Here is a 226637-nt window from a genome sequence, read left to right as displayed (position 1 = left end):
CCGCACTTGGCGCGGGTGAGGCCATTACCACCGGTCTGCGACGCGCCGGCCTGAAGACCATCGGCGATGTCGCCTCGCGCACGCCGAGCGAAATCACGGCGCGGTTCGGTGCGCGGTTCTCCACGCTGCTCGCGCATGCGCTGGGGCAGGGCGATGCGCCGATCAATCCACGAAAGCCGCCGCCTGATTACATCGTGGAGAAACGCTTTGCCGAGCCGATCGCGACCGACACCATGATCGCGATGACGCTGTCGCGCCTGGCGGATACGTTGATCGCGTCGATGGAGAAGCAGGGCAAGGGCGCGCGCCGCCTGGAAGCTGCCTTCTTCCGTACCGACGGCGCGGTGCGCGCCATCATGGTCGAAACCGGACGTCCCGTGACGCGGAGCGCGGTCGTCGACCGGCTGTTCCGCGAGCGTCTCGATGCACTCGCCGATCCCCTCGATCCCGGCTTCGGCTTCGACATGGTGCGGCTGTCGGCAAGCCGCACCGAGATCGTGGTGCAGGAGCAGCGCGATCTCGACGCCCATGTCCACGACAATGACGAGCTTGCCGCGCTGATCGACCGCATCGCCGCGCGCATCGGCGGAAAGCGCGTCGTCGTGCACCTGCCTGAGGATACCCATATCCCTGAATGTGCGGTGCTGGCGGCGCCTGCCCAGCATCATCTCGCCGTGGCCATGCAGGCCGAATGGCCCGCGCGCACCGAGGGTGAGCCGCCGCTGCGTCCGTTGCGGTTGTTCGACAAGCCTGAGCCGATCAATGTGCCGTTCGCGACCGTGCCCGACGGGCCGCCGCATCAATTCACCTGGCGCCGCGCGCAGCATGCGGTGGTGCGGGTGGAGGGCCCCGAGCGCATCGCCATGGAATGGTGGCGGCAGGACGGCAAGCAACTGACACGGGATTATTTTCGTATCGAGGATGCCGAAGGCCTACGCTTCTGGATCTTTCGCGACGGTCTTTACGAGGGGGAGTGCTTCGACGACGACGGCAAGCCCGCTCCTCCCGGTTGGTATGTGCACGGTCTCTTCGCATGAACACGCCCGCTTATGCCGAGATCGGCATCACCACGAATTTCTCCTTCCTGCGCGGCGGCTCGGATCCGCGCGACTATGTACACCAGGCCAGCATCCTGGGCATTCCCGCGATCGGCATTGCCGATCACAACACGCTCGCCGGTGTGGTGCGTGCCTACAAGGAGCTCGACAATGACAAGGTGCTGCACAAGCCGAAGCTTCTGATCGGCACCCGCATCGTCTTCATCGACGGCACGCCGGATATCCTGGTTTATCCGTGTGACCGCGCCGCCTATGGCCGGCTGTGCCAGCTTCTCACCCGGGGCAAGCGCGGCGACGACATCACGCGGATCGCGAAGGGCGAATGCCATCTCACCTTCGCCGATCTCCTTGCGTTTTCCGAAGGCCAGCTCCTGATCCTGACGCTGCCGCATCGCTTCGATGCGGCGCAAGCGCAGGACATCCTCGCCAAGCTGAAGGCAAGTCGCGCCGAGGGCGTGTGGCTGGCGGCGAGTCTGGTCTATCGCGGCGACGATCGCCGTCGCCTCGCGCAGCTCGATGATCTCGCCGCAAAAGCAAAAGTGCCGCTGCTTGCGACCAACGAGGTGCTCTATCACCACCCCGCGCGCCGTCCCCTCCAGGACGTGCTGACCTGCATCCGGGAAAAGACCACGATCGAGGCGATCGGCCGGAAGCTGGAAGCCAATGCCGAGCGGTTTCTGAAGACGCCCAGGGAGATGGCGCGGCTGTTCCGCGATTTCCCTGACGCTGTCGCGGAGACCATGCGCTTTGCGGACAAGATCACCTTCTCGCTCGGTCAGCTCAAATACCAGTATCCGGATGAGCCGGTGCCGCCGGGAAAGACCGCGCAGGGGCATCTGGAGGATCTGACCTGGGCGGGTGTCGACAAATATTTTGGCGGCAAGATCGACGACAAGCTGCGCGCCACCCTGAAGAAAGAACTCGCACTGATCGCCGATCTGAAATACGCGCATTACTTCCTCACCGTGCACGACATCGTGCATTACGCCCGCAGCCAGAACATTTTGTGCCAGGGGCGGGGATCGGCGGCGAATTCGGCGGTCTGCTACGTGCTCGGCATCACCTCGGTCGACCCGACCAAGGTCGATCTGCTGTTCGAGCGCTTCATCTCCAAGGAGCGGCTGGAGCCGCCCGACATCGACGTCGATTTCGAGCATTCGCGGCGCGAGGAGGTGATGCAATATGTCTATCGGCGTTACGGCCGCCATCGCGCCGCGATCATCGCCACCGTCATTCATTATCGCCCGCGCAGCGCCATCCGCGACGTCGGCAAGGCGCTGGGCCTGACCGAGGACGTCACTGCCGCACTCGCCGACACCGTCTGGGGAAGCTGGGGCAAGGGCCTCAACGACATGCAGGTCAGGCAGGCCGGCCTCGATCCGCAGAATTCAATGATCAACCTCGCAGTCGAGCTCGCGACCGAGCTGATCGAATTCCCCCGTCATCTGTCCCAGCATGTCGGCGGCTATGTGCTCACGCAGGACCGGCTCGACACCTATGTGCCGATCGGCAATGCCGCGATGGACGATCGCACCTTCATCGAATGGGACAAGGACGACGTCGACGCGCTCAACATGATGAAGGTCGACGTGCTCGCGCTGGGCATGCTGACCTGCATCCGCAAATGCTTTGATTTGATCGAGCAGCACAAGGGCGAACGCTGGATGCTGGCGAGCGTCCCGCAGGATGATTCCAGGGTTTACGACATGCTGTGCGACGGGGAATCGCTCGGCGTGTTCCAAGTCGAGAGCCGCGCGCAGATGAACATGTTGCCGCGGCTGAGGCCGCGGACCTTCTACGATCTCGTGATCGAGGTCGCGATCGTGCGGCCTGGTCCGATCCAGGGCGACATGGTGCATCCTTATCTGCGGCGGCGGAACGGCCTGGAAAAGGTGAGCTATCCGTCTCCGTCGCCGGATCATGGCGACAAGGACGAGCTTTACAGGGTGCTGCACAAGACGCTCGGCGTGCCCTTGTTCCAGGAGCAGGCGATGCGGATCGCGATCGAAGCCGCGAAGTTCACGGCCGAGGAGGCCAACGGCCTGCGCCGTGCGATGGCAACGTTCCGCAATGTCGGCACCATCGGCAAGTTCGAAGACAAGATGATCGGCAACATGATCGCACGCGGTTATGCGCCGGATTTTGCCAGAAACTGTTTCGAACAGATCAAGGGTTTTGGCAGCTACGGTTTTCCGGAGAGCCATGCTGCAAGCTTCGCGCAGCTTGTCTATATCTCCTCATGGCTGAAGCATTATCACCCTGATGCATTCTGCTGCGGCCTCCTGAACTCGCAGCCGATGGGCTTTTACGCCCCGGCGCAGATCGTCAGCGACGCTCGCAAGAACGGCGTCGAGGTGCGCGAGATCGATGTGTCCTACAGCTTTGCGCAGAACACGCTGGAGGAAGGAAGTGGCAAATATTGCGCCGTGCGCCTGGGCTTCCGCCAGATCGACGGTTTTCATTGGCTCGATGAGGATGAGGAAAGGCTGAAAAGAGGCGCGTCCCGGAATGACCGTGTGGAGAGAGCGCCCGACTGGGCCGACCGCATCGTCTCCGCGCGCAACCGCCGGCCCTTCACCTCGCTGGAAGATTTCGCCCGCGACACCGGACTGCCCAAGCGCGCGCTGATCCTGCTTGCCGATGCCGCCGCGTTTCGCTCGCTCGGGCTCGATCGCCGCGAGGCGCTGTGGCAGGTGCGGCGCCTGCCCGACGATGTGCCGCTGCCGCTGTTCGAGGTGGCCACCGCACGCGAGCAGCCGGACGAGCACGCCAAGCCGTTGCCGGTGATGCCGCGGGCCGAACAGGTGGTCGCGGACTATCAGACCATTCGCCTTTCACTCAAAGGCCATCCGGTGGAATTCTTGCGCGAGATGTTTACGCGCGAGCGCATCGTCGCCTGCAAGGACATCAATCACGACAACGAACGGCGGCGCGTCCGCTGTGCCGGCGTCGTGCTGGTACGGCAGCGGCCGGGCAGCGCCAGCGGCGTCGTGTTCATGACACTGGAGGACGAAACCGGCATCGCCAATGTCGTGGTGTGGCCCAAGATCATGGAGCAGTACCGGAAAGAGGTGATGGGCGCGCGCCTCATCCTGGTCGAGGGCTACATCCAGAGCAGTCCGGAAAAGGTGACGCATCTAATCGCCCAGCGGATGATCGACCGTTCGCACGATCTGGTCGGCCTTGCCAACGACGCCCTCGGCCGCAAGCATCCGGTGCCGGCAGGCGCCACCGTGGTCGAACCGCTCAACGACGACCCCCGCGCCCACACGGATGCGCCCGCGCAAAAAATCCGTCATCCCCGCAATGTCCGTATCCTGCCGCCGTCGCGGGACTTTCATTGAGGTTGTGGGACGCGCCGCTCTCGCACCGTCATTGCGAGCGCAGCGAAGCAATCCAGACTGTCACCGCGGAGAGATACTGGATTGTTTCGCTACGCTCGCAATGACGAGTTTGTTCTAGAAATTCACCCGGTTCGAGATCGCGCCGTCCACCACCAGGTTTGAGCCCGTAGTGAACCCCGACACCGGGCTTGCCAGAAACACCGCTGCGCTCGCGATTTCCTGCGGCGTCGCCATGCGGCCGGTGGGGTTACGCTTCATCGCATCATTGTAGCGCTCGGGCATGTTATGCTCGATCGTCTCCCAGACGCCGCCCTTGAAATAGACCGTGCCGGGCGAGACCACGTTGACGCGGATCTTCTTCTTCGCATATTGCCGCGCCAGTCCCTTGGCCATGTGGATCAACGCCGCCTTGATCGGACCGTAGGAGCTCGCTGTGTCCGCTTGCGCCGCGGAGATCGATGAGATGATCACGAAGGCGGCGTCGCCGCTGCTCGCACCGCTGGCCTCGAGGAACGGCCGCGCGGCGTCGAACGCATGCACGGCGCCGAGCAGGTCGAGCCGAAAATTCTGTTCCCACGATGCGGCATCATGGCCTTGCGCCATCGCGCCCGCGTTGGAGAACAGCATGTCGATGCCGCCAAGCTCCTTTGCAGCATTCTCGATCCAGGATTTCAGTGCCGCGCCGTCGGTGACGTCGACCGGGCCGCCGGTCGCGCGGATCCCGCTTGCCTTCAACTCCGAAACGGTAGCGGCAACCTGATCACCGTTGCGCGCGCACACCGCGACATTGCTGCCTTCGCCGGCCAACGTCGCCGCAATCGCTCGCCCGATGCCGCGCGTGCCGCCGAGCACGATGGCGTTCTTGCCCTTGAGACCGAGATCCATTGTTTGGTTTTCCTTTTTGTTGGTTGCAGCGAGTGTAGCTGTTTCGAGAGATGCCCAAAAGCCTCCAGATCGTCATTGCGAGGAGCTCTTGCGACGAAGCAATCCAGACTGCCACCGCGGAAAGATTCTGGATTGCTTCGCTTCGCTCGCAATGACGTTGTGGAAACAGCGGCCCTCACTCCGGTGCCGCTCCCACCGGCGGGCCGCCGGGCGGGCGGTGCAGGAATGTCAGTGAGACGTAGGCGCCGGCCCAGGAGCCGATCGCCGCGAAAGCCACAAAGAAAGCGTTTTCGGTGTAGCTGATCACCGCATAGGAGGAGAGCATGTACCAGACCGCGCTCCAGTTCGCCGCGGGCACGCGCTTGCGCGCGATCACGGCCGAGGTGAACATGACATAGACCGCGTCGGTGGCCGCCGTTGCGATGAACACGGCGCCTGCGGTGAGGGGATCGATGGCGGCCATTGCATGTCCTTGTGTGCTAATGCGATGGTCGCAAACTAAAGGGAGAGAAGGGTCATGCAAAGCCCCACCGAGATTCTCAGCAACATCTGGACCTCCGCCGGCGGTGACGCCGCCGCGCTCGCGCGCGTGCGGCTGACGGGCGAGGAGCCGCAGATCCCGTCCTCGTTTCGCGTCGCAATTGCCGGCCAGACAACGATCGCCGCCGCCGGCCTTGCCGCCGCCGAAATCTGGAGATTGCGCAGCGGCGAAGCGCAGGACGTCAGCGTCGACCTGCGCCATGCCGTCGCCGAATGCCGCTCCGAGCGCTACTTGCGCGTCGACGACAAGCCGCCGCCGCCCGCTTGGGACGCCATCGCCGGCGTCTACAGAACCGGCGACAACCGCTTCGTCCGCTGCCACACCAATTTCCCGCATCATCGCGACGCCGTCTGCAAGGTGCTCGGCTGCGAACCCGAGCGCGAGAAGGTGCAGGCCGCATTGATGCAATGGAAGAGCGAGGATTTCGAGACTGCGACCTACGCCGCGGGCGGCGTCGTTGCCCTGATGCGTTCGTACGACGAATGGTCGGCGCTGCCGCAGGCCCGCGCGCTCGCCGAATTGCCGCTGGTCTCGATCGAGAAGATCGGCGAGGCCCCGCCGAAGCCATGGCCGCAACGATTGCCAAAAGGCGATCGCCCGCTCGCAGGCCTGCGCGTGCTCGATCTCTCTCGCGTCATCGCGGGGCCCGTCGCCGGCCGCACGCTCGCCGCGCACGGCGCGGATGTGCTGCTCGTGTCAGGCCCCGAACTGCCGGCCATTCCGTGGCTGACCATCGACACCGGGCGCGGCAAGCTCACCACCTTCATCGAGCTGAAAAGCGAGGCCGGGCGTGCGCAGTTGCGCGAGCTCTTGAGAGACGCCGATATCTTCTCGCAAGGCTATCGCCCGCGCGCGCTTGCCGCTCTCGGCTTCACGCCGGAGGACGCAGCGACAATCAACCCCGGCATCGTCTACGTGACGCTGTCAGCCTATGGCCATGCCGGTCCCTGGGCTGAACGGCGCGGCTTCGATTCGCTGGTGCAGACCACGACCGGGTTCAACCATGCCGAAGGACAGGCTGCCGGCATCGATGGACCGAAGGAATTGCCGGCGCAGATGCTCGACCACGCCACTGGCTATCTGATGGCGTTCGGCGCGATGATGGCCAAGGCGCGCCAGGCTCGCGAAGGTGGCAGCTGGCACGTGCGCGTATCGCTGGCGCAGACCGGGCGCTGGCTGTGGAATCTCGGACGGCTCGAAAAGGGCCTGAATACCCCGGATATTACGGGTGAGGCCGTACATGCTGCATTCATCGGGGGCATGCCATCTGGCTTCGGCACGTTGAAGGCGGTGCGCCATTCGGCACTGCTGTCGAAGACGCCGGCGCAATGGAGCCGTCCGGCGATGCCGCTCGGCAGTCATCCGGCAGAGTGGCCTGCGATAAGCTGACGTGAAGCTGACGTGTCGCAAATTTTTAACGCAAACCGAAAGGCGCCCGGCGTTTTTTAGGTTGTTTGAAATTACAATTCGGCACTATTAGCGCGACCGATGACGCAGGCATCCGCCGGTATCATCGCAGACATGACCGGGCCCCATGGTAGTTGAAAATACCAAGCGATTGCAGGTGCTTACAAAACAACGGGTCATTACATCCGTAGTTTTACTAGCTCTTGCCGGTGCCGGGGCCTACGGCTTCCTCTATGCGGGAGCCAAGGAGAAGAGCCACTCCGAGATCTCCAGCCAATCGCGCAGAAATGCGCAGAACTTCACGCCGACGCCGTCGGAATGGGCGACGCTGACGATCGAGCCGGTCAAGGCCAAGACCTTCCGCGCCGAGTATGTCACCGAGGGCAAGGTCGCAGTCGACGAGGACCGTTCGACGCCGGTGTTTTCACCCTATGCAGGCCGGGTGACCAAGCTGCTCGCCAAGCCAGGCGAGGTGCTGAAGCAAGGCCAACCGCTGTTCACGATCGAGGCCGCCGACACCGTGCAGGCCCAGAACGATTTCATTGCAGCGATGAGCTCGCAGAACAAGGCCAAGTCGGCGATCGATCTTGCCGATATCCAGTTCAAGCGCGCCAAGGACCTCTACGAGGGCCATGCCATCCCACTGAAGGACTATCAGCAGGCGGAAGCGACCCAGGTTCAAGCGCAGAACGACATGCGCTCCTCGGCGACAGCGCTGGAAGCCGCGCGCAACAAGCTGCGGATCCTCGGCTTCACCGACGAGACCATCAAGGCGTTCCAGGACAAAGGCGTCATCAATCCGGAAGTCACGATCTATTCGCCAATCGCAGGCACGGTCGTGCAGCGTAAAATTGGCCCCGGCCAGTACGTCAATTCGGGCGCCAGCGATCCGGTCTTCGTGGTCGGCGATCTCTCCACCGTCTGGCTCACCGCCTTCGTGCGCGAGAGCGATGCGGCTGCCGTGTGCGTCGGGCAGGACATCAGCGTCAACGTGATGGCGCTGCCAGGCCGCCCCTTGACCGCCAAGGTCAACTACGTCGCCGCCGCGATCGATCCGAACACCCGTCGCCTGCTGGTCCGCGCCACCATCGACAACAAGGACGGTCTGCTGAAGCCGGAGATGTTCGCCAACGTAACGATCTATTCGTCCGGCGACCGCGCCGCGCCGGCGGTACCGAAGCAGGCCTTGATCTACGAAGCCGACAAGGTCCGCCTCTGGGTGGCACGCGAGGACAAGTCGGTCGAGCTGCGCGAGATCAAGATCGGTCTCATCAATGGCAATCTCGTCGAGGTCACCAGCAATCTCAAGCCCGGCGAGCAGGTGGTCACCAAAGGCAGCCTGTTCATCGACCGCGCCGCGTCCGGCAGCTGATCGACGGGCCGGGAAAAGACAAGCTGAAGACCTGAATGGATCGCCTCGTCGCCCTTGCCGTCAACCGGCGCTTCCTGATGGTCGGGATGTTCGTCGCCGTCCTCATCGGCGGCCTGATCGCGTTCAACCAGCTCAACATCGAGGCTTACCCCGATCCGACTCCGCCGATGGTCGACATCGTGACGCAGAGCCCGGGCCTGTCGGCGGAGGAGATCGAGCGCTACATCACCATTCCGATCGAGACCCAGGTCGCGGGTCTGAAGAACGTGACGACCATTCGCACCATCTCGCTCTACGGCCTTTCCGACGTCAAACTGCAGTTCTCTTTCGCCTACACCTATGACGAGGCGTTGCAGCAGGTCTTGAACCGCCTGGCGCAGCTCGCGCCGCTGCCCGGCAATGTGCAGCCGCAGATCTCGCCGCTCAGTCCAATTGGCGAAATCTTCCGCTACCGTCTCGTCGGCCCGCCGAACTACAGCGTGCTCGACCTCAAGACCATCCAGGACTGGATTCTCCAGCGGCGCTTCCGTGCCGTGCCCGGCGTGATCGACGTCACCGGATGGGGCGGCAAGAGCAAGACCTACGAGCTCCAGGTCGACTTCAACAAGCTGGTCGCCAACGGCCTGACGCTGCCGCAATTGCTCCAGGCGGTCGGCAATTCCAACGTCAATGTCGGCGGCAACACCGTCAATATCGGTCAGCAATCGGCCGTGGTGCGCGGCGTCGGCCTGATCCGCTCGATCGACGACCTCGCCAACACCATGGTCTCGCAGACCAACGGCAATCCGGTGCTGGTCAAGGACGTCGCCACCGTCACCGTCGGCCAGAAGCCCCGTCTCGGCATCGCCGGCCTCGATGAGTCCGACGACATCGTGCAAGGCATCGTCCTGATGCGCCGCGGCGAGCAGAGCTCGCCAACCATCAAGCGCGTCCACCAACTCGTTCAAACCATCAACGACTCCAGCATCCTGCCGCCCGGCGTGCGCATCGAGCGCATCTATGACCGCGGCGACCTGATCGACCTCACGACCCACACCGTGCTCCACAACATGGTGATCGGCATTCTGCTGATCGTGTTGCTGCAGTGGATATTCCTCGGCGATCTCCGCAGTGCGCTGATCGTCGGCGCCACCATTCCGTTCGCGCTGTTCTTCGCGGTGATCATCCTGGTGCTACGGGGGGAATCGGCGAACCTGTTGTCGGTCGGCGCGATCGATTTCGGCCTGATCGTCGATGCCACCGTCATCATGGTGGAGGCGATCTTCCGGCGCCTGACGCAGACGACGCCGATGTCGGAATCCGAGCAGATGTCGTCCGAGACGCTGTTCGGCATGAAAAGCCACGCCATCCTCAGCGCGGCGGCCGATGTCTCTCGTTCGATCTTCTTCGCCGCGGCCATCATCATCGCGGCCTTCCTGCCGCTGTTCACGCTCTCCGGCGTCGAGGGCAACATCTTCGGACCGATGGCCCGGACCTATGCCTACGCGCTGGCCGGCGGTCTGCTTGCGACGTTCACCGTCACTCCTGCGCTGTCGGCGATCATTCTGCCGGCGCATGTTCATGAGACCGAGACCAGGGTGATGCTGATCCTGCATCGGATCTACATGCCGGTGCTGCATTGGGCGGTCGCCAACCGCGGCATCATGCTCGGTGGCGCATTCGGCCTCGTACTGATGACGGTTGCGCTCAGCCGCTTGCTTGGCCTCGAATTCCTGCCGAAGCTGGAGGAGGGCAATCTCTGGATCCGCGCCACGCTGCCGCCGACCATCTCGCTTCAGGAAGGCAACTCCTACGTCAACGAAATGCGCAAGGTGATCCGCGCGCGGCCTGAAGTGGAATCCGTGGTGTCGCAGCACGGCCGCCCCGATGACGGCACCGACGCCGCCGGCTTCTTCAACGCCGAGTTCTTCGCGCCGCTCAAGCCCGCCAGCCAATGGCCCGGCACCCGCGACAAGGAAGAGTTGACCGCGCAACTGCTCAAGCAGCTTGACGATCGCTTCCCCGGCGTCGAGTTCAACTTCTCGCAATATCTCCAGGACAATGTCTCCGAAGCCGTTTCCGGCGTGAAGGGCGAGAACTCGATCAAGCTGTTCGGCAGCGATCTCCAGGCGCTGACCGACACCGCCAACAAGATCAAGTCGGTGCTATCAACCGTGCAGGGCGTCACCGACCTTGCCGTGTTCACCTCACTGGGGCAGCCGACGATCCAGATCGATATCAACCGTGCCAAGGCCGCGCGCTATGGCCTCGCGCCGGGCGACATCAACGCCACCATCAAGGTCGCGATCGGCGGCGACACCGCCGGTGACATCTACGAGGCAGGAAGCGACCGCCACTTCCCGATCATCGTTCGTCTTGCGCCGGAATTCCGCAGGAGCGCCGAGGCGATCCAGAATTTGCGGATCGGTGCGCCCGGACCGAACGGCACCGTCACGCAGATCCCCCTGAGCGAGGTCGCCACCATCAGCCTCGTCTCGGGTGCGGCCTACATTTATCGCGAGCAGCAGGAGCGCTATCTGCCGATCAAGTTCTCGGTACGTGAACGCGACCTCGGCAGCGCCATCCGCGAGGCGCAGCAGAAGATCGCCGCTCAGGTGCAACTGCCGCCCGGCGCGCACATGGACTGGGTCGGCGAATTCGGCAATCTCCAGGACGCGATCCGGCGATTGTCGATCGTAGTGCCGATCTCGCTGGCGCTGATCGGCGTCCTGCTCTGGTTCAATTTCGGCTCGATGACCGACACGCTGCTTGCCATGAGCGTGATCCCGATGGCCATCTTCGGCGGCGTGCTCGGTCTCTTGATCACAGGTACCGCCTTCAGTGTCTCGGCGGCGATCGGCTTCATCGCGCTGTTCGGCATCGCCGTGATGGACGGCATCATCATCCTGTCGCAGTTCAACCAACTCATCGAAGAGGGCATGGACCGCATGAGCGCGGTGATACGCACCGGCGAATTGCAGCTTCGGCCGGTGCTGATGACCTGCGTCGTCGCCGGCATCGGCCTGTTGCCGGCCGCGCTGTCGGAAGGCATCGGCTCGCAGGTGCAGAAGCCGCTTGCGGTGGTCGTGGTGACAGGCATGATGCTCGCCCCTATCGTGATCCTGGTGACGCTGCCGGTGTTGATCTCCTTCTTCTCCCGCCGCGCACGCTGACGCCGCCAATCACAGCATCCGCTGCGCGATCCGCACCAGCATCATGGTGCCGAGGCCCAGCAGCATCAAGCTGGCCAACCGACTGCTCATCGACAGCATGCACGGCGTCAGCCGTGACCGCGCCATTGCCACGATCGTGCTGAGCACGGTCCACCAGATCGCGGAACCGACGAAGACACCGGCGATCAGCGGGGCTGCCGCGGTCTGCATTGAAAAGGCGTGCAGCGCAGCCAGAAACAGGATGACGGTCAGCGGATTGGTGAACCCAAGCGCGATGGCGCTGAGCGCCGCCTCAACCAGAAGGGTGAGAAACGGACGAGAGCACAAACACGTTCGTGTGAGTCCAACGAGTTTGTGCCTTCGCGACAACAGTTCCACGCCTCATTGTGGAACCGTGTCGCGGTCGTTGAACCGAATTGCGCTTGGCGCGACTCAGAACCCGTAGAGTTGCGCCGGGTTGTCGACCAGGATCTTCTTGCGCACATCCGCATCCGGCGCCCACACCGGAAGCTGGTTGAGCAGGCGGCCGTCGTCGATCTGGTAGAGCGGCGCGATGTCGGTGGCTTTGCGTCCCTCGACACGGCTCGAATCCGGATGCGGCCAGTCCGTGCCCCAGACGATGCGGTCCGCATTCGCCGCGATCAGTGCGCCGGCATAGGGCACCATGTCCTGATAATCGGGCGCGAGCTTCGAGGAGCGATAGGCGCCGGAAATCTTGACATAGGCCTTGCCGGATTTCACCAGCGCGACCAGGTCGGAAAATCCCGGCTGCTCCAGCCCAAGCGAGGCCTCAAGGCCGCCGAAATGGTCGAATACAACGGGTACTGGCGCCGTCTCGACGAGGTCCTTGATCGCCGAGATCATGGGAAGCGTCGTGTAGAGCTGCACGTGCCAACCGCGCGCCTTCATGCGCTCGACTGCGGCGGTGAAGCGCGGCCGGCCGACATTGGGGTCGTTGACGCCGCCGGTCGCGAGATTGAGGCGGACACCGCGAAAGCCGTCTGCCTGCATCGTGTCAAGCTGGGCCTCGGTCGTTTTGTCGTCGATCACGGCCACCCCGCGCGCGGCCGCGCCACGCGCTTTCATGCCGAACAGCGTCGACGAGTTGTCGGTGCCGTAGACGCTCGGCGTCACGATCACCACCCGCTCGATATGCAGCGCCTTGTGCAGCGCGGCCATCTCCTCCGGCGAAGCCGGTTCCGGCGTGTAGACGCGGCCCGCGAAGAACGGAAATTTTTCGACATCGCCATGGATGTGGGTGTGACAGTCGCAGGCATGGGCCGGGAGGTCGAAATTGACCGGAGTGGCGGGCTGCGCGGCACGTGCGTGGGCTTTGTTCGACATGGCAACTCCGGCGGCAAGGGAGGCAAGCAGGACGCTGCGTCGGCTGAGCATGGTTTCTCTCCCTGTATTATTATTTGGCAGTGGCATCGTGACAGTATCACATCAGCCCGGCAGCCGCTGCGCTTCGCTGCATAGCTGCTCGACGAGGTCCGCAAGCGGGCGTGAGCCGTCGACGCGCACGACCGGGCAGGGCAGCTTCGCGAGCCACGCCTCATCTCTTGCGAGACTGCGACCCTCGCGATCGCCGGCTTCGTAGTGCGAGGCCCAGTCGACGAACGACTCCGCCTCCTCATGACGCCAGCCGCCCTGTGCGACGGCATCCGCTCCGAAATGCGTAGCCTCGCGGTCACGCAGGCGCTGCAAGCGAAGCTCGCGCGGCGTCGTCACAAAGACGACGAAATCGAAGAATGGGATGAACTCGTCGCCCCAGCCGGTGACCGTTCCGCTCAGCACCCAATCGAGCCGCGGCAGAAACATCTCGCGCATCAGGCGCAGACGCTCGGCGGCGGGGCGCGTGGTCTGGTAGGGCGGCGCCGTCGGCAGCCAGAAATAATCATCGCTGTCGTGATGCGGCAGCGCAAGCCGGCTCGCGAGCGCGCGGCCGATCGTCGTCACGCCGGAGCCGGAGGCTCCCATCAGATGGATGCGGCGGCTTTTCATCGGCACCAAGCCAGACGATTGAAATTACTGCCCCGACGGCGTGCGCAGGCCGTGCCAGGCGTCGCGGACCTGCTGGTAGTGGACCTCGGGCAGATAGTCCGGTGTGTTCAGGCTCAGGGTCTTGACGTCGAGATGGCCGACGGCGCTGAGCAGCGTGTAGGAAGCGATCACGCGGTCGCGGTTGGCGCCGATCAGGCGGGCCTTGGCCTGGATCAAATCGGCCTGCGAGTTCAGCACATCCACCGTCGTGCGCTGTCCACCGGCGGCCTCGCGCTGCACGCCCTGGAGCGCGACGGTCGCCGCCTTCACTTCGGACTCCGAGGCCGAGACCGCGATCTTGGCGCCTTCATTGGCAACCCAGGCGCTGACCGCCGCCGTGCGCGCCTGGTTGCGCACCTGATCGAGCACGAGCCGGCTCTGCGCCGTGATTTCCTTGGCCTGCCGGGTCTGTGCGGCGGCCTGGCCGCCGTCGTAGATCGGCACGGTGACATTGGCGACGATCGAGGCCTGATCTTCGGCGAAGGTGCCGAGCGTCGGGTCGTTGTTGCGGCTCTTGCTGGCGCTGCCCTGGACGCTGGCGCTCGGCAGCAGCGCGCCTTCGGCGACGCGGATGTTGGTGGAGGCGACATCGACGTCGAAGCCCGCCGCCATCACCGCTGGGTGCTGGCGGATCGCCATCGTCAGCGCGTCTTCACGGCTCTTCGGCAGATAGCGGTCGACGAATTCGGCGGTCCGAAGCTGCGACGGCGCATTGCCGATCACCTGCGCGTAGATCGCCTGGCTCACCGCCAGCGCGACTTCCGCGGCGTTGAGATCGGAAAGCCCGCGGTTGAGCCGCGCCTCGGCCTGGGCGCTGTCGGTCGGCGTGACGTCGCCAGCGTTGAGGCGCCGCTGGGTGACCGAGAGCGTTTCGCGCAGGAAGGCGACGTTGGAGCGCTGCGCCTCGACCAACGACTGGTTGGCGAGCACGTTGGTGTAGGCGGTGACCGCGTCGAGCAGCACGCCCTGGCCGACGTTGCGCAGCGCCTCGCGGCCCGACTGTACCTGGAGTTCGGCGGCGCGCACGTTGTTGGCGGTGCGGAAACCGTTGAACAGGGTCTGCGACACGGTGACACCGATGATCCATGGCTTCAGATTGGCGGTCTGGATGGTGTTGTCGGGCAGCAGGTTGCGCACCGATTGCAACCCGGCGCTGAGGCTTGCCACGATCTGTGGCCGGTAACCGGCGAGCGCCTGCGGCACGTTCTCGTCGGTGGCGCGCTGCCGCGCACGCTCGGCATTGAGTTGCGGATTGGTCTGGTAGGCCTTGGCGAGCGCCTCCGCCAGCGCTTCCGCCCGTGCGGCGGAAGGCAGGGCGCAACACAGCGCCAGCGTGGTCCATGTCGCGAGCACAGGAGCCACGCCCGATCGATGCCGCGTCATCACGCGACCAGCTCTGGCGGCACGCCCAATCATGTAATCCCGCAAATCCCGGCTGTCCGCCCCCGCCGACGGCGGCTCTCTTAGCTGTTTAACCAGCCGAGGTCCCGCAGGCAAACTGCCGCGGGGGAAACCCCCATGTATTCCGTGCTTGTTGCAGGCACGTCACACGGATTCTGCGGGAAAGCGGCAGAGCCTTACACCAGCCTGACCGCTCGCCTGCCTTTACCTGTTCTTGTTCACCGGCTTCCGCTTCTCGATGAACGCCGCCATGCCCTCGGAGCGGTCCTCCAGTGCGAAGGTCGAGTGGAACAGGTTGCGCTCGACGCTCATGCCCTCGGCGAGCGTGGTCTCGAAGGCGCGGTTGACCGCTTCCTTGGCCATCGCGACCGCGGGCCGCGACATCGCGGCGATCTTCTCGGCCGCGGCCATCACCTCGTCCATCAGCTTGTCGGCGGGAACGATGCGGCTGACCAGGCCGCTGCGCTCGGCTTCGGCCGCATCCATCATGCGGCCGGTGAGGCAAAGGTCCATCGCCTTGGACTTGCCGATCGCACGGGTCAGGCGCTGGGTGCCGCCGATGCCGGGGATGGTGCCGAGCGTGATTTCGGGTTGACCAAATTTGGCGGTGTCGGCGGCGATGATGAAGTCGCACATCATCGCGAGCTCGCAGCCGCCGCCGAGCGCATAGCCTGCGACCGCGGCGATCGTCGGCTTGCGGCAGCGCGCGACCCGATCGCCGCCGATCGCGGCAAAATCCTCCGAGAACATGTCGATGAAGCCTTTCGGCTGCATCTCCTTGATGTCGGCGCCGGCAGCAAACGCCTTCTCGCTGCCGGTCACGACGATGCAGCCGATGGCGTTATCGGCTTCGAGATCGTCGACGGCCGCGGCGATCTCGCGGAAGACGCCGAAGGAGAGTGCGTTGAGCAGCTTCGGCCGGTTCAGCTTGATGATGCCGACCGCGCCTTTGCTTTCGACGATGATGTGTTCGAACGTGCTCATGCTCCACCCACGCTTTTGGTTGAGCGGGCAATGTGCCCGCTGGCGCGGTGGGCTTCAAGAGGCCGCAAAGCCATCGGCGCAAGGACGGCCGGAACACGCGGCCAGATGCGCGTTCCGGACCAGGTCCCGCGGGCCGGCGATCAGGCCAAAATCAAGCCAAAGTCACGCCATGAACATGCGCGCGGCTGAGGCCAGCGTCAGCAGCGTGCCGACGCCGATGAAGATTTTTCCGATCAGGGAGCTCTGGTCCCAAGCCGAGCTCTGCTGGCTGCTTGCCATCACCGGCGCCGGACGCGGCTGCGCGTCGGTTGCGGCGATCACCGCCCTCTGCGCCGGCGTGTTGTCCTGTTGCAAGGCGCGGTCGATGTCGTTGAGCTGATCGGGTGCGACGACCTGGCCCTCGGCGTTCGGGGCGGCGGTATTATCGGCCGCGGCCTGGACGTTGTCGTTGGCCCGGCCCGTCATTGCGGAAGCGGCAGCCGCGGTCGGCGTATCGGCGGCGGCGAGTTGCGCATTGGCGTTGGCGACTTCCGGCGGCATCTGGCTCGAGGTCGGCGCGTCACGATTGTCGGCCTTCGTCTCATCGGCCGTTGCCGCGGCGTCCTTCTTGTCGGCCTTGTCGTCGGATTTTTCTGCCGTCTTGGTGTTGTCGCGGTGACGCGACGTGTGATGCCGCTGCTTGGTCGGCTTGACCGTGTCGGCCTGTTTGCCCGCGCTGTCCGACTTGCTGCTTGCGGCTGAATTCGGCGCCGCCTGTGCAACGCCCCCGAACAGCAAGAAAAGCCCGGCCAGGACAATCAGGGCCGCGCGCCCGCTGGCTTTCATCATGTTGACGATCTCCCCAAATTCCGCCCGTCCCGGGACTGAACAGAGACCCTGGGGCGTGACCACAGCGGGGCGGAAAATGGGAATCTTCGGGCCACACCCGGCAAAAGCGCGGCAAAACCGCTGCCTTCGCAGCCGGCCGCGGGGTGCGGACTGGACCGATCGGTGTTATGAGCCGTCGCAGATCCTGACGGCCGCATCGGTCGCGTGGCCAAGCCAGATCACGAATTCGTGATCTGGCTGATGCCAGCGTAACAAACTGAAAGAGCGGCCGAATTGCATGGTGAGGGGCGCGCGTGCGCGGACGTGAGGACGAGTGGACCGGCCTGATGCGGTCGGCCATGGCAGGCGATGACGCGGCGTATCATCGCCTGTTGAAGGCGGTCACGCCTGTGCTGCGCGCTGCCGCGAGGCGCGGCCTGGCTCGGGCCGGGCAGCCTCCCGACCAGGCCGAGGATATCGTGCAGGAGATTTTGTTGGCGGTGCATCTGAAGCGGCACACTTGGGACAGCGAAGCCCCCTTCGCCCCGTGGCTGTTTGCGATCGGCCGCAACAAGCTGATCGACATGCTGCGGCGACGGGGCAGGCGGATCTTCGTCAACATCGACGATTTCGCCGAGACCCTGCCGGGCGAGGCGCCGCAGGAGACGGTCTCGGCCGGCGAAGTCGCCAGCCAGCTCAATACGCTGCCGCAGCGCCAGCGCGACGTGTTGCAGTCGATCGCGGTCGACAGCACGTCGATCAAGGACACGGCGGTGAAATATTCGATGAGCGAGGGCGCGGTGCGGGTCGCGCTACATCGCGGACTTGCCGCGCTGACTGCCAAACTGCGGGACCAGTAGTCATGGACACCGATCAACTCATTCGCTCGCTCGCGGCCGATAACGCCCATCGTCCGCCGCGCGTCGGCGCGGTGCTGACCATGGCGCTGCTGGTCGCTGCGCCGCTGTCGATCCTGATCTTCGCCACCTTTCTCGGTGTGCGTCACGACGTGATGAGCGCGATGCACAACCCATTCTTCGACATGAAGTTCGCGGTCACGCTGTCGCTCGCGATCCCGGCGATCATCGTCAGCCTGCATCTGTCGCGTCCCGAGGCCTTGCTGCGTGGCTGGGGCTGGCTACTGCTGCTGCCGGTCGGGCTGCTCGCGGTGGCGATCGGCAGCGAGGCGATGATGGCGCCGGCCATGCCGATGACGATGCGACTGATGGGCAAGAATTCCAGGGTATGCCTGTTCGCAATCCCTGCGATGTCGCTGCCGCTGCTTGCTGGGGCCCTGTTCGGCCTTCGCCACGGTGCGCCGTCCCATCCCGCACTCGCCGGGGCGCTCGCTGGCCTGGTGTCGGCGGGCCTTGCCGCGACGCTGTACGCTTCACACTGTACCGACGACTCGCCGCTGTTCGTCGCGACCTGGTACACGCTCGCGACCGCGTTGGTGGCGGCAATTGGCGCGCTGGCGGGGGCGAAGGTCCTACGCTACTAGCTTGCCGGCTTCACGCCGCCGGCGTCGCGCCCTGCTGCATGCGGTGGAAGCGCAGCACTTGCTGCGCCGTCGAGCTGCGCAGCGCCTCGTAAGCGTCGCGCAGCGTCAGCATGTCGGTCTGCGAGCCGCCTGAGAGCTTCTCGCGCAGGGCAATGATGGCGCGGACGCTCGACCATTGCATGGCCGCGACCTTGGCGAGGATCATCACGCCCTCGACCCGGCTTTCGATCATCATGGTCTCGGCGGTCTCGACTGCGACGCCCGCAAGCGCCGCGAGCCCCGCATTGGTCTCATCGAACTTGCCTTGTTCCGCGAAGGTGGCGACCTGGAGCTCGGTGAGGCGGCCGTCCTCGTGCAGCGACTTCACCAGCGCGCGCGCCCTCTCGGTCTGCCTGGTCATGCTGGCGGCGCGGATTCGCTGGGCCGCTTCCTGGACCACGCTGGACACGTCGTCCGCGAACTCCGGGTGCGCGGCCTCCAGCTTCCTGCGCACGGCCAAGGAGGCCTTTGCGACCAGCTTCAAATAATGATGGCGGGGCAAGTCGGGCCGCAGGCCGATGCAACTGGCGAGGTCGTCGTCACGCTCGGCGCGGGTCACGAGGTCGGCGAGACTTCCCTCCGACAGTTGGGCACCCGGATTGCTGACGGTCGATTGCACCACGTCCTCGTCGCCGCGGGTCACCAGCACGTCCGTCAGCGCTTCCGACAGCACCCGCCGCAGCGAGATCGCCTTGAGATGGGCTTGACCCCTGGTGCGTGCGATCTCGATCAGGATCTCCTCTGCCAACCGTTCGGATTTCGACAGCACCGGGCCGGAAACCTCAATCACCTCGTCGAGCGCGAGCGTGCGGATGATCTTCGGCGGCGCAGCCGCGATCGGTGCGAGGCGGTCGGCGAGCAGCGCCTTGGCGGACGTCTCGATCTGCTCGATCAGGCATTGGAACACGTCATCGAACACACGAACGTGGTCGTCGGAATAGTCCGAGGCGTTGCCCACGAAGAGATCGGTGACGCGGCGCAGCGTCTCGACCCGGTGCGCGACGGTGCCGTGCGAGAGCGCGGTTTGCAATTCCTCGAGCAGATTCTCGGATGATTTGGCGGATTTGGATCTCATTGCCCTGTCCTGGAGCGTTCGGCCCGGCAGCGGCTTCGGTCGCGCCGGGAGAAAATGGATTGATCAGCTGGTTGCAATGCGGTTGCGCCCTTGTGCCTTGGCGGAATAGAGCGCGCTGTCGGCGCGCACGAGAAACGTGTCGGCGGTATCGTTGTCGCGCAGCGTCACGACGCCCGCGGAAATGGTCACGCGCATGCCCGGGGAGAATGCGCTCCAGTCCAGATCGGCGACGATGCCGCGCAGCCGATCGAGCGTGCGCGATGCCGCATCGACGTCCGTCCCCGGCAGCAGCAGCAAGAATTCCTCGCCGCCGTAGCGGCCGAAGCAGTCGGCCGGGCGGATGTTGGCGAAAATGGTGATTGCGAAGGTGCGCAGCACCTCGTCGCCGACGGGATGGCCATGGGCGTCGTTGATGCGCTTGAACCAGTCGAGATCGATCAGTGCGATCGCGCAAGGGGTCGATGTCTGCCGCGATTTTTCGATCTCGGCGTCGAGAAGCCGCATGATGCAGCGGCGGTTGTAGGAGCCGGTGAGCTCGTCGAGCTCCGCCAGCTCCTCGATGCGCTGATAGGCGGCCTTCAGCTCGATGCTGCGCCGGTACAGGATCTTGCGCAGCGTGGCGCCGAACAGGCCGAGGAAGGCGCACTGGCCAATCACCAGCACGAAGCACAGCATCGAGGCGGCCCGTTGCAGCTGGGTCGTAACCGGCAGTCCGATTGGCAAGTCCGAGGCGAGGAAGACCAAGGCGAGCCCGCAAGTGGCGAGGCCCCAGGTGAGCATCGCCTGGCTCGGCGTCATACGAAGCGTGCCGAAGGCGAAGATCAGAAACAGCACGGCAAGGAACGCAACTCCGACTGTCGGCACCGCGAGCAGGAACAGCAGCTGCAGCGACATATGCGCCGAGATCTGGAAGACGGTGAGGTAATGATCCTCGAACCGGTCGCCCAAGCCCGCTTCCGATAGCACGGTGAAGGTTCCGATGGTCAGAAGGCCGCCGAGCCAGAACAGTGACGGAACGCCCATGGAGATGACGCCGTCATAGGCGTAGAGCAGCAGGACAGAGGCGCCGAGCGAGTAGCTCGCCACCTGGCCGACATACATCTGGCGCCGCTGCCGGATCCGGCGCGCCAGGACCTCGGGTGCCGCTGCAGCGGTCGTCAGGGCGAGATCCGCGGCCTCAGCGGCATTCCTCTCGGGAAAGGACGTCGCAGCCGTGCTCATGGTCCCGCCCAATGGTGGATGTCAGCCCAAAAATCTACGTGGCAAGCCTTTAGGTTTGGTATCCTTCGAAACCGAATCCACGCTGTGCAGCGCAGGAGCGGGGACGTCGAGCGGCCGAGGAACTTGCCGGCCATGAGGCGTCGTGTGCGACGCGGTCGAGCCAAAGCAGGGCTTCGGAAGACATATGTCGTGCTAGGCTGCTAAGGTTCCATGCACGTCGGCCCCTCTATGCTGGACGGCATTGCTCAGGAAAGTGCTTCATTACTATGTTACCGTTCTTGAGCGCGGCGCCCAGCCGCGGGTGGCAAAAGGAAATTACGCGTATGTGGGGTAGATCACACAGCCTCCCGTATGACTGCGGTAGGCTGAACAATTTTACCCCTCCCGTCGAACCGTCTGCCGCATCGACCCGACCAATCTTGCGAGACGGCCTTTGAGCGTGACACAAGCGGCTTCGGACGAGATCCTGATCGCCAGGATCGCTCAAGGCGACCGGCTCGCCATGCAGGTGCTGTACGGGCGGCACCATGTCAGGGTGTATCGGTTCGGCCTTCGGCTCGTGCGGGACGAGCAGGCGGCGGAAGACCTCATCAGTGAGGTATTTCTCGACGTCTGGCGTCAAGCCGGCAAGTTCGAGGGCCGATCCGCCGTTTCCACCTGGCTGCTGGCCATTACCCGATTCAAGGCCCTGTCTGCGCTTCGGCGCAGGAAGGATTTTGAGTTGGACGACGACGCCGCGAACGCGATCGAGGACACGTCCGACAATCCGGAAACGGCGGTGCAGAAGAAGGATACCAGTGAAGCGTTGCGGGAGTGTCTGACGGGCCTCTCGCCGGATCATCGGGAAATCGTCGATCTCGTCTACTACCACGAGAAATCCGTGGAAGAGGTGGCCGAAATCGTTGGCATCCCGGAGAACACTGTGAAGACGCGCTTGTTCTATGCGCGCAAGAAATTGGCCGAACTGCTGAAGGCAGCCGGCATTGAGCGAGGCTGGCCATGATGGCTTTGAGCAAGAAGATGCTGGAGCAAGAGCCCGGTGAAATTGAACTGCTGCTGCCGTGGCACGCCGCCGGCACGCTGAACCCGCGCGATGCGCGCCGCGTCGACGAGGCGCTGGCGCGCGATCCCGAGCTCGCAAAGCAATATGCCGCGATCCGCGGCGAGTATGAAGAGACCATTCATCTGAACGAGAGCCTGGGTGCTCCGTCGGCGCGCGCGATGCAGAAGCTGTTCGCGGCGATCGACGCCGAGCCCGCGCGGGCGGCCGGTTCGCTGCCGCTGTCGGCGCGCATCGCCACCTTCTTTGCGAGCCTGTCGCCGCGCACTCTCGCCTGGTCGGCGAGCCTTGGCGCCATGGCCCTCGTCCTGCAAGCCGGAATCATCGGCGCGGTGTTGACGCAGACCCAGACTGCGACCTTCCAGACTGCTTCGCTTTCGACCAGCGCTCCGATCACACGCGACCTCGGCACGACCGTCCCGCCAGCGCGCGCGCTGGTACGCTTCACGCCCGAGGCGCGCGTCGCCGACATCACCGCATTGCTCGACGGCTACCAGGCTTCGATCATCGGTGATGCCAAGGGCGGCATGTTCCGCCTCCAGTTCGACAAGGCGATGAGCCGTGACGAACTCAACTCGCTGCTTGGCAAGATGCAGCGCGAGAAGTTCGTCAACCTCGCCGTCGCGGCGCCGTAAGGCGCTTCCAAGCTGATGACGCGCAAGTCCGAAAGTGGAGTAAGAGCCGGGGTCTGCGCTTCGTCGGTCGCAGCCGCGCTTTTGCTCGCCGCCTGTTTCGGCGTCGAGGTTGCGCAGGCGCAGGCGATCATGCGCACGCCGACGATCAGCGTCCCCTCCCGAATGCCGACCATTTCTCCTGGCATCGCCGCACGCGTCAGTCCGGGCGTTGCAGCCAGAGCGGTGGCCGTCGGCCGCGGTCCCGGTCCGATCGTGACGACGAGGATTTCGGCGCGGATGGGGCCGACGCCGGTGCTGCCTTATGCGCGCTACTCCCCGAACCTCTATCCCGCCTGTACCGCGCCCGATCGCGACGCCGCCGGCGAATGCCTGGCGCAGCAGAACGCAGGCGGCGATGGCTCGGGCAAATCGGGCAAGAAGACCGCCGGAAAGCGGCGCGGCAACAACGCGCCCGTCGCCGCGGATTTGCGTACCTTCGCCGACGAATTCGTCGCCGAGATCGATGGCGGGCTGTCGTCGACCGAGGCCGACGAGCTTGCGCGTCGCCATGGCCTGACTCGCGTGACTTCCGAGAATTTTCCGCTGATCGGGGCAACGTTCGGACTGTTCCGCATCACCGACGGCCGGCCCTCCGCGACGGTGCGGCGTGAATTCGCGGCCGACGGCAGCGTGCGCTCGGTCCAGCCGAACTTCCGCTACCTGCTCCAGGACCAGAAATCGTCGGTGCCGACCGAGGGAGATCCCGCGCAATATGCGCTGGCCAAGCTCCGCCTGCCGCAGGCACATACTCTCGCGCATGGCGCGAATGTGACGGTTGCTGTGATCGACTCCGGCATCGACGCCCGACATCCGGAACTTGCCAATTCCATTGCCGACAATTTCGATGCGCTCGGTAGCGCCGAAGGCCCGCACATTCATGGCACCGGCATTGCAGGCGCCATCGTGGCGCATGCCAAGCTGATGGGCAGCGCGCCCGAGGCGCGCATCATCGCCATCCGCGCCTTCGGCGGCACCACCGGCGGGGCCGAGAGCTCGTCCTACATCATCCTGCGCTCTCTGAACTATGCCGCCGAGCACGGCGCGCAGATCGTCAACATGAGCTTTGCCGGTCCCAAAGACGCGGTGATCGAGCGGGCCATCGCGGCGACCGCCGCGCGTGGCCTGGTGCTGATCGCAGCCGCCGGCAATGCCGGCGCGAAGTCGCCGCCGCTCTATCCGGCCGCCAATCCCAACGTGATCGCGGTCAGCGCAACCGACCAGCAGGACCGGCTGTTCACCGCCTCCAACCGTGGCAACTACATCGCGGTCGCGGCCCCCGGCGTCGATATCTTCCTGCCGGCGCCTGACGGCAAATACCAGATGACTTCGGGCACCTCGTTCTCGGCCGCCTATGTCTCCGGCGTCGCGGCGCTGCTGCTCGAGCGCAACTCCGCCTTGAAGCCGGAAGCGCTGCGCACGACGGTGGCGAAGACGGCGCGTGACCTCGGTTCACCCGGGCGTGATGATCTGTTCGGCGATGGCGAGGCCGACGCGTTTGCCGCGGTCATGGCCGTTCCCGCCGCCGGCGCGACGCCGGTCGCGGCCGCATCCGGTACAACAAAACGTGAAGATATCGAGAAGCGTCGCGACGAGCCTGGCATCCGCGCATTAGAGCAACCCTCGTTGTCGAGCACCGAGGATAAAGCCACGGTTTCTCAGGCGGATAGGCCGGCGACGCGATAGCGGCTCCGACAACTTTGCGCGCGGCGCGAAGGTTGAAAAATCAAACGCCGCATTGAACGTTCGGCCCGCTGCCACGACCAAATTATGTGGGAGCGGTTATCCCTCCCCATAAGTCATATCAGGCGCGAGCGCCCATCCACCCCAAGCGCCCATATGGCTCGACCCGTCCGGTTGTCCCCCCGGACGGGTCTTCTTTTTGGGCGTCCAATCCCTCGAAGCCTGCGCGAGATCAGCTTCCGGTTGAGAGATCGTGGCTCACTCATCGCCACTGCTCCGCCGGCACGCCGCAAGCGCGCTATGCTTGTGCGAAGCTTGACTCCAAAACCGCTTGAATCTCCGCACGACTACGGAGTTTGGCGACGAAAACATCGTCGTTGCTGGACAAGTCAAAACTTTTCCACAAAATATTCACGTCGCGTCTAAATTGATTCGTGTGCGTTGCGTCGCGTCCGTATTTTCTCCTGACGGGCTGATTTATGACACATCGCCAAGAGGCTATTCGCGACGTGGCTATTGGCCGCGACATTGCGGCACGCTGGTGCGCTCTCGCCGAGCAGCGGCTGGTGCATCTCTCCGAGATGTTCGAGACCGGGCGCTGGCGCCGCTATCACTCCGAGATCGCATTTCTCGAAAACATCCAGGAAGCGAAGCTCGCCGTCCAGACCTGGCGCGCCCTTGCCACCGGCGCTGACGTCGCCACGGCGGCCGCGAGCGTGTCGCCCGCATTCGGCTGGTCGCCGGCGACCATGCCCCGCATGTTTCCGCGCGAGCAGCAGGCGCAGACAGTGCAACCGAAGGCCGTGCACATCGTCCCGGAGACCGCAGTGCCGGTCAGGCTCGATCCCAAGCCGGGCGTTCTCGCCGACATCTCCGAAGCCCCGGCCGCGCGGGTCGCCGCGCCTGCCCCGATGGCACCGCTCCAAGTGCCGGCTGCCATGGCGCCGCCCACCGCGCCCGTCGCGATGACGGGGCCCAAGGTGCCGGCCGCGACGGCAGCGCCCAAGGCGCTGGCTGCGATGGCGGCGCTTCTGCCGCAGTTCTCTCCGCCGGCAGCCGAAATTGTCGCAGCCCCCGAGCGCCTGGTTGAGTTCACCTTCAGCCTCGACGGGCTCGAAGCGAAGTATCCACTGCTGCGGAACGCGTTCTAGCGTTCGGGAGGAGGCGAGCAGCGGCAGCTATCGCCGCACCGCATTCCCGCCGACCACCAATTGCGCAAACCGCTGGGCGCCGTCCACCGACAGATCGGACGTCACGGCGCGCGCATGATCGAGCCCGACCACGGCGCCGCGCGGGGTTTCCGAGATCATGTTGTTGTTGACGAGCGCGGTGCCGGCGCCGGGCACGACGGACACCCCGACGCCGGCCAGTGCCTTGCGGATCACGTTGCCCGTGATCGCGACGTCGCGGAGATATTTGCCCCAGCCGGCGACGATGCCGTAGGACGGCGCGTTCTCGATCACGTTGCCGGTGACAGATGAATCCGCCTCGATGTAGATGCCGATGCCGGCATCGTCATCCGGCGCGGTGCCGATCGGCCGCTTCGGGATCAGATTGCGGATGATGTTGCCCTGGACCACGGCGATGCGGCCGCCTTCGTTGAAATTGCAGACGGAGACGCCGACCGCGGCGCCGTCCACAATGTTGTTGGCGATCACCGCGGCCTCGAAAGCGAATTCCGAATAGAGCGCGACCTCGCGCACATCGCTGACGCTGTTGCCGGTGATGTGGATGTTCGAGGCCGAGTTGCCGCGCACGGCGGAGTAATCGCAGTTCTTGATGCGATTGCCGCGCACGATGACGTTGCCGGCGCGGAACGTGTTGATGGCGTTGCCGTACTGGCCGGAGCCGCCGGGGCCGGCCTTGATGTCCTCGATGCGGTTATCGGTGACCAGCGTGCCGTCATCGCCGATGGCCGTGCGCAGGATCTCGATGCCGTTGTCGTTGGTGCCGGTGATGGTGTTGTGGGAGACGCTGAGACCCCTGGCGTCGAACGACACCACTGCCGTCACCGCGATGTTGGTAAAGATGTTGCCCGAGATGTCGCCGGAGACCTGCTCGAGCCAGATGCCGCTGCCGCCGGAGCCGGTGATCGCGCAATCGGTGATGCGGACGTCGCGTCCGCCGAGGATCTGGATCAGCCCGCGCCGCGTCGGCAGCGGAATGCCGCCGCCGTCAAAGGTGATGCCGGAAAGGCCGATTGCATCGGAGCCGTCGCTCTGGATCGCCGAGGCCCCGCCGGTGAAGACGAATTTTGTCGCGCCGCGCACGCCGATCAGTTGCGCGCCGTTTGGCAAGCGTAGCAACCCACTGCGGTAGATGCCGGGTGGCAGCGCTAGCGGCATCTGCGCCCGCGCAGCCTCGTCGATCGCCCGCTGGAGCGCGCGGGTCTGATCCTCGCTGCTGCCGGGCCGCACGCCATATTGCGTGGCATCGCGGCCGAGCAGCGACGTCAGCGGCGCCGCACGCGCTGCGTCGGCTGGTATCGCGAGCGCGCCGGCGAGGCCTGCGGTCGATGCTCCAATGAGATGGCGGCGATTGAGGTCCATGACGCGTCCTCCGGCGGACGCGGGGGTCCGCGCTGGTTAGGTAGCGCAGGGCGGCTAGTCGCGTGAGGATTGTTCGCGGTAGGGTTAAATGTTTACACAGTCGTGTTCCGAGCCTTCCGTGCCAACTGTACCATCTCCATCAGCATCGCTTCCCCGGCGTCCACCAGTTCCTCCAGCGTGATCCGCGGCGCGCCCTTGCGGCGCACGGCGCCACTGCGCGCGAGCAGGGGAATATGGATAAATGCGGCGAGCTTTGGCCCGCCGCCCCTGACGTTTTCGATCGCGCGCCAGCTCAGGTAATTGCAGAGATAGGCGCCGGCGTCGCGCGAGGGCCGCGCGTCGATGCCGGTGAGGCGGGCGGCGCGCAGCAGCCTTGCGGTGTGCGGGCCGAAAATCAGCGCGTCCGCATTACCGGCGATGCCGCGCTTGCTCGAGCGGGTGTTGGCGGCATCGGGCCAGAGCATGGTGACGGCGTTGCGCGCGCGGCTCTCGATGCGCAGATAGGGCGTGCGTGCGGCGAGGCCGAACATCAGCAGCGCGTCGGGCTTCTCTTTCGCGAGCACCTCCGGCAATTGCCGGTCCACCGCGGCATAGGTGACTGGGAAGATGTGGCTGGAGATCGCGGCATCGTCGAGTGCGGGACGGCGCAATTGCACCAGCCGGGCGACCAGCGGCTGGGTCGGATTGTAGGGCGCGCCGGGGAACGGGCCGAAGGCGGTGAGGAGAACGCGGAGCTTGTCGCTCATTGCAGCAACTCCAGGATCTTTTCGGCGGCGAGCGCCGGCGTGAGATGGCCGTCGGCCACCTCGGTCTCGATCTTCCGGACCTTGGTTCGCACCGACGCCTCGCTGCGCAACCGCGCCAGCATGCGTTGCTCCAGCATCGACCACATCCATTTCACCTGCTGCTCGCGCCGCCGTGCGGCGAAGTCGCCGGAGGCATTCATCGCCTTGCGGTGATCGAGGACTTTCTGCCAGATCTTCGCAATGCCGTCGCCAGTCAGCGCCGAATAGGTCTCGACCGGCGGATGCCAGTGCTCGGAGCGTGGCGTCAGGATATGCAGCGCGCCGCGATAATCGGCGGCGGTGATGTTGGCGCGCTTGAGATTGTCGCCGTCGGCCTTGTTGATCGCGATCATGTCGGCGAGCTCGACCAGGCCCTTCTTGATGCCCTGCAATTCGTCGCCGCCGCCTGGCAGCATCAAGGCCAGGAAGAAATCGGTCATGTCGCAGACCGCGGTCTCGGACTGGCCGATGCCGACGGTCTCGACCAGCACGACGTCGAAGCCGGCCGCCTCGCACAGCAGCATCGCCTCGCGTGTCTTGGCCGCGACGCCGCCGAGCGTGCCCGAGGACGGCGAGGGTCGGATGAAGGCATCGTCGGAAGCCGACAGCCGGGCCATCCGCGTCTTGTCGCCGAGGATCGAGCCGCCGCTGCGGGCTGAGGACGGATCGACTGCGAGCACCGCGATCTTGTGACCCTGTTCGATCAGATGGATGCCGAGCGCGTCGATGGTGGTGGATTTGCCGACGCCGGGCGAGCCGGTGATGCCGACGCGTAGCGCTCTGCCGGTGTCAGGCAAGAGCATCTGCACCAGCTCGCGCGCCAGCGCCTGATGGTCGCTGCGCCGGCTCTCGACCAGCGTGATGGCCCGCGCCAGCGCCGCGCGGCTGCCGGCGCGAAGGTCATGGGCGAGGGATTTGATGTCCAGTGAAGGCTTTTTCTCAACCATGCCCTGCTTTACAACGCCCGCGTGGGGCAGGCGAGGGCCGCCCGCCCGATATCACCGGGATGTCGCCGCCACTCCGGTCCGCACCGGTTTCAGCTTTCGCCACGCCCAGACCATCACCGGCCACAGCAGCGCCCCGATCGCCATGGCGGCGAGGATCGCGGCCACGGGGCGCTCGAAAAACGGCAAAATGCTGCCGTCCGACTTGATCAGCGAAGTGACAAAGGCCTGCTCGACCATGGTGCCCATGACGATGCCGAGCACCATCGCGGCGACGGGATAACCGTTGGCTTCCATGACATAGCCGATCACGCCGAAGGCGGCGACGGTGACGACGCCGAACATGTTGTTGCCGATAGCGAACGAGCCGACTGCGCAGCACAGCATGATGATGGGCATGATGGCGGAGCGCGGTGCCAGCAGGATGTAGGCGGCAACCCGGATCATGGCGATTCCGAGCGGGATCATCAAAATGTTCGCGATGATGAACATCAGATAGATCGCGTACATGCTCGACGCTTTCTCGGTGAACAGCGTCGGTCCGGGGTTGAGCCCCTTCATGTAGAGCACGCCGATCGCGATCGCAGCGATGGTGTCGCCGGGAATGCCGAACAGTAATGATGGCACCCAGCCCGAGGCGATGCTGGCATTGTTGCTGGCGCCGGCCTCGACCAGGCCCTCGACATGGCCGGTACCGAATTTCTCCGGTTCCTTGGAGAAGCGCTTCGACATCGCATAGGACACCCAGGCGGCCATGTCGGCGCCGGCTCCGGGCAGCACGCCGATGATGATGCCGACGATGTTCCCGCGCGTCATCTGCCAATGGTATTTCTTGGTCAGCTTCCACTGACCGGCCATGATGCTTCCGAATTTGCGCCGCGGCAGCGGCGGCGGCTCGGGCGTCAGCATCGCGCGCATCACCTGGGCGACCGCGAACACGCCGACCAGCGCGGGGATCGGCTCGATGCCGCCGAACAGATCGGTGAGGCCGAAGGTGAAGCGCGGCACGCCGCCGGGATTTTCGATGCCTACGCAGGAGACCAGCAGACCGAGGAACATGCCGGCGATCGCCTTCACCGGCGAGGAGCGCGCCACCAGCGTCGCGCACATCAGGCCGAGCAGCGCCAGCCAGAAATACTCGAAGGTCGAGAACGAGAGCGCGATCTCGGCTAGCGGCGGCGCCAGAATCATCAGCGACAGCACGCCGGCGATGCCGCCCACGGCCGAGAACCACACGCCGGCCCCGAGCGCCAACTCGGCCTGTCCCTTCCGGGTCATGGCGTAAGCCTCGTCGGCATAGGCGGCGGAGGCGGGCGTGCCGGGGATGCGCAGCAGCGCACCGGGGATGTCGCCGGAGAAGATCGCCATCGAGGAGGCCGCCACGATGGTCGCAATCGCCGCGATCGGCGAGAGATAGAAGGTGACGGGGACGAGCAGGGCGGTTGCCATCGTCGCCGACAGGCCCGGCAGCGAGCCGATCACGAGCCCGTACACCGAGGCTGCGAACATCGCGATGATGACCTCCCAGGTGGAGATCAGTGCGAACGCTTCAATCAGGGTTTTCAGCATGGGGTCACCAGGGTGTCGGCAACAGGCCGGCGGGAAGCGGCACGCGCAGCAGCTTGCCGAAGATGAGGTGGATGGCGAACGGCGCCAGCGCTGCGAGCGGCAGCGCCAGCTTCCACTTTGCCCCCAACGCGGTCGAGGTGACGTAGACCATGATCGCCGCGGTGATGATGAAGCCGAGCCGGTCGGCCGCGACCACGTAGAACAGCAACAGCGCCGGCGGCAGCAGCGCGCGCAGGCCGTACAACTTTCCCTGAGGCGGCGGGGCAGCCGCTGCCTGGCCATCCTCGAGCGGGATCAGCTCTTCCGCCTCTTCGAAGGTGTGACCGATCCCGAACACGATCGCGAGCCCGCACAGCGCAAGCCCAATGCCGATCACGAGCGGAAATACGTTGGGGCCGACCGGCTGCCCGGGCACCGGCGGCAGCAGCCAGCCGCCATAGGCGGCTGCTGTGCCGAGCACGACGAGAAACGATCCCGTGACGGAGTCGGGAAGGCGCATGGGAGGATCCTATGAGATTTCTTATCCCTCATCCCGTTCTTACGGAGAGAGGGTGGAGTCCGGGGCTGCGTCCGCGTTGGCGGTGAAAGCTGGACTTGGAGAGACTCCCCCTCACCCGAATTTGGGCTGCGCTCAAATTCGACCTCTCCCCGCAAGCGGGGAGAGGTGACAAGATCACGCCTTGCTCAGACCCGCCGCCTTCATCGCTTCGCCCATCTGGGCGTCGCCCTTGTCCATGAAGCTTGCGAACTGGCCGGCATCGCCCCACACGGTGCCGAAGCCGCGATTGCTCATGAAGTCCTTGAACTCGGCGGAGTCGTAGACCTTCTGCAGCGCCGCGGTGAGCTTCGTTGCGATCTCCGGCGGCAGGTTCTTCGGCCCGGCGATGCCGCGCCAGGCGCCGGTCGCGTAGTCGATGCCCATCGCCTCCTTCAGCGTCGGCACGTCCTTGAAGATGGGATTGCGCGCCGGCGCCATGATAGCAAGGCTCCTGGCCTTGCCGGCCTCGATGATGGCGCGGGCTTCCGGCACCGAGCAGGTGGTGAGGTCGAGGCCGCCGGCGGCGAGGTCCTGCATCGCGGGTGCGGCGCCGTTGGACGGCACCCAAGCGACCTGGTTGGCAGGCAGGCCCATCGCCTGCATCCAGCCGACCAGCGCCAGATGCCAGATGCCGCCCTGGCCGGTGCCGGAGGCCTTGAACTTGCCGGGAGGGGCCGCCTTGATGGCTTCCGCGAGCTCCTTCACCGTCTTGTAGGGCGAGGAGGAGGAGACCTGGATGCCCGGGGGGTCTTCGTTCATCAGCGCCAGCGGGGTGTAGCTCTTCGGCGCCAGCTCCGTCAGCCCTTGCCAGTGCATCATCGAGATTTCGACGGTGAGCATGCCGATGGTGTAGCCATCAGGTTGCGCGGTCGCGATCGCGGTATGGCCGACGACGCCGGAGCCGCCGGTGCGATTGACCAGGTTGAAAGGCTGGCCGAGATCCTTCTCCAGAAGCGCTGCGACAATGCGCGCGGTCGCGTCAGTGCCGCCGCCCGCGCCCCAGGGAACGATCACGGTGACGGGCCGCGCTGGATAGGCTTGCGCGCGTACGGGTGTGAGACCGAATGCGGCGGATGCCGCGACTGCGGCAGATGAAGCCGCAAAGCTGCGGCGCGTAATCTTGGACATCAATGCCTCCCAGCGGCGCCCACGACGTCGGGCGCTCTTGTCTATGGCGACATTCTAGTCGGCTTTGCAGCGCGGCTGCAAGGTAGCGCTACCAGCGCTCTGCGGGCAACGCGGCCCTCATGCGTGGAATAGTGGAAGGCGAGGCCGGGAGTCTTGCCCGCCTCGGTTGAGGACGCAAACGTCACCGCGCCCATCTGAGCAGGCTCCGCTTCAATTCCGCGAACCAGTCGTCGCAGTCGCGCTCGCACCGCGCTTCATCTTTGAGACCATGAGCGATGCAGTCACCCCCTTCACCATTGCGGTCATGGCGGCGTCGTTGTCGGCGGTCTCGGTGAAGAATGGGCGGATTGCCGAGCGGCGGCCGAATTACTCTGCCGCCTCGCTATGCCCGAGCCGGGCGTTCAGCTTGCGGATCAGCTCCTCGGCCGCGTCCGCGATCACCGTGCCCGGCGGGAAGATGGCTTCCGCGCCGGCCGCGTAGAGCGCATCGTAATCCTGTGGCGGCACCACGCCGCCGACGATGATCATGATGTCGTCGCGGCCCTGCTTCTTCAGCGCGGCCTTGAGCTCCGGCACTGCGGTGAGGTGGGCGGCGGCAAGCGAGGAGACGCCGAGGATGTGGACGTCGTTCTCGACCGCTTGGCGCGCGGCTTCGTCGGCGGTCGCGAACAGCGGCCCAATGTCGACGTCGAAGCCGATATCGGCGAAGGCCGACGCGATCACCTTCTGGCCGCGGTCGTGACCGTCCTGACCGATTTTTGCGACCAGGATGCGCGGACGGCGGCCTTCCGCCTCCTCGAAGGCGTCGATCAGCGCCTGAACCTTCTCGACCCGGTTACCCATGCTGGACGCCTCCCGCTTGTAGACGCCGGTGATGGATTTGATCTCGGCGCGGTGCCGGCCGAACACCTTCTCCATCGCGTCCGAGATCTCGCCGACGGTTGCCTTCGCGCGCGCAGCGTCGATGGCCAGCGCCAACAGATTGCCGTTGCCTTCGCCCGCCGAGCGCGTCAGCGCGGCGAGCGCGGCCTCGACGTCCTTTTGGTTGCGTTCGGACTTCAGCCGCGTCAGCTTGTCGATCTGGAGCCGGCGGACATTGGTATTGTCGACCTTGAGGATATCGATCGGAGCTTCGTCCGTCGGCTTGTATTTGTTGACGCCGATCACCGCCTGCTTGCCGGCGTCGATGCGGGCCTGGGTCTTGGCCGAGGCTTCCTCGATGCGCAGCTTCGGTACGCCGGCCTCGATCGCCTTGGCCATACCCCCGAGCTCCTCGACCTCCTGGATGTGGCCCCAGGCCTTGGCGGCGAGGTCGCGGGTGAGACGCTCGACATAATACGAGCCGCCCCAGGGATCGATGATGCGGGTGGTGCCGCTCTCGTGCTGCAGGAAGAGCTGCGTGTTGCGGGCAATGCGCGCCGAAAAGTCGGTCGGCAAAGCGAGCGCCTCGTCGAGCGCATTGGTGTGCAGCGACTGGGTGTGGCCTTGCGTCGCCGCCATCGCTTCCACAGTCGTGCGCATCACGTTGTTGAAGACGTCCTGCGCGGTCAGCGACCAGCCGGATGTCTGGCAATGCGTGCGCAGTGACAGCGAGCGCGGATCCTTCGGATTGAAAGGCTTCAGCAGCTTCGCCCAGAGCAGCCGCGCGGCGCGCATCTTGGCCACTTCCATGAAGAAGTTCATCCCGGTCGCCCAGAAGAACGACAGCCGCGGCGCGAAGCGGTCGACATCGAGGCCCGCCGCAAGGCCGGCACGAAGGTATTCGACGCCGTCGGCCAGCGTATAGGCGAGCTCGAGGTCCTGCGTCGCGCCGGCCTCTTGCATGTGATAGCCGGAGATCGAGATCGAATTGTATTTCGGCATTTTTTGCGAGGTATACGCAAAAATGTCCGAGATGATCCGCATCGAAGGCGCGGGCGGATAGATGTAGGTGTTGCGCACCATGAACTCTTTCAGAATGTCGTTCTGAATGGTCCCTGAGAGCTTCTCCGGCGGCACGCCCTGTTCCTCGGCGGCCGCAACGTAGAGCGCGAGGATCGGCAGCACCGCGCCGTTCATGGTCATGGACACGCTCATCTGGTCGAGCGGAATGCCCGCAAACAGCGTGCGCATGTCGTAGATGGAATCGATGGCAACGCCGGCCATGCCGACGTCGCCACCGACGCGCGGATGGTCGCTGTCATAGCCGCGATGGGTGGCGAGATCGAACGCGACCGAGAGGCCCTTCTGTCCGGCCGCGAGATTGCGGCGGTAGAACGCGTTGGAATCCTCCGCGGTGGAGAAGCCGGCATATTGCCTGACGGTCCAAGGCTGGTTGACATACATGGTCGGGTAGGGGCCGCGCAGATAAGGCGCGATGCCCGGATAAGTCTCGAGGAAGTCGAGCCCGGCCAGATCGGTCTCGCTATAAGCGGACTTCACCAGAATGCCCTCGGGCGTCAGCCACGGCTCGGCGCTGCCTGATGGCGCGGCGCTTGTGGTGCGCTCGAACGCGATGTCTGCGAAATCAGGAATGCGGCTCATGGATTCAACCATATCATAGGCGCTCAATTATGGTCCGGATGCTGATGGCTGACGATGGTCGCCATCTTCTCCGGTCCGTAATTCTGCTGCGTGGTCTGGCTTGGAAGATTGGCGATCCCGACCACCCAGCCGAGACGGGACTCGGTGCCGAACTGCCGCGTCGGCACCACGTGGTCCGGGCGGTCGAACGCGCCGGTCATGATCTCGATGCGGTCGCCGTCGATGCGGCCGAAGCTCAACGGCGTGCCGCAGGCGGCGCAAAAGCCGCGCTCGGCGATGGAAGAGGAGCGGAAGAACGACGGCTTTCCCTTGGTCCAGGCGAAGTCCGTCTTGTTGATGTCGGCAAAAGAGGCGAACGGCGCGCCGCTGGCCTTCTGGCACATTCGGCAGTGGCAGATCGAAACCCTGTTCGGCGCCGTCATGACTCCAAAGCGCACTGCCCCGCATTGGCAGCCGCCGGTGAGAACGGGTTTGCCTGCTTCCGTCATAGCTGCTCCATCCGTCGATACGTGTTTTGCAGCGTCGCAAGCGCATCGGCACCGGCAAAGACGAAGCCGGTGACGCCGGCTGCACGCAGCGCCGCCTCGGCCTCGGTCGGGCGGCCTGCCAGATAGATAAGTCGGGCCCCGGCGGTTTGCAGGGCCTGCGCCGCGGCTTCGGCGTGTTCCGCATAAACCTTGTCGCTGGAACAAAGACAGGCGAGCCCGGCGCCGGAGGCCTTGAAGGCGGCAGCCAACTGGGCCGGATCGGCGAAGCCCTGGCTGTCGACGGCCTGGATGCCACCGGTCTCGAACAGGCTTTTGGCAAAGGTCGCGCGCGCCGTGAAATCAGCGGGCGTGCCGAGATTGGCCAAGAACACTTTCGGCCGCGCACCGTGTGCCTTCAAGGCCGCATCGGATTCGTCCCGCAGCGCCTCGAACGGTTCCGCCAGCCGGATCGGCGGCAGCGCGTCGAACTTGTATTTTTGCTCGCCATAAGGCGCCAGCGCGATCGGCGTCGCCTTCAACACCGCAGTTTCGTTCTCGTGCAGGTTCGGAAACTCGCTGGCGCCGGTCAGCACGTCGCGGCGTTTTGCGATGTTGGCGTCGCGGGCTTTTCGCGCAGCCGCGACCTTGCTCTGGAACAGGCCCTGCTGAAGCGCAGCGAAGGCGCCGCCGGCTCTCTCGCTCTCCTGGAAGAGCGCCCAGGCCGCGTCGCAGAGCTGGCCGGTCAGCGTCTCGATGCCGCCTGCGCCTGCCGCGGGATCGCTGACCTTGGCGAGGTTGCTCTCTTCCAGCAGCACGAGCTGAGTATTGCGCGCCACGCGCCGCGCGAATGGATCGGGCAGGCCGAGCGCCAGCGTATGCGGCAGCACGGTGACCGCGTTGGCACCGGCAAGTCCGGCCGCAAACGTTGCCATGGTCGCGCGCAGCATGTTCACATAGGGATCGCGCTGCGTCAGCATGCGCCAGGCGGTATCGGCGGCGATGTACGGCGGTTTTGGCGTGAGCCCGCACGCCGTCTCGATACGCGCCCACAGCAGCCGCAATGCGCGGAATTTTGCCATGGTGAGGAACTGGTCTGCATCTGCGGCAAGCCGCGCATAGACCATGCCCTGCGCCTGCTCCAGAGGAACGCCCGCGCCCTCGATCGCGCGGAAATAAGCGACGCCGCAGGCGAGCGCGAAGGCGAGCTCCTGCGCCTCCGAGCCACCGGCATCGTGGATCACGCGTCCGTCGGCCGATGTAAACGGCCCCTTGAAGCCGAGCGCGGAGAGGCCCTTGACGCCGCCGGTGATGGCCGGAACGATCTCATCCCAGGTATAGGGGCTGTGGCCCCACACCGCGCAGGCCGCGAGCGGATCGAGCCCGAAGCGGATGTCGCAGGCCCCGGGATCGATGCCCTTGCTCTTCACATATTCCGCGACGTGGATCGCCGCCATCCGTGATTGCGGACCGATCTCGAGCTCGAGGCCGATGCCGGCATCGAGATGGACGTCCTTCAAGATCCTTGCGACTGCGTCTGCGGTCGGTTCCAGCCCGAAACCGTGAGCGGCATTGCCGCCGGCGAACACCAGCGCCAGACCCGTCGCACCATTTTCGAGATCGGTCAGTGCCTGCGCATTCGCCGCACTTGCATCGGGATGGTCGATCCGCTGCATGATCCGCCAGGGCGCCGCCGCCGGCCGGCCCACCACGGGCGCAACACCTTTGGCGCGCGGATAGAGCGGATCGATCTTGAGTCCGTCATAGGTCTTGCCGACCAGCTTCTCGAACGGCGCGCCCTTTAGCACGCCATCGACCAGCTTGCGCCAGTCGTCGACGGTCGCCTTGGGAAAATCCGCCGCCAGCGGCAGGTCGTCAGTCGCGGAGGTCATGCGGCGAAGGGCTCCCGAAAATCTTGTTGTTCGCAGGCGAAATTGCCACGGCCGGCCGTCCCTGCAAACGGTTGTTTTTGGTTAACCGGTATCCGGAAGCCGCTCAATGCCTTGTGTCGAGACGCTGGCGAGACCGTCACGGACACGAATGCCTGCGATCACGCGGTCGGGTGCGATCTCGGCCAGCGGCACCAGCACAAAGGCGCGCTCGACGAGGCGCGGATGCGGCAGGGTCAGGTCAGGCTTCTGCATCGACACATCGTCATAGGCGATCATGTCGAGATCGAGCGTGCGCGGGCCCCAGCGCCGCTCTTTATCGCGGGTGCGGCCGAATTTCTGCTCGACCTTCTGCATCACGAACAGGAGCGCATGCGGATCAAGGCTGGTCTCGATCTCGATGCAGGCGTTGATGAAGGGAGCCTGGTCCTCGTCGCCCCAGGGCGGCGTCGCATAGTCCGACGAGCGCGCGATCAAAGCGGCCTGCGCCATGCCGCAGATATGGGCGATTGCCTTCTGGAAGGTCGCGCGGACATCGCCGACATTGCCGCCGAGCGCAATCAGGACGCTCGCCATGTCAGGGGTGCCGCGAGCGCGTCAGCATGACGCCGACGTCGTCGAAGATGGCGGCGATCGGCGCATGCGGCTTGTGCACGGTGATCTTGACCGCACGTATGCGCGGAAAGTGCGACAGGATGGCATCGGCGACCGCGCCGGCCGCGCGTTCCAGAAGCTTGTAATTGGTGTTCTTGAAGGCCGCGGTGGTGGTCGCCACGACGTCGGCGTAGGACACAGTGTCGGCGAGCCGGTCGCTGCGCGAAGGCTCCGACAGGTCGGTATAGAGCTCGAGGTCGATGACAAAACGTTGGCCGACCTCGGTCTCGTGCTCCATCACGCCGTGGCGGGCATGGATCGACAGGCCGCTCACGAAGATCGTATCGGTCATGGCTTGCTCTCGATTGCGTGCGCCACTCGCAGGGCCTGCAAGGTCTCGGCGACGTCGTGGGTGCGGATGATTTTCGCGCCGCGTTGTGCGGCGAGCAGATGTGCGGCGATCGAGCCGGCGAGCCGCTCGGTCGGCTCCGACGGCGACACCGAGGCGATGAAGCGTTTTCGCGAGGCACCAACGAGGATCGGCAGGCCGAACATGTCGAGCTCGCGAAGTCGTGCCAGCGCAATCATGCTCTGTTCTGCCGTCTTGCCGAAGCCGATGCCGGGATCGAGCACGATCTTGTCGCGGGCGATGCCGGCTTGTGCCGCGATATCCAGCGAGCGCTGGAAGAACGCCTTCATGTCCGCAATGATGTCGATGGCGGGATCGACCCTGTCGCGGTTATGCATGACGATGACAGGGACGCTCCTCGCGGCCACCAGCGGCGCCATGCCGGCGTCGCGTTGCAGGCCCCAGACGTCGTTGGCGATCGCAGCGCCCTGGTCGAGCGCAAAGGCCACCACTTCCGCCTTCATGCTGTCGATCGAGACCGGCACGCCGAGCGCCACGATGTCCGATAGCACCGGCTTGAGCCGGGCCAGTTCGTCTGCCGCGGTGACCGGCCGGGCGCCCTTGTAGGGCCGGGTGGACTCGGCACCGATATCGATGATGTCGACCCCCACCTCGATCATCGCCCGCGCCCGCGCGAGTGCCTGCTCGGGCGCGATGAATTCGCCGCCGTCGGAGAATGAATCCGGGGTGACGTTGAGCACGCCCATCACCGCCGGGATCGGCCGCTCCAGCAGCGTCCGCAGCACGTCAGGCCCGACTGAACCGGCCGCCGGGACGGATGGGGAGTGCGAGGCATTCATGCGGCCCGCTTTAGCGGTCGGGGAGGGGGAGTCAAGACGGGAAGGCGTGGGTTGCCAGCGTTTGGGCAGGGCGTCGCACACCCTCGCTGTCATTGCCCGCGAAAGCGGGCAATCCAGTATCCAGAGACAGTGCCGCGATACGGAGGAGCCGCGGCGTACTGGATACCCCGCTTTCGCGGGGTATGACGGCAGAGTTGGGATGCATTGTTGCTCATCGGGCAAAACAATGCCGAGAGAGTAGCGCCCACCCCGTATGCGGAGAGCAGCAGTCCTAATACGAAATCTTCGGCGGCAGCTTCTTCGCCTTGGCGATGATGTCGCCGACCGACTTCTCCGAGGGCAGGATGCGGAGCAGCTTTTTCTTCTCGTTGGCGTCCCGCATGCTCTGGGCGAGCCTTGCCGGGTTACGGTAGGCGAGCTCGCGCACGGTGGTGACGCCGGCGGCGCGGACCAGACCGACCTTGGCCCTGCCCATGCCGGGGATGCGCATGTAGTCGGAGACGTTGGCCCATTCCAGCAGCAACTGCTCGCTGATGCCGGTCTTCGCGGAGAGCGCCTTGCGGCCCTTCACGGTCGAAGCCGCCTCGAGCAGCGCGTCGGTGGTGCGGATACCCTGCGCCTTCAACTTGTTGGCGGCAAAGGCCGACAGGCCCTCAATCTCGGAGATCGGATATGTCATGATACTCGATGTGAAATGCGCAGGCGTCAGGCGAACTGGCTGAGGCCCGGGGTCCCCGCGATGATCTTGCCCATCTGATCCGCTCCGATTTTGTCTCGGCCGAAGCGAAAAAGTTCACGGGCGATGTTCTGAATCTCGGACATGCCAAGTCCCAGGCCCATCAGGCGCGTGCCGACCGCCATCAGGCCGCCGCCCATCAGCCGCGACAGTCCTCCGCCGGTGCCGGATGCCTCGATTGCCGCTTCTGCACCTGGAATCTCGTCGATCAGGACCTGGACGCTGTCGGAAGGACCCTCGTTGCGGAGGAAGCCCAAGATAATGCCGACGGTCTTTTCGGCGACAGCACTATCTATGCTGGCGTTTGTCGCCAGCCGCCCGATTAGCTCGTCCATATGGCCGCCCCTCAGCCGGTTCACATGCCGGAGTATTGCTTTCGAAAATGATCTTGAGCCGGTGTGGTGTGAAATACAAGCGATGAACGCCATCAACGTTCCGATTCATTCTCGAACGCGCGAGAAGTGTTGCAGTGATGCAAGAGCGGAGATGAAATCGGCAAAAAAATGCCGCGATGCGAATGCGTCCTTCCTACTTTCGGCGGATGTCCACCTGCATATTTCCGACGATGTCGCATGCCCGGAGCGCGTTGAATGGTTTCAATCAGCGCGCGACATGCGTTAAACTACGGAACTGTGCATTCGAATTTCGATATGCGAAACAGGGCAGAGAGATCAGGGAATAATGACCGCACAGGACAGCAAGCTCGGTGATACCGACGACAAAATCTTCGTCGGTAAAGGAAACGAGCAGGCTTGGCTGACGCTGGCGTTCGCCAATCGCCACGGCCTCGTCACAGGTGCAACCGGAACCGGCAAGACGGTCTCGCTGCAGGTTATGGCGGAAGGATTTGCGCGCGCCGGTGTTCCGGTCTTCGCGGCCGACATCAAGGGCGACCTCTCGGGCATCTCCGAGGTCGGCGTGCCCGCGGATTTCATCGTCAAGCGCGCCACCGAGATGGGACTGACGTTCGAGCCCGACCAGTTCTCGACGGTGTTCTGGGACGTGTTCGGCGAGCAGGGCCACCCGGTCCGTGCGACCGTCACAGAAATGGGCCCGCTGCTGCTCGCACGTATGCTGGACCTGAACGACGTGCAGGAAGGCGTGCTCAACGTCGCCTTTCGCGTCGCCGACGACAACGGGCTGACCCTGATCGACATGAAGGATCTGCGCGCGCTGCTCGATGCCATCGTGCCCGATGCGGGCAAGAAGGGGACGGATGCCGAGGACAGTCCGCTTGCCGAGATCAAGAAGGCGGCGCAGGGTTTTGGTAATGTCACCAAGGCCACGGTCGGCACCATCCAGCGCCAGCTTCTGGTGCTCGAGAACCAGGGCGCCACCAAATTCTTCGGCGAGCCGGCGCTGACGCTGAAGGACTTCATGAAGACCGACCGCGACGGCCGCGGCATGGTCAACATCCTCGTCGCCGACAAACTGCTGCAGAGCCCACGGCTTTACGCGACATTCCTGCTGTGGATGCTGTCGGAATTGTTCGAGGAGCTGCCCGAGGCCGGTGACCTGCCCAAGCCGAAGCTGGTCTTCTTCTTCGACGAGGCGCATCTGTTGTTCAACGACGCGCCCAAGGCGCTGATGGACAAGATCGAGCAGGTGGTGCGCCTGATCCGCTCCAAAGGCGTCGGCGTTTATTTCGTGACTCAAAACCCGGTCGACGTGCCCGACCGCGTGCTCGGACAATTGGGCAACCGGGTGCAGCACGCGCTGCGCGCCTTCACCCCGCGCGACCAGAAGGCGGTCGCCGCTGCGGCCCAGACCTTCCGCCCCAACCCGAAGCTCGACACCGCCAAGGTGATCATGGAGCTCGGCAAGGGCGAGGCGCTGGTGTCCTTTCTCGAAGGCAACGGCACGCCGGCGATGGTCGAGCGGGTGATGATCCGGCCGCCATCGGCCCGGATCGGACCGATCACGCCGGAAGAGCGCAAGGCGATCATGGATGCAAGCCCGGTGAAGGGCAAATACGACACCGCCGTTGATGCAGAGTCCGCCTACGAGATGATCCAGAAGCGCATTGCCGGCACGGCGGCGACTGCCGATCCCGGCGCGGCTGGCGGCATTGGAGGCGGTGGCATCCTCGGCCAGATCGGCTCGATGGTCGGCACCATCTTCGGCACGAACGTCAAGCGCGGCCGCCTCTCGACGGGCCAGGTCATCGCCCGCGACGTGACCCGATCGGTCACCAATCAGGTAATCGGGGGGATGGCGGCCAATATCGGCAAGTCCGTCGCCGGCCAGCTTGGTGGCTCGATCGGCCGCACGCTGGTCCGCGGCGCGCTCGGCGGCTTGCTGCGCAGGTAGGCAGAAAGCCTCGTTTGAGGCAACTCCTCCGCAAACCCGCCGCTTGTGCGCGGCGGGTACAAATTCGGGTGATCAGGACTCTCCAAGCGTTCGTTGGTCTGCTAGGTGCTATGGCCCCTGACTGGACCACATCGTGACCTCACCTAAATCTTTCGTTCGATCCGGCGCACTCCGAACCCTGTCGTTGCGTGCGCCACTCGACCTGCTCTTCCTGCTCTGCTGCTTCATCCTGGCTGCCGATGTCCTTGGTCCCGAGATCTTCGGGCACGGCAAGACCAAGGACTACGGCCTGTGGTACTGGGCCGGGCAGCAGGTCTTGAAGGGTGGGCCGCTCTATCCCGGCGATATCCACCAGTACTTCGAGTTCATCTACCCACCGCTGCCGGCGATCCTGCTGGCAGTCCCGAGCTGGTTCGGCAAGATCGCGCTCTACAGCGTGCTGTCGATCCTGAATATTGCGGCGTGGTGGTACACCGGGATGCTCTCCAATGCCATGAGCGGTTCGGGCCGGACGCCTGGCCCTTGGCTGGAGGCGCTGCCCGCTCTCGTCACCGTGACCTTCGTGTTCGACATGTTCGATCTTGGCCAGCCGAACCTCGTCTTGCTGGCGATGATGCTCTACGGCTTCTGGAGTTTGCAGCATCAGCGCTCCTGGCTCGCAGGCTTCATGTTCGCGCTCGCCGCCGCCATCAAGGTGTTTCCCATTGCGGTGCTGCCCTATCTGGTCTGGCGGCGAAAGTGGGGAGCCGCCGTCGCTACGGTCGCGTTCGCCGGCATACTTCTCTATATCGTGCCGGCCCCCATTCGCGGCTTCGAGCGCAACGCCGCCGAGGTCAAGACCTGGTATCAGGGCATGGTCGGGTCGAGTTCGGAAAAAGGATTTGGCCAGCGCGACGAGCAGAACTGGTCGTGGGTGAACCAGTCACTCATTGCTGTCACGCACCGGCTGGTCCGGCCAATCAACTACAATCAGGAGGATCCGAGCAAGCCGCCGCGCACGATGAATGTCATCGACGTCGATTACAGGACGGCGAACTGGATCGTGCTGGCGCTGTCGGCGTTGCTCGGACTCGGCTTCGTCGCGGTCATGCCACGGCAAGCGCGGCGCACGGCGCGTTCGGACGCCGAGGAACTCGGCATCCTGTTCTGCCTGATGACGGTGGCATCGCCTCTGGCGCGGCAATACTACTTCATGTGGCTGTTCTTCCCGATGACGGTGCTGATGCATCGTGCCGCCTTCGACGAGCGGGCGAACGTGCGCCTGGGAACCTGGCTCGCCCTTGGCGCCGCCGGCATCCTCATGCTGCTGGCGCTGCCGTGGTTTCCAAATGTCTTGCAGGCCTGGGGCAACAACCTCGTCGCCACGGCGGTGCTCGCAGCTAGTCTCGCATGGCACATCCGGCATCCGCCGGTTGCGGCTGGCCCCAACGCCGCGGCAGCGCTAAAAGCCGATAGTTCTTGAGAAGGCATCTTGAGCCCCGACGTCTTGGGATTCGAACGCAGGGAATACGACCAATGGCAAATGCGCAGCTTCAATCCGTGCTCGACCACATCGATAAGGAGTTCGACAACAGCCTGGAGCGCCTGTTCTCGCTGTTGCGGATCAAGTCGATCTCCGCCGATCCGGCCTTCGCGGCCGATTGCAAGGCGGCGGCCGAGCATCTTGCCAGGGACATCGCGAGCCTCGGCGTTGCCACTGAAGTGAGGCCAACCGCCGGCCATCCCGCGGTCGTCGGCAAGAGCTTCGCGGGCGGCCGTCCGCATGTGCTGTTCTACGGCCACTATGATGTGCAGCCGGTCGATCCGCTCGAGCTCTGGCACCGCCCGCCATTCGAGCCTGTTGTGACCGACCATGCCGATGGCCGCAAGATCATCGTGGCGCGCGGCGCCGAGGACGACAAGGGCCAAGTCATGACCTTCGTCGAGGCCTGCCGCGCCTGGAAGAAGGTGACGGGGTCGCTGCCGATCGACGTCACGTTTTTGATTGAAGGCGAGGAAGAAGTCGGCTCGAAGAACTTCGTGCCCTTCATCGAAGCCAACAAGGACGAGTTTAAGGCTGACTACGTGCTGGTCTGCGACACCGGCATGTGGGACCGCAACACGCCGGCGATCACGACCTCGCTGCGCGGCCTGCTCTATGAGGAGCTCAAGATCACCGCCGCCAATCGCGACCTGCATTCCGGCGTGTTCGGCGGTAGCGCGATGAACCCGATCCGGGTGCTGACCAAAATTCTCGGCGCGCTGTTCGACGACGACAATCGCATCACCATTCCGGGCTTCTATGATGGGGTGAAGGACACGCCGCCGGATATTCTCGCGCAGTGGAAGAAGCTCGATTTCACGCCGGACACATTCCTCAAGCCCGTTGGGCTATCGATACCGGCCGGCGAGAAGGGCAGGCTCCTGGTCGAGCAAGCTTCCACGCGTCCGACCTGCGACGTCAACGGCATCTGGGGCGGTTATATCGGTGAGGGCTCGAAGACGGTGATCCCGTCGCACGCCTCGGCCAAGGTCTCGTTCCGACTGGTCGAAGGGCAGGATCCGCAAAAGATCCGCAAGGCTTTCCGTGAGTACGTGACGGCGCGCATTCCGGGAGACTGCAAGGTCGAGTTCGGCGACCACTCTGCCGGGCCTGCGATTGCGCTCGACTGGAACATGAAGCCGCTCGCCGCGGCCAAGACCGCGCTGACCGAGGAATGGGGCAAGGAGACCGTGTTGATGGGCTCGGGCGCCTCGATCCCGATCGTCGCGGACTTCAAGCGTACGCTTGGGCTGGATTCGCTGCTCGTCGGTTTCGGCCTCGACGACGACAATATCCACTCGCCGAACGAGAAGTACGACCTCCGCAGTTTCCAGAAAGGCATCCGTTCCTGGGCCCGCATCCTCGCGGCGCTGGCGGAGGTGAAGTAGGGCGCTCTTTCCTCGTCATTGCGAGCGTAGCGAAGCAATCCAGAAATCTCTCTCCGGCGCCAGCCTGGATTGCTTCGTCGCTTCGCTCCTCGCAATGACGGGGCCAAATAAAAACGCCGCCCGGAATTGGGCGGCGTTTCATTCCAAAAGGCGTAGAGGCTCGTTGACCGTTACCCTACACCAAATCCCGAAAATTTCAAGAGCGGTAGCCCGGAAGCTCGCGGTCCAGCTTGCGTAGCAGCGGTGGCCACACGAGGTTGGTGGCGCGCAGCTCGGCGCGGTCGCGGTTGGCGAGCAGCTCGGTGTTCTTGTCGATCGCGACATCGTCGACCGGGTAGACCGGCGTGCCCAGCGCGCGCGTACGCACCTGCATCGAGCAGGCTCGCTCGAGGTGATACATGCGCTCGAAGGCCGAGGCGACCGAGCGCCCGACCGTCAGCGTGCCGTGGTTGCGCAAGAGCATGTGGTTGTGGTCGCCTAGGTCCTTCTGCAGCCGCGGCCGCTCGTCGTGGTCGAGGGCGATACCTTCATAGTCGTGATAGGCGAGGTCGTGGGTGACGAGCTGGGCGGTCTGGTTCAGCGGCAGCAGGCCTTCGGCGCTGCTCGAGACAGCGGTGCCGTCGAGGGTGTGAAGATGCAGCACGCAGATGGCGTCCTCGCGAACCTCGTGGATCGCCGAGTGGATGGTGAAGCCGGCGGGGTTGACGCTGTATTCGCTCTCGGAGAGCTGGTTGCCGTGCAGATCGACCTTGACGAGGCTCGACGCCGTGATCTCGTCGAACATCAGCCCGTAGGGGTTGATGAGGAAATGATGGTCGGGGCCGGGCACGCGCGCTGAGATGTGGGTGTCGACCAAGTCGTCCCAGCCGTAGAGCGAGACGAGGCGATAGCAGGCGGCGAGATTGACCCGTTGCTGCCACTCGGCCTCCGTCATGTTCGACGGCACTTCCTTCAGGCGCGCTTCCGCTGGCGACATGGCTGATCTCTCCGAACATCGTTGTTGCAGGGAGGGAGCGTAGTCCTGCCGCGACCTGCCAGCAAGGCACACAAAGCGCGGCAGTCCAGCGTAGCCCGCATGGGCGAAGCGACATGCGGGGCTGCCTGATAGGCCCCGGATGTCGCTGCGCTCATCCGGGCTACGGTCCTACAAGAGAGAAGAATTTTTACGGCGCCGGGATCGAGAGCAGGCTGGAAATGCTGCTGCCGCGGATATCGTAGACGCGGGCGAACACCACGTCGTCGCGCTTGATCTCGACCAGCACGGGGGCGGTGAGGCCCTTGCAGTAGAACTCACCGAGCGTCATGGCGAAATCGGCGGCATTGGAATCCCAGCCAATGGTGAAGTCGGGGCCGAGCGCGACCTGGGCGGGACGCTGCGGACCGCACACGGCGACCTTCCATTTCCGGTTGCGCGGCGGCACTTCCTGGCGTTCGACCAGCTGCTCGCGCAATTCGTCGGAGGCCTGCTTCAGCGCGAGGCCCCAATAATCCAGCATGAAGCGGTCGTCGGCGCCGCGCACGGTGCCGGCGATGTGGTTGAAGTGGGTGTATTGATAGGGATGCAGGCGGATCATCTCGGCGAGCGAGAGCGCAAGGCCAAAGCAGAAGGTGGCGAGCACGACCGGCTGCCAGGTGCGATGATTGGCGCGCAGGCGCTCCATGGCCCAGCCAAAGGCGACGCCGCCGAGCACCGCCATCGGCGGGATCACGAAGACGAAATGGCGGATGCCATTGTACAGCGCCGGTCGCTTCACCATCGCGATCGCGAGCGGCAGCGTCGCGGCGAGCGTGAGCATCAGCAGGATGGTCTTGCGGCGGGCTGGGACCTCGCGGCGGGGCAGCATAACCAAGGTGCCGATCACGGCGCCGAACGTCAGCACCAGCATCACCTCGGGCAACTGAAGTGCGAACAGCGTCGGCAGATAGGACCAGGGCATGTCAGGCACGGATACGATCGCGCCGTCGAACATCTCCTTCCAGGGTTTCTCGAAGAAGTGCGAGAAGTAGGTCAGCGCCTCGAAGGGATTGCCGGGCTCCATGATCGACCACGGCCAGATCAGCCCCATCACGAGATAGCCGAGCACGAGGCCGGGCAGCAGCACGTAGACGACATGAGCGAAGCGTCGGACCGACTCGCGCAGGCCCTCACTGCGCAGTTCCTCCAGGAACAGCGGCATGAAGCCGATTACGGCATAGACCAGCGCAAGGCCGCCGAGGATGCGGGTGCCGAGCGAGAGGCCGGCACCAAGGCCGACGATCAAGATCGTGCGCGGCGAAGGCTGCGGATATTCCTCGGCGAGGCGCACAAGGCCCAGCATCAGGATGATCATGGCCACGGCGAAGGGCGCATCCTTCGGGTTCATGAACATGTGGCCGTAGAAGATCGGGCAGAGCGCGAGCAGCAAGAGCGAGGCAAGTCCCGCAAGCGGGCCGCCGATACGGCGGCCGAGCCGCCACGTCACGGCAAGTCCGATCACGCCGACGACGGCGCCGACCAGACGGCGCGTCTCGAACAGCTCGAGCGGAATCACCTTGTGCAGGAGGGCCGCGACCATGTCGAAGCCGCCGCCATACATATAGAGGTTGGCGAAGGAGAGTGCCGCGGTGTCCTTGAAACCGGAACCGAACAAGCGCAGCAGCAGGTCGGCATATTCGGCGTGGGTGTAGTCGTCCCAGCCGAGCCCATAGTCGCGGAAGGTCAAGCCTGCAATGACGGCGACCGCAGCCAGCACCAGCATGGCGAGATCGTCGCAAGTCCGTTCAACCGAGCGCCGCAGAGGCGTGTCGATCGCCGAAGTCGTGATGGATGTCATGGCTATTGGTGACCCGGAATCCCCTCTTGGCCCTGCTGGTGCGCGCGGGCCTGCTCCCCGGAATCCCTATAGCGCAGTTCCATTACCAAGTAATTGGGCATTATGGCTAAATTCCTGATGCAACGCAGCAAATCCGACCAACTTGAGAGCAGCCTAGAAGTAGCGAGCCGTAGCTGAAGGGAATGTGAATAAGTCCCTGATTTCCTTTCCTTTAGGAACGCAGCCTATAATTCGACGTTGGCGTGGAACACCGGATGACGGTATCGTGGCGTGACGAGTGTCGCGTATGGCTGCGCGGCCGGGGGTGAGTTCGATGGCGTTGGCATTGTTGATCGCGGGGATTTTCGCCGTTTTGGCGGGCCTCCTTGCGATCCTGTTCGGCTTCACCGTCAGGGAATTCAGTCTCGGCAGTACCCTCATAATCTCCGGTACCATCGGCGTCTGCTCCGGACTGTTACTGGCCGGCCTCTACGTGGTGGTCGCGGAGTTGAAGGGCATCGCCCGCCGGCTGGCTGGATCAATTGCACCATCCGACGTTCGGGTCAGGCCCGTGCTGCCGGGTCTCGGGATGGCCGGGACGCCTGCCCCCGCGCCTGAGCCGGCGGGCGCCGAGAAGATGGAGCCGGCGCCGCCATTGCCGGCCGCAGGACCGCCGCCTTGGCAGAACGAAGCAGCCGCGCGCGAGCGTCCGCGCGTCGAGCCGCCGCCAGCGCCGGAAGCTCCGAGCCCGCCTGAGGTTCCGGAACCGCCGCGCCGGCGCAACCTGTTGTTCGCCTCGACCTCCCGCAAGGAGCGTGAGCGCGCGGAAGCGAAGACCGGCGAGGGCTTGCCGCCGCTGCCGCATGCCGAGCCGTCGGCGGAGCCTGCCGCCCCGGAGACGCCGCCTGCGAGCTTTGACGACGCCTGGCCGAAGCCGGACCGTATGAGGCCTCCGGAGCCGCCGGCCGCCGCGCGGCGCCCGTCACCGCGCTCGCCGTCGACCTTCGCTGAGCCTGCTCCGCCGCCCGCACCCGAGCCTGCGGCTGCGGCCGAGCAGACGCCTGTGACCGTGCTCAAATCCGGCATCGTCGACGGCATGGCTTATTCGCTCTATTCCGATGGCTCGATCGAAGCCCAGATGCCTGAGGGGATGATGCGCTTTGCCTCGATCGACGAGCTGCGCTCCCACCTCGACCAGCGCGGCGCTTGAGAGCGGGCGCAGGCAAATCTGGTGCAGGCAAAGGCTAGCGTAGACAAGTAAAGCGGTGGTGTTCTTGTCACTTCGTCAGTAAATCAGCCCGGATTCCTTAGTCGTCCCATTTCAGCCGAACGTATTGTTGACACGGAATACTTTGGCGTCGTCTCTCGCGTGAGACGCAAGGTGGAGAAAGGCGGGGCCGATGTCGGATGCTGGGGCTAAGAATTTCGTTGAGCTGACGGCGGGCATCGTGTCGGCCTATCTCAGCAACAATCCAACGCCTGCGGCTGAGATTCCGAATCTGATCAGCCAGGTGCATGGCGCGCTGGTGCGCGTTTCGTCAGGCCGCACCGAGACGGCGCCGCTCGAGCCAGCGAAGCCGGCGGTCTCGCTGAAGAAGTCGATCGCGCCCGATTATCTGGTTTGTCTGGAAGACGGCAAGCGCTTCAAGTCGCTGAAGCGCCATCTGCGCACCCAATACAACATGACGCCGGAGCAATATCGCGAGAAATGGGGCCTGCCGGCCGACTATCCCATGGTCGCACCGAACTATGCGGTGGCCCGCTCGCAGCTTGCGAAGCAGATGGGACTGGGACAGCAGCAGCGGAAGCGGAAGTAGAGTTTCTACGACGCTTCCGCGAGCGCCTCTTTCGCGTCGGTCTTGATCCGCTCGACCATCGAGCGCAGGCCGTTCGAACGCTGCGGCGTCAGATGGTCGCGAAAGCCGAACTCGTCGAATACGGCAATGGCGTCGGTCGCAAGAATCTCCTGTGGCGTGCGGCCGGAGTAAAGCGACAGCACGATCGCGACCAGCCCGCGCACGATGTGGGCGTCACTGTCGCCGCGATATGTCAGGATCGGCGCGCCGTCATCGCGACGATCAATCAGCTTCTGAAGCCAGACCTGGCTGACACAGCCATTCACCTTGTTCTCGGCCGAATGCTCGGCTTCGGACATCGGTTCCAGGGTGCGACCGAGCTCGATGACGTACCGATAGCGGTCGTCCCACTCGTCCAGAATCTCGAAATTGTCCCTGATTTCGTCGATCGTCGTCATGCTGGCCCAAAGTTCCCGTTCAGGCCAATATAGGGACGCAAAGCGCCGAAATCGATAGGGTTTGGGCGCTAATTCGCCGGTGCGGGCGCCGGGCCGCGCCATTCCAGCGCGAGGTCGTCCTGGGACAGGGTGTCGCGCGGCGCCTCGCTCGCAGCAAGATCGCCTTCGCCGGCCAGCGCGATCGAGCCGGTGTGGTCGGGCGCCTTCTTGTCGGGCTTCTCGAGCTGCTCTTTCTTGTCGTTAATGATCTGGTAGATCTTCTTTGCGCCGTCCTGCGCCCGCTGGCCGATGATGGTGGCGGCCTGTCCGCCGACCTCGCAGGCCGCTGGCTGGCGCTTGCAGAACTGGGTCATGTCGGAGACGGCCGCGGTCGCAGCCTGCACCGCGTCGGCAGCGCCGATCTGCGGCAGCTTGTCCGATTCGGGCGTCTTGTCCCGCGGCAGGAGCACCAGCACCAGCCCGAGCCAGAATGTGATGCGAAGCAGAAAGCGCATCTTGCGTCCTGTATGTTAGATCCCGCCGCGGCGATCTCCGCGGATGTCGGACCTAGCAACTCTCGATAAATCGCAAGTGATTGCCTTCCGCTTAATTCGCGGAAAATTGACTCAAGAATCTTTGCTATCGATGGTGTCGTAAATTTTCGATTGACGTCCGTGCCGTGAGCGCTGCCGCCACGCCCGTCCACCATTTCGAAACCATGCGGATCACGGTGAAACCCTGTGTTCACCATCCTCGCCGATGACGTCGTCAAATCGTCTAAAAAGCCCTGCGATGACGGGGTGTCCGGCGGCGCGCCGCGATGCCTTAGTGTTCGTTTAAGGTCGCTCTGACACGGTGGCTCAACGATAAGGAGGCGTTCCGGCGCGTCTTCCCGACGAATGAGCCGAAGCGCGAGACCCGTGACAGTTTTGAGTATCATCCGCGATTGTCTCGATGCGCTGCTGCATCCCTCCGCGCGTTACGACGCGCTGACGCGAGCGCGCCATCGTGCCTTCATGGCCCCGCGGCTGCTCGGCAGCCTAGCCGCCTTTGCCGCATTCCCGGTCTATCTCGCCATGCGCGGCGCGCCGAGCGCGATCGAGGTGGCAGCCTTCGCCTGGCTGATTGCGCCGATCCTGTTGTCCTGGTTCCTGTCGCGCACCGGCCGTTACGAAGGCGCGCATGTGCTGTCGTCGCTGGCGCTCTCGGGCCTGATCATGGCGGTTGCGGTGACGACCGGCGGCATCGAATCATTCGCCGCAATCTGGCTGGTTGTCGTTCCCCTCGAAGCTGCGCTGTCGGCCTCGCGCCGCGTCGCGGCCTTTGCCTCGCTGCTGGCGCTGTCCTGCGCCGGCATCCTGATCCTCGTCAGCCAGCTCGGCTGGCTGCCGATTGGCGATACCAGCGCTGCGGAACGCGGCGTGCTGATAGCGTTCGGCGTCGCCTCGGCGACGCTCTATGCCGCAGGTCTGGCCTTCGGAGCGGAATCGCTCGCGCGCACCAGCGTTGCGCTGCTGTTGCGTGAGGAAGAGCGTTACCGCCTCCTGGCGCGGAACATGAGCGACGTCATCTCGAGGCATCAGCGCAACGGCGCGGTGCAGTTCATTTCACCGGCGGTGGAAGCCATGCTCGGCGTGCCCGTCGCGCAACTGCTCGGCCACGGCCTGTTCGATCGCGTCCATGTCGCCGATCGGCCGGCGTATCTGACGGCGCTGTCCGATGCCGCGCGCGGCGACGTGCGCAGTGTCGAGTTCCGGTTGCGCCGGGAGCGTGCCGGCTCTGAGCGCGGCCAGGTTGATTTCATCTGGGTCGAGATGCGCTGCCGCCCGCTCGATCAGGATATGGGCCGTGATGCCACGCGCGAGGCCGATGTCGTCGCCGTGATGCGCGATGTCACCGACCGCAAGCTCGGGGAGCAGGCGTTCGATCAGGCGCGCAGCGCTGCAGAGGCGGCGGACGCCGCCAAGACGCGCTTCCTCGCCACCATGAGCCATGAGCTGCGCACGCCGCTGAACGCCATCATCGGCTTCTCCGAGATGATCACGCAGGAGCAGACCTTGATGCTGGGCGCGGCCCAGCGGAGGGAATACGCCCAGCTCATCAACGATTCCGGCCAGCATCTGCTCTCGGTCGTCAACGGCATCCTGGACATGTCCAAGATGGAGTCGGGCAATTTCGAGATGGCGTCCGAACCGTTCGCGCCGCGTGCATCATTGATGCATTGCTGCAATCTGCTGGCGCTGAAGGCGCGGGAGAACGGCGTCGATCTTGTCACCGATGCGCCGCAGGATCTGCCTGTCATGACCGGCGATCCGCGCGCCTTCAAGCAGATCGTGCTCAACCTCGTCGCGAACGCCGTCAAGTTCACCGAGCGTGGCGGTCAGGTCACCGTAACGGCCGCGGTCTCGGGCTCGCAGCTTGCGCTGCGCGTCAGCGACACCGGAATAGGCATCGCGCCTGACGATCTCAAGCGCATCGGCGCGCCGTTCTTCCAGGCTGGCAAGACCTATCAGCGCCGTCACGAAGGCACCGGCCTCGGACTTTCGATCGTGAAGAGCCTGGTGGCGTTGCATCTCGGCGAATTGACGGTACAAAGCAGGCTCGGCGAGGGCACTGCCGTCACCGTCAAGCTGCCGCTCGTCTACACGCCGCAAGCCAAGACGTCTGATATGAAGACTTCTGATGGCAAGATGTCCGACAGCAAGGCGAGCGAGAGCAAGATCGCGACCCTGACGCCGGTGCTACGCCAGGAAGTTCAGGACCATCCTCACGACCAAGTTCAGGACCAACCCGCTCTGGTGAAGAAAAGTGCCTAAAAAGTCTGCCAAGGACGAAGCCGCTCCGCGCCGCCGTGGCGCCAAGGCCGCGGTCATCGATGTCGAGACCGAGCGCAATCTCGTGCTGCGCGTGCTGCTGCATAGCCCCAAGGATACCCTGGCCGGTCTCGTCGCCGTTGCCGCCATCGGCGCGATCGTTGCCAATGCGCTGTTCCTGCAGACCGGCCGGCATCCAGCGCCGATGTTCGGCACCGTGATCAATCTTCCCGCACCGTCGTCCCTGGCGCTGTCGAACCCCTTGCCGCGTCCGCGTCCCGTCGGCGCCGATACTTCGCCGCTCGAGCCGAGAGCGACGGAGTTTCGTGCCGAACCCAGACCTGCGGAAAAGCCGCCTGAAAGGCCTGTCGAGGCGACCGCATCGACGCCTCGCTCGGGCGATCCCATGACCAATCTGGTCAAGCAAACGATTTCGGCGCCGCCCTCCGTCACGCGTCCTCCGGCGCCGATCCCCGTGCAGCAGAGCCCGGCCGCGCGGCGCATCGCCGGCGTGCAGCGCGCGCTGTCCGAATATGGCTACGGGAATTTGAAGATCACGGGCGCGATGGGCGCCGAGACCCAGTCCGCGATCCAGAAATTCGAGCGCGAGCACAAGATGCAGGTCACCGGCCAGCTGTCCGACCGCCTGCTCCGCGAGCTCGGTGCCGCGATCGGACACCCCGTCGAATAGTCGTGACTGTTGCGAAGGCTGGTGCTGATTGCAGCGCTGTCCTATCGTGCGCTCCATGCGTTTGAAATCAAATATCTGGGTCTCAGCCTATCTGCGCCGGTGCCAGACCGAGGGCGTGTACGGCGCGGTGCGGCGTCGCGGCGCGGAGGAGGCGGGTGCGGTGTTCGTGAAGGTCTCGCTGCTTGACGGCAATGCGATGCTCTATGTGCCGGCGCCGCAGACCTCTTATGACGACGGTCGGCCGGTCGATCGCTTCTTTGTGCCGCTTGCGCCGCAACCGATGCCGGAGCCCGCGGTGGAGGAGCGCCTGACCAAGGAAATCCGCTTCGACTCCGATATCTGGATCGTCGAGACCGAAGACCGCGCCGGGCGACATTTTCTCGAGCTGGCGAAGGCCTAACGATCCGATCCGTCAGTCCCTGTCCGCACCGCGGGCGCGGAGCCGGGCTGCACGCCCGGGCGCGTCTGGCTTGCGCCCGCACGTGCGCGCTGGCGCTCGCTGTCATGCAGCGAGGGCTGGTACTTTGCGCGGGTGACGGCGAGCGTCGAGCCGCGCCAGGCGGCCAGCATCACCAGCGCCGCGCGATCGCTGAGGCGATCGTAAAGACGCGACAGCCGGTACACGTCGGTCACGGAGTTGCCGATCTCCGGCTTGAAGAACAGCAGGATACGCTGGAACACCGGGCTCGGCATGTCGAGCGCGCGCGCGGCGACTGCGAGCGCTTCGCCGCTTGCATCGTCGACGATCTGGGCTGCGACGCGCGAGGGCAGGATCAGGCTGTCGCCGAGCTCGGAGGTGAAATTCTCGACATCGCCCGCGATCGCCGCCATCTCGAGGATCTGGATCGCGCGCTTGGCGCGCACGATCGGAATCCGCGGCGCCGCCTTCAGCGGGGTCTGCGCCAGATTGTGCAGGATCAGCGCGCGCTCGGGGGCGCCGGCGCGGAAGAACATGTCGTGGATATCGGCCGCGTCCGTTGGCTGCATTGCCATGTTCGAGGCCATGCGCAGCTCGGCGTCGCTTGGCGTGCGAACCGGCAAGGGGGCAGGAGGGGGAGCAGAGGCGGGCGCCGGGATTTCGCGCGCGAGCGGAACCCTGCGGCCCTCCTGCGCGGCCGACAGTCCGAGCTTCTGCATGATCGGGGCGGGCGTCGACGGATAGATCGCAAGCCGCGCCTTGACGGCCGCGCGCGTCGCGTCGTCGACCTGGTCGATCAGTCGTGTGGCGAGCTCGACGAACTGGCGCTGCTCGTCGTCGCTGTGGGTGCTCGACTGGACATAGAGGTCGGTCAGCACGCGCAGCAGCGTCGGACGAACATCGACGCCTTCGCGACGGGAGAGGGTCATCAGCCCGTCGAATCCTGGAAACAACGACTTGGTCATGGAGAGATACGCGACCTGGAAGAGATACTCGCCGGCAGCCTATCGCGGGCTCCTTTAAAGGCTCGTTAAGGAAAACGAGGCGTGAAGCCGAACGCCTGCTTTGAAGCGTTCTCGTGCCGCAACGGGACGGTGGGTCCCGCCCGTGCGGTTACGGTGCCGCCGGCACGTTTACACCCCGTTAACCATGAACTGATCTTAATGATCCCCATGTTGCAGAGGCGCGCCGGGTCGCGCGGCAATTGAAGAGAGCTGATATGGGGACCATCATCGAATTTCCGGCGGGTCGCCGGGTGAGCGCGTCGGGGGACGTGGCTCCGCGCGCGGACATGGGCACGATTTTGATCCTTCCCGTGATCCGCATCGAGCGCGAGAGCGACGAAACCAGCGGCGATCACGGGCCGGAGCAGGGCACAGCGCCGGGGCGCCGTCGTCGTCGCCGCTAGCCTTCGGCCTTTGCAATGCCGGAGAACCTCCGCCAGATCCGGCCCGTCGTAACGGCCATCATGCTCGCAGTGCTGGGCGCGACGCTTGCCGCCTGTAGTGGCGGCGATTTCGGCCGGACCCGCGCCGACATGCGCAGCGACGACATGCATCGCTGGCTGGGCGCGGAAGTCACCTCCAGCGTCGGTCTGAAGCCATCCCAATTCCAGCTCACCGACGAGGAGCGCCAGCTTCGCGACCTCGCCTATCCCCTGATCGAGCCGCCGCTGTCGCGGCCGGCCTGGAAGAGCGTGTTCGGCGACTACAAGGCGCTGCCCGCGCCCTGGCGGCAAAAGATCGTGTTCGATCGCACCATGTATGGTCGCACGCTGATCGACGAGCCGCACCGTTCGCACTCCTCGCGCTATACGCAGCTGATGGAGGACGTGCGCAACGACATCACCCGCTTCGAGCCGTTCTTCGCCTCCGCGATCCGCGTCATCGACCTCGACAAGAAGCGCAATGCCAGCATGGCGCGCGTCTCCTCCCTCTCGCCGAAGGAGAAGGAGGACGCGGTCGAGCGCATGCAGGAGAATTCGCTGATCATCCAGTGGGTGCAGCAGTGCCTCGAACAGCGCGTGTCGTCCTATCGCTGGGGTCTGGAGCGGCTGGTGATCCAGGCGCCCGACGGCATGGCCGCCGATGCCGACCGCCTGATCGGCGAACTCGCCGCCCAGACCGCCAACCCGCCGGTCGCGGCCCAGCCGCCCTACGGCCGTGCGGTCGTCTCGAAGGGTTAGGATTTTCCGCGGGCGCGCGATCGTTGCCCCGCGGGCTTGCGCCGCTGCTTCCGGAGCTTGCTGACAAGATCCTTCAGCGCATCCGGTAGCGGCACGGATGCGCGATAGGCGAGCCCGACCTCGCGCTTGACCTTGACCTCGATCTCGCGCACCGCGACATCCGGATTGCCGCGCGCTACCCCTTCCGGGACGATGGCGATGCCAACGCCGGCTGCGACCAGCGCCATGGCCCAATCCTCTGATTGCGCGATCGCCGCGGTCTGTCGGGCCTGCGGGTTGCGGCGGAAGAACTCGCTTTGCTCGCAATGGCAGCGGTCGATCAAGGGGACGCCGGCGAGATCGGCGGTGCGAAGCTTCTCCTTCAGGGCCAGCGGATGCGACGGCGGCAGCGCTGCGACATAGCGCTCGCTCCACAGCGCCACGAAATGTTCGTCAGCGCGCAGCACGCTCTTGGAGATGATCCGCGCGTCGGCGCGCTCGTCGCTGCCGACGAGGCGGAGTGCGATGTCGGCGCGCGCCGTCAGCGGCTTGAGCAGTGCGATCGTCCGGGGCACGTCGAGCGTGCGCATCAGGCCGAGCGTCACATTGGTTTTGGTGCTCGGTCTCCTGAACAGGCTGCGCGCCGCGTCGGTCTCGTCGATGATGCGGCGGGCGAGCGTGTGAAACTGCTCGGCCGAGGCGGTTGGCGCGACGCCCTTCTTGTGCCGGATGAACAGCGTGGTGCCGAGCTCGGCCTCCAGATGGGTGATCGCGGTGGAGATCGACGGCTGCGAAACGAAGCAGACGCGCGCCGCCGCGGTCAGGTTGCGCTCGCGGTAGACGGCGGCGAAGTAGCGGAGTTCGCGTATGTCCATAGGATATGCCTAGAGATATTATCAATATTCGATATTTTACCTATGGATCTAACGATGACAAGAACGCTCTGCTCACAACAGGCAGGGAACGCGCGATGAAAATTCACCATCTCAACACCGGCACGATGTGCCCGATGGGGCGGCGCCTCGTGAACGGCACCGGCAGCCTGTTCCAGCGCGCCCGCATGGTCTGCCATTGCCTGCTAGTGGAGACCAATGACGGGCTCGCCCTGGTCGATACCGGCATTGGACTTGGCGATATCGCAACGCCCGATCGGCTGGGACGACGATGGCTGCGGCAGACCGCGCCAAGGCTCGATCCGGCGGAGACGGCGGTGCAACAGGTGAAGGCACTCGGCTATTCCCCCAAGGACGTGCGCCATGTGCTGCTGACCCATCTCGACCGCGATCACGCTGGCGGCGTGCCGGACTTCCCGCATGCCGCGATCCATGTCCATCGCGCCGAATACGACATGGCGGTGCAGCGCAAGCCGGCGCCGCCGGAAGGGCGCTATGTCACCGGGCAGTGGAGCCATGGACCGAGCTGGACATTCTATGGCGAAGCCGGCGAAGACTGGTTCGGTTTCAAGGGCGTGCGCGCCCTCGGCGACGCAGAGGCGGACATCCTGATGATCCCGCTCGCCGGCCATACGCTCGGCCATTGCGGTATCGCGGTGCGATCAGGCGACAAATGGCTGCTGCACGCCGGCGACAGCTATTTCCATCACGGCCAGCTCGACGCATCGCCCCGCATGCCGCTGGTGCTGGGCTATTTCCAGCGTCGCGCCGACATGGACCGCGGCATGCGGATCGCCAACCAGGTGCGACTGCGCGCGCTGAAGCTGAACCACGGCGAACGCGTCACGATCGTCAACAGCCATGATCCCGTCGATTACGAGCGTTGCCGCTGCAACGCGCATTGATCGCGCCCGTCAGCGCTGTCCGTCGTGCGCGGAGATCGCGGATGCCGCGAGGCCTCCGATGCGCGCGTGAGGCCGGCCGCCGGTCGCCATCACGAGCCCGAAGGCGATCTCGTCGCGCCGTGGTGAATCCCACAGCGTCATCTCCGCGGTGCCGAAATGGCTGCGGACATAGGCGGCGTGGATGTGCCCGAGCGGAACCATGAGCCGCGTGCCCGGACCGCCGATGGTCTTCGCCGCCGGAACGATCGCCTTGGGCTGACCGAGCACCTCGCGCATGCCCTGACCGCCGGCCTCGTGCCAGACCGCGCCGTGCTCGAGCTCGCCGTCCTCGCCGACGATGATGCCCTTGCCATAGGCTTCGATCTGCGCGGCGCCGCCGAGCTGCGCGATCAGCCGTGTTGCGAGCTCGCGCCCGAGTTCGCGCAAGGATGCCTGAAACGGCATCAGGTCGGGTTCGAAGCGGCCCGCGAAAGGATTGCGGATCACCGCAATGGCCGTCCCGACCAGCAGAGGCTTCTCCAGCCGGGGACCGCGCTCGTGCCAGGTGGTCTCGACGCTAAGCGCGGTCTTGCGGATGTCATGGGACACGTCTTGAGACGACATGCGCAGGCGCTATGCTTCGTCGACGACGGGATTGCGCAGCACGCCGATGTTCTCGATCTCGACCTCGACCACATCGCCGGGCGTGAGGAAAACAGGCGGCTTGCGAGTGAAGCCGACGCCGGCCGGCGTGCCGGTGGCGATGACGTCGCCGGGGACGAGGTCGAAGATGGTCGAGCTGTACTCGATCAGCCGCGGAATCGAGAAGATCAGCATCGAGGTGTCGGACGACTGCACCACCGCGCCGTTGACGCGCGTCTCGAGCTTCAATTTGGTGGGATCGCCGATCTCGTCCGGCGTCACCAGCCATGGTCCGAACGGGCCGGTGCCGACGAAGTTCTTGCCGGAGGCGATCTGCTGGGCGTGACGCTGCCAGTCGCGCACGCTGACGTCGTTGTAGATCGAATAGCCCGCCACGTGATCCCAGGCGTCGGCCTGGCTGATGTGACGGCCGCCCTTGCCGATGACCACGGCAAGCTCGCCCTCCCAGTCGAAATTGTCCGAGACTTTCGGCCGGATCACCGGCGCGTTGTGCGCGACCTGGGAGCGCCAGACGCGGAGGAAGATCGGCGGAAATTCCGTGATCTCGCGCTTCATCCCGAACGCCACGGCTTCATTGTGGTGGTCGAGATAATTGCGCACGGCGCAGACGATCTTCTCCGGACGCGGGATCACCGGCAGATATTTGACGTCACTGAGCGCCATTGTGGGCTTGTGCCCGGCGACGATGGCCTCGCGCCGCGCATAGTCGTCGCTGCCGAGGAAGTCCGCGAGAACAGGGTACTGGGGCAGGGCGCGACCGAGATCCACGACACCATTTTCGGCAACGGCGCCCCAGCTTTCCCGATTCCCGTCCAAAAACGACAGCAGCTTCATGGTTACGCCTCAAAGGTTGGCATTTTCGATCTTGGCTATTATTTTCGAAAATGGACCGAGGCGCAAGCCCACGGCGATAAAAAGCCGTGTCGCCTATTCAGTATCGAGCAGGTGCGCGGCGTAGGTCGCGACGTTGTCGGCGGTCGAGCGGATATGCGTCTCGATCAGTTGCACCGCGAGATCCGGATTGCGCGAGATGGCGGCCTGCATGATCGCCTGGTGCTCGCCGGCCTTGTCACGTGGGCGCGGCCGGAAATTGGCCGAAAGGTGCCGATAGCGCTCGGCGCGATCGAACAGATCGGCGCGAATGGCGAGGAGTGTCGCGGAGCCGCAGGCGGACACCAGCGCCTGGTGGAATTGGCGGTGGGCGATCTTCCATTCGGGATCGCGCAGCGGATGTTCCGGATCGCGCTGCTCGATTCGCTTCAATCTGTGCAGGGTCGAGATGACGGCGATTTCCCAGTCGTCGTCGCCCCGCTCGATCGCGCGGCGGATCAATTCCACCTCGATCAGCACCCGGGCATCGGTGACTTCCACCAGGTCCTGGCGGCTGACCGGCGCCACGCGAAATCCGCGCTGCTCCTGCGCGTCGACCAGGCCTTCGGCGGTAAGCGCCGTCAGCGCCTCGCGCAGCGTCGTGAAACTTACGCCGAATCGTTCGCGCAGGACGTCGAATCGCAGCGGCTCGCCCGGCGGAAGTGCGCAGGCAATGATCTCCTCGCGCAGCCGATGGGTGATGTCGGCGGCAACGGTCTTGCCGAATTCCTTGCGGGAGCGAATGGCGCTTTCGGACATGATTTCTGTCATTTGAATCGATGGCTCAACATGCCGCGCCAACGACCATCTTGCAATAATTTTCGTAAACGGTATGATTTTCGAAAATATGGCTGGGGAGGCGTGTGACATCATGAGAGCGGTGCTGGTGCGTCAGCCGGGTGGGCCGGATGCACTCGAATTGGTTGAGCTTCCGGTGCCTGTGCCCGGACCAGGCCAGGTGCAGATTCGCGCCGAAGCGTTCGGCGTTGGGCAGCCCGATGTGCTGATCCGGCGTGGCGTCTACAAATGGATGCCGCCACTGCCGGCCAATCCGGGCAACGACGTCACCGGCCGCATTGCCGCGCTTGGGTCCGGCGTCGAGGGGCTTGCGATCGGCCAGAAGGTGCTGCTGAGCGCGCGCGACCTGCCGCAGCGCGGCGGCTGCTACGCCGATTATGTGGTCGCGCCCGCGGACGCCATTCACGTGCTGCCCGACAATGTCGATCTGCAGGCGGCCGTGTGCCTGTCGAACTACCAGGTCGCTTACGCGCTGCTGCACGAGTGCCGCCATCCGCGCGCACCGGCGAGCGTGCTGGTGATCGGGGCGGCGGGTGGTGTCGGCACCGCGCTGGTACAGCTCGCCAAGCTCGCGCAGATGAATGTCATCGGCACGGTCTCCACCGACGAGAAGGCCGCATTCGCGCGCGGCAACGGCGCCGATCATGTCATCTACTACCGCCGCGAAGACGTGGTGGCGCGGACCCGCGAGCTGACGAAGGGCGAGGGCGTCGGCCTCGTGCTCGATCACGTCTGTGGGCCCGAGTTCACGGGCTATCTCGGCGCGCTCGGCAAATGGGGGACGCTGCTGTCGTACAACGCCTTCGCCGGATTGCCGGAAGAAAACCTGATGGCGGCGATGCGCGACCATCTCGACATCTGCCCGGCGATACGCTGCTTCTCCTTTCATATCTACGACCACGATCGGGACGGGCGTCGCGCGCTCATGCGCAGCGTGATCGACGCGCTGAGCCGCAATGCGATCAAGCCGGCGATCTCGGCGGTCTTGAAGCTCGACGAGGTCAGGCAGGCCCACACGCTGCTCGAGCAAGGCTCGGCGCTCGGCAAGATCATCATGACGCCATGAGGGGGTGGACTGCACGATGACGACACAAGCACCCATTGCACGCTTCACCCGGCTCCGGCACGCGAGCTTTACCTCGCCCGATCCCGAGCGGTTGCTCGACTATTACCGCGCCGTGATCGGTCTTGGCCTCGTCGGCCGCGACGGCAACCGCATCTTCCTCGCCAACGATGCCGAGCAGCTTTCGCTGGTGATCGAACCCGGCCACGCGGCGCTGACGAGCATCGCCTTCGAGATAGCTCCCGATGTCCAGATCGAGACGCTCGGCGCGGCGCTGAAGCAGGCCGATCTGCGGCCCGAACTTCAGAGCGATCCCCTGCCTGGCGTTTCCAGGCTGCTGTCGTTCAGCGATCCCGAAGGAACGCGCTTCGAGTTGATCCAGGGCTGGACGCCGACGCCCGCGCAGGAGCGGATCGGAGCGCTTGCCGTCAGCAAGCTCGGCCATGTCGCGCTTGCTACGCCCGATCCGCGCGCGGCCTCGGAGTTCTACGCGAACATGATGGGCCTGCGCGTCTCCGACTGGATCGAGGATCGCTTCGTGTTCATGCGCAGCGGCTTCGAACATCACACGCTGAACTTCGCCCGCGCGCCCGTCCGTGGCCTGCATCATGTCGCGTTCGAGCTGCGTGGTGCCGCCCACATGCACGAGGCCTGCGATCATCTCGCGCGGCACAAGCTGCCGGTTCTCTGGGGACCGGTGCGTCATGGCCCCGGGCACAACACCGCGATCTACCACCGCAATCCCGACGGGCATGTGGTCGAGCTGTTCTTCGATCTCGACCGCATGACCGACGAGGCGCTCGGCTATTTCGAGCCGCGTCCCTGGCATCGCGACCGACCGCAGCGGCCAAAAGTCTGGGTCGGCCTGCCGCGCGATGTCTGGGGCATGCCGCCATCGCCTGAATGCACGGAGTTCGCCCGGTAGCGGATCAAACGCGAGTTGAAGAAACGCCGCCTCGTCGCGGCCAACGATAGAACAATCAAAAGGGAGGACGCATCCATGCAACGGATGAAGCGGCTTGCTGCGGCGATTTTTCTGTTTGGCGGTTTTTTCGCAACCACTTCGGCGTCGGCGGAGAATTATCCGTCGCGCCCGATCCGGCTGTTGCATGGATTTGCCGCCGGCGGCGCGGCCGACACGCTGTCGCGCATCATCGCCGACGGGCTCTCGAAAAAGCTCGGGCAGCCGATCATTGTCGAGGCCAAGCCGGGCGCCGGCGGCAACATCGCCGCGGATGCCATCGCGAAGGCGGCGCCCGACGGCTACACGATCGGGCTCGTCACCGGCGCTCACGCCATTTCCGCGGCGACCTACAAGAGCCTCGCCTACCAGCCGGCCGAGAGCTTCGAGATGATCTCGACGCTGGTCTATTACGCGCTCGTCATTGCCGTGCGTAGCGACTATCCGGCAAAATCGCTGGGCGAGCTCGTCGCCATGGCAAAGCAGAAGCCCGGTGCGCTCAGCTTTGGATCGGTCGGTTTCGGCAGCACGCACCATCTCGCAGGAGAGCTGTTGAACGCAGCCGCCGGCGTCGAGATCGTGCACGTGCCCTATCGCGGCGATTCTCAATCCGTCACCGCGCTGCTCGGCGGAGAGGTTCCGGTGATCGTCGGCACCCCCGTCCTGCTCGCCTCGCAGATTCAGGGCGGTGCGATCCGCGGCCTGGCGGTGACCTCGCCGGCGCGCACCGCATTGTTGCCCGACGTGCCGACGGTTCAGGAAGCCGGTATCAAGGGATATGACGTGCGCACCTGGGCCGGCCTGCTGGCCCCGAAGGGAACGCCGCCCGGCATCATCGCCGCACTCAATGCGGCGACGCTGGACGCTCTCAAGGATCCCGACCTCAAGCAGCGCCTGGAGACCGCCGTCGGCGGCGAGGTTCGCGGCAGCTCGCCGGAGGAGATGAAGACGCTGATCGAGACCGAGATCAGCAAATGGATCGGCGTGGTGGAGCGGGCGAAGATCCCGAAGATCTGATGGTCGAAAGTGCAAAAGTGAACATAGTACCGCCTCGCGCATGCGGTAGTTCACAGCGCGCGAATCGGATTGCCGCGCCGGCGCACATCGTTTGACGGCCCGCTTGAATGTCGGGCAGCGGCGTGCGTCATTGATCGCTCGGGAGGTGAGCGTGGCCGCCAGAGCAATCAGGTATTCGATGCGGGCGTTGATCATTGCGGCTTGCCTGGTCGCGGCTGCCCAGTCCGCGGCTCAGGAAGACAAGAAAACCGACGACGACAAGCCTGCCGATCCCGATACAGGCGAGAGCACCATCGAGGAGAAAACGCTCGGGCTGCTGCCGAACCCCTGGCAAAGATACGGGGTGAAGTTTGCGGCCACCTATATCGGCGAGGTGCTCGGAAATCCGACCGGCGGTCTGAAGAAGGGTGCGGTCTACGAAGGCCGGCTCAATCTCGCCGTCGATCTGGATTTCGAAAAACTCGTCGGCATCGACAAGCTGACCTTTCACGCCAACATGTTTCAGATCCACGGCGAAGGCCTCTCGCGCTCGAATCTGCAGAATTTCTTCGTCGTCAGCGGGATCGAAGCGTTGCCCTCGACGCGACTCTACGAGGCCTATTTCGAGAAGCAGTGGGGCGACAAGAAACTATCGCTCAAGCTCGGGCAGCTGGCGGCCGACAGCGAGTTCTTCAATACCAAGTACACGGATGTGTTCACCAACGCCTCGATGGGTTGGCCGGCGATCACGTCGCTTGCTTTGCCAAGCGGCGGGCCGTCGCCGCCCTTGGCGGCCGTGGGCGCGCGCCTCCTGTGGAACGTGACGGACCAGTTGTCCGTCCTTGGCGCGATTTTCGACGGCGACCAGGCCGGGCCCGGTTCCGGCGATCCGCAGGAGCGTAACCGGTATGGCGTCAATTTCCGGGTCAACGATCCGCCGCTTCTGCTCGGCCAGGTTCAATATGCCTGGAATAACAGGAAGGGTGACCCGAACTTGACCGGCCAATTCAAGGTCGGTGGCTGGCGTCATTTCGGATCGTTCGGGGATCAGCGCTTCGCATCCAACGGCGTCTCGCTGGCCGCGCCAACGAGCAGCGGGGAACCGCGGCTCTTGTCGGGCGATATTGGAGCCTGGGCGGTCTTCGAGCAGCAGATTTATCGGATGCCGAACAGCGACGATCGCGGCATCGGCATTTTCGCACGCGTGTCCGGCGCGCCGGCTGACCGCAATCTGGTCGATGTCTATGCAGATGGCGGCGTCGAGCTCATCGGGCTCAGCAATGCACGCCCCGACGACAAGTTCGGCATTGCCGCCGGATATGCGCATGTCTCAAAACGGGCCCAGACGCTCGACGCCGATTATGCCAGGTTCGTCGATCCGCGCTGGCCGGTGCGAAGCTTCGAGGGGCTGCTCACGGCCGTCTATCAATACCAGATCAAGGATGGCTGGACCGTTCAGCCGAACTTTCAATACATCGTCCATCCCGGTGGCGGCGCGACGGCTCCGGCTAGTCCGCTGCCGGGACGGGCATTGCGCAATGCCTCGGTTTTCGGATTGCGCACGACCCTGAAATTTTAAGTCGAGGCAAACGCGAGTGAGGCCATGTCGGCAATCATCGCGCCTCGACCACCTCGCCATCCTCCTTCACGAACCGGCCGACGGGATTGTCCAGGAGATCGATGACGGCTTCCGAGGGCCGGCACAAGCGTGTGCCCTTGGGCGTCACCACGATTGGACGGTTGATCAGGATGGGGTGCGCGAGCATCTGGTCGATCAGCTCGTCGTCCGACCATTTGGGGTCGTGGAGGCCGAGCTCCTTGTAGGGCGTGCCTTTTTCCCGCAGCAGCGCGCGAACGGAGATGCCGAGGGCCTTGACGAGCTCGACGAGCTTTTCGCGGGACGGCGGCGTCTTCAGATACTCGATCACGTCGGGCTCGACGCCGCTCTGCCGGATCATCGCCAGCGTGTTGCGCGAGGTGCCGCAGGCGGGGTTGTGATAGATCGTGACGCTCATCGGGTTGTCTCCGCGATTGGGATGGGGCCTCGCGCCTGGGGCTGTCCGAGCAGCCAATTCATCAACAGCATGGCGGCTAAGGCTCCGCAGAGCTCCGCGAGAATGAATCCGGGCAGGTCGGCGGGACGTATGCCCGAGAACGTGTTCGTCAGCGACCTTGCGATGGCCACGGCCGGATTGGCGAATGAGGTCGAGGCCGTGAACCAATAGGCCGCCGTGATGTACAGGCCGACCAGCCAAGGGACCGCCGTCCGCTGAAACCGGATGCCGGCCAGGATCGTCGCGACGAGACCGAAGGCGGCGACGGCTTCGGCGAACCATTGCGGTCCCCCGGTTCGCACCTTCGCCGAGAAATCGAGCAGCGGCAGCCCGAACATCAGATGCGCCGCCATCGTTCCCGCGATGCCGCCGGCAATCTGCGCGACGACGTAAAGTGCGGCGTCGTTCACCGGCAGCTCGCGCCTGCCGGTGAAAACCAGCGTCACTGCTGGATTGAAGTGCGCGCCGGAGATCGGGCCCAACACCGTGATCAGGACGACCAGAATGGCGCCAGTCGGCAACGTGTTGCACAGAAGCGCCAAGGCGACGTCCCTGGTCAGCGTCTCGACCATGATGCCGGAGCCGACCACCGTGGCAACGAGAATGCCCGTGCCCAGCGCCTCGGCTGCGAGGCGTCGCGGAAGATCGAATTGATCAGGCACGGCTCCGCTCCTTTCGTTTCGGCTTGCAGCAGGCTTGCAGGGTTTCGATGACGGGCTCGCAGACTTCCGGCCGCCCGCCGCAGCAATCGCGCAGCAGGAAAACCGCGACGTCGCGGAATTCGGTGAGGTTGGCGCGGTAGACGATCGAACGGCTGTGCCGCTCGGAGGTGACGAGGCGCGCGCGCGTCAGGATCGACAGATGGGCAGATAGCGTGTTCGATGGGACTTCCAGCAGGCGGGCGAGATCGCCCGCCGCAAGGCCATCGGGCTCGTGCCGGACAAGCGTTCGGAACGCCTCCAGTCGGGTCGGCTGGGACAGCGCGGCGAGCGCCAGGACGGCTTCTTCTGTTTCCATATATCCCGAGTTATGGAACTAATTGGAACGCGTCAATCCGGAATTCCATGGTGGGCGATCGAATAGTTATTTCGAATATTCTAGAAATATGGTTTGACAGTTGACATCGGCAGGCGCATCGTGGCGGCCATGAAGATCGACGACGCAGCAGCACGCCTGGAGGCCCTGGGCAACCGGACGCGACTTCAGATCTATCGTGCCCTGGTCCGGGCCGGGCACTCCGGCATGCCCGTCGGTCGCTTGCAGGACAAGCTGAAGATCCCGGCGTCGACGCTGTCGCATCACATCAAGACCCTGGTCTCGGTCGGGCTCGTCAGCCAGGTTCGGGAATCGACGACGCTGATCTGCCACGCGAACTTCGACGCGATGCGCGGCCTCGTCGATTTCCTGGCGGCGGAATGCTGTGCCGACGAGGTCGGATGCAAGACGACGCAAACGGCGGCGTGATTTTTTTGGCTGATATTGTTCGATGATTCTAGAAATATAGGAGAAGCTGAATGAACGCTAAGACGGTCGCCATCATCGGGGCAGGGCCTGTCGGACTCGCAGCAGCTGCGCACGTCCTGGAGCGTGGCATGTCACCCATCGTTCTGGAGGCAGGATCCGAAGCGGGGCACGCGGTGCGCCAGTGGCAGCAGGTCCAGCTCTTCTCGCCGTGGGAATACAATGTCGACAAGGCCGCCGCGCGCCTGCTCGCGCCGACGGGATGGAATTCGCCGGCCCCAAGCGCCTATCCGACCGGTGGCGAGCTGCTCGATCGATATTTGACGCCGCTCGCGACGCGGACGCCGCTGCGCGAGGTGATCCGGACATCCAGCCGCGTCTCGGCCATCAGCCGCGTCGGTTTCGACAAGGCGAAGACCAAGGGGCGTGAGCAAGCGCCGTTCGAAATCCGCTACCAGAACGGCAAAGGTCCTGAAGTGCTGCGCGCGGATGCCGTGATCGATACATCAGGCACATGGTTCTCGCCCAATCCAGCCGGAGGTAACGGTCTGCCCGCGATCGGCGAGCGTGAATGTGCCGGCCACATCGCCTATGGCATGCCCGATGTCCGCGGTGCCGGCCGCGCCAGATATGCCGGCAAGATCGTTGCGGTGCTCGGCGCTGGCCACTCCGCGGTGGGCACGCTGATCGATCTCGTGCATCTCGCCGAGCAAGTGCCGGTGACGCAAGCCATCTGGCTGTTGCGGGGCGCCGATCCCGCCAAGGCGTTTGGCGGCGGCCGGAATGACAAGCTGGCCGCACGCGGAGAGCTCGGCAGCGCGCTCGCTGCGCTCGTTGCCTCCGGCAAGATCAGGGTGGAAACCGAATTCGGCGTCACGCATCTGGCGGAGGCCGAAGGTCGCCTCGAGATCGCGGCTGGCTCCGATGGTGGTGCGCGAAGCGTGATCGTGGACGAGCTGATCGTCTCGACGGGCTTTCGTCCCGACTTTTCGTTCCTGTCCGAATTGCGCCTGCGGCTCGATCCCGCCATCGAGGCGCCGGTCGCCCTGGCGCCGCTGATCGATCCTAACGAGCACAGCTGCGGCACCGTGCGCCCGCACGGCGCCCGCGAGCTCGCGCACGAAGAGCCGGGCTTCTACATGGCGGGCATGAAGTCGTATGGTCGCGCGCCAACCTTTCTCATGATGACAGGATATGAGCAGGTGCGCTCGATTGCGGCCGATCTCGCCGGCGACAAGAAAGCCGCCGCAAGGGTGGAGCTCGTGCTACCGGAGACCGGCGTCTGCACGCGCGGCGGCGTCGAAGCCGCCGGCGCCGTATCAGGATGTTGCGGTGGGCCGGCGAAGCAGGAATCAACGGCCTGTTGCGCCGCCGACGAAGCAGCAAAGAAGGCCGGCGCTTCGGGGTGCGGTTGTTTATGAAGTCGGTTCTTGCAGCTGATGCCGGAGAGTTATCCATTGTGGTTCGTGCGCCGTTTCGGCGTGGGGGCGGGAGGACAGCATTCGTAACTTGAGCGGCCGGTCTCTGATCGCGGTGATGTGCATCGGCCAGGTCGGCAATCTGCTGCCGCACGTGACGCTATCCGCCAATCTGGCGCAGCATCTGATGCCGGCGTGGGGCCTCTCGGCGGCCGAAGGCGGCTTGATGGCGAGCGGTTACGCGTTCGGCTACATGCTCGCCGTGCCCGTGCTGACGACATTGACCGACCGGATCGACGCACGGCTCGTCCTGCTCTGGGGCTCGATCGTCAGCGGGCTGGCGACCGCAGCGTTCGGAATCTTCGCGCAAGGGTTTTGGTCCGCGACCGCGATCTGGTCCCTGGCAGGGCTTGGATTTGCCGGCGCCTACATGCCGGGCCTGAAGGCGCTGACGGATCGGCTTCCCGCCGGCGATAGTTCACGCGCCGTCACGCTATACACGTCGAGCTTCTCGGTCGGCGTTGGTCTCTCGTTCCTGGTCGCGCAGCTGATCGCCGACCGTTGGGGATGGCGGACCGCCTTTCTTGTCACCGGCTTCGGTCCGATCGCGATGGTCCTCGCGTGTCTTCTGATGCAGGAGCAGCGGCCCGCGCCGAAGGCGGGGCGTCTGCTCAACTTCGCGCCCGTCTTCGCCAATCGCGAGGCGCTCGGATACATCTTCGGCTACGGCGCCCATTGCTTCGAGCTCTACGGCATCCGCACCTGGCTGGTCGGGTTCTGGACCTTCGTCGTCGCCCATCAAGGCGCCCCGTCGTGGTTGAGCCCCGTCGTGCTGAGCTTCTGCTTTGCGGTGATCTCGATGCCGGCCAGCATCCTCGGCAACGAGGCCGCGCTGAAATTCGGGCGCCATCGCGCGATCACGGTCGTGATGATCGCGTCGGCCTGCGTCGCGCTGGTCATCGGCCTTAACGCGACAGCGCCGGCATGGGTGCTGGCACTGCTGTTGCTCGTCTATGGCCTGACCGTGCCGGCGGATTCGGGCGCATTGACCGCCGGCATGTCGGCCGCGGCTGTGTCCGAACATCGCGGCGCGACCCTGGCTCTGCATTCGACGGTCGGCTTCGGCCTGTCGGCGGTCGGCGCCTGGGGCACCGGCGCCGCCCTCGATGCAGCCGGCGGCCCGCAGAGCGCGACCGGCTGGCTCTTGGCGTTCAGCGTCCTCGCGGTCGGGATTGCACTGGGGCCGCTGGCGCTGCTGTGGGCGCGGAAGGTGCAGCCTGGTGGGGCGAAGTCGATATGACGTCGCGCAATTCTACTCGGCGGTGGAAAATCGATCGAGGCGCAATCGATGCCGATGATCGGTCAGAAGGCGAGCGCCTCCCGTCACGGCGGCGAGCGTCCCCAATCCCGTCCCGCCGGCGATCAAGAACATGATCAAGAGTTGATACTTGACGGCGTCGATCGGTTCGACGCCTGCAAGGATTTGACCGGTCATCATCCCCGGCAAAGAGACAAGGCCGATCGCAGCCATGCTGTTCATGATTGGCGTGAAGCCGCTTCTCAATGCGTCCCGCAGGACCGGCAGCAACGCCTGATACCGGGTACCGCCAAGAGCAAGGCAAGCTTCGACGGCGGCTCGTTCGCGCACCAGTGTATTCGTCAGCACGTCCAGGCCCAGGCTTATTCCCGTCATGGTGTTGCCCAGGATCATGCCCAACAATGGCAGCGCATAGCGCGGATGATACCACGGATCCGGACGTAGCTCCGTCAGGAGCGCGAACATCGTGACGGTACCGGCCGCCAGCAGCATGCATCCCGCTCCTAAGCCATAGCTCCAGATACCCGGCAGGCGTCGCTTTTGCCGAGCGACGATTTCCCGTGACGCGAAGAGAACCATGATGACGGCGGCGAGGGCGGTCCAGAGCGGCGAGACCGCGGCAAACAGGAACGTCAATACGTATCCAACGAGCACCAGCTGAAGCACCATCCGCACGGTGGCGATGGCCAGCTGCTTTTCAAGCTTGAGGCGGAGAGCGAGCGAGAGAGCGCCGTCCATGACGACAAGGAGCGCGGGCAGAACCAAATCGCCGTATGCCAAGTGAATGTAACTCACGGCCGATTGTCCTCGATCCCGCCGTCGGCATTCATCACAATGACCCTCGACCCGACGCGGCAGGCCTGGGCGTTGTCGTGAGTGCTCCAGACGACACTCGTTCCGTTCGAAATGCGTTCCGCGATCAAAGATTCCACTGCCGCCGTCGATGCCGAATCGAGGGCCGATGTCGGCTCGTCCAGGAGAAGAACCCGCGACCGCAGCATCAGCGCCCGCACTAGCCCCAGCCGTTGTCGCTCGCCGGTCGACAGTCTTTGGACCGGCCAGGGACCGCAACTGCACGGCAACCCCAGTCTCATGACCAGCGGTAAGGCATCATCCCAGCAGCTGAAGTGATCTTGCACGATGTCTGACCACCAGCCCGGCTCGGCAGCGAGGTAGGTCACCCGCTTGCGCCAAGCCGGGGCGGGCATGGCCTCCCTGAGCGTTCCGTCCAGTTCGACCATTCCTTCGTTGGGATCGAGGTCCGCGATCGAGCGAAGGAGCTGGGTCTTCCCGGCGCCGGAAGGCCCTTGCAGGGCGACGCATTCGCCGTCCTGCAAGTCGAATGAAACGGAGAGGTGCAAGCGCTTGAGCGCGCGGACCGTCAGCATGTGTCAAAGCTTGCGCCGGAGCCGATCGGCAACTCGCCTCGCGATCTCCGCCGGCGCCTCGTCCGGATAAGGATGCACCGAGCTGACATTGATCTCGCCGAGGACATAGCTGTCGGTCCCGTCGGGAAGGACCGGACCAAGCATGAAGTCGGCGTCCCAAATCGCAGGCAGGTCAAGTCGCGCAATATCCAGCAACGACGTCAGCTGGGGCGTCCACTCGTCTTCCATCAACCGACGCAGCCGCTGGAAACGCGGCTCTGCGTTCGAGGTGTAGAGGCGCGGTCCGGCCTCGGAACGGGCGGCCGGCGAGTCGACCAGGGCTTTGACCTTGTGATAGCCGAAGCCGGCACAGCGATCGCCCGCCATGTAGCAACGCACCACGCCTTCGCTTAAGCGAGGCTGGAATGGTTGGTCGATCACGCTGCCGTTCTCGAAATACTCCGCGCAACGACGGAGAAAATCATCCAGCGTCAGTTCCTCGGGCGCGTCTTTCGTCGCGTCCAGCACCTTTATCATGGAGGAGGTCGGCAGACTCTCGACCTTCCAGACGCCTTGGCCGCCATTGCCCCGGTTGCGCTTGATCACGCGCGGACCAGCGGCGAGCCGTGTCGGCAACTCGGCGCGCATGGCCTCGGCGCTTTGATATAACGCCGTGTCGCATCCCCAGCCCATCGAGCGGGTACGATAGAGTACCTCCTTGGTGCCCATCTTGAGGATGACATCGGGATGAGCGCTGACCCACACGCCCTGAGCCGCGACGTCCCGCAGCAATGCGTCGAGACCAGCGCGATCTCGACGGTCTTGAATGGGGTTGACCCAGACCAGCACGCCGTCAATCGCGAGCAATTGTTCACGAACGTCCTCGGCGAAGCTTTCATCATAGATCGCCGGCTGGGCTTCAATGCCGACGGCGGCGAGTGCTTCGAAGACGTGTACGAAGCGGCTGTTTTGCGCCGTCGCATCCCGCCGCGCGGCAGCGTCTCCGCGTGAGAGGATGGCGACGGTGTGTCGATGAGAAGGGTGTCGTTCGATGTCCATGCGCAAGCTCCACGAATGGCGTGCTGCGCAGAGCTTGGACCGAGGCCTCACGGGGAGTCTGCTTTGTCCCCACGCAAAGGACACTAGCGGGGCCGTCCGCGAGTTTCAAGACATGGCTGGCGCGGTTCCGCGGAGCGGTGAATTCTTTGTGACGTTCGTCGGCGACTTCGGTGGGCCGCCCGAAGCCTACGCCCGTTGACAGCCGCCGCCCTCGGGTTTTTACTTGGGGTTCGGGGATGTGCGATCTCCCCGTGAGGCGACATGCCCAAGCATCGCGTCCTGATCACCAAGGGCGCACCATGTCATCATACTTTCCTCGATTGCATCCAGCAGACTGGCTCGATTTCTCGGCACGGCGTCCGCGCCGGTCGCATCGCTGTGCGCATTGATGCCCGCGGCCTGTTGCGCCGTGTTGGCACCGAGTAGGGGAAGATCGCGAAACGGACTTCACTTGGGGCAGGACAAGACCAGGAGAATGATCATGCGAACACGAGCAATCTTCCGCACGGTCCTGTTGCTTGCGATCGCGGGCGTGCTGTCGAGCGCGCACGCTCTGACACAGGAGGAGTTGGTCGCCAAGATCCAGGCGGCCGGCTACGCGCAAGTCAGCGATATCAAGTCGACGGCTGAAGGCGTCACCGCCAAGGCGGTGAAGAACGGCAAGGCGGTGACGCTGGTCGTCGACAGCAGTGGTCGGGTTAAAGAGCGAAACTAAGCCGAGGAGTAGCACGATGAAAAGAATCATCTGGGCCGTGGTCGGCATTGGCGTCTGCCTTCTTGCATTTCGCTTCGGCCCCTTCATCCCGGCATATGCCCAGGATGCCGACTGGCAGAAGGTGGACGAGACCCTGGGCCGCAAGCCCGCCGTCTCGGACGACGTCCGCCGTTTCGGCTTTCCCCGCACCGATCTCTCCGTGACATTGGACGGCGTCGCGATCAAGCCGGCGCTGGCGCTCGGTGGCTGGATCGCGTTCAAGCCTGCGCATGGCGGCGCCATGGTCATGGGCGATCTTGTGCTGCTCGAAACCGAGATCAATCCGGTGATGGCGAAGATGATCGCGAGCGGGCTCGAGATCACCGCCGTGCACAATCATCTGCTGCGTGCGAGCCCGGCGACGTTCTACATGCACGTCGCCGGACATGGCGACCCGGTCAAGCTGGCCGCGGCGATCCATGATGCCCTGGCCGAAAGCAAGACCCCGCTGACGGTCACGGCGCCGGCGAATCCGCCGCCCGCCATCGACCTCGACACGGCGAAGCTCGACCAGATCATCGGCGTCAAGGGGCAGGCGAACGGCGGCGTCTACCAGTTCAACGTGAAGCGGCGCGACCCCATCACGGAGGACGGCATGCTGTTGACGCCCGTCGCCGCCATGGGTGTCGCAATCGCCATCAACTTCCAGCCGACGGGCGCGGGTAGGGCGGCCATCACGGGCGACTTCGTGCTGACCAGCGACGAAGTGAACCAGGTCATCCTCGCGCTTCGGACGCACGGCATCGAGGTGACCGCGCTGCACAGCCACATGCTGGACGAACAGCCTCGGCTCTTCTTCATGCACTTCTGGGCCAACGACGATGCCGTCAAGCTTGCGGAGGGCCTCCGCGCGGCGCTCGACAAGACGGCCAGCACGAAGAGCTGATCTCGGCGAAGGAGCTGCGCACATAGATGTTCGGTGAAACGGAGCTCGGCCGAATTCGTGCGCTAGCGCCGCAGTGCAGCAGTGAAACGGATCCGATCGTTCCGAACCCGAGCTTGTGTCTGTCGTTATCCTTCAACGAACCGAGGAGGAAACAATGCGTGTCCTAGTGATCACCGCGGCAGTATTACTGTCTTGTACGCTCGGTCCCTCACGCGCCGACGAGACGGCTCCTGCACGTCAGGCGCAGGCGACCGTTCCGGTGCAGCCGGATCGAACTCCCGAGCAAGCTGAACAGGCCCGAGACCAAGACAGGAAGAACGCCGAAGACGTTAAGATCGAACGTGATTGGAAGGCGCAAGGCGGCACCGATGGCGATCGCGCCGGCCGAGCCAATCAATCGGATCAGGATCATCAAACGGTGGGACGTGATTGGCGGGCCCGGCCAGACAACGCCGAGCGTCGTTGAGACAAAATCGAATCCTCTGCGGTCCAAGCCGACAACGACATATATGGCTGACTATACGATCACGAGCACCAGCAGGTGACGAGAAGCTTGGTCGGATCCGCGCCGTCTAGTGGTTAGAAACAAAGCTTCGACGGCATTGACAAATTCGACCGGCGCGTAATATTTGCCTCACGGGGAAGCGATCTCCCCGCGAGGCGACATGCCCAAGAATCGCGTCCCGGTTTCGACAAGGACGCTGCATGTCTTCCGTTTTCCGATCCCCTCTCCAAGCCGCTTTATCCGTCTCGCGCCCGCCAGGGCCTCGCTGTCGGCGGTGGGATCACCGTGCCGACGGACTCTGCCGGGCGGGCAGCGATCGTGAACCATCCAACTCGAAATTCATCCGTGATCTCAACGGAGGACTGCCATGACCTACGTCATGAAGCCGCTGTCGTGCGACCCGAGTCGAATCCGCGGCATGTCGGACGAAGTCCATTATCGCTTCGTCTACGACCAGGACGGCACGCTTCGAAGCTATTCGATGGGCGAGCGAAGCATCTGACATAACAACTGACGATTCGGGGATACCGAGACCTCCCCGTGAGATGGAGTCCCATCCAAGCGCTCGCCACCTCGATCCGGGGACGATCATATGGACGCACTTGGCTTCGCTATCTTTGCTCTTGCCGCCCTTGCCGGTGGCTTCGTCAGCGGCTTCTCTGGCTTCGCGATGGGCCTGGTCGTCTCTGGTGTCTGGCTGCACATCATCACGCCGATCCAGACCGCCACTTTGATCGCGGGGTACGGTCTGCTCACCCAAGGCTACGGCATTTATAGGCTGCGACATGTCCTGGATCTGCGCAAGGCATGGCCTCTCGCGCTTGGAACAGTCATCGGCATTCCGATTGGCGTTGAAATTCTCGTCTATCTCAATCCCCTCTATCTGAGGTTCGGAGTCGGTGTGTTGTTGATGATTTACTCCATTTACGGCTTGGCGCGCCCTGTGTTCGCGCCCATGAGAATCGGCACCGGAGCAGACATCGCAATAGGCATCTCGAATGGGATGCTTGGCGGGTTGACGGGGCTCGGCGGCGTGATCTCCACGATATCGTGCCAATGGCGCGGTTGGCCGAAGGATTTGCAGCGGGCCGTGTTTCAGCCGGTGCTGTTCATCGCCTTCGTGGTCATCTCCTTGTCCCAGGCAGCGGCCGGCTCCATTACCAGGGAAACACTGGTGCTGTACGCGTTGGGCGTTCCCTTCATGGTCGCCGGCCTTTGGTCCGGCTTCAAGATGTTCGGGACCATCCAGGACGAGACCTTTCGCAAGGCTGTGTTGGCACTGTTGCTGTTGGCGGGGCTCTCGCTGGTCGTCTCGACCCTCCCTTTTTCCGCTGATCGATAAGGGCATCATGCTATTGAAGCGACTGGGCGCCATCGCCATCCCGAACGGACTGAACAGCGATTTCGATCACGCCGCGTTCGATCCGAAGACGCGCCGCGTCTTCACGGGGGCCTCCTCGCATTCTCCGATGAGTGATGAGTGCAGATCGAGCGCGGCAGGCCGCGCGCGAATTCAATCTTCTGCATGGGCCAGGCTTGCGCTGCCATCCATGCTGGCTTTGTTGATGGGAGGAAATGCCATGGCCGAGACCCTGAATTTCGACAGCGCTGCTGTCGGAACTTCGCCCGACGGGTGGACTTTGACGATGACCGGCAAGGGACAGCCGAAATGGACCGTCGAGGCCGAGGCTACGGCGCCAAGCAAGCCGAACGTTCTCAAGCAATCCGGACGGGCGACGTTTCCCCTCGCCATCAAGCGCGATACGTCCATCCGTGACGGCTTCGTCGAGGTGAAATTCAAGGCCGTTGCCGGCTCCGAGGATCGCGCCGCGGGAGTCATTTGGCGTGCGAAGGATGCCGACAATTACTACGTGGTCCGGGCTAACGCGCTGGAGGACAATGTCGTTCTCTACAAGACGATCAATGGCGTTCGAATGTCGCTCGAGATCGTGGGTCGCAGAGGCGGCTATGGCGTCAGCGCGCCGGTGTCGTCCGGGCAATGGCACCTGCTGCGCTGCGACTTTGCAGGAAGTCGGTTCAAGGTGAGCTATGACGGAAAGCAATTGTTCGAGGTGGAAGACGCCACCATTCCGGACGCGGGCATGATCGGCCTGTGGACCAAGGCAGATAGCGTGACCCTGTTCGATGATCCGACATATGGTGAGAGCAAATAGGCCTTTGGTCACCTATGCCGGAGATTGCCAAGAACGTTCGATGCCTGTCGGTCGCGACGGCCCTGCTGATTGCGTCCATCTGCCCAGTACGGGCGGAGGAAGGTCTGGTCGCCTACAAATCGCTCGGTCCAGAACTGGCGCTCGATCTTGCGCGCGCTGCGTTGGCGAACTGCCGCACCCGTGGATACCAGGTTGCAGTTGCCGTCGTCGATCGCTTCGGCGTCACGCAAGTGATGTTGCGCGATCGCTTTGCAGGCCCTCACACGCCCTCGACGGCAGCAGGCAAGGCGTGGACAGCAGCCTCGTTCAAGACCAGCACGACCGAGCTCAATGCGATCAGCCAGCCGGGGATGATGCAGGCGGGCATTCGCAACCTTCCCGGAGCGGTCGTCATTGCCGGAGGACTGATCGTTGAAGCCGGCGGCTCCCTGGTCGGAGCGGTCGGCGTGTCCGGCGCGCCGGGCGGTGACGCGGACGAAGCGTGCGCGAAAGCCGGAATTGATGCCATGCGCGACAAGCTGGACTTCTGAGAAGACGTCAAGATCGCGGTCAAAAAGTCCTTCGGCCTTTCACGAGCCTGGCGGCCGTCTGATCCACAGGGACAAGCAGACGCGCCGCCTTCGCACGCGCAGGTGTGGGGCGCTCACCGACAGGAATCGACAATATCCGATTTGTCGCGCCAACCTGAGAAGTAACACCGTCGAGCTTCCCCAACGATTGTTCTCGACAAGCCGATGTCCGCGAGAAGCCGGTCATCCAGTTCGAGAAGCTCGTCGTATTGGCGGCGCCGTGTGATGCCGTCCAGCAGCGCGAGCGTGAGTTTCCAGAACCATGCAGGGCTTGGAGAAGGAACGAAGGCTGCGCTGGATGTGCCGATTGAGCCAGTGGTGCTGTCGCAAGACATGTTTCACCTCCATAATGGAGCGAAACAACGCTTGGCTCGAAAGCTGGTCGGGCGGTTGTGTTTGACCCGATGGCCTTTTCTATCATGCTCGTCTCTGCCGCACAAGCGATCCGCTGATCTGGAAGCTGGAGGCGTCGCTGGAGTGCCGGTCATGCTGAAAGGAACGTTCGGCGCCGCCCGTCCACTGGATCAAGCTGACCGCAACGCGAAGCATCACACCCTGCAAATGAGTGTATCCGACCGAGGAGCACTGATCGGAGCGCCGCCTGATGGTTGAGATCCTCGCTCCCTCACTGGTACAACTGAGATCCAGATCCCGACAGAGGCATGCAACGCACGAAGCAGCACCACGGAACAATAAAAAGACTTCGCGGTTAAACGGTTTCCCCCGACACCGGAGTCGACCATTTGCAAGCCCATCAGTCAAAACTTGACGGGATCGACGATACTGCGCGCCTTCAACTGCTCATTGACGCAATCGTTGATTACGCCATCTACATGATCGACCTCGACGGCACAGTCCGCAGCTGGAACTCCGGTGCCCAGCGGTTGAAGGGCTACTCGCCCGACGAAATCATCGGCAAGTCGTTCGCATCCTTCTATACGCCAGATGATCGCGCCAATGGGCTTCCAGAGCGCGCCTTGAGCGTCGCAGCACGAGAAGGCCGCTTCAGTGCCGAAGGATGGAGAGTCCGCAAGGACGGAAGCCGTTTCTGGGCATCGGTCATCATCGATGCCGTCCGCAATCAAGCCGGCGAAGTGATCGGCTTCGCCAAGGTCACGCGAGATGTTACCGAACGTCAGGAAGCCCATGAAGAGCTTCTCAATAGTGAGCGGCGCTATCGCCAGCTAATCGAGGCCGTGGTCGATTACGCGATCTTTCAGCTCGACCCACTGGGCAACGTGACAACCTGGAATCCCGGAGCAGAGCGGATCAAGGGCTACGCGCCGCCGGAGATCATCGGTCAGCATTTTAGCGCTTTTTACACGCCCGAAGACATCGAACTCGGTGTGCCCAAGCGTGCGCTTTCAGAGGCGGCGGAGCATGGTCGCTTCGAGGCGGAAGGCTGGCGCCTGCGAAAAGACGGCTCCCGCTTCTGGGCATCCGTCATCATCGATCGCATCACGGACGAGGCCGGAAACATTGTCGGGTTCGCCAAAGTCACGCGCGACGTTACGGACCGGAAGCGCGCCGAGGACGAGCTCAAGCACGTTCAGGAGCAACTCGCCGCATCCCAAAAGCTGGAAGCGGTGGGGCAACTCAGCGGTGGCATCGCGCACGACTTCAACAATCTGCTCATGATCGTCCTTGGCAATCTCGAAACAGCTGAGCGGCACGCCAAGGCGCCCGGAGCCAATCTGAACCGGGCGCTCGCAAACGCGAAGCGCGGCGCACAGAGAGCCGCGGCGTTAACCAGTCGCTTGTTGGCATTTTCGCGCCGACAAGCGCTCGATCCCAGGCCAATCAACGTAAACAACTACGTCAATGGCCTGCAGGAATTCCTTCAGCGCACGCTCGGAGAGCGCATCGAAGTCCAGACCGTCGGAAGTGCGGGTCTTTGGGAAATCGAAGCCGACGCCAATCATCTGGAGTCAGCCATCGTCAACCTGGCAATCAACGCTCGTGACGCCATGCCCGACGGCGGAAAGCTGACTTTGGAAGCAGCCAACATTTCCGCCGACGATGATTACTGCCGGCTCAATCCTGAACTGGCGCCCGGTCAGTACGTCGCCATTTGCGTGACTGACACCGGAGGCGGAATGTCGCGCGACGTTCTCAGTCACGCTTTTGAGCCCTTCTTTACGACAAAGGAGCCGGGCCACGGCACCGGCCTTGGCCTGAGCCAGGTCTACGGCTTCGTCAAGCAATCCGGAGGCCACGCAAAAATCTACAGCGAGGTGGGGCAAGGCACCACCATCAAGATGTACTTTCCGCGCTTCTCCGGAAGCACACGGCCCGAAGAAATCGCACCTGAGGAAATTGCCGAGGGTGAGCTATCCGAGACCGTTCTCGTCGTCGAGGACGATGAGGATCTGCGCGTCTATATTTCTGACGTCCTGCGGGATCTCAACTATCGCGTCCTCTCGGCCCGCAGCGCTCAGGCCGCTCTGACCATTCTCCTGCAAGACGATTCGAAGGTGGACCTTCTTCTCACTGACGTGGTCATGCCGGGGATCAATGGTCGCGAGCTCGGCAGGCGCGCGCATCAAATTAGACCGGGACTGAAGATCCTGTACATGACGGGCTATTCGCGTAATGCCGTGGTCCATCAGGGAAGGCTTGATGAAGGTGTCAACCTGCTGGAGAAGCCAATCTCGCAAGCAAAACTGGCGCTGAAGGTGCGAGAGATTCTGGATCAGTTTGAATGACCAGGGTCTGACCAGCGGTACTATCCTGACCGCTGGCCGGCGGCGGCCACCGTAGCACCGTCCGTTCTCTGGGGCCTTAGCCGTCATCCCTTGCCTGACTGCCTGGTGCCTCAACGGGCACCAGGATTCCCATACTGCGCTCACCCTGAGGGAGTGGATCGGTAGCCGGACTTCCCCGCTTGACCTTTTTTCGCGCCGTGAGATTTTTAAGGGTCCGAAAAAAGTCGGGGGCGGCGATGAAACTGTTGAACGAATACCTGGAGCGTGCCGTCAGTCTGGAGAAATTGGCGGCGGGCGAGCAGGATTCGACCTTCAAAACTCAGCTGTTGAACCAGGCGGCGGCTTACAGAAAGCTGGCGGCAAAGCGCGCCTTGGAATACGGACTGCCGCCACCAAGCCCGCCTGAAGAACCGCCGCAGCCCTGAGAGAGTTAAAAGATCGATCTGGATCAAGGCCGCCTGCGGCCGTGCGGCTGGTCAGCGAGGGGGACGAGGCCCGGTGGCGCATCCTCCAAGAGTATGTCGCGGGCTTTCGCGAATTGATCGGGAAGTTGCGCAAGAAGCTGCACTCCCGAAGTCGAGCTGACATCCGTTGGGCGGGGGACCCTTGCTCCCTGTGTTCAAAATGGAACATAACTCTTTATCGCGAGTTCCTTCCCGATGCACAGCGGGGTGCGCAGGGGGCCAGCATGCAAGGGACGGGAGTTACTATCCTCGTCGTCGAAGACGAACAGCTTATCCGCGACATGGTGGCCGACGCATTGTCAGATGGCGGCTTTGAAGCCGAAGTCGCCGTCAGCGGGGAGGATGCAGTTAGTCTTCTGCAGGGCAACCAAACCAAGTATCGCGCACTCGTTACCGATATAAATTTGTTCGGAAAGCTCGATGGCTGGCAAGTCGGCCATCGCGCCAGGGAGCTAAATCCGGAAATCTCTGTGATTTACATGACAGGCGCGGCGGCCGATCAATGGCCCGCCCACGGCGTGCCCAACAGCATCTTGCTGACCAAGCCATTTGCACCTGCGCAAATCGTGACCGCCGTAGCTCAACTTCTGAATACCGGAACTCCGCCCGCTCAGTCCTGAGGCGAGTGGACGAAGCCTTCTCCGACCGAGGCAGCCTTAGTTCTTCGTCAAGGGCTTGGGCGGCTCTTCGGCCATGGCCTCGGCATCAATGGCAGGAAGCTCGCCAGTGCGGTCTTTCAGGTCTGCCGCACGCTGGACCAAGCCAGCAGCGACCGTGGGATTTTTTGTTGTTTTTGCCATGCGCAGCAATGCCGCTGCGGCCTCACGGGCGAACTGATTTAAGCGCGACACGGTTGGACATCCGACACTTAGCTGACGTGGAATGATTCAAGGGTCGAATATTCGTTCCGAATTCGGCTTAAAAATGCGCGCACGACACAAGAAGGGCTTCAGCTCGGGGCTGGGCCAGCTGAGGTCCTTCGTGTGTCGGCACCACGTTATTTGAGGTGCGGTTGCGAATGATGCCCAACCAAAGAAGTGGTTCTTGGTTCCCGTTATCAGCCCAAATTTCGAAAAAAAACGGGCCCCAGCTCGCGGGGCTATTGGGGGGCATGGAGCTGGGGCCACTCGGGGTCGCCCTTGGGGAAGGGCATCGGGAAAACTTGGCAATCGCAGGAATGTTCCTGTCCTTTTCCAAAGAGCGAGTGTGTAGATCAACCGCACGGCCGCGACTTGAGACGTCCTCGTGAACAACTTTTACGACCCCTGAGCCCCGGTCCTCTGGGGGGCACACCGCGTTGCAAACTCACTATAATGGATCGAAGCCGCGCAGAGTCGTTGGGCGACCAGTCCTGCAATAGTGAGAGGCGCGGTGATCCACAGCGCTACGAAACCAAGGCGTGTGCGCTGTCGAATTCATACGAAGGGCCAGATCCGGGCGCGACGTCCTCGGGACTACGCGCCCACATCGCAAGACGGCGATGCTCGGTCTGACTTAACGTACGCGCCTTATTCGGACACAGCGAGAACGGTCAGGCCCCTGGTGCGCTTGTGGGGCGTCTCGAAGTCGATCCGCTGTCCCGGCGATAGGCCGATCAAGGCCGCTCCAACAGGCGTCAGGACCGAGATCCGACTGAGCTCGATGTTTGCCTCATGCGGATAGACCAGCACGATCTCTCGGCTCGCACCCGTCTCGTCATCGCGATAGGTCACTTTCGATCCCATCCTGATCACGCCTCGCAAGTTGTTCTCGTCCGTCACCGTGGCACGTTCCATCTCTCGAGCCAGAAAATGGGCCACTCGCGGAAACAGATCCATGCTCGAATTGGCCAAGGAACTGAGGCGCCGTGATTCGTCCTCAGTAATCTTGATCGGCGGCAACGCCGGCTGTTCTCGCCGGCTCTCAGCTTCGAAATTGCGCATTGGTCGCTCCTATGCTGCAGTTGGTCCGGGGTCGTCATCGAACGGGTTGCCTGACCGCGTCGGCCCTCTCCGGAAGAATGGGACGACCTTTGAATCCGATGGGGTCAGGCTTTGGACCCTGACGACATTCAGACATCCGGCGACGAAGTACGGCATCTGATCGCCGACCCGCAGTCCGATCAAAGCTGTACCCAGCGGGGTCAACACCGAAATGCAGGCGGGATCCGACCAGCACTCCTCAGGCCAGACCAGTTGCACGGTGCGACGCGGAGCGCCCCAATTCGTGCAATGGGTGACCCATGATCCGATCGTCACGAAAGGACGGACGTTATCCGTTTCGTCCGCGACGATATCGGCGCGGTTGATTTCGCCCATGAGGAATATCCCGTCCAAATCTCCTTTTTGGACGGCGAGCCGGGCGAGCTGTTCGAGCCGCGGATAGTCTGATGAGGTCAGTGCAATTTTTGGAAGAGGCAGCACGGCGCACTCCTTCTGCTTCAAGACGACCTCTCGACTGGAGGTCACGAAAGCTGGAAAAGGGCCCGGACGGCGCGAACACCGCCCGGCTAACCGCCTGCTTGGAGGCGGCCGGCGTGAAGAGCAAAACGCGCGGTGCGCGCATCAATGTCGATGACATAAGCCATGATGCTCTGACTATAGTGGTTCATTTCCCTGGAAACATTGCGACGAAACCGCACAGCACCTGTGCACGCGAAGTATCGAGAGGAGACAAGGAGCGTCATTGAAGTGAGACATCGAACAAGCACGCGGGTCTACCCAGCTGCGCAAGAACGTGCGTCGAAGATTACACCGCGTGGGATGGACAGGCTGACGTTGCTGCAGGCGATCGCTCTTGTCGCACCGGTAGGCCCCGGGCGGCGGTTTGACGTGAATGTGAGCCGTAGTTCTACAGAACCATTATTATAGTCGGCATCGATCGCTTGCACCTGGCGATGGAACACTGAACGGGCGCCATGACATGCGATACCGCTCCGAGGTCAGCCCAGCTGAGGACACCGAGCCGGTCGAGATGAGTGGCTGGCGGGGGATCGCGCTCTGCGGATTCTGTGCGTTGCTGGGCGCTCTCGCCGCCGTCGTTGCCGCCGCGACTGGCACCCTTCCACACTGGATCTGAACCGCTCAATCGCGGAGCCAGTGTCCGCCGGAATGGCGGTTTCCGGCCAAACCATCACAATGGCGCTAAAATCTAGCAGTGGAGATATCGATCCGCCTCGGCTAAGCAATTGAGGATCAGCGAAAGCATCTCTCCACCTCGCAGCCTGGGGCAATGAACGCAAATGTTCCTGCTTGCCGTTCTCGTCCTTCCTTTCGCAGGAAGCTTTATTGCGGCGCTCTTGCGGGTCAATGCACGCAACGCTGAGGCATGGCTCGCTGGAGCGGTCGCACTTACAGCTTTTTGCCTCATCGGTGCGGCTTATCCGAACGTGACGAATGGCGGCGTTGTCGGGTGGCGAACGGACTGGGTCGCTGAACTTGGACTCGCATTTGTGCTGAGGCTTGACGGGTTCGCATGGGCCTTCGCCATGCTGATCACCGGCATCGGTTTTCTGGTGGTGCTGTATGCCCGGTACTACATGTCACCCAGTGATCCCGTTCCGCGGTTCTTCTCCCTGCTGCTCGCCTTCATGGGAGCAATGCTGGGAATCGTGCTCTCCGGCAACCTGCTCCAACTGGTTTTTTTCTGGGAGCTGACCAGTCTCTTTTCATTCCTGCTGATCAGTTACTGGCACCACAACGCGGCGGCGAGAGACGGCGCGCGGATGGCGCTGGTGATCACGTCGACGGGTGGGCTTTGCCTCTTCGCCGGCGTGCTGCTCATCGGGCACATCGTCGGCAGCTATGACCTGGAGCAGGTGCTGGCTTCCGGAAACGCGATCCGTTCGCACGCGCTTTATGTCCCCGCACTCGTTCTAATCCTTCTCGGCGCTCTCACAAAAAGCGCCCAGTTCCCGTTTCATTTCTGGCTGCCGCACGCGATGGCCGCTCCAACTCCCGTTTCAGCTTATCTCCATTCGGCAACAATGGTGAAGGCCGGAGTGTTCCTTCTAGTGCGGCTCTGGCCGGCAATGGGTGGAACGAATGAATGGCTGTGGCTGGTGGGCTCGATCGGCCTGATCACGTTTTTTCTGGGCGCCTTTCTCGCCGTGTTCCAGCAGGATCTGAAGGGGCTATTGGCCTACTCGACGATCAGCCATCTCGGACTGATCACGCTTTTGACCGGACTCGATACCCCATTCGGACAGATCGCGGCGATTTTCCATATCATGAACCACGCGACCTTTAAGGCATCGCTGTTCATGGCGGCCGGCATCATCGATCACGAAACCGGCACGCGCGACATCCGCCGCCTTAGCGGGCTGTGGGCCTTCATGCCGATTACGGCGACGCTGGCCATGGTGGCTGCCGCGGCAATGGCGGGAGTGCCGCTGCTGAATGGTTTTCTGTCGAAGGAAATGTTTTTTGCCGAGACGATCGAGGTCCATGACAATTCCCTCGTCGATCAGGCGCTGCCGTACATCGTCACTCTCGCCAGCACGTTCACGGTTGCCTATTCGCTGCGCTTCATTCGCGACGTGTTCTTCGGCCCGGCTCCAACCGGCTTGCCACGCGTTCCACATGAGCCGCCCCTGTTGATGCGACTTCCGGCCGAACTGCTCGTGCTGGCATGCCTCATCGTCGGTGTCGCGCCGGCTCTCACAGTGGCGCCGATCCTCGATACGGCTGCTCGGGCGGTTCTCGGCTCCGCGATGCCGGAGTACAGCCTTCGTCTCTGGCACGGAATTACGCCTGAACTTCTGATGAGCATCGTAGCGATGGCCGGTGGGTTGGGCGTCTACGTCATGCTGCGCTCCTACCTGCTCGCGCATGAGGGACCGCCCTTGCTCGGTCGCATCAATGGCAAGCGGATCTTTGACTGGGTGTTGGTGACATTGTCCTGGCGGCTTGCACGATGGCTCGCCACCAATCTCGGCACGAGGCGTCTCCAACCACAATTGAGACTGTTGGCTGGCGTGGCGTTCGTCGCTGCCCTGCTGCCCCTCTACGCCAGCGGCCTTTCGCTGACGGGACCGTCAGGGAGGGAATTCGACCTCGTCTTCGGACTACTTTGGGTGGTGGGCGTTGGCTGCGCGGTGGGGGCCGCGGTCCAGGCCAAATTTCATCGGGTGGTGGCGCTGATACTGCTCGGGACCGCGGGTCTCGTCACCTGCGTCAGCTTCGTCTGGTTATCCGCTCCCGATGTCGCGCTGACGCAGATCGTCGTTGAGACGGTTACGACGGTTCTCCTGTTGCTCGGCTTGCGGTGGTTGCCGAAACGCATTGCGCGACCAGGCCCGGCCGAGGCGCCCGACAGCATTCGCTGGCACCGCGTTCGCGACTTCTCCATCGCGCTCCTCGCCGGGCTCGGTTTGGCCACCCTTGCGCTGGCGGCCATGCAGCTCCCGGACAATCACAGCATTTCGCGATACTTCGTGGAAAACGCCTACACGAAGGGGGGCGGAACCAACGTGGTGAACGTCATCCTGGTGGATTTTCGCGGGTTCGATACGCTCGGCGAGATCACCGTGCTTGCGGTCGTCGCACTGACCGTCTTTGCGCTTTTGCGCCGTTTCCGTCCGGCCCCCGAAAGCATTCCCGTTCCCGAACAGCAGCATGCCCAGGATGCCCACGACGAGGCTCATCCCGATCGACAGAAGGGCGACACTGCCAAGGACACGCTTGCTACCGCGGCATTGATGATGGGGCTGCTGTTTCCCGTGATCGGCGTCGTGGCCATTTTCCTTCTCTTGCGCGGGCACGACCTTCCGGGCGGCGGCTTCGTCGCCGGCATCGCAATGGCAACAGCGTTCATCCTGCAGTATATGGCTCGCGGTACGGTGTGGGTGGAAGCTCGTCTTCACGTCATGCCGGTGCGTTGGATGGGTTTCGGCCTCTTGCTGGCAGGGTGTGCGGGAGCTGCCGCCTGCGTTTTCGGACACCCCTTCCTGACCTCGTACTTTGCATATGCCGAACTGCCTCTGCTCGGTCGCGTCCCCACGGCCAGCGCTCTTCTCTTCGATATCGGTGTGTTCTCGCTCGTCGTCGGCGCCACGGTATTGATGCTCATCGCAATCGCGCATCAATCGCTGCGTCGCTATGGCGTGCCGCTCCAGGCGGGGCAACGCGCGCACGATGAGCGAGCGAAAGAGGAGTTGGTGTAATGGAGCTTAGCCTGGCCATCGGCATAGGTGCGCTTACGGCGTCCGGAGTGTGGCTGATCCTCAGGCCGCGCACGTTTCAAGTCATCATCGGGCTTTCGTTGCTCTCTTACGCCGTCAATCTCTTCATTGTGGCCATGGGGCGGGTGCGGACGGGAGCGCCGGTGCTGATCGCAAAGGAGATCGGGGATGCAACGAAACATGCTGACCCGCTACCACAGGCGCTCGTACTGACTGCAATCGTCATCAGTTTTGCGACGACCGCGTTGTTCCTTGTCGTTCTCCTCGCGTCGCGCGGCCTGGCGCGCACCGATCACGTCGACGGTCAGGAGCCCGAGGCGTGAGCGGAATTGCAAATCTGGTTGTTGCGCCCATCGTCCTGCCCCTGCTTGCCGGCGCAGGCATGCTGCTCTTGAATGGAGAGCGGCACCGCAACATCGTGGCTGCGGTCAACGTCGCCACAACGGTTGCACTTGTTTGTGTCGCGGTGATCTTGCTCGGAATGTCTGATTCGGGTCATCCCGAAATCAGGGAAGTCTATCGCCTGGGCGATTGGCCTGCTCCGTTCGGAATTGTCCTCGTTCTCGATCGGCTCTCCGCGCTCATGCTGCTCCTGACCAGCATCCTGGCGCTGGCGTCGCTCGTGTTCTCTCTTGCCCGTTGGCACCGGACAGGCGCGCATTTCCATCCGCTCTTTCAGTTTCTGTTGATGGGCCTCAATGGTGCCTTCCTGACCGGCGATCTCTTCAATCTGTTTGTCTTCTTCGAGTTATTGCTGGCCGCTTCGTACGGACTTCTGCTGCATGGGTCCGGTCTCGCACGGGTGAAGGCTGGGTTGCACTACATCGTCGTGAATCTGGTCGCGTCTCTATTGTTCCTGATCGGGGTCAGCCTGATCTATGGCGTCACCGGGACGCTCAATATGGCGGACCTCTCGGCGCGGATACCTGCAATCGCTGCGGAGAGCCGCGGTTTGCTCGAAGCAGGCGCCGGCATGCTGGCCGTGGCCTTCCTGCTCAAAGCCGGCATGTGGCCTCTGTGTTTCTGGCTGCCGACGGCCTACGCAGCCGCGAGTCCACCGGTGGCGTCGATCTTTGCGATCATGACCAAGGTCGGCGTATATATCATCCTGCGTCTATCGCTGCTGCTTTTCGGTGAGGGCAGCGGCGCGTCAGCGGGCTTCGGCAGTGACTGGCTGTTGTGGGGCGGGGTGGCGACGATCGCCTTCGGAGCAATCGGCACATTGGCATCCCAGGACACCGCCCGTCTCGGCGGCTTTTCGGTGCTCGTATCCTCCGGAACCGTGCTGGCAGCCACGGGGACCGGGCAAGTCAGTGTCACCGGTGGAGCACTGTTTTACCTGGTCAGCTCGACTCTCGGCATCAGCGCGTTCTTCCTTCTGGCCGAACTCATCGAGCGCGGCCGCGAACCGGGAGCTGACGTGATCGCCGTCACGCGAGAAGCTTACGGAGAAGACGACGGTGCGGACGATACCGAAGAGGAAGTCGGCATGGCCATTGTGGGCACGATGGGATTGCTCGGCGTCGCCTTTATCGGATGCGCACTGGTCATCGCCGGGCTTCCGCCGCTGTCGGGGTTCATAGCCAAATTCGCGCTGCTTACGGCGGCGCTTCAACCTTCAGACATGCATCCGGGTGGTGCCGTTCCCGGCAGTGGATGGGCGCTCCTGTTGGCGCTCCTCATATCCAGTTTTGCGGCGTTGGTCGCGCTGACCCGAGCAGGTATCCGCTCCTTCTGGGCCTCGCCAGATCGCACCGTGCCGCGTGTGCGCCTGATCGAAATGGCGCCCATCATGTTCCTGTTGATCATTTGCGCCACCCAGACAGTGCTCGCCGGTCCGGTGATGCGTTTCATGCAGGCAACGGCGCAATCGCTGCACGCGCCGGCGGGCTACGTCAGCGACGTCCTGGAGATCAGGGTCCAAGGCAGCCGAAAGGCGGGTGGCGAATGACGCGATTCCTGCCCTTTCCGCGGGTGAGCTTCTGTCTTCTCGCATTGTGGCTGCTGCTCAATCAAGCAGTCACGGTCGGACATGTCCTCCTCGGTTGTGTGATCGCGCTCGTCGGCGGGCAGATCCTCACCGTGCTGGAGCTGCCAAGCACACACGTCAGGCGACCCGGCGTCCTTCTTCGCCTGTTGGGATTGGTAGCGATTGATATCATCCGCTCTAACTTGGCGGTTGGCCGGATCATTCTCGGCTTTGGGCGCCGGCAGCGAAAATCCGGGTTCGTGAACATTCCGCTCGACATGCGCAATCCCTACGGACTGGCCATGTTGGCTTGCATCATCACCTCGACGCCCGGAACGCTGTGGGTGAATTTCGATGCACAGAAGGGCTTGTTGATGATCCATGTTCTCGACCTGGTCGATGAAGCCGAGTGGATCCGCACGATCAAGCAGCGCTACGAACGCCATCTGCTGGAGATATTCGAATGAGCCAGCTCTTGCTGATCTACGCGCTTGTCGCCGCGCAGGTACTTCTGGTGTTGGCTATCGGCTGTGGCGCGGCTCGCATCTTTCGGGGGCCGCGAGCACAGGATCGCGTTCTGGGTTTCGACACGCTGTCCGTGAACGCGATGTTGTTGCTTCTGACGTTCGGGATTCGATCCGGCGAAACGCTCTATTTCGAGGCGGCTCTGGCCATGGCCCTCTTCGGTTTTGTTGGTACGGTTGCGCTAGCGAAGTTTCTGCTGCGCGGCGAGGTGATGGAATGAACGGCATCGAACACCTGCCGCCCTGGGCTGCGGCTCTCACGGCATTTCTCCTTCTTGTCGGCGCCGCCGCAACACTGGTCGGTTCGCTGGGCCTTTTGCGGTTCGGCACATTCTACGAGCGGGTCCACGCGCCGACGCTCGGGACAACGCTGGGCACCGTATTCATTGCAGCTGCTTCAATCGTTTGCTTTTCGTTACTTCAGAGCAGGCCCGTGCTGCACGAAATCCTGATCATCGGGCTTGGCGTGGTAACCACGCCTATTGCGCTGACCGTATTGGTGGGCGCAGCGCGATTTCGCGATACCGCCGAAAAGAGTGCGCAAGTTCGCGGACCAGAGGGCAATTAGCGCGAGACGCGCGATTTTTTGCGGCAGGTTCCTTGATCGGCCAGTCGGCCAATCCAGGCTAAATGTCGCATTTGATTTCCTGCATCGCATCCCACCTCTAAGTACATGATGCATGACGCTGAGTAGTAGGCGAGTTCGCCGAAGTCTTTGCATGTTGGCCGCCTGATCGGAGGCAATCAGCCCCGAACTCAGTCCATGCCGCGTTCGCGAGGGCTGGAAGCTCGGTGCCCGGCAGAGCGAGCAATGCACATGCCGCTCGCAAGCGAGCCGCACCGCAAACAGAGGCAGTGATGACTACAACGCTACGACGCCGGATTTATAGGACCCAGCTGCAGATCCGCCGGTAACCCGGACGATTCAGATCGTCCGGGATGGTACCTCAACATTTCTGCAACCAAAGCCGGGAGTTTCTCATGTCGGTGTTCTTCGCGCTGCTCGTCCTGACCTCATGGGTCATGTTCATCTGGATTTCAGATCCCGATGGCTTCCGCGAGGCATTCGCTCGCCGCCGAGCGCCAATTCCTCACGATCCTAAAAGGTGACGTTGGGAGGTTCACCTCCGTCACCGCGTACAACAGTCGCTTATGAGCGAGAAAGATATCGTGCGCCGCATGTTCGCGGGGCGCGATGCTCGGTTGCTTCTCGGCTCCAGATCGTCGGTCCAGGCCAAACGGGACGAGCGAAGCTGGCAGGCAACAGCGTCATAGGCCCTCCGCAAGGCAACCGAATTGCCGCGCTGGTCGAGCTTGGCAGGCCATCGGGCCGGCGGCCGTTCGCAATTGTAAGGATTCTGACATGAATATCGTCGCTGCGACAGATTTCTCGACGCGGTCCAATCGCGCTTTGCGGCAGGCCGGCCTCCTGGCGCGCTCCCCTGATGCAACTCTGCACCTTGTTCATGTCGTCGACGAGGATCAGCCAGCGGAGCTGATCCGCATCGAAGAGCGCGAGGCACAGCGGGTGCTGGTTGAGCAGATCGCATCCATGCCGGAGCTGCAAAACGTTCAGTGCTACCCGACTGTGGTCAAGGGCCATCCCTTTGATGGGATATTGCGAGCGGCTGCAGCAGCCGACGCGGATCTCGTTGTCATGGGAGCCCATCGTAAGCAGTTTCTGCGCGACATCTTCACAGGCACCACAATCGAGCGTGTAATTCGCGGAGGAAGGTATCCGGTTCTGATGGTGAACAACGAGGCGCAGCGGCGCTATGAACGCGCTCTGGTGCCGGTCGATATGTCGGATACATCCGCCGATGCAATCCGCGTGGGCCTGTCCACCGGACTCTTGACAGAGGGCGCAACAACGATCCTTCACGCCTTCTCGCCGATGACGAAAGCGCGATTGGTCCGCTCCGGTGCGAGCGCGGCCGTCATCAGCGGATATGTCGATCGCGAGCGTCTAAAGGCAACGGAGGAGCTGACGAAGTTTCTGGTGGCGAACAAGCTCGGCACGCAACGATGGTCTCTCCAGGTCGGCGAGGGCGGGCCGATGCAGGTCATCACCCGTGCGGTTTCGGAGAGGCAGCCTGACATGCTGGTGATGGGGACGCACGGGCGATCTGGATTGGTTCGGGCGTTGATCGGGAGCGTAACGGAAGAAGTCCTGCGTTCGTTGAGTGTGGACGTTCTCGTTGTTCCTCCCGCGGGCTCTGAACGCACAATGTCAAATCCGCTGATCGGCACCGACCCAAAGGCGTGACGCGTCCCGCGGCTCATCGCTCGCCGGCGAGCCCTTCTTTCCGCGAGACCACGGCTCCCGCTCTGTCCGGATGATCGATAGACTAGCGGCGCCGTCGTTCGCTGTCGCGCGCAGCCGGCTTTGCTGCTTGTGGTTTAGTTGAGCCCCGCGTGATCTTCAGCGGATCGCTGGCCGGAAAGGTTTGCTGCAATTGCCGGTCCAATTCCTCGTCGAGCTCCCGCTTCTCCCGCTGCTTCGATGTTTCGTCATGCTTTGGCATTGCTCAATCTCCGCGTTTAGCACTTGGTGACCGGCCGTCCGTGATCGGGAACAGTTGACGCCAAACCGAGCGGAATTGAGGATTTGGAATCAGCAAGGACTCTTGAAGTAACAGCCAGTGCTCGGGACATCAGCGTCGCTAGTCCCGCCCGCACGGGGGACAATAGTGTTTCTCGATCATGGCACCTGCGCTCCGCCATGAAAAAACCCGCGGCGGATTGCTCCGCGCGGGTGAACTTTCGATGATGCCATTCTGCCAGTGTTTTGCCCGACGTGTCAAAGCTGAACAGCACGACGGGCAGGGATGTATCGGTTCGGCAAACGCCTAGTTAGTGCAAGAAAAATGGCTAATGATTTCAATACCCCCGCTACTGTGCATGGGGTTGTTTTTCGACTTTTTGTTTTTGCGCCGCCGAAGCCGCGCCTCAGCGCCGTCCGCGCGGTGCTTCCGCCTTGGCCGGCGGCTCGGTCTGCGGTCCGCAGCTCGCGGCAGCGAGGGTTGACTGCGCTTGCGGCATCAGGCCGGGCTCGGGGGCGAGCGCCTTCATCACGATCAGGCCGGTGGTGCTGGGGGAATCGATGATCAGGCGGTCGGCGGCGGTGATCTCTTCGTCTTCGGGCAGCTCGTTGTGCTGCGGCTCGGTCATCAGGTCGAGCTCGATCACCTTCTTGCCCGCCGAGCGGTCGTTGATGGCGTAGTAGGCGATCTCGTTGCGAGTGTAGAACGACACCGAGGTATAGGCTTGGCTGACGGGGACCGTCAGCTTGATCGGCCCGTTCGACAGATCGTAGCGGCAGATCGCGAGCGCAAAGGCCGGGTCCATGAACGGCATCGGCGAGGTCTGCGGATCGGCGAGCGGAAGCTGCGTGACCGCGTTGAGCTTGGTCATCGGGGTCAGCCGCGAATAGGCGTCCTGGGTCGCGATCCGCGGCAACGCCAGCACGCTGACGAGATGGACCACGAGGCCCAGCACCACGCCGGCAACGATGGTGAACAACAGCCGGATCATGAGCAGCCCGCCGTCGTGATCGTGGGCATCGGCGCGTCGCGCTGGGTGCGGGTAGCAACGCCGACCGGGGTGTCGTAGAGCCGCAGCATCAGCGCGTAGCGTTCGATGCCGCCGGTCGGCAGCCAGTTGCCGGCGCGCGAGCGCGAGGCGATGCGGATCTCGAACGAGCCGTCGGACTGCCGCACGATCTCCTGGCTGGTGAAGCCGTAGCGCTGCAGCGAATTGGGAACGAGATGACCCTTGCGGTCATAAAGCGTCAGCGTCCAGAACCGTGCCGGCGGCGTCACGCCGGAGACCACGACGTCGCAGCGGCCGTCGAGCACCTTCTTCTTGTCGTCGGCGGTCGCCGTGAAGGCGACGCCGTCGCCGGTGCCGATCGGCAGCTCGCCGTTGCGCACGATGGTGGCGCGGGAATAGGGATCGACGTCGGCGGTGCCGGTGCGCGGACGCGCGGTCCAGGGGCCGATGGTCAGCGCGCCGATCTCGGTGCCGCGCGTCGTCGTCATCCACGTCGCGCCGACGCCCACCACGGTTGCGAGCAGAAGGGCCGTCAATGTGATCAGGATCAGCCGCACTTGTTCGGTCAGTTCTTGCGCGGGGCGGATGCGTTCGCATTCTCTTCCGCATAGTTCTGCGGGAAGGCGAGCGCGCTCGTGGACGATGCCGGTCTGGCTTGCTTGGGGTCGGTGGCGGCCGCTTTGGCCGCGGTCCTGGCCGCGTCATCCAGCAGCTTCTCGACGCGCACCAAAACGTCGGCGCCGCGCTTGGTCAATACGGGCGGCGGACCGGGCTTGGTCTCCAGCACCTTCGGCGCCGCATTGGCCTGTGCGTTGGCGATCCGCTCGGGCGGCAGCTTCTGGCCCATGCCGATACCGGCGATCTCCCGGACCTCGACGCCCTGATGCGCCGCGAGCATGATGTCGTGCCAGGTCTGCGCCGGCAGCGAGCCGCCGGTCATGCGGTTGGTCGGCGAATAGTCGTCATTGCCGTACCAGACCGCGCAGGTAAAATTGCCGGTGTAGCCGACGAACCAGGCGTCGCGATACGCATTCGTCGTGCCGGTCTTGCCCGCGGTCGGAATGCCGTCGAGGGCTGCGCGGCGCGCGGTGCCTTCGCTGACGACGTGGCTCATCATGCCAGCCATATCGGCGGCTACGGAGGCGGGAATCGCCTGGCGCGGCTTCGGCCCGTCGCGGTCCCAGCGCCAGACCGGATCGCCGGCGCCGGTGCGCACTTCCAGCACGGAATGCGGCGTCACTGCCTTGCCGCGGTTGGGGAAGGTCGCATACGCCACCGCGTGCTCGAGCACCGTGACTTCGTCCGAGCCGATCGGCAGCGACGGCGTGTCGGGCAGCGGTGCCTTGAGGCCGAAGCGGCGCGCGACCTCGACGATCTTGGCGCGGCCGATCTTGGCCGGGTTCGGCGCCTTCGGCTGCTCCTTCTGGCCGATCGCGATCGACAGCTTGACGGGTACAACGTTGATCGAGCGCGTGATCGCCTGCGTCAGTGTCACCGCGCCGGAATAGGAATGGCCATAGTTCTGCGGGCACCAATTGCCGATGCAGACCGGGCCGTCGACCACGATCGAATTCGGCGTGAAGCCGTTGAGGAGCGCGGTGGTGTAGACGTAAGGCTTGAACGACGAGCCCGGCTGGCGGTAGGCGTCGGTGGCGCGGTTGAATTGGCTGGCGCCGTAGTCGCGGCCGCCGACCATGGCGCGGATGCCGCCGTCGAGATCGGAGACGACGGTCGCGGCCTGCGTCGCGTGATAGTCGCGGCCGAACTGGCGCAGCTGGTTCTCGACCGCGTCCTCCGCCGCCTTCTGCACGTTGGTGTCGATCGCGAGCCGGACCACGAAGACGCGCTCAGTGTAGGATTTCGGGAAGGTGTCGACCAGCTTGCGCATCTCGTCGAAGGCGTAGTCGAGATAATAATTCGGCGACGCCTCGTAGCGGCGGTCGACCGCGAAGGCGGGGTTGCGGCGGGCGCCGAACACCTGGCCCTCGGTCATGAAGCCGGCGTCGACGAGATTGTCGAGAACGACATTGGCGCGGGCGCGGGCGGCGGGCAGGTTGATGTGGGGCGCGTATTTGGTCGGCGCCTTGAACAGGCCGGCGAGCATCGCGGCTTCGGCGAGCGTCACGTCACGTGCCGACTTGTTGAAGTAGAAATGCGCGGCGCCGTCGACGCCGAAGGTGCCGCCGCCCATATAGGCGCGGTCGAGATACAGCTTGAGGATCTCGTTCTTGGTCAGGCGCCATTCCAGCCAGACCGCGAGGAAGGCTTCGTTGACCTTGCGCTCGATGGTGCGCTCGTTGCTCAGGAACAGGTTCTTGGCGAGCTGCTGGGTGATCGAAGAGCCGCCTTGGCGGACGCCGCCGGCCTGGGCGTTGGTGACGAGCGCGCGCGCGGTGCCGGCGATGTCGATGCCGAAATGCTCGTAGAAGCGGCGGTCCTCGGTCGCGAGCGTCGCCTTGATCAGCACGTCCGGAAAATCTTCCAACGGGATCGAATCGTTGTGCTTGATGCCGCGGCTGCCGATCGGGTTGCCGTAGCGGTCGAGGAAGGTCACCGCGAGGTCGGACTTCTTCAGCCAGTCCTCGTCCGCGGTCTCGCGGAAGGCGGGGATGGCGAGGGTCAGCATCACAACCAGGCCGCCGAGGCCCAGCGTCGCGGCCTCCGACAGCGGCTCGATGAACACCCAGCGCTTCCAACGCCCGACATAGAAGCGGTCCATGAAGGTCGAGTAGCGCTCGTAGAGCTCGCGGATGCCCTTGGCCGAGGAGAACAGCGAGGAGTCGATGCGCGCATCGAGGTCCAGGAAGAAATTCCGGATCCGGGCCTTCCAATGCGGTGGTATGATCTGGCGCACCTAGAACCCTTGCGGCTTGGTTCGAAAGCGTTCAAGCACCCGGCCGGGGGCGGCATCGAGACGTCTTGCGGGAGTGTTGCGGCAAACCCAAGGCGCCCGGCCAGCGACGGTGGGGACTTGCTGTTCCTTCTAGCCGAGCAGGGCCTATAAACCAATGGTCACGCTTGCGATTTTGAACAACAGGCCTAATTGACCCCGGTTCATTACGGGCCTCACGCGGGCGTTGCTTGCAGCCCCACGACCGCACGCCCTAGATGGCACCAACCGTAGCTCTTTCGAACTTTTGTTGAGGCGCATGACCGCAGCTCCCAAACGACCTTCAGGCCAGGAAGGATTCTTCTGGAAAACCAAGACGTTGGAAGAGATGTCGGGGCCCGAATGGGAGAGCCTGTGCGACGGCTGCGGCCGCTGCTGCCTGAACAAGCTCGAGGAAGATGGCACCGGCGACATCTATTTCACCCATGTCGGCTGCAAGCTGCTCGATGGGGTGACCTGCGGCTGCAAGGACTATGCGAATCGTTCCGACAAGGTTCCGGACTGCGTCCGCCTGACCCCGGCCAATGTCCGCACCCTGAACTGGCTGCCGCCGAGCTGCGGCTACAAGCTTGTTGCGGAAGGCCGCGACCTCTATTGGTGGCATCCCCTGGTGTCAGGCGATCCCGACACCGTGCATGACGCGGGCGTCTCCGTACGCGGACGGGTCGAAGGCAGCGAGGTCGAGATTCCGGACGATGAGCTCGAGAACCACATCGTGCAGTGGCCGGCGCAGCTGCCAAAACGGGCGCGCCTGAAGCGACGTCCGAAGGACTGATCCGCCGCACCAGGTAGATCACGTCCTCGCGATGGCCGTGGGGTGGGATGCTCCCATGCGCCGCGGTGCCTGCCTGAGAAGAACTTTGCTGTCTACATTGACTGCATAGAACGAATCCTTCGCGGTGTTGCGCCGCCTCATGGCTTCCGGTCGAGATGAACAAGTTCGAGCGGCAGAGCAGTTCTGCCGACACCCAGACATTGCCCGACGACATCGCCGAGGAATTGTCGCGCCTTCCGAGCGAGGTCTTGAGCGTCGATGACGCTCCTTCGCTCGCGCCGCCAGCGCCGCTGTCGCAGGACGAGGTCCGCACCATCGTCATCAGCCTGATGTTGACGATGTTCCTGGCCGCACTGGACCAGACCATCGTCGCCACCGCGCTGCCGACCATCGGACGCCAGTTCCACGACGTCTCCAATCTCTCCTGGGTCATCACCGCCTATCTGCTCGCCTCGACCGCGGTCGCGCCGGTTTTCGGCACGCTCAGCGACATCTACGGGCGCCGTGTGATGATCATCATCTCGCTCAGCCTGTTCGTCGCGGGCTCGGTGCTGTGCGCGATCGCTCCGAACCTGCCGATGCTGATTCTTGCACGCGGTCTCCAGGGACTGGGTGGCGGCGGCATCATGCCGGTGGTGCAGACCGTGATCTCCGACGTCGTGAGCCCACGCGAGCGCGGCCAGTATCAAGCCTATTTCTCCAGCGTCTGGATGGTCGGCGGCATTCTCGGCCCGATCATCGGCGGCGTGTTCGCCGAGCATCTGCACTGGTCGATGATCTTCTGGATCAATGTGCCGCTCGCGGCGGCGGCGATCGCGTTGCTGCTGCCCAGGATGAAGAAGATTCCGGTGTTCCACCGCAAGCGCAAGGTCGACTGGATCGGCGGCGTGCTGCTGATGGCCTCTGCCGTCGTCTTCATGCTGGTGCTGACCTGGGGGGGCACGCGCTTCCCGTGGCTCTCGCCCACCGTGCTTGCGATGGTGGGCGGCGCTGTAGCGCTCGCGGTCACCTTCGTGTGGCACGCGCGCCGGGCGGAAGAGCCGTTCCTGCCGCTGCCGCTGCTCGGAGGATCGGTTGTGCCGTTCGGGCTGACGGCCGGCGGTTGCGCGCTCGGTGCGATCACGGGCCTCACGGTGCAGCTGCCGCTCTATTACGAGGCGGTCTATCACCTCAGCGCCAGCGAAGCGGGCCTCGCGCTGATTCCGCTCGCGGCGGTCTCGACCTGCGGCGCGGCCATCGCTGGTCGCACCATGGCGCGGGCCAAGCACTACAAGCGGGTCGCCATCGTAGGAACGTCCTGGGCAGCGCTGTGCGGCCTCGGCCTCACGTTGACGACGTTGCCGCTCTGGGCGCTGCTGACGCTGATGGCTGCGTTTGCGCTTGGCCTCGGCACCACCTTTCCGGTCTGCGTCGTCTCGGTGCAGAATTCGGTCGCCCGTCCGCAGGTCGGCACCATCACGGGCGCGTTGAACTTCTTCCGCTCGCTTATGTCCTCGTTCACGGTTGCGGCGTTCGCGGCCATCCTGCTCATCGCGCTCGGTGCCGACGTTCCGCTCGCCGGCGAGCATCACGGCGCCGTCAATGCGATCCCCGCGGACGACATGCGGCATGCGTTCCGCTACGTCTTCGGCGCCGCCACCGCGCTGATGGCTGGCGCCGCGCTCTGCCTGATCATGATGGAGGAGCGGCCGCTGGCCGGTCCGTCCACGACGCAACCCGTCGAGATGGCGGAATAAGAACCGCTAGCCGCGGCGTCCGTCCGGAAAGCTGCTGCTTCGCGGCAATCGAATCGTGAACTCGGTGAACGCGCCGGGCTCCGTCGCGACGTCGATTGTGCCGCCGTGCTGCTTCACCACGATATCGTGGCTCATCGACAATCCGAGGCCGGTGCCTTCGCCGGCCGGCTTGGTGGTGAAGAACGGATCGAACATCTTTTCCTTCACCTCGTGCGGAATGCCGGTGCCATTGTCGCGGATGCGGATCTCGATACTGTCGCCCCGGTCGCGTGTCGCGGCGATCACCACCGGCTCGTAATCGGCGGCGCCGTCATCCGACTTGCGCTTGGCGACCGCGTGGAAGCCATTCGAGATTAGGTTCAGCAGCACCCGGGTGATCTCCTGCGGAAACACTTCCGCTTGTCCGGCCGCCGGATCGAGCTCGCGCTTCAGCGTCACGTCGAACTGTGGCTTCTCGGCGCGGGCGCCGTGATAGGCGAGGTTGAGGCTCTCCTCGACCAGTGCGTTGATGTCGCTCAGCCGATGCTCGCCGCCGCCCTCGCGGGAATGCAGCAGCATGTTCTTGACGATGGAGTCGGCGCGCCTGCCATGCTGCACGATCTTCGCGAGATTGTCCTTCAACAGTCCGGTCAACTCGTCGACCTCGCTACGAACGTCGTCCGCGAGCGGGACAGGCGCGAGCGCCGCGTTCAGCTCGTCCGTCAGCTCGGCGGAGAGCGATGCAAAATTGTTGACGAAGTTGAGCGGGTTCTTGATCTCGTGCGCGATGCCGGCGGTGAGCTGGCCGAGCGAAGCCAGCTTCTCGGTCTGGACCAGCCGGTCCTGGGCAGCGCGCAAATCGTCGAGCGATTTGGCGAGGTCCCGGGTGCGGTCCTGCACCTCGTTGAACAGGCGCGTGTTCTCGATGGCGATCACGGCCTGGTCTGCAAAGGTCTTGAGCAGGGCGATCGCCTTGTCCGGGAAAGGACCGGCCTCCGGCCGCGTCACGCCGATGGTGCCGATCGCGACGCCGTCGCGTAGCATCGGGATCACGAGGATGCTGCGATAGCCTCGCGTCCGCGCCAGCTCTCTCATGGCGTCCGTGAGGTCGGGCTCGTTCTGCATGTCGCTGCGGAATGCGAACTCTCCGCTTCTTGCCACCCGGCTGTGAATGCCGGATGCCGACAGCGGCACCGGGAACGAATTGAGCAGCTCTTCATTGCCGGCTTCGTTGTCGGTGCTGAAGGCGGCCAGGTGCAGCAGGTCGTCGATGACGCGCGTGACGGTGGAGGAATGTCCGCCGACCAGGGACTTGGCGCTGTCGGAGATCGCCTGGAACACCGGCGTCACATCCGCGGGCGAGGCCGCGATCACCTTGAGGATGTCGGCGGTCGCGGTCTGCCGTTCCAGCGCTTCCCTCGTGGTGTTGAACAGGCTGACATTCTTGATCGCAATCACCGCCTGGTCAGCGAAGGTCTGCAACAGCCGCACGTGATGCTCGCCGAACGCGCCGGTCGCGCGCCGCGTGGCGATGATGACGCCGATCGCCTCGCCGTCGCTCATCAAGGGCGCGAACAGCATGCTGCGGTAGCCCCGGGCGCGCGCGATGTCGCGGGCTGCGGGTTCGACTTCGGTGTCGGGCAATTGCGCCGCCACACCATTGGCCACGAGCCGGTAGGGCGGGAACCGCGCGAATGGTACCGGGAACGAGGCCTGCAGCACGCGATCGCCGGCGGGATCGGTCGGCGTGAACGCCGCAAGGTGCGCGGCGCCCCCGATGTAGCGCAGCACGGCCGTGGAGAAGCCGCCGATCAGCCGGTTGGCATTGGCGGCGATGGCGTCGAACACTGGCTGTACGTTGGACGGTGAAGCGGCCATCACTTTCAGGATGTCGGCGGTGGCGGTCTGGCGCTCCAACATCTCGCGCGTCTCGTTGAACAGGCGCGCATTCTCGATCGCGATCACTGCCTGATCGGCGAAGGTCTGGAGCAGCTGGACGAGGTCGGCTGCGAACGCGCCGGGCTCGGCGCGCGTGACGCTGATCATGCCGACTGGCGTCCCTCGATTCATCAGCGGCATGAACAGCACGCTACGAAAGCCGCGCAGCCGCGCAAGATTCCGGTTCAGCTCCGGGACCTCCGCGGCTTCGCTATCGGGAAACTGGATCGTCTCGCCGCCACGCACCAGCGCAAAGGTCGGAAAGTCGGCGATCTTGCGCGGGAACGACGCCTTGAGCCCTTCGTCCGCCTCGGGGCTCGTTGGTGTGAACGCCACGAGGTGGAGCTCGTCCTCGATGAACTGAAGCACGGTGGCGGAGAAGCCGCCGAGCAAGCGCCGGGAGCTGGACGCGATCGCCTCGAAGACCGGCCGGGCATCGGACGGAGAGGCCGCGATGGTGCGCAGAATCCCGGCGCTGGCGTTCTGACGATCGCGCGCAATCGCGAGCTCGCTGCGAAGCTGCGCGTTCTCGGCTGTGGCCGCCTGCAACAGGCGTCTAAATTCCGCGATGTCGTTGGAAGGGGCGGTCATTCGCAATCCGGCTTGATGCCGCGACAAGCGCGGCACCGAGGCGGATTATCACATCTCCTGCGGCCGGAGCCAGCCTCCGCGACAGCGAGTTTTGCTGCCGGAATCCGGCCCGCTTCACGTGCCCGGCCGCGACACCTCGGTCTCCTTGCTGGTGATGAACTCCAGCAGCACGGGAACGCCTTCCTGCGTCTTCTGGATGCCGCGCCTGATCGCGGGGGTGATGTCCTCAGGTCTCGTCACCCGCTCTCCATAGCCGCCGAAGGCGCGCGCCATCGCGGCGTAGTCTCCGGAAATGTCGGTCGAGCGATATTTCTCGGTCGAGACCGGCATCACCTTCAATTCGATCGCCATTGAAAAATTGTTCAGCAGGATCGACATGATCGGGATGCGCTCGCGCACCGCGGTCTCGAAATCCATGCCGGTGAAGCCGATCGCGGCGTCGCCCCAGACATTGATGCAGAGCTTGTCAGGCTTTGCGAGCTTTGCGCCCATGGCCAGCCCAAGGCCGTAGCCGAGTTGCGTCGTCTTGCCCCAGCCGAGATAGGTGAGGGGCTCGACCGACTTCCAGAACGGCGAAAGCTGGTCGCGGGGGCTGCCGGCATCGTGGGTGATGATGGTGTTGCGGATGTCGACGGTATGTTGCAGGTCCCACAGCACGCGATAGGGGCTCAAGGGCGCATCATTGCTGGTGAGCTTCGGCATCCATTTCGCCAGCCACTCCTTGTGCGAAGCCGCGATCTCGGCTGCCACCGCCGACGCGTCGCGATCCGCGCTGACGGTCTTGCCGATCTCCTCCAGCAGCGCGTCGAGCACAAGCCCGGCATCGCCGACGAGGCCAATCCTGGCTTCCACGTCCTTGTTGAGATGGTTCGGATCGAGTGTGGAGTGGATGATGGTTTTGTCTTTGGGCATCGCGATGCCGAAGCTTGTTTCAGTGAAGGAGCAGCCGATGCCGAAAATGAGGTCGGCCTCAGCCAGAAACTTCGGCACGGCGCGCGGCACCGCAAGGCCGCCGGAGCCGAGCGAGAGCGGATGCGTTTCCGGGAAGGACGATTTGCCCCCAAGGCTGGTCGTGACGGGAATGGCGAGCCGTTCGGCCAGCCGCTTCAGTTGTGGCCACGCCTGGGCGTAATGCACGCCCTGGCCGGCATAGATCACCGCGCGCTTGGCGTTGACGAGCAGGTCGGCCGCCTCCTTCATATGAATGGGATCCGCGCCGTAGCGGGTGCGCAGCACAGGGGTGTAGTTCAGCGGCTCCGGCACCTCCTCGTTCCACATGTCCGCAGGGATCTCGACGATCACAGGGCCGCCGCGGCCGTTCTTCAGCTTGGTAAAGGCGCGGCGAAAAATGTTGGCGACTTCCGCGGCCAGGATGATCGGCTCCGACGATTTCGAAAACGCCTTCATCGCCTCGCTGGAATTGAAGTTCGGCTCGATATGCGCAAGCCTGCGCTGATAGCCCATTGGCAGCACCAGTACGGGAACGGATTCGCCGTAGCATTGCGCAACGCCGCCCATCGCATTCTCCGCACCGGGGCCATGCTGCATGCAGAACGCGCCGATCGAGCGCCCCGATGTCACCCGCGAGATCGCATCCGCCATGTGGATGCCGACGCGCTCCTGCCGCACCATCACCGGCCGGATATCGGCCTTGGCCGCATGCTCGATCAGATGGTTGACCGGATAGCCGCAGAGGATCTCGATCCCCTCGCGCTTCATGATTTCCGCAATCGCCGTGCCGAGCTTCATGGCGTCTCTCTCCCTGGCGTAGGCCGGTTGCTCCGGCCGATTAGGGGAGAGAGGATCAGGAAATCCGGGGAGGGTAAAGCGCGGACGATGAGAGTCGCGGTAGGTCAGCTATGCAGCGAGCTGCCGTAGCCCGGATGGAGCGCAGCGCAATCCGGGGCCGTTCCACCCGGATAGACCAGTGACGAATTTCGCTGCGCTCCATCCTGACTACGACCGCTACTTGCAGCTTTGGCAGATCCTCAGCTTGCGTTTCAACGCCTCGTCTTCTTGATCGATCAATTGCTCAGCGGCGCCTTTCGCACCCGGATCGGCCCTGGAGCCCTTCGCATTGCGTGACCTCACAGGCGGGACTACCTGGCTCGAGGTGTCGTTGCCGTCGCCGATACCTACGCTGAAGCCATCGTAGTCGGCAGCCGGGTTCGGCGCCGATGGAAGCCCGCCGATCACCGGCGGCGAAGCTTCTCTGATGGATGCTGCCGGCGGAGGTCTGGAATTTTTGGCGCCCGCATGCGGCGGCGATGCATTGGGCGGAGAAAGCGAAACCGGCGGAGCGGCCGAAGTCTGCCCTCTCGCGCTGTCCTGCGACCAGACGCCGACAAAGATGAGGCTGAAAGCCAAGAGCATCACGCTTCTCATCCGCATCCTTCAAGCCGCCGTGGTTCGTCGATTGACAGTGTGAAGCGTATCAGGACCCGCACGGTCGTCAAAGCGCCGCAGCCCGGATTTCGCTACCGGGAATATAGTTCACAAAGCGTGACCGGCCCGCCGCGCACCAAGCCAGGCCCTGTCAAGTCAAAGAGGAATTTAACGCTTGCGCCCTAACTTGCGCTCGCCATGAGTGACCAGGTCGTCCACAGCGAGGTTCAACCGTTTTCGGCGCGTGCGGCGCTTCCCTGGCTGGTGAGCCTTGGCGCCTATGGCCTGCTGCTGATCCTTGGACCGCGGCTGCTCAATGACCCCGACAGCTATTCCCACATCGAGGTCGGGCGCTGGATCATCGCGCATGGCACGCTGCCAGCGACCGACCCATTTTCCTTTTCGAGGCACGGCGCTCCCTGGATCACCTTCGAATGGCTCTCGGAGGTGATCTACGCCGCAGCCTACGCGCTCGCCGGCTGGCCGGGCGTCCTCGTCGTCGGCGCCGCGGCGATAGCGCTCGCCTTTGGCCTGTTCACGTTCTTTCTGCTGCGCGAGCTTTCGCCGACCCAGACGCTCCTCATGGTGATCGCGGCCGTCATCCTGTTGGCGCCGCATATGCTGGCGCGGCCACATGTGCTGGTGCTGCCGCTGATGGTGACCTGGGCGGCGGCCCTGGTACGCTGCATGGATCGTCGAGGGCCTCCGCCGTACTGGGCCCTTCCGCTGCTGGTCGTGTGGGCCAATCTGCACGGCAGCGTGGTGCTGGCGCTTGGACTCATCGGCTCTGCGGGGCTCGAGGCGCTGCTCTGCGAGAAGCGGAGTGAATGGCCACGCGTATTCCTGCGTTGGCTACCCTTCACGGCGCTTGCGGTCGCGGCGTCCTGCCTGACCCCCTACGGGCCGGAACCGCTGCTGATGCCGCTGACCACGCTCGGCCTCGGCCCCGCGCTCGGTTGGATCGCGGAATGGCGGCCGCAGGATTTCAGCCATATAGGCTTCTTCGAGCTGTTGTTGCTGGCCGGGATCTTCGCGCTCTCGCGCGGCGTGACGCTGCCGGTTGTGCGGGCCTTGGTCGTGATCGGCCTGCTGCATTTCGCGCTGGCCCAGATCCGCAATGCGGATCTGCTTGCCATGCTGGCGCCGCTCTATCTGGCGGCTCCGCTGGGGCGGAAGTTCGGCGGACCGATTGGGGAAGATGCTGCCGGCTCGTCGCGCGGCCTGAACCTGGCCGCCCTCGGTGTGTTGATCGCGGTGAGCGGGGCGACGCTGGCCCGTGATATACGGCCGGCTCCGGCCATCACTCCTCAGGCCGCCATCGCTGAAGCCAACCTCGCCGCGGCGGGGCACGTACTCAACGATTATTCCTTCGGTGGCTATTTGATCTTTGCCGGCATTCCTACCTTTATCGACGGTCGCGGTGAACTGTACGGGGGAGCGTTCATCAACCGCTACAATCGCGCCCTGGCGCTCGTCGATCTCGGCGACTTTCTCAGATTGCTCGACGAATACAACATCGGCGCGACGTTGCTCGCGCCGGGGACGCCGGCGATAGCGATGCTGGACCGGCTGCCCCAATGGCAGCGCGTCTACAGCGACGACGTGGCGGTCGTGCACAAGCGGCGAGACATGCCGCAAAGATAGATCAAGCGGTCCCGTAGGCGGCGTATTGGCCGCCGAGCGGCACGCCGCCCAGGGTCGCTTCGAGGCGCCGCGCTGGCTTGGTGGCCCAGGGCAGCAGCAGGAAATGGCGCGCACCGATCTCGCGCAAGCCGCCGGCAGCCATCAATTTTCGGGTTGTGCCCGCCCCGAGCAGGACGGCGTCCCGGTCGAACTCACAACGCGCGACGGCAAGACGGGTCAGCGGGTTGTACGGATTGTGCTCGATGACGCAGACGAGTCCCCCGGGGCGGGTCACGCGCCGCATCTCCGCGATGAATTGCGCCCATTCCGTTGGCACGACGTGGTGCATCACGCAGACGGCCGTGACCAGATCGAAGCTGGCATCGTCGAAAGGAAAGGTGCGGCCGTCGAACTCACGGTAGTCGACCCTGCCGTTGTCAGCGCGCGCCTGCGCCAGGCTGGCCGACGAAACGTCGATACCGCTCAAGCGACCGACCATGCCGTGCAGCAGGGGATGAAGGCTGCCTACGCCGCAGCCGACGTCCAGCATGTCGGGCCTGTTCGTGTCGAGCCGCTGCGCGATCAGGTTGCCCAGCAGATCGGCCTTGGCGCGCATGAAGAAGCGATGCGGCAAGCCGGAGAAGTCGATCGAGGATTGGACCACGTCACGGTAATTGTCGTGATAACCGTCGAAGAGCTCGGTCATGCGCTGGGTCACTCGTTGACGGCGTGGATCGCGGGTGCGGCTGCCGCCTCGTTGCGGTCGAAGCCGGCGCGGGTCTGCACCACGTAGAGCGGTCGACGCTTCACCTCGGCATGGATGCGGCCGACGTAAAGCCCGACGATGCCCGTCATCAGCATGTTCATTCCACACAGCAGGGACACGACGACCATCGTCGAGGACCAACCGGTGACAAGATGACTATCGTTGCTGAGCCACAACAGGATCACCCAGCCGCCATAGAGCAGTGCGAGACCCGAGACCGTCAATCCGCACCAGATTGCCAGGCGCAAGGGCAGATCGGAAAAGCCGAGCGCGGCGTTCATCGCGAGCCGCACCATCTTGAACAGCGGATATTTGGTCTCGCCCGCTGCTCGCTCGAGACGGTGGAAGGTGACCTCCGCCTGCCGGAAGCCGAGCCAGGCGATCATGCCGCGTACGAAGCGGTCCTGCTCCGGCATCTGCCGAAGCGCGTCGAGCACCTTGCGATCGATCAGGCGGAAGTCGCCGACGTCGGCGGGGATGCCGACCGAGGACATCCTGCCGAGAAGCCGGTAGAACAGATGCGCGGTCGCGCGCTTGAATCGGCTTTCGCCGTCCCGCGACAGGCGGCGGGCATGGACGATGTCGTTGCCTTCCTGCCATTTTGCGATCAATTGCTCGATCACTTCGGGCGGATCCTGCAAATCGGCGTCCATGACGATGATCGCTTCACCTTGCGCGGCGTCCATGCCGGCGGTGATGGCGATCTGATGCCCGAAATTTCGCGACAGGCCGATATAGCGAAAGCGCGGGTCGCGCGTGGCGAGTGCCTGTAGCACTATCGAGCTGGAATCACGGCTGCCGTCGTCGACGAAGATTGCCTCTGCCGGCCCGTCGAGCCGGGACAAGACCAGGTCGAGCCTGCGCAGGAGCACCGGCAGCACGGCTTCCTCGTTGAACACGGGGATGACGAGGCTGTAGCGGATCGACTGGAAATTGGCCGCCATGCGAGAGAGTCCAACTCGTTGCAGGAGCGGAAGTCTATGCCGGCGGTGGTTAAGGTCGCCTTGCCACAACCCTTAAGGATATGGGGCACCGCGGTGGCTTCCAAAAGGCGGGTGCAGATGGTGATGCCCGATTAACCACGCTGGGCAGCCGCGGCTTTGGCCCAGGACTGGCGTCCTAGGACTTCGGCCTAGGACTTGCGGCGGATCTTGTAGAGAACAAATCGCTCCGAGGTGTCCAGCGCTTCCAGCAGATCCGGCAGCGGGTTCGCGACGTGCGATCCGAGGACGTAGAGATAGTCGAAGTCCTGATGCCAGGTGCGGACGAACGGCGGAACGCCACCCGGCGGCCGGCTTTCCGCGATCGCGGTAAGCACGCCTAGCGACACCGGCCCCCCGTAGGGAATGGCAAGACGGCGCACGTCTTCGCGTGGCCGCACGGGCTGCTTGCCCGCTTCCGTGAATAGATTCGGCACGAACGCGTTGGCATAGTGCACGGCCAGCGTAGGTGCATAGTACATCGGATATGAGGTGAGGTCGGCGAAGGGCGGGTCTCCATTGTCGTCCGTGCTGGCGACGAGGATGCGCGAGCCGCGATCGATCTTGTGGAACGACTCGACGATGGCCGCATAGTCGGTGCGGTAAGGCAGCCACACCGTGAGCACCACGGCGAGATTGATCAGTATGACGCCACTGATCGCGGCGAGCGCTGCCATTCTCCACGCCCGGCTGGGCAGCGTCAGCGAGCAGAAGGCCGGCAGGATCAGAGCCGCAGCGGGAATGACGCGCAGGTCGACGAACGAGGTTCCGAACAGCTTCGAGGGAATGACGACGTAGAGCAGCGCGAAGCCGATCGCGAGCCAGGTCCCGGCTGTTTCGAGCTTGAGGACGCCGCGTCTTGCGGCGAAGAACAGCGAGACCATCAGCGTAAGCCCGGTCGCCGCTGCGATCGTCAGATTGTAACCGTTCATGATGCGCAACGGCCAGATCGGCTTGAATCCGATGAACCAGCTCGTTCCTTCGCTTCCGATCGATCCCGCGGTCATGCGCATGATCCCAAAGAGGGCAAGCGCCGGTATGGCCAACGCGCCGAGCCGCGCGGCGGCGACCCCGTACGACCTTCGCCCATGGCGGATGCGCGAGAGCTCGTAGACGCCGAGCGTCGCGCCATAGACGCCGAGGGAGAAGAAATGTGCTGCAAACAGCGCAGCGACGAAGACCATGTTGACGACGAAACGCAGTGGCCATGGGCGCTCCGCGAGCATCAGATAGACGGCGATGCCGCAAAGAGCGAGGCCCAGTCCGAACTCGAAATTCACGAAGCCCCAGCTGAACGGCAGACAATAAAGGAAAGCGAGCGCCGCAAAGCCGGCGAGATGGACCCGTCCCTTCCGGGCCCATTCGAGCAAAAGCGCGCCTCCGACGATCAGCAATTGGCTCAGGAGCAGAAACAGGCGCGTGGCGTTCTCGACGTTGATCAGCCGCGCCATTTGCGGGACCAGCAGATCCATTCCAAGGTTGGGATAGAATGCCCAGGCCACTTCGTAATACGGATTGGCATTGGGAGTGCCGTTCTGGCTCAGAATGTACATCCGGGCGAGATGATTGGGATAGTCGACCATCGCGGGGATAGGGGTCAGCAGCACCGGAAGAAACGACAGGGCCGCCAGGACAGCAAGAACGCTGATCGGCGTCGATCGGTCCGAGCCAAGACGAGCCCAGATTGTCGAGGTCGGCTTGTCGGAAGGAATCATGTCATAGGGCCGCTAGAGTTTGAGCTTACGCTCTACGACAGCGCAACCGCGCGACACAACGCCAATAATGCGAACTTCGCGAAAATCAAACTGGGGTCGCCGCCGCATCGGAAGGAGGAGCCTATCATCCGGCGCGCTGCACGCGGATTCGTGCTGATGCGATTGCGGCGCGCCGGCTATGCCGGCTACTTCATCGCCGCGCTGATCGAGTTGAATTTGCTGCTCAGGAGTGCGCTGCCCGTGTTGTTCACGGCCGTGATGATCGCGAACGCGATGCCGGTGGCGATCAGACAATACTCGATGGCGGTGGCACCATTTTCGTCGGCAAGAAATGACTTGAGCAAAGTCATCGTCAACTCCTGTTCATCCGTCCAACCTAGGCCGGTGCCGTTTTCGGAATGGTAAATTGATTCACTAAGTTTTCGTGAGCGCGCCAAAACGCAGGGCGGATGGTCCTCACCTGCCGTTTGATATGGTGACATCGATTGACTTAAGGTTTCGTCACCCAATTCGGACGCATTTGGCGATGTCGTCATCCCGTCTCAGGACGAGATCTGGCGTTCCGGTGCGGCCTTGCTGGAGCGTTTCAGCACTATCGCCAGACGTCCGACCAGATAGCTGACCACGGACGGCTGCGCTCGCGCGGAGCTGCCGGCCAGGCTTTCTTCCTCGGCCGCGTCGTTGACGATGCCGATGTAATTCTTTCTGGCGTCCTGCTGCTTCACGAGCCTGCAACCCCGAGTTCAATCGAGGGGCGACGATGCTGCGCTGAGCGGGAAGCGTCGGTTAATTTTGTCTTCCGTAGGATTACGTGCCCTCCGGCCGCAGGCAGACGCTGAAAGCGCGGCTTGACTTAACGGATTGTTGAGCCTGTTCTCGAGCGGGGCGCCCGGCTCACTCGCGCCGACCGTCCGCATTCAGCGCCCGCAACACCGCGATGCGGGCGAACATCATCCAGCCGCCGCCGGTCTCGGCCGCGTTGATCAGGGTTTCGATCGCGGTCTGCCAGTGGCTCGCATCCTGCGTATCCTCGGGCAGTCGCATGATGTGATCGGCAGCTTCTTGCAGCGTCCGCAGCTTGCGCCCGCCACGTAACGAGATGGGTTCGTCGAACGCGGTCGACCAGGGCATGTCAGGTCGGCCGATCGACGAGGGGCAGCATCACGGCGTCGGCGCTGTGCGATGCCGCTAGCCGGCCTTCTTCGCCCGGGCCGGCGCGCGCACCGGCTTGTCCGCCTTTTTGGGAGCGGCTTTCGCAGCAGTGTCCTTGCCGCCCTTGCCGGTGATCGGCAGCAGCATCTCACGCTGGCCTTCGACGCGCTTCTTCGGCTTCTTGCCCTTGACGGCGTCCTTGGTCACGTCCTTGGCCACCTTCGCCGCGGGGCCTGCGTCCTTCTCGTTCGCGATGCTCTTCTTCAGCGCGTCCATGAGGTTGATAACGTTGCCGCTGGTCTTGGGCGCGGCCTTTGCTGCGATGGGCGCGCCGCTGCGCTTCTTGTTGATGAGGTCGATCAGTGCGGTCTCGTAATGGTCCTCGAACAGCTCAGGCTCGAACGCGCCGGACTTCTTCTCGACGATGTGCTTTGCAAGGTCGAGCATGTCCTTGGTCAGCTTCACGTCCTGGATGTCGTCGAAATAGTCCTTCTCGCCGCGCACCTCGTAGGGGTAGCGCAGCAGCGTCCCCATCAGGCCGCTCCCGAGCGGCTCCAGCGCGATGATGTGCTCGCGGTTGGTCAGCACCACGCGGCCGATCGCGACCTTGTCCATGCTCCGGATCGTCTCGCGGATCACCGCAAATGCGTCGTGGCCGACCTTGCCGTCGGGCACGAGATAGTAGGGGCGGATCAGATAGCGGCTGTCGATGTCGGTCTTCGGTACGAACTCGTCGATCTCGATCGTGTGGGTGGACTCCAGCGCGATGTCGTCGAGCTCGTCCTTGGTGACCTCGATATAGGTGTCGGTGTCGACCTTGTAGCCCTTGACGATGTCCTCCGAAGTCACCTCGTCACCGGTCTCGGCGTCGACCTTGAGGTACTTGATCCGGTGGCCGGTCTTGCGGTTTATCTGGTTGAACGAGACTTTCTCGGTATCCGAAGTGGCCGGATAGAGCGCGACCGGGCAGGTCACGAGCGACAAACGCAGAAAACCCTTCCAATTGGCGCGGGGGGCCATGGGCTACTCCAAACGCAACGGGGACAGAAGACGAAGATACCATCGGGGAACACCGAATCATAGCAAGGCGGATCGCTGAATCTTGCAACTGCGTTAATCGGCCGCCCGGCGCGCGGTTGCAGCCCGATCCGGCTGCAAAAACCGGAACATCATATCCGATCATGCGTTGCCACTGGACATTCGCCGCGAGGAGTCGCGGCCATCCGATGCGACGGCCAGAAATTGAGGTCACCATGGCAACCACGCGAGACCAACGTCAGATCGTGGAAACTCCGACGGAGGCGCGCCAGGGCGAGCCTGGGCCGTCGGTGGCGGCGCTGCTCGCCATATCAACCGGGCTCGCGATCCTGATCCTCGCGGTCATCTGGTTCGTGTTCTTCCGGACCTGATCGGCAGATCGACCGGACGGTTTGCACCTTCCGACTCGCCGCGTAACGCGGCACATTGCGCCCGCCATGCCGTCGGTTCGTCCGGTGGCATGGCGGGCGCAGTGCGTTGACTGCGAACTGGTCGGATATGACCAAAAAGTAACGCGGCCGGTTCCCCGGTGTTCATATTCAGTTCACGCCGGAATTGCTTCTGTGCAGGTGTTCATGCGGCCTAATTCTGGAGAGAAGCGTGCGCCTGCTCGTCGTTGAGGACGACCCCGATCTCAATCGCCAGCTTACCAAGGCGCTGACCGACGCCGGCTATGTCGTCGATCGCGCCTTCGACGGGGAGGAGGGGCATTTTCTCGGTGACAACGAGCCCTACGATGCCGTGGTGCTCGACATCGGCCTGCCGAAGAAGGACGGCATCTCGGTGCTGGAGGCCTGGCGGCGCAACGGCCGCACCATGCCGGTCCTGATCCTCACCGCGCGCGACCGCTGGAGCGACAAGGTCCAGGGCTTCGATGCCGGTGCCGACGACTATGTCGCAAAGCCGTTCCACCTGGAGGAGGTGCTGGCGCGGATCCGCGCGCTGCTGCGCCGCTCCACCGGCCACGCCCAGAGCGAGCTGACCTGCGGCCCCGTCACGCTCGACACCAGGACCGGCCGGGTCAGCGTGTCGGGTAATCCCATCAAGATGACGTCGCACGAATATCGGCTTCTGGCCTACTTGATGCACCATTCGGGGCGCGTCGTGTCCCGTACCGAGCTGGTCGAGCATCTCTACGACCAGGACTTCGACCGCGACTCCAACACGATCGAGGTCTTCGTCGGCCGCATCCGCAAGAAGCTCGACGTCGACATCATCCAGACTGTCCGTGGCCTCGGCTATCTCCTGACCCCGCCGGCCCCCGGCGCTTGAAGCGCGGTGTCTCGAACTATCTCGTCTAGACGTATCTTGGCTTGACGGGCGGCGCAGCAGGGGCCTTGTTCAGGTCATGAGTTCCGACGCCATGCCACCCCGCGCCTCCGGGATCATTCCGATGCCCGCCAGCTCGCTTGCGAACCGCCTGTTTCTGTCGGCGACCGCGTGGCTCGTCGTGATCCTGGCCATCACCGGCGTGGTGCTGTCGTCGGTCTACAAGAACGCCACCGAGCGCGCCTTCGACCGCCGGCTCAATCTCTATCTCCGCACGCTGATCGCCGAGGTCGCCACCCCCGACGAGCCGCCGGACCGCCAGTTCCAGTCGCTCGGCGAGCCCTTGTTCGAATTGCCGTTGTCCGGCTGGTACTGGCAGATCACGCGGACCGACACCGAAAAGCCGGAGGTGCGCTCCTCGCGCTCGCTCTGGGACAAGAAGCTGCCAAAGCTTGAAGAGCAGGGCACCGAGCTCACAGCCGCGGGCATCCGGATCGCTTATGTCGACGGTCCAGAGGGACAGAACCTGCGCATGGTGGAGCGGCCGGTCGATCTCGGCGCGGACGGCAAATTTCTCGTCAGTGTCGCCGGTGACGACACCGAGATTTTCGACGAGACGCGCAGTTTCGATTACTACCTCGGCGGCACCTTCACCGCGCTCGGTATCGTGTTGCTGCTGACCACCGTGTTTCAGGTCCGCTTCGGTCTCGCGCCGCTCAAGCGCATCTCCGAATCCATCGCCGACATCCGGTCCGGGCGGGCGGAGCGGCTCGAGGGCGAGTTCCCGGTCGAGATCGCACCGCTGGCGCGCGAGACCAACGCGCTGATCGACGCCAATCGCGAGATCGTGGAGCGCGCGCGCACCCATGTCGGCAATCTCGCCCACGCCATCAAGACGCCGCTCTCGGTCATCGTGAACGAGGCCGGCGCGCATGCCACCGATCCGTTCGCGGCCAAGGTGATGGAGCAGGCCGACGTGATGCGCGACCAGGTCGCCCATCATCTCGAGCGCGCGCGCATCGCGGCGCGGGTCTCGGTCGTTGCGACGGTGACGGAGGTGGCACCGGCCATCGAGGCACTGCGGCGGACCATGGAGAAGATCCACCGCGGCCGCGGCATCGTGGTCGAGGCCGAGGCCGATCCGTCGGCGAAATTTCGCGGCGAGCGGCAGGATCTGGAGGAGATGGTCGGCAACCTCGTCGACAACGCCTGCAAATGGGCGGCGTCGCGGGTCTTCATCGAAGTTCTGGCGGAAGCGCCGCAGCAGGCGAGCATCGGTCCGCGGCTGCATATCATCGTCGACGATGACGGCCGCGGCCTGTCGGAGGCCGAGCGCACCCAGGTCTCACGGCGCGGCCAGCGGCTCGACGAGTCCAAGCCCGGATCGGGCCTGGGACTGTCGATCGTGACCGAGCTCGCTGCGCTCTATGGCGGCAGCCTCTCCCTCGGCCGCGCACCGACGGGGGGCCTGCGGGCGGAGCTGGTCCTCCCCGGAATATAATCCCTTGTTCCGACGCGACTATTTGGCTTGCGGCACCCCGATCCGGACGAAACCAGGGGTATTCGGAGCGACTTCCTAAACGGCTTCTTAAGTGGCCCCACCTATGATCGAGGAGGACGGATCCCACGTCCGCCATTTACCGTTCATTACCCGGGCGCATGAGCCAGACATCGATCGAGCGGCTGAGGGACTATCTCGCGCAGCTCCCGCCGCAGGCGCAGGCGCTGCTGATGCGAGAGTTCGAGCGTGCGCTCGAGCGCGGCCAGGACACGGCCGTGGCAACCCTCGTGCTCGATCAGCTGCGCAAGATTGTCCGCAAGACGGAAGCCGACGAGGCCGCACCGCCGCGTACGGACGATCTGTCGCGGCTGCTGTTCCAGGTGCTGGAACCATTCCTCGTCGAAGCAGGCGCTCCGATCCGGGTCGGGCAGGTCCGCCGCTCCTCGCTGGCTCCGATCTGGCAATGGCTCGGCCGCGACGGTGCTCCGGACAAGCTGAAGGAACTCGAGGCGGCGCTGGCGCGCACGCCGGCCGACAGCGCAGGCCAGGTCGAAGCGCTGACCTCGAAGCTCCAGGCGGTCGCTGCGGATGCCATCTTCGAGCTGACGGGGCCGGGCGGGGGCGACAAGTCGCGTGCGCTCGCACGCGTTGGCCCGCCCAACGTGATCGAGGACTTCTATTCGAGCGGGGCGGTGCTCGCGGTCCGCGACGCCATTGCCACCTTGAACGAGAAGCTGCCGCGCTCTTTGCGCGCCTTCGGCGATGCCCAGATCGCATCGGTGACTGCAGCGCTCAACATTCCCGTCCTCCAGACCCCGCAGATGCTGCCCTTCGCGCTCTCCATCGTCGTGCAGCGGATGACCGCGCCGTGGCAGATCATCCGCCTCGCCATCAAGATTGCCGCATCCGACGACGAGATCCGTGTTGCGGCAACGCCCTACGGCGTCGCCGTCACGATCGCGCTGCATGATCTGTCCTGCGTGGCGGCCATCCTGCGCATGGACATCAAGCGCGGCCATTTCGACAATGTCGCCGCCAATCTCAAGACGCTGCACGACGGCGTGCGAGGCCTGCGTACCGAGCTCGACCTGCGCAACGATTCCGCCTGGGGCAAGCAGTTGACCTCGATCCGGGCCGACATCTCTAACGCGCTGCAATCCGAGATCGACAGTGTTCCCGGCCGCGTCCGCCGCATCCTGCGCCAGCGCGCCGAGAAGGACATTCCGCCGGGCGCGCGGATCGACAGCACCGAGGTCGAGGAAACCGTCGCGCTGATCGATTTCGTCGCCACCTGCCGCAATTATGCGAGCGAGCTTGCGATCAACGAGGTGACACTGCGCACCTATTCCGACCTCCAGCAATATGTCGAGCGTTCGACTGAGCAGCTGGTGCAGTCGCTGCGCGGCGCCGATCACAAGGTCCGCACCTATCGGCAGCAGCAGGTGCAGGCCGCGATCCGCTTCTGCCAGGTGCTGTTCGGCGATGATTATGCCTCGCTGATGAGCCGCGCCGCGGAGAACGCGGCCACGGGCGAGCGCAAATCGTCGCGCGCTAGCTGATCCAGGCGCATATTTCAGTAGTCACAATTTCAGGTTGACGGTGTCGGTGGCTGGCCCTACGGTCGCCGTGCAGGTTTTTTATATTTCTATCTGTGGGCGCATGAAATCCGTTATCAGTTCCATCGAAATCGAGAATCGCGTCGTTGTTGCCAAATATCAAAGGCTGATGGTCGGCGCGAAGGTGGTGCTGGTCGAGAAGGCAAGCGGTCGGCAGCTTCCTGAGACCGTCACCAGGGTTGCATCACCCGTTCCCGTCGGGGCGTTGCGCATCAGATTGCCCGACGCTATCGAGCCGGGAACATATTTCCTGAAGGCCTTCAACGGGCATGGCGAGGACGCCGCTCAAAGCGCGGACTTCGAGATCGGCTAAGCCGTTGGATTTTCACCATTTCGGGACTGTGCGCGGTCGCGCCGAATTGACAATTGTCAATTGCCGCATCGTCCGGCCGTGGTGTAAAGCGACCTGTGGGCGCGGCTTGCGCGCTGCCGGAAGCTTGCCAGATGATGCTATGGTTCGTGTTCGCGCTGATGACGGTCGCGGCGATCTTCGCCGTGCTTTTGCCGCTCGGCCGTAGCGGACGCGCGCAAAATCAGGGCAGCGAGGTCGCGGTCTACAAGGACCAACTCGCCGAGATCGAGCGTGATCTTGCCGCAGGGCTGATCGCCGCGCCCGAAGCCGAGGCCGCGCGCGTCGAGGTCAGCCGCAGGCTGCTTGCCGCGGCCGGCAGCGAGCCCGCAACGGCACCGAAATCCAGCCTCAAATGGCGCCGCGCGGCGGCCGTGCTGGCGCTTGCCGGCCTGCCGCTGGTTGCGATTGGTGTCTATGTGCCGCTCGGCTCGCCCAGGCTTCAGGACTTTCCACTGGCGCAGCGGGAGCGCGGATCCGGGTCCGGCATGGCGCAGTCGCTCGAGAATCTGGTCGTACAGGTCGAGCAACATCTGGAAAAGAATCCGACCGACGGGCGCGGCTGGAACGTGATCGCGCCCGTGCTGGAACGGCTCGGTCGCTTCGACGACGCCGTGCGCGCCTATCGCAACTCGCTCACCTACAATGGCGAGAGCGCGGAGCGCCGGTCCGATCTCGGCGAAGCGATCTCGGCCGCCGCCGGCGGCGTCGTGACCGCCGAAGCCAAGACCGAGTTCGAGCGCGCGCGCGCGCTCAGCGCCGACGACCCCAAGGCGAACTATTTTCTCGGTCTCGCCGCCGAGCAGGACGGCCGCAAGGCCGATGCCGCCAATATCTGGCGCGCGCTGCTGGCGAAAGCGCCGGCGGATGCGCCGTGGCGACCTCTGGTGCAGACCTCGCTCGCGCGGGTCGGTGGCGGTGGCGCGACGATGCCGGCGCTGTCGGATGAGACCCTCGCAGCTTCCAAGGACATGAAAGAGGTCGATCGCAACGCGATGGTTCGCGGCATGGTCGAACGGCTCGCCACGCGCCTCAAGCAGAACGGCGACGACGTCGAGGGTTGGCTGCGCCTGGTGCGCGCCTATCTCGTCATGGGTGATCGCGACAAGGCGGTGGGGGCATCGACCGATGCCCGCCAGGCGGTTGCCAACGATGCAGCACGGTTGCGCCAGCTTGATGAAGGCCTCAAGACACTCGGGCTCGACGGATGATGATGTCAGGACGAGACGGGCAGGGAATGGATACGCCATGACGCGCAAGCAGCGACGTATGACCATCATCGGCGGCTCGCTTGCCGTGCTCGCCCTCGCGGCCGCGCTGGTGCTCAACGCTCTGCGCGATTCCATCGTGTTCTTCTCGACGCCGACCATGGTCGCCGAGAAGCACGTTGCGCCCGGCAAGCGGTTTCGCCTCGGCGGCCTGGTGCAGCCCGGCTCGCTCCAGCGCGGCGACAATCTCGCTGTGACCTTCGAGGTCGCCGACGGCGGCGCAAAGCTTCCGGTCGCCTTCAAGGGCATTTTGCCCGATCTGTTCCGCGAAGGGCAGGGCGTCGTCGCCGAAGGCGCGCTCGATGCTGACGGCGTGTTCAAGGCCGACACCGTGCTCGCCAAGCACGACGAGACCTACATGCCAAAGGACGTCGCCGATGCCCTGAAGAAGCAGGGGCACTGGAAGGATGATTACGGCGCCAAAGCTTCCGACGGCGTCAAGCCCGCGGCCACGACCGCGCAGGGCAATCCGCAGGGAGCAGTTCGGTGATCGCGGAGTCAGGACATTACGCGCTGGTGCTGGCGCTCGGACTGGCACTGATCCAGTCCATCGTGCCCCTGATCGGCGCGCGGCTGCGCGATGACGCGCTGATGAATGTGGCGCGCTCCACTGCGCTGGCGCAGCTTCTGTTCGTCGGTGCGTCGTTCATCGCGCTTGTGATGCTGCACGTGGAGTCGGACTTCTCCGTCGTCAACGTCTACGAGAATTCCCACTCCATGAAGCCGCTGCTCTACAAGATCACTGGCGTGTGGGGAAACCATGAAGGCTCGATGCTCTTGTGGGTGTCGATCCTCGCGCTGTTCGGCGGATTGGTCGCGGCCTTCGGCAACAATCTGCCGCTGTCGCTGCGCGCGCACGTGCTGGCCGTACAGGCGTGGATCGCCAGCGCCTTCTATCTCTTCATCCTGGTGACCTCCAACCCGTTCCTGCGCATCACCAACCCGCCGATCGAGGGACGCGATCTCAATCCGGTGCTTCAGGACATCGGTCTCGCCGTGCATCCGCCGATGCTCTATCTCGGCTATGTCGGCTTCTCAATTTCGTTTTCCTTCGCGATCGCGGCGTTGCTGGAGGGGCGGATCGATGCCGCCTGGGCGCGTTGGGTGCGGCCGTGGACGCTGGTCGCCTGGATCTTCCTGACGCTCGGTATCGCCATGGGCTCGTACTGGGCCTATTACGAACTGGGTTGGGGCGGCTGGTGGTTCTGGGACCCGGTCGAGAACGCCTCGCTGATGCCTTGGCTTGCCGGCACCGCGCTGCTTCATTCGGCTCTGGTGATGGAGAAGCGCAACGCGCTGAAGGTCTGGACCATCCTCTTGTCGATCTTGACCTTCTCGCTATCGCTGCTTGGGACCTTCCTGGTGCGCTCGGGGGTCATCACCTCGGTGCATGCCTTCGCGACCGATCCAACCCGCGGGGTGTTCATTCTCCTGATTCTCTGCCTGTTCATCGGGGGCAGCCTGTCGCTGTTCGCGGGGCGCGCGACGTCGTTGAAGCAGGGCGGCCTGTTTGCACCGATCTCGCGCGAGGGTGCGCTGGTGCTGAACAATCTGCTGCTCACTGTGGCCTGCGCGGTGGTGCTGTTCGGCACGCTCTATCCGCTGGCGATGGAGATGCTCGCCGATTTCAAGATGTCGGTCGGCGCGCCGTTCTACAATCTCACCTTCGCTCCGCTGTTCACGCTATTGCTGCTCGCCGTGCCGTTCGGGCCGATGCTGGCGTGGAAACGCGGCGATCTGCTAGGCGTCACCCAACGCCTGCTGGCGGCCGGCGTTGCCGGGCTTATCGCCGTCGCGATGGTCTGGGGCTGGGTGCGCGGCGGCAGCGCGCTCGCGCCATTGGCAATCGGACTTGGCGTCTTCGTCATTGCCGGCGCCGTCACGGATCTGGCCGAACGAACCGGCTTGTTCCGGCTGCCGTTCGCGACGACGCTGCATCGTGCCCGCGGTCTGCCGCGCTCGGCCTGGGGCTCGGTATTTGCGCATGCCGGCCTCGGCGTTGCGCTGATCGGAATCGTCTGCGAGACCACCTGGAACAGCGAATATATCGCGACGATGAAGCAGAACGACGTCGCCCATGTCGCCGGCTATGACGTCAAGCTGGACGGCCTGTTTCAGCGCCAGGGACCGAACTTCCACGAGATGATCGCCGAATTCAACGTCAGCCACGACGGCGAGATGCTCAGCGTGATGACGCCGTCCAAGCGCAGCTTCACCACCCGCGGCTCCTCGACCACCGAGGCCGCGCTGCTGACGCGCGGCGCCAGCCAGCTCTACATCTCGCTCGGCGACGCCACTGCCGAAGGCGCCATTGCCGTGCGCATCTATCACAAGCCGCTGGTGCTGCTGATCTGGTGGGGACCGGTGCTGATGGCGTTCGGCGGCGTGCTATCCCTGTCGGACCGGCGCCTGCGAGTCGGCGCGCCGAAACCGGCGCGTGCCAAGCAGCGCCTGCAGCCGGCGGAGTGATCTGATGCGCCGAATGATGGTCGCGTTCATCGCGCTGATGCTGCTGGCCTTGCCTGCGGCGCATGCCGTGCAGCCGGACGAGATCATGTCGGATCCGGTGAAGGAGTCGCGTGCACGCGATCTGTCGCGTGAGCTGCGCTGCATGGTCTGCCAGAACCAGTCGATCGACGATTCCGATGCGCCGCTGGCGCGCGATTTGCGGCTCCTGGTGCGCGAGCGTATCGCGGCCGGCGACAGCAATTCGCAAGTGCTCGATTTCCTGGTCGCGCGCTACGGCGAGTTCGTGCTGCTCAAGCCGCGCTTCGAGCGCCAGAACATGCTGCTGTGGCTGCTCGCGCCGTTGCTGCTGATTGGCGGCAGCCTGGCGCTATGGCTGCAAATCCGCCGGCGCGCGCGAAATGGTGCAGACCTACCGGCTCCGCCGCTCACGCCCGACGAGGAAGCGCGGCTCGCCGCATTGATGGCGGATGAAGCCAAATCCAGCTAGCTACGTTGCTGCGCGCATCAAGCCGGCACTGCGCGGGGGGTCCTGGAACTTGGTCAAGTTCCTGCAGGTTCACTAGTTTTGGCCGCGATAAACTGCCGCATCCGCATGTCCGGTTCATTACAAAAGTTTAACCCCGCCGCCAGCGCACGGTAAGGCGACAGCCCCCATCTTCAGGTCCGTAAGGTGCCGCCGTCAGGCGCCAAATGGATTTCAAGGCCCTGGAGATCTCTGCATGACCGACCGTTCCGACCTCTCGAACCTTCCGTCCTACCGGCAGCCCCGCCGGCCCGTTTTCTCGGCCCGCAAGATCGCGCTGATGGCCTCGGTCGTCGCCGGCCTCGGCGCCGCCGTCCACGGCTTCGGCACGTCAACCTCGCCCGCCGACCTGTTCTCGACCCCGGCGCTTGCGCAGGTCAACAACGAGGTCCGCAAGGTCGAACGCCCGATCGGTTTCGCCGACATTGTCGAGCGCGTGAAGCCGTCGGTGATCTCGGTGAAGGTCAACATGAAGGAGAAGACCGCGAGCAACGACGACGGCGATGATTCCTCCTCGCCGTTCCAGCCGGGCTCGCCGATGGAGCGGTTCTTCCGCCGCTTCGGCGGTCCGGATGGCGTCCCGGGCCTGAAGGGTGGTGGCGGTCGTGGCCGCGTCGTGCAGGGCCAGGGCTCCGGCTTCTTCATCTCGGCTGATGGCTTTGCCGTGACCAACAACCACGTGGTCGACGGCGCCGACAAGGTCGAGGTCACCACCGACGACGGCAAGACCTACACCGCCAAGGTGATCGGTACCGACCAGCGCACCGACCTTGCCTTGATCAAGGTCGAGGGCAGCTCGAACTTCCCGTTCGCGAAGCTTGCCGACGGCAAGCCGCGGATCGGCGACTGGGTGCTCGCGGTGGGCAACCCGTTCGGCCTCGGCGGCACCGTGACTGCCGGCATCGTTTCGGCCAGCGGCCGCGACATCGGCAACGGCCCCTACGACGATTTCATCCAGATCGACGCCCCCGTGAACAAGGGCAATTCCGGCGGTCCCGCGTTCGACACCAATGGTGAGGTGATGGGCGTCAACACCGCGATCTACTCGCCTTCCGGCGGCAGCGTCGGCATCGCGTTCTCGATCCCCGCCAGCACCGTGAAGAGCGTGGTGGCGCAGCTCAAGGACAAGGGCTCGGTCAGCCGCGGCTGGATCGGCGTGCAGATCCAGCCGGTGACACCCGACATCGCAGACAGCCTCGGCATGAAGAAGGCCGAAGGTGCGCTGGTTGCGGAGCCGCAGGCGAATGGTCCGGCGGCCAAGGCCGGCATCGAGTCCGGTGACGTGATCACGTCGGTCAACGGCGAATCGGTCAAGGACGCGCGCGAGCTCGCCCGCACCATTGGCGGCCTGGCGCCCGGCGCGACCGTGAAGCTCAACGTGCTGCACAAGGGCCAGGACAAGGTGGTGAACCTCACCCTCGGCCAGCTGCCGAACACGATCGAAGCCAAGGCCGACATCGACAAGGACAGCGGCAAGGGCGCGAGCCGCGGCACCGACGTGCCCAAGCTCGGCATGACCGTCGCGCCCGCCGATTCCGTGGCCGGCGCCGGCAAGGAAGGCGTCGTGGTCACCGAAGTCGATCCGAAGAGCGCCGCAGCCGAACGCGGCTTCAAGGAAGGTGACGTGATTCTCGAAGTCGGCGGCAAGAGCGTGAGCACCGCCGGCGAAGTTCGCGACGCCATCAACACGGCGCGGACTGACAACAAGAACAGCGTCCTGATGCGGGTGAAGAGCGGCGGTCAGTCGCGCTTCGTCGCCGTGCCCATCGCGAAGGGCTAACCAAGGGCTCGGCCTCAGGAGGCCTCCGAGATGAAGGGTGTCGCCGGCATCAGTCGCCCCCGCCGACGGCGCCCTTCGGGGGAGCAGCGCAACGTTTGCTTCCCCTATCTACCTTCCGGTGGAATACGCCCCCCTCCGTCGGAAGGCCTAGGGCGGTGAAGTCCCCCCAGCTTCACCGCCCGCCTTTTTCTCGATGCCAGAGTCTCTCACTCGGCTTGCATGCGATTGCCGCTCGCGCCATGTTTAGAGAAGGTTCACTCCCTTGACCGTTGCCGAACGCACGATGCGCCTCCTCATCATCGAAGACGACCGCGAATCCGCCGACTACCTCGTGAAGGCTTTTCGTGAGGTCGGGCACATTGCCGACCACGCCGCCGACGGCGAGGAAGGCCTTGCCATGGCCGAGAACGGCGATTACGACGTGCTGGTGGTCGACCGCATGCTGCCCAAGCGCGACGGCCTGTCGGTGATCGGCGCGCTCCGCGACAAGGACGATTCGACGCCAGTGCTGATTCTCTCCGCGCTCGGCCAGGTCGACGACCGCATCAAGGGCCTGCGCGCTGGCGGCGACGATTATCTGCCGAAACCCTATTCCTTCGCCGAGCTGTTGGCCCGGGTCGAGGTGCTGTCGCGCCGCCGCGGCGGTCCGGCCGAGGACACGCTGTACCGCGTCGGCGATCTCGAGCTCGACCGGCTCTCCCATCGCGTCGCGCGCGGCAAGGACGAGCTGACGCTCCAGCCGCGCGAATTCCGCCTGCTCGAATACCTCATGAAGCATGCGGGCCAGGTGGTGACCCGCACCATGCTGCTGGAGAACGTCTGGGACTATCATTTCGATCCGCAGACCAACGTCATCGACGTCCACATTTCGCGGCTGCGCTCCAAGATCGACAAGGGTTTTGAGCGGCCGCTGCTGCACACGATCCGCGGCGCGGGATACATGATCCGTGACGGCATTCGGTAAACTCGTCCGCACCACGGCATTCCGGCTGACGCTGGTCTATTTGCTGTTGTTCGCGATGTTCGCGGCCTCGCTGCTGGCCTATTTCGCCTGGAATACGCGGCGGCTGATCACCGAGGAGATCACGCAGACAGTCAATGCCGAGACCTCGGAGATCAGCGAGATCTACGGCCGCCGCGGCTTGCGCGCTCTCGTGCTCGCGATCGAGTACCGGGCGCTGCGTCCGGGTGCCAACCTCTATCTCGTGACGACGCCGACCGGGCAGGCGATCGCCGGTAATGTCGGCTCGCTGGCGCCCGGCGTGATGGCGAAGCGCGGCTGGTCCGAGACCGCCTACCGGCGTATCGAGGACGCCGACGATCGCGACCACCTTGCGCTCGTCCGCGTCACCGAACTGGAAAACGGCTTCCGGCTTCTGATCGGACGCGATCTGGCCGAGCGGCGACGGCTGTTCGGCATCGTGGCGAAGGCCGCGCAATGGTCGATCCTGATCGTCGTTGTGCTCGGCCTGGGCGGCGGCATCTTTGTGGCGCGCAGGGTTTTGAGGCGCATCGATGCGATGAGCGGCACCGCCCATCGGATCATGACTGGCGATCTCAGCGAACGCCTGCCGGTAGGGCGCAGCGGCGACGAGCTCGACCGTCTCGCCGAAAATCTCAACGCCATGCTGGAGCGGATCGAGGCGCTGATGGCGGGGCTGAAGGAGGTCTCCGACAACATCGCCCACGATCTCAAGACGCCGCTGACGCGCCTGCGCAACCGCGCCGAGGAGGCGCTGGCGAAATCCGGCGGCGAGGCCGATTACCGCGCCGCGCTGGAGCGGACCATCGAGGAATCCGACGGGCTGATCCGTACCTTCAACGCGCTTCTGATGATCGCGCGCGCCGAGTCCGGGCAGGCGCGCGGCAACATGGATGATTTCGACGCGGCCGATGTCGCCAACGGCATTCACGAACTCTACGAGCCGCTGGCCGAAGACGACGGCATGACTTTGAAGGTCAGGTGCGAGCCGACGCCGGTTCACGCCAACCGCGAGTTGATCAGCCAAGCCCTCGCCAATCTTGTCGAGAATGCGATCAAATACGGCAAGCCGGTCGCGCAATCCGCGGGAACCGTGGTCAGCATGGAGGGCAGGCAGATCACGATCGAATCGAGGCGCGAGGGCGATCAGGTGCTGCTCAGCGTCACCGATCGCGGTCCCGGAATCCCCGAAGGCGACCGCAAGCATGTGGTGGAACGATTCGTGCGGCTGGAAGCGAGCCGCACGCTGCCTGGATCCGGCCTCGGTCTCAGTCTCGCCTCCGCGGTCGCGACATTGCATGGCGGTGAGTTAAGGTTGGGTGACGCCCAGCCCGGTCTTGTCGCCACGCTGGTGCTGCCGGCGCGCGCGGGCGACAGGGTTGCTCCGCCAATGCCGGATGTGCCACAGAAGGTGGCATGAACCACTCCGCGCCGGGAAACGCGGACAAGCATGGTGAGAGACTTGCCGCACGCTTCGCGGAGGCTCCCCATATTGCCGCTTCCGTCACCGACCAAGGACGTTTTGAAAGGTGGCTGGCCGAGCTCGAGCCAGCGCAATTCACCCGTCTTGAAGCGCTGCTGGCTCACCGCTTCGCGCGGGACATCCTGGCCGGCATCGCGGAATTCTCGCCTTATCTGTTTGAGCTGCTGCGCGCTGATCCGCAGCGCCTGATCCGGCTGCTGGAATGCGATCCGGATGCGCATCTCGCCACGCTGATCGCGGAGGCGAACGGCGCCGTGCTCGCGGCATCCGATGAAGCCGAGGTGATGCGGCTGCTTCGCCGCATGAAGGCGGAGGCCGCGCTCCTGATCGCACTGTGCGACATCGGCGGGGTCTGGCCGGTGATGCGGGTGACCGCAGCGCTCACCGATCTCGCGGTGGCCTCGGTGCGGGCGGCGCTTCAATACCTCCTGCGGCAGGAAGCCGCGCGCGGCAAGCTCTCGCCGCCCAATCCCGAGGCGCCGGAGGAGGGCTGCGGGCTGATCGTGCTTGCGATGGGCAAGATGGGCGCAGGCGAGCTGAACTATTCCAGCGACATCGATCTCATCGTGTTCTTCGATCCCGACAATACGACGCTTGCCGCGGATATCGAACCCCAGCCGTTCTTCGTGAGGGTGACGCAGGGGATGGCACGCATTCTCCAGCAGCGCACTTATGACGGCTACGTCTTCCGCGTCGATCTGCGCCTGCGTCCCGATCCATCCTCGACGCAGGTGGCGATTTCGCGCGATGCCGCGCTGAACTATTATGAGCGGGAAGGGCGTACCTGGGAGCGCGCCGCGATGATCAAGGCGCGAGTCTGCGCCGGCGATCCCAGGGCGGGCGCGGCGCTACTCGCGGAGATCGCGCCCTTCGTCTGGCGCAAGCATCTCGACTTTGCCGCGCTTGCCGACGTTCACGACATGAAGCGGCAGATGCAGACCTATCGCGGCCAGAGCGAGGTTGCGGTCGAAGGGCATAACGTGAAGGTCGGGCGCGGCGGAATCCGCGAGATCGAGTTCTTCGCCCAGACCCAGCAATTGATCGCCGGGGGGCGACATCCCGAACTGCGTGTGCGGCCGACGCTCGCCGCGCTCGGCGTGCTTGCTTCCAGCAACTGGATCACGGTTTCGGCGCGTGACGAGCTGACCACGGCCTACCAATTCCTGCGCCGGGTCGAGCATCGCCTCCAGATGATCGCAGACGAGCAGACCCACACGCTGCCCGAGGACAAGGAGGCGGTCGAGCGTTTCGCCTGGTTCTTCAGCTATCCGGATCGCGAGGCCTTTGCCCGCGACCTTCTGCGGCAGCTCGAGATCGTCCAGGGCCACTACGAAAAACTGTTCGAAGGCGACGATCCGACCGGCACGGCCAAGCTGCCGGCGCTCGACTACAGTGCGGGTCCCGACGATCCGCGGCTGCTTCAGTATCTGGCCACGCTCGGCTTCAAGAAGCCTGCCGCCGTCGCGCAGACCGTGCGTGACTGGATCACCGGCGAGTACCGCGTGTTCCGCGTCGAAGCGACGCGCAACGCATTCGTCGAATTCGTGCCGGCTCTCATCGACGGTCTCGCTCATGCCGAGGAGCCGGATCGGGCCGTCGTGGCGTTCGACCATTTCCTTGGAGCGCTTCAGCGCGGCGGCCGGCTGATCACGCTGCTCGGGCAGAACCGCGATCTCGTCGCACTGGTCGCCCTGGTGCTGGGCGCGGCGCCCCGACTCGGCGAGATGCTGGCGCGGCAGCCGCAGCTCATGGACGGCCTGATCGATCCGCGCTTCTTCGGTGCCATGCCCGACAGGCAGGAATTGTCGGGGCGGCTTGCGAGCACGGTGCAGGATGCCGGCTCTTACGAAGAGTTCCTCGACCGCCTGCGCCTGTTCGGGCAGGAGAGCCTGTTCCTGATCGGCACGCGCATTCTCTCGGGCACGGTCTCGGCGCAGCAAGCGAGCACGGCCTTTGCTGACGTCGCCGAGGGCATCGTCCATACCGTGCATGGCCTCGTCGCCGACCGCTTCGCCGCCCAGCATGGCCGGATCAAGGGGCAGGAGACCGCGATCATCGCGATGGGCCGGCTCGGCAGCCGCGAGATGACCGCGTCGTCCGATCTCGACCTGATCCTGCTTTACGATTTCGACGGCGACAGTCCGGACTCCGACGGTGCGAAGTCGCTGCAAGGTGCACATTACTTCGCGCGTTTCACCCAACGCCTGATCAGCGCGTTCACGACGCGCACCAATTACGGAGTGCTCTACGAGATCGACATGCGGCTGCGCCCCTCGGGGCGTGCCGGCCCTGTGGCCTCGAGCCTCGTCTCGTTCGCGGACTACCAGGCCAACGAGGCCTGGACCTGGGAGCACATGGCGCTGACGCGCGCGCGCGTCGTGTCCGCTTCGCCCGAATTCCGGGAACGGATCGAGCGCGTCATCCGCGATGTCCTGACCCGCCGCCGCGATCCCGGAATCATCGCCAACGATGTTGCCGACATGCGGCGCGCGATCGCCCAGGAGAAGGGCGAGGCCGATTGCTGGGATCTCAAATATGCCGCCGGCGGCATGGTCGACATCGATTTCATCGCGCAATATCTCCAGCTCGTGCATGCGCACGAGAAGCCGGAGATTCTCGACGCCGGCACCATGCAGGTGCTGGAAAATGCATGTAGGCTTGGCGTGCTCGCGCAATCGGAGACCGAGATATTGCGGGCCGCGGCGCGGCTGTATCACGACCTGACGCAGATCCTGCGGCTCTGCGTCAGCGACCGGTTCAAGCCGGAGACCGCCGGCACCGACCTTCTGCGCGTGATGGCACGCGCCGGCGATGCGCCGCATTTCTCCTCGCTGGAGGCGCGCGTGAAGGAGACGCAGAGCGAGGTGCGCCGTGTCTTCAGGGCGCTGCTGGAAGGGACGTCGTCGTCGGCTTCAGCGAGGTGAGCGCCTCCCGCACGTTCGGCTCCAAGCCCGCGCCGCGGGCGTCGCGGCGACGCGCTGGATGCAGCGCTAGGCATTCGTGGCGGTTTTTGCGTGTCGCAAGGGGTAGGGCATGCTAGCTTGCATGCCACCATACGATCCGAGGGAACGAACGGTTGCTCGACAAGCTTGAACTATTGCTGGCGCTGGCGAAGGAACGGCATTTCGGCCGGGCCGCCGAAATGTGCGGCGTGACGCAACCGACGATGTCGACCGGGCTGAAGCAGCTCGAGGAGATCCTCGGCGTGATGTTGGTCCAGCGCGGCTCCCGCTTCCAGGGTTTTACGCCGGAAGGCGAGCGGGCGCTGGATTGGGCGCGGCGGATCGTGGGCGATGCCCGCGCGATGCGTGACGAGATCAACGGGCTGAAGCATCAGCTCTCCGGCGAGATCCGAATTGCGGCAATCCCGACCGTGCTCGGTATGGTCGCTGCGCTGACGACGCCGTTCCGCGCCAGGCATCCCGAGGTGCGTTTCCGCATCCAGTCCACCACCTCATCCGAGGTGCTGGGGTTGCTCGAGAATCTCGAGGTGGATGCAGGCCTGACCTATATCGAGAACGAGCCGATCGGCAAGGTGCGCACCATTCCGCTCTACAGCGAGAGCTATCGTCTGCTCACCGCGCCGGATGGAATGTTCGGTGATCGCGAGACGGTGACGTGGCGGGAGGTCGGACAGGTGCCGCTGTGCCTGCTGACGCCCGACATGCAGAACCGCCGCATCATCGACCGCGCGTTACGTTCGGTCGGCGCCGAGGCGACGCCGACCTTGACCTCGAATTCGCTGCTGGTGCTGTTCACGCATGTGAAGACGGGGCGCTGGGCCAGCGTGATGCCGGCCAAGCTCGCCGAGACGCTCGGCCTGTCCGATACGGTGCGCTCGATCCCGATCATCGATCCCGATGTCAATTACAGCATCGGCATGGTGATCCCGCAGCGTGATCCGATGACGCCGCTGATCGCGGCGCTGGTCAATGTCGCGCGAGAAGTCGCGCCGTCGCTGCAATCGTAGAATTCAGGCCGCGGCCGATATTCCGGACGCCGACTTGATCGCGTTGCGGGGCAGGGTGACGCGCACGACGGTGCCGACCTCGAGTTTGGAGCGCAGCCGCATCGAGCCGCCATGAAGCTGCGCCAGCGAGCGGGCGATCGCCAACCCCAGTCCCGAGCCGTGATAGGTCTTGGTGAGCTGGCTCTCGACTTGCTCGAAGGGGCGGCCGAGCCGCGCCAGCGAATGCGGCGCGATGCCGATGCCGGTGTCGGCGATCATCAGCACGATCCTGTCGTCGAGCTGCCGGCTGCGCACCACGATGCGTCCGCCGTCGGGCGTGAACTTCACGGCGTTGGAGAGCAAATTGACGATGATCTGCTTGGTGGCGCGACGGTCGGCGACGACGGAGATGGACTTTGCGATGTCGGCGTCGAGCGTCAGGTGCTTGTCCTGCGCGCGGCCGGTGACGACCCGCAGGGATTCCGCCAGCGTCTGCGCCAGGTCGAGCTCTTCCATGTCGAGCTTCATGCGGCCGGCCTCGATCTTGGACATGTCGAGGATGTCGTTGATGACTTCGAGCAGGTAATGCCCGCTGGTCAGGATGTCGTGGCAGTATTCCTGGTACTTCTCCGAGCCGAGCTCGCCGAACATGCCCGAGCCCATGATTTCGGAAAAGCCGATGATCGCGTTCAGCGGCGTGCGCAGCTCGTGGCTCATATTGGCGAGGAATTTCGACTTGGTCTGGTTGGCTTCCTCGGCGCGGGTCTTCTCGCGCTGGTATTTCTCGGCGAGATCGGCGAGTTCGCCCGCCTGGCGCTCCAGGGCTGCCTGCGAGCGCTTAAGGTCGATGACGGTGGCGCGCAGGCGTAGATCGTTGTCGACCAGCTTCTGCTCGTGCTCCTTGATGCGGGTGATGTCGGTGCCGACCGAGACGTAGCCGCCGTCCTTGGTGCGGCGCTCGCTGATGTGCAGCCAGCTGCCGTCGTCGAGCTGCGCCTCGAAGGTCCGCGCACCGGGGCCCTGGCTCGCAGTCTCGTTGTGCCGGGTGCGAACCTCCGGCATGCGGCCGACCTCCAGCACGGTCTCGTAGGAGGTGCCGGGGATGACGGCGCTGTCGGGCAGCTTGTGCAGGCGCTGGAAGTGCGAATTGCAGAGCACCAAGCGGTCGCTGGCGTCCCACAGGACGAAGGCTTCGGGAATGGTCTCGATCGCGTCGCGCAGGCGCAAATCGGCTTCCACGGTCCGCTCGGCGAGGCTCTTCTGCTCGGTGATGTCGACCGCGATCCCGATCAGGTGAACGCTGGAATCGGTCGCGCCGCTGGTCTTCTCGCAGCGGACGCGGAGCCAGATCCAGTGGCCGTCGACATGCTGCATGCGGAAGGTCTGGTCGATGTGGTCGATCTTCTCGGAGATGAGCTGGTCGGCGATCTCGAACAGGTCGATGTCGTCGGACTTCACCAGCGCGTTGACCTCGCCGAAGGTGAGGAGCTCGTTGCGGCCGTCGAGGCCGAGCATTGAAAACATTGACTGCGACCAGAAGATGCGGCCGCGCGACAGGTCCCAGTCCCACAGCCCGCAGCGGCCGCGGTTGAGCGCGGTGTCGATCCGGCCGCGCACGGCGTCGTTGATCAGGTCGCCCTCGCGGGCACGGGTGGACTGCCAGTGGAAGGCGAAGCCGAGGATCAGGACCACGAAGCCGGTGGTGGCCGACAGCGTCACCGATAGCGCGGCGTCCGAGCCCCAGATCGGCTCGTTGCGCTCCTGGATCACGGTCACGAAGCCGGGCAACGATTTGATCTGCCGCGCGGTCGCCATTGCGGCGTTGCCGTTCGGCAGCGTCATGTCGGAGATGTTGTCGTCGCGCGGCGGTGCCGCCAGCAGTTGCGCCGTCGTGATTGCGTCGAGCAGGCGGTCGTTGCCCGAGGGATCGCTGTCGATCGGGATGCGAGCGAGGATGCGGCGGTCGATTCCAGCCGAGGTGACGATGACGTGGCGGCCCGAGGCGGTGCCCCAGGTTGGAATGAGGTCGGGCAGCAACGCCGGGAGGCTCTCGATGTTCTTCAGCCGCTCCTGTCGCCCGGAGGTGAGGCGGTCGATACGCTCGGCGAGCAGGTCGGCGAGCGCCGAGATGTCGTGGCGGATCACCAGCCGCTTCTGGCGCGTCTGGTCGACGACCTGCACGAACGCGCCGAGGCAGATCGTGATCAGGAATGCGATGATGAGCGTCGGCACGGCGCGGCGCAGCGCAGGCTCCGCTATCAGGAGCCGATGATAGGCAGGTTTCGCGATCGATTGCGCCAATCCTTTGATCGAATCGGATTGGACGCACGCGTTCGCGGCGTCTGCACGCGACATGCCTAAAGCCCCCTGGAAACCTGCTTGCAACTGGACTTCGGAAGCAGCCCCACATCGCTTCCGAATCATGGTCGATTTGAATCCAGATTTCGCGGGCTGTCGAGAGTCAACGAATCGTTAACGCGAATTTATTCTTATCCAACGCGCAGTTTGTGCGTCGTGCGTCCGCAAACTTACGTGCGCGGCGAGTCCGAAACGAGAACGTGTGACTCCTCGCACATTCTCTGTCACGCGCGCGGCGGTTCGGCGTGACTGATGACGCGTTTCACGCTCGGGAACGCGCGCCGCAACGCGCGCTCGATCGCATCGACATGCTCGTGCACCTTGATCACGCTCATCGACGGCTCGGCGCGGCAGTGGAAATTCACGATCTCGCCGGCGTCGGTGTTGCGGACGCGAACATTATGGATGTCGTGGATCTCGCCGCTGGCGGCATATTCCGTCAAGGCTGCGGCGATGGCCCGCACCCGTTCCGGTTCGGCATCGACCCCGAACGGCAGTTCCGGTTCCAGCGGCTCGATGTGGACGTCGACCTCGACATCTGCGCCGAACTCTTCCTGGATGTTGCGTTCCAGCGTGTTGGCGACGTCATGGGCGGCGTAGAGCTGCATCCCCCCGTCGACCTCGAGGTCGATGCTGACGATCAGCTTGGCGCCGAGATCGTGCACGGTGACGTGGTGGATGGCGAGGCCCGAATTGTGGGCGATGACCATGATGCGGTCGCGCACGGTCTCGTTGTCGCGCGCCACGGGGACTGCGGTGAAGGTGAGGTCGGTATCGCCGAAGGCCGTCTCGACGGCTGCTTGCGCGTTGCGCTTGATGTCCTCGACCCGGTCGATGGGGTAGGTCCGCGGCACCTTTGCGATCGTGTCGATAAACGTGGTGGCACCGACCATGCGCACGCGGAGCCGCTCGATGTCGATCACGCCCGGCACGCTGCGGATCGCGGCCGTGGCCGTCTCATGGGCGCCTTCCGGAGCGCGGTCCACCAGCGTCTGCACGGTCGAGCCGGCCATGCGCAGGCCGAGCAGGGCGATCATCACGGCCACTGCGGCGGCGGCAGCCGCGTCGCCCCACCAGAAGCCGAGGCCGGCGAGGATCAGGCCCACGATCACGGCGAACGAGCCCATCACGTCGGAGGCGAAATGCAGCGCATCGGCGGCGAGCGCCTGGCTCCTGGTCTCCCGTGCGGCACGGTGCAGGGCACGGGCGCGCCAGAAATTGACGGCGATGTCGATCACCAGCACGACGAAAGGGACGGCGGAGATCGTCGGCGGCGCAACTCCCTCTCGGAGATGGCTGTAGGACTGGACCAGGATTCCACCGGCGAGCACGTAGAGCAGGGCGGTGACGCCCAGTGCCGAGACACTTTCGAGCTTGCCGTGGCCGTAATGATGCTCTTCGTCCGCCGGCTTGTCGGACACCCGCACCACCGCCCAGGTGATGATGGTGGCGACCAGGTCGATCGACGAATGCAGCGCCTCGGAGATTAGCGCCAGCGAGCCGATCGCGATCCCGACCGCGAACTTGGCCGCCGCCATGCCGCCGCTGGCGAATATCGAGATCGCTGCGACTGAGGTCTTGTTGTGTTGGGAGCTCATGGCGGGGATTTAGCAGGCCGCGGGTGAACATCAAGCGACGATCCACAGGCGTAGACGCTAGTGAGTTGCAGGAGCGGGTGAACTCCGTCGTGCCCGGACTTGTCCCGGGCATCCACGTTCTTCGGAGCGACAAAGACGTGGACGGCCGGGACAAGCCCGGCCATGACGAGTGGAGAGACTGGTGCGCTGCCGCTCTCTCTGGTCGTCGCGGCCACTACACCGTCACGACGATCTTCCCCAGGTGCTTGTTGGCCTCCATGTGCTCGAAGGCCTTGTCGATGTCGTCGAAGGCAAACACCTTGTCGATCGGCAGCTGCAGCTTTCGCGACTCGACGGCGCCCCAGATGTCCTTGCGGACCTCCTCAAAAATCTCACGGACCTCCGCGACGGTGCGGGTGCGGAAGGTGACGCCGACATAATCGATGCGGCGGGCCGCGTGCAGGTCGAAGTTGAAATCGGCATGGGTGCCGCCGAGCCGGCCGACATTGACGATGCAACCCTTGACCTTGGTCGCCGCGAGGTTCTGGTTCGCGACCTTGCCCGAGACCTGGTCGACGATGAGGTCGACACCTTCGCCGTTCGTCGCCTTCAGCACCTCGTCGACCCATGAGGGGTCAGAGGAGTCGACCGCAAGATCGGCGCCATACTCCTTCAGCCGGCTGCGGCGATAAGCATCGGTCGAGGAGCCGATCACGAGCCTGGCGCCCTTGAGCTTCGCAATCTGCATCGCCATCAGGCCGACGCCGGAGCTTGCGCCCTGGATCAGCACGGCTTGCCCGGGCTGCACGCCGCCGATGGTGACGACGGCGTTGTGCATGGTCGCGAGTGCGACGGGCAGGGTGGCGGCTTCCTCGAAGTTCATGTTCGAGGGCGCGTGGAAAAGCCGGCCGTGATCGGCCAGCGTGTATTCGGCAAACGCCGCGCCGCCCGAGCCCATGATGCGGTCGCCGACCTTGAGGCCCTTGGCATCCGGTCCGAGCGCGGCGACCTCGCCGGCCCATTCCATGCCGAGCACGGTGCCGGCGCCGCCGGCCGCGCCATGGGCGTGGCCCTTGCGCATGCCGGTGTCGGCGCGATTGAGGCCACAGGCGCGGACCCGGACCAGCACCTGCGTGCCTTCAGGCTTTGGTTGAGCGACGTCGGAAATCGTAGCGCCACCAGGGCCGTAGACATAAGCCTTCATGAATTGCTCTCGCTTCTTGCAGTGATTATTCAGCAGCCTGCGCTGTCGGATGAACGATCATGCCTTCGAGCCGGCTGCGGATGATGGCCTCCGCTTCGCGCACGATGCGGGAGATCAGTTCCGCGCAGGTCGGGATGTCCTGGATCAGGCCCTGGACCTGGCCCGCCGACCAGATGCCTTCGTCCGAGTTGCCGGTCGCGTAGACCATCTTGCCGCGGGCGCCCGCGACGAGTTCGCGGATGTCCTCGAACTTGGCGCCTTCCTTCTCCATCGCTACGACCTTGGTCGAGCTCGTTCCTGGCGACGCGGGAGGTGTTGCGCATGGTGCGGAAGATCAGCTCGGTTTCGCGCTCGTCATTGGCCACGATCTTCTCCTTGATGAGCTGATGAATGGGGCTCTCTTTGGTCGCCATGAAGCGGGTGCCCATGTTGATGCCTTCGGCGCCGAGCGCCAGTGCGGCGACGAGGCCGCGGGCGTCGGCAAAGCCGCCGGAGGCGATCATCGGGATCTTGATCTTGTTGGCGGCGGCCGGGATTAGGATCAGGCCGGGGGTGTCGTCCTCGCCGGGATGGCCGGCGCATTCGAACCCGTCGATCGAGATGGCGTCGACGCCCATGCGCTCGGCCGAGAGCCCGTGACGGACGCTAGTGCATTTGTGCACGACCTTGACGCCGTGCTTCTTGAACTCGTCGACATGCTCCTGCGGCTTGTTGCCGGCGGTTTCGACCACCTTGATGCCGCTCTCGATGATGGCGGCGCGATATTCGGCATAAGGCGGCGGCTTGATTGCGGGCAGGATGGTGAGGTTGACGCCAAACGGCTTGTCGGTGAGATCGCGGCAGCGGGCGATCTCCTTCCTGAGGTCCTCCGGTGTCGGCTGGGTCAGCGCCGTGATGAAGCCGAGCGCGCCGGCATTGGCGACGGCGGCGACCAGCTCGGCGCGCCCGACCCACTGCATGCCGCCCTGGACGATCGGGTGCTCGACTCCGACGAGCTTGGTGAACCGTGTCTGCAGCATGATCTGTTTCCCCGCTTGCGTGGCGCTCTTTTATCGGTCGATGCCGGCAGGATGCCGCCCGGGTCGGGAAAAGTCTATTGCGAGGGCGTGCGGTGGAGGCGGGGCGATCATGCGGGGAGTGGGGGGATTCCGTGAGGCGGATAATTGACGCGGGCTCGTGTCCCGGACGCGCTGCAACGCCTCTTCGCGTTGCCGCGCAGAGCCGCGACCCATGCCCAGCGAGCGCTCTGAAAGATGGGCGCCGGCTCTGCAGCGCACGGTCGAACCGGACGATGCTTCGCTCTGCCGGGGGATGCTGCGCTGCGTCCGGGGCACGGACGCACAATCTTCCGATCAATCTCGATCCGACTTGCAAACAGCAGACGCATCTTCGCATCCTCGCGGCGCATTTCGCCCGAGCTTTGCCTGATCGCATCGCCCTCGTCGTGAGAAGGGCGCAGGGAAGGCCGGGCGCCGGCTGGCACCCGCAAGTCCGTGCGCCAGAAGAATGCACACGGGGTGGACCACAGGTCAGCCAATCGCCCGGCCTTCCCTGCGCGGTGGTTTACGGCTTACTTCGTGCTCTCCCCGGGGAGCGATGCACTATTGCCCCCGTCGCCCCGCAGATGGCTGATGCAAGCGCCCGGTCGGGCAGCACGCATCACCACAGGACTTGACGCACAGACCCCGGGCGTCAGGACCACACGACTTCGCCGTCCGCGCACGTCCTCGCTGGGTCTTCGGGAGCTGGCGTGTGCTCGCACCCGAAGCCATGCGAAGACGCTGTCGGCGCCGTGTCGTAGGCGCGAAAGCCTGTGCTCACGGTTTCCCGCCCTGCAAGGCTCGCCGCGCCCGACGCCGTCGCGTCCATCGCTGCCCCACCCGCGGTCCGTGACGATCGCGATCCGCCCCTTGTCCCGGGTCAGGGTGTGTCGTAGGTGCGCCAAATCCGAATTTCGGTAAAGTGGAATATTTTGGCAGACGGGGATTGACAGGCGGCGCGCGAAATTTGTGCGGCTGTTTTGCCCGACGGGCGAACCCTGCCGGGCTATTCCGTCGACAGCCGCACCATCTGGCGGCCGCCGTTCATTTCCTTGAGGCTGTTGACGAAGTTTTCGGGGCGCTGCCAGCGGTAGGGGACCTTCAATCCCATGTACTCGGCGATGTCGCCGATGAAGCCGGTGCAATTGGTGGTCTCGGCGTTCCAGACCGGCGAGCTCGCCTGCAATTTCTTGATATAGGCAAACACGCGCTTGGCGTCGGCTTCGTTCAGATATACGCGGTAGTTCGCGGTCAGATACTCCGGGTCGAGATCGCCGTAGCTCGCGCCGGTCTCCGCCGGCACCCAGGTGAGGTGACCAAGCACATAGGCCCAGGTGTCGCCGGCGGGCGTGAGCCCTGCCACTTCGACGGCGCGCTCGCTGGTCTTGCCGTACCAGACGAAGGCGTGGCCCCAGCTCGCCGCCGTGCGGGCGCGGAAATCGACGTAGTACGGACCTTTTTCCGCGCGCGCGACCGGGCGCCGGGTCGATGGCGCCGGCCGTGATACGGTGTCGGTCGTGGCAAGCGCGTTTGCGTCAGCAACGCGCTTGTTCGCTTCGTGGGCCGAGGCCGAAGGTGTCGTACACGCGAGCATGGCCGCGAGCGCGAATCCCGCAAGGATGCAGGGTCCCGATCGATCAGGTTTGTTCGTCACGCTGTGCCCCTCGACTGTCGGCCACTCACGCAGAGTCTACGCTTGCTTCTGCGGGTATTTCGCTAACGCGTCAGTAGCGCGCTGCGACGGGGCCGGGCGCCTTGCCGATCGGGGCCTTTCCAACCGGGCTCTTGCCAATCGGCATCTTGCCGATCGGCGCCTGCTCCGAATAGACGGGAACGGGCTGCCGGCGCGGCAGATCCGCGGCATTCGCGACCGTTACCAGAGCAAGCGTAGTACCCACGACAAATACAATCTTCTTCACAGTCATACCCCTAGAAGGTTTGGTCCAAACACGGCACCGCCGTGCCCCCAGACACGCCTCACAGAAGGGCGGCCGAATGCGTCCACAGTGCGGCATCGGCGCGACATGTTGGCGGCATCTGCCGGCCGCGCGGAGATGTGATGTGTCTGAATGTTTCGGCGCGCTCTGCCCAGCCTACGCGACTCGGCCTCACCCGATCCGGTTCAGGCTGTTCCTGATCGTCGAGAAGATGCCGCCGATGTCTTTTCGCAAACCGTCGAGCGCGTTGAAACTGTCGAAGATGCGGGCGAGGCGGTCTTCGACCTCGCGTTTGCTCTTGGTCAGCGCGTCGACGCGCGAGGCGAGGGTGACGTCGCCGTTTGCCTCGATCTCGCCGACGGTTTTGGCGAGGAGGTCGTGCGTCGTGCCGACGTCCGCGATCATGGCCTCGATTCCGAACACGGGCGCCTTCAGCGGGACGAGGTCAGCCTGCGACTTCGACAGCTCTGTCTTGAAGGCGTTCAGCGTCGCCAGCGTTTCCTGTAACGCACCGAGGCGCTGGCGCGACTGGAGAACAAAATCGTTCAACGCATTCTGGCGGTCGGCAAGCGTCTTGCCCTCGGCGTCGATCTCGACACGGGCGAGCGAGCGTTCGAGCTGGGCCCGGCGCTCGCCGAGCTCTTCGAAGTCGAGCCCGATGCCTTTCAGGATGTGGAAGCTGTCGTCGATGCGGGCCAGGCGCTGCTCGATCTCGATCTTGTTCTTCGACAGCGTCTCGACGCGGGCGCCGAGCGGTGCTTCGCCGCCGGTTTCGAGCTCGTCGACGCTCTTGGCGAGGCGCTCATGGCTGAGGCTCAGCTCGCCGATCAACGCATTGAGGCCAGCGTCCGACGCGCGCAGCGGCACCAGCTCAGCGTGGGACTTCGCTAGATCGTCCTTGTACTGGTTCAGGGTCGCAAAGGTGTCCTGGACCGCGCCGACCCGGGACAGCAGCGTCGATACGTCGCCCGCGATGTCCTTGAGCCGGTCGGCGAGGTTGTTCTTGCGGTCGTCGGTCTCGAGGTCGTGCAGCGAGCGTTCGAGCTGGTTCTGGCGGTCGCGGATCTCAGTGAAAACCGGCTCGACCGCGCGGCGCTGCTCGGCGATCTTGCCGACCATATCGCGCAATTCCTGCTGGCGGCGGCGGATTTCGGCGAGCTGGTCGTGCATGTCGGTGGATTCGTTGCGGCCCCGCTGCAGCAGGGCGCGCTGCTCGGTCTCGCCCAGCTTGTCGTGCAGGGCGGAAACGGCCTCCCGGGGATCGCTCTCGATCAGGTGCTGGACGGTGGCGTCGAGGTGGTTCTGCAGGGCGTGGGCGACGACCACGTCCTCGCGGGTCTTCTTGAGGCGGTCGCGCAATGTGTCGAGGCGCCGGTCCTGGCGCGAGAGCCGCCAGGCGGAGGCGCCGATCAGTGCCAACGCCAAGGCCAGGATCGCGCCGGTCGCAACACGCTGCGGGACGGGCAGGCCTCCGAACCAGGCAGGCAGGTGGCCGACATCGTAACCGAGCGCCTGCTGGGCGAAGATCGCGATGGCAGTGAGCAGAACAAACCAGGCAACCAGGAAAAACAGCCACATCGTGACTTCCTCACGCCGGCACATTATCGCCATAATTGCTATTGGAGAGCGGAACCGAGATCAAGGGCGGCGGGAGCTTGCTGGATAGGTCCGGCCTCACGATCCACGGCTGAATGCGTCAGCCGATCGGTGGAGGGGGAGAGGCGCGTTTCCCGTGTTGGGGGCAGACGTTCAGCGCGCTGGTCATGCCCGGGCTTGTCCCAGGCATCCACGCGCCTCCGCGCCAACAGAACGTGGATGGCCGGGACAAGCCCGGCCATGACGGAGAGAGAAGCTACAGCCGAAACTCGTTGGTCAGCTCGCCGATGCCGTCGATCGCGACGGTCACAATGTTCACCGGCTCTTTCATCACGCCGACGCCGACCGAGGTGCCGACGGCAATGAGGTCGCCGGGGAGCAGGGTCATGTCGTGGGAGATCCTGCTGACCAGCTCCTGCGCGGTGAAGATCATGTCCGATATCGGATAGTTCTGTCGCTCCGCACCGTTGAGGATGGTGCGGACCACCAGCCTGACCGGATCGAGACCGGTCGCGATGACGGGGCCGAACGGGCCGTAATCGTCGATGCCTTTGGCCCGTGCCCATTGCGGGAAGGTCGGGTCGCTGGTCAGGATGTCGTTGGCGGTGATGTCGTTGACGCAGGTGTAGCCGAAGATGAAGCTGTCCGCTTCCGCCGGCGACACCCGGGCACAGGTCTTGCCGATGACGATGCCGAGCTCGCCTTCATACGTGGTCTTGCCATCGTAATAAGAGGGACGGCGGATCACCGCGCCTGGCGTCGTAATGCTGGTGGTGGCCTTCAGGAGGTAGAGCGGCTCCGGTGGCTCGGGCTGGTTGAGCCTGGCCGCGAGTGCATGAAAATTGTTCCAGAGCGCGACGATCTTGCTGGGCACGCAGGGCGCGAGCAGTTCGACCTCCGACAGCGCCAGCGTCTTGCCGGTGGCTGCATGGCGGCCAAACATCTCGCCCTCATGGACGCTGATACCCGACGACGTTAGCGTGCCGAAGCCGGTCGCACCGCTATTCCGGAAGCGGAGCCATTGTTTGATCTCGCCAGCCATCACGCCACCGCCAGTGCGCGCGGATCCGATGGGGTCGGGATGCCGTCGTAGAGACCGGCAATGCGGGCGCGCTGGGTCACCATCGCCAGCACTGAATCGAGGGCGGGGGTGGCGACGCCGGTGAGGCGGCCCATCTCCTGCACGACGGTGACGAGCGGGTCGATCTCCATCGGGCGGCAGCGCTCGAGATCCTGGAGCATCGAGGTCTTGTGCGCGCCGACCTTGCGCGCACCTTCGATGCGGCGCTCGACGTCGACGCGGAATTTGACGCCGAACGTTTCGGCGATGCCTTGCGTCTCCATCATGATCGCGCGCGACAGCGCGCGAGTGGCCGGATCGGTGCAGATCACGTCGAGCGTTGCATGGGTGAGTGCGCTGATCGGGTTGAAGCAGACATTGCCCCACAGCTTGAGCCAGATCTCGTCGCGGATGCGGTCGAGCACCGGCGCCTTCAGCCCGGCTGCGACGAAGAGATCGGCGAGGCGTTGCACGTCCGGGGTGATCTCGCCGGAGGGCTCGCCGAGCGGAAAGTTGTTGCCGTAGACGTGACGGATCACGCCGGGCGCCTCGATCTCGGTGGCGGGATAGACGATGCAACCGATGGCGCGCTCGGCGCCAATTTCGCGCCACTGCCGTCCGCCGGGGTCGATGCTCTCCAGCGTCGAATTCTCGTATTGGCCGCCGTGCTTGTAGAAGTACCAATAGGGGATGCCGTTGACGGCGGTGACGATGCGGGTGTGGGGTCCGAGCAGCGGCTGCATTGTCTCGATCACGCCGGTGATCGAGTGCGCCTTCAGCGTGATGATGATGTAGTCCTGCACACCGAGCTCGGCGGGATCGTCGGTGCAGCGCGGATGCACGGTGTGCTTCTCCTCGCCCGCGAGCAACGTCAGGCCGCGCTCGCGCATCGCGGCAAGGTGCGCGCCGCGTGCGACGAGGCTGACGTCGGCGCCCGCGCGCGCGAGCTGAACCCCGAGATATCCGCCGATTGCGCCGGCGCCGTAGATGCAGATCTTCATGGAATCCTCGCGAAGCAGCGGAAGCCGGATTTCGGGACGAAAGATCCGGTCCGGCTCGGAAGGTCCGAGCCGGGGACGGTAGTCGCAGGGGAAGTGAGACGCTTTAAGCTGCTTGCGGCGTGCCGTTGATCGCTTCGTCCACGAAGGAGGCGATGTCACGCATGCTGATGACCGAGACGAGGCTGTAATCGTCGATGACAGGCAGGTGCCGGATGTGATTCCGGTTCATCAGATGGCGGACGTGCTCGATCGTGTCGTTTGAGGTGCAGGATACGAGCTGCTGCACCGAGACGAGCTGCGAAACCTTGACGTTGACGGCATTGGCGCCGTGCTCGGCGACGGCGCGCACGACGTCGCGCTCGGTGAACATGCCGACCGCGGTGTTACCCTCGGAGCGGACCACGTCCTTCACCACAAGTGCGCTGATATTGTTGGCGCGCATCAGCTTGGCGGCGATACCCACCGTTTCGTTCATTCGCACCGTGACAACGCGCGGTGTCTTCTTGCGCAGAATGTCTCCGACCAGCATTGCAACCTCCCTGGGTGAATGATGCGGCAAGTGTGGTATACATAATGCCAATCGTCAAGCACTCGATTTGGCTGTTCCGAAAAATCTTGAGGCAACAATGCTGACGTTTGCCGTGAGCCAAAAAGAAAGAGGCGCATCGCTGCGCCCCCTGTCTCACCGTGCAAGGAGTGTTCGTTATGCCGTCTCGGTCTTGGCGTTCCCCGTCGCGGCGTTGGCGCTCTCGGCTTCCTTGCCGAGGATGAAGGAGCGGCGCATCGGCTTGATCACGAACAGCGCCGTCAGGGCCGCCGTCGCGTTCAGCGCGACTGCGACCACGAACACGGCCTTCCAGCCATACGTGGCCGAGATCACGCTGGCGAGCGGAACGAGCAGGGACGCGGTCCCCTTCGCCGTGTAGAGCATGCCGTTGTTGGTGGTTGCGAACTTCGAGCCGAAGGTGTCGCCGCAGGTCGCTGGGAACAGCGAGTAGATCTCGCCGAACACGCCGAAATAGACCGCGGTGGCGAGCACGAAGACGACAGGGACGTGGCCATAGGCCGACAGCGTCAGCAGCATCAGCGCGGCGGTGCCGAAGGCGATGAACATGGTGTGCTCGCGGCCGATCGTGTCGGAGACGAAGCCGAAGAACGGCCGTCCGAAACCGTCGAAGATGCGGTCGAGCGAGATCGCGAACGTCAATGCCGCCATCTGGAATCCGGCGAGCGTGACCGGCGTGTCGGCGATCTTGAAGTCGTGTGCGATCGGGGCGATCTGCGCCGCGGTCATCAGGCCGCCGGAGGCGACCATGACGAACACGAGATACATGACCCAGAAAATAGGGGTGCGCAGCACCTGGGGCGGGGTGAAGTCGATCTTGGTCTGCGGCAGATTGAGCTGCTTCTTCTTCGGCGGGATCGAGATCCGCGGCGGCTGAATGAAGAAGGCGAGCACGAAGACGATCACGCCCTGGCCGATGCCGAAGGTGAGGAACGCGTGCTGATAGCCGCTCGTTGCGATCATGGCTGCGATCGGCACGACGGTGAGTGCAGCGCCTGCGCCGAAGCCGGCGGCAGTCGCACCGGCGGCAAGGCCCCGGCGATCGGGAAACCATTTCAGCGCGTTGCCGACGCAGGTGCCGTACACGGCGCCCGCGCCCATGCCGCCGATGATCGCGGCCGCGTAGAGCAAGGTGAGGCTATCGGCATAGGAGTTGAGAATCCACGACAGCGCGATCATGACGCCGCCGAACATGATGACGATGCGCGGGCCGTATTTGTCGACGAACCAGGCCTCGATCGGCACCAGCCAGGTTTCGGTGACGACGAAGATGGTGAAGGCGAGCTGGATCGCGGCGCGTCCCCAATGGTGCGCGTGATCGATCGGATCGACGAACAGGGTCCAGCCATATTGCAGGTTGGCGATCATCGCCATGCAGACGATGCCCATGACCAGCTGGAGCCAGCGGAAACCTGTGCGGAGAGGCGCGGCCGTGACAGCGCCATCGGTGCTGGAAATCATCAAGAACCTCCCAAGCGCCTGTCTGGTTCGACACCGGTCGCAAGATGACCTGATGTCGCAATATTGTGGCTTATCGTCGCAAGCGCGGTGGCGACCTTGGTATACCATATTCCAGATTGCAAGCCCTATCTTGGCGCGCGCCTGAAAATTTGCGGAGTTCCTTTAGGGACGGCGGGTTCACGAAAACGTCGCGCACAACGAAAACGCCCGGCCGCGAGGCCGGGCGTTTTGCGCGAGAAGCGCTTTTGGAGCGCGTCAGACGGTCGATTGCGCGACCACGACCTTGCGCCAGGGCTTGAGCACCGCGATCGCCAGCGCCGAGGCCAGGATGTTGGCGCCGGCTGCGATGATAAACACGTTGTCCCAACTGCCCGACGACTGCTGCATGTAGTTGCCGATCGGGACCAGCAGCGCGGCCGTACCCTTCGCGGTGTAGAGCAGGCCGGCATTGGTGGTCGCGAACTTGGCGCCGAACGTGTCGGTGCAGGTCGAGGGGAACAGCGAGTAGATCTCACCCCAAGCGAAGAACACGAAGCCCGAGAGCAGCACGAACCAGAGCGGATCGTGGCCCCAGAGGTAGAGCATCCAGATGCCGATACCTTCCATGCCGAAGGCGATGAACATCGTGTTCTCGCGGCCGATCATGTCGGAGATCCAGCCGAAGAACGGACGCGTCAGGCCGTTGAGCACGCGGTCGATCGTGGCCGCGAAGGTCACCGCGGTCATCGTCACCGCCATCAGCGTGACCGGCACGTTGTCGATCTTCCAGTCCGCCGCGATCGGCTTCAGGTTCGCCGTCACCATCAGGCCGCCAGCGCCGACAATCACGAACATGAAGTACATCAGCCAGAAGATCGGCTGACGCAGCACCTCGGTCGGCTGGTAGTTGCGCCGGGTCTGCTGCAGATTGGCGTTCACGACCGCGTTCGGCACCTGACCTGCTTTCGGCGCGAGCAGGAAGAAGGCGAGGATGCAGATGATAATGCCTTGTCCGAGGCCGAAATAAAGGAAGGTGGTCTGGAAACCGCTGTCCTTGATCATGGCCTGGATCGGCGCGACGGTCAGCGCGGAGCCCGCACCGAAACCAGCGGCCGTGATGCCCGCGGCAAGACCGCGCTTGTCCGGAAACCACTTCAGCGCGTTACCGACGCAGGTGCCGTAGACGCCGCCGGCGCCGATGCCTGCGATGATCATGCCGAGATAGTAGCCGTTGAGCGTGGTCGCCTCCGCGTTGATCGCCCAGCCGGCGGCACAGAGCACGCCGCCGACCAGCACCACGATGCGCGGACCGTATTTGTCGACGAACCATCCTTCGATCGGCACGAGCCAGGTCTCGAACAGCACGAACAGCGTAAAGGCCCATTGGATCGACGCACGATCCCAGCCGAACTTCTTCTGGATGTCGGGGACGAAGAACGTCCAGCCGTATTGATAATTGGCGATCATTACCATCGCCGCGACGCCAACTGCCAATTGCGTCCAGCGATACGTGTCGCTAACGCGCGCGGCTGTCGGGGCGGTTGCTTGCACCATGTCCGTCATAAAGCCTCCCGTGGCGCCTCTCATTTTTCTGCGAGCGCTGGAACGGCATTCTTGTATGCATTATGCCAAGCTTCAAGCGCTGGTCCGGTCACCGTGCGCAAATGCCGCAGGACCTTGCCCGGTTGCGGCTGTGACTCAGGACAGCACAAGTAGAAATGGCCCCGTGATCCGGGGCCATTCATCAAAAGTAGTATGCGGACTGATCTAAAACCGTCTCCCGCTGCGCGCGCAGGCGCGGGCGGCTGTCCGGCCTACAGGCCAAAGCGCGGCAGGTCGCCGTTGTGATTCGAGATCTCGGCGCTCGCCATCAGGAGGCGGTCGATCGTTGCCATCAGGCGGGCGAACAGCGTGGAGGAGGGCGCGAGAGCGACGGAAGCGGTCTTGGACATCGGAAATCCCTTTCTCGAGACGGTCAGTAGTGCTGTCTCATTTCGAAAGGGAATTTATGTATACCAGATGCCAATGTCTATGCATGCCATTGCATAGCAGCATTTAGCTCTTCGCATTGCAGCATAATAATCAGTCAAATGGGCCGATTTGAGCGGGATATGCCCAAAGCCGGCCGAAACTGAACCATTTGACCGTCGATATCCAAAAACGGAGCCTTGGCAGCGGCACATGAAGCCGTTAGTGGTCTGCCCCCTCCAATCATCTGTCAGAGTGGTTCATGTCGAGCGCCTCGCCCGCCGTCTCGATCGGCATCGATTTTGGGACCAGCAACACGGTCGTGGCCCTTGCGGCGGACGACCGCCGGGTCGAGGCCATCCGCTTCGACCATGGTGAGCAGCGCCACAGCGTCTTCGTGTCAGCGCTGTGCTTCTGGGAGGACCGGCCGGGAGCCGGCGCCCAGGCTGAAGGCGGCCCGTGGGCGATCGAGCAGTTCCTGGAAGGACGCCATGTCTACCGCTTCCTCCAGTCGTTCAAGACCTTTGCCGCAAGCTCCAGCTTCAACACCACCCAGGTGTTCCGGCAGCGCTACAAGTTCGAGGATATTTTGGCGGCGTTCCTGCGGACGCTGGCGCGGCATGGCGGCGATAAATTCGGCTTCGAGACGTCCACCATTACAGTCGGTCGCCCCGTCCGCTTCGCCGGGGGCAATCCCGACGAAGCGCTGGCGATGCAGCGCTACCGGGCCGCGTTCGAGCGCCTCGGCGCCGGCCACGCCCGCTATGTCTACGAACCCGTGGGCGCGGCGTTCTCCTTCGCCCGCCGGCTGGAGCGCGATGCGACCGTGCTGGTCGCGGATTTCGGTGGCGGCACCAGCGATTTCTCGGTGATGCGGTTCTCGCGTGCCGGCGGCGCCTTGCGCGCCGAGCCGCTCGGCCATGCCGGCATCGGGATTGCGGGCGACACCTTCGACTACCGTATCGTCGATCACGTCGTCTCGCCGCGGCTGGGCAAGGGCTCGAGCTTCCGCTCGTTCGACAAGGTGCTGCCGATCCCCACCGGCCACTACACTAATCTCGCGCGCTGGCATCAGCTCGCGATGATGAAGAGCAACGGCGACCTGCGCGAACTCCGGGAGCTTGCGCGCACCGCGGTGAAGCCGGCTCTGCTCGAGGATTTCATCACCATCGTCGATCTCGACCTCGGCTTTGCGCTGTACCGCGCGGTGTCCGACGCCAAGGTCGCGCTGTCGGCCCAGGATCAGGTGGAGTTCCGCTTCAAAGGAGGCGGGGTCGATATCGGCTCGACTATCACGCGGAAGAATTTCGAAGCCTGGATTGCCGACGACATCGCGAGGCTCGGGGCCATCGTCGACAAGGTGCTGGGCGAAGCCGGCATCACCGCGCGCGAGGTCGAGAAGGTGTTTTTGACCGGCGGCACGTCTTTCGTGCCGGCCGTTCGAAAACTGTTCGCCGAGCGGTTCGGCAACGAACGGCTGATGTCGGGCGATCAGTTCGAGTCGATTGCGTACGGCCTTGCTTTGATCGGACACAGCCCGGACCCGGACCGCTGGACCGCAAGCGGCGGGCTCCAGTCGAGGGCGGGCGCGTAGCCTACGGTCACGCGGCCGCCCCTAAGTCGCGTCCGATCGCTATTGCTTGATCTCAGGCTCGACGAGCTTCGCCAGATTGCGCAGCGATTCCTGCCAGCCGAGATAACAAGCCTCCGGCGGGATGACGTCGGGGATGCCGGCCTGCGTGATATCCAGCTCGGTGCCTACGGATACTTTCTTCAGGATCACGGTGACCTGGATCTCTCCCGGCAGATTGGGGTCGTCGAACCTGTCGGTGTAACGGAGACGTTCGCCGGGGACGAGCTCGAGATATTCGCCGCCGAAGGCGTGGCTGTTGCCCGTCGTGAAGTTACGGAACGACATCTTGAACGTGCCCCTGACCTTCGGCTCGAAATGATGGACGGTGCAGGTGAAGCCATTCGGCGGAAGCCATTTTGCCAACGCATCCGCCTCCAGGAAGGCGCGATAGACTTTCTCCGGGCTGGTCGTGAGAACGCGGTGCAGGCGGACAGTGCTGGGCATGATCATTCTTCCTCATGAATCGCCGGGCTCGACGTGGGCGTCTACTGCCCGTTCATGTCCAGATGACGAAGGAGATGCTGCCGATCCGACGCGGCGTCTCGATTTTTTTTGATGGATCCACGCATGGGGCGCTCGGCAGCCTTCGAGAGCAGCTCGCCGGGGGGCGAAAGATGAGCGCTGAATAGCGCGCGTCCTGCACCTACCGCCGGGCTCCCGAGCCGTTAAATTCCGTCAAGCCTTGCAAATGGCGAGGATGAGGTATACGTTGAGGCTGTTCGTTCAGCCGCTGTGCCTTGTTGAATGCGCCCGCGGGCTCCTTTTCCATAGACATCGACGAATAGAATTTGTTCTGCGTGACGATCACGCGGAACCTGCGCGTATGCGCTTTGGAGAAGAAAATGACGACAGGTACTGTAAAGTGGTTTAACGGCCAGAAGGGCTTTGGATTCATTCAGCCGAACGACGGCGGCAACGATGTGTTCGTTCACATCAGCGCGGTCGAGCGGGCTGGTCTTGCAGGTCTCGCTGAAGGCCAAAAGGTCAACTTCGAACTCAAGACCGACAAGATGCGGGGCAAGGTCAGCGCTGAGAATCTCTCGCTGGCCTAAGCCTTGGTGCCGTTTCACGGATGTACTGAAACGGCCATGCCACCCGCTCGATCCCAGGATTGAGCGGGTTTTTGTCCGTTGCAGAGCAGGGTGAATAATGAGCGCCAAGAGACCGGCCGAACCGTCACCCGAAAGCATCGCGCGTTCTAACCGTCAGCGTTTGGCCGCTGAGGAAGGCGCGCGGGCGATGGTGGACGTTGGAAAGCAAGCCGTCGATGTTCGCAAGAACATGGCGCGGCTTCGAGAGCTGCGCCAGGCCAAGGAAGCGGCAGACGCCGCCCTTCAGGCGTCGCTGCCGCCGCCCGTCCCGACGAAGCGCAAGAAGAAGGTGACGCCATAACTGGCTTCCATTGCGCCGAGGACAATTTGGAGAGGGCCGATCACATGCCAAAGAGTGCGGGTCGTGCCTAGAATAAAGTCGGATGGCGGTGGCACCATCACCTTCTTTCTCGCGCTTGGCGCGGGACGACAGATGTGCCGTCTTGCGACGACGTTCCTGACGCAGAAGCAGGCTTTCAGTTATCTTCGCAAGAACCGGACCGAGTTCGAGCGCATGGCGCGGGCGCAGCTCGCTTCTGGTGCAGTCGAAGACGGAATCGTCGTGCTCTCGATGCTGTAGACCAGGCGGATTTCGGCGCCCCGCCTTTAGCGGAATTCGCGGTCGGAGTCTGGGATCGTCGTGCCTATTCGGAGCCGCTTCCCGGCTTCGCCTCCCGGGCCAATCGCTCCGCTTTCAGCCGTTCGCGATTCTCGTTGAAGGAGTTCTGGTCCTTCGCATAGTCATTGATCGGCTTCTGCGTTGTCGCAGGCTTGAACGCCTTGTTGGCTTCACGCTTGGCGCGATCAGAGGATTGATCTTTCGACATTTAAGCCCTCAATTTGATCAACGAGCGTGGTCCTGGCGAGTGCCGGACGCGACGCCACCCGTGCCCGAACTGAAAGGCCGACTTGCCATCCTCGGAAGCGAAGGCGACCAGTTCTTCAGCGTGGGGCAGGGTCTTTGCGAGGCGTGCTGCACTCGCCGTGGAGATGGCATGCTGGCATTTCCGGCATGCTCGCATTTCCGGGAGCACACCGGTCGAGGGAGCAACGGCCGGCCACCGCATCTGTTCCTCGCGAACCAATCTTTAATCCAGCCTTGGCGGCGCGGCAAGCGCGCCGATCGTGCGATGCAGCCTTTGCGCGCCAACAAAAAGGCCGCCGAAGCCGGCGGCCTTTCGCGTCGTGAGATAAGCCCGCTTATTCGGCGGCCTGCTTCTGCGGCGGATCGAGCGCGCCGGACTTGTGGATATCGGCGACCTGATGGTCCGAGAAGCCCAGCACGGTGCGCAGGATCTCGTCGGTGTGCTCGCCGAGCAGCGGGGATCGCTCCACCTCGCTCGGGGAGTCCGACAGCTTGATCGGGTTGCCGACGGAGATGTACTTGCCGCGGGTGGGGTGGTCGACCTCGACCACGGTGCCGGTCGCGCGCAGCGACTGGTCCTCGGCGATCTCCTTCATCGACAGGATCGGGCCGCAGGGAATGTCGTCCTTGTTGAGGATTTCCATCGCCTCGAACTTCGTCTTCGTCATCGTCCATTGTTCGATGCGGCCGAAGATCTCATTCAGGCGCGGCAGGCGGACGGCCGGCTTGGCGTAGTTCGGATCGGTCTTCCAGGAGGGCTCACCGATCACGTCGCAGATCTTCTCCCAGACCGGGGCCTGGGTGATGAAGTAGATATAGGCGTTGGGATCGGTCTCCCAGCCCTTGCACTTCAGGATGCGGCCGGGCTGGCCGCCGCCGGAATCGTTGCCGGCACGCGGCACGGCATCGCCGAACGGAATGCCTTCGCCGAACTGGCTGTATTCCTTGAGCGGACCATGGGCGAGGCGCTGCTGGTCGCGCAGCTTGACGCGCGCGAGATTGAGCACGCCGTCCTGCATCGCGGCGGTGACGCGCTGGCCCTTGCCGGAATGGGTGCGCTGATAGAGTGCGGTGACGATGCCGAGCGCCAGATGCAGACCGGTGCCGCTGTCGCCGATCTGCGCGCCGGTCACGAGGGGCAAGCCGTCGCGGAAGCCGGTGGTGGAGGCGGCGCCGCCGGTGCACTGGGCGACGTTCTCATAAACCTTGCAGTCCTCGTATGGTCCGGGACCAAAGCCCTTAATAGAGGCGACGATCATCTTCGGGTTGATCGCCTGGATCTTCTCCCAGGGGAAGCCCATGCGGTCGAGCACGCCGGGGCCGAAATTCTCGACCAACACGTCGCACTTCTTGATGAGCTCGGTGAGGACTTCCTTGCCCTTGGGGTTCTTGGTGTCGAGCGTGATCGAGCGCTTGTTGTGGTTGAGCATGGTGAAATACAGGCTGTCCACATTCGGGATGTCCTGCAGCTGGCCGCGGGTGATGTCACCCACGCCCGGGCGCTCCACCTTGATCACGTCGGCGCCGAACCATGCGAGCAACTGCGTGCAGGTCGGCCCGGACTGGACGTGGGTGAAGTCGAGAATGCGAACGCCCTCGAGCGCTTTTGTCATCGTGTTGCTCCGTACTCTGATCTACCCCTGCACCCGCAGGGACCTTGTGGGTTGACGGGGATGCTTACTTCTTCTTCTGCAGAACGCTCTGCGGATTGAGGTTGCCGATGCGGCCGCTCTCGGAACCGGCGGCCGGATCGATCACGGCGTTGATGAGCGTCGGCTTGCCCGAAGCCATGGCCTCGTTGACGGCGCGCTTGAGCTCGTCCGGTGAGGTGGCATTGACGCCGACGCCGCCGAAGGCTTCCATCATCTTGTCGTAGCGGGCGCCCTTGACGAACACCGTCGTCGCCGGATCGGCGTTGGCGCCGTTGACGTCGGTGCCGCGATAGATGCCGTCATTGTTGAAGATGACGACGCAGATCGGCAAATTGTAGCGGCAGATGGTCTCGACCTCCATGCCGGAGAAGCCGAAGGCCGAGTCGCCTTCGACCGCGAGCACGGGATGGCCGGTCTCGAGAGCAGCCGCGATCGCCTGGCCCATGCCAATGCCCATCACGCCCCAGGTGCCGACGTCGAGACGCTTGCGTGGGCGATACATGTCGATGACGCCGCGGGCGAGGTCGAGCGTGTTGGCGCCCTCGTTGACGAGGATCGCCTCGGGATGATCCTTGATGACGTTTTTCAGCACGCCGAGCGCGCCGTGATAGTCCATCGGCGATTTGTTGTTCATGAGCTTCGGCGCCATCTTGGCGACGTTCTCTTCGCGCTTGGTCGAAATCGCCTTGGTCCATTCGGCAGGCGGGGCGGTCCAGCCCGAAGCCATCGCCTGGTTGAAGGCGGAGACGACCGAGCCGATGTCGCCGACGACGGGCGCGACGATCTCGACGTTGGAGTCCATCTCGCGCGGTTCGATGTCGACCTGGATGAACTTCTTGGGCGCTTCGCCCCAGTTCTTGCCCTTGCCGTGCGAGAGCAGCCAGTTCAGCCGGGCGCCGATCAGCAGGACGACGTCGGATTCCTTCAGCACCGTCGAGCGGGCAGCGCCTGCGCACTGCGGATGGGTGTCTGAGAGGAGACCCTTGGCCATGCTCATCGGCAGGAAGGGGATACCGCTCTTCTCGACGAAGGTTTTGATCTCCTCGTCGGCCTGCGCGTAGGCCGCGCCCTTGCCGAGGATGATGAGAGGGCGCTTTGCGCTCTTCAAAACATCAAGCGCGCGCTTGATCGAAGCGGGCGAGGGGATCTGCGCGGGAGCCGCGTCGATTACCTTGACCAGCGACTTCTGGCCGGCATCGGCGTTCATCACCTGGCCGAACAGCTTTGCCGGCAGGTCGAGATAGACGCCGCCCGGACGGCCGGAGACGGCAGCACGGATGGCACGGGCAAGACCAATGCCGATGTCCTGGGCGTGCAGCACACGGTAGGCTGCCTTGCACAGCGGCTTGGCGATCGCGAGCTGGTCCATCTCTTCATAGTCGCCCTGCTGGAGGTCGACGATCTCGCGCTCGGAGGAGCCCGAGATCAGGATCATCGGGTAGCAGTTGGTGGTGGCGTGGGCGAGCGCGGTGAGACCGTTGAGGAAGCCGGGCGCGGAGACGGTGAGGCAGATGCCGGGCTTCTTGGTGAGGTAGCCGGCGATGCCCGCCGCATAACCGGCGTTCTGCTCGTGGCGGAACGAAATCATGCGAATACCGGCCGCCTGCGCCATGCGGCCCAAATCCGTGATCGGGATGCCCGGCACATTATAGATGGTGTTGATGCCGTTCAGCTTGAGCGCGTCAATGACGAGATGAAAACCATCCGTCAATTCCTGCTCGGTGCCCGGTGCTTCGGACTTGGTCGCGGTATTCAGCATGGGCCTTGTCTCCCTGGTCTCAAGATGCCGTTTCAGGCTTTTGGGGGCGATGCCTCGCCCTTTGGTGAACGTTGCCGGCTAGAAGAGTTCCTGACCATGCGCTTCGACGTAAGCGGCAAGGCCAAGGGTGTGATCGCGGGCGCGCTTCTCGGCGAGCTCGGTATCGCGCGCCTCCAGGGCTTCGATCATGCCGAGATGCTCGGGAAGCGACGTCGCGGTGCGGTCCTTGCGTCCGATGGTCAATTGCCGATAGCCACGCACATGCAGCAGCAAGTCGTTGGTGAGATCGACCAGCACCGGTGATTCCGACAGCGAGATCAGCGCCTGGTGGAAGGCGATGTTGGCGCGCGAATATTCCTCGACGTGATCCTCGGGCAGGCGATCCTTGCCAAATTCCTTGAAGTAGTCGCGCAGCGCCGTGATGTCTTTCTTGCGCGCTGTGGCGGTGATGAGGCGAGCCGCCATGCTCTCCAGCGCCGCCCAGGCGCGGATCATGTCGACGATCTCGCTCTTGGTCCTTCGGACCACCATGATGCCGCGGCGAGGAACCGTCTTCACGAAACCGTCTTGCTCTAGCATCGCGATGGCTTCGCGGATCGGCGTGCGGCTCACGCCGAGGCGCTCGGACAACGCGCGCTCGTCGAGCATGACGGGTTCGGGCGTCGAGTAGATGTCCATCTTGAGGATGGCTTCCTTCAAGGCGTCATACGCCTTGTTCTTGAAGCTCGACTCCGGGGCAATACGAACGATTGCGATATCTGCCTCGGCCATGTTCGGCAACGCCTTGGTTGGTTTCCGCAGTGACACGACGAATCTCCTCCAGTGGGAGTCGTCTTTTACAGGATTATTAACGGGAAAGTTTTTGGCATACCAAATACCAGAATGTCAAGCTGCCTATTTTTTGCAGCGTTCTAAGGTGCGCTGCAGCTTGACAAGTTGGCTTCTGGCATACCAAATGCCATCGCCAGCCATTTTTGATCCAAGCCGGCGGAGTAATCTCGGCTTTATGCCACTCCGTTCCGCGACATGGAACAGAGCGCGGCGAATGGAAAGCATCACGGGCAGCCGCAACGCGCGCGCGCTTTGAGAACGCAAGAACCAAGGTCAAGGGAGAGCCACATGTCCAATTCCAAAGATGCCGTCCGCAAGGTGCTTGACCAGGTCAAGGCGGACAAGCGCACCAGCCTGACCGCGCCGGAAGGCAAGCTGGTCTGCGACGCCTACGGCATTGCGGTGCCGAAGGAGGGTGTGGCGAAGTCGGCCGGCGAGGCCGGCAAAATGGCCGCCTCGATGGGGTTTCCGGTGGTGATGAAGATCGTCTCGCCGGACATTCTCCACAAGACCGAAGCCGGCGGTGTCATCGTCGGCCTCAAGACGGCCGAAGACGCCGAGAAGGCCTACGAGACGATTCTCTCCAACGCCAGGAAGTACAAGTCCGATGCCAAGATCGAGGGTGTCCAGGTGCAGCAGATGCTGGCCGGCGGCACCGAAGTGATCGTGGGGTCGATCACCGACGCCTCGTTCGGCAAGCTGGTTGCCTTCGGCCTCGGCGGCGTGCTGGTCGAAGTTCTGAAGGACATAACCTTCCGCCTCGCGCCCGCGACCAAGCAAGATGCGCTGTCGATGCTCGACGGCATCCAGGCGCATGAGATTTTGAAGGGCGTTCGCGGTGGCGAGCCGGTGAACCGCACCGCGCTTGCGGATGTCATCGTCAAGGTCTCGCAGCTCGTCACGGATTTCCCCGAGATCGTCGAGCTCGATCTCAACCCGGTGTTCGCGACGGCCAAGGACGCCATCGCGGCCGACGTCCGCATCGTCGTCGACTTCGCTTACGTGCCCAAGCCGAAGCCGCGCCCGACCGAAGAGATCGTCGCGGCCATGAGCCGCATCATGCAGCCGAAGGCGGTTGCAGTGGTCGGCGCTTCAGCCGAAGACGGCAAGATCGGCAATTCCGTGATGAAGAACCTCATCAACGGCGGCTACAAGGGCGACATCTACCCGATTCATCCCAAGGCCGCCGAGATCCTCGGCTACAAGGCGTATAAGAGCGTCAAGGACGTGCCCGGCGTGATCGACACCGCGGTGTTCGCAATTCCCGCGAAGTTCGTGGCCGCGGCGCTCACCGAATGCGGCGAGAAGAAAATTCCCGGCGCGGTTCTGATTCCGTCGGGCTTCGCGGAAGCCGGCGCGCCGGAGCTCCAGGCCGAGATCGTCGAAGTCGGCAAGAAGTACGACATCCGCCTGATGGGACCGAACATCTACGGCTTCTATTATACGCCTGCCAACCTCTGCGCGACCTTCTGCACCGCCTATGATGTCAAGGGCCACGCGGCACTGTCTTCGCAATCGGGCGGCATCGGCATGGCCATCATCGGCTTCTCCCGTTCGGCCAAGATGGGCGTGTCGGCGATCGTCGGCCTCGGCAACAAGTCCGACATCGACGAGGACGATCTGCTCGCCTTCTTCGAGCAGGATCCGAACACGAACCTGATCGCGCAGCACTGCGAAGACCTCAAGGACGGCCGCGCCTTTGCGGAAGCCGCAAAACGCGTCTCCAAGAAAAAACCGGTCATCGTGCTCAAGGCCGGCCGCACCTCCGCCGGTGCCAAGGCGGCCTCGTCGCACACCGGCGCGCTCGCCGGCAACGACAAGATCTACGAGGATGTCCTGGCCCAGTCCGGCGTGATCCGCGCCCGTAGCTTACGGCAGCTGCTCGAATTCGCGCGCGGCGTGCCGGTGCTGCCGACGCCGAAGGGCGAGAACGTGCTGATCATTACCGGTGCAGGCGGTTCGGGCGTGCTGTTGTCGGACTCCTGCGTCGACAACGGCTTGTCGCTGATGTCGATGCCGCCGGATCTGGATGCGGCCTTCCGCAAGTTCATCCCGCCGTTTGGCGCGGCCGGAAATCCCGTGGACATCACCGGCGGTGAGCCGCCGATCACCTACGTCAACACCGTAAAACTCGGCCTGACGGACGAGCGCATCCACTCGCTGATCCTCGGCTACTGGCACACCATCGTCACGCCGCCGATGGTGTTCGCCCGCAACATGGTCGAGGTGAAGAAGGAGATGGAGGCCAAGGGCTTCGTGAAGCCGATCGTCGCCTCGCTCGCCGGCGACGTCGAGGTTGAGGAAGCCGCCGAATATCTCTACCAGAACGGCATTCCGGCCTATGCCTACTCGACCGAACTGCCGGTCGAGGTCCTCGGTGCCAAGTACAAATGGGCGCGCGGAGCAGGGCTGCTCTGAGCCGACGATGCCGCTTCACCTCTCCCCGCGCGCGGGGAGAGGTGAGAACAGTCAGGTCGCGATGGGCAGGAACGTGATCCGGCGCAAATCGATCGAGCCCCGATCGCCATCGGCGGCCGATCACGACGCGCGCGACGGCGGCGTGCAGTCCGTCGATCGCGCGCTGTCGATCCTCGAGACATTGTCCGAAGACGACGAAGGCTATCGCCTCAGCGATCTCGCCGTCCGCACCGGGCTCTCGGCCTCGACCGTGCATCGCCTGCTGGCGACGCTGGAAAGCCGCCGCTTCGTGCAGTTCGACCGCGCCGAATCCAAATGGCATGTCGGCGTGCGCAGCTTCACGGTGGGCGCGAGCTTTGCGCGGCGGCGCAATTTCAGTGCCCAGGCCATTCCTTACTTGCGCAAGCTGCGTGATCTTACCCGCGAGACCGCCAATCTCGCCGTGGTCGACGACGAGTTCATCATCGTGCTGACCCGGATGGAGAGCCGCGAGATCATGCGCTCGCTGACCCAAGTCGGCGGCCGCGTTCCGATGGTGACCTCCGGCGTCGGCAAGGCGGTGCTCGCGACCTATTCCGACGAGGACGTCGGCGCCGTCATCCGCCATCACGGCATGCCACGCCTGACCGAGAAGTCGATCGTGCGGCCGAGCGACCTGTTCAAGGAGCTCGAAAAGATCCGCAAGCAAGGCTACGCGCTGGATGATGAAGAGGCCTGCATGGGCCTGCGCTGCGTTGCAGCGGTGGTCTACAACGCCTGCGCCGAGCCGCTTGCTGCGATTTCGGTGTCCGGCATGACCAGCCGGCTGACCGATCAGCGGTTACCGGAAATCGGGCAAATCGTCCGTGATGTTGCCGCCGAACTGACGGCAGCGCTCGGCGGGGCAATTCCGACGCCCCGCTAATCGGAAACCGGGAGTATGTCACTGGACAGTGTCGGCCGTTTTGGCTGATATGCGACCAAACGACACGATGCGGCAAACGTCCGCATGAGCCCGGAGACGTCCCATGTTTCAACTTCCCGCGCGCCTCGTCGGCGCAGCCGTCGCGCTGACCCTTGCGGCAGCCACGCCGGCCTTTGCCCAGCAGCTCGAGCTCAAGCTGATGGCACCTGCGGCGCCGGGCGGTGGTTGGGACCAGACCGCGCGCTCGATGCAGCAGGCGCTGGTCGCTGCCGGCGTCGCACGCAGCGTGCAGGTCACCAACGTTCCCGGCGCAGGCGGCAGTGTCGGCATCGCGCAGTTCGTCAACGGCGCCAAGGGCGACGGCAACCAGCTGATGGTCAACGGCTTCGTCATGGTGGGCGCGCTCGCCATGAACAAATCACCCGTCACGCTCGAGCAGGTGACGCCGATCGCGCGCCTCACCGAGGAATTCCAGGTGATCGTGGTGCCGGCCAATTCGCCGATCAAGACCGCGCAGGATCTGGCCGCCGCGGTGAAGGCCGACATCGCCAAGGTGACCTTCGCCGGCGGCTCGGCCGGCGGCGTCGATCACGTGATGGCGGCATTGTTCGCTGGTGCCGTCGGCGCCGACGCGAAGAAGATCAACTACATCCCGTTCTCGGGCGGCGGCGAGTCGCTCGCCGCCATTCTCGGCGCGAAGGTCACTGCCGGCATTTCCGGCCTCAGCGAATATGATGGGCAGATCAAGTCGGGCAAGCTGCGCGCGATCGGCGTGACCTCGGAGAAGCGCATTCCAGGCAGCGACATCCCGACCTTCAAGGAGCAGGGCATCGACCTCGTGATCGCCAACTGGCGCTCGGTGGTCGCGCCTCCCGGAATCACGCCGGAGCAGCGCAAGACGCTCAGCGACGCGGTCGAGAAGATGGTGAAGTCGGACGCCTGGAAAGACATCCTCAAGCAGAAGGGCTGGGAGGATGCCTATCTCGGCGGTGACGCCTTCGCCGATTTCCTGAAGAAAGAAACGGTGCGTGTGACGGACGTGCTGAGATCAGTCGGCCTGGTCAAGTCATGACCACAGGCGATCCCGTCCAGCCACCGCGGCGCATCGATCGCGCCGGCGTCGTCATCGCCGCGCTGCTCGCAGGTCTTGCCGCGGTGCTGGTCTGGGATGCGCACGGCCTGCAATCGACCGCGATGTACGGGATGGGGCCGGAAGCCATGCCGGTCGTGATCGCCTCCGGCCTCGCGCTGCTCGCGATCGGCAATCTCGTTGACGCGCTGCGCGGCAATCTGCCAGAGCGCGAAAGCGCCGATCCCGTGCCTGTGGTCTTCATCCTCGCCGGCCTTGCGCTGCTGATCGGCATCATCGGCTTCGGCGGCGGGTTCATCCTGGCGACGTCGGCGCTGTTCGTCACGACCTCGGCGGCATTTGGGCGCCGGGCTGTCCTCGTCGATTCCGCCATCGCCCTCGTGATGTCGACCCTCATTTACCTCGCGTTCGACCGCCTGTTGACGTTGAGCCTTCCGGCCGGCCCCCTGGAGCGACTGCTGTGATGGAAACTTTCGCGGCGCTGGCCCACGGCATGGCGGTCGCCGTCCAGCCGATGAATCTCCTCTACGCCCTGATCGGCGTGTTCCTTGGCACGGCCGTGGGCGTGCTGCCCGGCATCGGCCCGGCGTTGACGGTCGCGCTGCTGCTGCCGGTGACGTACAAGCTCGATCCCGGCGGTTCGCTGATCATGTTTGCCGGCATCTATTACGGCGGCATGTATGGCGGATCGACTACGGCCATCTTGATCAACACGCCCGGCGAGAGCGCCTCGATGGCGACGGCGCTCGAAGGCAACAAGATGGCCAAGGCCGGCCGCGGCGGACCGGCGCTCGCGACCTCCGCGATCGGCTCCTTCGTCGCGGGCACCATTGCCACCATCGGGCTTGCCTTTCTCGCGCCGTGGTTGGTCGATTTCGCCGTGCGCTTTGGTCCGGAGGATTATTTCGCGCTGATGTGCGTCGCCTTCGTCACGGTGTCGGCGACCTTCGGCGATTCTCCGATCCGCGGCCTGACCAGCCTATTTATTGGTCTGACATTAGGTCTCGTCGGTATAGACAAGCTGACCGGTCAGGCGCGGCTTGCGTTCGGGGTGCCCGAGCTGCTCGACGGCGTCGAGGTGACGACGCTCGCGGTCGGCCTGTTCGCGGTGGGCGAGGCGCTCTACGTCGCATCGCGCCGCCACCACACCGAAGAGAAGCTCGAGCCGGTGCGCGGCTCGCTGTGGATGACCAAGGAAGACTGGAAGCGATCGTGGAAGCCGTGGTTGCGCGGCACCATGTTCGGCTTCCCAATCGGTGCGCTGCCTGCCGGCGGCGCGGAGATCCCGACTTTCCTGTCCTATTCCTGCGAGAAGCGACTGACCAAATACCCCGAAGAATTCGGCAAGGGCGCGATCGAAGGTGTCGCAGGACCGGAGGCCGCCAACAACGCTTCGGCTGCCGGCACGCTGGTGCCGCTCTTGACGCTGGGATTGCCGACCTCGGCGACGGCCGCGATGATGCTGGCGGGCTTCCAGCAATACGGCCTCAACCCGGGGCCGCTGCTGTTCGCCGAGCGGCCCGACCTCGTGTGGGGCCTGATCGCGAGCCTGTTCATCGCCAATTGCATGCTGCTGGTGCTCAATCTGCCGCTGGTTGGCCTGTGGGTGCGGCTGCTGGCGATCCCGCAGCCGTGGCTCTATGCCGGCATCCTCGTGTTCGCGACCATGGGCACCATCGCCGCAAAGCCGTCGGTGGTCGAACTGTCGATGCTGGCCGGCTTCGGCGTGCTCGGCTTTCTGATGCGGCGGTTCGATTTTCCGATCGCGCCCGTCGTGGTCGGCCTGATCCTCGGCCCGATCGCCGAGAGCCAGCTGCGTCGCGCGCTCGCGATCAGTCTCGGCGATCCCATGACGTTGCTCCAGAGCCCGATCTCGGCGACGCTGCTTGCGCTGGCGTTCATCGCGCTGCTGGCACCCTTCGTGCTGAAAGGGATGGGACGCTTCAAGGCGAACGAGGACTAGCCATTCCGCCGCGAGCGTCTTCTAATGTTACGTTCATCTCGTGGGAAAAGTCATGCCGTCAGAGCTCCGTTCGCCCCGTCTCGCTGTCCTGATCGATGCAGACAATGCTTCGGCAAAAATCGCCGATGGGCTGTTCGACGAGATTGCCAAGATCGGCGAGGCCAGCGTTCGCCGCATCTACGGCGACTTCTCCAATGCCAGGTCGAGGGGCTGGGCCGACATCCTGTCCAAACACGCCATCATCCCGCAGCAGCAGTTCGCCTATACGACGGGGAAGAATGCCTCCGACATCACGCTGGTCATCGACGCAATGGACCTGCTTCACAGCGGCCGGTTCGATGGCTTTTGCCTGGTGTCGTCGGACAGCGATTTCACCCGTCTGGCCGCCCGCATCCGGGAGCAGGGCATCGACGTCTTTGGGTTCGGCGAACAGAAGACGCCGGAGAGCTTCCGGCAGGCCTGTCGAAGGTTCGTCTACACGGAGAACTTGCTTGCCGCCCCAGCGAACACCCAGGACGCCGCCTCGAGATCGACGTCGCTTCAGCCGCTCGATGCCGCAACCCCCATCATCAAGAAGGTCATCACCCAGATGGAAAGCGAGGACGGCTGGGTGACGCTCGGGGAAGTTGGCCGCCAGCTCGCCAATCTCGCGTCCGATTTCGATCCGCGAACGTTCGGCTTCCGCAAGCTGAGTGACCTCGTGCGCAAGACGAATGCGTTCGAGATTGACGAGCAGAACGGGAGGTCGATGCGGATTCGGGTCAAGCCCGCTGCCGCACCGGCCCCGCGACGACGGAACTCGCGCAGACCTGCGAGGCCAGCGGCGGCAGGCGCTTCTCCGCCTAAAGCGTAAGCAGAGCCTGCCGTTATATTTGCGCTTGCCCGGTCGGGCGCAGGGCGTAACCATCGCAGGGCCATAACGCCACGCGAGGGTTCTGATGACCAGACTTACCCGCTTCGCCGTCGCACCGCTGCATTCGATGACCCGGCGTCTCGCCGATGTGGCCTCGGCGCGTGTCGCGCCGGATCTCGTCGTCACCGGCGCGCGGGTGCTCTCGACCTATTCGGAGCGCATCCATGCGAACCGCGAAATCTGGATCACCGGCGGCCGCATTGCTGCGATGAAGCCGGCCGGCGCTGCGAAGAATGTCTTCGGCGACGTGCCGGTTTACGACGCGGCGGGCGGCATCATCGCGCCGGGGCTGGTCGACCCGCACATCCACATCGAATCCTCGATGGTGACGGCCTGCGCCTATGCCGAGGCCGCCCTGCTCAACGGCACCACCACAATCTTCTGCGACAGCCACGAGATCGGCAACGTCATGGACGTCGTCGGCGTCGAGGCGATGCTGGAGGACGCACGCGAGGCTCCGCTCTCGATCTTCCTGACGGTGCCCTCGACGGTTCCTGCGACTTCGGCCGCACTGGAGACTGCGGGCGGCGATCTGACGCCCGACAAGATCGCCGGCCTGTTCGACCGTTGGCCGGAAGCCGTCGGGCTCGGCGAGAAGATGGATTTCGTGCCTGTCACCATGGGCGATGAGCGAAGCCACGCCATCCTCGCTGCCGCCCTGAAGCGCGGCCGGCCGGTGTCCGGCCATATCTATGGCCGCGACTTCGTTGCGGCCTATGCGGCGAGCGGCATCACCGACACCCATGAGGCGATCGACCGCGACATCGCCGACGATCTGCTCGATGCCGGGGTCTGGGTGTTCCTGCGCGGGGGACCGCCGACCACGCCCTGGCACTCGCTGCCGCAGGCGATCCGGACCATCACCGAGCTCGGCGCCTCGCACAAGCGCACGGCCGTGTGCACCGACGATCGCGACGCCGACGATCTCCTGCTGTTCGGTCTCGACTGGGTGGTGCGCGAAGCCGTGAAAGCAGGGATGTCGCCGGAGCAGGCCTGGTCGATGGGCTCGCTGCATGGCGCGACGCGCTTCAACATGGACAGCGATATCGGCGGGCTCGGCGGCGGGCGCCGCGCCGATCTGGTGCTGATGGACGACAATCTGAAGCCGCAATGCACCTGGTATGGCGGCGAACTCGTGGTCGAAAACCGAAAGATCACGCCGAAGCTCGAGCAGGCGCTGTCGCAGCGCTATCAATATCCGCAGGCGGCCTATGCGACGGTGAAGCTGCCCGAGAAGGTCAAGCTGACGCCGGAGCTGCCGGCGAAGGCCTGCACTGTCAACGCGATCAAGACCGCGTTGCCCGGCATCACGCTGATCCATGAGAAGATCGCGATCGAGCCCGCAAAGGACTGGCCCTCACTGTTCGCCCGCTACGGCCTATGCTTCGTCACGGTGGTCGAACGCCACGGCAAGTCGGCCGGCAATGTCGCCTACGGCCTGTTGAAGGACTTTGGACTGAAGCGCGGCGCGGTCGCCTCCAGCGTCGGGCACGACAGCCACAACATCATCGTTTCCGGCACCAACGAGGCCGATATGCAGGTCGCGGTCGCCGCCATCAAGGAGCAACAGGGCGCCGTCTGCCTCGTCGCCGAGGGCAAGGTGAGGGCGCTAGTGCCGCTGCCGATCGCTGGGCTCTTGTCCGACAAGCGCGTCACGGAGGTGGCGGAAGAGGTCAAGGCGCTGAAGAAGGGATGGGCGGAGGCCGGCTGCACCATCCCCTACATGGGTTTCAATCTGATTCCGCTATCGGTCATTCCGGAAATTCGTATCACCGACAAGGGCCTCGTGCTGGTGCCGCAGATGCAGCTGGCGCCGCTGTTCGAGTGATCGCTTTCACGGATATCTCGATCTAACCGATTGAGACCGCCACGTTTTTCCCGCGGCTGCCGCATCGTGGAAAATAAAATCGATCTCGTTGAGTGAAGCCCTCGCGGGCCCGATGATCTCGCTCGAGCCAATGCAACTCAAGCGAGGTCCGATATGGCGAAGATGCGAGCCATCGATGCTGCCGTGCGAATTCTGGAGAAGGAGGGCATCTCGACTGCCTTCGGCGTTCCCGGGGCCGCGATCAATCCGCTTTACTCGGCGCTGAAGAAGCGCGGCTCGATCCGCCATATCCTGGCGCGCCATGTCGAGGGTGCCTCGCACATGGCCGAGGGCTATACGCGGGCCAAGGCCGGCAATATCGGCGTCTGCATCGGCACCTCGGGGCCGGCCGGGACCGACATGATCACCGGGCTCTATTCCGCGATCGCTGATTCCATCCCGATCCTCTGCATCACCGGGCAGGCGCCGCGCGCGCGGCTCTACAAGGAGGATTTCCAAGCCGTCGACATCGAGTCGATCGCAAAGCCCGTGACCAAATGGGCGGTGACGGTGCGCGAGCCGGCGCTGGTGCCCCGCGTGTTCAGCCAGGCGTTTCACGTGATGCGCTCGGGAAGGCCCGGCCCGGTGCTGATCGACATGCCGCTCGACGTGCAGCTCGCCGAGATCGAGTTCGACGACGAGACCTATGAGCCATTGCCGGTCTACAAGCCGACCGCGACCCGCAAGCAGGTCGAGAAGGCGCTGGAGATGCTCAATGCGGCCGAACGGCCGCTGATCGTCGCGGGCGGCGGCGTGATCAATGCCGACGCCTCGGATCTGCTGGTGGAATTCGCCGAGATTGCCAACGTGCCGGTCGTGGCGACGCTGATGGGCTGGGGGGCCATCCCCGACGACCACGTGCTGATGGCCGGCATGGTCGGTCTTCAGACCAGTCACCGTTACGGCAATGCCACCATGCTCGAATCCGATTTCGTGCTCGGCATCGGCAATCGCTGGGCCAACCGCCACACCGGCTCGGTCGAGACCTACACCAAGGGGCGCACCTTCGTGCATGTCGACATCGAGCCGACGCAGATCGGGCGCGTGTTCAATCCCGATCTCGGCATCGTCTCGGACGCGAAGGCCGCTCTCGAACTCTTCGTCACCGTCGCCAGGGAGTGGCGCCGGTCCGGCAGGTTGCGCGAGCGCCAGGCGTGGCCCGCTGCCTGCCGCGACCGGAAGAAGACAATGTTGCGCAAGAGCCATTTCGATAACGTCCCGATCAAGCCCCAGCGCGTCTACGAGGAGATGACCAAGGCGTTTGGCCGTGACACCTGCTACGTCTCCGTGATCGGCCTGTCGCAGATCGCCGGCGCGCAGTTCCTGGGCGTCTACAAGCCGCGCAACTGGATCAATGCCGGGCAGGCGGGCCCGCTCGGCTGGACGCTACCCGCGGCGCTCGGCGTGCGCGCGGCGTGTCCGGATCGTGATATCGTCGCGCTCTCAGGCGACTACGATTTCCAATTCCTGATCGAGGAGCTCGCAGTTGGGGCGCAATTCAATCTGCCCTACATCCACGTCGTCGTGAACAATTCCTATCTCGGCCTGATCCGCCAAGCCCAGCGCGGCTTCGACATGGACTATCACGTCCAGCTCTCGTTCGAGAACATCAACGCGCCTGAGCTCGGCGGCTACGGTGTCGATCACGTCGCTGTCGCCGAAGGGCTCGGCTGCAAGGCGATCCGCGTCACCGACCCGAAGGACTCGCAGGCGGCGTTCGCGACCGCGCGCGAATGGATGGCCAAGCATCGCGTGCCTGTGATGGTCGAGTTCATCCTCGAACGCGTCACCAACATCGCGATGGGCACCGAGATCGACAACATCGTCGAGTTCGAGGAGGTGCTGGATCTGCCGCTCGACGAGGTCGCGACAGCGAGGCCCGGCGTGCTGCAGCCGGCGGAATAGGGAGATAGCAACATGCCGAAATTCGCTGCGAACCTCACCATGCTCTTCAACGAAATGCCGTTCGTGGACCGCTTCGCCGGGGCCAAAGCGGCGGGCTTTTCCGGGGTCGAGTACCTCTTCCCCTATGATTTCGACAAGGCGCAGTTGCGCGAGCAGCTCGACAGCCATGGGCTGACGCAGGTGCTGCACAATCTGCCGGCCGGCAATTGGGCCGCGGGCGAGCGCGGCATCGCGATCCTGCCGGATCGCGTCAGCGAGTTCAGGGACGGCGTGTTTCGTGCCATCGACTATGCCAAGGCGCTCGATTGCGAGCAGCTCAACTGTCTCGTCGGCATCGCGCCCGTCGATGCCGATCCGCGTGAGCTCAACGAAACGCTGGTCGGGAACCTGCGCTTTGCGGCGTCGACCCTAGCGCGGGAGAACATCAAGCTTCTGGTCGAGCCGATCAACACGCTCGACATTCCCGGCTTCTTCCTGAACGGCACCGAGCAGGCCGTGCAGCTGATCTCCGAGGTGCGCTCGAACAATCTGTTCATCCAGTACGATATCTACCACATGCAGATCATGGAGGGCGACCTCGCCCGTACCATGCAGGAATATCTCCCGCAGATTGCGCACATCCAGCTCGCCGATAATCCCGGCCGCCACGAGCCCGGCACGGGCGAGATCAACTATCCCTTCCTGTTCCGCCATCTCGACGCGATCGGTTACCGCGGCTGGGTCGGCTGCGAATACAAGCCGCGCACCACGACGCTGGAAGGCCTGTCCTGGCACGCGGCGCAGACGTTCGAGACCTGAGGAAACGTTGACATGATCGACATCGGCTTTATCGGACTTGGCACCATGGGACGGCCGATGGCCGGCCATCTTCTGACCGCAGGCCATCGCGTTCTCCTGCACGATGTCGGGCCGGTCGCGCCCGAGCTGATCGCGGCCGGCGGCGTTGGCTGCAAGTCAAGCAAGGAGGTCGCGGAGGAGGCGGATGCGGTCATCATCATGGTGCCGGATACGCCGCATGTGGAGGCCGTGCTGTTCGGCAAGGACGGCGTCGCGGGCGGCATTTCCAAGGGGAAGATCGTGGTCGACATGAGCTCAATCTCGCCGCTGGCGACCAAGGAGTTTGCGAAGAAGATCGAGGCGCTCGGCGCGGATTATCTCGACGCACCGGTGTCAGGCGGGGAGGTCGGTGCCAAGGCGGCAAGCCTCACCATCATGGTGGGTGGCCCCGAGCGCGCCTTCAACACCATGAAGCCGATCTTCGACCGGATGGGGAAGAACGTCACCCGGGTCGGCGCCAATGGCGACGGCCAGACGACGAAGGTCGCCAACCAGATCATCGTCGCGTTGATGATCGAGGCGGTCAGCGAAGCGCTGCTGTTCGCGTCGAAAGCCGGTGCGGATCCGGCGCTGGTGCGGCAGGCCCTGATGGGCGGCTTTGCGTCGTCGCGGATTCTCGAAGTGCATGGCGAGCGCATGGTGAAGCGCAATTTCGATCCCGGCTTCCGCATCGAGCTGCACCAGAAGGATCTCAACCTCGCGCTTGAAGGCGCCCGCGCGCTCGGCCTGTCACTGCCAAGCACGGCAGTGGCGCAGCAATTGTTCTCGTCTTGCACCGCACATGGCGGCAAGGGTTGGGATCACTCGGCAATGGTGCGTGCGCTGGAACTGATGGCGCGGCACGAGATCGCCGCAGCCTGAACTGTTACCAGGTAACAGTCTCCACTTGTAGTTCTGCCTAGATCCGGCGGGGAACCGGAACAATGATCCGGCCCCGCGGTTGAAGGCGCACAACAATCACTGGAGACATAAGCACATGAAGACCCGTCTTGCGATTACGTTCGCTGCCGCGTCGCTGCTGGCGTCGAGTGCAGCCTTTGCCCAGTCGACGACCGAACAGGGCGCCAGGGACGGCGCTCGCGCGGGCGGCGACATCGGCGGCCCGGTCGGAGCGATGGTCGGTGGTACCGTCGGTGCGGCGGTCGGCGCTGGTCTGGAAATCCCGAATGCGATCCTCGGCGGAATTCCGCGCGATGATTCCGTCGTGGTCCACGAGCGCGTCGTGGTCGGCGAGCCACTGCCGCCGACCGTGGTGCTGCGGCCCGTGCCGAACTACACCGAATATCGCTATGCGGTCGTGAACGATCGCCGCGTGATCGTGGAGCCGCGCACGCGCCGCGTCGTTAAGATCATCGACTGATCGACCGGAGCGTGAGCTTTGAAGAGACGAGCCCTGCGGAGCGTCACTCCGCGGGGCCTTGACTCGTCAGGGCCGGATTTGCGCGAAACCGCGTCATGGCCCAATCGGCGATGGCCGCCAGCGCGAAACCGATGCAGGTGGTGCCGGCATCGACCAGAAAGTCCTCCAGCCGCGCATGCCGTCCCGGTGCCCAGAATTGCATCAGTTCCAGCAGGCCGATCAGCACCACGGCGATCGCTGTGGCCGACAGGCGGCGGCGCGGATAGGCGAGGCCGAAGGCTAGTCCCACCAGGACGAAGGCAAGGGCATGTTCGCCGTCCTGGCCAAGGTCGGAATGGGGCCGTAGGCCTGGCGGGCCGAGGGTTGCAAAGGCGACGGCGGCGGCAAGCAGCCAGGCAGAGGAGCGAAGCAAAATGGACATCCGCACCGCTTAGCACGGATTGCAGCAGCCTGCCGAGGCGCCAGGATCAGATCGCCGTGTAGTTAATGACGAACCGTTAAAGTGGCTCGCGCACGCCAAGGCCGTGCATGAAGCGTTCCCGGATTTGTACGGGATCGCGTCGGGTGGCGCCGACGCCGGGCTTGTCATCGATGCGGACGGCGATCAGGCTGGGCTCGCCGGCCGACATGGCTTCCTCGACCAGACGCTCGAAATCCGCCTCGTCCGCGGCCCAGGCGCTGTTGGCAAGCCCGGAGCCGGTTGCGATGGCGACGATGTCAGCCACGTTCGCGGCCGGTGTCGGCTGCGCGCCCGTGATCTGGTAGATGCCGTTGTCCATCACGATCATGATGAGGTTCTTCGGCTTCAACGCCGCGATCGTCGAGAGTGCGCCGAGCTGCATCAGCAGCGAGCCGTCGCCTTCGAGCGCAAAGACGCGCCGGTCCGGCTGCGCCAGCGCCACGCCCAGCGCGATCGGGAAGGCGAGCCCCATGCTGCCGAGCATGTAGAAATTTTGCGCACGGTGGCCGGCGGCCCAGAGGTCGAAATTGGTGTTGCCGATGCCGCCGATCACGGCTTCCTCGTGCTCGAGTTTCGCGATCAGGCGCGAGGTGACGTCGAAGCGGTTCATCACTTTGGTGTTGCGCACGTCTGTATTCATTTGGGCCGGACTCACTTGTCGAACACCTTGCCGCCCGTGAGCAGCGGGTTGAGGATCAGCGCGACTGGCGCCTGCGTCGTGACGGCCTGCTTGATCGAACGATCGGCAATGAATTCGAGCTCGTCGAGCCGGGTGATGGTGTGATGCTCCAGCGCCAGCGAATCCAGCACCGGACGCATGGTGCGGCAGACCAGTGACTGGCCGTAGTTGAACTCGCCGAGCGTGCCGCGCTCGGACACGAACATGATAAGCGGAATCTGGTAGGGCACCGCGAGCGAGGCCAGCACGTTGGCGAGCGTCGCAAAGCCTGAGGTCTGCATCAGCACCGCACCGCGCCGTCCGCCCATCCAGGCGCCCGAGACGATGCCGACGGCCTCCTCCTCGCGGGCGGTGGCAAAGGTGGTGAAGAACTGATCGGCGTGCAGGTTCTTGATCAGCGGCGTCAGCACGCGGTCGGGCACGTAAGGGACGAGGCTGATCTCATTCCGCTTTAAGGTTTGCAGGATGATGCCGTGCCAGCTCTTGTCACTGGAGGTCTGCGCCGCCTCGGACGAGGTTTGTTGCTCCGCAATCGGCATTGCGTTCTCCCTTCGGCCGCGCATGCTTCTTGGTCTTTGCCATTGTCTTAGGCGTCGTCTTAGCCCTTGTCTTGGCCGTCGCGGCGGTCTGCCGAACTTGACGCAGGCAGCGGGATTGTCAACATGTCCGGACTGCACCGTGATCTGCGCCAGACGGCCTGCCGCAGCCGGTGCCGCCGTGTCATAAGCGGCAACAACAAGAGAACGGAGGAACGCATGACAGGAGCGCGCGAAGCGCTGGCCCTGCGGATCTCCTGGAGAAAGCCGGAAGGGTCCTGATGTCCGTCAACAGCAAGCGCGTCTTCTACGTCAAATATCTGGCCAATCCGATCTATATCGACATCCTGAAGGCGCGGCCCGACGTCCGGCTCGATCGCATCGAGAACGAGAGCCCCGAGGAATATTTCGCGCCGATCATCGAGGCGGCTCATGTCTACCAGATCGGCGCCGCCCGTGACGAACTGGCCCCGCACTTCCATGTCGATGCTGCCTTCCTGAGGCGCGCGCCGAACCTGCTGCTCGTCTCCAGCAACGGCGCGGGATTCGATCCTGTCGATGTCGAGGCTTGCACCGATGCCGGCGTGCTGGTCGTCAACCAGTCCGGCGGCAACGCCCACTCGGTCGCCGAGCATGCGCTGGCGATGATGTTGACGCTGTCCAAGCGCATCATCCAGTCCGACCGCAAGCTCCGCAGGGAGTCCAACGTCAACCGCAACGAACTCGTCGGCAACGAGATCGAGCACAAGACCGTCGGCATCGTCGGCCTCGGCAATGTCGGTCGCCGCATCGCCGCGCTGTGCAAGGGCCTGTTCGGCATGAAGGTGCTGGCCTACGATCCTTACCTCACGGCCGAGGTGATGGCCGAGCGGGGCGGCGAGAAGGTCGAGCTCGACGAGCTGCTGCGCCGCGCCGATTTCGTCTCCATCTCCTGCCCGCTCGACAAGCGCAGCCGCAACATGATCAGCGTGCGCGAATTTGCGTTGATGCAGCCGCATGCGTACTTTATCACCACGGCGCGCGGCTTCATCCACGATGAGGATGCGCTGCTCCAGGCCTTGCGCGAGAAGCGCATTGCGGGCGCCGGTCTCGACGTCTGGTCCAAGGAGCCGCCGCCGCCGGAGCATCCGCTGCTCCAGCTCGACAACGTGCTGGCGAGCCCGCATACCGCGGGCGTCACGATCGAGGCGCGGCAGAACATGGGCCGCATCGCGGCCGAGCAGGTGCTGGATACGCTCGATGGCAAGCGGCCGCCGCGCATCATCAATCCGGAGGTCTGGCCACGCTATGTGGAGCGATTCAAGCAGGCGTTTGGTGTGACGCCGGCGTAGTTGACAGTCGCTCTGTCCTTCCGGGGTGCGATGCTCCTGCTGCCCAATGTCCCGGTTAGCGCTACGCGCCACGGAACGATCGGCGGGGGGAACCGCGCCCGACTTTGATCCGTGTCAAAATCTCCCTCCCGGATTCCGCCTAAATGGGATAAGAGTGAGCGCCGCCGGGGCAGGCAGGAGGTCCCATGTCAACTTATGTGGTCAGGTTCATGAAGGACGTGCTCGGCCAGTACGGCCGGCAGATCGAGGTGTGCCAGGGCACGCTCGAGATCGACGCTTCCGACGAGGACGAAGCCAGAGAGCGGGCGAAGGCGAGGTTTTGCGAGGATCAGGCGTTGCACCACTGGTCGCTGCATGCCGACCGCATCCAAGTCAGACCGGCTGACTTTCCCTCGTGAGGCCTGGCGGCCGGGCGCCGTGAGGTGACGCCGGCGCCGAGAGGGGACTGCTGCACCGTCTCAGTCGAGCAGCTTGTCCAGTGTGATCGGAAATCGACGGATGCGTTTGCCGGTGGCGTGATAGACGGCGTTCGCGATCGCGGCGGGAACGCCGACGATGCCGATCTCGCCCAGCCCCTTGATGCCGAGCGCGTTGATGTGCGCGTCCGGCTCGTCGACGAAGATCACGTCGATGTCGTGAACATCGGCATTCACGGGAATGTGGTACTCGGCGATGTTCGCGTTCATGATCCGCCCGAAGCGGTGATCCATCACCGTCTCCTCGTGCAGGGCCATCCCAATCCCCCAGACCACGCCGCCCATGATCTGGCTGCGGCCTGTCTTGGTGTTGAGAATCCGCCCGGCCGCGACGGCGCTCACGACCCGCGTCACGCGAATGACGTTTAGCTCTTCGTCCACCTTGACCTCGGCGAAGACGGCCGAGTGGGTGTTACGCGCGTGCTTCTTGTCCTCGCCGAATTGATTGAGCTTTTCCTTCTCGATGCGTTCGACGCCGCCGTGACGCATCGCGTCGGCGATCGAGACCGCGCGGCTGTTGTTGCTGGAGCTGGCAATGCTGCCGTCGGTCAGCACCGTATCGGCTAGCTCGGCGCCGGCGAGCGGCGAGCCTGGCATCTTCCCGGCCAGGCGTAACAGTTCCTTGCGCACTTCCTCGGCGGCTGCGAGCACCGCATGCGCGCTCGAAGCGGCCATCCAGGAGCCGCCCTCCACAGGCGCCTGCGGCAGACTGGAATCTGCGAGCCGGACGCTGATGTTCTCAATCGGCAGGCCGAGCGCATCGGCTGCGACCTGAGCCACAATGGTGTAGGTGCCGGTGCCGATGTCGGATGCGGCGCAGGACACCTCGGCATGTCCGTTCGACGTCAGCACGATACGGACGGCGACCGGCATCTGCAGTGCTTCCCACACACCCGTCGCCATGCCCCAGCCGATCAGATCCTTGCCGTCGCGCATCGAGCGCGGCGCAGGATCGCGTCTGCTCCAGCCGAAGGCGTCCGCGCCGCGCGCGTAGCATTCGCGCAACTGCTTGCTGGTGTAGGGCAGGTTTTCGCTCTGGTCGCGATCCGAGTAGCACTTCAGCCGCAATTCGATCGGGTCGAGCTTGAGTGCGACGGCGAGCTCGTCCATCGCGCATTCCAGCGCGCAGACGCCCGACGCAGCGCCCGGTGCGCGCATGTCGCAGGGGGTGGAGACGTCAAGGTGCACCAGCTTGTGGGAGAAGCGGCTGTTCGGGCTCTTGTAGAGCTGTTCGGCCCAGCCGGTATCGTTGCGGGCAAAATCCTCATAGCGCGAGGTGACGGCAATGGCCTCGTGCGTGACCGCGTCGAGGGCGCCATCGGATCTTGCGCCGAGCCCGACGCGCTCGATGGTCATCGGCCGGTAGCCGAGCCCGTACATCTGCTGCCGCGTCAGTACGACGCGAACGGACCGCTTCAGCGCGAGCGCGCCGAGTGTTGCCAACACCACCTGATATTGCGGCCGCAAGCCGGAGCCGAAGGCGCCGCCGACGTACGGCGAGACCACGCGAATGTCGTCCGGCTTCTTGTCGAACACGCTGCAGAGAAATTTGTGGACGTTCTGGACGCCTTGGGTCTTGTCGTAGATCGTGAGCTTGCCATTGCTGTCCCAGACCGCCGTGGTCGCATAGAGCTCCATCGGGTTGTGATGCTCGGTCGGTATCACGTAGTCCGCCTCGTGGCGCACATCAGCTCCCGCAAGGGCGGCTGCGGCGTCGCCCCGCGGTTTATGCGGCTCGTTCTTCTCGGCGGCGTTGCTGCGTTCGCCTTCGAGGTCGGTTGCAAAACCATGCTGCTCATATTCGACCCGCACGAGCGTCGCGGCGAATTTCGCGGTTTCCCAGTCCTCTGCGACGACAAGTGCGATCGGCTGGCCATTGAACTTGATCTTGTCATCATAAAGCGGACGGAAAGGCGAGCCTTCCTCGGGCGCCACCTCGTCCTTCCACGCCTCGTCCTTGTCGGCCAGCGGCGGACGGTTCGCATGCGTGAGCACGTTGAGTACGCCCTCGACCTTCAACGCCTCGCTCGCGTCGAGGCGGGCAATGCGCCCGCATGGAATGATGGCCTCGACCACGAAGCCATGGAGGAGCTTGTCGGCTGGAAATTCGCCGGCGTATTTGGCGGCGCCGGTGACCTTGGCCCGGCCGTCGACACGCGACGTTGGCGTTCCGACATAAGCGTTCATGGGGTCCTCACGCGATCTTCTTGTGCGCCTGAGATTGCGGCGTGGCGTTCGCCGCCTGTGTCAGCGTCCGCACGATGGCGCGGCGTGCGAGCTCGACCTTGAAGCCGTTATGTGAGCGGGCTGTTGCTCCCTGGAGCAAGAGATCCGCGGCGTGCGAGAAGTGATCGGGCGTTGCGGCCTGGCCGCGCAACGTAGCTTCGGCCTCGAGGCTGCGCCAAGGCTTGTGAGCCACGCCGCCGACCGCCACGCGTGCCCCGCTGATCGCGTTGCCCTCCAATTCGAGCGCGGCGGCAACCGAGACCAAAGCAAAAGCATAAGACATCCGGTCGCGAATTTTTAGATAGCTGTAGTTTTGAGCAAAGCCGCGCGGCGGAAGCTCAATCCCGGTGATGATCTCGCCGGTGCCGAGATTGGTATCGACATGAGGCTTGTCGCCGGGCAGCCGATGGAGATCGGTCAGCGCGATGGTGCGTTCGCCGGAGGGACCCGCGATGTGCACGAGCGCATCGAGCGCGGCGAGCGCCACGCTCATGTCGGATGGATTGGTCGCGATGCAGGCGGCGCTCGTGCCCAGGATCCCATGGTTGCGGTTCAGCCCGTCCATTGCCGAGCAGCCGCTGCCGGGATGTCGCTTGTTGCACGGCGTGGCCGTGTCATAGAAATAAGCGCAGCGCGTTCGTTGCATCAGATTGCCGCCGACCGATGCCATGTTGCGCAGTTGCGCCGAGGCGCCGGCCAGGATGGCGCTGGCGAGCAGGGGATAGCGCTGCTCGATCAATGGATGATAGGCGAGGTCCGAGTTCGGCACCAAGGCGCCGATGCGCAAGGACCCGTCGGGCGTCTCTTCGACCTTGCGGAGCGGCAGGCGGGAAATGTCGATCAGCCGGGAGGGGCGCTCGACATTCTCTTTCATCAGGTCGATCAGATTGGTGCCGCCGGCAATCAGTTTGGCGCCGGGACCGGCGGCGAGCAAGCGGATGGCGTCGGCGACATCAGTGGCTCGAGCGTACTGGAAGTTGTTCATGGCTGGCCCATTGCCTGCTGGATGGCGGCGACGATGTTTGGATAGGCGCCGCAGCGGCAAAGGTTTCCGCTCATCAGCTCCCGGATCTCGTCGGTATCTTTGGCACGGCCTTCGGCGAGCAGTCCGGCCGCCGAGCATATCTGTCCCGGCGTGCAATAGCCGCACTGGAAGGCGTCATGGTCGATGAACGCCTGTTGCAGGGGATGCAGCGCGCCATCCTTGGCAAGACCTTCGACAGTCGTGATCTCCGCGCCGTCCTTCATGACGGCGAGCGTGAGACAGGAATTGACGCGCCGGCCGTCCACCAGCACCGTGCAGGCGCCGCACTGACCATGGTCGCAGCCCTTCTTGGTGCCGCTCAGTGCAAGATGGTCCCGCAAGGCATCGAGCAATGTGGTCCATGGCACGAGATCGAGCGTGTGACTGACGCCGTTGACGACAAGATGGATCGGAATGCGTTCGGAAATCTGATGCGTGACATCGCCCATGTCCTGCTCCCTGCGACGGCGACCGTGCCGGACGTCAGCCGTGTTGACGCGGGGGCACGCCTCCGCCGGCCAATAGCGCCCAACGGACCACCGACCGGTTGGTTCCTTGCCAGCAGTTCGCCTTTCCGAGAGGTTGCGGTCAGCGCTTTGCTTCGCCGAACACCACATTCGGCACGGCGCGGTCGACAACTTCGCGCAGCGCGAAGCTCGATTGTACCCTCGCGACGCGCGGCAGGCGCGACAGCTCCATGCGGTGGATGCGCTCGAAATCCTGGATATCGCGGGCGAGCACGATCAGGATGTAGTCGTCGGTCCCCGACATCAGGAAGCAGCGCACGACGGACGGGCATTTCACCACCTCCGCCTCGAACGCCTTCAGCGCCTCATCGCTCTGGCTTTCCAGCGCGATACGGACCAGCACCGTGGTGGTGAGGCCGAACTGCGCGAGGTCGAGCGTGGCCTGATAGCCCTGGATATAGCCGTCGTCTTGCAGCGCCTTCTGCCGCCGCGCGAGCGCGGTGCTTGATAGCCCGACCTTGTGCGCGAGCTCGGTGTGACTGGCCCGCGCGTTGGTCGTGAGCTCCGCGAGGATGGCGAGATCTTTCCTGTCGAGGGCCAAGGTTTCGTTTCCAGCGTGAAAGGGCGTTTGCGCGCCGGAAACCGGCGCAGGGAGGCCAAAGCTAGCGGATATTTGCACGAAACCAAACAGGGCACGTCGCTACGATCATGAGGTGAATCACAAGGAGGCCCGGGATGCGCGTCGGTGTGCCCAAGGAAATCAAAGTGCAGGAATATCGCGTCGGGCTCACCCCGGGTGCGGTCCGCGAATATGTCGCCGCGGGGCACGAGGTGACGGTCGAGACCGGTGCGGGCGGCGGCATCGGCGCCTCCGACGAAGACTACCGGCGGGCAGGGGCCACCATTGCCGAGAGCGCGCGCGACATCTTCGCGAAGTCCGACATGATCGTGAAGGTGAAGGAGCCGCAGACAAGCGAGTGGCCCCAGCTCCGCGAAGGCCAGATCCTGTTTACTTACCTTCATCTTGCGCCGGATCCCGAACAGGCCAGGGGTTTGCTCGCCTCCGGCTGTACTGCGATCGCCTATGAAACCGTCACCGACGCGGCCGGTCACCTCCCCCTGCTTGCGCCGATGAGCGAAGTCGCCGGCCGCCTCGCTATCGAGGCCGCCGGCGCCGCGCTCAAGCGCTCCGCTGGCGGTCGCGGGCTGCTGCTGGGCGGTGTCCCTGGCGTGCAGCCGGCGCGGGTCGTCGTGCTCGGCGGCGGCGTGGTGGGAACGCAAGCCGCGCGCATGGCCGCGGGCCTTGGCGCCGAAGTCACCGTGATCGACCGCTCCATTCCAAGGTTGCGGGAGCTTGATGATCTCTTTGTCGGACGCGTGCGCACCCGCTTCTCCACCATCGAGTCGGTCGAGGAGGAGGTGTTCGCCGCCGACGTCGTGATCGGCGCGGTACTGGTGCCGGGCGCGAGTGCGCCCAAGCTCGTCACGCGTGCGATGCTGACATCGATGCGCCCAGGCGCCGTGCTGGTCGACGTCGCGATCGATCAGGGCGGCTGCTTCGAGACCTCGCACCCGACCACGCATGCCGATCCGACCTATCTTGTCGACGGCATCGTGCATTATTGCGTGGCCAATATGCCCGGCGCGGTGCCGGTGACGTCGAGCCAGGCGCTGAACAACGCGACGCTGCCGTTCGGCTTGATGCTCGCGAACAAGGGGTTTGCTGCTGTGCTGGAAAATCCACATCTGCGCAACGGACTGAATGTGCATCGCGGCCGTATCACCAACAAGGCGGTGGCGGAGAGCCTCGGGCTGGAGTTCGCTCCGGTGGAGAGCGGGCTAGCGGCGTAGCGTTGCTGCTCATGCCGGCTTGCGATGGCGGCTGCCGAGAGCTGCCTCGATCGTCCCGGGCTTCTCGATGCGTTCGATCAACATGTCGATGCGGTCGCCGCCCCAAAACAGCTCGCCGTTGAACACCATGGTCGGCACGCCGAACACGCCGAGCACTTCGGCCTTGTCGATGATGCGGTCATGCTCGGCGCGTGCGGGGCCATGGACGTAGGCTTCGAACTCGCTGGCCGAGCCACCGCAGGACGTGATGACGTCCGTGATTGCGGCGAGATCGTCGATCTCGAGCTCATGGCTCCAGAACCGACGAAACACCGTGTCGTGATACGGACGGAAGAAGCGGTGCTGTTGGGCGAACAGCATGCCGACGCTGGAATAGAACGCGTCGTAGATCCGCCGGGGCCCTTTCATGATGAGCCCTTGCGCATTGACATAGCGCCGGGCGTCCATATAGGCGTAGCGCACCTTGCGCCAGAAATGCGGCGTGCGCTGTTCCACGGTCCCCATGAATTCGGCAACGCGCAGCGTATAGGGCAGCCATTCGAGCTCGACGCCGTGCGTCTCCTGCAGTTCGAATAGGCGCTTGTTGGCCACGAACGCGTAGGGGCTCTTGTAGTCGGTGTAGACGCGCACGCGGGGGTTTGGCATTGGCAGATTCCTTTCATACGCGCGGCGCTACCTACTCGCCGTGGCGCCGGTGCTCAAATAGGCCGGAAGAAGAAAACTATTGCCCCGGGTCCGTCCGGCGGAAGGAGTTTCCTCTTCGGGAGGCAAAAAAGCCAATCGCTTCCATTGCTGTTTGGGGCCGAAACGACGACATTTCCATCAGAAATTGATGGATTGACTGCTATGGAACGCACCAGGTTTGAGCCTTTCGGCGAGCAATTGGTGTCCGCAACGGACACCCAGCCGCGCTCGCGCGGGTCAAAGCTGCTGCTGCGGGTCGGCACCGGGCTGTTCTGGTCGCTGGTCGCCGGTATCGTGCTGGCGCGCGCGGCCTTCTTCGAGCCCGGCGTCTATGACGGCTTCAGCCGCGTCGCCTCGCTGGCCAAGAGCCTGATCTTCTAAGGCGCGCCTGATCTTCCAACGGGCGCCTGATCTTCCGAGCCAGATTATTCCGGATTGAGGATAGAACTTCCCTCGGCCCTGATATGTCGAAAACTTATTTCCCAATCGGATGGCGCTGCGTATAAATCCTTCTCCTTGGGGAGAGATTTGTGTCGCAGAATCAAGCATCCAGCCCGGCCGACGCCAAGCGGACCACGGCCATCAGCCGCATCGTCGCGCTGATTCCCGGGATCCTCCTCTGCATCGCCGTGGCCGGCGTTTCGGCCCTGCTCGAACGGGCGGAATTGGGCATCTTCGAACATCCCTATGTCGAGGCGCTGGTGATGGCGATCTTGCTCGGCATGGCTGTGCGCAGCTTTTGGAAGCCCGCGCCGCGCTGGCAGTCCGGCATCGCCTTCAGCGCCAAGCAGCTGCTCGAAGTCGCCGTCATGCTGCTGGGGGCCTCGATCAGCTTCGCTGCTATCGCGGCGTCCGGCGTCGCGCTGTTGGCCTCGATCGCGGCCGTCGTTGTGGTCGCGCTCTGCGTTTCCTTCGGCATCAGCCGGCTGCTTGGTCTCTCGACGCGGCTCTCGATCCTGATCGCCTGCGGGAACTCGATCTGCGGCAATTCGGCGATTGCGGCGGTGGCGCCGATCATCGGCGCCAACAATGACGAGATCGCATCCTCGATCTCCTTCACCGCGATCCTCGGCGTGATGATGGTGCTCGGCCTGCCGCTGCTAATTCCGCTGCTGCAGCTATCGGCTACGCAATACGGCATCCTTGCAGGCCTCACTGTCTATGCCGTGCCGCAGGTGCTGGCTGCGACGGTGCCGGCGGGACTCGTCTCGACGCAGATCGGCACGCTCGTCAAGCTGATGCGCGTGCTGATGCTCGGGCCGGTGGTCGTCGGCCTCTCGCTGACGGCGTCGCGCTGGCACAGCGATGCCAAGAAGACCAATGTCGGCTTCTTCCGCCTGGTCCCGTGGTTCATCCTCGGCTTCCTTGCGCTGGCGACCTTGCGCTCGCTCGAGATCGTGCCGTCCACGGTGATTGCCCCGATCACGCGGATCACGGGTTTTCTCACGGTGGTATCGATGGCCGCGCTTGGCCTCGGCGTCGATGTGAAGGTGCTTGCCAATGTCGGGGGACGGGTGACGGCGGCCGTGACCTTGTCGCTACTGCTGCTGCTCGGCATTAGCATCGCGCTGGTGCACTGGTTCAAGTAAGGCAAGCTGCTGCGCATACTCCACTTCCTTCTCCCACAAGGGGAGAAGGAAGTCAGCGCGCAAGTCGAGGATCCCTAAATCACATCCGCGAGCGAATGCCCGTGCAGCTCGATGTTCAGCCCCTGCATGCCCATGTCGTTGAGCTCGCCGCCCATCGCCTTGATGCTCTCCTCGCGGATCAGCGACATCAGTCCGCGGCGCAATGCCAGGAATTCCGACGACATCATCATCGACTGCTGCCGCGGCCGCTCCAGCGGGATCGGAATCTCCGCCTTGATCGAGCCGGGGCGTGCGGTCATGCAGTAGACACGGTCGGACAGGAAGATCGCCTCGTCGATGTCGTGGGTGACGAACAGCACCGAGATCTTCAGCCGCTGCCACATGTTGGTGAGGATCTGCTGCATGATGACCCGGGTCTGCGCGTCGAGCGCGCCGAAGGGTTCGTCGAGCAGCAACACTTTGGGTCCCGTCGCGAGCGCGCGGACGATGCCAACGCGCTGCTTCATGCCACCTGAGAGTTTCTCGGGGTAATGCTTTTCGAAGGCTTCGAGGCCCGCGAGTCCCAGCAGCGTGCGGGCGGCGCGCTCGCGCTGCGAGCGCGGCATGCCGCGCATCTTCAGGCCGAACTCGACGTTCTCCCGCACGGTCTTCCAGGGAAACAGCGAATATTGCTGAAACACCATGCCGCGCTCCGCGCTGGGGCCGTTCACCTTCTCGCCGTCGACGGTGACGATGCCCGTGGTCGGCTTGAGGAAGCCGGCAACCGCGTTGAGCAGCGTCGACTTTCCGCAGCCGGAGGGCCCGACGATCGAGACGAACTCGCCAGGCTTCACATGAATCTGCGTATCGGCGACGGCTTCGACCGGCCCCTCGATGCTGTCGTAGCTGAGGGAGAAGTTCTTGACCTCGATATGGCCCTGCGGTGCCTTGACAACGATCTCACTCATCTTGACCTCCACGGCATCACCAATTGTCCGGCGCCTCGGATCAACATGCTCGATCCGAGGCCAAGCACGCCGATCGCGATCATGCCGAGCGCGATGTCGGCATACTGGACCAGCGAATAGGCCTCCCAGGTGAAATAGCCGATGCCGTACTGTCCGGAGATCATCTCGGCAGCGATCAGCGACACCCAGGCCACGCCCATGCCGACGGTGAGGCCGGTGAAGATGTGCGGGAGCGAGGCCGGAAAATACACATCGCGGAAGATCGAGCGCTCCCGCGCGCCGAGACATTGCGCGGCACGCACCAGCACGGGATCGACCAGCGACATGCCGTGCAGCGTGTTGACCAGGATCGGGAAGAACGATCCGAGGAACGTGATGTAGACGATGCTCTGCTCGTTGGTCGGCCACAGCATGATGGCCATCGGCACCCAGGCAATCGCCGGGATCGGCCGCAGCACCTCCGCTACTGGGAAGATGATCTCGTGGATCAGCTTGAAGCGGCCCATGATCAGGCCGAGCGGCACCGCGACGATCGCCGCGAGCGAGAAACCGAAGAAGATGCGACGGCAGCTCAAGAGGACGTGCAGCAGGAATTTCGGATCGTGGATCGCCTTGGTGAAGCTCGCATAGACGGCGAGCGGTGAGGGCACGTTGGTGAAGCGCACGAAGAACACGACGCGATAGGTTGTCAGCAGGTGCCAGACCAGCAGAAAGGTGACCAGGGAGATGATGCCAATCGCGGTCGCACGCAGCCCGCCGCGGTTGAGCCGGTACCAGCGCAGTGCGAGCGTGCCGAAGGAGGGTGGAGATGCAGGTGGAGTGGAGGCGGGCATGGCGCTTGCCTCCGCGATTGCACTTGCCGGCATGCTGTCCTCGGAATGTCTGCGGAGGGCGGGACTGCTCACGTCTTACCCCCGCCGACCGCCGCCTTCACCGCGTCGTCGAAGCCGAGCACCTTGCCGCTGATCTTGGCGGCATAGGCTTCGGCGTCCTTTTTCAACAGGAACGGCGCAACCTCGCCATTGCCGACCGCGAAGAAAGCCTGGTCGGCGAACAGCTTGATGCCGCGGGTTGTATCGAAAACGTAGGCGACGTTGATCTTCTTGCCCTTGGCTTTGTAGTCGGCATATGCCCCGAGCGTGCAGCTGGCTGACGAGAAGGGCACGATGCCTGAATCGTCGACCCAGACCTCGCCGGCCTTGCGCGGATCGGCGATCGGTTTCTTGCAGAAGGAATCGTCGCCGGAGATCTCGTAGTTCTTGGTGCTCGCAAGCTGCGCGTCATAGTCGAGCTTCATCTCGGCATAGGCTTTGCGGATGTAGCTGTCGTCGACCCATTTCTTCGGGTCGAACTCCTTCATCCGGCCGAGGTTCTGCAGCACCTTGACGTCGGCCGTGGCAGCGTCGATCAGCGCCGGCTTGATCGAGGGATCGGTCGTCATGTTGCCGCTGGGGCCGAGAAAGATATAGACGACCTCCTTGCTGATGCCGGTCCATTCCTGGATCTTCTCGGCGGCGAGCTTGGGATCGTCGCGCAGCCATTGATTGGCGGCGATCACCGCCTTGAAGTAGGCGACGACGACTTCGGGATATTTTTCGGCGAAATCGGTTCGCACCACGATGCCGTGGAAAGTCGGGAGATTGGTCTCGACGCCGTCGAAGATCTTTCGCGCAAAACCGCGGAACGGCAGCAACTCGGCGAACGGAACGAAGTCGGCATGCGCGTCGATCTTCTTCTCCTGGAGATTGGTCGAGCCGACCTCCGGACTCTGGCTCACCAGCTGGAAGAAATCCGATGCATAGCCGCGGTCCTGCATCGCCTTCAACACCATGCCGTGTGCGGCCGAGCCGAACGGCACGCTCACGAGCTTGCCCTTGAGATCGGCGAGATCGTAGTAGGGCGAATCCTTGTGAACGACGATGCCGTTGCCGGAGCCCGACAGGCTGTAGGCGGCGATGCCGATCAGCCGGCTCTTGCTCTCGGGATTGCTGTCAAAAGTGAAGCCGTTCACGATCAGCGGATAGTCGCCCATCATGCCGATCTGCAGCTTGTTGGCCATCATCGCGTTGGTGACGGGCGGGCCGGAGGTGAAGTTCTGCCACTCCAGCTCGAACTTGATGTTGGCGTATTTGCCGTCTTTCGGCAGATATTTTTCGAGGAGATGGAGCTGGCGGATGACGACGCCGGCGGTCACCGTGTTGGTCGTGGTGTCCTGCGTTCCGATGCCCAGCGTGACGGTTTCCGCCGCGGCCGGCTGCGCGAGGAGAAGCGCCAGCGACGTCACCGACATCGCGATCGAGAGCGTGGGAAGATGGCGGACCATTCTCATCCTCATTCGGTTGGATGTGCTGTGGTTGCCATGATTGGGTGAGGGCGTGGGCAGGGCAAATCCGGAATGAGCGCCACAGTCGATTAGTTGCCGGGAAAAGTTGATTGCATACTCCTTGGGCAGTCCTGCACTATTAAGCCGCTTGCATGGGCACCGGCCCTGGTCGCAAGCTCGGTCAGTCGGCCGCCTGCCCTCGCATCTCTTCCAGCACGTCGGACCGGCAGACCACGATCTGCGAGCGCTTGGTCAGCACGATTCCCTTTTCCTGCATGCGCTTCAGGCTGATCGTGACCCATTGCCTGGTGGCACCGACCATGTGGGCGATATCGGCATGGGTGAAGGCGGCCGCGATCACCCGGCCGTCGGCGTCATCGACGCCATAGAGGTCGACGAGATGCAGCAACAGATGCGCAAGGCGCTGTGTGATCGAGCGCGTTCCCAACATCTGGGCCAGCGCCGAATAGCACTTGCCCTTGAAGGTCAGGCCTTCGATCAGGCCGATCGCGAGGTTCGGGATCTCGACCGCAAGGGATCGTAGCTCCTTTCCGGGCAGATGCACCACGCTGCAATTGCTGGATGCAACGCCGGACCATTGATGCACGGTGCCTTCGAACACTTCCGGCCCGCCGACGAAATTGCCGACATGCCAATAGGCCAGCGTGATCTCGCGGCCGAGCGGAGAGGTGTAGAACACCCGGATCCGGCCGCTCTCGATCAGCCAGATACCGTCATGCTTGCCACCCTGGCTGAACAGCGTCTGGCCACGGTTGAGCACTTTTCGGCGGCCCTGCTTCAGCACCAGCTCCCGCTCGCGCTGGCTGAGCTTGTCCATCAAGGGCGGCGGTCCGCCGATCCATTGCTGGTTCTCGGTGAGCAGCAGCGAGGAACCGCCGGTAGGCCGGACCGTTGCGGGAACCGTCCCGCGAACCACATTGGCCGCCGCCTGCAACATCATCTGCCTCCGGAACGTTCAAACCGTTCTAAAGAGGAGCAATGTCCGTGCCAGATTCACTCCGCTGTCATCGCCCGGCTTGACCGGGCGATCCAGTATTCCAGAGACGTCAATGGGCTATCGAGAAGCCGCGGCGTACTGGTTCCCGCCTTCGCGGGGAATGACAGCGAAGCTTGGAAGACGACCTGTGGCGTCTACCGCCCCACCAGGCTCAGCAAATACGGCTTCGGGTAAATCCCCCGATTGTGCCCATCCGAAAACGAGATGTTCAGCCCGTAACCGAGATCGCCGATCTCGGTGATCGCGATGCCTGGAAACCGCTCGGGAAAGCGGCCGTCGAAGCGGGCGCGGGTGCAGTGGGCGCATTTGCAGGAGAGGCGGAGCGTTTCCGCCGCCAAGTCCAGCGTGTCGTCCTGAGCGGTGCGGACGCGGAGCGTCGCGAGGTCGGCGCTTGCTTCGTAATCTGCCACGGTCGGTCCCACCAAGGTCATGACGTGTCTCCGACCCTTCTCTACCTTGCCGCAGCACTGCCGCGATAGCAACTAATTGCCAGGCGCAGGGTGCGCGGCGCTGATCGTCGCTGCCTGCTGTTCGATCATCGCCCACGAAATGTGAAACTAATCGACCGGCAATTTCAGTTCGGCGTTGCCGGATTCCTGTCTCTCCGAAACCTTGTGCGCAATCGAGATCAGGAGAGACAATGAGTGCATTTCAGAGGGAAACGGTCCTGTCGGTCAGGCACTGGACCGATAGCCTGTTCAGCTTCACCGCGACGCGCGATCCGGGCTTCCGCTTCCAGAACGGCCAGTTCGCGATGATCGGGTTGGAAGTCGAGGGCAAGCCGTTGCTGCGGGCCTACAGCATGGCGAGCGCCAATCACGAGGAGGCGCTCGAGTTCTTCTCGATCAAGGTACAGGACGGTCCGCTGACCTCACGCCTTCAGAAGATCAGGGAGGGAGACGTCATCCTGGTCGGCCGCAAGGCCACGGGCACGCTGATCACGGGCAATCTCATTCCCGGCAAACGCCTGTTGCTGCTCTCGACCGGAACGGGACTCGCGCCGTTCGCCAGCCTGATCAAGGACCCCGACGTCTACGAGAATTATGAAACCATCGTGCTCGCCCATGGCTGCCGCCAGGTCTCCGAGCTCTCCTATGGCGAGCACCTCGTGGAAGGCCTGCGAGATCACGAGTTCTTCGGGCCGCTTATCCGTGACAAGCTCGTCTACTACCCGACCGTCACCCGCGAGCCGTTCAGGAATCGCGGCCGCATCTCCGACCTGATCGCGTCGAACCAGCTCTTCGACGATATCGGGCAGTCGGGACTCGACATCGAGACCGACCGCATCATGCTGTGCGGCAGCCCGGCGATGTTGGAGGAACTTCCCGCGATGCTTTCTGCGCGCGGCTTTGTCGAGGGCAATCACAGCCGGCCCGGCCATTTCGTGATCGAAAAGGCCTTTGTCGAGCGCTGAGGCGCAAATCGCAGCCCGGCGACAACTAATTGCTATCGCCGGGACGCCTGCTGAACAAATCTGATGCAAAGGCGCCGGATCTGCCGGCGGACCAGGAGCAAGCGATGTCACTAGATCAGATCGTCGACGGACTTTCGGAGGTTTCCTGCGACGTGCTCGTTATCGGCGGCGGCACTGCCGGCCCGATGGCGGCGTTGAAGGCGAAGCTGAAGAATCCGAAGGCCAACGTCGTCCTGCTCGAAAAGGCGAACGTCAAGCGCTCCGGAGCGATCTCGATGGGCATGGACGGCTTAAACAATGCCGTCATTCCCGGCTACGCGACGCCGGAGCAGTACACCAAGGAAATCACCATCGCCAATGACGGCATCGTCGATCAGAAGGCGGTCTACAAATACGCGCAGAACTGCTACTCGATCATCGAGGAACTCGACAGTTTCGGCATCCGCTTCCTGAAGAACGAGAACGGCGACTACGCCGTCAAGAAGGTGCACCACATCGGCACCTACGTGCTGCCGATGCCGAACGGCGAGACCGTGAAGAAGGCGCTGTATCGCCAGCTCCGGCGTGCCCGCATCCTGATCTCCAACCGCTATATGGCGACGCGGCTGCTCAAATCCGCCGATGGCCGCATCGCCGGCGCGATCAGCGTCAACGCCCGCACCGCCGAGATGCTGGTGATCAAGGCCAAGGCCGTCATCCTGTGCATGGGCGCCGCCGGCCGTCTCGGCCTGCCGACCTCGGGCTACATGTTCGGCACCTACGAGAACGCGGCCAATTCCGGCGACGGCTATTCCATGGCCTATCACGCCGGTGCAGCACTGGCGAACCTCGAATGCTATCAGATCAATCCGCTAATCAAGGACTATAACGGCCCGGCCTGCGCCTACGTCGCCGGTCCCTTCGGCGCCTTCACCGCCAACAACGAGGGATCGCGCTTCATCGAATGCGATTACTGGTCCGGCCAGATGATGCTGGAGTTCTACAACGAGCTGTTGTCCGGGAAGGGCCCGGTGTTTCTCCAGCTCAAGCATCTTCACCCCGACACCATCTCGGAGATCGAATCGACGCTGCACAAGGTCGAACGTCCCACGCGCGGCCTGTTCCAGCAGGGGCGCGGGGTCGACTACCGCAGCGAGTCGATCGAGATGCACATCTCCGAGATCGGCTTCTGCTCCGGTCACAGCGCGTCGGGCGTGTTCGTCGACGACAACGCGCGCACCACCGTCCCGGGCCTCTATGCCGCCGGCGACATGGCGAGCGTGCCGCACAACTACATGCTCGGCGCCTTCACCAACGGTTCGGTCGCCGGCGTCGACGCGATGGAGTTTGCGGACAATCACGACTTCGCGGAATTCGACGCGGCTGAGGTCGCCCGCGAACGTGACCGCGTCATGGCGCCGACCAAACGCGAGGACGGTATTCCGCCGAACCAGATCGAGTACAAGACGCGGCGTCTCGTCAATGACTATCTCCAGCCGCCGAAAGTCACGCGCAAATACGAGCTCGGCATGCGCCGGCTCGCTGAAGCGAGGGAAGACATGCAGGAGCGCATGATCGCGCGCAATGCGCACGAACTGCTCCGCGCGCTCGAAGTCCAGTCGATCATGGATTGCGCGGACATGGCTGTGCATGCCTCGCTCTACCGCGAAGAAAGCCGTTGGGGCCTCTATCACTGGCGGACGGATTTCCCGGAGAAGGACAACGAGAACTGGTTCTGCCACACGTTGCTCAGCAAGCAGGATGGCAAGATGACCAGCGAGAAGCGTGCCGTGGAGCCCTATATCGTACCGATCGCCGACGATGAGAAGGATCTCTACGACAAGCAGCGCATCCGCGCGACAGCCTGACCCGCCGCACAAATACAGGAGACATACGATGCCTCTCGCTTCCTATCAGACATCGGTTCCGGTGGTCGTCGATGACGCCAAATGCATCGCGGACAAGGGCTGCACGGTGTGCGTCGACGTCTGTCCGCTCGACGTACTGCGTATCAGCGATATGACCAACAAGGCCTACATGGCCTATGACGAATGCTGGTACTGCATGCCCTGCGAGGCGGATTGCCCGACCGGCGCCGTCACCGTCAACATTCCTTATCTCCTGAGGTAGCCATGTCGAGCCCGTTCGAATCCTACGACGATCTCGAAGACGCCGACGAGCGGCTCCAGGCTACCGATCCAGGGGAGCGCCGCGTCGCGATCATCGCGCTCGGCCATTCCGGCGATCCCGCCGCCGTCGGCCATCTCGCCAAAATGGTCGCCGATCCTGATGCCGGCGTCCGCCAGCAGGTCGCGATGGCGCTCGGCGAGTTCGACGGGCCGGAGGCCGCGGCTGCGCTGGTGAAGCTGCTCGTCGATCCTGAACGAATCGTTGCGTCCGCCGCGGCCGACAGCATGGCGGAGTTCAAGGATCCGGCTTGCGCCGAGATCATCCTGCCGCTGGTCAAGCATGCCCACGCCTTCGTCCGCATGGGCGCGTTGCGTGCGCTGAAGGAGCTGCGCTGCAAGGACACACTGAAACCGGCGCTGGAAGCGCTCCAGGATTCCGATGCCGCCGTGCGGGTGCAGGCGATCGGCGTGATCGGGTTCCTCAAGCTGGAGGAATCAATTCCGGCGCTGACCGCGCTGATCAACGATCCCGACGCGCATGTGCGCCGTGCCGCCGTCAGCGCGCTCGCCTTCTCGCAGATGAAGCCCGCGGCCGAGATGATCACGCGCGCGTTGAAGGATTCGGACTGGATGGTGCGGGAGATGGCCGCGGAAACGCTGGGCCTCAACGTCAACGGATCGATTGCCGCCGACCAGCTCATCGCTTCGCTCAGTGACGAGTTCTGGCAGGTGCGGCTGAAGGCAATCCGCAGCCTTGGCCGAATGAAAATCGAGCGCGCGGTGCGCCCGATCGGCAACTGCGTGAACCATGAGCAGGCCAATCTGCGGAAAGAGGCGGCGGCTGCGCTTGGCGAGATCGCCCACCACGACGGCGAAGCGTTCCTTGCCGTCATCGCCGACGATCCCGATCCCGAGGTGCGCAAGAACGCGCGCTGGGCGCTTCAGCAGATTGCGGCCCGAAAAGCGCGGGCGGGGGCATAGAAGCGCGGCGGGCTGCCGCGCTGGACTTCCCGTCCCAGACGTTTATTGGTCTTCGCCAATGTGATAGGCCTCCGCGAGCGAGGCCGATCCGAAAAGAGCGAGGATACGCCCATGACGACATTGACGGTAAAGGACCTTCTTCCCGAGGACGGCACGCGGGGAACGCTCGTCGGCCGCGTCTGGCTGCCGCAGGCGAATGGCCCGGCCGTGGTCGCCGTGCGCGGCGATGGTGTGTTCGACGTCACCGCAAAATTCCCGACCGTCAGCGCACTCTGCGAGGAAGACAATCCGGCGAAGGCGCTTGCCGCGACCAAGGGCGAGCGCATCGGCGATCTCGAGGCCATCGTCGCCAACACGCCTCCCGATCAGCGCGATCCGAAAAAACCGTGGTTGCTTGCGCCCGTCGATCTCCAGACGCTGAAGGCGGCCGGCGTCACCTTTGCCATCTCGATGCTGGAGCGCGTGATCGAGGAGCGGGCAAAGGGCAATCCGGCCTCGGCCGAAGCGATCCGGAAGGAAGTGACCCGGCTGATCGGCGACGATCTGTCGAAGCTCAAGCCGGGCTCGGACAAGGCGATGCACCTGAAGCAGGTGCTGATCGACCAGAACGCCTGGAGCCAATATCTCGAGGTCGGCATTGGCCCCGATGCCGAGGTCTTCACCAAGGCGCCGACCTTGTCGTCGGTCGGCACCGGCATGGATGCGGGGCTGCATCCGAAGTCGACCTGGAACAACCCCGAGCCGGAGCTGGTGCTGTTCGTCTCGAGCCGCGGCACGATCGTCGGTGGCGCCCTCGGCAACGACGTCAATCTGCGCGACTTCGAGGGCCGTTCGGCACTGCTGTTGTCGAAGGCCAAAGACAACAACGCCTCGTGCTCCATCGGCCCGCTGCTGCGCCTGTTCGACGACAGCTTTACCCTCGACGACGCCCGCAAGCTCGACATCAGCCTGAACGTCAAGGGGCAGGACGGTTTCGTCCTCGACGGCCATTCCTCGATCAGCATGATCAGCCGCGATCCGACCGATCTGGTCGAGCAGACCATCGGCAAGGTGCACCAATATCCCGATGGCTTCGTGCTGTTCCTCGGGACCATGTTCGCGCCGGTTAAGGATCGCGACGCGCCGGGACAGGGGTTCACCCACAAACGCGACGACATCGTCACGATCTCGGCGCCCCAGCTCGGCAAACTCGTCAACCGCATGCGGGCCAGCGACGAATGCGAGCCCTGGACGTTCGGCATCGGCGCGCTGATGAAGAATCTCGCGCAGCGCAAGCTGATCTAGCTCACTGCACGCCGGATGTGGGGGACTCTCCACGAGTCGCTTTGCCTCGATCGACGCAGAAACTCTCTCCCCACCGTCATTGCGAGCGCAGCGAAGCAATCCAGAATCCCTCCCCGGAAAGACTCAGGATTGCTTCGCTGCGCTCGCGGTGATTGGGGGGAGGGGTTGCGGGTTCGCCTTTCACCATCCTCCTAGACAGTGTCTTCGCCCCAACTGCCGCATCATTTCGTTCATCTCCGCGTTGCATCCGTGGAATAAAATCGCGCTGCGCGTGACATAGAAGTCGCTCATCCGCTCGCGCGCGCTTTCCCCCTCAATAGTCAAATAATATGACTAGTCGGAACCAAACTTCCGTGAAATAGTCCCTCCCGCCACCTCAAAGGTCGGCCTGTGGGTGCGATGCTACCAATCGGCGCCCCCGGATAACATTTTGGGAGACACGCCTGATGATCGTCAAAGCCCTCTTTGCGGCCAGCGCGACGGCCGCGTTGCTGCTCGCGCTGCCGGCGAATGCCGCCGAGCTCACCATTGGCTTCTCGCAGATCGGATCGGAATCCGGCTGGCGCGCGGCCGAGACCTCGGTCTCCAAGCAGGAGGCCACCAAGCGCAAGGTCAATCTCAAGATCGCCGACGCGCAGCAGAAGCAGGAGAACCAGATCAAGGCGATCCGCTCCTTCATCGCGCAGAATGTCGATGCGATCTTCCTCGCGCCCGTCGTCTCAACCGGCTGGGACTCGGTGCTGAAGGAAGCCAAGGAGGCCAAGATCCCGGTCGTGCTGCTCGACCGCGACATCGATCCCTCCGGCAAGGAGCTCTATCTCACCGCCGTGACCTCCGACAGCGTTCACGAAGGCGAGGTCGCGGGTGACTGGCTGGCGAAGACCGTCGGCGCCAAGGCCTGCAACATCGTCGAATTGCAGGGCACGGTCGGCGCGAGCGTCGCCGCCAACCGCAAGAAGGGGTTTGACACCGCTATCGCCAAGCATGCGAACCTGAAAGTGGTGCGCAGCCAGACCGGCGACTTCACCCGCGCCAAGGGCAAGGAAGTGATGGAAAGCTTCATCAAGGCCGAAGGTGGCGGCAAGTCGATCTGCGCGGTCTATGCGCACAACGACGACATGATGGTCGGCGCGATCCAGGCGATGAAGGAAGCCGGGCTCAAGCCGGGCAAGGAGATTCTCACCGTCTCGATCGATGCAGTCCCCGACATCTTCAAGGCGATGGTCGCCGGCGAAGCCAATGCCACGGTCGAGCTGACGCCGAACATGGCAGGCCCCGCTCTCGATGCCATCGCGGCCTTCAAGGACAAGGGTACCGTTCCGCCGAAATGGATCCAGACGGAATCCAAGCTCTACACCGCCACCGATGATCCGCAGAAGATCTACGACAGCAAGAAGGGCCTCGGTTACTGAGGCGAGAGTGTCGCCGGACGGCCGTGCTTCGGCAGTCCGGCGATCCCGCTCGAAACCGCTGCGCGAACGAACAGGCTCCGTGTCCGCATTGTCAGCGGGCGCCCTTGGGAGTGAATGTCATGGAGAACAGCCAGGATTCCGCTGCTTCCCTGCTGGAGGTGCGTGGGATCAGCAAGAGCTTTGGCGCCGTGCGTGCGTTGCAGGAGGTCGACTTCACGCTTCGCGCCGGCGAGATCCATGCGCTGCTTGGTGAGAACGGCGCGGGCAAGTCCACGCTGATCAAGGTCGTCACGGGCGTATTTCCGCGCGATGCCGGCATCGTCAGACTGGGCGGCGAAGAGGTCGCGCCGCGCTCGGCCAAGGCGGCGGTTCAGGCCGGCATTGCGACGGTCTACCAGGAAGTCAATTTGCTGCCGAATCTCTCGGTGGCGCAGAACCTGTTCCTGGACCGGCAGCCGACGCGCTTCGGCGTCGTGCGCGAGGGCGAGATGCGACGGCGCGCGAAGTCGCTGCTCGCGGATTTCGGTCTCGACATCGACGTATCAGCGCCGCTTGGCAATTACTCGGTAGCGATCCAGCATGTCACCGCGATCGCGCGCGCCGTCGATCTCTCCGCGCGCGTGCTGATCCTGGACGAGCCGACCGCGAGCCTCGACCGCCATGAGGTCGAGATCCTCTTTCGCATCATGCGTCAGCTTGCCAAGCGCGGCATTGGCATCGTCTTCGTCAGCCATTTCCTCGACCAGGTCTACGAGATCTCCGATCGAATCACCGTTTTGCGAAATGGTCGCCTTGTCGGCGAGCGCGAGACCGCGTCGCTGTCGCGGCTCGAGCTGATCCGGATGATGCTCGGCCGCGAACTGGCCGAGACCACCAGCGCGCGGGCCGCGACGCGCGACCATCAGGCCCGCGAAGTCTGCGCAAGCTTCGAGAATTATGGCAAATCAGGCTATGTCGCGCCGTTCAATCTCCAGCTGCGCCATGGCGAGGTCGTCGGCCTCGCCGGCCTGCTCGGTTCGGGCCGGACCGAGACGGCGCGGCTGGTGTTCGGCGCCGAGCGCGCCGATGGCGGGCAGGCGAGGGTGGAAGGCGCGCCTGTCCGGCTTCACTCGCCGCGCGACGGCGTGCGCCACGGCTTTGGCTATTGCCCTGAGGAGCGCAAGACCGACGGCATCGTCGCCGAGCTCACCGTGCGCGAGAACATCGTGCTCGCGCTCCAGGCCAAGCGCGGTCTACATCGGCCGCTGTCGCGACGCGAGCAGGACGAGATCGCAAGCCGTTACGTCAAGATGCTCGACGTTCGCCCGCCCGATCCGGAGCGTCCCGTTGGCCTGCTGTCCGGCGGCAATCAGCAGAAGGTCCTGCTGGCACGGTGGCTTGCGACCTCGCCACGGCTGCTCGTGCTGGACGAGCCGACCCGCGGCATCGACGTCGGCGCGCATGCCGAGATCATCCGCCTGATACGCGAGCTCTGCGACGACGGACTTGCGCTGCTCGTGATTTCCTCCGAGCTCGACGAGATCGTGACCTATTCCGACCGCGTGGTGGTGCTGCGCGACCGCGCTCATGTCGAGGAGCTCGCCGGCGAGGCCATCGACGTCGGCAGCATTCTCGCCGCGATCGCCGCCGATGGGGCCAGTGTCGCGCATGAGGGCAGGGCATGACCGCGCTGTTGCCGCGCCGCGGCCTTGCCCAGATCCTCGCGTTGATCGTCATCCTGGCGGTCGATCGCGTGGTATCGCCGCAATTCTTCGATCTGCGCCTCCAGGACGGCCGGCTGTTCGGCAGCCTGATCGACGTGCTCAACCGCGGCACGCCGGTGGCGCTGCTCTCGCTCGGCATGGTCCTGGTGATCGCGACGCGCGGCATCGATCTGTCAGTTGGCGCTGTGATGGCGATCTCGGGCGCGATCGCGGCGAGCCTCGCCGACAACCACAGTCTGGTCGTGGTGCTGGCGGCTGCGCTCGGCACCGGCCTGATCTGCGGGTTGTGGAACGGATTTCTCGTCGCGGTGCTCGGCATGCAGCCGATCGTGGCGACCCTTATCCTGATGGTTGCGGGGCGCGGCATCGCCCAGCTCATTACCGAGGGCCGCATCGTGACCTTCTCCTCGCCCGATCTGGTCTGGCTCGGCAACGGCTCCATCCTCGGCGTGCCGGTGCCGGTCGCGATTGCGCTGGGCATGCTGATCCTCACCGGCGCGGTGGTGCGCGGCTCGGCACTCGGATTGCTGATCGAGGCCACGGGCGGCAATGCGCGGGCAAGCGAACTCGCCGGCGTCGGCACGCGCGCGATGATTTTGGCGGTCTATGTCTGGTGCGGCGTTTGCGCTGCGCTTGCCGGCGTCATCGCGGCGGCCGACATCATGGGGGCGGATGCCAACAATGCCGGCCTCTGGCTCGAGCTCGACGCCATCCTCGCGGTGGTGATCGGCGGCACCTCGCTGTTCGGCGGCCGCTTCAGTCTCGTGCTGGCCGTACTTGGCGCGCTGATCATCCAGACCATGAACACCGGCATTCTGCTGTCGGGCTATCCGCCGGAGTTCAATTTGCTGGTCAAGGCGGTGGTGGTGCTCGCCGTGCTGCTGCTGCAATCGCCGAAGCTGTCCGGCTTTGCCGGCGTCGTGACGCGGCTGCGGAGGACCAAGGCATGAAAGGCCTGCCGCCCGTCCTCATTACCGCGGTCGTGCTCGTCGCGGGATTTGCGCTCTGCGCGATGCAGTTTCCCAACATCGCTTCCACTCGCGTGGTCGGCAATCTCCTGACCGACAATGCCTTCCTCGGCATCGTCGCGACCGGTATGACCTTCGTCATCATTTCCGGTGGCATCGATCTCTCCGTCGGCTCGGTAATCGGCTTCACCACGGTGTTCGTCGCGCTGGCGATCGAGCGCTGGGGAATGCCGCCCCTGGTCGCCTTCGTCGCCATTCTCGCGCTCTCGGCCGCCTTCGGAGCGGCGATGGGCGCGGTGATCCATGTCTTCGATTTGCCGCCTTTCATCGTGACGCTCGCCGGCATGTTCTTGGCCCGGGGTGCCAGCTTCCTGCTCTCGACGGAATCGGTGCCGATCACGGCACCGGTCTATTCCACCGTGTCGGACTTCGCACTGCGACTACCCGGCGGTGGACGGCTGACGGCGGTCGCGATCATCATGCTTGCGATCGTGATCGGCGGCGCATTGCTGCTGCAGCTCACCCGGTTCGGCGCCAATGTCTATGCGCTCGGCGGCAGCCGGGCGACCGCGAGCCTGATGGGCGTCGCCGTCGGCAGGATGACGGTGAAGATCTACATGCTATCGAGCCTGCTCGCCGGCATCGCCGGCATCGTCTTCTCCTTCTACACCAGCGCCGGCTACTCGCTGTCCGCCGTCGGCGTCGAGCTCGACACCATCGCGGCCGTCGTGATCGGCGGCACGCTGCTCACGGGCGGTCAGGGCTCGGTGATCGGCACCTTCCTCGGCGTGTTGATCCAGGGCATGATTCAGACCTACATCAATTTCGACGGGACACTGTCGAGCTGGTGGACCAAGATCGCGACCGGCGTGCTGCTGTTCGCCTTCATCGCCTTGCAACAAGGATTGGTCGCGCTCGCGCGCCGGCCTGTGGCAAAGCGCGCGGGAGCAGTCTCATGACCACCTCGCGCATCCTCGTCATCCCGACGCGCCGGGCGCACTCCAATCACGCGGAGGTGGCCCGTTCGATCGGCGTTGACATCATTGCCGGCCGCTACGCGGAGGGAACGCGCCTGCCTGGCGATGCCGAAATGATTGCGATGTTCGGGGTGTCGCGGCCGGTATTGCGGGAGAGCGTGAAGACGCTGGTCGCCAAGGGTCTGCTCACCACCAAGGCCCGCGTCGGCACTGTCGTGCGCGAACGCGTCGCCTGGAACATGTTCGACGCCGACGTGCTGGCCTGGCACCTGGACGCCGGGATCGACAAGCGTTTCCTCAACGACCTGGCCGAGATCCGCCTCGCGGTCGAGCCGCGCGCGGCGATGTTGGCGGCGGCGCAGCGGTCGGAGCAGGATCTATCCGAGCTTCGGCGCTGCATGGAGCGGATGCGACTTGAAGCCTCCGACTCCGTTGGCTTCGCCGATGCCGACCTCGCGCTCCACGTCGCCGTGGCGCGCGCCTCCGGAAATCTGTTCATGCGCTCGATCGGGCACGTCATCGAGGCTGCGTTGCGCGCCTCATTCCTGCTCAGCGCACCGGTCGAACCGGAGGACCGCGACACCGTTCTGCTCTGGCATCAGAAGATCGTCGATGCCATCGCCGCCGGTGATGCCACGACTGCGTCGGAGGCGATGGTCTACGTCATTCACAACGGCATGCGCCGCCACGAGGGTACAGTGATCGAGACTGTACCGGCCGAAGCGCTGCCGTCCGCGGAAGCTGGAGAAACATCGTGACTGAACTTCGCATCGCCATCGTCGGCTTCGGCAAGATCGCGCGGGACCAGCATGTCGGCGCCATTGCAGCGGTTCCCGGCGCGACGCTGGCCGCCCTTGCCAGCCGCAATGCCTCGTTCCCGGATCTGCCGCATTTCGCGACCATCGAGGAGCTGCTGGAAAAAGGTCCGCCGATCGACGCGGTGTCGCTCTGCACGCCGCCTCAAGTGCGCCGCGCCCAGGCGGTCGCAGCGCTGAGGGCCGGCAAGCACGTCATGCTGGAGAAGCCGCCCGGCGCCGGCGTTGCCGAGCTCGATCCGCTGATCGCGATGGCGGGTGAAACCAAGCGAACGCTGTTTGCGACCTGGCATTCGCGCCATGCGCCGGCAGTCGAGCCGGCGCGCGAGTGGCTCGCCGCGCGCCGCATCCGTTCCGTGCACGTCAACTGGAAAGAGGACGTCCGCGTCTGGCATCCCGGGCAGGCATGGATCTGGGAGCCGGGCGGGCTCGGGGTGTTCGATCCCGGCATCAATGCGCTGTCGATCCTGACCAGGATCCTGCCGAAGCCCGTGTTCGTCAACGCGGCCGAGCTCGCCTTCCCCGCCAATTGCCAGGCGCCGATCGCCGCGAAGCTGACGCTGACCGACATCGACGGCCTACCTGTGACCGCCGAGTTCGACTTCCGCCAGACCGGGCCGCAGAGCTGGGATATCCTCGTCGAAACCGACCAGGGCCGGATGACGCTATCACGCGGCGGCCGGATCATGGCGATCGACGGCAAGACCGTTGCCGAGGCGCCCGATGAGGAATATCGGGAGCTTTACCGGCACTTCGTCGCGCTCGCCGCGACAGGCGCGAGCGACGTCGATTTGGCGCCGCTTCGTCTCGTCGCGGACGCCTTCCTGCTCGGCAGGCGCACGATCGTCGAACCGTTTGTGGGTTGATCATGGCTGGATCGAAAACAGAAAGAGACGTGTTCGGAACGCTGCCGCACGGCCGCAAGGTGGACCGCATCGTGCTGCGCGGCGAGGGCGGGTTCGAGGCGCGCATCATCACCCATGGTGCAGTCTTGCAGGCCTTGATCGCGCCGGACGGCAAGGGCGGCCACGACGACGTCGTGCTCGGCCATGATGGGTTTGCCGGCTATCTCGCCGAACGAAAGTTCTTCGGCGCCACCGTCGGCCGCTACGCCAATCGCATCGCCAACGGACAATTTTCGCTGGACGGCGAGACGGTGCAGCTTCCCGTCAACAACGGTCCGAATGCGCTGCATGGCGGCCTCGACGGCTTCGACCGCAAGCTCTGGGACATTGCGGAGGTCGACGATGGCGCCGAGCCCGCGGTCACGCTGACCTACACGAGCTCGCATGGCGAGGAAAACTATCCCGGTCGGCTCGATGTGCGCCTGACCTATCGTGTTACCGGCCCGGCTGAGCTATCCCTGATCATGGAGGCGCGGACCGACCGGCCGACCATCGTCAACCTGACCAACCACAGCTTCTTCAATCTGGAGGGCGCGACATCAGGCACGCCCATTCTCGATCACAAGCTGACGGTCGCGGCCGGGCATTTCCTCGCGATCGACCCCACGGCCATTCCGTTGCCGGAGCCGCCGCGCAGCGTTGCCGGCACGCCGTTCGATTTCCGGGAGCCTCGGCCGATCGGCGAGCGCATCCGCGAGAGCGACCAGCAATTGCGCAACGGCAGGGGCTACGACCATACCTACTGTCTCGCGCGCGACGGTAAGCTCAGTCTCGCGGCGCGACTGGAGGCGCCGCGCTCGGGGCGCATCATGGAGCTGTTCACCGATCAGCCCGGTCTGCAGGTCTATTCGGGCAATTATCTCGACGGCACGATTTCGGGCAAGGGCGGCAAGCTCTACCGGCAGTCGGACGCGATGTGCCTGGAGCCGCATATCTGGCCGGACGCACCGAACCGGCCGGATTTCCCGAGCCCGCGCCTAGCGCCCGGCGAGGTCTATCGCCATCATACGGTCTATCGCTTTGCGGTGAGGACGTCCTGATGGAACAGGTGCCGACCTCGGTTCTTTCGGACGATCCTTGCCATCTCGGCGAGGGGCCGACCTATGACGTGACCACGGACACCGCCTGGTGGTTCGATATCCGGGAGGGGCGACTGTTCGAGGCGCAGCTCGGCAGCGGCAGCATTCGCGTTCATGCGCTGGGCCGGATGGCGAGCGCGCTTGGGCGGATCGATGCCGAAAGGCAGTTGATCGTCGCGGAAGACGGCCTCTATATCCGCAAAATTGCCGACGGCGCGATGAGGCTGCTCTGTCCGCTTGAAGCCGACAATCCCGCGACCCGCTCCAACGATGCCCGCGTGCATCCCTCCGGCACGTTCTGGATCGGCACTATGGGTCGGAAGGCGGAAGCAGGGGCAGGCGCGATCTACGCGTTCCATCACGGCGAGATATCGATGCTGTTTCCGCGCATCAGCATTCCCAACTCGATCTGCTTCTCGCCCGATGGCGCCACGGGCTACTTCGCCGACACGGCGCGCGCGGTGCTCTACGCGGTGCCGCTCAATCCCGTCACCGGCCTGCCGCGCGGCGAGCCGGAGGTGCTGCTGCGCCACACCGGCGTTGGCGGCCTCGACGGTTCGGTGTGCGATGCCGACGGGCAGATTTGGAACGCGTGCTGGGGCGCGAGCCGCATCGACGTCTACTCTCCGCAAGGCGAACGCCTGCGTTCGCTGAGCGTGCCGGCAAAGCAGGCGAGCTGCCCCGCTTTTGTCGGTCCTGGTCTGTCGCGTCTCCTCGTCACCTCGGCCTGGCAGGACATGGATGCGGCGGCGCGTGCCGCCGATCCGCAAGCCGGCTACACCTTCCTGTTGGAGGCCACCGCGCGCGGTCGCGCGGAGCCTGACGTCAAGCTCGCATAGGAGGCTAGAAGCCGCACACCAAATTTCTCGACGACAGAAAAAACAGTCTGACATCCAAGGGAGTGAAACATGTTGAAACTGAAGACGACCTTCCTCGCGCTGGCGCTGGCCGGCGCTGCGACGATGGCCGCGGGCGTCACCGCCTCGGCCCAGGACAAAGCAACAGTCGGCATCGCCATGCCGACCAAATCGTCGGCGCGCTGGATCGACGATGGCAACAATATGGTGAAGGTGCTGAAGGAGCGCGGCTACAACACCGACCTGCAATATGCCGAGGACGACATTCCGAACCAGCTCTCGCAGGTCGAGAACATGGTGACCAAAGGCGCGAAAGCGCTGGTGATCGCCGCGATCGACGGCACCACGCTCTCCGACGTGCTCAAGCAGGCGAAAGCAAAAGGCATCACCGTGATCGCCTATGACCGCCTGATCCGCGGCACGCCGAACGTCGACTATTACGCCACGTTCGACAATTTCCAGGTTGGCGTGCTCCAGGCCGAATCGATCGTGCAGGGCCTCGGTCTTAAGGACGGCAAGGGCCCGTTCAACATCGAGCTGTTCGGCGGCTCGCCCGACGACAACAACGCTTACTTCTTCTACAACGGCGCGATGAGCGTGCTGAAGCCGTACATCGACAGCGGCAAGCTCGTCGTCGTCTCCGGTCAGATGGGCATGGATAAAGTCGCGACGTTGCGCTGGGACGGCGCCACCGCGCAGGCCCGCATGGACAATCTGCTCAGTGCCTACTACGGCAACAAGAAGGTCAACGCGGTGCTGTCGCCGTATGACGGCCTGTCGATCGGCATCATCTCCTCACTGAAGGGCGTCGGTTATGGCAGCGCCGGCCAGCCGATGCCTATCATCTCGGGCCAGGATGCCGAGGTGCCCTCGATCAAGGCGATGCTGCGCGGCGACCAGTATTCGACCATCTTCAAGGACACCCGCGATCTCGCCAAGGTGACCGCCGACATGGTCGACGCTGCGCTTGCCGGCAAGCAGGTCACCGTGAACGACACCAAGACCTACGAGAACGGCGCCAAGACCGTGCCGTCCTATCTGCTCAAGCCGGTCGTGGTCTACAAGGACAATTGGGAGAAGGTCCTGGTCGACAGCGGCTACTACAAGAAGTCGCAGTTCCAGTAGGCTTCTTTTCTTTTCCCTCTCCCCGCTTGCGGGGAGAGGGTTAGGGTGAGGGGAAGCCTCCGCGAGGAAGGAAGCAGTGCGTCTCGCGGAGACTCCCCCTCACCGGATCGCATCGAACGATGCGATCCGACCTCTCGCCGCGAGCGGGGAGAGGTGATCTAACACTGATTGAGGGACGTGAAATCATGACCGCAATGCTGGAGATGCGTAACGTCAGCAAGAGCTTTTCCGGTGTGCAGGCGCTGCGTGATGTCAACTTCTCGGTTGAAGCCGGGCAGATCCACGCCCTCGTCGGCGAGAACGGTGCCGGCAAGTCCACGCTGATGAAGGTCCTCAGCGGCGTCTACCCGGCCGGCAGCTACGAGGGCACCATCATCTTCGATGGCGAGGAGCGCCGCTTCCGCGACATCAACGATTCCGAGGCGCTCGGCATCATCATCATCCATCAGGAGCTGGCGCTGATCCCGCTGATGTCGATTGCCGAAAACATCTTCCTGTCGCATCCGCCGTCAAAGCTTGGCGTCATCGACCGCGACGAGGTGTATCGGCGCACGCGCGACCTGCTCGCGCAGGTCGGCCTCAAGGAATCGCCGGATACGCTGATCACCGATCTCGGCGTCGGCAAGCAACAGCTGGTCGAGATCGCCAAGGCGCTGTCCAAGCGGGTGCGGATGCTGATCCTGGACGAGCCGACCGCGAGCCTCAACGAGGCCGACAGCGCCGCACTGCTGGAGCGGCTGATGGCGTTCCGCGCGCAGGGCATCGGCTCGATCCTGATCTCGCACAAGCTGAACGAGGTCGCCAAGGTCGCCGACCACATCACGGTGCTGCGCGACGGCCGCACCGTCGACAGCATCGATTGCCACGCCGAGCCGATCCAGGAAGACCGCATCATCCGCAGCATGGTCAACCGCGATCTCGCCCACCGCTTTCCGGAGCGCAGCGCAAAGATCGGCGAGCCCGTTCTCACCGTCGAGAGCTGGTCGGTCTACCATCCCATCCATCCCGAGCGGCAGGTGATCAAGAACGTCGATTTCAGCGTGAAGCGCGGCGAAGTCGTCGGCATTGCCGGATTGATGGGCGCCGGCCGCACCGAATTCGCCATGAGCCTGTTTGGCCGGTCGTGGGGCACCACGATCAGCGGTCGCATCCGGCTCGAGGGTCATGAGATCGTGCTGCCCAACGTGGCGGCCGCGATCGACGCCGGCCTTGCCTATGTCACGGAGGACCGCAAGCAGCTAGGGCTGATCCTCGCCGACGACGTCCGCAAGAACATCACGCTCGCAAGCCTCGACCAGGTCGCTCCTCGCCGCGTCATCGACGACATTGCCGAGCTGAAGGTCGCCAGCGACTACCGCAACCGGATGCGCATCCGCTGCTCCGACGTCTATCAGGAGACCAGCCAGCTCTCCGGCGGCAACCAGCAAAAGGTCGTGCTGTCGAAATGGCTGATGACCGACCCCAAGGTCTTGATCCTGGACGAGCCGACCCGGGGCATCGACGTCGGTGCCAAATACGAGATCTACTGTATCATCAACGAGCTTGCAGAAGCCGGCCGTGGCGTGGTGGTGATCTCCTCGGAGATGCCCGAGCTACTCGGCATCTGCGACCGCATCTGTGTCATGAACGACGGCGCCTTCGTCGGCGAGTTCAAGGGACGTGATGCGACGCAGGAAAAGATCATGCGCGCCATCATGCGCAACGACAGAAATTATGGAAGCAGCGCCCTTGCGGGTGCGGAGATAGGAGGATCGCAGCCATGACCGACAAGACGGTTTCGCTGCCCGAGGAGGGCCGGCACGGCAGCTTCATCAAGAACAATCTGCGCAATTACGGCATGCTGATGTCGCTGATCGCGATCATGCTGTTCTTCCAGGTCATGACTGGCGGCACGCTACTGCAGCCGCTCAACCTGACCAATCTGGTGCTCCAGAACAGCTACATCGTCATCATGGCGCTCGGCATGCTGCTCGTCATCGTCACCGGCCATATCGACCTCTCGGTCGGCTCGGTCGCGGGCTTCGTCGGCGCGGTGGCTGCCGTGCTCATGGTGACCTACAAGGTCGACTACACGCTCGCCTTTATCGCCTGCCTGCTGCTGGGCGCGGCAATCGGCGCCGCGCAGGGCTATTGGGTGGCCTATTTCAAGATACCGTCCTTCATCGTGACGCTGGCCGGCATGCTGGTGTTCAAGGGCCTCGCGCTTGCGGTATTGCAAGGCCAGTCACTAGGACCGTTCCCGGCCACCTTCCAGAAGCTGTCCTCCGGCTTCATTCCGGAGATGCTGCCCGAGGCCGGCACGCTGCATCCGACGTCGATGCTGGTCGGTGCGGTGCTCGCGCTCGGCCTCGTCTACGCCAGCGCCAAGGGGCGCTCGCGCGAGCAGCTGCACGGCATCGAGGTCGAGCCTTACGCGTTCTTCCTCGGCAAGAGCATTCTCCTGGCTTGCGCTGTGCTCTATTTCACCTATCTGATCGCCTCGCATCGCGGTCTGCCGAACGTGCTGGTCATCATGACCGCGCTGATCGCGCTGTACGGTTTCGTCACCCGCCGCACCGTCATCGGTCGGCAGGTCTACGCGGTTGGCGGCAATGCGAAAGCGGCAAGCCTGTCGGGCATCAAGACGGAACGGTTGACCTTCCTCACCTTCGTCAACATGGGTGTGCTCGCTGCGCTCGCCGGCCTCGTCTTCGCCGCGCGCCTCAACACCGCAACTCCGAAGGCGGGCCTCGGCTTCGAGCTCGACGTCATCGCCGCCTGCTTCATCGGCGGCGCCTCGGCCTATGGCGGTGTCGGCCGTGTCGGTGGCGCCGTGGTCGGCGCCATGATCATGGGCGTGATGAACAACGGCATGTCCATCCTCGGCATCGGCATCGACTATCAGCAGGTCATCAAGGGCCTGGTCCTGCTCGGGGCGGTGTGCATCGACGTTTATAATCAGCGGAGATGAGGCTGCCGCCGACTACGATCGGCTTCAGTGAGCTATTGCTCAACAGGTGAGCATATGATCGAATGTCCGGATGGATCCTGGTCAGTTCGATCTCATTATCTTCGATTGCGACGGTGTGCTCGTCGACAGCGAGCTGTTGAGCTGTCAATGCCTGTCGGACGAGCTGTCCGAATCCGGGATATCGCTGACACTTGCACAAGCGCTGGAGCTGTTCCTTGGACGAAGCACGAGCGCAATTACTCGGCATTATCGCGAGCTCGGCCACGCAATGCCGGTCGATTTTCCGTCCCGGCTGAAGTCGCGCGTGTTGATGGCGTTCGAAAAGGCGCTTCATCCGGTTTCTGATGTCGATATGATCTTGTCGGGCCTGCGGGCACCATTCTGCGTGGCTTCCTCCAGCGACATCGACCGTGTCGCGCTCTCCCTTGACGTCACCGGCCTGCGGGCGCATTTCGGCGACCGGATCTACACCGCGCAGATGGTCAGGCACGGCAAGCCGGCGCCCGATCTCTTTCTCTACGCGGCCGAGCAGATGGGCGCGGAACCTGCGCGCACGCTGGTGATCGAGGATAGTGCGAGCGGCGTGCAGGCGGGCAAGGCGGCCGGCATGACGGTCCGGGGATTTGCCGGCGGCAGCCATTATCGCGGACGCGACGGGCAGGCTATATTGTCGGGTGCGGGGGCCGACCGGGTCTTCGCGCGCATGATCGATTTCTGGAAGGACGACTGACGCCTGCCATGGCCGCCGAGAACGAAAAGTCCAGGCTCGACGACGCCGCGCGTGCCGGCTGGCTCTATTTCATTGCCGGTCACACCCAGGACGAGATCGCGAAGATGCTCCACGTGTCGCGCGCGTCGGCGCAGCGGCTGGTGTCGCTATGTCTCGCCGAACGGCTCATCACCTTCCGGCTCGAACACCCCATCGCCGCGTGCATGGAATTGGCGGCGCGTCTGAAGGAGCGTTTCGAGCTTACCCATTGCGAGGTGGTGCCGGCTGATCCCGCCGCGCCGCAGGCCACAGCGGGCATAGCCGAACGCTGCGCCAACCTGCTCGATTCCACTCTGCGTTCGGAAACCCCCGTCATCGTCGCGCTCGGGACGGGACGCGCCGTGCGCGCCGCGGTCGAGCGCGTCACGCCGATCGACCGGCCCAATCACCAGATCGTCTCGCTCGTCGGCAACATCTCCGCCGACGGTTCTGCGAGCTTCTACGATACCGTCGGCCGGCTCGCCGACCGCACCGGCGCACGGCATTATCCGATGCCGCTGCCGTTCCTGATGTCGTCCGAGGACGAGCGCAACAAAATGGTCCGGATCGAGCCGATCGCGAAGGTGAAGGCCGTCGCGGCCAAGGCGGATTTGCGCCTCGTCGGCATCGGCCAGATGGACCAGAAGGCGCAGGTCCATGTCGACGGCTTCGTCACCCGCGACGAATTGTTCGAGATGATGCGGCAAGGGGCGATCGGCGAGATCACGGGCTGGGCCTATGATTCCAAGGGCCGCCTGCTGAAGGCCGGCACCAACAAACGGTTGACCAGCATTCCGCCGGAGGTCCCGGCGAAGACCACGACGATCGGCGCCGCCGTCGGCGCAGCCAAGGTGCCGGCGATCGCGGCGGCGCTGAATGGGCGGCTGATCAACGGTCTGATTACGGACGAGGCGACCTCAATGGCGATTCTGGAGCGCTGAGGCGGTTCGTCGTTTCCGCGCGGGGCGCGAGGCAGGGATTTCGCCACCCACGCCGCTGTCGTCGTCCGCGACCCGGCTACGCCAAGGCTTCGCCGGGGTTGAGGTCAGGGGGCGCCGAAGGTTTAGCGAAGGCGGCAGGCGGACGATCCAGGACGCCGCAGCGCCGCTTGAGGCAAACCGACAGACGGCACGGAGTACTGGATGCCCCCTTCGCGGGGCATGACGGGGAGGGCGACGCACGAGCTCCCCCGCATCGCAGCACTCATAAGTTGCCGAAACGTCCGCGCGCCTGCTTGACAACGGCCCGCCCTCAGCCGAACATACGCCCAACGTGTGGGCATATGCTCAAAAGCGCGAGCTTAGGGAGGTCACCGTGAAACACGTCCTCGGCGCCGTCTGTGGCGCGTCTGTCCTGCTGGCTGTCCCCGCGATGGCCGAAACGACCCTGACGATTGCCACCGTGAACAACGGCGACATGATCCGCATGCAGGGGCTGACGGGTGAATTCACCAAGAAGAACCCCGATATCAGCGTCAAATGGGTGACGCTGGAAGAGAACGTGCTGCGCCAGCGCGTCACCACCGACATCGCCACCAAGGGCGGCCAGTTCGACGTCCTCACCATCGGCACCTACGAGGTGCCGATCTGGGCCAAGAAGGGTTGGCTGGTGCCGCTCGCCAATCTCGGCGCCGACTACGACGTCGCCGACCTCCTGCCCAAGATCAAGGATGCGGTCTCGGTCGACGGCAAGCTCTACGCCGCGCCATTCTACGGCGAGAGCTCGATGGTGATGTACCGCACCGACCTGTTCGACAAGGCCGGCCTCAAGATGCCGGAAAGCCCCACCTGGGATTTCGTCGTCGACGCCGCCAAGAAGCTCACCGACAAGAGCGCCGGCGTCTACGGCATCTGCCTGCGCGGCAAGGCCGCCTGGGGCGAGAACATGGCGTTCCTCTCCGCCATGGCCAATTCCTACGGCGCGCGCTGGTTCGACGAGAAGTGGCAGCCGCAGTTCAACACGCCGGAATGGAAGGCGACGCTCACGACCTATGTCGACCTGATGAAGCAGGCCGGCCCTCCCGGTGCGAGCTCGAACGGCTTCAACGAGAACCTCGCGCTGTTCAATGCCGGCAAGTGCGCAATGTGGATCGATGCCACCGTCGCGGCGTCGTTCGTCACCAACCCGAAGGACTCCAAGGTCGCCGACAAGGTCGGCTTCGCGCTGGCGCCCAACACCGGGCTCGGCAAGAACGCCAACTGGCTGTGGGCCTGGAGCCTCGCAATTCCCGCCGGCTCGAAGAAGGCCGAAGCCGCCGAGAAGTTCATCGCCTGGGCCACCAGCAAGGATTACACCAAGGTCGTGGCTGCGAAGGAGGGCTGGGCGAACGTGCCGCCGGGCACCCGAACCTCGCTCTACCAAAACCCTGATTATCTGAAGGTCGCCCCGTTCGCCAAGCTGACGCTGGCCTCGATCGATGCCGCCGATCCGAACAAGCCGACGGTGAAGCCGGTGCCCTACGTCGGCGTGCAATATGCGGCCATCCCCGAATTCCAGGGCATCGGTACGCAGGTGGGCCAGCAATTCTCGGCCGCGCTTGCGGGATCGATGACGGTCGATGCCGCGCTCACCGCGGCGCAATCTTCAACCGAGCGCGAGATGAAGCGCGCGGGTTACATCAAGTGAGCTCGAGCTCTCCCTCCTGAGCTCAGACTTGCGGCCATCCACCGCTCCAGGTGGATGGCCGCCTTCTTCCCGCAAGCGGAGAAGCCAAGAATGGCAACCCGGCAGACGCAGCTTCTCGCACGGACGCTCCTGACGCCGGCCGTCGGGCTGCTGTTCATCTGGATGATCGTCCCGCTCGCGTTGACGATCTATTTCTCGACGCTGCATTACAGCTTACTCGATCCCGGCTCGGAAGCGTTCGTCGGGCTGGAAAACTTCCGCTACTTCCTCACCGACCCCGCGTTCCTCGCCTCGCTCCAGAACACGCTGGTGCTGGTCGGCTCGGTGCTGGCGCTGACCGTCCTGCTCGGAGTTCCGCTGGCGCTATTGCTCGACCAGCCGGTGATCGGCCTCAACATCGTGCGGTTGATGGTGATCGCGCCGTTCTTCGTGATGCCGACGGTGAGCGCGCTGGTCTGGAAGAACCTGCTGATGCATCCTGTGTCCGGGCTGTTTGCCTGGATCGCCTCGGTGTTCGGGTTGACGCCGATTGACTGGTTTACCGACGCGCCGCTGCTCGCCGTGATCCTGATCGTGTCCTGGCAATGGCTGCCGTTCGCGACCCTGATTTTGCTCACCGCGATGCAGTCGCTCGACGAGGAGCAGAAGGAAGCCGCTGAAATGGACGGTGCCAGCGCGGTCTCGACCTTCATCTACATCACGCTGCCGCACCTCGCGCGCCCCATCACGGTGGTGATCCTGATCGAGACGATCTTCCTGCTCACCGTCTTTGCCGAGATCTACGTCACCACGGGCGGCGGCCCGGGACTCTCGACCACCAACATCGCCTTCCTGATCTATTCGCAGGCACTGATCCAGTACGATGTCGGTACTGCCTCGGCAGGCGGCCTCGTCGCTGTCGTGATCGCCAACGTTGTTGCCTTTTTCCTCGTCCGTATCGTCGGTCGCAACCTGGAGGCATAAGACATGGCGCGTACGGCGACGAGGCAGCGGGTGGTGGTCTCGACCATCGGGGCGTGGTTCTTCGGCTTCCTGATCTTCTTCCCGATCCTCTGGATGGTATTGGCGAGCTTCAAGACCGAGCTCGAGGCTTTCGCGATCCCGCCGTCCTTCCTGTTCTTCCACTGGACCGCGGAAAACTACGCGACGGTGCAGGAGCGCAGCGATTATGTCCTCCACGCGATGAACTCGATCATCATCGCCGGCGGCTCGACCTTGATCGCGCTTTTGATCGCGATCCCCGCGGCCTGGTCGATGGCGTTCTCGCCGACCAAGCGCACCAAGGACATCCTGCTCTGGATGCTCTCGACCAAGATGATGCCGCCGGTCGGCGTGCTGGTGCCGATCTACCTGATCTACAAGTCATTCGGCCTGCTCGATTCCCGCATCGGCCTCGTCTTCATCCTGTGTCTCGGAAACTTGCCGATCGTGATCTGGATGCTGTTCACATATTTCAAGGAGATTCCGCGCGACATCCTGGAAGCCGCGCGCATGGACGGCGCCACCATCGGCCGCGAGCTGATCTACGTGCTGACGCCGATGGCGATCCCGGGGCTCGCATCGACCATGCTGCTGAACCTGATCTTGGCTTGGAACGAGGCGTTCTGGACGCTCAATCTGTCGACCTCGAACGCTGCGCCGCTCACCACGTTCATCGCGTCCTATTCGAGCCCGGAAGGGCTGTTCTGGGCAAAGCTGTCGGCGGCTTCCACGTTGGCGATCGCGCCCATTCTCGTCCTCGGTTGGTTCAGCCAGAAGCAGCTCGTGCGCGGGCTCACCTTTGGCGCGGTAAAGTAGGAAGGGCTGCCGGATCATGGGTCAGATCACACTTGAGGACGTGCAGAAATCCTTCGGCCCCGTGCACATCATCAAGGGCGCGGACCTGGAGATCGCCGATGGGTCGTTCGTGGTGTTCGTGGGGCCGTCGGGCTGCGGCAAGACCACGCTCTTGCGGCTGATCGCGGGGCTCGAGGACGTCTCCGGCGGCAAGATCCTGATCGACGGCAAGAACGTGGTCGACACGCCGCCGGCCAAGCGCGGGCTCTCGATGGTGTTCCAGTCCTATGCGCTCTATCCGCATATGAGCGTGCGCGGCAACATCGGCTTCGGCCTGAAGATGGCGGGGCTGGCCAAGGACGAGATCAACCGTAAGGTCGACGCCGCCGCCGCAACGCTGAACCTCACGCCCTATCTCGATCGCAAGCCGCGCGAGCTCTCCGGCGGCCAGCGCCAGCGCGTCGCGATCGGGCGTGCCATCGTCCGCGAGCCCAAGGCGTTTTTGTTCGACGAGCCGCTCTCCAACCTCGACGCGGCGCTGCGCGTGCAGATGCGGATCGAGGTGACGCGGCTCCAGAAGCAGCTCGGCACCACCGCGATCTATGTCACCCACGACCAGGTCGAGGCCATGACCATGGCCGACAAGATCGTGGTGCTCAACGGCGGCAAGATCGAGCAATACGGCTCGCCGCTGGAGCTCTACGAGAAGCCGGCCAACCTCTTCGTCGCCGGCTTCATCGGCTCGCCCAAGATGAACTTCGTGACCGGCGAGCACGCCTTGCAGAAGGGCGCAGCAACGATCGGCGTACGGCCTGAGCATCTCAAGATCGAGCGCGACGGTGCCGGCGGCTGGCAGGGAACGATCGCGGTGGCCGAGCACCTCGGCAGCGACACCTTCCTTTATGTCGATGCCGGTCAGCTCGGCATGCTGACGGCGCGCTACATCGGTGAGTTGAGCCTGCACGCCGGCGACCATGTATCGCTGCTGCCGGAGCCCGCGCGCATCCATCGCTTCGACGCAAGCGGCAGCGCCATCCGGGGCTGACAAGAAACGGCAAGAAACGGCAAGAATCGGAAAAAGCAACATGTACCTGGAAAAATTCAAGCTGAACGGCAAGACCGCGTTCATCACCGGCGGCGGGCAAGGCATCGGCTTCGCCTGCGCCGAAGCGCTGGCTGAAGCCGGCGCCAGGGTCGTCATCGGCGATCGCGACAGTAAGGTCGCCGACAGTGCAAAAGCCAGCCTGAAGGCGAAGGGGTATGACGCCGAGACGGCGATCATGGACGTCACCGATACCAAGCGCGTGGCGGAAGTGGCCAACGACGTCGTTGCCCGGCACGGCAAGGTGGACATCCTCGTCAACAACGCCGGCATCGCCCGCAGCGAGACGCCGGCGGAGACCGTGACCGACGAGCACTGGCTCAATGTGATCGACGTCAATCTCAACGGCACCTTCTGGTGCTGCCGCGAATTCGGCAAGCACATGCTCAAGGCGAAGAGCGGCGCCATCGTCAATGTCGGCTCGATGTCCGGCTTCATCGTCAACAAGCCGCAGGAGCAGTGCTTCTACAATGCGTCCAAGGCCGGCGTGCACCATCTGACGAAATCGCTCGCCGCCGAATGGGGCGCGCGCGGCATCCGCGTCAACGCGGTGGCGCCGACCTATATCGAGACGCCGCTCAACGCCTTCGTGAAGAGCAATCCGAGAATGTACGACGCCTGGATCGGTGGAACCCCGATGGCGCGGATGGGGCAGGTCGAGGAGATCGCCTCCGTGGTGCTCTTTCTCTCGTCCGAGGCCGCGAGCCTGATGACCGGCAGCATCGTGCTGGTGGATGGCGGCTACACTTGCTGGTAGGCTTGCGTCAAAACTGACGAGAGCTTCCGGGGGCGACAATGCCGCGAGCGTATATCGGCGTCGATGTAGGGACCACAAGCACGCGGGCAGGGGTGTTCGACGAGGCGGGCACCTTGCTGGCTATCGCACGGCATCCGATCAGGATATGGCCCGAGGCCGGTGACATCGTCGAACAGTCGTCCCAGGATATCTGGGACGCTTGCACGGCGTCGGTGCGGGCCGCGATGGCGGAAGCTGCAATCGCGCCCGACAGCGTCGGCGGTATCGGTTTCGACGCCACCTGCTCCCTCGTGGTGCTCGACCGGCAAGGCGAGCCGCTCACCATCAGCGCCTCCGGCGACCGGCAGCGCAACGTCATCGTCTGGATGGATCACCGCGCCACGGCCGAGGCGCGGCTGATCAACGAAACCGGTGATGCCGTGCTGCGCTATGTCGGCGGCTCGATCTCGCCCGAGATGGAGATGCCGAAACTGCTGTGGCTGAAGCGGCACATGCGCACGAGCTTCGACGCCGCAGGGCACTTCTTCGATCTGGCGGATTACCTGACCTGGCGCGCCACCGGCTCGTTGCAACGCTCGACCTGCACGGTCACTTGCAAATGGAACTACCTCGCGCATGACGGCGGTGGCTGGAGCGCGCCATTCTTCAAGCGCATCGGCCTGTCGGACTTCGTCAACGAGAAATACGCCCGCATCGGCACCGAGATCGTCGCGCCTGGCACGCGGCTCGGCGCCGGTCTAACCGGTACGGCAGCTGCCGATCTCGGCTTGTCACCGGGCACGCCGGTCGGAGCGTCCCTGATCGATGCCCATGCCGGCGGCATCGGCGCCATCGGCGGCCGCGATGAATCGGAGGGCGCGACAGATGTCTGCGACCGCCTCGCCTACATCATGGGAACGTCGGCCTGCATCATGGCGACGACGAAAGAACCGTGCTTCGTACCGGGCGTGTGGGGTCCTTACTATTCGGGCATGGTACCAAATTTCTGGCTCAACGAGGGCGGGCAGTCGGCTGCGGGCGCTGCGATCGACCATCTTCTCAAGTCGCATCCCGGCCACGCCGAGGCGAGCGTGGCGGCGCGCAGCGAGGGCCTCGACCTCATCGAGTTTCTCGAGCGCCGCATCATCGCGCGCGCAGGCGGCGCCAGCCGCGCCGTGCTGCTGGCCCGCAACGTCCATGTGCTTCCTGAGTTCATCGGCAACCGCTCGCCCTATGCCGACCCTGACACGCGCGCGGTGATCGCGGGCCTCGATCTCGACACCGACATCGCCTCGATGGAACGGCTGTTCGTCGCCGGTCTGTGCGGGCTCGCCTATGGGCTTGCCGAGGTGATCGAGGCCTTTACCGCGCATGGCGTCCATTCCAGCATCATGATCATGGGCGGCGGCGCCAGCCGCAGTCCGCTGGTGCGGCAGATCATGGCGGATACGACTGGCCTCACCGTGGCGCTGCCGCAGACCAGGGAGCCCGTGCTGCTCGGCGCCGCGATGCTCGGCGCAGTCGCCGGCGGCGCCTATGCCTCGATCGGCGAAACCATGGCCAAGATGTCGGCGTTGGGACGGAAGAGCGAGCCCACTACGCCCGACATTGCCGCCTTTCACGCCCGCAAGCGCGAGGTCTACAAGTTGCTGCGCGAGGTCGATCGCGGCAGCCGCGCGGCGATGCGTGGAATGGCCGGAGGTTGAAACGGATGTTGATTTCCTGCGGCGACGCGCTGATCGATTTTGTCCCGACGCGAAATACCGACGGGCGCGAAGCGGTGATGCCGGCGGTCGGCGGCTCCTGCCTCAACGTCGCAATCGGCATGGCGCGGCTCGGCGCGCCGACCGGCTTTGTCGGCGGGATCTCGACGGACATGTTCGGGCGCATGATCGCCGACCACGCCGCTGTATCCAATGTCGAGCTCGGTCTCGCCACAAGCAGCGATCACCAGACCACGCTCGCCTTCGTGCGTATCGTTGCGGGAGAGTCGCATTATGCTTTCTACGACGCCGAGACCGCGACGCGGAATTGGACCTACCGGCGCGGCTCTATTCCCTTCGATACGGTCGAAGTTCTCCATGTCGGCTCGACCACGCTGGTCAATGACCAGGGCGCGAGCGAGACCATGGCCCTGATCGTGGACGCACGAGCGTCCTCGACAATCTCCTTTGATCCGAACTGCCGGCCCAACCTCGTGAAGGACAAGCCGGCTTATCTCGCCCGCATGGCCGAGTTTGCCGGCTGTGCCGATCTCATCAAGATGTCAGACGTCGATTTTACCTATCTGTTCGCCGACGAGCCGTATCACCAGCGTGCGAGCACGCTGCTTGCACGCGGCGCGAGCCTCGTCGTCATCACCCGTGGCGACAACGGTGCGATCGCGTGGCATGCGGGGGCAGGACAGATCGAGGTCGCCGCCCCCAAGGTCGTGGTCGCCGACACCATCGGCGCGGGTGACAGTTTTCAGGCGGCGTTGTTGTTCGCCCTGCACAAGCAGGGACGCCTCGCCCGACAGCAACTGAAGGATATCGGCGCGGACGAGCTTCGCGGTGCACTATCCTTTGCTGCCAATTGCGCCGGTCTCACCTGCACCCGTCCCGGTGCCGATCCGCCGTGGAGTCACGAGATTATCTGGAGCTTGTAGCGTCGCGTCACAGCGGTGCCACGACCTTCTCGGCGCATTTGAGGAAGGTCCGGATCAGCGGGCTGTGAGAATCCCGCCGCCAGCAGACCGCGATGTCGATGGAATCGGTCGCATCCCGCAACGGCCGGAACACGATGCCGCGCGGCGCCCCGAGCTGGGCGCAGGCGGGCAGGATGGCGAGGCCTTCACCGGCGAGAACCAGGTTCATCGCCGAATGCACTGTCTCTACCCGGCTCGCAATCGGCATCACGATCTGATGCCGCCGCAGCAGGGCCGCGACCGCGGAGGAGGAGGGGTCGCGCTCCGGCGGCGGCAACGCGATCAGCGGACGGCCTTGTAGTCGTGTCATTGACACCGCGCTCAGGCGCGCAAGCGGCGAACGGTTTCGCACCGCCAGCACGAACGGCTGCGCGCCGATTCGGGCCACCTGGATCTCGGGATGGTGGATCGCCGGCATGCACAGCGCGACCGTGACGCTACGGTCGAGCAGACGCGGCTCGCGCGTCGTGGCACTGAGCTCGGCGAAATCGAGATCGACGCCGGGAACGGATCGCCGCAACTCGGGGATGAGACGCGGCAGCATCGCGTTCGCCAGTACGAACATGTAGCCGACGGACAGCCGACCACGGCTGCCGGCCGCGACCGCGCGCGCGGCCTCGATGCCGTCGGCCGCCAGCGCCAGCGCGTCGCCGGCGCGCGCCAGCAGCGCCTGGCCCGCTTCGGTCAAATCCATGCCGCGCGTGCCGCGGCGGAACAGCGGCGCGCCGACCTCGGCCTCCAGCTTGCGGATTTGGACCGAGAGCGGCGGCTGCGCCATCCGCAGCCGCTCGGCCGCCTTGCCGACGCTGCGCGCCTCGGCGACGGCAACGAAATAGCGGAGCCGGCGAAGATCCATTGGCATACCGAAATCGTATGGGTTGGTGCTCAAAATCGTATTGGACGGCGAGTTAACAAAACTGTCATCCTGGCTGTCAATGCTATCGGCCAACGGCGGCCCGCTTCGGAGCGATGTGACGATGAACGGCGATCCTTGCCTGCTATCCGCAACCGTGCTGCGCGGTCTCATCGCGACAAAGCAGATCTCGCCCGTCGAGCTCACCCGCGCGGTGCTCGCCCGCGCCGAAGCGCTCCAGCCTGAGCTGAACTGCTTCATCACGATCTGCGGCGACGAGGCGCTTGCCGCCGCGCGCGAAGCCGAGCGCAAGCTGATGGCGGGCGAGCCGCTCGGCCTGCTGCACGGCATCCCCGCAACCGTCAAGGACATCGTCAACACCAGGGGTGTCACGACCAGTTTCGGCGCCATTCCCTACAAGGATAATGTTCCGAACGAGGATGCCGTCGCGGTTGCAAGGCTGCGTGCGGAAGGCGCCATTCTGATCGGCAAGACCACGACGCCCGAATTCGGCAGCAAATGCCTGACCGACTCGCCGCTGTTCGGCCGCACCCGCAATGCGTGGAGCGCCGAGCGCTCGTCGGGCGGCTCCAGTGGCGGCGCGGCGGTGGCGGTGGCGAGCGGCATCGCGCCGCTTGCGATCGCAACCGATGGCGGCGGCTCGACGCGGATTCCCGCCGCTTGCAACGGCGTGGTCGGGCTGAAGCAGAGCAATGGCGTCATCCCGCATAGCCAGGCGCTGGACGTGTTCGGCAACCAGACCTATGTCACGCCGATGACGCGGTCCGTCCCCGACACCGCGCTGATGATGCAGGCGATGGCCGGCGAGGATTCTTGCGATCCCTGGTCGATCGGCGTTCCCGTGCCCGACTTCATCGGCACGGCCGCCCCGCGTGGCGATCTGCGTGGGCAGAAAATCCTGTATTGCCTGTCGCCACCCGGACGCCCGGTATCTGTCGACGTCGAGGCCGGCTTCAAGGCGAGCCTCGATCGACTTGCGGGCCTAGGTGCCGAGCTCGAGGAGTTTTCGGGCGAGGGGTTCGACATCGAGCCGATCTGGCGCGCCATCAATCACACGGTCTGGCGGACGCGCTTTGCAAAATTCGCGGCCGAGCATGGGGACGCGCTGAGCGAGGCCTTCCTCAGGCAGCTTGCGCTCGCCACCGACTTCAGTGGCGTTGCCTATCAGGAGGCGATGTTCGCGCGCACGGCGCTGTTCCGCCGGGTGCAGTCCCTGCTTGCGCATGGGCATCTGCTGGCGATGCCGACCCTCACCCGCACCGCCCTGCCGATCGATCAGGACCTGTTCGGCACCATCGAGATCGACGGCAAGCAGTTTGACAGCGTCCGGCCGCACTGGTTCCCCTGGACCATGCCGTTCAACATGACCGGACACCCCGCGCTCAGTCTGCCCTGCGGCTTCGGCCGCGACGGCCTGCCGATCGGCTTGCAACTCGTCGGCCGCTTCCGCGCTGATGCGGACTTGCTGCGCGTGAGCGCGCTGTTCGAGGCGTCGCATGACCTCCTGTCCCGCTGGCCCGGCTGAGGTGAGGCACATGCCGCAAGGGACTTGTTTGCAAAGCACTTGCCTCCGATGCTCGGACATGTTGATCGTGCTGCGGATGAGCCCTGAATCCGAGCGCGCATGAGCGTATTTGTCCTCCGACGTGTGCTGACCCTGCTGGCGACGCTGGTCGGCGCGTCCGTGATCATTTTCCTGGTGCTGGATGCGCTTCCGGGCAACGCCGCGCAGATGCTGATGGGCGCCGACGCCTCGCCAGATGCGGTCCGCGCGCTCACCGTCAAGCTCGGGCTCGACCAGCCGCTGGCGGTTCGCTATCTGCATTGGATCAAAGGGCTGCTCGTCGGCGATCTCGGCAACTCCTATGTCTACGGCACACCGGTCGCCAGCCTGATCGTGGAGCGGCTGGTGTTGACCATTCCGCTCGCGATGATGTCCATGCTGATCACGGTGACGCTGGCGCTCTCGGCCGGCATCTACACCGCCGCCAACCACAACAAGCTCGGCGACGTCGGCGTGATGTCGCTGACGCAGATCGGCATCGCGCTGCCGAATTTCTGGTTCGCAATCCTGCTGGTGCTACTGTTCTCGGTACGGCTGCAATGGCTCTCCGCGGGCGGCTTTCCCGGTTGGGAGGACGGCGTCTGGCTCGGCATCAAGTCGCTGCTGCTGCCGGCGGTGTCGCTTGCGGTCGTGCAGGCCGCGATCCTCGCACGCGTCACGCGCTCGGCTGTGCTGGAAGTGCTGCGCGAAGACTTCGTCCGCACGGCGCGCGCGAAGGGCCTCGGCAAGCGCGAGGTACTGTGGAGTCATGTGCTGCGCAACGCCATGATCCCTGTGATGACGGTCATGGGCCTGCAATTCGCCAATCTGCTCGCCGGCACCATCGTGATCGAGAACGTGTTCTATCTGCCGGGGCTCGGCCGCCTGATCTTTCAGTCGATCGCCAACCGCGACCTCATCGTGGTGCGCAACTGCGTGATGCTGCTCGCGACCATGGTGGTCATCGTCAATTTCGTGGTCGACGTGCTCTATGCCTTCGTCGATCCCCGCATCAAGGTCCACGATCTGTGAGCGCGCCGTTGACCACCCTCGTCGACGCGCCGGCCGTAGCGCGCCCTCTGCCGGCCCGGACCTTCTGGCGCCGCGCGCTGCGTCATCGCAGCTTCGTGCTCGGCGGCGCGCTGAGCCTGCTGGTTCTCGCCTCGGCGCTGCTGTCGCTGGTGTGGACGCCCTGGTCGCCCTATGAGATCGACATCGCGTCAAAGCTCCGGCCGCCCTCGGCCGCGCACTGGCTCGGCACCGACGTCTTCGGCCGCGACATCGTTTCGCTGCTGCTCGCCGGCGCCCGCTCCACCATCATGGTCGGCATCATCGCGGTCAGCATCGGCCTCACCTTCGGCGTCTGTCTCGGCCTCATCGCGTCGGCCAGGCGCGGCTGGACCGAAGAGATCATCATGCGCTTCTCCGATTTCACCTTCGCCTTTCCGGCCGTGCTCTCGGCGATCATGCTCGCCGCGGTCGTCGGGCCCGGCATGGTGACCTCGATCGTCGCCATCGGCATCTTCCAGATCCCGACGCTGATCCGGCTGACGCGCGGCTCGGCCAACGCGATCTGGGCGCGCGAATTCGTGCTGGCCGCGCGCGCCGCGGGGAAAGGGCGCTTTCGCATCACCATCGAGCACGTGCTGCCCAACATCATGTCGATTCTGATCGTACAGGCGACGATCCAGTTTGCGCTCGCGATCCTTGCCGAAGCCGCCTTGTCGTATCTCGGTCTCGGCACGCAGCCGCCGCAGCCGTCCTGGGGACGGATGCTGAACGACGCGCAGTCGCTGCTGTTCCAGTCGCCGATGCTCGCCGTCTACCCGGGTGCTGCGATTGCAATCGCGGTGCTCGGCCTCAATCTGCTCGGCGACGGACTGCGCGATCTGCTCGACCCTCGACTGGCGCGGGAGCGATGATGATGAGCGAGCGCTCGTCCATGCCGTTGATCGAGGTTGTCAATCTCGGCGTGCGCCTCAACACCAGCCGCGGGCCGGCGCAGGCCGTGCGCGGCGTCAGCTTTGCGCTGAAGCGCGGCGAGACGCTCGGGCTCGTCGGCGAATCCGGCTGCGGCAAGTCGGTCACCGCGTTGTCGCTGATGGGGCTGCTGCCGGATAGCGCGTCCGTCACCGGCAGCATCAAGCTGGATGGCGGCGAACTCGCTGGTTTGTCGGACGCGGAATATTGTCGGCTGCGCGGCAATCGCATCAGCATGATCTTCCAGGAGCCGATGACCGCGCTCAATCCGATGCACACGATCGGCAACCAGGTCGCCGAGCCGCTGCGGCGTCACAGGAAATTTTCGGCATCGCAGGCGCGGCGAGAGGCGATCGCCTTGCTCGACCGCGTCGGGTTGCCTGATCCGGCCAGGCGCGTCGACGCTTATCCGCACCAGTTTTCCGGCGGCCAGCGTCAGCGCGTCACGATCGCGATGGCGCTCGCCTGCGAGCCCGACCTTCTGATCGCGGACGAGCCGACCACGGCGCTCGACGTCACCATCCAGGGCCAGATCCTCGACCTCATCGCCGATCTCGTCGAGGAGCGCGGCATGTCGATGATCCTGATCTCGCACGATCTCGGCGTCATCGCCGAGAACGTGCAGCGCATGATGGTGATGTACGGCGGCACGATCATCGAGAGCGGACCGACCGACGAGGTGTTCCGCCGGATGGGCCATCCCTACACGCAGGGCCTGTTCCGCGCCCGACCGAAACTCGGCGCACGCAAGGGGACGCGGCTGACGACGATATCGGGCACGGTGCCGGAGCTCGCCGATCTGCCTTCCGGTTGCACCTTCGCCGATCGGTGTCCGCTCGTGATCGAGCAGTGCCGGGCTGCGCTTCCAGCAATGGTGGACGTCGGACCGGGCCATTTCGTGCGCTGCATCCGGACGGACGTGTCGATGGCCGAACGCGTCGGAGCGCTGACCGTATGAGCACGGCGCCTCTTCTCGACGTGAAGGATCTCGAGCAGCGCTACACGTTGCCGCGCGAAAGCGTGTTCCGCCCGCCCGGGCAGGTGCGCGCGCTCAACGGTGTCAGCGTGCGGGTCGACGCCGGCAAGAGCCTCGGCATCGTCGGCGAATCCGGCTCCGGGAAGTCGACATTCGCGCGGGTGGTGATGGCGCTGGAGCGGCCGACATCGGGGCAGGTCGCGCTGCTCGGCCGCGACCTCAACCGCATCTCCGCCGACGAGTTGCGCCGCGCCCGCCGCGATTTCCAGATGGTGTTCCAGGATCCCTACGGATCGCTCGACCCGCGCCAGACCATCGCGCGCATCGTCGCCGAACCGCTCACCGTGCTGGAGGGGATTGATCGCACGACGCTACGTGCCCGCGTCTCCGCAGTGCTACGGCAGGTGGGTCTGCGCGATGCCGACATGGAGAAATATCCACACGAGTTCTCCGGCGGCCAGCGCCAGCGCATCGCCATTGCGCGCGCGCTGATCACCCAGCCGAAGCTGATCGTCGCCGACGAGCCGGTCTCCGCGCTCGACGTTTCCGTGCAGGCGCAAGTCTTGAACCTGATGCAGGACCTCCAGGAGCAGTTCGGCCTCAGTTACGTCCTGATCAGCCACGACCTGGCCGTCGTCGACTATCTCTGCGACGAGGTCGCGGTGATGTATCTGGGCCGGATCGTCGAACAGGGCAGGCCTGAGGATTTGTTCGAGCGTTGCGCCCATCCCTATACGCGAGCGCTGCTGGAGGCCGTGCCGCGGGTGCGCGCCGGCGGAGGCCGGCGGCGGCGCGGAGCCCAGGCGATCGCCTCGCAATCGGCGGCCGCGACCGGCTGCCCCTATGTCTCGCGGTGCGCGCTAGCCGACCAGCATTGCCGCGAGGTTCTGCCTGAGCTACGCAAGGTGGGCGAGACGCATCTGGCCGCTTGCCACAAGGCGGAAGCCGTGATGGCGTTGCCGCAATTGCCCGTGGAAGGTTAGCGTCCGCGGCAGGATTGGCGTAGGCTTGAGACAAGACAAGGCCGGGGAGTTACGCATGTTCAGGAAACTATCGATCGTCGCATTCGCCGCCGCACTTGCCGCTGCTCCGTTGCCGGTGCTGGCTCAGAGCAAGAAGGACAGCGTCGTCATGGCGATGGCGCTGGAACCGCCGGGGCTCGATCCCACCAACGCCGCCGCCGCCGCGATCGCCGAGGTCACGCTCTACAACATCTATGAGACCCTGACCAAGATCAACGAGGACGGCACCACCTCGCCCCTGCTGGCGGAGAGCTGGACTGCATCGCCCGATCTGAAGACCTATACGTTCAAGCTGCGCAAGGGCGTCAAGTTCCACAACGGCGAGCCGTTTGACTCCGCAGCCGTGAAGTTCTCGTTCGAGCGCAACGCGGTCCCCACCAGCACCAACAAGGACAAGAGCCTGTTCCAGAGCTTCGAGAAGGTCGATGCGCCCGACGCCGACACGGTCGTGATCAGCCTGAAAAATTCCGAGCCGAACCTGCCGTTCCTGCTGGGGCAGGCGAGCGGCTCGATCGTCGAGCCGAAGAGCGCTGCCACCAATATCACGCAGCCGGTCGGGACCGGGCCCTATCAGCTGGGCGCCTGGGCCAAGGGCTCCTCGATGACCCTGACCAAATGGGCTGACTATCGCAACGCCGCCGCGATCAAGCTCGCGAAGGTGACGATCCGCTTCATCTCCGATCCGTCCGCACAGACGGCGGCGCTGCTGTCGGGCGACGTCGACGCGTTTCCCCGGGTGTCGGCCCAGCGCACCATCGCGCAGTTCAAGGCGGATCCGCGCTTCAACGTTATGGTCGGCGGCTCCAGGGCCAAGACCATCGTCGGTATCAACCATCGCAAAAAGCCGCTCGACGATGTTCGCGTGCGCCGTGCCATCCTCGCCGCGATCGATCGCAAGGCGATGATCGACGGTGCGGTCGACGGCTTCGGCACGCCGATCGGAAGCTTCTACGTGCCGGGCGCGCTCGGCTATGTCGACACGACAGGCATCAACCCCTACGATCCCGAGAAGGCCAAGAAGCTGCTGGCCGAAGCCGGCGTTACCACCCCGCTCGAGCTGTCGTTGAAGCTGCCGCCGCCGTCCTATGCGCGCCAGGGCGGCGAGGTCCTCGCGGCCCAGCTTGCCAAGGTCGGCATCATCGCCAAGATCGAGAACGTCGAATGGGCGCAATGGCTGTCGCAGGTGTTTGCCGGCAATGGTCCGCATAATTTCGACCTCACCATCGTCAGCCATGTCGAGCCGTTCGATCTCGTCAAGATCACCGAGCCGGACTACTATCTCGGCTACAACAACGACGCCTTCAATGCGCTCTACAAGCAGATCGTGTCGACGCCGGATGAAGCCGCCCGTGCCAAGCTTCTCGGCGACGCCCAGCGCATGCTGGCCACCGATGCAGTCTCGGGCTATTTGTACCAGCCGCAGCTGATCACCATCACCAACAAGAAGCTGAAGGGCGTCTGGAAGGACGTACCCCAATACGAGAACGATTTCTCGACATGGGCGTGGGAGTAGGGCGCGCATGTCGATTGCGCGATGTCGGTGACGATCTCTCCCAACGGAAGAGATCGTCACGAGACCGGTCCAAACAAAAAACCTGAAGAACAACCCCATGCACAGTAGCCGAGGGTAGTGATTTCAATGACTTGCGCGCGACGCGATTGATGAGTTGCGCGTCGCGCGATGCCGTTGACGCGTCGGGCAAAACACTGGCATGATGGCATCATCGAAGAAGGCCGCGCCCGCTTGGTTTGATTGGGCCGCTCGATGCTCCCCCGACTTTTGAACGTTCGGAACCCTCATGCGTTAGCTCGGCGCAGGATGGCCGCAGGCCGTGCGATCCGGCGCGAGGGTATGCGGAGTTCGGTTCTTGCTCAAACTATACAGGTGGCCATCCGACGACTGGCAGAAGATCGGCGCGGAGATGCCCTCCGAGATCATCTGGGCTGATCTATTGGACGCAACCGCGGAGGAAAAGCAGTTCGTCGAACGATTGCTCGGGATACGCGTTCCGTCCGAGGATTCGCTCAGCGAGATCGAAGCGTCGAGCCGCCTGATCCTCGACAACGGCACGCTCTATCTCAGCTCGCCGGCGGTCCGGCTCAACGAGAACAACGAGGCCGAGATCACGCCGGTGGGATTCGTCATCGGACCGCACGTGCTGGTGACGGTGCGTTTCGCGCAGCTGCCGATCTTCGAGGACATCGGCAAGCGCATCGGTTCCGATGACAGCCTGGAGAACGGCATGTGCGTGTTCACCAGCCTGATCGAGGCCATGGTCGACCGCGGCGCCGATGTCCTTGAGCATCTCGGCGCGAAGGTCGACAGGCTCTCGCGGGACGTCTTCAAGGGCGGGCTCGTTCGCAGCAAGCGGCCGGTCCGCTCCAGCCGGCGGATGCGCGAGGCGCTGGAAAACATCGGCGAGTTGGCGGATCGGCTCGCCAAGGCGCGCGATGTCCTGCTTGGCGTTGGCCGCATCGCTTCATTCGCCGGCGATGTCGGGGGTGAATGGATCACCGCCGCGTCGAAGAAGCGGCTCGAAGCCGTCTCCAAGGATGTCGCTTCGCTCGGCGATTACGAGACGCGATTGTCGGACAAGATCCAGCTTCTGCTCGATGCCGTGCTCGGCTTCATCAACATCCAGCAGAACGAGCTGTTCAAGATCTTGACGATCGTCTCGGTCGTCGGCGTGCCGCCCACGATTCTGGTCGGCATCTGGGGCATGAACTTCAAGCACATGCCGGAGCTGGACTGGACCTTCGGCTATCCGCTGGCGTGGCTCGCCATCATTGCCAGCGGCGTGCTGCCGCTGATTTGGTTCAAGCGGCGTGGCTGGTTCGAATGAAGCCGCGGCGCACCGTTCGAAATCGATGCGCCGCTTCTTCTGTCAGGCGACTTCGGCGGCGAATTTGCCGATCCAGTCGCGGGCAAGCGTCAAATCGGCCTGCGATAATTGATGGCCCGCCGGCAGGACCTTGTGACCGACCTGCGCGCCCGCTTCGGAAAGCAGTGATGCGAGCCGGGCCGAATTGCTCGCCGGCACGATCGGATCAGCCTGCCCGGACAACAGCAGGATCGGCTTGCCTGCGAGGTTGACCTTGGGCGGATCCGACAGCGGCACCATGGCGCGGAGCAGGATCGCACCAGCAAGCGCGTCCGGCTTCAGCAACAACAGCGCGGCTGCGATGTTGGCGCCGTTGGAGAAGCCGACCGCGACCGGCGCGGCGAGGCCATATCGCTGCCGCGCTTCCGCAACGAAGTCGCCGAGCTCAAGGGCGCGGCGGCGCACGTCGTCCTCGTCGAACACGCCCTCAGTGAGGCGGCGGAAGAAGCGCGGCATGCCGTGTTCGAGCACGCGGCCGCGCGGCGATAGCAGCGCCGAGCCGGGCGAGATCATCTTGCCGAGCCCGAGCAGGTCGTTCTCGTCGCCGCCGGTGCCGTGCAGCAGTAGGAGAGGAGGAGAGCCCGCGTCACGCGCGGGCTCGAAACGATGGATGAATGAACTCTCGGTCACGACACCCTCTCTTCCAGGTTCGGCAACACGCCCTCGATCTGCTTGCGCTGTGCTTCGAGGAAGCTCGGCAGCTTCAGGTCGTGTCCCAGCGTTGCCACGGGCTCGTCGACGGCGAAGCCTGGGATGTCGGTCGCGATCTCGAACAGCACGCCGCCGGGCTCGCGGAAGTAGATCGAGCGGAAGTAGTTGCGGTCGCGCTGTTCGGTCGGGTGCAGGCCGTGATTGCTCACGAGCCTTTGCGCCATCTTGCCCTGCTCGGCGTCATCGGCCGCGCGGAAGGCGATGTGATGCACGGAGCCGCCACCTTGGTGTCCGCGCAGGAAGCCCTTGGCTTCGTAGATGTCGACGACGCTGCCTGCGGCATCGCCCGGTGCCTTGAAGCGGATCACCGAGCCTTCGCGCGCCGTCTCCTTGAAGCCGAACACGTCGGTGAGGACGGCAGCCGTTTTTGCCGCGCTGTCGAGCAGCAAGGTCACGCCATGGAAGCCGCGGATCGCATGCTCGGCCGGCACCTCGCCATTGCTCCAGCCGGGCTCGCTCTCGGCGCCGGGGATACCGACGAGCGCGAGCGCCATGCCATCAGGGTCTGTGAACGGCAGCACGGACTCGCCAAAACGCTTCTCCAGCGCATCATAAGCGATGCCCTTCTCGACGAAGCGTTGCGTCCAATAGCCGAGCGAGCTTTGCGGCACGCGGAAGGCTATCTGGTGCGTCTCGCCGACGCCGCGGCGCCCGGCCGGCACGCCGGCCCAAGGAAAGAACGTCAGGATGGTGCCGGGGCGGCCGGTCTCGTCGCCATAATAGAAGTGATAGGTGCCGGGATCGTCGAAATTGACCGTCTTCTTGACGAAGCGCAGACCGAGATCACGGGTGTAAAAGCCGAAATTCCTGATGGGGTCGCCCGCGATCGCGGTCACATGGTGCAGTCCAGACATTGTCGGTCCTCCAAAGCTCGGGGAGCGGTCTTGCTCTGCAGGGAAATATCGTTCCGCTTTGGATTGGAGACAATCCATGCAAATATGACGGCTATGTCTACGATTTGGAAACAATCGCCGGCGCCAGCCCGTGGATAAGGTCGCCAGCCTGCGAGCCTTCGTAAAGGTGGTCGAAAGCGGCAGTTTTGCCGAGGCGGGCCGGCAGTTGCGGCTGTCACGCTCGGCGATCAGCAAATACATCGCCGACCTCGAAGAAAGCCTCGGCGTGCAGCTCCTGAACCGGACCACGCGCCATGCGAGCCCGACCGAGAACGGCCAGCGCTATCTCGAGCGCGCGGTCGTGATCCTGTCGGAGATCGAGGCGGCCGACCAGGCCGTGGCGCAAGCGCAATCGGCGCCGCGCGGCCTGTTGCGCGTCAACGCGCCGATGTCGTTCGGTACCCTGCGGCTTGGGCCGGTGCTTGCCGAGTTCATGTCGCGATACCCGGAGCTGCAGCTCCAGCTCGTCCTCAGCGACGATCTGCTCGATCCCGTCCAGGACGGTTTTGACGTGACCTTGCGGATCGCGGAATTGGAATCCTCGAGTTTGATCGCGCGAAAAATCATGCCGGTGGCGCGCATGATCTGCGCTTCGCCCGATTATCTCGCGCGTCACGGCACACCAAAACATCCGCAGGATCTGCGCGGGCATGCCTCGCTGACCTACGGCCTCCTGCTGACGGGCAATCAGTGGAAGCTCACCGGCACCGACGGCGATCATTGGATCCAGCCGGCCTGGTCGCTCTGCGTCAACAATGCCGAGGTGCTGCGCGATGTAGCGATCAAGGGCAGGGGGCTCGCGCTGCTCCCGGAGTTCATCGCCGCCGACGCCTTGAGGACAGGCGAACTGCGAACGGTGCTGGACGATTATTCTGCGCCGCCGCTTGCGCTCTATGCGGTGTATCCGCCGACCCGACATCTGTCGGTGAAAGTGCGGCTGTTCATTGATTTCCTGGTCGAGCGGTTTGGCCGGGAGGGCGAGGCGTCAACCCGATCAAAATGACCCGCGCGGAAGGGCTGAGCCGAGATATGTCGGCTCCGCGGCTCGCTGCTCTATTTTTTGGTATCGAGGAATTGGCGTATCGCCTTCACGGTCACCGCCGGTTGCTCTTCCATCAGCCAATGACCGGCGTCCGAATGACCAATTCGGTGACGTCAGTCGCGGCGTTTCGCATCACGACGGCCTCTGTCGCACCGAAGGATTTTTCGCCCCCGACAGCCAGCACGGGAATGGTCAACTTGGTCGCGATCGCCTTCTTGTTGTCCTCGGCGTCGGTTCGGATCGACCTGAACTGGGCGAACGCAGCACGCATGGCGCCCGGCCGCGCATAGAGCGCTGCGTAATGACGGCGTGTTGCGTCCGCGATCCTGGAAGGCGTCCCCGCGAAGTCATTCCAGAAGCGGTCGAGGTAGATGCGCTCGCGGCCCTTGACCAGCCGCTCCATGTCCGGGCCTCCGAGATCAAAATGCCAAAGCTGCGGGCTGCGAACCACCTCGTCCCATGGCGGCACCCCAGGCACCGGGGCATCCATCACGATCAGCTTCTCGGCCAGGTCGCGATAACGGGCCGCGTAGGCATAGGCCACCATGGTTCCGATGTCGTGGCCGACGACGACGGCCTTTTCGATGCCGAGCGCTGCGAGAACGGCCCGCATGTCGGCAGCCTGGGTCCATTTGTCGTAGCCATTGTCGGGCTTGCTCGAGAGGCCCATACCGCGAAGATCGGGCACGACAACGGTGTGGTCGCGCGCGATATCAGCGGCGAGCTTGACCCACATGTCGCCGGTATCACCAAAACCGTGGATCAGGATCACGACAGGCCCCTGACCGCCGACGCGAACATGAATCTGCGTGCCGTTGGCCGCGATGGTTTTGGTCTTGAAGCCGGACGGAAACTGTTCGACCTCGGCGCGCGCGGCAGGGGCGAGCAGCATGAGAAGAATGGCGAGACATCTTGCGCGCACCGGCGCCTCCGATCATCTTGTATTTCAGTCCAGTGACCGAACGCTGTTAGGCCGGCCGGAGCAATTCATCCAGCGCGTTCATCGAGGCCTCTCGAAGCGCGGCGAGTTCGCGGGCGGCGCTCTCGCATTCGGGCGGGGACATCGTGACTGCCGCCAGCTCGACCCCACGGCAGAATTCGAAAAGGCGGACGAGGCCGAGCGTACTCGCGCCGCTGCCGAGCTGGTGCGCGCAGCGCGCGAGCTGCGCGGGATCGCCAGTCGCCGCAGCCTTGGCAATCTCCTCGACCAGCTTTTCGCTCGTCAGTTCCAGCAGGTCGTGGAGTTTTGCGATCTGCGCCGCGCCCAGCAGCTCCTTCTGGTCATCAAGGAAATGCCGGTCGATCAAGGCGCCTGCGGCGAGCTGCGGCGTGGCTGGCTGGTTTTGGGCATCGTCCTCGATCGCCTCGCGCAGCGCATTGATCAGGATCGGCTTGCTGACGATCCTGGCAATGCCTGCGCCCGCGAGCCGCTCGCGGGCGCGGCGCGACATGTCCGCGGTTACCGCGATGATGCGCGGCATGCTCGGCAGACCAAGCTTGCGGATCCGCGAGGCCGCCTCGACGCCGTCGATGTCGGGCATGTGCAGATCCATCAGGATGATGTCGAACGCCTGATCGCGGGCGAGCGCGATGGCCGACGCGCCGTTCGTGGCGATGGTGGCGCGGTGGCCGAGCCTCTCGAGCATCGCTTCACCAACCTCGCAATTGACGGGATCGTCGTCGACCAGCAGCACCCGAAGCTGCCGCGATGGCGGCTGAACCGCACCTTGCGCGATGTCGGTGGTGGCGAGGCCAAGCGGTACCTCAAGCATGAAGGAGCTGCCCCTACCCGGCGTGCTCGCCACCGTCAGCTCGCCGCGCATCAGGCGGGTGAGGCGCCGCGCGATCGCCAGTCCAAGGCCGGTCCCGCCGAACCGCCGCGCGATGCTGTCGTCGGCCTGGACGAAATCCTCGAAAACCCGCTCGTGCATGTCGGCCGCGATGCCGATGCCGGTATCGCGAACGGTGATGCGCAGCAGGACATGATCGTCATGTCCCTCGGCGGCCGCGCTCAAGCCGATGCCGCCGCGCGGGGTGAACTTGATCGCGTTGCCGATCAGATTGAGCAGGATGCGATTGAGCCGCACCGGATCGCCGTGCCCGGAGGTATTGACCGTCGCGTCGCAGGCGAGATCGAAGGAGAGGCCCTTGTGAGAGGCCTGCGGACGCATCAGATCGGCGGCCGTCTCGATCAGCTGGTCGAGGCGGAAATCGCGGGTCTCCAGAGTCTCGGCGCTGGCCTCCAGGCGCGCATATTCGAGGATGCCGTCGACCAGCGCGATCAGCGTTTCGCCCGACGCGGCCGCGGTCGTGAGGTGGCGCCGCTGCGCTTCGCCGAGACCGCCGTCGTCGAGCAGTTGCAGCACGCCCATGACGCCGTTCAGCGGCGTGCGCAGCTCGTGGCTGACGACCGCGAGAAAGCGCGATTTGGTCTCGTTGGCCGCGACTGCCGCGCTGCGCGCACGCTCGGCGGCATCGTGCTCGGCAAGGGCCTGGTCGCGGGTCTTTTCCAGTTCGGAGGTGCGCTCGATCACCTTGCGCTCGAGCGTCGCATAGGATTCGCGCAAGTGAGCGGCCATCCGGTTGAATTGATCGCCGAGCGCCTCCAGCTCGTCGCCGGTCTTGATCGCGAGCCGCAGGCTGAGGTCGCCGCTGCCGATCCGCCGCGCGCCCTGCGTCAGGATCTGGATCGGCACGGTCATGCGCCGGCTCAGAAAGAGAGAGACCAGCACCGCACATACCAGCAGGATGACCAGGAGAAAAGTCGAGCGCCCGATCGACGCATAGATCGGCGCATAGGCCTCGGTGAGCGGCAGCTCGACGAAGACCAGCCAGCCCAACGAGGGGACCGTCGCATAGGTCGACAGCACGCGTTGACCGGACAGATCCTCCTTGACCAGGCCGCCGGAGGGCGGCCCGATGCCATCGAGCGCGGCCCGGACGTCGGGATGGCCGGAGAGATCGCTGCGGCGCAGCGCCCGCCACAAATCGGGATGCGCGATCAGGATACCCATGCGATCCACCACATAGGCCTTGCCGGTGTTGCCGACCCTGATTCCGGCGACGAGGTCCCAGATGAAGCGAAGATTGACCTCGGCGACAATCACATCCGGCGCCAGGCCCGTTCCGCGCGTGGCGAGTGTCATGAACGGCTCGGTGTCGCCGAGGAAGTAGACCGGCCCGTAATATGCGCGGCTTTCGTTGGCGCCGCGGAAGGCCTGCGAGGCGGAGAGGTCGGTCTTGCTGCCGATCCTGTCCGCGACACGGCGCGACACGCGCACCTGCTCGCGGCCTTGGGCGTCGAGCTCGGCGATGTCCGCAATCGCAGGCGAGAGGCGCAGGAGGCGGATGGCGTTCAGGCGCTGGTCCTCGTTCGTGGACAGCTCCGGGGGCAGGCGCGAGAGCCATCTGATCTGGTTTTCGATCTGGCCAATGAACTGGCCGATCTGGACGGCGGCGCTTGCTGCCTGCTCGCGCTGGGTCGCCGCCAGGAGTTGCTTCTGCTCGCGATAGGAGAACCAGACGTCGAAGCCGGTGTTGATGGCGAGCGCGGCGAAAGCGAGCGCGACGATCGAGTAGAGGTATTTGCGGAACAGCCGGCCGGGAGGTGGCCGCAAATCTCCCTGGTCGATCGTCTCGTTCACTCGCGGATCTCGTCGGCGCGCGCCAGCAGCGTGAATGGTATCGTCAAATCCAGCGTGCGGGCGACCGTGCGGTTGATCAGGAGTTCGTATTTCCGTGGCGATTGCACCGGCAGATCGCCGGCCTTGGTGCCGCGCAGGATGAGATCGACATAGTCGGCCGAGCGCACTTCGAGCGTCGGCCCGTAGCTCATCAGTCCGCCCGCATCCATGAAATAATAGAACGGGTAAATCGTAGGGACGCGATATTTGGCCGCCGCCGCCACCGCCCCCTGCCGGTGGACCACCAGGAAGCTGTCGACCAGCGCAATCATTGCCGCCTTGGGGGGAGCGGAAAAGGGCCTGACGGCTTCGTCGATCTCCGTTGGCGCGCTGACGGGGGCGGGGATCACGGACACGCCGGCCAGTGCTGCCTCTTGCTCGATGGAATCGAGGAAGAAACGGCCGCCGCGAGGAGTGGTCGCCGGGTTGTACAGGATACCGACGCGCGCAAGATCCGGCACGGCCTCCCGGATGAGCTGAAGCCATTTGCCGCCCATCTCGGCGGTGCTGTTGGTGAAGCCGGTCACGTTGCCGCCGGGATGAGCAAGGCTTTCGACGAAGCCGTTGCCGACGGGATCGTTGGCGGTCGCGAACACGATCGGGATGGTTTTTGTGGCTTCCAGGACGGCCGCGGTTTCGACCGTCGAGCCGGTCAGGATCACATCCGGCTTGAGCGCCAGCAATTCCTGAACCGCGGTCTTCAGCCGATCCGGCGCGCCGAAGGTCGATCGGAGCTCGAGGCGGAAATTGACGCCTTCGACCCAGCCTCGCTGCCTCAAGCCCACGATGAGGCCACCCAGGCGGGAGGTCGGGCTGTCGATCATGCTCCTTCTGGTCAGCTCGTCGTCGAGCGGCAACGCCGTCAGCGATCCCACGACCCGCACGCGATCAGATGTTGCGCCGAGCGCCAGCCACCCCGCGGCGGTCGTGCTGGCAAGGCGAATGAACCCGCGGCGATCGACCGCGAGAGCGGAAGGCCGTTCGGTCATGACATTCTTTGCATGGTGGCTAGCCCCAGGCGCATGCTTAGCGCGAACGGCCGGCATCCACAATTGACGAAAAAATGCGCTTGTGACTGCTCATTCGTAGCGTTTGGCAGTCCGATACCGTATTCCTACGTCGGCAGTCGCTCGCAACACGGAAGATGGATATCCGGCGTGGCCTGATTAACGCTGCAGCGTGAATTCCTCTGCCCCCCGCCGCTGCTCCCACTTCGCCTGTTCCAGCTCGGGCCGGTCGCATTCGACTTCCGGATAGCCGATACAGAGATAGGCGATGAATTTCCAGGTGTCGGGCACGTCGAGAATGGCGTGGATGCGATCCGGATGGAGGATCGATACCCAGCCAAGCCCGATGCCCTCGGCGCGCGCGGCGAGCCACATCGCGGTGATCGCCGCAACCACGGAATATTCCGTCGTCTCCGGCATCGTCGCGCGGCCGAGGCCGTGACCGGTGTCGCTGGCCTTGTCCGCGAACACGGCGAGGTGGCCGGGGGCCTGTTCGAGACCCGACAGTTTCAGCGTGGCATAGCGTGCTGCGCGCTCACCGGCATAGGAATTCAGCGCGTCCGCGTTGCACGCTTTGAAGTCGTCGATCACGGCGCGACGCCGTGCGGCCTCATCGACGATGACGAAGCGCCAGGGCTGGCTGAGGCCGACCGAGGGTGAGAGACAGGCCGTCTCGATCAGGCGATCGATGGCGCCGTCCGGCAACGGATCGGCGCGAAAGCGGCGCACGTCGCGGCGCCACACGAACAGCTCGCGCAAGTGCTGGCGGAAGGTGTCGTCGAATTCGACCATTGCGTCACCCTCCGATCTGGACAGCTGCGGCAACCACCAGGATCAGGATCTCGCCGGTCTGCTCGAACGCGCCGAGGATGTCGCCGGTCTGCCCGCCGATCTGGCGGATGGCAAGTCGCGCCAGCATCAGGCCGGAGAGAGCGAGCAGGATCAGGCTCACCAGCGCCTTGCCCGGCCCAAGCGCGAGCACGAGCGCGAGGATTCCAACAGCGAATGCGATCGCAACGCTGCGGCCCGGCGGTGATCCCGCACTCGCCGACAGGCCGTCAGGTCGCGCAGGCGCGACCTGCGAGATGAAGGCCGGCAAGCCCGCGCGGGCCGCAGTGTGCGCAGCGCACAGTGCGAGCGCGACGACCCACGGATTGGCGATCGTCGCGAGCGCGCTCCAGCGCAGGCCGAACGACAGGATCAGCGCGCAGACGCCATAGGTGCCGATCCGGCTGTCGCGCATGATCTCGAGCTTGCGCTCGCGGGTGCGGCCGCCGCCGAGCCCGTCGGCGGTATCGGCAAGGCCGTCCTCGTGCAGCGCGCCGGTGACGAGGGCGGTCGCGGCCAGCGCGAGCAGGGCGGCAAGGTTCGGCGACAGACCCAACAGGCTCGCGACCTTGTAGACCAAGGCGCCGGCAAGGCCGACCAGCAATCCCACGACTGGAAGAGCCCAGGTCGCGCGTGCGACGGCGCCGTCAGCTGCGGGCGTCGACGATGCGACGGGGAGGATTGTCACGAACGATGCCGCCATCCTGAGATCAGCGATGACGTCTCGCAAAAATTGGTCGCGCGGCATCATTTCAGTTTTATCGGCAGGCCGGCGACGACGAACTCGGCCTCGTCCGCAACGGCCGCGATGGCCTGGTTCATGAAGCCGGCGGCGTCGCGGAAGCTCCGCGCCAGCGCATTGTCGGGGACGATGCCGAGGCCGACTTCGTTGGTGACGAAGACGACGGGGCTCTTCTGGCCGCGCAGGAAGAGGGCGAGCTTCATGACTTCGTGATCCCAGTTGCGCTGCGCAAGCATCATGTTGGAGAGCCACAGGGTCAGGCAGTCCACCAGTCTAGGCCCGCCGCCATCGGTCTCGATCAGCGCCTGCAGAAGATCGAGCGGTACCTCCCGCTCGATCCAATCGGTTGAGCGGCGTCTGCGATGCTTTTCGATGCGTGCTTCCATTTCCGCGTCGAGCGCCTCGGCCGTCGCGATGTAGACGGGTCGGCCCGGAAAGCTGCGTGCGCGTTTTTCCGCATGGGCGCTCTTGCCCGATCGCGCTCCGCCCGTGATCAAGATGACGGCCATAAAAATCTCCTGTGGGTCTGACTAATCACCAAACGCGGCCAAAAACAAAGCCGAAATCCGCCAGCCGGGGGCTTGCGCTCCGGCCGTCGTTTGCGCAACAGGGGCGGGACAGGAGGCGGGTGTGGGTTTTGCGGGTGCGATGGCGGTGGCGATGATGGTGGATGCCCTGTTGGGCTGGCCGTTGTGGTTGTTCGCGCGGATCGGCCATCCCGTCACCTGGCTGGGCGGGCTGATCTCTGCCATCGACACCTCGTGGAATCGACCGTCCGATCCGCCGGCATTTCGCCGCGCCGCGGGTCTTGCCGGAGCACTCGTCGTGATCGCGCTCGCTGTCGCGCTCGGCTGGGTGCTGCAGTCTCTGCTTCCCTTGGGATTGATCCAGCTCGTGCTGGTCGGGGTTCTGGCCTGGCCGCTGATCGCCTTGCGCTCGTTGCACGACCACGTTGTTGCCGTCGCAAATCCCACGCGGGCCGGTGATATCGCCGCCGCACGCGAGGCGGTCTCGCGCATCGTTGGCCGCGATCCCGCCACGCTTGACGAGGCCGGTGTCGCGCGCGCGGCGATCGAGAGCCTCGCCGAGAATGCATCCGACGGCATCGTCGCACCGGTATTCTGGGGCGCGCTGTTCGGTCTGCCCGGCATTTTGGGCTACAAGGCGATCAACACGCTGGACTCCATGATCGGCCACCGCAACGAGCGCCACGAAGCCTTCGGCTGGGCCGCGGCGCGCATCGACGATGTCGCCAATTTCATTCCGGCGCGGCTGACCGGATTTCTGTTCGTGCTGCTGGCGCCACGGCGATCAGAGGCACTGTCGTGCATGACGCGGGATGCACGCCGTCACCGTTCGCCCAATGCCGGCTGGCCGGAAGCGGCTATGGCGGGTGCGCTTGGTGTGCGGCTCAGCGGTCCACGGATCTAT

214 protein-coding genes and 2 pseudogenes (2 of these 216 cut by a window edge) are annotated in these 226637 nt (G+C 64.3%); 120 read left to right on the top strand and 96 right to left on the bottom strand.

What is annotated here, in order from left to right; all coding sequences use genetic code 11:
* Together IVB36_RS34200 and IVB36_RS34195 are read left to right on the top strand one after the other, a co-directional pair.
* A protein-coding gene (locus IVB36_RS34200) for a DNA polymerase Y family protein (protein WP_166520834.1) crosses the window boundary here: on the top strand, positions 1-1037 show its 3' portion. Its footprint begins 556 nt before the window's first position; only the last 1037 of its 1593 coding nucleotides appear in the window; the start codon falls outside the window, past its left edge; it ends in the stop codon at positions 1035-1037.
* Positions 1034-4402: an error-prone DNA polymerase gene (locus IVB36_RS34195; RefSeq protein ID WP_247393971.1), complete on the top strand. Its 3369-nt coding sequence runs from the start codon at positions 1034-1036 to the stop codon at positions 4400-4402. The genes IVB36_RS34200 and IVB36_RS34195 overlap by 4 nt, the downstream gene beginning before the upstream one ends.
* Before the next feature lie 114 nt (positions 4403-4516).
* Here the strand turns inward: IVB36_RS34195 and IVB36_RS34190 are convergent, their stop codons facing one another.
* Both IVB36_RS34190 and IVB36_RS34185 read right to left on the bottom strand, forming a co-directional pair.
* Complete coding sequence (locus IVB36_RS34190) at positions 4517-5287, bottom strand: SDR family oxidoreductase (protein WP_247393969.1); 771 nt, start codon at positions 5285-5287, stop codon at positions 4517-4519.
* A 175-nt stretch (positions 5288-5462) separates the two neighbouring features.
* Positions 5463-5750, bottom strand: a complete 288-nt coding sequence (locus tag IVB36_RS34185) for a hypothetical protein (RefSeq protein ID WP_247394573.1) — start codon at positions 5748-5750, stop codon at positions 5463-5465.
* 54 nt (positions 5751-5804) lie between these two features.
* Here IVB36_RS34185 and IVB36_RS34180 point away from each other — a divergent pair, with 54 nt between their 5' ends.
* From IVB36_RS34180 to IVB36_RS34170, 3 genes are all read left to right on the top strand, one after another.
* Positions 5805-7217, top strand: a complete 1413-nt coding sequence (locus tag IVB36_RS34180; protein WP_247393966.1) for a CoA transferase — start codon at positions 5805-5807, stop codon at positions 7215-7217.
* A gap of 145 nt (positions 7218-7362) precedes the next feature.
* Positions 7363-8607, top strand: coding sequence for an efflux RND transporter periplasmic adaptor subunit (locus IVB36_RS34175; RefSeq protein ID WP_085352249.1), 1245 nt, complete (start codon positions 7363-7365; stop codon positions 8605-8607).
* A 35-nt stretch (positions 8608-8642) separates the two neighbouring features.
* Complete coding sequence (locus IVB36_RS34170) at positions 8643-11759, top strand: CusA/CzcA family heavy metal efflux RND transporter (protein WP_085352250.1); 3117 nt, start codon at positions 8643-8645, stop codon at positions 11757-11759.
* A gap of 9 nt (positions 11760-11768) precedes the next feature.
* Here IVB36_RS34170 and IVB36_RS34165 read toward each other — a convergent pair whose 3' ends face one another.
* The 6 genes from IVB36_RS34165 to IVB36_RS34140 all read right to left on the bottom strand — a co-directional run bounded on the left by IVB36_RS34165 (position 11769) and on the right by IVB36_RS34140 (position 17015).
* Positions 11769-12086 carry a hypothetical protein gene (locus IVB36_RS34165; RefSeq protein ID WP_247393965.1) on the bottom strand — a complete coding sequence of 106 codons (318 nt, stop codon included), beginning with the start codon at positions 12084-12086 and terminating at the stop codon, positions 11769-11771.
* A 105-nt stretch (positions 12087-12191) separates the two neighbouring features.
* Entirely contained in the window at positions 12192-13154 is a 963-nt protein-coding gene (locus IVB36_RS34160) for an amidohydrolase family protein (RefSeq protein ID WP_247393962.1), read from the bottom strand.
* A gap of 51 nt (positions 13155-13205) precedes the next feature.
* Positions 13206-13763: a hypothetical protein gene (locus tag IVB36_RS34155; RefSeq protein WP_085362357.1), complete on the bottom strand. Its 558-nt coding sequence runs from the start codon at positions 13761-13763 to the stop codon at positions 13206-13208.
* Positions 13764-13787: 24 nt separating this feature from the next.
* On the bottom strand, positions 13788-15185 hold the full coding sequence (locus IVB36_RS34150; protein WP_247393960.1) for a TolC family outer membrane protein: 1398 nt from the start codon (positions 15183-15185) through the stop codon (positions 13788-13790).
* Positions 15186-15407: 222 nt separating this feature from the next.
* A complete protein-coding gene (locus IVB36_RS34145) occupies positions 15408-16187 on the bottom strand; it encodes an enoyl-CoA hydratase (protein WP_018456894.1) in 780 nt (259 codons plus the stop codon).
* A 162-nt stretch (positions 16188-16349) separates the two neighbouring features.
* A complete protein-coding gene (locus IVB36_RS34140; RefSeq protein ID WP_085362360.1) occupies positions 16350-17015 on the bottom strand; it encodes a hypothetical protein in 666 nt (221 codons plus the stop codon).
* Positions 17016-17308: 293 nt separating this feature from the next.
* On the opposite strand from IVB36_RS34140, the gene IVB36_RS34135 reads away from it, so the two are divergent.
* A complete protein-coding gene (locus IVB36_RS34135; RefSeq protein WP_085352255.1) occupies positions 17309-17854 on the top strand; it encodes a sigma-70 family RNA polymerase sigma factor in 546 nt (181 codons plus the stop codon).
* 2 nt (positions 17855-17856) lie between these two features.
* Entirely contained in the window at positions 17857-18495 is a 639-nt protein-coding gene (locus IVB36_RS34130; RefSeq protein WP_085352256.1) for a DUF1109 domain-containing protein, read from the top strand.
* A 10-nt stretch (positions 18496-18505) separates the two neighbouring features.
* Here IVB36_RS34130 and IVB36_RS34125 read toward each other — a convergent pair whose 3' ends face one another.
* Both IVB36_RS34125 and IVB36_RS34120 read right to left on the bottom strand, forming a co-directional pair.
* Complete coding sequence (locus tag IVB36_RS34125; RefSeq protein WP_085352257.1) at positions 18506-19609, bottom strand: DUF2336 domain-containing protein; 1104 nt, start codon at positions 19607-19609, stop codon at positions 18506-18508.
* A 63-nt stretch (positions 19610-19672) separates the two neighbouring features.
* Positions 19673-20830 carry a GGDEF domain-containing protein gene (locus IVB36_RS34120; RefSeq protein ID WP_085352258.1) on the bottom strand — a complete coding sequence of 386 codons (1158 nt, stop codon included), beginning with the start codon at positions 20828-20830 and terminating at the stop codon, positions 19673-19675.
* A 433-nt stretch (positions 20831-21263) separates the two neighbouring features.
* Here IVB36_RS34120 and IVB36_RS34115 point away from each other — a divergent pair, with 433 nt between their 5' ends.
* The 4 genes from IVB36_RS34115 to IVB36_RS34100 all read left to right on the top strand — a co-directional run bounded on the left by IVB36_RS34115 (position 21264) and on the right by IVB36_RS34100 (position 25395).
* Positions 21264-21833 (top strand): sigma-70 family RNA polymerase sigma factor, encoded by a 570-nt coding sequence (locus IVB36_RS34115; RefSeq protein WP_007593582.1) that lies wholly within the window; start codon positions 21264-21266, stop codon positions 21831-21833.
* Positions 21830-22525, top strand: coding sequence for a hypothetical protein (locus tag IVB36_RS34110; RefSeq protein WP_026233260.1), 696 nt, complete (start codon positions 21830-21832; stop codon positions 22523-22525). The genes IVB36_RS34115 and IVB36_RS34110 overlap by 4 nt, the downstream gene beginning before the upstream one ends.
* A gap of 15 nt (positions 22526-22540) precedes the next feature.
* Positions 22541-24247, top strand: a complete 1707-nt coding sequence (locus IVB36_RS34105) for a S8 family serine peptidase (protein ID WP_247394570.1) — start codon at positions 22541-22543, stop codon at positions 24245-24247.
* A gap of 506 nt (positions 24248-24753) precedes the next feature.
* On the top strand, positions 24754-25395 hold the full coding sequence (locus tag IVB36_RS34100) for a TIGR03809 family protein (RefSeq protein WP_018456886.1): 642 nt from the start codon (positions 24754-24756) through the stop codon (positions 25393-25395).
* Between the two features lie 27 nt (positions 25396-25422).
* Here the strand turns inward: IVB36_RS34100 and IVB36_RS34095 are convergent, their stop codons facing one another.
* The 14 genes from IVB36_RS34095 to IVB36_RS34030 form a co-directional block, all read right to left on the bottom strand.
* A complete protein-coding gene (locus IVB36_RS34095) occupies positions 25423-26793 on the bottom strand; it encodes a TIGR03808 family TAT-translocated repetitive protein (RefSeq protein WP_085352260.1) in 1371 nt (456 codons plus the stop codon).
* Positions 26794-26885: 92 nt separating this feature from the next.
* The gene (locus tag IVB36_RS34090; protein ID WP_018456884.1) at positions 26886-27539 is read right to left on the bottom strand and encodes a pyroglutamyl-peptidase I; all 654 of its coding nucleotides are present in this window, start codon (positions 27537-27539) and stop codon (positions 26886-26888) included.
* Positions 27536-28525: a methylmalonyl Co-A mutase-associated GTPase MeaB gene (gene meaB, locus IVB36_RS34085; RefSeq protein WP_018456883.1), complete on the bottom strand. Its 990-nt coding sequence runs from the start codon at positions 28523-28525 to the stop codon at positions 27536-27538. The genes IVB36_RS34090 and meaB overlap by 4 nt, the downstream gene beginning before the upstream one ends.
* Positions 28526-28576: 51 nt before the next feature.
* On the bottom strand, positions 28577-30091 hold the full coding sequence (locus IVB36_RS34080) for a tripartite tricarboxylate transporter permease (RefSeq protein WP_018456882.1): 1515 nt from the start codon (positions 30089-30091) through the stop codon (positions 28577-28579).
* A 4-nt stretch (positions 30092-30095) separates the two neighbouring features.
* On the bottom strand, positions 30096-30590 hold the full coding sequence (locus IVB36_RS34075) for a tripartite tricarboxylate transporter TctB family protein (RefSeq protein WP_007608177.1): 495 nt from the start codon (positions 30588-30590) through the stop codon (positions 30096-30098).
* Between the two features lie 174 nt (positions 30591-30764).
* Positions 30765-31757, bottom strand: coding sequence for a tripartite tricarboxylate transporter substrate binding protein (locus tag IVB36_RS34070; protein ID WP_247394568.1), 993 nt, complete (start codon positions 31755-31757; stop codon positions 30765-30767).
* Positions 31758-32123: 366 nt separating this feature from the next.
* Entirely contained in the window at positions 32124-34280 is a 2157-nt protein-coding gene (gene scpA / locus IVB36_RS34065; protein WP_204510679.1) for a methylmalonyl-CoA mutase, read from the bottom strand.
* A gap of 23 nt (positions 34281-34303) precedes the next feature.
* The gene (locus IVB36_RS34060; RefSeq protein ID WP_247394566.1) at positions 34304-34768 is read right to left on the bottom strand and encodes a GFA family protein; all 465 of its coding nucleotides are present in this window, start codon (positions 34766-34768) and stop codon (positions 34304-34306) included.
* Entirely contained in the window at positions 34765-36636 is a 1872-nt protein-coding gene (locus IVB36_RS34055; RefSeq protein ID WP_247394563.1) for a methylmalonyl-CoA mutase family protein, read from the bottom strand. Before IVB36_RS34055 ends, IVB36_RS34060 begins: the two co-directional genes overlap by 4 nt.
* Before the next feature lie 81 nt (positions 36637-36717).
* On the bottom strand, positions 36718-37209 hold the full coding sequence (folK, locus tag IVB36_RS34050; RefSeq protein WP_247394560.1) for a 2-amino-4-hydroxy-6-hydroxymethyldihydropteridine diphosphokinase: 492 nt from the start codon (positions 37207-37209) through the stop codon (positions 36718-36720).
* Position 37210: 1 nt separating this feature from the next.
* Positions 37211-37579 (bottom strand): dihydroneopterin aldolase, encoded by a 369-nt coding sequence (gene folB / locus IVB36_RS34045; RefSeq protein ID WP_007593547.1) that lies wholly within the window; start codon positions 37577-37579, stop codon positions 37211-37213.
* On the bottom strand, positions 37576-38436 hold the full coding sequence (gene folP, locus IVB36_RS34040) for a dihydropteroate synthase (protein WP_247394557.1): 861 nt from the start codon (positions 38434-38436) through the stop codon (positions 37576-37578). Before folP ends, folB begins: the two co-directional genes overlap by 4 nt.
* A 271-nt stretch (positions 38437-38707) precedes the next feature.
* A complete protein-coding gene (locus IVB36_RS34035) occupies positions 38708-39115 on the bottom strand; it encodes a DUF4332 domain-containing protein (protein WP_007608193.1) in 408 nt (135 codons plus the stop codon).
* 26 nt (positions 39116-39141) lie between these two features.
* The gene (locus IVB36_RS34030; protein ID WP_085362365.1) at positions 39142-39507 is read right to left on the bottom strand and encodes a hypothetical protein; all 366 of its coding nucleotides are present in this window, start codon (positions 39505-39507) and stop codon (positions 39142-39144) included.
* Positions 39508-39853: 346 nt separating this feature from the next.
* Here IVB36_RS34030 and IVB36_RS34025 point away from each other — a divergent pair, with 346 nt between their 5' ends.
* From IVB36_RS34025 to IVB36_RS34015, 3 genes are all read left to right on the top strand, one after another.
* Complete coding sequence (locus IVB36_RS34025; protein WP_085362366.1) at positions 39854-41482, top strand: helicase HerA-like domain-containing protein; 1629 nt, start codon at positions 39854-39856, stop codon at positions 41480-41482.
* A gap of 133 nt (positions 41483-41615) precedes the next feature.
* Positions 41616-42944: a glycosyltransferase family 87 protein gene (locus IVB36_RS34020; protein WP_026233257.1), complete on the top strand. Its 1329-nt coding sequence runs from the start codon at positions 41616-41618 to the stop codon at positions 42942-42944.
* Positions 42945-42997: 53 nt separating this feature from the next.
* The gene (locus IVB36_RS34015) at positions 42998-44392 is read left to right on the top strand and encodes a M20/M25/M40 family metallo-hydrolase (protein ID WP_018456868.1); all 1395 of its coding nucleotides are present in this window, start codon (positions 42998-43000) and stop codon (positions 44390-44392) included.
* A gap of 196 nt (positions 44393-44588) precedes the next feature.
* Here the strand turns inward: IVB36_RS34015 and IVB36_RS34010 are convergent, their stop codons facing one another.
* Entirely contained in the window at positions 44589-45368 is a 780-nt protein-coding gene (locus IVB36_RS34010) for a class II aldolase/adducin family protein (RefSeq protein WP_018456867.1), read from the bottom strand.
* 187 nt (positions 45369-45555) lie between these two features.
* Positions 45556-47205, bottom strand: a complete 1650-nt coding sequence (locus tag IVB36_RS34005; protein ID WP_247394554.1) for a glycosyltransferase family 39 protein — start codon at positions 47203-47205, stop codon at positions 45556-45558.
* A gap of 313 nt (positions 47206-47518) precedes the next feature.
* Here IVB36_RS34005 and IVB36_RS34000 point away from each other — a divergent pair, with 313 nt between their 5' ends.
* Together IVB36_RS34000 and IVB36_RS33995 are read left to right on the top strand one after the other, a co-directional pair.
* Positions 47519-48394 carry a DUF308 domain-containing protein gene (locus tag IVB36_RS34000; protein WP_247394552.1) on the top strand — a complete coding sequence of 292 codons (876 nt, stop codon included), beginning with the start codon at positions 47519-47521 and terminating at the stop codon, positions 48392-48394.
* Positions 48395-48584: 190 nt separating this feature from the next.
* Positions 48585-49001, top strand: a complete 417-nt coding sequence (locus IVB36_RS33995; RefSeq protein WP_018456864.1) for a MucR family transcriptional regulator — start codon at positions 48585-48587, stop codon at positions 48999-49001.
* Between the two features lie 5 nt (positions 49002-49006).
* On the opposite strand, the gene IVB36_RS33990 is transcribed toward IVB36_RS33995, so the two are convergent.
* Both IVB36_RS33990 and IVB36_RS33985 read right to left on the bottom strand, forming a co-directional pair.
* Complete coding sequence (locus IVB36_RS33990; protein WP_018456863.1) at positions 49007-49438, bottom strand: SufE family protein; 432 nt, start codon at positions 49436-49438, stop codon at positions 49007-49009.
* A 68-nt stretch (positions 49439-49506) separates the two neighbouring features.
* Positions 49507-49932: a DUF5330 domain-containing protein gene (locus IVB36_RS33985; protein WP_247394550.1), complete on the bottom strand. Its 426-nt coding sequence runs from the start codon at positions 49930-49932 to the stop codon at positions 49507-49509.
* A 384-nt stretch (positions 49933-50316) separates the two neighbouring features.
* On the opposite strand from IVB36_RS33985, the gene IVB36_RS33980 reads away from it, so the two are divergent.
* From IVB36_RS33980 to IVB36_RS33970, 3 genes are read left to right on the top strand one after another with little or no spacing between them, the layout of a single operon-like run.
* Positions 50317-52233, top strand: coding sequence for a PAS domain-containing sensor histidine kinase (locus IVB36_RS33980; protein WP_247370952.1), 1917 nt, complete (start codon positions 50317-50319; stop codon positions 52231-52233).
* Entirely contained in the window at positions 52226-52921 is a 696-nt protein-coding gene (locus IVB36_RS33975) for a peptidoglycan-binding domain-containing protein (protein WP_018458487.1), read from the top strand. Before IVB36_RS33980 ends, IVB36_RS33975 begins: the two co-directional genes overlap by 8 nt.
* Before the next feature lie 55 nt (positions 52922-52976).
* Positions 52977-53321 (top strand): DUF1491 family protein, encoded by a 345-nt coding sequence (locus tag IVB36_RS33970; protein WP_018458488.1) that lies wholly within the window; start codon positions 52977-52979, stop codon positions 53319-53321.
* Here IVB36_RS33970 and IVB36_RS33965 read toward each other — a convergent pair.
* On the bottom strand, positions 53318-54304 hold the full coding sequence (locus IVB36_RS33965; protein WP_085352274.1) for a DUF2336 domain-containing protein: 987 nt from the start codon (positions 54302-54304) through the stop codon (positions 53318-53320). The genes IVB36_RS33970 and IVB36_RS33965 overlap by 4 nt on opposite strands.
* Positions 54305-54558: 254 nt before the next feature.
* On the opposite strand from IVB36_RS33965, the gene IVB36_RS33960 reads away from it, so the two are divergent.
* Positions 54559-54747, top strand: coding sequence for a hypothetical protein (locus tag IVB36_RS33960; protein WP_027516916.1), 189 nt, complete (start codon positions 54559-54561; stop codon positions 54745-54747).
* Between the two features lie 15 nt (positions 54748-54762).
* Complete coding sequence (locus IVB36_RS33955; protein ID WP_085362372.1) at positions 54763-55524, top strand: hypothetical protein; 762 nt, start codon at positions 54763-54765, stop codon at positions 55522-55524.
* On the opposite strand, the gene IVB36_RS33950 is transcribed toward IVB36_RS33955, so the two are convergent.
* Positions 55521-56378, bottom strand: a complete 858-nt coding sequence (locus tag IVB36_RS33950) for a LysR family transcriptional regulator (protein ID WP_018458492.1) — start codon at positions 56376-56378, stop codon at positions 55521-55523. The two genes, IVB36_RS33955 and IVB36_RS33950, sit on opposite strands and share 4 nt — an antisense overlap.
* 95 nt (positions 56379-56473) lie before the next feature.
* Between IVB36_RS33950 and IVB36_RS33945 the strand changes: the two genes are divergently transcribed.
* Positions 56474-57301, top strand: a complete 828-nt coding sequence (locus IVB36_RS33945) for an MBL fold metallo-hydrolase (RefSeq protein ID WP_026233595.1) — start codon at positions 56474-56476, stop codon at positions 57299-57301.
* A 9-nt stretch (positions 57302-57310) separates the two neighbouring features.
* Here IVB36_RS33945 and IVB36_RS33940 read toward each other — a convergent pair whose 3' ends face one another.
* From IVB36_RS33940 to IVB36_RS33930, 3 genes are all read right to left on the bottom strand, one after another.
* Entirely contained in the window at positions 57311-57904 is a 594-nt protein-coding gene (locus IVB36_RS33940; RefSeq protein WP_018458494.1) for an amino acid synthesis family protein, read from the bottom strand.
* Between the two features lie 9 nt (positions 57905-57913).
* Positions 57914-58777, bottom strand: a complete 864-nt coding sequence (locus IVB36_RS33935) for a fumarylacetoacetate hydrolase family protein (RefSeq protein ID WP_085362373.1) — start codon at positions 58775-58777, stop codon at positions 57914-57916.
* 93 nt (positions 58778-58870) lie between these two features.
* Positions 58871-59572: an FCD domain-containing protein gene (locus tag IVB36_RS33930; protein WP_085362374.1), complete on the bottom strand. Its 702-nt coding sequence runs from the start codon at positions 59570-59572 to the stop codon at positions 58871-58873.
* A 112-nt stretch (positions 59573-59684) separates the two neighbouring features.
* On the opposite strand from IVB36_RS33930, the gene IVB36_RS33925 reads away from it, so the two are divergent.
* From IVB36_RS33925 to IVB36_RS33910, 4 genes are all read left to right on the top strand, one after another.
* Positions 59685-60677 (top strand): zinc-dependent alcohol dehydrogenase family protein, encoded by a 993-nt coding sequence (locus IVB36_RS33925; protein WP_247394548.1) that lies wholly within the window; start codon positions 59685-59687, stop codon positions 60675-60677.
* Positions 60678-60693: 16 nt separating this feature from the next.
* Positions 60694-61599, top strand: a complete 906-nt coding sequence (locus IVB36_RS33920) for a VOC family protein (RefSeq protein WP_247394546.1) — start codon at positions 60694-60696, stop codon at positions 61597-61599.
* Between the two features lie 75 nt (positions 61600-61674).
* A complete protein-coding gene (locus tag IVB36_RS33915) occupies positions 61675-62652 on the top strand; it encodes a tripartite tricarboxylate transporter substrate binding protein (RefSeq protein WP_085395545.1) in 978 nt (325 codons plus the stop codon).
* A gap of 178 nt (positions 62653-62830) precedes the next feature.
* Positions 62831-64210 carry a carbohydrate porin gene (locus IVB36_RS33910; RefSeq protein WP_247394730.1) on the top strand — a complete coding sequence of 460 codons (1380 nt, stop codon included), beginning with the start codon at positions 62831-62833 and terminating at the stop codon, positions 64208-64210.
* Positions 64211-64244: 34 nt separating this feature from the next.
* Here the strand turns inward: IVB36_RS33910 and arsC are convergent, their stop codons facing one another.
* Genes arsC through IVB36_RS33895 form a run of 3 tightly spaced genes read right to left on the bottom strand, consistent with a single transcriptional unit; the run spans position 64245 to position 65702 of the window.
* Positions 64245-64646, bottom strand: a complete 402-nt coding sequence (gene arsC, locus IVB36_RS33905) for an arsenate reductase (glutaredoxin) (protein WP_018458501.1) — start codon at positions 64644-64646, stop codon at positions 64245-64247.
* The gene (locus tag IVB36_RS33900) at positions 64643-65347 is read right to left on the bottom strand and encodes an MIP/aquaporin family protein (protein ID WP_247394544.1); all 705 of its coding nucleotides are present in this window, start codon (positions 65345-65347) and stop codon (positions 64643-64645) included. The genes arsC and IVB36_RS33900 overlap by 4 nt, the downstream gene beginning before the upstream one ends.
* Positions 65340-65702: a metalloregulator ArsR/SmtB family transcription factor gene (locus IVB36_RS33895; RefSeq protein WP_085352280.1), complete on the bottom strand. Its 363-nt coding sequence runs from the start codon at positions 65700-65702 to the stop codon at positions 65340-65342. The genes IVB36_RS33900 and IVB36_RS33895 overlap by 8 nt, the downstream gene beginning before the upstream one ends.
* Before the next feature lie 129 nt (positions 65703-65831).
* Between IVB36_RS33895 and IVB36_RS33890 the strand changes: the two genes are divergently transcribed.
* The 3 genes from IVB36_RS33890 (at position 65832) to IVB36_RS33880 (ending at position 68864) form a co-directional block, all read left to right on the top strand.
* A complete protein-coding gene (locus IVB36_RS33890) occupies positions 65832-66149 on the top strand; it encodes a helix-turn-helix domain-containing protein (protein WP_007593490.1) in 318 nt (105 codons plus the stop codon).
* A 50-nt stretch (positions 66150-66199) separates the two neighbouring features.
* Complete coding sequence (locus IVB36_RS33885) at positions 66200-67567, top strand: NAD(P)-binding domain-containing protein (protein WP_247394542.1); 1368 nt, start codon at positions 66200-66202, stop codon at positions 67565-67567.
* Positions 67568-67682: 115 nt separating this feature from the next.
* The gene (locus IVB36_RS33880; RefSeq protein ID WP_094183491.1) at positions 67683-68864 is read left to right on the top strand and encodes an MFS transporter; all 1182 of its coding nucleotides are present in this window, start codon (positions 67683-67685) and stop codon (positions 68862-68864) included.
* A gap of 12 nt (positions 68865-68876) precedes the next feature.
* Here the strand turns inward: IVB36_RS33880 and fetB are convergent, their stop codons facing one another.
* The 3 genes from fetB to IVB36_RS33865 are packed head-to-tail and all read right to left on the bottom strand — an operon-like array spanning position 68877 to position 71308.
* Positions 68877-69677 (bottom strand): iron export ABC transporter permease subunit FetB, encoded by an 801-nt coding sequence (gene fetB, locus IVB36_RS33875; RefSeq protein WP_085395540.1) that lies wholly within the window; start codon positions 69675-69677, stop codon positions 68877-68879.
* A complete protein-coding gene (locus IVB36_RS33870; RefSeq protein WP_018458508.1) occupies positions 69674-70270 on the bottom strand; it encodes an ABC transporter ATP-binding protein in 597 nt (198 codons plus the stop codon). The genes fetB and IVB36_RS33870 overlap by 4 nt, the downstream gene beginning before the upstream one ends.
* Positions 70271-70273: 3 nt before the next feature.
* Entirely contained in the window at positions 70274-71308 is a 1035-nt protein-coding gene (locus IVB36_RS33865) for a Cj0069 family protein (RefSeq protein ID WP_204510700.1), read from the bottom strand.
* A 481-nt stretch (positions 71309-71789) separates the two neighbouring features.
* Between IVB36_RS33865 and IVB36_RS33860 the strand changes: the two genes are divergently transcribed.
* The 7 genes from IVB36_RS33860 to IVB36_RS33835 all read left to right on the top strand — a co-directional run bounded on the left by IVB36_RS33860 (position 71790) and on the right by IVB36_RS33835 (position 76157).
* On the top strand, positions 71790-72023 hold the full coding sequence (locus IVB36_RS33860) for a hypothetical protein (protein WP_026233600.1): 234 nt from the start codon (positions 71790-71792) through the stop codon (positions 72021-72023).
* Between the two features lie 16 nt (positions 72024-72039).
* Positions 72040-72948 (top strand): DUF1259 domain-containing protein, encoded by a 909-nt coding sequence (locus IVB36_RS33855; RefSeq protein ID WP_018458514.1) that lies wholly within the window; start codon positions 72040-72042, stop codon positions 72946-72948.
* A 154-nt stretch (positions 72949-73102) separates the two neighbouring features.
* A complete protein-coding gene (locus tag IVB36_RS33850) occupies positions 73103-73414 on the top strand; it encodes a conotoxin (RefSeq protein WP_247394540.1) in 312 nt (103 codons plus the stop codon).
* Between the two features lie 406 nt (positions 73415-73820).
* Positions 73821-73955, top strand: a complete 135-nt coding sequence (locus IVB36_RS40220; RefSeq protein WP_018458516.1) for a hypothetical protein — start codon at positions 73821-73823, stop codon at positions 73953-73955.
* Positions 73956-74045: 90 nt separating this feature from the next.
* Positions 74046-74795, top strand: coding sequence for a sulfite exporter TauE/SafE family protein (locus tag IVB36_RS33845; protein ID WP_018458517.1), 750 nt, complete (start codon positions 74046-74048; stop codon positions 74793-74795).
* A gap of 238 nt (positions 74796-75033) precedes the next feature.
* Positions 75034-75627: a hypothetical protein gene (locus tag IVB36_RS33840; protein ID WP_247394538.1), complete on the top strand. Its 594-nt coding sequence runs from the start codon at positions 75034-75036 to the stop codon at positions 75625-75627.
* Positions 75628-75641: 14 nt separating this feature from the next.
* Entirely contained in the window at positions 75642-76157 is a 516-nt protein-coding gene (locus tag IVB36_RS33835; RefSeq protein ID WP_247394537.1) for a heme-binding protein, read from the top strand.
* Positions 76158-76270: 113 nt separating this feature from the next.
* Here IVB36_RS33835 and IVB36_RS33830 read toward each other — a convergent pair whose 3' ends face one another.
* Positions 76271-76531 carry a DUF1127 domain-containing protein gene (locus tag IVB36_RS33830; RefSeq protein WP_083926524.1) on the bottom strand — a complete coding sequence of 87 codons (261 nt, stop codon included), beginning with the start codon at positions 76529-76531 and terminating at the stop codon, positions 76271-76273.
* A gap of 408 nt (positions 76532-76939) precedes the next feature.
* Here IVB36_RS33830 and IVB36_RS33825 point away from each other — a divergent pair, with 408 nt between their 5' ends.
* From IVB36_RS33825 to IVB36_RS33815, 3 genes are all read left to right on the top strand, one after another.
* Positions 76940-78901, top strand: coding sequence for a PAS domain-containing sensor histidine kinase (locus IVB36_RS33825; RefSeq protein ID WP_247394534.1), 1962 nt, complete (start codon positions 76940-76942; stop codon positions 78899-78901).
* A 236-nt stretch (positions 78902-79137) separates the two neighbouring features.
* Positions 79138-79326, top strand: a complete 189-nt coding sequence (locus IVB36_RS33820) for a hypothetical protein (protein ID WP_247394531.1) — start codon at positions 79138-79140, stop codon at positions 79324-79326.
* 263 nt (positions 79327-79589) lie between these two features.
* Positions 79590-79985 (top strand): response regulator, encoded by a 396-nt coding sequence (locus IVB36_RS33815; RefSeq protein ID WP_247394528.1) that lies wholly within the window; start codon positions 79590-79592, stop codon positions 79983-79985.
* 36 nt (positions 79986-80021) lie between these two features.
* Here the strand turns inward: IVB36_RS33815 and IVB36_RS33810 are convergent, their stop codons facing one another.
* The 3 genes from IVB36_RS33810 to IVB36_RS33800 all read right to left on the bottom strand — a co-directional run bounded on the left by IVB36_RS33810 (position 80022) and on the right by IVB36_RS33800 (position 81788).
* Positions 80022-80216, bottom strand: a complete 195-nt coding sequence (locus tag IVB36_RS33810) for a hypothetical protein (RefSeq protein WP_247394525.1) — start codon at positions 80214-80216, stop codon at positions 80022-80024.
* A gap of 657 nt (positions 80217-80873) precedes the next feature.
* Positions 80874-81287 carry a nucleoside diphosphate kinase regulator gene (gene rnk / locus IVB36_RS33805; protein WP_143273371.1) on the bottom strand — a complete coding sequence of 138 codons (414 nt, stop codon included), beginning with the start codon at positions 81285-81287 and terminating at the stop codon, positions 80874-80876.
* 9 nt (positions 81288-81296) lie between these two features.
* Complete coding sequence (locus IVB36_RS33800) at positions 81297-81788, bottom strand: GreA/GreB family elongation factor (protein WP_085352291.1); 492 nt, start codon at positions 81786-81788, stop codon at positions 81297-81299.
* Positions 81789-82266: 478 nt separating this feature from the next.
* Between IVB36_RS33800 and IVB36_RS33795 the strand changes: the two genes are divergently transcribed.
* From IVB36_RS33795 to IVB36_RS33760, 9 genes are all read left to right on the top strand, one after another.
* A complete protein-coding gene (locus IVB36_RS33795) occupies positions 82267-82422 on the top strand; it encodes a hypothetical protein (RefSeq protein WP_158091577.1) in 156 nt (51 codons plus the stop codon).
* 163 nt (positions 82423-82585) lie between these two features.
* Positions 82586-85507 (top strand): monovalent cation/H+ antiporter subunit A, encoded by a 2922-nt coding sequence (locus tag IVB36_RS33790; protein WP_247394521.1) that lies wholly within the window; start codon positions 82586-82588, stop codon positions 85505-85507.
* Positions 85507-85848, top strand: coding sequence for a Na+/H+ antiporter subunit C (locus tag IVB36_RS33785; protein WP_018458528.1), 342 nt, complete (start codon positions 85507-85509; stop codon positions 85846-85848). The genes IVB36_RS33790 and IVB36_RS33785 overlap by 1 nt, the downstream gene beginning before the upstream one ends.
* Positions 85845-87476, top strand: coding sequence for a monovalent cation/H+ antiporter subunit D (locus IVB36_RS33780; RefSeq protein WP_247394518.1), 1632 nt, complete (start codon positions 85845-85847; stop codon positions 87474-87476). The genes IVB36_RS33785 and IVB36_RS33780 overlap by 4 nt, the downstream gene beginning before the upstream one ends.
* Positions 87473-87961 carry a Na+/H+ antiporter subunit E gene (locus IVB36_RS33775; RefSeq protein WP_247394515.1) on the top strand — a complete coding sequence of 163 codons (489 nt, stop codon included), beginning with the start codon at positions 87473-87475 and terminating at the stop codon, positions 87959-87961. The genes IVB36_RS33780 and IVB36_RS33775 overlap by 4 nt, the downstream gene beginning before the upstream one ends.
* On the top strand, positions 87958-88239 hold the full coding sequence (locus tag IVB36_RS33770; protein WP_018458531.1) for a K+/H+ antiporter subunit F: 282 nt from the start codon (positions 87958-87960) through the stop codon (positions 88237-88239). The genes IVB36_RS33775 and IVB36_RS33770 overlap by 4 nt, the downstream gene beginning before the upstream one ends.
* Positions 88236-88586 carry a monovalent cation/H(+) antiporter subunit G gene (mnhG, locus tag IVB36_RS33765; protein WP_247394513.1) on the top strand — a complete coding sequence of 117 codons (351 nt, stop codon included), beginning with the start codon at positions 88236-88238 and terminating at the stop codon, positions 88584-88586. The genes IVB36_RS33770 and mnhG overlap by 4 nt, the downstream gene beginning before the upstream one ends.
* Before the next feature lie 413 nt (positions 88587-88999).
* Entirely contained in the window at positions 89000-89128 is a 129-nt protein-coding gene (locus tag IVB36_RS40215; RefSeq protein ID WP_018458533.1) for a hypothetical protein, read from the top strand.
* A gap of 253 nt (positions 89129-89381) precedes the next feature.
* Positions 89382-90284, top strand: coding sequence for a universal stress protein (locus IVB36_RS33760; RefSeq protein WP_247394511.1), 903 nt, complete (start codon positions 89382-89384; stop codon positions 90282-90284).
* An 82-nt stretch (positions 90285-90366) separates the two neighbouring features.
* Here IVB36_RS33760 and IVB36_RS33755 read toward each other — a convergent pair whose 3' ends face one another.
* The 4 genes from IVB36_RS33755 to IVB36_RS33740 form a co-directional block, all read right to left on the bottom strand.
* The gene (locus IVB36_RS33755) at positions 90367-90543 is read right to left on the bottom strand and encodes a hypothetical protein (protein WP_018458535.1); all 177 of its coding nucleotides are present in this window, start codon (positions 90541-90543) and stop codon (positions 90367-90369) included.
* Between the two features lie 424 nt (positions 90544-90967).
* The gene (locus IVB36_RS33750; RefSeq protein WP_018458536.1) at positions 90968-91552 is read right to left on the bottom strand and encodes a DUF1254 domain-containing protein; all 585 of its coding nucleotides are present in this window, start codon (positions 91550-91552) and stop codon (positions 90968-90970) included.
* A complete protein-coding gene (locus tag IVB36_RS33745) occupies positions 91549-92127 on the bottom strand; it encodes a DUF1214 domain-containing protein (RefSeq protein ID WP_007593444.1) in 579 nt (192 codons plus the stop codon). The genes IVB36_RS33750 and IVB36_RS33745 overlap by 4 nt, the downstream gene beginning before the upstream one ends.
* 8 nt (positions 92128-92135) lie before the next feature.
* Positions 92136-94424, bottom strand: a complete 2289-nt coding sequence (locus tag IVB36_RS33740) for a PBP1A family penicillin-binding protein (RefSeq protein ID WP_247394509.1) — start codon at positions 94422-94424, stop codon at positions 92136-92138.
* Positions 94425-94719: 295 nt separating this feature from the next.
* On the opposite strand from IVB36_RS33740, the gene IVB36_RS33735 reads away from it, so the two are divergent.
* Positions 94720-95235 carry a YcgN family cysteine cluster protein gene (locus IVB36_RS33735; protein ID WP_026233606.1) on the top strand — a complete coding sequence of 172 codons (516 nt, stop codon included), beginning with the start codon at positions 94720-94722 and terminating at the stop codon, positions 95233-95235.
* Between the two features lie 155 nt (positions 95236-95390).
* Positions 95391-96971 (top strand): MDR family MFS transporter, encoded by a 1581-nt coding sequence (locus IVB36_RS33730; RefSeq protein WP_247394507.1) that lies wholly within the window; start codon positions 95391-95393, stop codon positions 96969-96971.
* Between the two features lie 6 nt (positions 96972-96977).
* Here IVB36_RS33730 and IVB36_RS33725 read toward each other — a convergent pair whose 3' ends face one another.
* Positions 96978-99479, bottom strand: a complete 2502-nt coding sequence (locus tag IVB36_RS33725) for a GAF domain-containing protein (RefSeq protein WP_247394505.1) — start codon at positions 99477-99479, stop codon at positions 96978-96980.
* Between the two features lie 114 nt (positions 99480-99593).
* Positions 99594-101228, bottom strand: a complete 1635-nt coding sequence (locus tag IVB36_RS33720) for a thiamine pyrophosphate-requiring protein (protein WP_247394503.1) — start codon at positions 101226-101228, stop codon at positions 99594-99596.
* A gap of 466 nt (positions 101229-101694) precedes the next feature.
* Between IVB36_RS33720 and IVB36_RS40600 the strand changes: the two genes are divergently transcribed.
* Both IVB36_RS40600 and IVB36_RS33710 read left to right on the top strand, forming a co-directional pair.
* The gene (locus IVB36_RS40600; protein ID WP_345947097.1) at positions 101695-101907 is read left to right on the top strand and encodes a hypothetical protein; all 213 of its coding nucleotides are present in this window, start codon (positions 101695-101697) and stop codon (positions 101905-101907) included.
* A gap of 221 nt (positions 101908-102128) precedes the next feature.
* A complete protein-coding gene (locus IVB36_RS33710) occupies positions 102129-103508 on the top strand; it encodes a hypothetical protein (RefSeq protein ID WP_247394499.1) in 1380 nt (459 codons plus the stop codon).
* A gap of 1 nt (position 103509) precedes the next feature.
* Here IVB36_RS33710 and IVB36_RS33705 read toward each other — a convergent pair whose 3' ends face one another.
* From IVB36_RS33705 to IVB36_RS33675, 7 genes are all read right to left on the bottom strand, one after another.
* Entirely contained in the window at positions 103510-104193 is a 684-nt protein-coding gene (locus IVB36_RS33705; RefSeq protein WP_247394497.1) for a class I SAM-dependent methyltransferase, read from the bottom strand.
* An 8-nt stretch (positions 104194-104201) separates the two neighbouring features.
* Positions 104202-105197: a glycosyltransferase family 2 protein gene (locus IVB36_RS33700; protein ID WP_247394495.1), complete on the bottom strand. Its 996-nt coding sequence runs from the start codon at positions 105195-105197 to the stop codon at positions 104202-104204.
* 188 nt (positions 105198-105385) lie between these two features.
* Positions 105386-106948, bottom strand: a complete 1563-nt coding sequence (locus tag IVB36_RS33695; RefSeq protein ID WP_247394492.1) for a hypothetical protein — start codon at positions 106946-106948, stop codon at positions 105386-105388.
* Between the two features lie 185 nt (positions 106949-107133).
* Positions 107134-107298 carry a Flp family type IVb pilin gene (locus IVB36_RS33690; protein ID WP_018458549.1) on the bottom strand — a complete coding sequence of 55 codons (165 nt, stop codon included), beginning with the start codon at positions 107296-107298 and terminating at the stop codon, positions 107134-107136.
* A gap of 192 nt (positions 107299-107490) precedes the next feature.
* Complete coding sequence (locus tag IVB36_RS33685) at positions 107491-107673, bottom strand: hypothetical protein (RefSeq protein WP_018458550.1); 183 nt, start codon at positions 107671-107673, stop codon at positions 107491-107493.
* Between the two features lie 169 nt (positions 107674-107842).
* Complete coding sequence (locus IVB36_RS33680; RefSeq protein WP_018458551.1) at positions 107843-108079, bottom strand: hypothetical protein; 237 nt, start codon at positions 108077-108079, stop codon at positions 107843-107845.
* Between the two features lie 57 nt (positions 108080-108136).
* Complete coding sequence (locus IVB36_RS33675) at positions 108137-109120, bottom strand: Ku protein (protein ID WP_018458552.1); 984 nt, start codon at positions 109118-109120, stop codon at positions 108137-108139.
* Positions 109121-109353: 233 nt separating this feature from the next.
* Between IVB36_RS33675 and IVB36_RS33670 the strand changes: the two genes are divergently transcribed.
* From IVB36_RS33670 to IVB36_RS33605, 14 genes are all read left to right on the top strand, one after another.
* Positions 109354-109509: a hypothetical protein gene (locus tag IVB36_RS33670; protein WP_007593402.1), complete on the top strand. Its 156-nt coding sequence runs from the start codon at positions 109354-109356 to the stop codon at positions 109507-109509.
* Positions 109510-109738: 229 nt separating this feature from the next.
* Entirely contained in the window at positions 109739-110410 is a 672-nt protein-coding gene (locus IVB36_RS33665; RefSeq protein WP_018458554.1) for a response regulator transcription factor, read from the top strand.
* A 121-nt stretch (positions 110411-110531) separates the two neighbouring features.
* Positions 110532-111908, top strand: coding sequence for a sensor histidine kinase (locus IVB36_RS33660; protein ID WP_018458555.1), 1377 nt, complete (start codon positions 110532-110534; stop codon positions 111906-111908).
* Positions 111909-112066: 158 nt separating this feature from the next.
* Positions 112067-113467, top strand: a complete 1401-nt coding sequence (locus IVB36_RS33655; protein WP_018458556.1) for a hypothetical protein — start codon at positions 112067-112069, stop codon at positions 113465-113467.
* 100 nt (positions 113468-113567) lie between these two features.
* Complete coding sequence (locus tag IVB36_RS33650) at positions 113568-113837, top strand: hypothetical protein (protein ID WP_007593394.1); 270 nt, start codon at positions 113568-113570, stop codon at positions 113835-113837.
* Between the two features lie 131 nt (positions 113838-113968).
* On the top strand, positions 113969-115084 hold the full coding sequence (ccmI, locus tag IVB36_RS33645; protein ID WP_026233608.1) for a c-type cytochrome biogenesis protein CcmI: 1116 nt from the start codon (positions 113969-113971) through the stop codon (positions 115082-115084).
* 37 nt (positions 115085-115121) lie between these two features.
* Entirely contained in the window at positions 115122-115631 is a 510-nt protein-coding gene (gene ccmE / locus IVB36_RS33640; protein WP_026233609.1) for a cytochrome c maturation protein CcmE, read from the top strand.
* Positions 115628-117610: a heme lyase CcmF/NrfE family subunit gene (locus tag IVB36_RS33635; RefSeq protein WP_018458559.1), complete on the top strand. Its 1983-nt coding sequence runs from the start codon at positions 115628-115630 to the stop codon at positions 117608-117610. The genes ccmE and IVB36_RS33635 overlap by 4 nt, the downstream gene beginning before the upstream one ends.
* A gap of 4 nt (positions 117611-117614) precedes the next feature.
* Positions 117615-118097, top strand: coding sequence for a cytochrome c-type biogenesis protein (locus IVB36_RS33630; RefSeq protein WP_026233610.1), 483 nt, complete (start codon positions 117615-117617; stop codon positions 118095-118097).
* Positions 118098-118329: 232 nt separating this feature from the next.
* Complete coding sequence (locus IVB36_RS33625; RefSeq protein WP_247394490.1) at positions 118330-119913, top strand: Do family serine endopeptidase; 1584 nt, start codon at positions 118330-118332, stop codon at positions 119911-119913.
* A gap of 283 nt (positions 119914-120196) precedes the next feature.
* The gene (locus IVB36_RS33620) at positions 120197-120877 is read left to right on the top strand and encodes a response regulator transcription factor (protein WP_035969420.1); all 681 of its coding nucleotides are present in this window, start codon (positions 120197-120199) and stop codon (positions 120875-120877) included.
* Entirely contained in the window at positions 120861-122315 is a 1455-nt protein-coding gene (locus IVB36_RS33615) for an ATP-binding protein (RefSeq protein ID WP_247394488.1), read from the top strand. The genes IVB36_RS33620 and IVB36_RS33615 overlap by 17 nt, the downstream gene beginning before the upstream one ends.
* Positions 122312-125302 carry a bifunctional [glutamine synthetase] adenylyltransferase/[glutamine synthetase]-adenylyl-L-tyrosine phosphorylase gene (locus IVB36_RS33610; protein WP_247394486.1) on the top strand — a complete coding sequence of 997 codons (2991 nt, stop codon included), beginning with the start codon at positions 122312-122314 and terminating at the stop codon, positions 125300-125302. The genes IVB36_RS33615 and IVB36_RS33610 overlap by 4 nt, the downstream gene beginning before the upstream one ends.
* A 152-nt stretch (positions 125303-125454) precedes the next feature.
* Positions 125455-126348, top strand: a complete 894-nt coding sequence (locus IVB36_RS33605) for a LysR family transcriptional regulator (protein ID WP_018458564.1) — start codon at positions 125455-125457, stop codon at positions 126346-126348.
* 3 nt (positions 126349-126351) lie between these two features.
* Here the strand turns inward: IVB36_RS33605 and IVB36_RS33600 are convergent, their stop codons facing one another.
* From IVB36_RS33600 to IVB36_RS33540, 13 genes and pseudogenes are all read right to left on the bottom strand, one after another.
* Positions 126352-128682, bottom strand: coding sequence for a PAS domain-containing sensor histidine kinase (locus IVB36_RS33600; RefSeq protein WP_018458565.1), 2331 nt, complete (start codon positions 128680-128682; stop codon positions 126352-126354).
* 227 nt (positions 128683-128909) lie between these two features.
* Complete coding sequence (locus IVB36_RS33595) at positions 128910-130283, bottom strand: cation-efflux pump (protein WP_085362399.1); 1374 nt, start codon at positions 130281-130283, stop codon at positions 128910-128912.
* A 214-nt stretch (positions 130284-130497) separates the two neighbouring features.
* Positions 130498-131466, bottom strand: coding sequence for a zinc-binding dehydrogenase (locus IVB36_RS33590; protein WP_018458567.1), 969 nt, complete (start codon positions 131464-131466; stop codon positions 130498-130500).
* A gap of 25 nt (positions 131467-131491) precedes the next feature.
* Positions 131492-132485, bottom strand: a pseudogene (locus tag IVB36_RS33585) (nitronate monooxygenase family protein).
* 1027 nt (positions 132486-133512) lie between these two features.
* Positions 133513-134160, bottom strand: coding sequence for a hypothetical protein (locus IVB36_RS33580; RefSeq protein ID WP_085352311.1), 648 nt, complete (start codon positions 134158-134160; stop codon positions 133513-133515).
* Between the two features lie 70 nt (positions 134161-134230).
* Positions 134231-134431 (bottom strand): hypothetical protein, encoded by a 201-nt coding sequence (locus IVB36_RS33575; RefSeq protein WP_247394484.1) that lies wholly within the window; start codon positions 134429-134431, stop codon positions 134231-134233.
* 183 nt (positions 134432-134614) lie between these two features.
* Positions 134615-136021, bottom strand: a complete 1407-nt coding sequence (locus IVB36_RS33570) for a hypothetical protein (RefSeq protein WP_085385855.1) — start codon at positions 136019-136021, stop codon at positions 134615-134617.
* A gap of 274 nt (positions 136022-136295) precedes the next feature.
* Complete coding sequence (locus IVB36_RS33565) at positions 136296-137081, bottom strand: fumarylacetoacetate hydrolase family protein (RefSeq protein ID WP_204510720.1); 786 nt, start codon at positions 137079-137081, stop codon at positions 136296-136298.
* Entirely contained in the window at positions 137081-138100 is a 1020-nt protein-coding gene (locus tag IVB36_RS33560) for a 2-dehydropantoate 2-reductase (protein ID WP_247394482.1), read from the bottom strand. The genes IVB36_RS33565 and IVB36_RS33560 overlap by 1 nt, the downstream gene beginning before the upstream one ends.
* A gap of 103 nt (positions 138101-138203) precedes the next feature.
* Positions 138204-138629: a CBS domain-containing protein gene (locus IVB36_RS33555; protein WP_018458573.1), complete on the bottom strand. Its 426-nt coding sequence runs from the start codon at positions 138627-138629 to the stop codon at positions 138204-138206.
* Between the two features lie 174 nt (positions 138630-138803).
* Complete coding sequence (oxlT, locus tag IVB36_RS33550; protein ID WP_018458574.1) at positions 138804-140126, bottom strand: oxalate/formate MFS antiporter; 1323 nt, start codon at positions 140124-140126, stop codon at positions 138804-138806.
* A gap of 255 nt (positions 140127-140381) precedes the next feature.
* Complete coding sequence (oxlT, locus tag IVB36_RS33545) at positions 140382-141668, bottom strand: oxalate/formate MFS antiporter (protein ID WP_026233613.1); 1287 nt, start codon at positions 141666-141668, stop codon at positions 140382-140384.
* A gap of 251 nt (positions 141669-141919) precedes the next feature.
* The gene (locus IVB36_RS33540) at positions 141920-142057 is read right to left on the bottom strand and encodes a hypothetical protein (protein ID WP_018458576.1); all 138 of its coding nucleotides are present in this window, start codon (positions 142055-142057) and stop codon (positions 141920-141922) included.
* A 278-nt stretch (positions 142058-142335) separates the two neighbouring features.
* Here IVB36_RS33540 and IVB36_RS33535 point away from each other — a divergent pair, with 278 nt between their 5' ends.
* Positions 142336-143667, top strand: coding sequence for an Hsp70 family protein (locus tag IVB36_RS33535; protein WP_247394479.1), 1332 nt, complete (start codon positions 142336-142338; stop codon positions 143665-143667).
* A gap of 39 nt (positions 143668-143706) precedes the next feature.
* Here the strand turns inward: IVB36_RS33535 and IVB36_RS33530 are convergent, their stop codons facing one another.
* A complete protein-coding gene (locus tag IVB36_RS33530) occupies positions 143707-144150 on the bottom strand; it encodes an SRPBCC family protein (RefSeq protein WP_026233614.1) in 444 nt (147 codons plus the stop codon).
* A gap of 398 nt (positions 144151-144548) precedes the next feature.
* On the opposite strand from IVB36_RS33530, the gene IVB36_RS33525 reads away from it, so the two are divergent.
* The 3 genes from IVB36_RS33525 (at position 144549) to IVB36_RS33515 (ending at position 145377) form a co-directional block, all read left to right on the top strand.
* Complete coding sequence (locus tag IVB36_RS33525; RefSeq protein WP_007593324.1) at positions 144549-144758, top strand: cold-shock protein; 210 nt, start codon at positions 144549-144551, stop codon at positions 144756-144758.
* 97 nt (positions 144759-144855) lie between these two features.
* Complete coding sequence (locus tag IVB36_RS33520) at positions 144856-145098, top strand: hypothetical protein (protein WP_026233615.1); 243 nt, start codon at positions 144856-144858, stop codon at positions 145096-145098.
* Between the two features lie 54 nt (positions 145099-145152).
* Positions 145153-145377 (top strand): hypothetical protein, encoded by a 225-nt coding sequence (locus IVB36_RS33515; RefSeq protein ID WP_026233616.1) that lies wholly within the window; start codon positions 145153-145155, stop codon positions 145375-145377.
* Between the two features lie 64 nt (positions 145378-145441).
* On the opposite strand, the gene IVB36_RS33510 is transcribed toward IVB36_RS33515, so the two are convergent.
* The 4 genes from IVB36_RS33510 to IVB36_RS33495 form a co-directional block, all read right to left on the bottom strand.
* A complete protein-coding gene (locus IVB36_RS33510; RefSeq protein WP_007608360.1) occupies positions 145442-145624 on the bottom strand; it encodes a hypothetical protein in 183 nt (60 codons plus the stop codon).
* Positions 145625-145997: 373 nt separating this feature from the next.
* On the bottom strand, positions 145998-147275 hold the full coding sequence (gene frc / locus IVB36_RS33505) for a formyl-CoA transferase (RefSeq protein ID WP_018458582.1): 1278 nt from the start codon (positions 147273-147275) through the stop codon (positions 145998-146000).
* 64 nt (positions 147276-147339) lie between these two features.
* On the bottom strand, positions 147340-149073 hold the full coding sequence (oxc, locus tag IVB36_RS33500) for an oxalyl-CoA decarboxylase (RefSeq protein ID WP_007608367.1): 1734 nt from the start codon (positions 149071-149073) through the stop codon (positions 147340-147342).
* A gap of 78 nt (positions 149074-149151) precedes the next feature.
* Entirely contained in the window at positions 149152-149844 is a 693-nt protein-coding gene (locus IVB36_RS33495) for a GntR family transcriptional regulator (protein WP_162496371.1), read from the bottom strand.
* Between the two features lie 348 nt (positions 149845-150192).
* Here IVB36_RS33495 and IVB36_RS33490 point away from each other — a divergent pair, with 348 nt between their 5' ends.
* The 11 genes from IVB36_RS33490 to IVB36_RS33440 all read left to right on the top strand — a co-directional run bounded on the left by IVB36_RS33490 (position 150193) and on the right by IVB36_RS33440 (position 163161).
* Complete coding sequence (locus IVB36_RS33490; RefSeq protein ID WP_018458584.1) at positions 150193-152322, top strand: acetate--CoA ligase family protein; 2130 nt, start codon at positions 150193-150195, stop codon at positions 152320-152322.
* A 61-nt stretch (positions 152323-152383) separates the two neighbouring features.
* Positions 152384-153226, top strand: a complete 843-nt coding sequence (locus IVB36_RS33485) for an IclR family transcriptional regulator (protein ID WP_018458585.1) — start codon at positions 152384-152386, stop codon at positions 153224-153226.
* A gap of 103 nt (positions 153227-153329) precedes the next feature.
* Positions 153330-154298, top strand: coding sequence for a tripartite tricarboxylate transporter substrate-binding protein (locus tag IVB36_RS33480; protein WP_247394476.1), 969 nt, complete (start codon positions 153330-153332; stop codon positions 154296-154298).
* Positions 154295-154780: a tripartite tricarboxylate transporter TctB family protein gene (locus tag IVB36_RS33475; protein WP_018458587.1), complete on the top strand. Its 486-nt coding sequence runs from the start codon at positions 154295-154297 to the stop codon at positions 154778-154780. Before IVB36_RS33480 ends, IVB36_RS33475 begins: the two co-directional genes overlap by 4 nt.
* Entirely contained in the window at positions 154780-156279 is a 1500-nt protein-coding gene (locus IVB36_RS33470) for a tripartite tricarboxylate transporter permease (RefSeq protein ID WP_018458588.1), read from the top strand. The genes IVB36_RS33475 and IVB36_RS33470 overlap by 1 nt, the downstream gene beginning before the upstream one ends.
* A 52-nt stretch (positions 156280-156331) precedes the next feature.
* A complete protein-coding gene (locus tag IVB36_RS33465; RefSeq protein ID WP_018458589.1) occupies positions 156332-157132 on the top strand; it encodes an NYN domain-containing protein in 801 nt (266 codons plus the stop codon).
* Positions 157133-157217: 85 nt separating this feature from the next.
* Complete coding sequence (locus IVB36_RS33460) at positions 157218-159020, top strand: adenine deaminase C-terminal domain-containing protein (protein WP_247394473.1); 1803 nt, start codon at positions 157218-157220, stop codon at positions 159018-159020.
* Between the two features lie 153 nt (positions 159021-159173).
* On the top strand, positions 159174-160964 hold the full coding sequence (gene gcl / locus IVB36_RS33455; RefSeq protein ID WP_247394470.1) for a glyoxylate carboligase: 1791 nt from the start codon (positions 159174-159176) through the stop codon (positions 160962-160964).
* A gap of 12 nt (positions 160965-160976) precedes the next feature.
* Positions 160977-161762 (top strand): hydroxypyruvate isomerase, encoded by a 786-nt coding sequence (gene hyi, locus IVB36_RS33450; RefSeq protein WP_247394467.1) that lies wholly within the window; start codon positions 160977-160979, stop codon positions 161760-161762.
* Between the two features lie 12 nt (positions 161763-161774).
* Positions 161775-162662 carry a 2-hydroxy-3-oxopropionate reductase gene (locus tag IVB36_RS33445; RefSeq protein ID WP_247394464.1) on the top strand — a complete coding sequence of 296 codons (888 nt, stop codon included), beginning with the start codon at positions 161775-161777 and terminating at the stop codon, positions 162660-162662.
* 115 nt (positions 162663-162777) lie between these two features.
* A complete protein-coding gene (locus tag IVB36_RS33440) occupies positions 162778-163161 on the top strand; it encodes a DUF1236 domain-containing protein (protein WP_018458594.1) in 384 nt (127 codons plus the stop codon).
* A 43-nt stretch (positions 163162-163204) separates the two neighbouring features.
* Here IVB36_RS33440 and IVB36_RS33435 read toward each other — a convergent pair whose 3' ends face one another.
* From IVB36_RS33435 to IVB36_RS33425, 3 genes are all read right to left on the bottom strand, one after another.
* Complete coding sequence (locus tag IVB36_RS33435) at positions 163205-163582, bottom strand: antibiotic resistance protein VanZ (RefSeq protein WP_018458595.1); 378 nt, start codon at positions 163580-163582, stop codon at positions 163205-163207.
* A 76-nt stretch (positions 163583-163658) separates the two neighbouring features.
* Entirely contained in the window at positions 163659-164261 is a 603-nt protein-coding gene (locus tag IVB36_RS33430; RefSeq protein ID WP_018458596.1) for a thiamine pyrophosphate-dependent enzyme, read from the bottom strand.
* 11 nt (positions 164262-164272) lie between these two features.
* Positions 164273-164839 (bottom strand): thiamine pyrophosphate-binding protein, encoded by a 567-nt coding sequence (locus IVB36_RS33425; RefSeq protein WP_026233617.1) that lies wholly within the window; start codon positions 164837-164839, stop codon positions 164273-164275.
* Between the two features lie 278 nt (positions 164840-165117).
* Here IVB36_RS33425 and IVB36_RS33420 point away from each other — a divergent pair, with 278 nt between their 5' ends.
* Positions 165118-166167, top strand: coding sequence for a hydroxyacid dehydrogenase (locus tag IVB36_RS33420; protein ID WP_018458598.1), 1050 nt, complete (start codon positions 165118-165120; stop codon positions 166165-166167).
* A 185-nt stretch (positions 166168-166352) separates the two neighbouring features.
* A complete protein-coding gene (locus tag IVB36_RS33415) occupies positions 166353-166565 on the top strand; it encodes a hypothetical protein (protein WP_007608382.1) in 213 nt (70 codons plus the stop codon).
* Between the two features lie 60 nt (positions 166566-166625).
* Here IVB36_RS33415 and IVB36_RS33410 read toward each other — a convergent pair whose 3' ends face one another.
* From IVB36_RS33410 to IVB36_RS33395, 4 genes are all read right to left on the bottom strand, one after another.
* Complete coding sequence (locus IVB36_RS33410; RefSeq protein ID WP_018458600.1) at positions 166626-168830, bottom strand: xanthine dehydrogenase family protein molybdopterin-binding subunit; 2205 nt, start codon at positions 168828-168830, stop codon at positions 166626-166628.
* A 7-nt stretch (positions 168831-168837) separates the two neighbouring features.
* Positions 168838-169854: a xanthine dehydrogenase family protein subunit M gene (locus IVB36_RS33405; protein ID WP_018458601.1), complete on the bottom strand. Its 1017-nt coding sequence runs from the start codon at positions 169852-169854 to the stop codon at positions 168838-168840.
* Positions 169851-170342 carry a (2Fe-2S)-binding protein gene (locus IVB36_RS33400; RefSeq protein ID WP_018458602.1) on the bottom strand — a complete coding sequence of 164 codons (492 nt, stop codon included), beginning with the start codon at positions 170340-170342 and terminating at the stop codon, positions 169851-169853. The genes IVB36_RS33405 and IVB36_RS33400 overlap by 4 nt, the downstream gene beginning before the upstream one ends.
* 139 nt (positions 170343-170481) lie before the next feature.
* The gene (locus IVB36_RS33395) at positions 170482-170961 is read right to left on the bottom strand and encodes an Lrp/AsnC family transcriptional regulator (protein ID WP_018458603.1); all 480 of its coding nucleotides are present in this window, start codon (positions 170959-170961) and stop codon (positions 170482-170484) included.
* Positions 170962-171095: 134 nt separating this feature from the next.
* Between IVB36_RS33395 and ald the strand changes: the two genes are divergently transcribed.
* A complete protein-coding gene (gene ald / locus IVB36_RS33390) occupies positions 171096-172211 on the top strand; it encodes an alanine dehydrogenase (protein ID WP_247394461.1) in 1116 nt (371 codons plus the stop codon).
* Between the two features lie 9 nt (positions 172212-172220).
* Here the strand turns inward: ald and IVB36_RS33385 are convergent, their stop codons facing one another.
* Positions 172221-172856, bottom strand: a complete 636-nt coding sequence (locus tag IVB36_RS33385) for a DsbA family protein (RefSeq protein ID WP_247394457.1) — start codon at positions 172854-172856, stop codon at positions 172221-172223.
* Between the two features lie 201 nt (positions 172857-173057).
* Here IVB36_RS33385 and IVB36_RS33380 point away from each other — a divergent pair, with 201 nt between their 5' ends.
* Both IVB36_RS33380 and IVB36_RS33375 read left to right on the top strand, forming a co-directional pair.
* Positions 173058-173276, top strand: coding sequence for a hypothetical protein (locus IVB36_RS33380; protein ID WP_007593267.1), 219 nt, complete (start codon positions 173058-173060; stop codon positions 173274-173276).
* Positions 173277-173425: 149 nt separating this feature from the next.
* Positions 173426-174484 carry a putative sulfate exporter family transporter gene (locus IVB36_RS33375; protein ID WP_085352331.1) on the top strand — a complete coding sequence of 353 codons (1059 nt, stop codon included), beginning with the start codon at positions 173426-173428 and terminating at the stop codon, positions 174482-174484.
* A gap of 74 nt (positions 174485-174558) precedes the next feature.
* Here IVB36_RS33375 and IVB36_RS33370 read toward each other — a convergent pair whose 3' ends face one another.
* From IVB36_RS33370 to IVB36_RS33350, 5 genes are all read right to left on the bottom strand, one after another.
* Positions 174559-175431, bottom strand: coding sequence for an ABC transporter ATP-binding protein (locus IVB36_RS33370; RefSeq protein WP_026233618.1), 873 nt, complete (start codon positions 175429-175431; stop codon positions 174559-174561).
* A complete protein-coding gene (locus IVB36_RS33365; protein ID WP_162496367.1) occupies positions 175428-176264 on the bottom strand; it encodes an ABC transporter permease in 837 nt (278 codons plus the stop codon). Before IVB36_RS33365 ends, IVB36_RS33370 begins: the two co-directional genes overlap by 4 nt.
* Before the next feature lie 68 nt (positions 176265-176332).
* Complete coding sequence (locus IVB36_RS33360) at positions 176333-177754, bottom strand: ABC transporter substrate-binding protein (RefSeq protein WP_162496366.1); 1422 nt, start codon at positions 177752-177754, stop codon at positions 176333-176335.
* Between the two features lie 181 nt (positions 177755-177935).
* Entirely contained in the window at positions 177936-178712 is a 777-nt protein-coding gene (locus IVB36_RS33355; protein ID WP_198293387.1) for a Crp/Fnr family transcriptional regulator, read from the bottom strand.
* Between the two features lie 194 nt (positions 178713-178906).
* Entirely contained in the window at positions 178907-179203 is a 297-nt protein-coding gene (locus IVB36_RS33350) for a gamma-butyrobetaine hydroxylase-like domain-containing protein (RefSeq protein ID WP_018458611.1), read from the bottom strand.
* A gap of 209 nt (positions 179204-179412) precedes the next feature.
* Here IVB36_RS33350 and IVB36_RS33345 point away from each other — a divergent pair, with 209 nt between their 5' ends.
* The 25 genes from IVB36_RS33345 to IVB36_RS33225 all read left to right on the top strand — a co-directional run bounded on the left by IVB36_RS33345 (position 179413) and on the right by IVB36_RS33225 (position 206984).
* Entirely contained in the window at positions 179413-180186 is a 774-nt protein-coding gene (locus IVB36_RS33345; RefSeq protein WP_018458612.1) for a ferredoxin--NADP reductase, read from the top strand.
* Positions 180187-180290: 104 nt separating this feature from the next.
* Complete coding sequence (locus IVB36_RS33340) at positions 180291-182033, top strand: fumarate reductase/succinate dehydrogenase flavoprotein subunit (RefSeq protein WP_247394453.1); 1743 nt, start codon at positions 180291-180293, stop codon at positions 182031-182033.
* Between the two features lie 28 nt (positions 182034-182061).
* The gene (locus tag IVB36_RS33335; RefSeq protein ID WP_007593252.1) at positions 182062-182295 is read left to right on the top strand and encodes a ferredoxin family protein; all 234 of its coding nucleotides are present in this window, start codon (positions 182062-182064) and stop codon (positions 182293-182295) included.
* Between the two features lie 2 nt (positions 182296-182297).
* The gene (locus IVB36_RS33330; protein WP_247394450.1) at positions 182298-183275 is read left to right on the top strand and encodes a HEAT repeat domain-containing protein; all 978 of its coding nucleotides are present in this window, start codon (positions 182298-182300) and stop codon (positions 183273-183275) included.
* Positions 183276-183386: 111 nt separating this feature from the next.
* Positions 183387-184559 carry a fumarylacetoacetate hydrolase family protein gene (locus tag IVB36_RS33325; RefSeq protein WP_026233621.1) on the top strand — a complete coding sequence of 391 codons (1173 nt, stop codon included), beginning with the start codon at positions 183387-183389 and terminating at the stop codon, positions 184557-184559.
* Between the two features lie 446 nt (positions 184560-185005).
* A complete protein-coding gene (gene ytfQ / locus IVB36_RS33320; RefSeq protein WP_018458617.1) occupies positions 185006-185971 on the top strand; it encodes a galactofuranose ABC transporter, galactofuranose-binding protein YtfQ in 966 nt (321 codons plus the stop codon).
* A 119-nt stretch (positions 185972-186090) separates the two neighbouring features.
* Complete coding sequence (locus IVB36_RS33315; RefSeq protein ID WP_085352337.1) at positions 186091-187635, top strand: sugar ABC transporter ATP-binding protein; 1545 nt, start codon at positions 186091-186093, stop codon at positions 187633-187635.
* On the top strand, positions 187632-188624 hold the full coding sequence (locus IVB36_RS33310; protein WP_018458619.1) for an ABC transporter permease: 993 nt from the start codon (positions 187632-187634) through the stop codon (positions 188622-188624). Before IVB36_RS33315 ends, IVB36_RS33310 begins: the two co-directional genes overlap by 4 nt.
* Positions 188621-189601 carry a galactofuranose ABC transporter, permease protein YjfF gene (gene yjfF / locus IVB36_RS33305; RefSeq protein WP_247394447.1) on the top strand — a complete coding sequence of 327 codons (981 nt, stop codon included), beginning with the start codon at positions 188621-188623 and terminating at the stop codon, positions 189599-189601. Before IVB36_RS33310 ends, yjfF begins: the two co-directional genes overlap by 4 nt.
* Positions 189598-190377, top strand: a complete 780-nt coding sequence (locus IVB36_RS33300) for a FadR/GntR family transcriptional regulator (protein WP_018458621.1) — start codon at positions 189598-189600, stop codon at positions 190375-190377. The genes yjfF and IVB36_RS33300 overlap by 4 nt, the downstream gene beginning before the upstream one ends.
* Positions 190374-191300 carry a Gfo/Idh/MocA family oxidoreductase gene (locus IVB36_RS33295; protein WP_247394444.1) on the top strand — a complete coding sequence of 309 codons (927 nt, stop codon included), beginning with the start codon at positions 190374-190376 and terminating at the stop codon, positions 191298-191300. The genes IVB36_RS33300 and IVB36_RS33295 overlap by 4 nt, the downstream gene beginning before the upstream one ends.
* Before the next feature lie 2 nt (positions 191301-191302).
* Positions 191303-192379 carry an aldose epimerase family protein gene (locus IVB36_RS33290; protein ID WP_247394442.1) on the top strand — a complete coding sequence of 359 codons (1077 nt, stop codon included), beginning with the start codon at positions 191303-191305 and terminating at the stop codon, positions 192377-192379.
* Positions 192379-193257, top strand: a complete 879-nt coding sequence (locus IVB36_RS33285) for an SMP-30/gluconolactonase/LRE family protein (protein ID WP_018458624.1) — start codon at positions 192379-192381, stop codon at positions 193255-193257. The genes IVB36_RS33290 and IVB36_RS33285 overlap by 1 nt, the downstream gene beginning before the upstream one ends.
* Positions 193258-193326: 69 nt before the next feature.
* The gene (gene chvE / locus IVB36_RS33280) at positions 193327-194400 is read left to right on the top strand and encodes a multiple monosaccharide ABC transporter substrate-binding protein (protein ID WP_007593237.1); all 1074 of its coding nucleotides are present in this window, start codon (positions 193327-193329) and stop codon (positions 194398-194400) included.
* Between the two features lie 185 nt (positions 194401-194585).
* Complete coding sequence (mmsA, locus tag IVB36_RS33275; protein WP_085362415.1) at positions 194586-196163, top strand: multiple monosaccharide ABC transporter ATP-binding protein; 1578 nt, start codon at positions 194586-194588, stop codon at positions 196161-196163.
* Positions 196160-197350, top strand: a complete 1191-nt coding sequence (gene mmsB / locus IVB36_RS33270) for a multiple monosaccharide ABC transporter permease (protein ID WP_007608442.1) — start codon at positions 196160-196162, stop codon at positions 197348-197350. The genes mmsA and mmsB overlap by 4 nt, the downstream gene beginning before the upstream one ends.
* A gap of 70 nt (positions 197351-197420) precedes the next feature.
* On the top strand, positions 197421-198080 hold the full coding sequence (locus IVB36_RS33265; protein WP_247394440.1) for an HAD family hydrolase: 660 nt from the start codon (positions 197421-197423) through the stop codon (positions 198078-198080).
* Between the two features lie 8 nt (positions 198081-198088).
* Positions 198089-199039, top strand: a complete 951-nt coding sequence (locus IVB36_RS33260) for a sugar-binding domain-containing protein (protein WP_247394438.1) — start codon at positions 198089-198091, stop codon at positions 199037-199039.
* A gap of 373 nt (positions 199040-199412) precedes the next feature.
* Complete coding sequence (locus tag IVB36_RS33255; RefSeq protein ID WP_247394434.1) at positions 199413-200723, top strand: sugar ABC transporter substrate-binding protein; 1311 nt, start codon at positions 199413-199415, stop codon at positions 200721-200723.
* 90 nt (positions 200724-200813) lie between these two features.
* Positions 200814-201686 (top strand): sugar ABC transporter permease, encoded by an 873-nt coding sequence (locus IVB36_RS33250; RefSeq protein WP_247370832.1) that lies wholly within the window; start codon positions 200814-200816, stop codon positions 201684-201686.
* A gap of 3 nt (positions 201687-201689) precedes the next feature.
* On the top strand, positions 201690-202520 hold the full coding sequence (locus IVB36_RS33245; protein WP_085352347.1) for a carbohydrate ABC transporter permease: 831 nt from the start codon (positions 201690-201692) through the stop codon (positions 202518-202520).
* A 16-nt stretch (positions 202521-202536) separates the two neighbouring features.
* A complete protein-coding gene (locus IVB36_RS33240; RefSeq protein ID WP_247394428.1) occupies positions 202537-203544 on the top strand; it encodes an ABC transporter ATP-binding protein in 1008 nt (335 codons plus the stop codon).
* Positions 203545-203584: 40 nt separating this feature from the next.
* Positions 203585-204358, top strand: a complete 774-nt coding sequence (locus IVB36_RS33235; protein WP_018458634.1) for an SDR family oxidoreductase — start codon at positions 203585-203587, stop codon at positions 204356-204358.
* A 38-nt stretch (positions 204359-204396) separates the two neighbouring features.
* Complete coding sequence (locus IVB36_RS33230) at positions 204397-206043, top strand: FGGY-family carbohydrate kinase (protein ID WP_247394420.1); 1647 nt, start codon at positions 204397-204399, stop codon at positions 206041-206043.
* Positions 206044-206048: 5 nt separating this feature from the next.
* Complete coding sequence (locus tag IVB36_RS33225) at positions 206049-206984, top strand: carbohydrate kinase (protein ID WP_018458636.1); 936 nt, start codon at positions 206049-206051, stop codon at positions 206982-206984.
* Between the two features lie 7 nt (positions 206985-206991).
* Here the strand turns inward: IVB36_RS33225 and IVB36_RS33220 are convergent, their stop codons facing one another.
* Positions 206992-207879 carry a LysR substrate-binding domain-containing protein gene (locus tag IVB36_RS33220; RefSeq protein WP_247394727.1) on the bottom strand — a complete coding sequence of 296 codons (888 nt, stop codon included), beginning with the start codon at positions 207877-207879 and terminating at the stop codon, positions 206992-206994.
* A gap of 121 nt (positions 207880-208000) precedes the next feature.
* On the opposite strand from IVB36_RS33220, the gene IVB36_RS33215 reads away from it, so the two are divergent.
* The 7 genes from IVB36_RS33215 (at position 208001) to IVB36_RS33185 (ending at position 216261) form a co-directional block, all read left to right on the top strand.
* Positions 208001-209422 (top strand): amidase, encoded by a 1422-nt coding sequence (locus IVB36_RS33215; protein ID WP_026233627.1) that lies wholly within the window; start codon positions 208001-208003, stop codon positions 209420-209422.
* 99 nt (positions 209423-209521) lie between these two features.
* Positions 209522-210472, top strand: coding sequence for an ABC transporter permease (locus tag IVB36_RS33210; protein WP_026233628.1), 951 nt, complete (start codon positions 209522-209524; stop codon positions 210470-210472).
* Positions 210469-211362 (top strand): ABC transporter permease, encoded by an 894-nt coding sequence (locus tag IVB36_RS33205; protein ID WP_018458640.1) that lies wholly within the window; start codon positions 210469-210471, stop codon positions 211360-211362. The genes IVB36_RS33210 and IVB36_RS33205 overlap by 4 nt, the downstream gene beginning before the upstream one ends.
* A gap of 2 nt (positions 211363-211364) precedes the next feature.
* Entirely contained in the window at positions 211365-212378 is a 1014-nt protein-coding gene (locus IVB36_RS33200; protein WP_026233629.1) for an ABC transporter ATP-binding protein, read from the top strand.
* A complete protein-coding gene (locus tag IVB36_RS33195; protein WP_018458642.1) occupies positions 212375-213379 on the top strand; it encodes an oligopeptide/dipeptide ABC transporter ATP-binding protein in 1005 nt (334 codons plus the stop codon). The genes IVB36_RS33200 and IVB36_RS33195 overlap by 4 nt, the downstream gene beginning before the upstream one ends.
* A 55-nt stretch (positions 213380-213434) precedes the next feature.
* A complete protein-coding gene (locus IVB36_RS33190) occupies positions 213435-214931 on the top strand; it encodes an ABC transporter substrate-binding protein (protein ID WP_247394413.1) in 1497 nt (498 codons plus the stop codon).
* 355 nt (positions 214932-215286) lie between these two features.
* Positions 215287-216261, top strand: a complete 975-nt coding sequence (locus IVB36_RS33185; protein ID WP_204510757.1) for a magnesium transporter CorA family protein — start codon at positions 215287-215289, stop codon at positions 216259-216261.
* A gap of 42 nt (positions 216262-216303) precedes the next feature.
* Here IVB36_RS33185 and IVB36_RS33180 read toward each other — a convergent pair whose 3' ends face one another.
* Both IVB36_RS33180 and IVB36_RS33175 read right to left on the bottom strand, forming a co-directional pair.
* Positions 216304-216930: an alpha/beta hydrolase gene (locus IVB36_RS33180; RefSeq protein WP_018458645.1), complete on the bottom strand. Its 627-nt coding sequence runs from the start codon at positions 216928-216930 to the stop codon at positions 216304-216306.
* Positions 216927-217865 (bottom strand): ring-cleaving dioxygenase, encoded by a 939-nt coding sequence (locus tag IVB36_RS33175; RefSeq protein ID WP_247394406.1) that lies wholly within the window; start codon positions 217863-217865, stop codon positions 216927-216929. The genes IVB36_RS33180 and IVB36_RS33175 overlap by 4 nt, the downstream gene beginning before the upstream one ends.
* A 130-nt stretch (positions 217866-217995) precedes the next feature.
* Here IVB36_RS33175 and IVB36_RS33170 point away from each other — a divergent pair, with 130 nt between their 5' ends.
* A complete protein-coding gene (locus IVB36_RS33170; protein WP_247394402.1) occupies positions 217996-218907 on the top strand; it encodes a LysR family transcriptional regulator in 912 nt (303 codons plus the stop codon).
* Positions 218908-218957: 50 nt separating this feature from the next.
* Here the strand turns inward: IVB36_RS33170 and IVB36_RS33165 are convergent.
* The 6 genes and pseudogenes from IVB36_RS33165 to cobU all read right to left on the bottom strand — a co-directional run bounded on the left by IVB36_RS33165 (position 218958) and on the right by cobU (position 225715).
* A pseudogene (locus IVB36_RS33165) lies at positions 218958-219838 on the bottom strand (alpha/beta hydrolase).
* 76 nt (positions 219839-219914) lie between these two features.
* Positions 219915-222590, bottom strand: coding sequence for a hybrid sensor histidine kinase/response regulator (locus IVB36_RS33160; protein ID WP_247394396.1), 2676 nt, complete (start codon positions 222588-222590; stop codon positions 219915-219917).
* Positions 222587-223618, bottom strand: a complete 1032-nt coding sequence (locus IVB36_RS33155) for an ABC transporter substrate-binding protein (protein WP_247394392.1) — start codon at positions 223616-223618, stop codon at positions 222587-222589. The genes IVB36_RS33160 and IVB36_RS33155 overlap by 4 nt, the downstream gene beginning before the upstream one ends.
* A gap of 177 nt (positions 223619-223795) precedes the next feature.
* On the bottom strand, positions 223796-224428 hold the full coding sequence (gene bluB / locus IVB36_RS33150) for a 5,6-dimethylbenzimidazole synthase (RefSeq protein WP_247394391.1): 633 nt from the start codon (positions 224426-224428) through the stop codon (positions 223796-223798).
* Between the two features lie 4 nt (positions 224429-224432).
* Positions 224433-225215, bottom strand: coding sequence for an adenosylcobinamide-GDP ribazoletransferase (gene cobS, locus IVB36_RS33145; RefSeq protein WP_247394389.1), 783 nt, complete (start codon positions 225213-225215; stop codon positions 224433-224435).
* Positions 225212-225715: a bifunctional adenosylcobinamide kinase/adenosylcobinamide-phosphate guanylyltransferase gene (gene cobU / locus IVB36_RS33140; RefSeq protein ID WP_247394387.1), complete on the bottom strand. Its 504-nt coding sequence runs from the start codon at positions 225713-225715 to the stop codon at positions 225212-225214. The genes cobS and cobU overlap by 4 nt, the downstream gene beginning before the upstream one ends.
* Positions 225716-225836: 121 nt before the next feature.
* On the opposite strand from cobU, the gene cbiB reads away from it, so the two are divergent.
* A protein-coding gene (cbiB, locus tag IVB36_RS33135; RefSeq protein WP_247394385.1) for an adenosylcobinamide-phosphate synthase CbiB crosses the window boundary here: on the top strand, positions 225837-226637 show its 5' portion. The gene runs 141 nt beyond the window's last position; 801 of the gene's 942 nt are visible here — the first part of the coding sequence; it begins with the start codon at positions 225837-225839; its stop codon lies off the right edge, out of view.

This window comes from Bradyrhizobium sp. 35 (assembly GCF_023073215.1).
In the GTDB taxonomy this organism is placed as follows: domain Bacteria; phylum Pseudomonadota; class Alphaproteobacteria; order Rhizobiales; family Xanthobacteraceae; genus Bradyrhizobium; species Bradyrhizobium canariense_D.
This window is presented reverse-complemented; position numbering and strand designations above follow the sequence as displayed.

Excerpts from the sequence above, each read along its gene's own strand:
- IVB36_RS34140 (WP_085362360.1), bottom strand. The coding sequence starts at position 17,015 with ATGATGAAAGCCAGCGGGCGCGCGGCCCTGATTGTCCTGGCCGGGCTT.
- IVB36_RS34130 (WP_085352256.1), top strand. The coding sequence starts at position 17,857 with ATGGACACCGATCAACTCATTCGCTCGCTCGCGGCCGATAACGCCCAT.
- IVB36_RS33770 (WP_018458531.1), top strand. The coding sequence starts at position 87,958 with ATGAGCCAGCTCTTGCTGATCTACGCGCTTGTCGCCGCGCAGGTACTT.
- IVB36_RS33420 (WP_018458598.1), top strand. The coding sequence starts at position 165,118 with ATGTCCGTCAACAGCAAGCGCGTCTTCTACGTCAAATATCTGGCCAAT.
- IVB36_RS33245 (WP_085352347.1), top strand. The coding sequence starts at position 201,690 with ATGGCGCGTACGGCGACGAGGCAGCGGGTGGTGGTCTCGACCATCGGG.
- IVB36_RS33360 (WP_162496366.1), bottom strand. The coding sequence starts at position 177,754 with ATGGTCCGCCATCTTCCCACGCTCTCGATCGCGATGTCGGTGACGTCG.
- IVB36_RS33325 (WP_026233621.1), top strand. The coding sequence starts at position 183,387 with ATGACGACATTGACGGTAAAGGACCTTCTTCCCGAGGACGGCACGCGG.
- IVB36_RS34125 (WP_085352257.1), bottom strand. The coding sequence starts at position 19,609 with ATGAGATCCAAATCCGCCAAATCATCCGAGAATCTGCTCGAGGAATTG.
- arsC (WP_018458501.1), bottom strand. The coding sequence starts at position 64,646 with ATGAGCGTCACGATCTATCACAACCCCGCCTGCGGCACCTCGCGCAAC.
- IVB36_RS33750 (WP_018458536.1), bottom strand. The coding sequence starts at position 91,552 with ATGATCCGGCTGTTGTTCACCATCGTTGCCGGCGTGGTGCTGGGCCTC.
- IVB36_RS33915 (WP_085395545.1), top strand. The coding sequence starts at position 61,675 with ATGCAACGGATGAAGCGGCTTGCTGCGGCGATTTTTCTGTTTGGCGGT.
- IVB36_RS34015 (WP_018456868.1), top strand. The coding sequence starts at position 42,998 with ATGGCAAATGCGCAGCTTCAATCCGTGCTCGACCACATCGATAAGGAG.
- ccmE (WP_026233609.1), top strand. The coding sequence starts at position 115,122 with ATGACGCGCAAGCAGCGACGTATGACCATCATCGGCGGCTCGCTTGCC.
- gcl (WP_247394470.1), top strand. The coding sequence starts at position 159,174 with ATGGCGAAGATGCGAGCCATCGATGCTGCCGTGCGAATTCTGGAGAAG.
- IVB36_RS33380 (WP_007593267.1), top strand. The coding sequence starts at position 173,058 with ATGGAACGCACCAGGTTTGAGCCTTTCGGCGAGCAATTGGTGTCCGCA.
- folP (WP_247394557.1), bottom strand. The coding sequence starts at position 38,436 with ATGAATGCCTCGCACTCCCCATCCGTCCCGGCGGCCGGTTCAGTCGGG.
- IVB36_RS33860 (WP_026233600.1), top strand. The coding sequence starts at position 71,790 with ATGCGAACACGAGCAATCTTCCGCACGGTCCTGTTGCTTGCGATCGCG.
- IVB36_RS33630 (WP_026233610.1), top strand. The coding sequence starts at position 117,615 with ATGCGCCGAATGATGGTCGCGTTCATCGCGCTGATGCTGCTGGCCTTG.
- IVB36_RS33330 (WP_247394450.1), top strand. The coding sequence starts at position 182,298 with ATGTCGAGCCCGTTCGAATCCTACGACGATCTCGAAGACGCCGACGAG.
- IVB36_RS33725 (WP_247394505.1), bottom strand. The coding sequence starts at position 99,479 with ATGACCGCCCCTTCCAACGACATCGCGGAATTTAGACGCCTGTTGCAG.
- IVB36_RS33560 (WP_247394482.1), bottom strand. The coding sequence starts at position 138,100 with ATGAAGATCTGCATCTACGGCGCCGGCGCAATCGGCGGATATCTCGGG.
- IVB36_RS33230 (WP_247394420.1), top strand. The coding sequence starts at position 204,397 with ATGCCGCGAGCGTATATCGGCGTCGATGTAGGGACCACAAGCACGCGG.
- yjfF (WP_247394447.1), top strand. The coding sequence starts at position 188,621 with ATGAAAGGCCTGCCGCCCGTCCTCATTACCGCGGTCGTGCTCGTCGCG.
- IVB36_RS34120 (WP_085352258.1), bottom strand. The coding sequence starts at position 20,830 with ATGAGCACGGCTGCGACGTCCTTTCCCGAGAGGAATGCCGCTGAGGCC.
- scpA (WP_204510679.1), bottom strand. The coding sequence starts at position 34,280 with ATGAGCCGCATTCCTGATTTCGCAGACATCGCGTTCGAGCGCACCACA.
- IVB36_RS34105 (WP_247394570.1), top strand. The coding sequence starts at position 22,541 with ATGACGCGCAAGTCCGAAAGTGGAGTAAGAGCCGGGGTCTGCGCTTCG.
- IVB36_RS33250 (WP_247370832.1), top strand. The coding sequence starts at position 200,814 with ATGGCAACCCGGCAGACGCAGCTTCTCGCACGGACGCTCCTGACGCCG.
- IVB36_RS33890 (WP_007593490.1), top strand. The coding sequence starts at position 65,832 with ATGAAGATCGACGACGCAGCAGCACGCCTGGAGGCCCTGGGCAACCGG.
- IVB36_RS34010 (WP_018456867.1), bottom strand. The coding sequence starts at position 45,368 with ATGTCGCCAGCGGAAGCGCGCCTGAAGGAAGTGCCGTCGAACATGACG.
- IVB36_RS33335 (WP_007593252.1), top strand. The coding sequence starts at position 182,062 with ATGCCTCTCGCTTCCTATCAGACATCGGTTCCGGTGGTCGTCGATGAC.
- IVB36_RS34025 (WP_085362366.1), top strand. The coding sequence starts at position 39,854 with ATGACCGCACAGGACAGCAAGCTCGGTGATACCGACGACAAAATCTTC.
- IVB36_RS33415 (WP_007608382.1), top strand. The coding sequence starts at position 166,353 with ATGTCAACTTATGTGGTCAGGTTCATGAAGGACGTGCTCGGCCAGTAC.
- IVB36_RS33460 (WP_247394473.1), top strand. The coding sequence starts at position 157,218 with ATGACCAGACTTACCCGCTTCGCCGTCGCACCGCTGCATTCGATGACC.
- IVB36_RS33660 (WP_018458555.1), top strand. The coding sequence starts at position 110,532 with ATGCCCGCCAGCTCGCTTGCGAACCGCCTGTTTCTGTCGGCGACCGCG.
- IVB36_RS33475 (WP_018458587.1), top strand. The coding sequence starts at position 154,295 with ATGACCACAGGCGATCCCGTCCAGCCACCGCGGCGCATCGATCGCGCC.
- IVB36_RS33895 (WP_085352280.1), bottom strand. The coding sequence starts at position 65,702 with ATGGAAACAGAAGAAGCCGTCCTGGCGCTCGCCGCGCTGTCCCAGCCG.
- IVB36_RS34095 (WP_085352260.1), bottom strand. The coding sequence starts at position 26,793 with ATGGACCTCAATCGCCGCCATCTCATTGGAGCATCGACCGCAGGCCTC.
- IVB36_RS34035 (WP_007608193.1), bottom strand. The coding sequence starts at position 39,115 with ATGACATATCCGATCTCCGAGATTGAGGGCCTGTCGGCCTTTGCCGCC.
- IVB36_RS33290 (WP_247394442.1), top strand. The coding sequence starts at position 191,303 with ATGGCTGGATCGAAAACAGAAAGAGACGTGTTCGGAACGCTGCCGCAC.
- IVB36_RS33485 (WP_018458585.1), top strand. The coding sequence starts at position 152,384 with ATGGGCAGGAACGTGATCCGGCGCAAATCGATCGAGCCCCGATCGCCA.
- IVB36_RS33960 (WP_027516916.1), top strand. The coding sequence starts at position 54,559 with ATGGGGACCATCATCGAATTTCCGGCGGGTCGCCGGGTGAGCGCGTCG.
- cobU (WP_247394387.1), bottom strand. The coding sequence starts at position 225,715 with ATGGCCGTCATCTTGATCACGGGCGGAGCGCGATCGGGCAAGAGCGCC.
- IVB36_RS33720 (WP_247394503.1), bottom strand. The coding sequence starts at position 101,228 with ATGAAGCTCGGCACGGCGATTGCGGAAATCATGAAGCGCGAGGGGATC.
- IVB36_RS33195 (WP_018458642.1), top strand. The coding sequence starts at position 212,375 with ATGAGCACGGCGCCTCTTCTCGACGTGAAGGATCTCGAGCAGCGCTAC.
- ccmI (WP_026233608.1), top strand. The coding sequence starts at position 113,969 with ATGATGCTATGGTTCGTGTTCGCGCTGATGACGGTCGCGGCGATCTTC.
- IVB36_RS33855 (WP_018458514.1), top strand. The coding sequence starts at position 72,040 with ATGAAAAGAATCATCTGGGCCGTGGTCGGCATTGGCGTCTGCCTTCTT.
- IVB36_RS33530 (WP_026233614.1), bottom strand. The coding sequence starts at position 144,150 with ATGCCCAGCACTGTCCGCCTGCACCGCGTTCTCACGACCAGCCCGGAG.
- IVB36_RS33510 (WP_007608360.1), bottom strand. The coding sequence starts at position 145,624 with ATGTCGAAAGATCAATCCTCTGATCGCGCCAAGCGTGAAGCCAACAAG.
- IVB36_RS33285 (WP_018458624.1), top strand. The coding sequence starts at position 192,379 with ATGGAACAGGTGCCGACCTCGGTTCTTTCGGACGATCCTTGCCATCTC.
- IVB36_RS33945 (WP_026233595.1), top strand. The coding sequence starts at position 56,474 with ATGAAAATTCACCATCTCAACACCGGCACGATGTGCCCGATGGGGCGG.
- IVB36_RS33350 (WP_018458611.1), bottom strand. The coding sequence starts at position 179,203 with ATGACCTTGGTGGGACCGACCGTGGCAGATTACGAAGCAAGCGCCGAC.
- IVB36_RS33175 (WP_247394406.1), bottom strand. The coding sequence starts at position 217,865 with ATGTCTGGACTGCACCATGTGACCGCGATCGCGGGCGACCCCATCAGG.
- IVB36_RS33625 (WP_247394490.1), top strand. The coding sequence starts at position 118,330 with ATGACCGACCGTTCCGACCTCTCGAACCTTCCGTCCTACCGGCAGCCC.
- IVB36_RS33760 (WP_247394511.1), top strand. The coding sequence starts at position 89,382 with ATGAATATCGTCGCTGCGACAGATTTCTCGACGCGGTCCAATCGCGCT.
- IVB36_RS33260 (WP_247394438.1), top strand. The coding sequence starts at position 198,089 with ATGGCCGCCGAGAACGAAAAGTCCAGGCTCGACGACGCCGCGCGTGCC.
- IVB36_RS33795 (WP_158091577.1), top strand. The coding sequence starts at position 82,267 with ATGCGATACCGCTCCGAGGTCAGCCCAGCTGAGGACACCGAGCCGGTC.
- IVB36_RS33910 (WP_247394730.1), top strand. The coding sequence starts at position 62,831 with ATGCGGGCGTTGATCATTGCGGCTTGCCTGGTCGCGGCTGCCCAGTCC.
- IVB36_RS33830 (WP_083926524.1), bottom strand. The coding sequence starts at position 76,531 with ATGTCTTGCGACAGCACCACTGGCTCAATCGGCACATCCAGCGCAGCC.
- IVB36_RS33985 (WP_247394550.1), bottom strand. The coding sequence starts at position 49,932 with ATGCGCTTTCTGCTTCGCATCACATTCTGGCTCGGGCTGGTGCTGGTG.
- IVB36_RS33525 (WP_007593324.1), top strand. The coding sequence starts at position 144,549 with ATGACGACAGGTACTGTAAAGTGGTTTAACGGCCAGAAGGGCTTTGGA.
- IVB36_RS34080 (WP_018456882.1), bottom strand. The coding sequence starts at position 30,091 with ATGCTGAAAACCCTGATTGAAGCGTTCGCACTGATCTCCACCTGGGAG.
- IVB36_RS33880 (WP_094183491.1), top strand. The coding sequence starts at position 67,683 with ATGTGCATCGGCCAGGTCGGCAATCTGCTGCCGCACGTGACGCTATCC.
- IVB36_RS33705 (WP_247394497.1), bottom strand. The coding sequence starts at position 104,193 with ATGACCGAGCTCTTCGACGGTTATCACGACAATTACCGTGACGTGGTC.
- frc (WP_018458582.1), bottom strand. The coding sequence starts at position 147,275 with ATGACAAAAGCGCTCGAGGGCGTTCGCATTCTCGACTTCACCCACGTC.
- IVB36_RS33220 (WP_247394727.1), bottom strand. The coding sequence starts at position 207,879 with ATGGATCTTCGCCGGCTCCGCTATTTCGTTGCCGTCGCCGAGGCGCGC.
- IVB36_RS33730 (WP_247394507.1), top strand. The coding sequence starts at position 95,391 with ATGAACAAGTTCGAGCGGCAGAGCAGTTCTGCCGACACCCAGACATTG.
- IVB36_RS33190 (WP_247394413.1), top strand. The coding sequence starts at position 213,435 with ATGTTCAGGAAACTATCGATCGTCGCATTCGCCGCCGCACTTGCCGCT.
- IVB36_RS33820 (WP_247394531.1), top strand. The coding sequence starts at position 79,138 with ATGAAACTGTTGAACGAATACCTGGAGCGTGCCGTCAGTCTGGAGAAA.
- IVB36_RS33445 (WP_247394464.1), top strand. The coding sequence starts at position 161,775 with ATGATCGACATCGGCTTTATCGGACTTGGCACCATGGGACGGCCGATG.
- IVB36_RS33690 (WP_018458549.1), bottom strand. The coding sequence starts at position 107,298 with ATGACTTTGCTCAAGTCATTTCTTGCCGACGAAAATGGTGCCACCGCC.
- IVB36_RS34155 (WP_085362357.1), bottom strand. The coding sequence starts at position 13,763 with ATGAAAAGCCGCCGCATCCATCTGATGGGAGCCTCCGGCTCCGGCGTG.
- oxc (WP_007608367.1), bottom strand. The coding sequence starts at position 149,073 with ATGCTGAATACCGCGACCAAGTCCGAAGCACCGGGCACCGAGCAGGAA.
- IVB36_RS33300 (WP_018458621.1), top strand. The coding sequence starts at position 189,598 with ATGACCACCTCGCGCATCCTCGTCATCCCGACGCGCCGGGCGCACTCC.
- IVB36_RS33790 (WP_247394521.1), top strand. The coding sequence starts at position 82,586 with ATGTTCCTGCTTGCCGTTCTCGTCCTTCCTTTCGCAGGAAGCTTTATT.
- IVB36_RS33930 (WP_085362374.1), bottom strand. The coding sequence starts at position 59,572 with ATGTCCGAAAGCGCCATTCGCTCCCGCAAGGAATTCGGCAAGACCGTT.
- IVB36_RS34170 (WP_085352250.1), top strand. The coding sequence starts at position 8,643 with ATGGATCGCCTCGTCGCCCTTGCCGTCAACCGGCGCTTCCTGATGGTC.
- IVB36_RS33315 (WP_085352337.1), top strand. The coding sequence starts at position 186,091 with ATGGAGAACAGCCAGGATTCCGCTGCTTCCCTGCTGGAGGTGCGTGGG.
- mmsA (WP_085362415.1), top strand. The coding sequence starts at position 194,586 with ATGACCGCAATGCTGGAGATGCGTAACGTCAGCAAGAGCTTTTCCGGT.
- IVB36_RS34150 (WP_247393960.1), bottom strand. The coding sequence starts at position 15,185 with ATGACGCGGCATCGATCGGGCGTGGCTCCTGTGCTCGCGACATGGACC.
- IVB36_RS33155 (WP_247394392.1), bottom strand. The coding sequence starts at position 223,618 with ATGACCGAACGGCCTTCCGCTCTCGCGGTCGATCGCCGCGGGTTCATT.
- IVB36_RS34195 (WP_247393971.1), top strand. The coding sequence starts at position 1,034 with ATGAACACGCCCGCTTATGCCGAGATCGGCATCACCACGAATTTCTCC.
- IVB36_RS34060 (WP_247394566.1), bottom strand. The coding sequence starts at position 34,768 with ATGACGGAAGCAGGCAAACCCGTTCTCACCGGCGGCTGCCAATGCGGG.
- IVB36_RS33845 (WP_018458517.1), top strand. The coding sequence starts at position 74,046 with ATGGACGCACTTGGCTTCGCTATCTTTGCTCTTGCCGCCCTTGCCGGT.
- IVB36_RS33235 (WP_018458634.1), top strand. The coding sequence starts at position 203,585 with ATGTACCTGGAAAAATTCAAGCTGAACGGCAAGACCGCGTTCATCACC.
- hyi (WP_247394467.1), top strand. The coding sequence starts at position 160,977 with ATGCCGAAATTCGCTGCGAACCTCACCATGCTCTTCAACGAAATGCCG.
- IVB36_RS33410 (WP_018458600.1), bottom strand. The coding sequence starts at position 168,830 with ATGAACGCTTATGTCGGAACGCCAACGTCGCGTGTCGACGGCCGGGCC.
- bluB (WP_247394391.1), bottom strand. The coding sequence starts at position 224,428 with ATGGTCGAATTCGACGACACCTTCCGCCAGCACTTGCGCGAGCTGTTC.
- IVB36_RS33385 (WP_247394457.1), bottom strand. The coding sequence starts at position 172,856 with ATGCCAAACCCCCGCGTGCGCGTCTACACCGACTACAAGAGCCCCTAC.
- IVB36_RS33225 (WP_018458636.1), top strand. The coding sequence starts at position 206,049 with ATGTTGATTTCCTGCGGCGACGCGCTGATCGATTTTGTCCCGACGCGA.
- IVB36_RS33555 (WP_018458573.1), bottom strand. The coding sequence starts at position 138,629 with ATGCTGGTCGGAGACATTCTGCGCAAGAAGACACCGCGCGTTGTCACG.
- IVB36_RS33210 (WP_026233628.1), top strand. The coding sequence starts at position 209,522 with ATGAGCGTATTTGTCCTCCGACGTGTGCTGACCCTGCTGGCGACGCTG.
- chvE (WP_007593237.1), top strand. The coding sequence starts at position 193,327 with ATGTTGAAACTGAAGACGACCTTCCTCGCGCTGGCGCTGGCCGGCGCT.
- IVB36_RS33355 (WP_198293387.1), bottom strand. The coding sequence starts at position 178,712 with ATGTTGCAGGCGGCGGCCAATGTGGTTCGCGGGACGGTTCCCGCAACG.
- IVB36_RS33735 (WP_026233606.1), top strand. The coding sequence starts at position 94,720 with ATGACCGCAGCTCCCAAACGACCTTCAGGCCAGGAAGGATTCTTCTGG.
- IVB36_RS33870 (WP_018458508.1), bottom strand. The coding sequence starts at position 70,270 with ATGCTGACGGTCCGCGCGCTCAAGCGCTTGCACCTCTCCGTTTCATTC.
- IVB36_RS33345 (WP_018458612.1), top strand. The coding sequence starts at position 179,413 with ATGAGTGCATTTCAGAGGGAAACGGTCCTGTCGGTCAGGCACTGGACC.
- IVB36_RS33955 (WP_085362372.1), top strand. The coding sequence starts at position 54,763 with ATGCCGGAGAACCTCCGCCAGATCCGGCCCGTCGTAACGGCCATCATG.
- IVB36_RS33200 (WP_026233629.1), top strand. The coding sequence starts at position 211,365 with ATGAGCGAGCGCTCGTCCATGCCGTTGATCGAGGTTGTCAATCTCGGC.
- rnk (WP_143273371.1), bottom strand. The coding sequence starts at position 81,287 with ATGCGCAATTTCGAAGCTGAGAGCCGGCGAGAACAGCCGGCGTTGCCG.
- IVB36_RS33885 (WP_247394542.1), top strand. The coding sequence starts at position 66,200 with ATGAACGCTAAGACGGTCGCCATCATCGGGGCAGGGCCTGTCGGACTC.
- IVB36_RS33620 (WP_035969420.1), top strand. The coding sequence starts at position 120,197 with ATGCGCCTCCTCATCATCGAAGACGACCGCGAATCCGCCGACTACCTC.
- IVB36_RS33365 (WP_162496367.1), bottom strand. The coding sequence starts at position 176,264 with ATGCCCGCCTCCACTCCACCTGCATCTCCACCCTCCTTCGGCACGCTC.
- IVB36_RS33785 (WP_018458528.1), top strand. The coding sequence starts at position 85,507 with ATGGAGCTTAGCCTGGCCATCGGCATAGGTGCGCTTACGGCGTCCGGA.
- IVB36_RS33495 (WP_162496371.1), bottom strand. The coding sequence starts at position 149,844 with ATGGCCGAGGCAGATATCGCAATCGTTCGTATTGCCCCGGAGTCGAGC.
- IVB36_RS33430 (WP_018458596.1), bottom strand. The coding sequence starts at position 164,261 with ATGAATACAGACGTGCGCAACACCAAAGTGATGAACCGCTTCGACGTC.
- IVB36_RS33215 (WP_026233627.1), top strand. The coding sequence starts at position 208,001 with ATGAACGGCGATCCTTGCCTGCTATCCGCAACCGTGCTGCGCGGTCTC.
- ald (WP_247394461.1), top strand. The coding sequence starts at position 171,096 with ATGCGCGTCGGTGTGCCCAAGGAAATCAAAGTGCAGGAATATCGCGTC.
- IVB36_RS33935 (WP_085362373.1), bottom strand. The coding sequence starts at position 58,777 with ATGAAGCTGCTGTCGTTTTTGGACGGGAATCGGGAAAGCTGGGGCGCC.
- IVB36_RS33840 (WP_247394538.1), top strand. The coding sequence starts at position 75,034 with ATGGCCGAGACCCTGAATTTCGACAGCGCTGCTGTCGGAACTTCGCCC.
- IVB36_RS33265 (WP_247394440.1), top strand. The coding sequence starts at position 197,421 with ATGGATCCTGGTCAGTTCGATCTCATTATCTTCGATTGCGACGGTGTG.
- IVB36_RS33470 (WP_018458588.1), top strand. The coding sequence starts at position 154,780 with ATGGAAACTTTCGCGGCGCTGGCCCACGGCATGGCGGTCGCCGTCCAG.
- folB (WP_007593547.1), bottom strand. The coding sequence starts at position 37,579 with ATGACCGATACGATCTTCGTGAGCGGCCTGTCGATCCATGCCCGCCAC.
- IVB36_RS33340 (WP_247394453.1), top strand. The coding sequence starts at position 180,291 with ATGTCACTAGATCAGATCGTCGACGGACTTTCGGAGGTTTCCTGCGAC.
- IVB36_RS33600 (WP_018458565.1), bottom strand. The coding sequence starts at position 128,682 with ATGTCGCGTGCAGACGCCGCGAACGCGTGCGTCCAATCCGATTCGATC.
- IVB36_RS33980 (WP_247370952.1), top strand. The coding sequence starts at position 50,317 with ATGAGCCGAAGCGCGAGACCCGTGACAGTTTTGAGTATCATCCGCGAT.
- IVB36_RS33435 (WP_018458595.1), bottom strand. The coding sequence starts at position 163,582 with ATGTCCATTTTGCTTCGCTCCTCTGCCTGGCTGCTTGCCGCCGCCGTC.
- IVB36_RS33440 (WP_018458594.1), top strand. The coding sequence starts at position 162,778 with ATGAAGACCCGTCTTGCGATTACGTTCGCTGCCGCGTCGCTGCTGGCG.
- IVB36_RS33995 (WP_018456864.1), top strand. The coding sequence starts at position 48,585 with ATGTCGGATGCTGGGGCTAAGAATTTCGTTGAGCTGACGGCGGGCATC.
- IVB36_RS34110 (WP_026233260.1), top strand. The coding sequence starts at position 21,830 with ATGATGGCTTTGAGCAAGAAGATGCTGGAGCAAGAGCCCGGTGAAATT.
- IVB36_RS33650 (WP_007593394.1), top strand. The coding sequence starts at position 113,568 with ATGAAATCCGTTATCAGTTCCATCGAAATCGAGAATCGCGTCGTTGTT.
- IVB36_RS33370 (WP_026233618.1), bottom strand. The coding sequence starts at position 175,431 with ATGAGTGAGATCGTTGTCAAGGCACCGCAGGGCCATATCGAGGTCAAG.
- IVB36_RS33670 (WP_007593402.1), top strand. The coding sequence starts at position 109,354 with ATGGCAACCACGCGAGACCAACGTCAGATCGTGGAAACTCCGACGGAG.
- IVB36_RS33965 (WP_085352274.1), bottom strand. The coding sequence starts at position 54,304 with ATGACCAAGTCGTTGTTTCCAGGATTCGACGGGCTGATGACCCTCTCC.
- IVB36_RS34030 (WP_085362365.1), bottom strand. The coding sequence starts at position 39,507 with ATGGACGAGCTAATCGGGCGGCTGGCGACAAACGCCAGCATAGATAGT.
- IVB36_RS33695 (WP_247394492.1), bottom strand. The coding sequence starts at position 106,948 with ATGATTCCTTCCGACAAGCCGACCTCGACAATCTGGGCTCGTCTTGGC.
- IVB36_RS34190 (WP_247393969.1), bottom strand. The coding sequence starts at position 5,287 with ATGGATCTCGGTCTCAAGGGCAAGAACGCCATCGTGCTCGGCGGCACG.
- IVB36_RS33405 (WP_018458601.1), bottom strand. The coding sequence starts at position 169,854 with ATGAACAACTTCCAGTACGCTCGAGCCACTGATGTCGCCGACGCCATC.
- IVB36_RS34000 (WP_247394552.1), top strand. The coding sequence starts at position 47,519 with ATGGCGTTGGCATTGTTGATCGCGGGGATTTTCGCCGTTTTGGCGGGC.
- IVB36_RS33595 (WP_085362399.1), bottom strand. The coding sequence starts at position 130,283 with ATGAGCTCCCAACACAACAAGACCTCAGTCGCAGCGATCTCGATATTC.
- cobS (WP_247394389.1), bottom strand. The coding sequence starts at position 225,215 with ATGATGCCGCGCGACCAATTTTTGCGAGACGTCATCGCTGATCTCAGG.
- IVB36_RS33400 (WP_018458602.1), bottom strand. The coding sequence starts at position 170,342 with ATGGGCGATGTCACGCATCAGATTTCCGAACGCATTCCGATCCATCTT.
- IVB36_RS33540 (WP_018458576.1), bottom strand. The coding sequence starts at position 142,057 with ATGTCCAAGACCGCTTCCGTCGCTCTCGCGCCCTCCTCCACGCTGTTC.
- IVB36_RS33775 (WP_247394515.1), top strand. The coding sequence starts at position 87,473 with ATGACGCGATTCCTGCCCTTTCCGCGGGTGAGCTTCTGTCTTCTCGCA.
- IVB36_RS34055 (WP_247394563.1), bottom strand. The coding sequence starts at position 36,636 with ATGACCTCCGCGACTGACGACCTGCCGCTGGCGGCGGATTTTCCCAAG.
- ytfQ (WP_018458617.1), top strand. The coding sequence starts at position 185,006 with ATGATCGTCAAAGCCCTCTTTGCGGCCAGCGCGACGGCCGCGTTGCTG.
- IVB36_RS33565 (WP_204510720.1), bottom strand. The coding sequence starts at position 137,081 with ATGGCTGGCGAGATCAAACAATGGCTCCGCTTCCGGAATAGCGGTGCG.
- IVB36_RS33680 (WP_018458551.1), bottom strand. The coding sequence starts at position 108,079 with ATGCCCTGGTCGACCGCGTTCGACGAACCCATCTCGTTACGTGGCGGG.
- IVB36_RS33570 (WP_085385855.1), bottom strand. The coding sequence starts at position 136,021 with ATGTGGCTGTTTTTCCTGGTTGCCTGGTTTGTTCTGCTCACTGCCATC.
- IVB36_RS40220 (WP_018458516.1), top strand. The coding sequence starts at position 73,821 with ATGACCTACGTCATGAAGCCGCTGTCGTGCGACCCGAGTCGAATCCGC.
- IVB36_RS33950 (WP_018458492.1), bottom strand. The coding sequence starts at position 56,378 with ATGGACATACGCGAACTCCGCTACTTCGCCGCCGTCTACCGCGAGCGC.
- IVB36_RS33815 (WP_247394528.1), top strand. The coding sequence starts at position 79,590 with ATGCAAGGGACGGGAGTTACTATCCTCGTCGTCGAAGACGAACAGCTT.
- IVB36_RS34070 (WP_247394568.1), bottom strand. The coding sequence starts at position 31,757 with ATGTCCAAGATTACGCGCCGCAGCTTTGCGGCTTCATCTGCCGCAGTC.
- IVB36_RS33655 (WP_018458556.1), top strand. The coding sequence starts at position 112,067 with ATGAGCCAGACATCGATCGAGCGGCTGAGGGACTATCTCGCGCAGCTC.
- IVB36_RS33700 (WP_247394495.1), bottom strand. The coding sequence starts at position 105,197 with ATGGCGGCCAATTTCCAGTCGATCCGCTACAGCCTCGTCATCCCCGTG.
- IVB36_RS40215 (WP_018458533.1), top strand. The coding sequence starts at position 89,000 with ATGTCGGTGTTCTTCGCGCTGCTCGTCCTGACCTCATGGGTCATGTTC.
- IVB36_RS34005 (WP_247394554.1), bottom strand. The coding sequence starts at position 47,205 with ATGACATCCATCACGACTTCGGCGATCGACACGCCTCTGCGGCGCTCG.
- IVB36_RS33835 (WP_247394537.1), top strand. The coding sequence starts at position 75,642 with ATGCCGGAGATTGCCAAGAACGTTCGATGCCTGTCGGTCGCGACGGCC.
- IVB36_RS33465 (WP_018458589.1), top strand. The coding sequence starts at position 156,332 with ATGCCGTCAGAGCTCCGTTCGCCCCGTCTCGCTGTCCTGATCGATGCA.
- mnhG (WP_247394513.1), top strand. The coding sequence starts at position 88,236 with ATGAACGGCATCGAACACCTGCCGCCCTGGGCTGCGGCTCTCACGGCA.
- IVB36_RS33310 (WP_018458619.1), top strand. The coding sequence starts at position 187,632 with ATGACCGCGCTGTTGCCGCGCCGCGGCCTTGCCCAGATCCTCGCGTTG.
- IVB36_RS33675 (WP_018458552.1), bottom strand. The coding sequence starts at position 109,120 with ATGGCCCCCCGCGCCAATTGGAAGGGTTTTCTGCGTTTGTCGCTCGTG.
- IVB36_RS34075 (WP_007608177.1), bottom strand. The coding sequence starts at position 30,590 with ATGCGCCTTCCCGACTCCGTCACGGGATCGTTTCTCGTCGTGCTCGGC.
- IVB36_RS34145 (WP_018456894.1), bottom strand. The coding sequence starts at position 16,187 with ATGAGCACGTTCGAACACATCATCGTCGAAAGCAAAGGCGCGGTCGGC.
- IVB36_RS33970 (WP_018458488.1), top strand. The coding sequence starts at position 52,977 with ATGCGTTTGAAATCAAATATCTGGGTCTCAGCCTATCTGCGCCGGTGC.
- mmsB (WP_007608442.1), top strand. The coding sequence starts at position 196,160 with ATGACCGACAAGACGGTTTCGCTGCCCGAGGAGGGCCGGCACGGCAGC.
- oxlT (WP_026233613.1), bottom strand. The coding sequence starts at position 141,668 with ATGACGGACATGGTGCAAGCAACCGCCCCGACAGCCGCGCGCGTTAGC.
- IVB36_RS33520 (WP_026233615.1), top strand. The coding sequence starts at position 144,856 with ATGAGCGCCAAGAGACCGGCCGAACCGTCACCCGAAAGCATCGCGCGT.
- IVB36_RS34185 (WP_247394573.1), bottom strand. The coding sequence starts at position 5,750 with ATGGCCGCCATCGATCCCCTCACCGCAGGCGCCGTGTTCATCGCAACG.
- meaB (WP_018456883.1), bottom strand. The coding sequence starts at position 28,525 with ATGGTTGAGAAAAAGCCTTCACTGGACATCAAATCCCTCGCCCATGAC.
- folK (WP_247394560.1), bottom strand. The coding sequence starts at position 37,209 with ATGGCGAGCGTCCTGATTGCGCTCGGCGGCAATGTCGGCGATGTCCGC.
- IVB36_RS33755 (WP_018458535.1), bottom strand. The coding sequence starts at position 90,543 with ATGCCAAAGCATGACGAAACATCGAAGCAGCGGGAGAAGCGGGAGCTC.
- IVB36_RS33480 (WP_247394476.1), top strand. The coding sequence starts at position 153,330 with ATGTTTCAACTTCCCGCGCGCCTCGTCGGCGCAGCCGTCGCGCTGACC.
- IVB36_RS33865 (WP_204510700.1), bottom strand. The coding sequence starts at position 71,308 with ATGGACATCGAACGACACCCTTCTCATCGACACACCGTCGCCATCCTC.
- IVB36_RS33990 (WP_018456863.1), bottom strand. The coding sequence starts at position 49,438 with ATGACGACGATCGACGAAATCAGGGACAATTTCGAGATTCTGGACGAG.
- IVB36_RS40600 (WP_345947097.1), top strand. The coding sequence starts at position 101,695 with ATGGATGCTGCCGGCGGAGGTCTGGAATTTTTGGCGCCCGCATGCGGC.
- IVB36_RS33240 (WP_247394428.1), top strand. The coding sequence starts at position 202,537 with ATGGGTCAGATCACACTTGAGGACGTGCAGAAATCCTTCGGCCCCGTG.
- IVB36_RS33535 (WP_247394479.1), top strand. The coding sequence starts at position 142,336 with ATGTCGAGCGCCTCGCCCGCCGTCTCGATCGGCATCGATTTTGGGACC.
- IVB36_RS33575 (WP_247394484.1), bottom strand. The coding sequence starts at position 134,431 with ATGACTGTGAAGAAGATTGTATTTGTCGTGGGTACTACGCTTGCTCTG.
- IVB36_RS33850 (WP_247394540.1), top strand. The coding sequence starts at position 73,103 with ATGCGTGTCCTAGTGATCACCGCGGCAGTATTACTGTCTTGTACGCTC.
- IVB36_RS33925 (WP_247394548.1), top strand. The coding sequence starts at position 59,685 with ATGAGAGCGGTGCTGGTGCGTCAGCCGGGTGGGCCGGATGCACTCGAA.
- IVB36_RS33920 (WP_247394546.1), top strand. The coding sequence starts at position 60,694 with ATGACGACACAAGCACCCATTGCACGCTTCACCCGGCTCCGGCACGCG.
- IVB36_RS33610 (WP_247394486.1), top strand. The coding sequence starts at position 122,312 with ATGAACCACTCCGCGCCGGGAAACGCGGACAAGCATGGTGAGAGACTT.
- IVB36_RS33425 (WP_026233617.1), bottom strand. The coding sequence starts at position 164,839 with ATGCCGATTGCGGAGCAACAAACCTCGTCCGAGGCGGCGCAGACCTCC.
- IVB36_RS33490 (WP_018458584.1), top strand. The coding sequence starts at position 150,193 with ATGTCCAATTCCAAAGATGCCGTCCGCAAGGTGCTTGACCAGGTCAAG.
- IVB36_RS34180 (WP_247393966.1), top strand. The coding sequence starts at position 5,805 with ATGCAAAGCCCCACCGAGATTCTCAGCAACATCTGGACCTCCGCCGGC.
- IVB36_RS34175 (WP_085352249.1), top strand. The coding sequence starts at position 7,363 with ATGGTAGTTGAAAATACCAAGCGATTGCAGGTGCTTACAAAACAACGG.
- IVB36_RS33940 (WP_018458494.1), bottom strand. The coding sequence starts at position 57,904 with ATGTCGTCTCAAGACGTGTCCCATGACATCCGCAAGACCGCGCTTAGC.
- oxlT (WP_018458574.1), bottom strand. The coding sequence starts at position 140,126 with ATGATTTCCAGCACCGATGGCGCTGTCACGGCCGCGCCTCTCCGCACA.
- IVB36_RS33590 (WP_018458567.1), bottom strand. The coding sequence starts at position 131,466 with ATGAAGGCTTATGTCTACGGCCCTGGTGGCGCTACGATTTCCGACGTC.
- IVB36_RS34090 (WP_018456884.1), bottom strand. The coding sequence starts at position 27,539 with ATGAGCGACAAGCTCCGCGTTCTCCTCACCGCCTTCGGCCCGTTCCCC.
- IVB36_RS34160 (WP_247393962.1), bottom strand. The coding sequence starts at position 13,154 with ATGCTCAGCCGACGCAGCGTCCTGCTTGCCTCCCTTGCCGCCGGAGTT.